Here is a 228,299-nt window from a genome sequence, read left to right as displayed (position 1 = left end):
CCCCACAGTCAGGGGCCGTGGAGCCCGCACTCACCGAAGCTTCTGCGCGCATGCGCCTGCCCGACTATTTCGACTGCCTGCGTGAAAACGGAGGCGTGGTGATCGCTGCGCATCGCGGGGGCCCTGCGCCGGGCTATCCTGAGAATGCCATTGAGACGATGCAGTTCAATTTCGACAAGGGAGTCCGGGTCTTCGAGATTGATGTTGCCGAAACTCGAGACGGCGTGTTGACCCTGATGCATGATGACCGGCTGAACCGAACGACGACCGGCCGGGGCTATGTCTCCGATATCAGCTGGGAAGAACTCTCGGGCCTGACCCTGGTCGACAATGATGATCGTCACACGCGCTTTAGCCCGCCCAAGCTGACCGACGCCCTGATCTGGGCCCGAAACAGCGGCGCCATTCTGGAACTCGACCGCAAGAAGACCACAAGCTTCGCCAATATGGCCGAGGCCGTCTATGCAGCGGGCGCGGAAGAGAACATCATCATGATTTCCTACAATGATGACGAAGCCGCCGAAATCGCGGCCATTGACCCTCAATTCATGATGACCGCCTCGGCACGCGGCGGCCGTGACATTGCGGCACTTGAGGCACGCGGTGTGGACTCCCGTCGGCTGATCGCTTGGACCGGCACTGGCCGCCCCGACGCCGCAGCTTGGGATCGCAATGCCCGCAATGATGTCGAATCCGCTTTCGGCACGCTGGGTCGTTCCGGCGAGCGATTGGACGATATCTATCTGGCCGACGGCAACGGATCGGAGTTTCAGGATCTTGCCGATGACGGCCTCGTCATGGCCGCGGCAATGACCGCAGATGACACCGCCATCGCCGCGTGTGGTGGCTAGGCTCGGGCAGAAACCATCCGTTGCCAGAGCACAAAGATCACAGGCACAACCAGCTCGATACCCAGCGCGACCATCTGGTCCTGCGCGGGCTGACCGACGGTCACCACTGAGACAAGACGACCGAGCCCTCCGATAAAGATGGCTGCGCTAACCACCAGAAGAAGCCGCCCTTGTTTTTCGATGGATGGAATGATCGACCAAATCAGGAAGCTCACCACAAGATACATACCGGAGAAGTACCGATACTGATTGTCCAGTTCTGTCGTGACGCCTGCCGGGGACAATCGTTCCGCCCCGTGCAGAAAGCCCATTAGGGCAAAAATAACGGGAATGAGTGAGAAAATGCCAAGGGCAATCTGAAGTCCGCGTTTCATTATGTGGTGTACCTCCCCTAATGGCGCATCGTTTCCGTACGCCCTGCCGTCACCTACTCACGGCAAATGTCTGGTGACAATGATTGACGCAACGTCTTCCCAGGCGTGGCTCTGGGACGCCCGCCGCTCGCAAGGCCTTTAGTCTTTCGGTGAAGATCCCCCGGCGCACACCGCGCCGCGACTTTTGATCACGGAACACCGGTCCATCCGGCAGTCCCGCGGCAAGGCGAGCTCCCGCTGAGAAGTGACTGCCCGGACAAGGATGTTTCCAATGTCTATTTCAATAACAACGCGCGAACAGGCGAAGGCCCGTGCCCGCGACATACGGACAGAACAGGCAAATGCCGGTAGGTCCATCTCACATGCGAGAGCACTTGAGCTCGTCGCGACTGAACTCGGCTACCGCGACTGGAATACCGCATCGGCGCGCCTGTCGAACAAACCCGAGGCACCCTGCCAGCTGGGTGACCGCATCTCGGGCCGCTACCTCAAACAATCCTTTGAGGGGCGCGTGCATGCAATCCGCGAACTGGCGGGTGGCATGGGGTACGAAGTGACCCTGCACTTCGACACGCCGGTAGATGTGGTTGAGTTCGAGAGCTTCTCGGGATTTCGCCAGCGCGTGACCGCCATGGTGAGCGGTGATGGCATCTCATGGGCAAAGACCAGTGATGGCGTCCCCCACCTCGTCATCGAAGCCGTCTCAAACGGGATCGTTTGATCTGGCAGCGAAACGCTACGGATAGAGTCGACCGGTGGTCCAACCATCATTTGAACGGACAAACTTCAGCCGGTCGTGCATCCGGAAAGCCTGGTCCTGCCAGAACTCGATCTCGACCGGCACGATACGGAACCCGCCCCAGAATTCGGGGCGGGGAATGTCTGGTCCGTCGCCGAAGATTTCCGAGAGTTCAGCCACGCGCTGTTCAAACTCGGCCCGATCGGCCAGTGGACGCGACTGGTCAGACGCTATGGCGCTGATACGGCTCTGGGCGGCACGGGTGGCAAAATACTCATCGGCGGCCTCATCGGAGACTGGCATAACCGTCCCGCGCACCCGCACCTGCCGGCGCTGGCTCTTCCAATGAAAGCCAAGCGCTGCTTTGGGGGTCTCGGTCAGTTGCTGGCCTTTGGCACTTTCGAGATTGGTGAAGAAAACAAACCCCGCCTCAGTCACCTCTTTCAACAATACAATACGGACATCCGGCATGCCGTCAGCGTCCACGGTCGCCAGAGACATTGCGTTGGAATCATTCGGTTCGGCTTCGCGCGCCGCCGCCATCCACTCTTTGAACAGGGCTATCGGGTCAGCCACGTCTGGAATCAGGGGTTTTCCCGACGGGTCGGTCAGATAATCCGTCGCGCTGGGTGAAGGGGGAATGATGTCGGGTTGGTCGCTCTGGCTCATCGATCTGTCCGCTCGTCAGGCTGTGGGGGCTGGCCGTCATATAGGCCAATCGGGCGCGGAGTCATACCGCTACGGCGGCGACATCCTGCGGCATAGGCGCATGGCCGCTTGCCCTTCTCTGACAAATTCGTCATTGATGCCGCGAAATCACCCTATGCAAGAAGGACTCTCCCATGAAAAAGCCCGTGAAAGTCGCTGTAACTGGCGCTGCAGGCCAGATCGGTTATGCGCTCCTGTTCCGCATTGCCGCTGGAAACATGCTTGGACCTGACCAGCCGGTCGACCTTCACCTGCTGGAAATCACCCCTGCGCTCGGCGCGCTCGAGGGCGTGGTCATGGAATTGAACGATTGTGCCTTCCCGCTGCTGAACAACATCGTCGCCACTGACGACCCGAACGTTGCGTTCAAGGATTGCGACTTTGCCCTGCTCGTCGGCGCCATGCCACGCAAACAGGGCATGGAACGCAAGGACCTGCTGTCCGCAAATGGCGGCATCTTCGGCCCACAGGGCAAGGCGATCAATGATCATGCCAGCCGAGACGTGAAAGTGCTTGTCGTCGGCAACCCAGCCAACACCAATGCCCTGATCGCGCAACAGAATGCGCCTGATCTGGATCCGAAATGCTTCACCGCCATGGTCCGCCTCGACCATAACCGCGCGATGAGCCAACTGGCCGAGAAGACGGGCGCCCACAATACCGACATCAAGAAGATGACAATCTGGGGCAACCATTCCTCAACTCAGTACCCAGACCTGCATCACGCCACCATCAAAGGCGAAGCTGCCCTCTCCAAGGTCGATCAGGACTGGTACGAAAACACCTTCATCCCGGACGTGCAGCAGCGAGGCGCCGCCATCATCAAGGCACGTGGTGCCTCTTCAGCCGCTTCAGCTGCCTCAGCCGCCATCGATCATATGCGCAGCTGGGCCCTCGGCACAGAAGCTGGTGACTGGGTATCCATGGGTATCCCGTCCGATGGCTCCTACGGCATTGAGCCGGGCGTCATCTACGGCTACCCGTGCACCTGCAAGGACGGCAAGTACGAGATCGTCCAAGGCCTCGAAATCGGTGAATTCTCGCGCGCCCGCATGGATGCGACCGAGAAAGAACTGCGCGAAGAGCGCGAAGCTGTTCAGGACCTGCTCGGCTAGGCCCTGACTCAATACTGAAACGGGCAGCCATGTCTCACAACACGTTCGGCCACCTCTTCCGCGTGACCACTTGGGGCGAAAGCCACGGGCCCGCACTCGGATGCGTGGTGGATGGCTGCCCGCCGAATCTTCCGCTGGATGAGGCCTTCATTCAGCAATTCCTAGACCAGCGCCGCCCCGGCACCTCGCGATTCGTGACCCAGCGCCAGGAATCCGATCAGGTGAAAATCCTGTCTGGCGTCTTTGAGGATGACCGGACCGGCGGCCCTGTCACCACGGGCACGCCCATCTCTCTGATGATCGAAAATACAGATCAACGGTCGAAAGATTATGGTGAGATCCGTGATCGGTACCGCCCCGGTCATGCCGACTATTCCTACGATCAGAAATAGGTCCAGCGCGCGCGAGACCGCCGCGCGGGTAGCTGCAGGCGCGGTGGCGCGCCGCGTGCTTGGCGACGGAATCATCTTGCGCGGCGCTGTCGTCCAGATCGGACCGCACGCGATTGATCGCTCCCGATGGAGCTGGGATTCGACCAAATCAAACCCATTTTGGTGTCCTGACGCCGAAATGGTGCCGGTCTGGGAGACCTTTCTCGACGAGACTCGCAAGGCTGGAAGCTCTGCAGGCGCAATTGTAGAGGTCGAAGCGACGGGGATTCCTGCCGGTTGGGGCGCGCCCATATACGGAAAACTGGACAGCGAACTCGCGGGTGCCATGATGAGCATCAACGCGGCCAAAGGCGTGGAAATCGGCGAAGGCTTTGCAGCTGCGGCTTTGTCCGGCGAGGAAAACGCCGACCAGATGCGCACTGGCAATGACGGCGCCCGTTTCCTGTCGAACCATAATGGCGGCATCGCGGGCGGCATTTCGACGGGTCAGCCTGTTATCGTGCGAATCGCTATCAAGCCTACGTCTTCCATTCTCACGCCCGTCCAGAGTGTGACGCGTGACGGTGAAGAGGTAGACGTGCGGACCGTCGGACGGCATGATCCCTGTGTTGGCATTCGTGCGGTGCCGGTGGCGGAGGCAATGCTCGCCTGTGTGCTGGCCGACGCGAAGTTGCGACATAGAGGGCAGACGGGAAAATGACCGCAAATGCGCATGTCACAGTAAGTTCACATACCTGCTATCGGCATTGCACATTGAACCTGCTACCTCGCGTTCATTATTCACATAGCGATGGGTTGGCGTAATGGGTGGCGTAGAAGTTTTCGGCATCATTGGATTTATGCTGGCGTGCTACGCCGTCGTCGCGAATGATTCGATCCAGACACTGGGGACGTTCCTGTCCTCGAACGCAAAGCGTCCCTGGTGGGTCCTTTGGATTTTTGCCAGCGCAATTTTGCTGGCCGTGCTCTTTTACGGGTATTTCAATGGTCAGGGAGACGTTGCCTACGAACGTCTCGACAAATTGTCTGTGCTGCCCGGTGAAGGGGATCGCACCGCGGTGCTGATGCCCGGCATTCAATGGTGGCACGCCCTGCCTCCACTGGTCCTGCTATTCCTGACTCGATTTGGCATCCCTGTGTCGACGACCTTCCTGGTGCTGACCCTGTTTGCCTTGTCGGGCGGGTCTGCCAGCGATGGCATCCTTGAGAAAATGATCATCAAGTCGGCAATGGGCTATGTCGTGGCGTTCGCGTGCGGCGCTGTGATCTGGATAATAATTTCCCGCACGTTCGAGCGTTGGGTCTTTCATACGAAAGACGAATTGCCTTGGCCCTACTGGATCACATTCCAGTGGCTGACGACGACTTTCCTCTGGTCACAATGGCTGATGCAGGATCTGGCGAATATCTTCGTTTACCTGCCGCGGACGGTTACAGTCACTGGTGACGAGACGCATGTGGCCTTCTCGCTCGGCTACGTCATTTTCGGCGCAGTCCTGCTTGTGGCCATCCAAGGCTACATCTTCGCCACGCGCGGCGGCCAGATTCAGAAGATTGTGGAACGCAAGATCAATACGGTGGATGTCCGCGCCGCGACAATCGTCGACCTGATCTACGGAATCATCTTGTTCCTGTTCAAAGAGGTCAGCAATGTGCCGATGAGCACGACTTGGGTATTCCTTGGCCTGTTGGCCGGTCGCGAACTCGCGATCTCCTACGTCGCGCATCTGCGCGAAAAGAATGAGGCCGTGAAAGACGTTCTCGGCGATGCCGGACGTGCCTTCCTCGGCCTCATTATTTCGATCATTCTGGCTTTTGCCATGCCCCTCATGGGGACAGGTAAGCTTCCGAGCTTCTAGCCCCGTTGGCGTTTAGGCGAACAGGTTAAAGATCGGATCGAGCGCGATCGCGAGACTTACCCCGACGACGCCTGCCAGTGCCAGCATGGCTCCCCGCAGGACGCGCAGGCTCGACTCGTTGAGGGTCAGGTCCCTGTGCGCCAGCCAGGAAACGTGATTATCATTATGATCTAGGACTGCCATAGGTAGCTCCTTTCATTCCTGGTATATAGTTCGTGTCACATGACCGTAACGTAACTGTCATATTACTGTCATGTTCCATTCGCGCAAATCAATATTTTTTCATCCAGGATTAAGCAGCGCCCGCATCTCTGGAAAAAAGTTTTATTTCAAGGCGTTATGTTGATAGCCGGAAGGTGCTGATTTTTGTAAGAAATGCCAGTGACTGCGTTTCAGGCACCAATCCTGCCAAATCGCATGCTTGTACGGCGTCCCAGGACAGATAGCTCTTGTAGTATGGCTCGTGGAAACCGTGGGGAAAATATTCCAACAGTCCATCAAGGTCCGAATAGTCTCCAAATTGCGCGCTATCTGCCAGGACAAACAGACCGCCCGGCTTCAGGACTCGTCGAATTTCCGCCAACACCTTCTCCCTCACGCGGGGCGGCAATTCGTGGAACAGGAAAATGGAGACCACCATATCGAGGCTATTGTCCTCTACGGCCATCGCCTCGGCCGCCTCGTGCAGGATCTCTACCTGTTTCCACGGTTTCAGACGTGTGCGGGCGGCGTCGGTATAGGTCGGTGACAGGTCCAGCCCGCTCGCCATTAACCTTGGATATACCTGCATCACTTGCGACAGGAAGCGGCCATTGCCGCACGCCACATCCAACAGGCTGACACCGCGTTGGTCGCGTCCCCTGAGCTCTCGTGAAATCTCGGCCAGAACGGCGCGGCGCATCGCATCTGCTGTGCCAGTAAACAATGCTTCGACCTGAGTGTCATAGATATCGGCGCTGTCCTCGGTAAACCAGCCGCCGGACTGATAGTGGAAATTCTGGAGATAGTAGGCGGGATACCGGTTATGCCCGTCGGTCACTTGTTGCCGTACTTCCGTTCCATTGCGTTCCAATCGGCGCCGATCAACGTCCTCGACATCTTCCCGGAAAGCCCGCGCCGATCTCAACGCTTTCGGCAAATCCTTCAGGCGCACATCCGATGGCGCTGGATACAGCCCTGCCTCAACATTCAGGCGGTCCTTGATGAACAGTTCGAAATAGGCTCGGCGCAGGACAGCAAGGTCGGGCTGGCCTCGGGTGGGCTGGAACGCTGGTTCGCCCGGGCGATCAAAACCACTGGCACGCCGACGCGCCGCGCTCATCTGCGCGCCATACCAAGCCGACCGCAGCCCTTGTGCAGCGGCGTAACGCGCCCGACCGGCGGTGCGGGTGGCGATGTCGAACACTCCCATATATTCAATATGTGGTCAGGTGTACCCGGCGTCCAGTTTTCACCTACTGTTCAGGTTCGGCCCGGCAGTATGCTAGTCTGACACTGGCGGGCGTGTATCCGCGACAAGGAGTATTGCGATGAAATCCCAATCGCTGTTGATCGGTGCGCTGGCCATGGCCAGCCTTGCCATACCAGCCACGGCCTCGGCCCAAAGCGGATATGGCTACACCTATAATCCCCCCGTACAGAACGTCCAATGCGAGCGCCAGCGCAAGGATGACCAGTTTGCGGGTGTGCTGGTCGGCGCCATTGCTGGCGGCCTGATCGGCGGTGCGATTGGCAATAATGTGGATGATGGTGACGCATACCACTACCGGGGTCACAGAGGGTATCGGGGCCATAGAGGCTATCGCGGTCATCGGCGTCACGGCGGATACCATCATGGCAACGGAAACTCTGATGAAGTCGCTGCGGGCGCCATTCTTGGCGCGATCGTGGGCGGTCTTGCTGGCGGAGCCATTGCAGAAGACACAAGCCGACCCTGTAAGGTTGCAACACCTTATGGATCGGCCACGAGCGGTACCTATCCAGCCGGCGGCATTCCGCGCACGACCGACGGCCTGTATGGCGGACCGGAGATCATGAACTATCCCAACACGCCGCCGCCAAGCCGCACATATCCGGCGTCAACGACTGCGGGACCGACCCTGCCGCCCCAACCGGGCACAGATATCGAGTGCCGCACGATTGAGCGCGAAACGCGGCTGCCCGATGGTCAGGTCATCCGCGACCCGATCACCGCATGCCGCGATCCCTATGATGGCACATGGGAGATCAATGACGGTTTCGGGGACGAGAACTACTAGGCGCCGGAACTAGGTTCGCACCGCATAAAACAGGCGTTCTGCATTGCCGTCGCCCCCGGTGATAGGGCTTTGCGTCCATGACTGGATTGGCCACCCCTGCCCCGCCATCCATTCCGCAAAAACGGCCGCCGCTGAGTCTGCCTTTTCGGAATCTGTGACCAGTCCACCCTTGCCGATGTGCTCCCGACCAACCTGGAATTGCGGCTTGAACAGGCCGACAATTTCCGCCCGCTCAGCCGCGAGCGACAGAGGAACGGCCAGCAGCTTTTCGAGCGCAATGAAGCTCGCATCGCATACGAGCAAGGAAGGCGTGTCGCCCAGCATCCCTCCGGTCAGGGTCCGGGCGTCTTGAGCTTCCAGGCTCGTGACGCGGTCCTCATCGGAAAGAGAGGAGTGAAGCTGGCCTCGCCCGACATCGACCGCGACGACATGCGTCGCACCGGCCCGCAACAGCACGTCTGTGAAACCGCCTGTGGACGCCCCGATGTCAAGGCAAACGCGCCCAGCCGGATCAACGCCAAAAGCGCTCAGGCCGTGCGCCAGTTTCAATCCTCCTCGCGATACGTAAGGGTGCGCCGGTTGTGCCTCGATGCGGTCGTCGCGTGACAGCATTTGCGATGGTTTGGTTACCACGACGCCGCCAGCCGTCACATTGCCTGCCTCAATCGCGGCGCGCGCAGAGGCTCGGCTGTCGAACAACCCCAGACTAACGAGCAATTTATCCGCGCGGTCCTTCACGACATGGAGCCTTCCTGCCAAATAGACGTTACGCCTATATCAGAACCCCGCTGACAGGAGACCCCCATGATCACTCGAACTGCAATCGCCTCACTCGCCATCGCCCTTGCCGCTTGCGGACAGCAAGGCGCGACCCCGCAGGAGATGCCCGACAGCGACAATGGATTGCCAACGACAAACGAAATGCCCGGGCCGGATGAGGGCGTGTTCCCGTCCATGATGACCGCGACGGCCTCCATCATTGGCGCGGAAGGCACGGAGATCGGCACCGCGAATTTTCTCGATGGTCCGAATGGCGAAATGATTCGTGTTGAACTCAATTCCGGCAGCTTGACGCCCGGCTGGCACGGCATCCACTTACACGGCACCGGCACGTGTGAAGATGTTGGCGTGTTCAAGGCATCCGGTGGTCATCATGGAAAGATCGAAGGTGCGCATGGCCTGCTCAATCCGAAGGGACCGGAAGCCGGCGACCTGCCAAATATCTGGGTCGCGGAAGATGGTTCGGCCGGATATGAGGCGTTCACACGCCTGACCGCACTCGACTCCCTGTTGGATGAAGACGGCTCGGCGCTCATCATCCATGAGGCCGAAGACGACCACATGACCCAGCCTATTGGCGGCGCCGGTGCGCGAGTGGCGTGCGGCGTTATTCAATAGGCACCACCAGATCAGAAATATTGAAAAGCCGCGCAATTTCGCGCGGCTTTTCCACGATTTGGTGGTTGCGAAATTCCAATTCCCGTTACAGGCTTCGCTAAAAATGGGAATTGGGAGGAATAGAATGACTGGATTTTCACGGCGGGAAGCTCTGCTGGGCGGGGCAGCCATCGCGACACTTGCGGCATGTGGACAAACGCCGAGCGACGCCGCGGCCACCGTGCCGACAGGTCCCGTGGCAGCAAAAGCGGTCCCACCAGCCGGTTGGGAAAGCGGTCTCACCATCGCCGCCCGAATTGCCTCCGGCGAAACCACTTCGCTCGCTGAAACGGAAAAAGCCATCGCTCGCGCCAAGGCCGTGAATGGCGATCTCAATGCGATCGCCACCGACAGCTTTGACCAGGCCTTGCGCGACGCAGCCGCCCCCGCGCCGGGAACGTTCAGTGGCGTGCCCACATTCATGAAAGACCTTGTCGGGTGGAAGGGCACGCAATCCATGTGGGGTAGCCGCGCTTTCGTGGGCAATATTTCCCAGGAGGATTCCCCCTTTGCCGCAGCGTGGAGAAAGGCAGGCGTCGTTTCTCTCGGTAAATCCACGACACCCGAAATGGGGCTCATTTCATCAACCGAGCCGCTCGTAACAGGCCCGACCCGCAATCCTTGGGACCTATCCCGAATTCCGGGTGGATCCTCCGGTGGCGCAGCCGCCCTCGTGGCCGCACGTGTCGTCCCGTTCGCGCATGCCAGCGATGGCGGCGGATCCATCCGCATTCCCGCTTCTACGTGTGGTGTTTTTGGGCTGAAGCCATCACGTGCCCGACTGGACAAGCGGGACGCGGCCAACGCTCCGCCCGTCGATATCTCGGTCAACCATGCCGTGACCATCACGGTGCAGGATTCCATTGAGCTGTTTCGTGTGGCGGAGATCAATGACGGGACCTATGCACCGCTGGGAGATATATCGACCCTAAACCGTCCGCTACGGATCGGCTTCGCACCTGACTCGATCAGCGGCACACGCGTATCCCCTGAAACCACCGCAGCGCTTGAGGACGTCGCTCAGCTCTGCCGCGATTTGGGCCATGAGGTGATAGGTTTCAAAATTCCGCTCGACGGCAAGGAGTTCACTGACAAGTTCCTCCTCTACTGGGCTGCTGGCGCCGCTGAGTTCACCCAGCAGGCCAGTGCCTATTCCGGCAAGCCAGTCGGTCCCGACATTGTTGAACCATGGACGCTCGGCCTGGCTGCCATGTTCCAGGCCCGACAGTCGGAAATGGAAGACACAATCACGTATCTCAAGGCATTCGAAGCCGTCTATGACGACTGGTTCAGCGACATGGATGTGCTACTCACACCCGTAACAGGCAGCCCCGCCGTACCGATTGGCGAACAGGCCCCGGATGGAGATTTCGACGCCGTCATGGAGAGTGTTCTGAACTTTGCCGCTTTCACTGCGCCGATGAACGTTGCAGGCGCAGCCTCGATGAGCGTGCCCTTGTCATGGTCGTCGGGCGGCCTGCCGATCGGCTCCATGTTCTCTGCCAAACGGGGCGAGGATGGCCTGCTGTTTGAACTGGCCATGCAGCTCGAAATGACACGCCCCTGGATTGCGCGCACGCCGCCAGTCTCGGCGCTCTGATCCTGCATGGTGTCGCCCGCTGTTTCCTCAACTGACGCAATGACGGCGCCGCTGGTCTTCGGCTACGGAATGGCGGCTGACGGCACGATCGCATCGCTGAACTGGGAGGATGTGACCTCCGGCCGGTTGAACGAGTTCAGTCGCCACTGGTTGCACCTCAACCGTTTGTCGTCGGAGGTGAGAACCTGGCTCGCTCGCCAGAGCGGACTGGACCGTATCGCCACCGAGGCACTGCTTCAGGAAGACACTCGCCCGCGCTCGACCCGGCATGGTGCAGGTTTCCTGATCAATTTGCGCGGCATGAACCTGAACGAAGGCGAAGCACTGGAAGACATGCTGGCTTTGCGCATGTGGGCCAGTGAAAGCTCTCTGATCACGTTGCGCGCCAAACCCATCCAGGCGACGCGCGATGTCGAACAAAAAGTCAAAGAGGGCAATGCGCCCAATTCTACAGGCGGCCTTGTTGCCGCACTTGCCGATGCGTTGACCGACCGGATGGAACCGGAAGTGTCGCGTTTCGATGAACAGGCGGACCAGTTCGAGGATGATCTGCTCGATCCTGGCACGCGTCTGCCGCGCTCGAAACTGTCGGAGTTGCGCCGCCGCGTATTGCAGGTACGTCGCTATATTTTGCCCCAGCGCGAGGCGCTTTCCCAACTCGTCCGCGAAGGCACCCAGTCCGGCCTGTTCTCCGATCACGATCTGCTGTTCCTCCGCGAGTCCGCTGATCGGGTCACACGGCTGGCGGAAGAACTCGACACGATCCGGGACCGCTGCACCGTGTTGCAGGAACAGGTGATAGAGGAGCGCGCGGAAGTGATGAACCAACGCCTCTTCGTTCTGTCGATCCTGTCAGCGGTCTTCCTGCCGATCAGCTTTGTGACGGGCCTTTTCGGCGTAAATGTCGGCGGCATGCCGGGGGTTCAAAGCACTGGCGCATTTGCCATCCTCGTCGGAGCTCTCGCAGTGGCGACGATCCTGATGCTGGCTATCTTCCGCTGGCGACGCTGGATCTGATTCTGCCCACGCTGATCGCGGCATTTATTAATCACACCTTGCACTGAAACCCGAAATCTGCGCGCCAGCTTTGCCGGATTGCAACAATCGGCTGTTAACTATGATCGAGCGGCGACCTTATTCAGGCGACGCCGCGCCCTATATCTGATACAGCGCCAGCCGTGCGAAAGACTGAACCGTGAACCGATCCTTAAAAATTGCCATCGCTATCTTTGTGGGCCTATTGGCCTGGTTCGTGATCCGGAGTGTCATTCGGGGCGACATCAGCACGCAGCATGAAGATGTTCGACTGGAAGCCAGCGAGGTCGCGCCCGAAGCGGTCACTTTCACGGTTTCGGCACAAACTCACGGCATCCGCCTCAAGGCCAAGGGACTTACGGCCCCTGATAAATCGGTGACGGTAAAAGCTGGAACCGCGGGCAACGTCACATCGACGCCCGTACGTGAAGGTACGCGCGTCTCACGAGGCACGCTGCTCTGCGGGCTGGATGTTGAAGCCCGCGCCGCCCGTCTGGAAGAGGCCGAAGCTCGCCGCGACGCTGCACGGATTGATTTCGAGGCGGCAAGAACCCTGGCCGAAAAGGGCCTGGCCCCCGCCAATAATGAAGCCTCTGCGAAGGCAGCTCTCGACGCTGCAGAAGCCTCGGTGAATGCCGCGCGGGTGGAACTTTCCAAGACGCAGATACGGGCCCCGTTCGACGGTATCTTTGAAAACCGCCTCGCCGAGGCGGGTGATTATCTTTCACCCGGTCAGCCTTGTGGCACCATGGTCGACATGGACCCGGTCATTGTCGCCGTCGAAGTGGCCGAGGCCAATGCTGGCCAACTGACGACTGGTATGACTGGGACAGCCCGCCTGCCCAGCGGCAAGACCTATCCTGCGACACTGCGCTATGTCTCACGCACGGCTGACGAGGGCACACGTACCTTCTTGATCGAAGGTGAACTCGACACGGGTGACGATCCGGTCGCTGCGGGTGTCACTGCAGAACTCTTTATTCCAATGGGCGAAGTTCCCGCTACGCTGATCTCTCCCGGCCTTCTGACCTTGTCAGACGCTGGCGAACTCGGCGTACGCTATGTTGACGACCAGAACACGGTACAGTTCGCGCCCATCAAAGTGATTGATGAGACGCCTCAGGGCGCGTGGGTCACAGGCCTGCCTGCTACTGTCAGACTGATCTCGATTGGCCAGGACTATCTGGCTGAAGGGGTCGAAGTGAAACCTGTTCCCCAAGGCGGTGCCCAGCCATGACCCAGATCGTCGAGGGTGCCATCGGCCGTGCGCGGATGGTGTTGTCCATCCTGATCTGCGCCATCATTGCCGGTACGGCGACGTATATCGGATTGCCCAAAGAAGCGGATCCGGACATTCCAATTCCTTTTGTTGGCATCACGGTGCCGCTGGCTGGCGTGACGCCGGAAGATGCCGAGCGCCTTCTGGTCAAACCCATCGAACAGGAAATCCAATCTCTTGAAGGGCTGAAAACCTTTATCGGCATCGGCGCAGAGGGCGCTGGCCAACTGGTTCTGGAATTCGAAATCGAAACCGATGTCGACCAGGCAGTGTTGGACGTGAAGGACAAGGTCGACCTTGCCAAGCGTTTCTTCCCGGCTGATGCACGCGAGCCCATCATCACCGAGGTGAATGCTTCACAATTCCCGATCATGGTCGTGAACCTGTTCGGCCAGGCGCCTGAGCGCGGACTGAACCAGATCGCCGAGACCCTGCAGGACATGCTGGAGCGCAATCCGGGCGTGCTGGAAGCCAACATTATCGGGCAACGCGAAGACGTGCTCGAAATCGTCGTCGACCCCGTCAAACTCGAAACTTACAATCTGTCCTATCAGGACATCTACGCCGTCGTGACCGCGAACAACCAGCTCGTCCCGGCTGGCCAGATCGACACCGGCGAAGGCAGCTTTGCGGTCAAGGTACCCGGCCTGATCCGATCCGCCCAGGATGCGCTCAACCTGCCGGTCAAACGCTCTGACAATGCCACGGTGACCCTGTCGGACGTGGCCGAAATTCGCCGCACCTACAAGGATGCAACCGGCTACGCGACGTTCAACGGCCAACCCTCCCTGCAATTGCAGATCGTCAAACGCTCCGGTGCCAACATTCTCGACACGGCAAATTTCGTGCGCGACACCGTCGCGGCCCAGCAGGAAAGCTGGCCCAGCACGGTAGATGTCCGCATCACATCAGACGCCTCGGAACTGATTGGGGATCAGCTGGGACAACTCCAGAACTCGATCATCACCGCTGTCATGCTGGTGATGATCATCTGTGTGGCCGCACTTGGTTGGCGTTCCGCGCTGCTGGTGGGTATCTCCATCCCCGCCTCCTTCGTGATGGCGTTCCTGCTTCTTGGGGCATTTGGTTACACGATCAACATGATGGTCATGTTCGGCATGGTCATCGCGGTAGGTATTCTGGTCGATGGCGCCATTGTCGTAACCGAATATGCCGACCGCAAAATGGCCGAGGGCCTCGACCGAAAAGAGGCTTACGGCATGGCCGGCAAGCGAATGTTCTGGCCAGTGGTTGCATCGACCGCGACAACCCTTGCGGCTTTCATTCCATTCCTGTTCTGGAACTCAATGCCTGGCAAGTTCATGGCCTATTTGCCGATTACGCTGATTTTCGTCTTGTCGGCGTCGCTGGTTATGGCGCTGATCTTCCTGCCGGTGCTCGGATCGGTGATCGGCGCACGGCCGGACGGCACCGATGAAAGCCTTGCGGCATTGGCGGCAGACGCCGATCCATCGGAAGCCACCGGTTGGCTCGGCGGATATGTTCGCCTGCTGAAAGTGCTGCTGGCGCGCCCTTTGGCTGTGACAGGCGTCGCCATTTCCGGGGTCATGATGATCTTTGTCTGGTTTGGCTCGACACCGCACAAGACCGAACTGTTTCTGGATGTCGAACCGGAACAAGCCTTTGTTTTCGTACAGGCTCAGGGCAGCCTCTCCACCGCGGAACAGCTTTCTCTCGTCAAACGGGCCGAAGTGGCGATTACCGGCATGGACGGCGTTGAAGACATCTCGACCGAAGCCGGCGCCTCCGGTGGCGCGATCTTTTCGCCTGACGGATCGTCCAGCAAGCCGACCGACACGGTTGGGCAGCTACTGGTCGACTTGGCCACGGCAGATGGCGTGCACAATGGCCGCCGCACACTCGCGAACATCCGCACCCGGCTGGCTGAAATTCCTGGCCTTCGCTTCGAAATCGCCGCCCGCGAACAAGGCCCACCCTCGGGCAAGGACATTCAGATCGCTCTACTCTCCGAGGATGCCGCCTCCCTCAATTCCACTGCGCGCATGATCCGCAACTACCTCGATTCCCGACCTGACCTGCGCGAAGTTGAAGACACGCGCCCTCTGCCCGGTATCGAATACCAGCTCGAAGTCGACCGCGCCGAAGCTGGCAAGTATGGACTGGACATCAGCCAGGTCGGCGCAGCCGTGCAGCTGATTACAAATGGCGTGCTCGTCGGTCGCTATCGGCCGGACGATGCCAATGACGAAGTCGACATCCGCGTCCGCTTCCCACAGGCAGACCGCAGCGCCAGCGCAATTGACGATCTTCGTATCGCCACGCCGCGCGGCAATGTTCCGCTCTCATTGTTTGTCGAGCGCGTGCCCGCCCCGCGGGTCAGCCAGATTACGCGCCGTGATGGAGCCCGGGTGGTGGATGTCCGCGCCAATGCCGTGGAACAGGGTGCAGGCGCTGCGATCGTCGAAGAGGTCAAGGCCTGGGTTGCCGAACAGGATATTCCCGGCACGGTCGAAGTGCGCTTTGAAGGCGCGGATGAAGATAGCGCCGATGCGGCTGCTTTCTTCCAAGGAGCCCTGCTCGCCATGCTGTTCATGATGGCCATCATCCTGCTGTGGGAGTTCAACAATTTCTGGCAGGTCTTCCTGACCCTGACGGCCGTAATCATTTCGACCGCTGGTGTGCTCGTGGGTATCCAGCTTGTCCTGCCTTACGTTTCCCAGTTGATGATCGGTACGGGCATTGTCGCGCTCGCCGGGATCGTGGTGAACAACAATATCGTCCTCATCGACACGTATAACCGTCTGCTCAGCGATGGCCGCACGCCGGAAGAAGCCGCCGTCGCGACAGCCGCCCAGCGTATTCGTCCGATCCTGCTGACGACCGGCACGACGATCTGTGGCCTGTTGCCGATGATCATCCAGATGAACGTGAACTTCTTCGAAGGCTCGATCAATTTCGGGGGTGCCAGCTCCGAATGGTGGGTACAACTGGCAACGGCCGTGGTATTTGGCCTTGGCTTCTCCACAATCATGATCTTGCTGGTGACGCCTGTCTGGCTGCTTGCACCACACCGTATTCGCCGTTGGGCAGGTCGCCTGAAGGATCGGGTCCGGGGCAAACAGGCAGCGACCGGCAGTATATCCGAACATACCACAGCCAACGAGAACGAGCCGTCTGACCGGTCCCTGCCCGCCGCTGAATAGGAATCCAGATGAGCCTCAGATGAACGCGCCATTCGGTTTGCGTTCGCGTGGTTCATGCGAGAACAGGTCCTGCAGCACCGGGTCAGCCTTCGCCCTTCCGGGCAAGCGCCTCCACCCATCGCGCTTCATGAGGCCGGCCGGACTCCCTCCCCCCTGACCAGGCCCCCGGTGCTGCATATCCTTTCTCGCGAAACAGATCAGCCGACCAGAGGCCCGCCCGGCGCAAGCGCTGTCTGCTTGGACTTTTCCGCTTCAGCCCGAAACCTCTGGGGATGGGCCATGTTGGGGAAGTTGATGTGGGTTTCACCACGCCCATGGACCGACAGTTTTCCGAAGCCGAATATACGCCCCAGGATGCCTTGATTGAGAGAACTGCCTTCTATGGAATCGAGCGTGATCTCCTCGACATTGGCCGACCAAAGCCCGGTTTTCTTCACAACCCGGCGATCTGTCACCACAAACTCGGTCGTGTTCAGCCGGATCATCTGGGCGATAAAATAGAAAATCCCGAAGATGATGATGCCAAAGATGATCAGCATCGCCCATGCCTTGGCATATTCCAGCCAATGGAACTGGCCGCGATAGCGCAGGACCTCGCCCTCATAGAGCCGCTTCTCAAGATAACCGGCCATGACTGCCTCGCCGCTTTGCCTTACCCATCCAATTCGGAATGGAACGCGCGGTCAACCATCAAACGGGTTGCACGAATGTGGCGATCACCTTCTTCCGTCCGGACTTTTCGAAATCCACGGTCAGCTTGTTGCCTTCCGTATGAGCCACCCGGCCATAGCCGAACTTGTCATGGAAGATACGTGTGCCGACCTTGAAAGTTGCCGGTCCGCCTGAAGTGGCCGACAGGGTCGTGTTGTCTCGCGGCGGGCGCGTGTCGAACCGGCCCGCATTTTCCTTCAGGCGCTGCCAGCCCGGGCTCTTGTAGTTCGAACGTTCGCCAAGGTCTTCGACAGATCCGCTAAATCCGCTCTCGCCTCCGGGCATGCCGGAAAAGCCCGTCTCCGAAATCGCCTCGACATGGTCATGTGGCAACTCATCGACAAAACGGCTCGGCAGCACGCTCTGCCAGCGCCCATAGATCTGGCGGTTTGCGACGAAGGAAATATAGGCGTGCTGACGCGCGCGGGTGATGCCGACATAGGCCAGCCGACGCTCTTCCTCGAGCCCCTTCATGCCGCTTTCATCCAGGCTGCGGCGGGATGGGAAGACTTCCTCTTCCCAGCCGGGCAAGAAGACGACGGGCCATTCCAGCCCTTTGGCGCCGTGCAGGGTCAGGATCTGCACCTGGTCTTCACCGGCCCCGCCGGTCGAAGCGTCCATGACCAGTTCGATATGTTCCAGGAAGCCGGCCAGTGAGTCGAACTCGCTCATCGCGCGGACCAGTTCCTTCAGGTTGTCGAGCCGTGTCTGTGCCTGCGGGCTGCGGTCCTTCTGAAGCATGTCGGTATAGCCGGACTCTTCGAGAATCGTTTCGGCAAGTTCCGTATGCGGCATGCCATTGGCCAATTTGTCTCGCCAGAGATTGATCTGGTCGATGAACTGGTTCAGCCCGCGCTTCGCGCCGCCCTTGATCTCGTCAGTCTGCAGCACCATTGGCGTCAGCACGAACAGGCTGCGGCCATCCTCGCGCGCATAGGATTGCAGCTTGGCGAGCGATGTATTGCCCACGCCGCGCTTCGGCTGGTTCACGACTCGCTCGAACGCAAGATCATCATCCGGCGACCGCACGAGCCGCAAATAGGCCAGCGCATCGCGGATCTCGGCGCGCTCGAAGAAGCGCGGACCTCCGATTACACGGTATGGGATGCCCAGCATGATGAAGCGTTCCTCAAAGGCCCGCATCTGCCACGAAGCGCGCACCAGCACGGCGCAATCCTCATGGCTGCCGCCTTTCGACACCCAACTTTCGATATCATCCGCGATCAGGCGGCTCTCGGCCTCGCCATCCCACAGGCCGCGCACCTTCACCTTGGAGGCGTCAATATCATCAATTGCATTGTCGTCGCCGACATAGAGCGTTTTGCCGAGACGGCTCTTGTTGTGACTGATCACCGAGGAAGCAGCGGCAAGAATATGCTTGGTCGAACGGTAGTTCTTTTCCAGCCGGATCACATGCGCGCCGGGGAAATCCTTCTCGAAGCGGAGGATGTTGTCGACTTCCGCCCCGCGCCAGCCATAGATCGACTGATCGTCATCGCCCACACAGCATATATTCTGCGAGCCCTGCGCCAGAAGGCGCAGCCACAGATACTGCGCAACGTTCGTATCCTGATATTCGTCGACCAAAACATAACGAAACTTGTCGTGATATTCCTTCAACAAATCAGGGTTTTTCTGGAAGATCGTGATGTTGTGGATCAGCAAATCGCCAAAGTCGCACGCATTCAGCACTTTCAGCCGCGCCTGATAAATCTGGTAACAGGTGATGCCCTTGCCGTCAGCGAACTGGTGAGCCTCTTCCGGCGGCACCTTGTCCGGCGTCAGCGCCCGGTTCTTCCAGCCATCAATGAGGCTGGCGAGATAGCGCGGCGTCCAGCGTTTCGGATCAATGTTCTCGGCCTGAATGATCTGTTTGCACAGGCGCACCTGATCATCGGTGTCGATGATGGTGAAAGTCGATTTAAGCCCTGCCAGTTCGGCATGTTTGCGCAAAATCTGCGCGCTGATCGAGTGGAACGTGCCAAGCCAGCGCAGGCCCTCGCCCGCCTCGCCCAGCATGTTCAGCGCCCGCTCGCGCATTTCCCGGGCGGCCTTGTTGGTGAAGGTCACGGTCAGCGTCTGCGACGGCCAGGCCAGCCGCGTGCCGATGATGTGCGCGAGACGCGTGGTCAGCACGCGCGTCTTGCCCGTGCCGGCACCGGCAAGCACCAGCAGAGGGCCTTCGGTCGTCAGCACGGCCTCGCGCTGCTCCGGGTTCAGGCCGTCCAGATACTCCGCCTCGCTCTTGGCAGCGGGCGGTTTGACGGCGGCCATTTGGGAAATGGACAGGCGATTCGGATTAGAACTCATAGCGAACATATAGCACCGAATGCCCCGTTGGGCAGGGTTTGCGGCACAGACGGGTGTTGTGCATGTGCCAGCACCCTGTCATGCTCTTGGAAGTAGAACTTGGAGACCCCAAGATGAAGAAGGCCAGCTTTCTCATAGCCGCTGCCATCGCGTCTTCCCTATTGCCCGCGCAGGCTGATGCGCCGTCCCATCCAACCGCATGCAACGCCGTGGTGGGTGAAGGCGCGGCCAGGGTAGTCGAATGGCTTGAAGATCGCGTGACCGCCCTGCAGCAACTGGAAAATCCTACCGAACAGGATGCCGTATTGCTGAAAGAGTTTGAGACCAATCTGCGGGACTTGAAAGGCGAGCAATTGTCCGGGGAGAACAATGACGGGGCCCGATGCACGCCAACCAAACCCTTCGACAATAGCGACAAGATCAGCTGATCCCCTCTCCTGACCATTGTGAACCAAAGGGTGTTGACTCACACCTTTATATGTAATTTAGTAATTACATGATTACTGATCAGGACATGTCTGCTGTTTTCCACGCACTCGCCCATGAGAGCCGGCGGCAAATCCTCGACATATTGAAAGCCAATCCCGGCTGTCCGGTGGGAGAACTGGCAAAGCATTTCGATGTCAGCCGCATTGCGGTGATGAACCATCTGGCCGTGCTTGAGAAGGCGGGCCTCGTGGTCAGTGAGAAGGACGGCCGCAGCCGTCGGCTCTATCTCAACGCGGCGCCCATCCAGATGATCCAGGATCGTTGGATGAGTGCCTATTCCAGTCAATTCGCGATGCCGCCGAGGCGGCCGCCCGGCAGAAGGAGGACCCTCAATGACTGCCACATCCGCCGACGCGGCCATGATTGCCGACCGCGCCATCTACGAAGTCTTTATCGAAGCGCCCATTCACACTGTCTGGGATACGCTAGTCAAAACCGACGAAGCCCTGCCCTTCTTTTTCGGGGCCGTGTGCGACACGGTCGACGGGCTGAAACCCGGCAAGCCGATGCGCATGATCACGCCCAATCGGAAGTTTGCCTCCGTCGTAGGCGAAGTGCTGGAATTCTCCCCACCTCACCGCTATGCGCACACGCTGAAGTTCACCCAATACGAAGATGCCCCCTGCACGGTCATCTACGAATTGGCCGAGATAGACGGCGGCACCCGGTTCCGCCTGATCACGGAAAACGTGCCCGCCGGTACGAAGACAGAAAAGTCCATGGTGCCTGGAGGCAAGTTCATCACCGAGAATCTCAAGGCGCTGGTCGAGACCGGCAAGCCCAGATTTTCCGGTCGCATGGTGATGATGCTGGGGCCTGTCATGGCCCTGTTCACGCCGGCGCAGTGTCGTCTCGACCACTGGCCCCTTGTCGAGCCGACCCTAGAAATGCCCACCCCGGAAAAGGAGACGCCGCATGGCTAAATCGCCTGAACAAATGCTAGAAAGCATGAAACAGGGCCTGCTGGAAAACACCGGCAAGCCGCTGGATCACTGGACAGACCTCGTCCGCAAGAGCGGGCTGGAAAAATTCGGCGACCAGATGAAACTGCTCAAGACCGAGCACGGCCTGACCCACGGCTATGCCAACCTCGCCTGCCAGGCGGCCAAGGGCCGACTGGATGCAAATGAGGGTGTTATGTTGGCCAACCAGTACAGCGGCAAGGAAAGCCTGCGACCGATCTTTGACGCACTTGCGGCCCATGCTGGCGCTCTTGGCAAAGATGTCGAGGTCGCGCCGAAAAAGACCTCGGTCGCGTTCCGTCGCTCCAAGAACTTTGCCGTGGTAACGCCGGCAACGAAGACACGCGTTGATCTGGGCCTTAACCTCAAGGGGACGCGGGGCACCAACCGTTTGCTGGAGGAAAAGCCCGGCGGCATGTGTACGCACAAAGTTCGGCTCACATCCGTCGCAGACGTCGACGCTGAGCTAAAGGTCTGGTTGGCAGAGGCTTACACCCAGGCCTGATATGCACACCAAAAAAACCCTGCAGGGATGCGTCAGGTGTGCGGGACGCAGCCTTGCAGGGTCGAGCGAGATGCTGGTGTGAAGGCATCTCACTTTGGTACGGGCTTGGCCCGCGTCAGAAGGGGGAAAAGGTCATCCGAACAAGACGGCTATCGCGCAGGTGGCGTCGAAGCGCGGACAAAGTGCGTGTGATGTACGGGTCCCCCACACGCCTTCATCGTCAAATTGTATCGGGATGGCCTAAACTGTCCCCACCATCCAACTGGACCTTGGCGGAATAGCCACCTTCGGCCCAGCTGAATTAACCAAAACCATTCCTGACGATCGGATGCAAGTCCAAATCGACCTAAGATAGCGTTGCCAAACTCGCGGCATCATAATCGTTCAACTCATCAAGGCGACCTTCATGCACCTTGCGGGCCCATGCCGGATCCTGAAGCAGCGCGCGCCCAACCGCAACAAGGTCAAACTCACCGCGCGACAAGCGCTCTTCGAGGTCATCGAGCGACCGTGTCCCCGAACCCTCACCCTGGAAAGCCTTGATGAAATCGCCTGACAGGCCAACCGACCCGACGGTAATGGTGGGCAGGCCAGTCAGCTTCTTGGCCCAACCTGCACCGTTCAGACCGTTTTCGCCATCGACCTCAGGGAATTCGGGTTCCCAGTAGCGGCGCTGGGAGGCGTGCAATACGTCCACGCCGCCATCGACAAACACTTTCAGGAAAGCTTCGAGGTCTTCCGGCGTCGTAGCCAGGCGCGCATCATATTGCTGTTGTTTCCACTGCGAGTAGCGCAGGATGATCGGGAAATCCGGAGAGACACGCTTGCGAATTTCCTTCAGGATATCAGAGGCAAAGCTGGCGCGGTCGACCAGCGATGTGCCGCCAAACTTGTCATCGCGCTTGTTCATGACATCCCAGAAGAACTGGTCGATCAGGTAGCCATGCGCGCCATGCACTTCGACACAGTCAAAACCGAGCTTTTCCGCTTCAGCGGCGGCGTCAGCATATGCGAGCACCATGTCGTCGACTTCAGCTGATGTGGGTGCCTCAATCACAGCTTTACCGGTATGCGTCATGCCCGAAGGGCTGTCGGTCGGCGCGTCCGGATTCGGACCACTGCCTTCCTTGCGCACCATGCCCATATGCCAGATCTGGGGCGCGATCTTGCCACCCTTGGCGTGGACCTTCTCAACCACATTTTTCCAACCAGCCAGGGAGTCCGGCTCATGGAAGTTCGGAACGTTCGGGTCGTTCGATGCCCCACCACGGCGGATTGTGGTGCCTTCGGTCAGGATCAGGCCAACCTCGTTTTCGGCGCGACGCGCATAATAGTCTGCAACATCATTGCCCGGCACGCCGTTCGGCGACTTCGACCGCGTCATCGGGGCCATCACGATGCGGTTAGGCAAGTCGAGGGACTTCATCTTGAAGGGGGTGAACAGTGAACTTGTCATTTAGGGCTCCATCAATGTTGCGAGACAGGTGGCGGCACCCTCCCCCAAGGTCAAGATTTTCCCCTACGCAAAGACAGCCATTGCATGGTTCAGTGTCTGTTCAGTATCTCTCAACGCTACTGACTTGAAACTGTTGAAGGCTCTCCACATGAGACACGCCCTGTTATTCTTCCTGCCCGCTTTGGCCGCTGCCTGTGCCACGCCCGGATATGACTATGAGGCGCGCATGGCGCCCGGCTTTCCTCAGGCCGCAGAATATCGCGATGTCGCCGTGGGCCAGTTCCGCGGGCCAGCCGGGAATGTCGCCGAAGCCGAGTTCGCCGACATGATCGAACAGGTTACGCTGGATGGATCCTACTGGTTCACCTTGCCGTCCGGCGATCCGGACGGAATTTATGAGGGCCGGGTCGACATAGAGTCCTGGGATGCCGAAACGCGCTTTGAACGCGAGAAGCGATGCGTTGAATATGACGGCCTGTTCGATTGCGAGCACCGCGCCATCGTTGAAACGGAATGTCGCGAAGAAACCGTCGAAGTCGTTGTCACCGCCAATCTGGTGGACTATCGCACCAACCGGCTGGTCTTCAGCCAGCAACAACTCGGCGGGGCAAATCGGGAAACATGTGTCGACGTGGCCGAATATGAAGATCGCGGCCATGACCTCGGCGTTTGGCGCGACCCTCACCAGTCCAGCTACGATCCCTACAATGCCCCGATTGGCATGGTGCGGGATGCGACCGTGGAAGCCGTTCGCCGGTTCCGCAATGATATCGCGCCTTACTACCAGACCATGCGCGCCGAAATCATGACGGACGGCCTGACCCCAGAAGCCCAGAACGACCCTCGCTTCGCTGCTGCCGTGAAGGCCACCAAGGACGGGAATTTCATGGGCGCCTGTGCGCAATGGGACGAATTGGGACGGGAATGGACTCATGCGCCAGCCGTGCTCCACAATCTGGGCGCCTGCGCCGAGGCGCGCGGCGACATGGCCACGGCCCAGTTGCGTTATGCCCGCGCCGCCGAATTGGCCCAGTCAATCCCCCTGCTCGAAGACAAACAGGCCAAGCCGATCTTCAGCGCACTGGAGCGCGTTTCGGGCCGCCGCATGGATGATGCCCTGATCAATTCGATCCTCTACCCGGAAGAACCAGCCAGCTGAATGGAAGCCTAAAAGCCAAGCAGCGCGCGGATCGGAATACCGGCTTCAGCCGCGTCTGCCACGATGCCCCAAGTGATTCCGGCCGCAAATGCGATACCGGCCAGCACGAATTTCCCCAGAATGCGACCCATCGGCGTGTCCTCCCGCTTTGAAACAAAGTCGGAAGACACACTGCAAGTCAGAGGCCGGTTAGTAAGACCTGATTAACCATGATCTTCGGGATCATCGTCCCGGCGGTGGGCATCGGTCTCGCGGCGCGCTTTGTCCGCGCGCGCTTGCTCCAGGGATCGATCAGACTTGGTGCGGCCAAATTTCGCGCGGTTTTCCTTGGCCAACTTGTCTTTCTCGGCCTTGGCTTTCGCTTTTCGAAACTTGTTGAGATTGATCGGTTCCGCCATCAGTCCTTCCTCTCGAAACGCGCCAGCCGCGCCTCTAGGCCCTCTTTCACGCCAGGCCATTCGCGGGCCAGGATCGAAAACACCACAGTGGTGCGGACAAAGCCATCTGGCAGGATACGATTGTCGCGCAGAACGCCTTCCTGCACGCCGCCCAGCTTGGTCACTGCTGCACGAGACCGGGCGTTGCGTTCATCCACATTGAAACAGACTCGGATTGCTCCCTGCCCGAAGGCATGGCCGAGCAGCAGGTGCTTGCAAGCGGGATTTGTCGCGCCACCCTGAAATTCGGGCGCATATATCGTCATGCCGACCTCGACATTCTTCGACACTGCATCCGGGTTGAGATAGGCACTCATCCCAGCGAAGTGACCCTCCGGCGTCAGAACGGCAAACGGCACCAGCGTGCCAGCCTCTGCGCGTTTCCGGATCGCTTTCACCCAAACCGAAATCCAGTCGCCCGGCGGATTGAAATACGGCCACGTCGCCAGCCGCTGGCCAGACCGCTCAGCCATGTCCCGCAACGCTTCGACATGCGCGTCAATATCAAACGGAACGATCCGTACGAAACGGTTTTCCAGCGTGACGGGCGCAATCTGCAAACCGGCAAATCCCTTAATCGTCGGAATGCGTTTCGCGCCACTGTTCCATGGCCAGCGAGATGGCAAAGGTTTCGCGATATTTCGGGCTGGAGGCCGGGCGCGGAGCCTTGGCGGCCGTCATCGCCATGATCTCGGCCAGCTTGTTGTGGGCCGCGCCGGACTGGCCTGCGCCGATATAGGCGTGCAGCTCGACCAGCGCAGAAGATAGCGGATCATGCGCTCGGATCACGAAGTACGGCTCGTCCTCGGCCAGCTTGTCCAGGATATCGAACTGGGACGGGTTGGATTTGGATCCGACGGGAGCGTTTGCCATGGAGACGGCCTTTCTTGGCGGGAAGTGATTCTGTGTCGTGCAGTCTAGTCTTCAGCGCGCCAATCGCCAGCCCTCACTGCACCGCCGCTTGCCGGCGATATGCGCTCGGCGTCAGGCCCGTCATCGCCTTGAATGACCTGTTGAATGGGCCCAGCGAGCCAAATCCGCAATCCATCGCAATGGACAGGATAGGCTGATCCTCAAGATCAGGACGGGCAAGCCTGCGCTTCGCCTCGTCTATGCGGTAGGAATTGATCATCTGGTTGAAATTGGCGAAGCCAAGATCGGAAACGATGCATTGGCTGATCTTGTATTCCGGTTCACGCAAACGTTCGGCTACATCGGCGACTTTTATCTGGGGCTCCAGAAACACGTGATCAGTCTCAATCAGACGCACTAGTCGCAAGGCGAGCGCCGGATGTCCTGCCGCTGACTTTTGCCGCTTGGTCTGTGCAAGAGGATGTTGCCTTCGATAGAGCACTGCCGCGCTTGCACCGACCAATGCGAGCGTGGCGGCGACAATCCTGAACTCTTCCTGCCAAACATCGAGTCCGCGCTGGTCGTTCATGAGGGAAACAAAGACGATCGCGGCATAGCCACCCGCAAAGCATAAGCGGAACCGTCGCTCCGCAGATGAGGCCTTCAAGCCATCAATGGCCTCCACGAAAGTCATGAGCAGCATGGCTGACCCAATCAGCCCCTTCATGCTGGCCACCATTCCGACCAGTCTGCCCGCATGCCCTTCCGGGACGACGTAGCTGATCAGGCAGGTCAGATACAGCGTCACGACCACAACGAGCGGCCAGGCTTTTCGCTCGGTCTCCTGCCGGAACAATTCGCGCGACAAAAGCCAGGCCATACCGCAAGGCACGAAACCGATAAGCACCAGCACAATACCGAGCTGGGGGACAATGCCGCCGACGAAATACTCGGCAATGAAAGCACATACCGAAAGCGCAAATGCCGCCCAATATAGGGTCAGCGGAGCAACCGGACCAAATGGCAGGCCTTGCCTGAACATGTCATCGTTCTCGATGCGTATGTGGGCGATCTTCATAAGCATGTCTTCCAGTCGGCCAGCAACTGGGACGAGTTTAGAAGCATATCGGAGTAATATCGACGATTTTCTGCGGAAATCCTCGCCGATTTCCAAATCGGCAAGACGATGTCACCGATCCCAACCACACCTCCCCTGTTTGAAACATGGAAGGATTATCGGTGGCACCCACTTCACAAAATCTCGGAAAATGGAACAAGCTCCTGAGCCGCACAGGCATAGCGTGGTTTTGCATTGCTGCGATCGGCCAACTGGCCTTCATCGCCTTTATCATTGCTCATTATGGCACCCGCACAGCCACGGGAAATTTCGCAGGGTGGAACGACAAGCAACTCATCAAAGGCCATGTTCCGGGAGACGATGCGGGCAATCTGATGTTTGCAAGTCACGTCTTGCTGGCGGCCGCAATGACGCTGACCGGCCTCATACAGCTCATTCCGGCTCTGCGACGGCGGTTCCCAACCCTGCACAGATGGTCTGGCCGCATCTTTTTGGTGCTGGCTTGCACCCTTGCACTGGGTGGGCTCTGGCTGACGTGGGGGCGCGACACATACCTGTCTCTGGTGGGAGCCGCCAGCGTGTCGCTGAACGCCGTGCTGATTCTGGTCTGCGCCGTCTACACAATCCGCTTTGCGTTGGCGCGCCGACTCGCCGACCATCAACGCTGGGCCATGCGCCTGTTCATGGTTGCCAATGGCGTCTGGTTCGTTCGGGTCGGCCTGATGGGCTGGATAATGATCAACCAGTCCCCTCGCTGGATGAACAGCACGATGAGCGGTCCTGCCGACATCATCATCACCTATGGCAGCTACCTGATTCCGCTGGCCGTGCTTGAACTCTATTGTGCCGCCCGCCGGAGTCGCTCCGCCGCCGCAAAGGCGGGAGCCAGTCTGCTTGTCGCAGCGGCCACCGTCTTCACCGCGATCGGCATTTTCGGAGCGTCGACGTTTCTCTGGTTCCCGCAGCTCTAGCTGGACGAGACAATGCCGCCATCGCACGGGACGGTGTGCCCGGTGATATAATTGGAGGCCTTGGATGACAGGAACATGGCGAGGCCGGCAATGTCGGAGGGCTGGCCCACCCGGCCAGACGGATTCTGGTCGCCAATCTTCTGCCAGTCGACGCCTTCGGTTTCGCCTTTGAAGCCGACGCCGGTGGATAACATATAGGTCGGGAATGGGCCCGGCGCGATACCGTTGCAGAGAATATGCTCACCGGCCAGATGCGCGCCCATGAAGCGCGTCAGATGGATGACGGCCGCTTTGGACGTGCCATAGGCAAAGCCGCTCATCGGTGAGGTGTGCATGCCGTCAATCGAGGCGATGTTGATCACGCGGGCCGGAGAGTCCGCGCTTGCCGCCTTGCGCAGCAGCGGCATCAGCTTCTGGGTCAGGAAGAAGAGCCCCTTCACATTGACGTCCATCACCTTGTCCCAGCCATGCTCCGGGAAGTCTTCCAGCTTGGCACCCCAAGCCACACCGGCATTGTTGACCAGAACGTCGACCTTTTCTTCCCGCTCGGCGAGCGTATTCGCGAGATGTTCGATGCCGACCATCTGGCCTACATCGGAAGGAATGGCATAGATCTCGCCACCATATTTCGCTTTCAGGCGCTCAACCGTTTCCTCACAGGCGTCGGCCTTGCGCGAGGAGATGATGACCTTCGCGCCATTGGCTAGAAAGCCTGCCGCGATCATTTCGCCAATGCCGCGCGAGCCGCCCGTAATCACAACGGTCTTGCCGGCCACCGAAAACAAATTGCTGAAATCCATATCCATGCGACTGTTCCTCCAAGTTTCTGATTGGCGTTCCTAGTGGCGGAACTGCCGATCCGAGGCAAGGAGATTACGTCGCAGGGGCGCGTCAGTGCGCTCCGCCGAAGGCACCCGTCTTGACTGAGTAATCCACCGCAATCGCGTATTCAGGATCATCGTCGGAATCGACCATTAGCTGCCCGGCCTTGCTGAGCAACTTGTGGCAATCACGCGAGAGATGGCGCAGCTGCAGGGTCTTCCCGAGGGCCTCATAGCGACGCGCAAGGTCTTCGATTGCTTGCAATGCGGACTGGTCCACAACACGCGAGCGCATGAAATCCACGATCACCACATCTGGGTCGGTTTCCGGATGGAACAGTTCGGCAAAACCATCGGTCGATCCGAAGAAAAGCGGGCCTTCGATCTCGTAGACATGCGCGCCCGGTGTGCGCACGCTGTCACGTTCGATGACGTGGATGCGGCGGGCATTGTTCCACGCATAGGCGAGCGCCGAGACAATCACTCCAACGACCACAGCCGTCGCCAGGTCATAGAAGACGGTGACGATGGTCACCAGTACGATCACGGCGGCGTCCAGCAGCGGGATCCGCGTCATGATGCGCAGGCTGTTCCATGCGAATGTGCCGATCACGACCATGAACATGACGCCGACCAGCGCGGCCAACGGGATCTGTTCGATGAGGCCAGAACCAACGAGAATGAAGGCCAGCAGGAACAGTGCGGCGGCGATGCCTGCGAGGCGCGTACGCCCGCCGGATTTCACATTGATCATCGACTGGCCGATCATGGCGCAGCCGCCCATGCCGCCAAAGAAGCCTGTGATCAGGTTTGCGGTGCCCTGCGCCACGCACTCCTGGCTCGCTCCGCCTCGCTTGCCGGTGATCTCCCCGACAAGATTGAGCGTCAGCAGGCTCTCGATGAGGCCGATAGCTGCGAGAATGACCGCGTAGGGCAGGATGATCTTGAACGTCTCAAATGTCAGCGGCACGCTCGGCATATGGAAACTCGGCAGGCCGCCCTGAATGGAGGCGAGATCGCCCACGCGCGGGACATCAAGGCCGAAGCCGATGACCACGGCGGCGACAATGCCGATCCCGGCCAGTGGCGCAGGAATGATTTTGGTGAATTTCGGCAACAGCCAGATGATCGCCATGGTCAGGCCAACCAGCGCCAGCATGACCGCGAGCGGCCAGCCGCTCATCCATTCCCCGCCGGACATGCCGTGCGCCGACACTTCAGCCGTGCCCGGCACTTGGAACTGGGTCAGCTGCGCCATGAAGATCACGATGGCGAGGCCGTTCACGAAGCCGAGCATCACCGGATGCGGTACGAGGCGGATGAATTTTCCGAACCGGAAAATGCCCGCCGCCAGCTGGAGGATACCCATCAGCACAACAGTCGCGAACAGGTACTCAACGCCATGCTGCGCCACCAGAGAAACCATCACCACGGCCAGAGCGCCGGTCGCGCCCGATATCATGCCCGGACGGCCACCAATCACGGCCGTCACGAGGCCGACAATGAAGGCCGCATACAGCCCGACCAGCGGGTGCACACCGGCCACGAAAGCGAAGGCCACGGCCTCCGGCACGAGCGCCAATGCGACTGTCAGGCCGGACAGCAATTCGATCTTGATCCGGTTCGGCGTGAACTGCGTGAAGCTGGCCTGCGACAGGCCCTGGGCGCCAAGGCGATCTGCGAAGGCTGCAAAAGTCGATTTTACCACGGGATGACACTCTTCGATCTGAGGGCAGGAAGATGTTTGCCGCCGTATGGCGATCTTCCCCCTGCGGCGCAACCGCAGGCGTGAAGAAACTGGCCGGGAGACTTCAGTCTGCCGGTTTCCTGTACAATGAAACGTGCATCCTGCTTTCGGGGGTGAAAGGCTCTCGCTTCCATCCGCCCCAGCGGTGTTCCAGCATCAGGCCGCCCAACTCTGCCATCAGGTCCATTTCCTGCGGCCAGGCATAGCGCATGACCAGCGGCACAAGTTTTGTACCGCCCTCGGTGATACGCACGCGCTGGTATTGGATCACTTGCCGGGTTGGATCATGCATCTTCGCTTCAAACCAAAGGGACTTGAAGCCAATCTGCGTCGTGCGCATGCTCTGATTGTCGTGATACGCGGAAAAATCCGGCACAAAGGTTTCCACCAGAAACCCACCGCCGGGTACCAGCCTGTCAGCAACATGGCGGAAACAGCGCACCTGAGCGTCCTGACTGGTCAGGTTGAACAGCGTGTTGAAGACGAGGAAAGCAAACTCGAAATCGCCGTCTATGGCACAGTCGGCCATATCGCCGATGACGACCGGAATGTCTGCCCCGCCCGGCTTTTCGCGCAGTTTCTCCACCATGGCGGCAGAGCCTTCGATGCCGGATATGGCAAAGCCGCGCTTTGCCAGTGGCAGGGCCATGCGGCCTGTGCCGATTGCCAACTCAAGAATGCGGCCCTTGCCAGCCAGCTCCGCAATCAGGGCGACAGAATCCTCCGTCGTCCCCGGATCATGGAGAGCGTCATAATCATCCGCATTGAGCGCGCCAAACGTCTCGGGATCAAAATCCAGCATGCCCGCTCATAGCATATCAGCCAGGCGAGATCATCTTGGACGGATCGACGATATTGTCGAAATCTTCGCCGGGAATGCCGTCCTTGATCGCTTCCTCGCGAAGCGTCGTCCCGTTCTTGTGGGCCGTCTTGGCGATCTTGGCCGCGCGGTCGTAACCATATTTTTCCTTCAGCGGCGTCACCAACATGAGGGAATTCTCGAGGCCGCGCTGGATATTCTCCAGCCGTGGCTCGATTCCCACAACGCAATTCTCCGTGAAGCTCACCGCCGCATCGGCAAGCAGGCGCACCGACTGGAGGAAGTTGTAGGCCATCATCGGGTTGAACACGTTCAGCTCGAAATGGCCCTGACTGTCGGCAAAGCCGATGGCGGCATTGTTGCCATGAATGTGCGCGCAAACCTGGGTCAGCGCTTCGCACTGGGTCGGGTTGACCTTGCCCGGCATGATCGAGCTGCCCGGCTCGTTTTCCGGCAGGGCCAGTTCGCCAAGGCCGGAACGCGGGCCGGACCCGAGGAAACGAATATCATTGGCGATCTTGAAGCAGGACATGGCGACCGTCGTGATTGCGCCATGCGTGAACACCATCGCGTCATGGGCGGCGAGCGCTTCGAACTTGTTCGGCGCGGTGGTGAATTTCAGGCCGGTAATGCCAGCGATCTTCTCGGCGACCTTTTCTGCAAATCCGACCGGCGAGGCGAGGCCCGTGCCGACGGCCGTGCCGCCTTGCGCGAGTTCCATCAGCTTTGGCAGGGTCAACTCGATCCGCTCGATGCCGTTCTTCAGCTGCTGGGCATAGCCGGAGAATTCCTGGCCGAGCGTGACCGGCGTGGCGTCTTGCGTATGCGTGCGGCCAATCTTGATGATGTCAGCCCACTCCTTGGCTTTGGAATCGAGCGCATTGTGCAAGACCTGCAGCGCCGGAATCAGGCGATGAACGACTTCCTCGGCGCATGCAATGTGCATCGCGGTGGGGAATGTGTCGTTTGACGACTGGGACATGTTCACATGGTCATTCGGGTGAACCGGCTTCTTGGAGCCTTTTTCACCGCCAAGGATTTCGATCGAGCGGTTCGAGATGACTTCGTTCGAGTTCATGTTCGACTGCGTGCCCGAGCCGGTCTGCCAGACGACGAGCGGGAAATGATCGTTCAGCTTGCCGTCAATGACTTCTTCGGCGGCCTGTACGATGAACTTGCCCAGGTCCGGGTCCATCTTGCCGAGGTCCATATTGGCTTCGGCGGCGGCCTTCTTGACGATGCCAAGGGCACGGATGATTGGCTCTGGCTGTTTTTCCCAGCCGATCTTGAAGTTTCCAAGGCTGCGCTGAGCCTGCGCGCCCCAATAGGCGTCATCAGAGACCTCAATAGGGCCCATCGTGTCGGTTTCGGTGCGCGTCGTCATGATCTCGTATCCTCTTGCGTGGAGAGCTTTCGCGCCGGGTTTAGCCAAGTGGGCGCACAAGACAAGGTGCATCCCGGTCGCGGGCCGGATCGGTCGCAGTTCGTCGTACCGATTCACGGCTTGCCTGCGACGGCCCCGCCCGCCTAGATTATTGTTCAACCGGGTCGGTCAGAGCCCATAAACAAGAGACGGGTTACCCATTGAACGCATTCGCCCACGCCCTGACGCAACCGGCCACGCTCTTTCTGGTCGTGATTGCGTTTTTCCTCGGTTTTCTCGTGCGCGGCATCGGGCTTAACTCCTTGTCGCCACCCCTCATGACCGAGACCCAGATCGAAGAAGCCCTTTCGAAAGTCACCAAGGCCAAGTGGGCCGAGATCGACCGGGCAACCGACGACCGCAAGAAAATCCTTGCTATCAAACTGCTGCGCGAACAAACGGGTCTCGGCCTGAAGGCCTCGAAGGAAGCCGTGGAGGCACGCATGCAATCACGTCATCGGATGCGGGGATGAGCCTTGCCGAATGGGTTTCCGCCGGAAAGGTGCGCGCGCGCATCACCGATGAAGGCGCGTTGGAAGTACGCTGTCACGGACTGACGACGCAGGCGAAATACTACAAAACCTTGCTCAAGGAATTCTTCCGGAAGGAGTTCCCACCCCTGCGGCCCGGCTATGGGGATTACTCAGTCCACATCATGATGGAATATACCGGCGATGCGCCATGGATGGACCTCGACAATCTCGCCAAGGCGCTGCTCGACAGCCTGACCGGCAATGTCTTCGAGGACGACCACCAAGTCGCCCGCCTGCTGGTCGAGCGGCGCGTGGGAGAACGCGAAGGCATCTGGCTGAAAGCCGAAGCGCTGGACTGACCCGTCAGAACGGGTTCAGCGTGTAGCCATCCTGTTGCAGTTTCGCGTGCGCGGTCATCGCCGAAAGCGCGATTTCGACACCCGGCAGCAAATCTGATTTCTCGATGTCACGATAGGCCGCAGTCTGGCCACACAGAATAATCCGGACCCGGTGCTTGATAAGCGCGGCCACCAAAGGCGCATTCGCATTACCCTCTCCTACCACGAGGTCCGCCGAGGCTCCGCCATGCACAACCACCGCCAGCTTGATGTTGGCAGCAGGGATACCGACCGCCTCGTGCATGTTCAGGAAACGCGCTGCGCTTTCCAATGTCCGGTTCACCTTGCCCGGCTCAGCAGGCGCCGCGGTGTCGAATGCGATCTTGAACACGGCGTCCTTCGACAGCCGCTCGGCGTCCGGCACACTTGCCACTTTCCCGAATGCAGGGATCGCCATACCGGGTTTGAAATCATCAGGACCCGCCAGCGCAGGCGCAACCAGCAGCAAAGCCGCGGTAGCGGAAAGGATTGATCGTATCATGGACATCTCCTCTGAGTGCCACTGACCCTAGGCGGTGGCGCCAGCGACGTCGAGCCGCATTTGATGTACGGGCTTTTGCGTAGTCACCGGGCCGCCCACCATTGCTAGGAACATCGCCATGAAACAGGCATGGATTCCCTTAGCGTCGCGCCCCGTCCCGCGCTATACAAGCTATCCCACGGCGGCTGATTTCACGCCGCAGGTGGCGGAGACGGAGGCCGAGATCTGGGCCAGCCAGACTGCGTCGGACAAACCGATCTCGGTCTATATCCACGTGCCGTTCTGCGAGAAGCTTTGCTTCTATTGCGGATGCGCGACCAGCGTGCCGAATGGTTATACGCGCATCGCCGCCTACCTGGAGACATTACATCGCGAAATCGACCTCTGGGCCAAGGCGCTGGGGACCCATGCCGGTATGGCTCACCTGCATTTCGGGGGCGGCTCTCCCAATGCGCTGTCTGCCGAGGACTTCAAAGACCTTATCGCGCACGCCTGCCGGGCCTTCGGTCTTCGCCCCGGCGCGGAGATCGCCGTCGAGATCGATCCGCGTAGCCTGACCCCGGATTTCATCCATGCCATGGCTGCGTCAGGCGTCAATCGCGTCAGCTTCGGGGTCCAGACCCTCTCCCCCACCGTGCAGCAAGCCGTGGGCCGGATCCAACCGAAAGTCCTCCTCAGCGAGGGTATCGCCCGACTGCATGAAGCAGGCATCGGCGCGATCAACATGGACCTCATGTACGGCCTGCCGCACCAGACCTTCACCGACGTCGAGGAGGCCGCACACTTCGCCGCCGAGATGGGCGCCGCCCGCATCTCCCTGTTCGGCTATGCGCATGTGCCATGGTTTGCCAAGCACCAGGCCGCCATCGACGAAGATGCCCTGCCCGGCCTTGAAGCCCGCTTTGAACAGGCCGAGGCGGGCGCACGCACGCTGGAACTGGCAGGCTACCAGGTCATCGGCCTCGATCATTTCGCCCGCGCTGACGACTCGCTCACCCAAGCCGCCCGAACCGGTGCGCTTCACCGTAATTTCCAGGGTTATACGGACGATCCGTGCGACACGCTGGTCGGCATAGGCAGCACGGCAATCTCCCAGTTTTCAGGCGGTTACATCCAGAACTTCAAGGAGCGCATGGCATGGCGCGCAGCGATTGAAGCGGGTCGCCTGCCGGTCGAGCGCGGTGTCGCCCTGACTGAGGATGACCGTCTGCGCGCCCGCGCCATCGAGACGCTGATGTGCCAGATGGAAGTGGATTTGGACGCGCTCTGCCGCGAAATGGGCGCTGCTCCCGACAGCCTCGCCGACGCGCTGGAAACTGCCCGCTTTCTCCAGTCCGCAGGCCTTTGCCGGATCGACGGCAGCACTATCCAAGTACCACCAGACGCACGCCTTTTCCTGCGCACGGTCGCCCAGTGTCTTGATGGTCGCTACAAGCCCGCGCCGCGGCGCCATGCCAAGGCAGTCTAATCCCGCGCGTTTGGACATACGGCATCCCTTGCAGATACTCGATCTGGTGTTACACGCAGGCTCTACAATCCGGAGCGTGAAATCCCATGGCTGAATTCCTGGTCCTGCATCAGAAAAATAATAACAAGGTGCGCGTCGTGAATATCGAGCATGTACGCATGCTGCGGCCCCATGACGAAGCTGGCACGTGGCTGGAATTTGGTGGCGACAGCGAAATATCCAGCCTCCTGGTTCGGGAAGATCTGGATGACCTGATCACTTTTCTGGAAGCTGAACAGGTTTAGCCAGAGACGCTCTACGTCGCCTAAGCGCCCAGCGCCCGCGCATGATGGGCAATATGCTCATCCATATAGGTCGCGATGAAATAGTAATCGTGGCCGTAGCCATCGCGCATATTGTAATCCAGCCGCTGGCCATGCTTTGCGCAGGCGTCGGTGAAGATTTCCGGCTTCAGTTCGCGCTCCAGAAATGTGTCGGCCGTGCCGGTATCCACGAGGATCGTCGCCTTGGTCTGGCGCTCCTTGACGAGTTCGGTCGCATCATACTGCTCCCATGCCACGGAAGGTTCGCCGAGATAGGCGGTGAAGGCCTTCTGGCCCCACGGAACCTGCGCCGGGCTTGTGATCGGGCTGAACGCCGAACAGGATTTGTATATTTTCGGATGCTTCAGGTGCAGCGTGATCGCGCCATGGCCGCCCATGGAATGGCCGAAGATGCCTTGCCGGTCCATGTCCGCATAGGGGAAGTGTTCCGCGATCACTTTCGGAAGTTCATCCGTGATGTACTGGTCCATCTTGTAGTGCTTCGCCCACGGCTCTTGCGTGGCCGTCAGGTAGAAGCCGGCGCCTTGCCCCAGATCATAGGAATCATCATCCGGCACGTCATCGCCGCGCGGGCTCGTATCCGGCGCGATGATCATGATGCCATGCTTGGAGGCAGCGCGTTGCAGCCCCGATTTCTCCATCACATTCGCCCAGCTGCAGGTCAGGCCGGAGAGATACCACAGCACCGGCACCTTTTCCGGATTCGCCTGTGACGGCGTGTAGACCGCGAACCGCATCGTGCAGTTCTGCAGCGCGCTGTCATGGTCATGCACGGACAGCATGCCGCCAAAGGATTGCCATGCGGATACCTGAGTGAGGGTCATGTGCTGAGGTCCTGTCCATTCGAGTGAAAGTAACCTCACTGATGTGGCCCGGTTGAGCCTGCAGGACAAGGCCCCGCCGCGCACATGGTCGCCCGAGGTCAGCCTTGCCAGCCTCGCCCCGCTAGCCCAAAACAGGGCCCAGCCCACCAAAGCCTTCGGAGGATCTATGCCCGGCTATACATTGTACGGCGCCGACGTCAGCTATTACACGGGCAAAGCGCGCGCTTATCTCGACTGGCGCGGCGTCGACTATACCGAAGAAGTCGCAACCCAGCAGGTCTATCGCGACATCATCCTGCCGACTGTCGGCTGGCCCGTGATCCCGGTGATGAAGACGCCGGACGGCGAGATTGTCCAGGACACGACCGACATCATCGAACACATCGAAGCCGCCGAAGGCCTCTCCCCGCCTGCGATCCCGGACGGCCCGATGCAGGCCTTTGTCGCCCAGCTGCTGCAACTCTATGCCGATGAGTGGCTGGTCATTCCCGCCATGCACTATCGCTGGAACTATAATGAAGACTGGGCCTATCAGGAATTCGGGGCAATCTCGGCCCCGGACCGCCCGGCGCCAGAGCAATACGAGATCGGCAAGCGCAATGGCGAACGTTTCAAGGGCGCTCTGCCGCCGCTTGGCGTTTCCCCGACCACTGCGCCCGCCATCGAGCAGAGCTATGAGGCATTCCTCCGCGAATTCTCTGCGCATCTGGAAGTGCACCCGTATGCGCTGGGCGGCCGCGCCACGCTGGCGGACTTCGCGCTCTATGGCCCGCTCTATGCACACCTGTACCGAGACCCCGCCTCCGGCGATTTGATGCGGCGCTATGCGCCCAAGGTCGCCGACTGGGTCGAACGCGTGAAGGCGGGCTCCCCGCCTCAGGGCGACCTGCCCGCCAATGAGGAAATCCCCGTTACGCTGGTGCCCATCCTCGCCCGCCAGATGCGCGAGCAGTTCCCGGCCCTGCACCAGACCGCGCAACTCTTCGCCAACTGGGCCGAGACCGCTTCCCCCGGCACACATGTGCCGCGCGCGGTCGGCCAGATCGAGATCGACATTGAGGATACGCAAGGTCCAGCCGCTGCGCGCACCTTCCCGCTATGGCGTTTGCAGGCAGCGCTCGACGCCTATGCGGCGCTTGACGGCGACGCCCTCGCCCGCGCCGATGATCTGCTGGAACGTGTTCGCGGCAGCGCGCTAAAAGAGTTCAGCTTGCCGGCCCGGCTTGCGCGCGCAGACTATCGCCTCGCACTCGCCTGATAGGGTCAGGGCGTGACGGCGAGACACTCGATCTCGACCTCTGCCCCAAGAGCCAGACCATTGACACCAAAGGTCGACCGCGCCGGTTTGGGGTCCGGCAGCGCTGCGTCATAAGCTGCATTCATTGCGCCATAAGCCGCCATGTCGTCCAGGAAAACTGAACATTTTACCACATCAGAAAGGTCGGCATCGAACTCGGCAAGGGTCCGTTCGATATTCGCAAAGATCATGCTGGTTTCAGGGCCTACGCCTCCGGACGCGAGTTCATTCGTTGCCGGATCAATGCCCAGTTCTCCGGAAAGATAGATTACGTCGCCGACACGCACTGCCTTGGAAAAGGGCAGATCCGTTCCCGCTTTGGTGATGCCGGCAAAATGGGAAACTTCGGGCGAGGTGTTCACCTGAATGTCCTGAACATCCATAGCGACGCAGCCACTCAACAGCATGGCCGCCGCGCTCACCCCCAAAATTCTCATCATGTCCGCCTTCCCCTCAGTGAATCCATTTTGGCTCTTCGCCCTCGATCCCATCCTCCTCGTCATCGTCAAGGTCTGAATAGGTCGTGAACTGAACATCGTATCCGAAGGGCTGGTCTTCCGCTGGCACGTCCGGCTCGGTCACATAGACCTGCAACTCGCCGTCCATCTTGAAGCCAAGCCGCTTGCCGATGACAGAAATCATGTCCGCGGCCTGTTCCGGGTCGGTTGCCCAGACCTTCATGCCCATGATGCACGGACCGATCTCGGTCTCGTAATCGGCGTTCGGCTCGAACACCTGCCCGTCCGCAATCAGCGTATAGTGAGTAAACTCCGTCATGGAGAAATCATTACCCGCTTTGCAGCCAAGGTCGAGCCCGTGGGGCCAATTTCCGGGGGCTGGCGCGCACAAAAAAGGGCGACGCGTACAGCGCCGCCCTCCAAAGTTGACGTGCGTCCCACGCTAGCCGCGCAACATGGTGCAGATCTTGTTGCCGTCCGGATCGCGCAGATAGGCGAGATAGAGCTTCATGCCGCCGCCTTCTCGCCAGCCCGGTGGGTCTTCGATGGCCTTGCCGCCTGCCTCGATCCCGGCCTTGTGCCAGGCATCGGCCTGTTCGGTGCTGTCGACCGCGAAACCGATCGTGCCGCCATTGGCATGACAGGCTGACTCGCCATCAATCGGCGGCGTGACAAGGAATGTTCCGCCATTGTGGAGATAGATCAGTCGCCCCTTCGGATCGACAATCGCCTCGCGCCCGCCCAGCGACTTGAAAAGCGCGTCGTAGAATTTCTTTGATTTTTCCAGATCGTTCGTGCCGACCATGACGTGACTGAACATGTGTTTCCTCCTTGTGGATCGGGAATTTGTGCCTCAGCCGCCGAAACAGCGCCAGAGGGATTTCGGCCTCCCCCCGCGTCAGCTTGCCATAGCCGCCGCCAGCAGCGGACGCAGATGGCTCAAATAGTCTGCTTTGCCGATGGCCAGACCTTCGGCCCGCAGGATGTCGTAGGCGGTGACGAGATGGAAATAGAAGTTCGGCGTCAGCCATTCGTCGATATAGTCTTGGCCGGTCATGGAAAGCGTCGGCATGCTTGGCAGTTCGAGAGAGGTCTTCGCCTCGGCGAAGCTTTCCTTCGTGTCGGTCTGCGCCTCGATCCGGGAAATCGTCTCGGCCACAAGGGCTTTCAGGTCCGCGAAGCTCGCCGTATCAACCTCGAACTCTTTCACAGGCGTGTCGTTTAGCTTGCCCAGAAGTAATTCTGCCTGACGGCACGTGAACCATATCTGGTTCGGCAGAGGCAGCATGTCTTCCGCCAGCCGCGCCGTCAGCAGGGCTGTCTTCGCCGCGTCGTCCGGAAACAGCTCCGCCTGGGCCCGGCCAAGAATATTCTGCAGCGTGATCAGGCGCGTGCGATAGATGTCGAGATTGCGTTTTACGATGGTCATTGGATAGTTCCTCCCCGGTCACTCTGAACGTGTCCGCCCTAGTCGTAAACCACCACGCTCCGGATGCTCTCGCCCGCATGCATCAGGTCGAACGCGTCATTGATCTTGTCCAGCTTCATGACGTGGGTGATCATCGGGTCGATCTGGATCTTGCCGTTCATGTACCAGTCGACGATCTTGGGCACGTCGGTGCGCCCCTTGGCGCCACCGAAGGCCGTGCCGCGCCAGTTGCGTCCCGTTACCAGCTGGAAGGGCCGTGTACTGATTTCCTTGCCGGCCTCGGCCACGCCGATAATGATCGAGGTGCCCCAGCCGCGATGACAGCATTCCAGCGCCTGGCGCATCACGTCCGTATTGCCGGTACAGTCGAAGGAATAGTCCGCACCGCCATCGGTCAGCTCGACGAGGTGCGCGACCACATCAGCGGTCTCCTTCGGATTGACGAAATGCGTCATCCCGAATTTCTCGCCCCATTCCTTCTTGGAGTTGTTGATGTCGACGCCGATGATCTTGTCGGCGCCCGCCATCTTCGCGCCCTGCAGCACGTTGAGACCAATGCCGCCAAGGCCGAACACGACGACATTGTCGCCGACCTGCACCTTGGCCGTATTGGTCACCGCGCCAACACCTGTGGTCACGCCGCAGCCGACATAGCAGGCCTTGTCGAACGGCGCGTCGGTGCGGATTTTCGCAACCGCGATTTCCGGCAGGACCGTGAAGTTCGAAAACGTCGAACAGCCCATATAATGATAGATCGTCTTGCCCTTGTAGCTGAACCGGCTCGTCCCATCAGGCATCAAGCCCTTGCCCTGCGTCGCGCGGATCGCGGTGCAGAGATTGGTCTTGCCTGAGAGACAGCTTTTGCACTGGCGGCATTCGGGCGTGTAGAGCGGGATGACATGGTCGCCCGGCTGCACGCTGGTCACGCCCGCGCCGACTTCGCGTATAATGCCTGCGCCCTCATGGCCAAGCACGCTCGGGAAGAGGCCCTCACTGTCGAGCCCGTCCAGCGTGTAGGCATCGGTATGGCAGATGCCAGTCGCCATGATCTCGACCAGGACTTCCCCGGCCTTCGGGCCTTCCAGATCCAGTTCGACGATTTCCAGCGGTTTCTTGGCTTCAAAGGCGACAGCGGCGCGAGTCTTCATGAGGGAGCTCCATAATGTTTGGGTGCCATACTACTCTTGCGCTCTGCGCGATAAAGTACGTAATTCGCAATTCATTGTTGCAGGACTGGGATAATGCAAACGGATTGGGATGGTATTGAGGAGTTCGTGGCTGTTGCTACGTGCATGGGCTTCAAGCCCGCGGCGGAAATGTTGAATGTCTCAACCTCGCATGTGAGCCGCGCCGTTACCAGACTGGAAAACGCCATTGGCGCGCCGCTATTCTACCGGACGACCCGCAAGGTCTCGCTGACAGATACGGGCCGCACCGTGCTCAGCCATTGCCAACAACTCATCGAGTCGCGTGACGAGCTATATGCCGTCGTGGGCGGCACCAATGAACCGCAGGGAGAGATCAAGATCACCTGCCCCACATCTCTGGGCGAACGCTACATCTCGCCCATCGTCCGGGAATTCAGCCAGGACTATCCGAAAGTGGAGATTACGCTCGACCTCTCCAACCGGCTGGTCGACCTGATCGCAGAGGGCGTCGATCTTGCGATCCGTACCGGCATGCTGGAGGATTCCCGCCTGATCAGTTCGCGGGTCGCCAGTCGACAATTTTTGGTTTGCGCATCCCCTGCCTATCTGGACGCCCACGGCACGCCCGAACGCCTTGACGACCTGAAAATACATAATTGCCTGACAGGCTCCTCCAGCACATGGCGCTTTCGGCAGGGCGGCCAGCATGAAACCCTCCGCCCACGGGGAAATTGGCGCTCAAATTCCGGCGCATCCGTGCTGGACGGCTTGCTCGCAGGCAAAGGGATTGGACAGCTACCACTTTTTTATGTCGCGCCGTATCTCGAGAACGGGCGACTGGTCGAACTGTTCAGGGAATTCCGGCCCGAGCCAGAACCCATCTGGGCGGTCTATCCCCAAGCCCGTCACCTTCAGCCCAAGGTGCACTTGCTGGTAGATCGCATCCGTGCGCAATTGCAGCCCGCGTTCGAAGTGGGCATCCAGCATCACCTGCGAGGATAACCCGGTCTCCCCGGCTAGGCGCAGGACTCCAGATTGGGATCAAACGCGCCCATGCGTGAGATTTTCGGCCCGTCTTCATGAATATCGCAGCGATCGATCCGCAACTCCCCCTCTTCCAGACGGATCAGGTTGAACGAAGGCGGCTCGGCCCGCAGGCGCACCGACAACGTCCCGGACGAGACGGCGAGATAGCAACCATTGGCGCGCTGGCGCACGACAACCGAGGGCGTGTGGACATGCCCGGTCAGCACCATCTGCACATGGCTCGCCGCCACCATATCGCTGGCGCGTCGGCCTCTCCGGGTCCGTGTCCGGAGCGGCGCGCCCGGCAGGGAATGAAACGGATGATGGCACGCAATCAGTTTGACCTCTGCCCGTGACTTGCCCGCGCGAACAATCGCCTCATCCAGATCGTCCAGATTGACAGACCCCTCGGCCCAGTTTCTCCGCGCCTGCCAGCCGCGCGCCGTGTTGAGGCCGACAGCGATCGCGCCGCCCGCCTCGACGACCTCAAATTGCTGATTGAAGCGCCGCTTGAAGCGTTTGAAGGGTTCCGCCGCCCGCGCCGCAACATTGAACATGGGTGTGTCATGATTGCCGGGCACAACAAGTTTCGGAATGTCGAACCCGTCCAGCCACTCGGCCGCAGCATCGAACTCACGTGTGCGTCCCCGCTGGGTCAAATCTCCGCATACGACTAACATGTCAGGTTCGGTGAACTTGATACAGGCTTCGGCGGCTTCAATCGCATTTTCGTCTTCGGCGCCGAAATGAATATCTGAAATCTGTGCAATAACCGTCATCAGGACATGTCTGGAACGAAGATTTTCACCGCAGAATCGATGCGCTGGAACCTGAGCGGCGTGTCCATCTCTTTAAGCTCGCCATCAAGCGTGACATTGATGCGCCCCTTCTCGGTCTGGTGCACCTCGATCTCGTCGGCAAGTTTCAGCGCAACATCCTCAGCATTGCGCCAGCCATCGAACATCATCTCCAGGCCAAGCTTGGCGAGGTCCAGCAATCCCTGAGGGTCAATACTCGCGATCTCCAGCTTGCCGGGCGTGTCCGGATTGATGTTCACTGTCAGCGTTGTGGCGGTCTCGGCAGCCTTGCCGGGGACGTTCCAGGCAATGTTGGATTTCAGGGCGAGAGCGGAAGAGTCGTGCACGATCTCCGCGGCCTCAAGAATTTTCCCCTCGCGCAAGGCTTCGCGCGAATTGGTAAAGCGGGTCATGTCACCCAGCATGGCCGCCACGAAGAAGCGGGGTCCGCCGACAATCTCGCCACATGGCATCGGGCGTACCTTGCCACCCTGCAGCGCACGATCGATCAGCGCATCCCACTCATGGTCGCCGCCCAGGGCGCGAGTCGGCAACATATTCATCGTCCCGCCTGGCAATGGCAAGACCGCCGGGCCGAGCAGACCGGCATGCGACAATGCGCAGGCAATCGTTCCATCCCCGCCCCAGACAATCAGCGTGTCCGGCTCCTCAGCCAGCGCCGCTTCCACAAGCAGCGCAAGGTCATCCTCCCCGACCGTATGGATCGAGGCGGCGTCCGGCAGGCCGGAGAGTTTTTCACGCATGAGATCAGCGGCTCCCTCAGGCGTGCTGCCCGAGAGCGGATTGATCACACAGGACACACGGCCAAGCCGCGAAAGCACATCTGTTGGGGTCATGTGCGTAGAACGCGCCAGATGACAAATTTGTTCCCGGCGTTCAGCAAGCTCTCGCCCTGCGGGAAAACCTCGCTATAACGGCGCGCATGACAGAAATGACACCTTCCGATTCGCTCCGCGTCGCCATAGCCGGCGTCGCGGGTCGCATGGGCCGCCAGCTGGTCGGCGCCGCGCTTGATGCTGGCCTTACCGTGGTGGGCGGCAGCGAGGCTCCCGCTTCCGAACATCTCGGCGAGGATATTGGCGAACTGGCAGGCCGTCGCCTGCTGGATCTGAAACCGGCGACCGATCCGGTCGCGGCTGCGGCGAAGGCGGATGTCTGGATCGACTTCACCCGCCCTGCCGCCACGCTGGCTGCGCTAGACTCCCTGAAACACACAAGCGTGCGCGCCGCCATCATCGGCACGACCGGCTTCACTGATGAAGAAGAGGCCGAGATTGCGCAGGCCGCGCAGTCCCTTGCCATCGTCAAGGCGGGCAATTTCTCGGTGGGCATCAATCTGCTGCAGGCCCTCACCCGCATGGCGGCCGAACGGCTCGGTCCGGATTGGGATATCGAAATCCTCGAAACGCATCATCGCCGCAAGGTCGACGCCCCCTCGGGCACCGCGCTCATGGTGGGCGAGGCCGCCGCTGCAGGCCGCGGAAAGCCGCTGTCAGACCTGCGGGCTGGCCCCTATGATGGCCCAGACGCCAAACGCCGCGCGGGCAGCATCGGCTTTGCCGTACGCCGGTCTGGCGGGGTGATCGGCGAGCATGAAGTCAGCTTCGGCTCGGACATGGAAATCCTCTCGCTCAGCCATACTGCCATTGACCGCGCGGTCTTCGCGCATGGCGCCCTGGGCGCGGCCGCGTGGGCGATGCGCCAGGATCCGGGCCTCTACGACATGAATGACGTGCTGGGGCTTTGAAGCAACGCCCGCAGGTCACCATTCTCCCAACAGCTGAATCAGGGTTGACGCTCGTGTTCGCAGTGGCAGCATGACAAGTTCGTAAAGTTTGAGCACTGGGACCGGCATATGATCGGAATTGTGGTTGTCAGCCACGGAAAGCTTGCCCGCGAACTCGTCGCCGCCACGGAGCACGTGGTGGGGGAGCAGGATCGATTCCGCTCGATCTCGATCGAAGTGGAAGACGACATCGAGGCGCGCCGCGATCAGATCCGCGAAACGGCCAAGTCCTGCGATGCTGGCAAGGGCGTCATCATCCTGACAGACATGTTTGGCGGCACGCCCTCAAACCTCGCCATGTCGGTAATGAATGCCGGCAATGTCGAAGTCCTGTCCGGCGTCAACCTGCCCATGCTGATCAAGCTGGCCGAAGTGCGCGGCGAGATGACCCTCAAGGACGCCGCCAAAGTCGCCGCAGAAGCTGGCCGCAAGTATATCAACATCGCCTCCGAACTCCTCGCGAAGTCGAACTGATGCCTGACACGGAAACCCTCACCGCCAGCCAGCGCGCCATGATCGTCAACCGCAAGGGCTTGCACGCGCGCGCCTCTGCCCGCCTGTCCCGCCTTGCCGGTGAGTTTCAATCCCGCATCATCGTCTCGCATGAGGGCGAAACCGCCGATGCGCGCTCCATCATGGATCTCATGATGCTGGTCGCCCACAAGGGCTGCGAAGTCGACATCAACGCCGAAGGCCCCGATGCGGCCGAGGCCGTCACCGCCATCGCCAGCCTCATCGCCGACGGCTTCGGCGAACAGGGCGAAGCCGATACGATCTGCTGAAAATCAGGGCCCAATCGGAAACCACAAGCCGGTCATGGGCCTCGACACGGAAGGGAGGCGGACCCGGACCCGTATTGTGCGTCTATTTCAACTGAAAGAAGCGCTCAGCGTTCTTGTAGAGGATCGCTTCGCGTTGATCTTCGCTCAGCCATTCGATGGATTCCAGGCGGCCCAGGACCAATGCGGTTGGAATATTGTCCGTCCCCATCATGATCCGGTCTTCGAAACCGGCCTCAATCAGAATTCGCAAGCTTTCATCGTACAGTTCAATAGGCAGCGGACCATTTGTGATCGAAAGATCGACATTGACCTGCGGATAATCGCGTAACAGCGCCAAGGTCTCGTCCCAGTGCGGCTCATAGCTCCCTGCGCGTCCGGCTCCGACATGCTGTATCCAGACTCTCAGATTGGGATGACGCTCCAGCACCCGGCGCAACAATGCCGGATTGCCCATTTCAGGATCATAGTCCGGGCAACAATCGGAATCACTGCGCATGGAGTTTATCGCTTTTGGTGGCGGGCCGCGCTGAGTGTGGACGCCGACGGGTAGATCGTATTCCTCCGCCAATGCGAAATATGGATCATATCTCGGATTACCGACCGAAACACCGTAATAATTCGGAATGACCTCGTGGATGGCCTCGATTTTTCCGTGCTCGACCATTGTCCGCAGCCATTCGATATCGACCCACCCCTCATCCGCCGGGAAGCAGTTGTACCGGGGCTCCGCAAGATTTCGAGGACACCCCAGCATGACGCCAACCAGAAATGCATCCGGTGCCACATTCTTCCAGGTTTCGACATCGTCATAGTCCGTGATGGAAATTACCGCCAACCGCACACCATTCTGCGACATCTCACTCAACATTTGCGAGCGGTAAGCATCATCATCCCCTGTCGGCCAGGTGCCATGGCGATGCACGTCAATGATCTTCGCGACAGGTTCCGGCCGCTCTTCCGTGCCGTCACCATACGCTGGCGACAAGAGGGTACAGCTCGTGAGCGTTGTCAGTGCTGCGGCCAGTATCAGAATGTTGTGTGAGCGCATTCACTGTCCCCGTGAAGTCTGGAGTTCACTTGTCGAAGATATCCAAGGCCTTGTCAAAACGACCGCGGGTCGATGCCGGGCTCGGCGCTGATGCTATCATAAGGCGGACGATCTGAATTCGCCTTTGCCAGACTCATCGCCGACGGCTTCGGCGAACAGGGCGACGCCGACACGATCTGCTGAGCTTCATTTGCTCACACTCAAACCGCAGGCAGATACAAGCACCCTTGCCGGTCCGCGTTGATGATACTTTCGTATGCCGTCTTCCATATAGGGAACACGATATTGGTACGAGACAATTCCGACTGCGCTGCGCTGTTGTTGAGCTTTACGAAAATTTGGGGGATCTGCCGCTGTAATTTCGTGAAAAGTGCAGCAATCGGGATTCGCCTGAGTCAGCTCAAGATAGGTTTCGTACCCGGAATCTTTTCCCTCAAGCGATGGGGGCACACCACTCCCAGCTGCTATGCTACGGGCCTGACGGGTCATGATCCGTTCGACAAGTTCATCGTCGGTCAGGTTTCGGGTTTCAGCGGCGCAATATCTTGAATCGACAGCGTCGAAATTACACGTCACGAAGGCGTATGATACAGCCAGCAGGAGCATAAATGCGGGCAGAAATCTCCTGATAACCGACATGTGGAACCTGCATACGTTCGACGGGACGCGCCCTTATAGATAGAAATCCGCCCTCCATAAAGAAGAAAATCAGGGACAGCCTGCCTGGGCACCTCCCCCCTTTCAAAACCCCCAAATCATCCCTATATTGGTCATGTCTTCGGACTATGGCGATAAACGCGCGTGCAATAAGCGGTTCGGACCCGGGGGCGGTACCCGGCGGCTCCACCAAAAGCAGGTTCAGGCTTTCACCGGCCTGTTTCTGACGGGGCCGAAATAGGATCGACGGACGTGTAAAGACGATGCCTTTGCCGGATTGGGCCCCCTCAGAAGCCCATATCACATAGTTGCAAATGACAACTTTGCTGAAGGTGAACTCCTGGCTGCGTAAGCGGTCCGGTATTTACCGACTTAACTCCTAGGGTTTCAGACCCCTAGGCGGGGCCCGGAGGCGCCTGGCAACAGAAGCCTCCACCTTATCCTTTTCCTCGCAAATTCGTGGCCGCCGCGCGCTGGCCAGTCTGGAACTTTGTCGCTAGCGTTCGGATCGAACACGCTGAGGGAGCTGGCCACCATGAAACATTATCTCGTCGCCGCCTTATCGGCCCTCGCCCTGACCGCCTGTTCCCCGCAGACTGGAGACACGTCGATGCCGGATACCAAAGCGCCGATCAGCTATGCCGCCGAAGGCTGGACCGCAAAATCCCTGCCGGAACTCGCCGAAGCCCTGAAGGCTGGTGATGTCTCCGCCGAAGCGCTGACCCGGGCCTATCTGGACCGGATCGAGTTGGTCGACCGCTCCGGCCCCACGCTGCAAGCGGTCCTCACCCTGAACCCGGATGCGCTAGAGGCCGCCCGCGCGCTAGACGCAAAGCGGGACGCCGGCGAGCCACTCGGCGCGCTCCACGGCCTGCCGATCCTGCTCAAGGACAATATCGAAACAGCAGACAACATGCCCACCACGGCTGGCGCTCTCGCCCTGAAGGACAATGTCACGGACCGCGACTCCCCGCTCGTCGCGGGCCTGCGCGCCGAGGGCGCGATCATCCTCGGCAAGACCAATCTCAGCCAATGGGCAAACTTCCGCTCCAATAGTTCGATGAGCGGCTGGTCCGCCCTCGGCGGACAGGTGCGCAATCCGCACATGCTGGACCGCAATCCCTGTGGCTCACGCCGCCGCCTCCCTCGCCGCGGGCACGGTCGGCACCGAAACCAATGGCTCGATCATCTGCCCATCCAACGTGAATGGCGTCGTCGGCTTCAAGCCAACCGTCGGCCTTGTCTCGCAGGACTTCATCATTCCCATCTCCTCCTCACAGGACACAGCCGGTCCGATGACGAAGACGGTCAGGGGCGCGGCCATGATGCTCAACGCCATGGCGACCGGCGCAGCGAAGACAGACTATGCCGCCACCCTTGATGCCGCCGCATTGCAAGGCAAGCGCATCGGCGTCCTGCGCGGCGCCCAAGGCAGCAGCCCGCTCATCAAAGACAGCTTCGAACAGGCTCTTTCGGACATGGAAGCGGCAGGCGCAATTCTGGTTGATATCGACGACATCGACATGCCCGACGGCTTTTGGGGAAAGTCATTCGATGTGTTAAAATATGAGTTCAAGGCGACACTGAATGCCTATCTCGCGAGCACGCCGGACACGGTCACTACGCGTACGCTGGCCGACTTGATCGCTTTCAATGCAGAACATGCAGACATCGAACTCGCCTTGTTCAATCAGGATATTTTCGAACAGTCGGAAGGCATGGAAGGTCTTGAGTCCGAGAGCTATAAAGAGGCCGTTGCCTTCGTCCAGACCGCCACCCGCGAGAAAGGCATAGACCGTTTGTTGGCAGAGTATGATGTGGTCGCCCTCGTCGCTCCCTCAGGGCCCCTTGCCCCGCGCGCTGATCCGGTCAATGGCGATGTCTATGCGGCGGCCATCGCCGGTTATCCACACCTGACGGTTCCAATGGGCACTGTTCGGGGCATCCCCATTGGCCTGTCCTTCATGGGCGGCAAGGACCAGGACGCGGCGATCCTCTCGCTCGGCTATGCTTATGAGCAGCGGACGCAAGCCCGCGCTGAGCCGACATACATGCAGACAGCCGAAGACCTCCCCGACATTTCCAAAGCCATGCGCCGCCGCTAATTCCGGTCGAGTTGTGTATCCCAATGTTCGGGACGCACGCCCATACCGACCGCGCGCGCAGGCAGGCGCCGCAAGAGCGGCACCCATTTGAACAGGCGCAGAAATAACGGCATACGGATTTTCCGCTTGGCCGTGATTGCCGGAACCAGAACGAAATCATGCGCAAACACTTGCGCCGATTGCGTGACCTTGGTCGGCCATTCCCGGCGTTTCTGAACCGATGCGAGATCACCGTCTGTCAGCGCGCCTTCGCGCAAAGACCTGCCAAGAATGCGCGCCGCCGCAATCGCATCCTGCACCGCAAGGTTCACACCTACCCCCCCCACAGGCGACATGGCATGTGCAGCATCACCGATGAATAACAGGCCCGTCCGCCACCAGAGGTCCAGCCGGTTCACCTGAACCGTCAACAGCTTCAAGTCGTCCCATGAGGCCAGTGCGTCTACAGTTGACGCCAATTCGGGTGCCATCCGCTTAATCCGCTCGCGCAGTGCTGGCAGGCCCTGCGCACGAATCTCATCATCGGCCCCTTTGGGAAATGGCAAAGCGCATTGCCAATAGTCTCCGCGATTGATCATTACCATCATGCCATCGGCTGACACGCGCCCAAGCGATTCCGCCGCTTCACCAGATGAACGCGGCAAGCGAAACCAGAATACGTCTATCGGCGCGCCCAGATCTTTTACAAGTAACCCGCTCTGCGCACGCAGCGCCGATCCGCGCCCGTCTGCGCCAACGACCAGATCTGCCTTTATGCGCACCGGCCCATCCGGCGTGGAGACGTCCAGACCGGTCACGCGGCCTGCCTCCTCCGTATACCGCTCTGCCTTGGCCGACATCATCAGGTGGAACTCGTCCATCTCGCGACCGGCATTGGCCAGATGGTCCAGGAATTCCCATTGCGGCATCATGGCGATGAAGGGAGCCGCCACGGGCAAATGCCTGAAATCGGCCAGCGGCACCGTCTCGCCCTCGATCTCGACGGCCAGCCTGTCCGTCTTCTGGAAGGGACGCTTCAGATATCCTTCCAGCAGGCCCATCTCGTCAAACGCCTGCAAGGTCGAAGGGTGCACCGTATCGCCCCTGAAGTCGCGGAAGAAATCCTCATGCTTTTCCAGCACCATGACATCCACGCCCTGCCGCGCCAGCAGATAGCCGAGCATCATTCCCGCCGGTCCGCCCCCGGCAATACAGCATGTCGTGGAAAGCTCCCGCATCCGCGCCTCCGTCGTGGGAGCATTACACACGCCCTCATTGGAACCGCAAGGTCAAATCAGAGCAGGATCGTGCCCTTGCCATCCTTTTCCAGCGCGCGCTGGTAGGACGGGTAAGCGCGCATCTGTTGCAGGAATCTGTGCGCATTCGGATAGTTCCCGGCATCCATGCCGGCCCGGTGCGCCGCCAACTCCATCGAGTATCCCATCACGATATCTGCCGCTGTCAGATTGTCACCGGCAAACCATGTACTCTTGCCAAGTGATTTTTCGATCTCGGTCATCAACGCCTTCAGGCGCGGACCGAAGAACGCCTTGTCCAATCCGCCGACCAGCATCTTCGCTGCGGGCTTCAGGAAGAATGGCGCACGCGCTGTCATTGCCATCATGACGAATTTGTTGGTCAGCAAAGGCTGCAGGCTTCCCTGCGAGACATGAAACCAGAAAAGGTAATCGGCCCGGTTCGGTGTGCCCGGCGCGGGGCGCAGGCGGCCATCATCATGCGTATCCAGGATATAGTCCATGATCGCATTCGTCTCCGACAGCGTAATGTCGCCATCGGTAATGCAGGGCGCCGTTCCCAGCGGCGAGACCGCTTTGTACTCAGCCGGGGCCAGCCGCGTGTTCGGATCACGGTCATAGAGCTTGACCTCGTACGGCACGCCCAATTCCTCCAACAGCCAGAGGATACGGATGGATTGCGACTTTTCGAGATGGTGCAGCGTAATCATGGTTTGGCCCCTCAGCCCAATATTGGCGACAGAAGGACTGTAGGGCGCGACGGCCCCACGTCCAGCCACGATCCCGCGAGGGAAGCACGAATTTCCTGTAACAATCAGAGCGTGATTTCACGCCCTTCAGCGGCAGAGCGATAGATCGCCTCGATCAGGGCCATGTCGCGAAGGCCCATTTCGCCCGGTGTGAGGATCCCTGCATCATCCCGGATCGCATCCGCCATATGGTCACACATGCGGGCAAACTGCACACCGGGATCGCCGGGCACGAGGTCTTCGCTGACACCATCGCGCACCAGCGACATCTTATGCCCACCATAGCCGGTTGCAGGCTCCATCATCAGCACACCGCTCTCCCCTTCGACCCGCGCAAGGTTGCGGCCGGGCGTCGTGTCATAGGACGTGACCATATTGGCCACGGCTCCGGACGGGAAACGCATCTCTGTTGTCACTGTAGAGAAGATTTCTGCAAAACGCGGATCATTCGCCGGTTGCTCTGTTACGGCCTTTACAGAGACCGGCATTTCGCCGGAGAGGTACAGCGCCGACTGCAAGCCGTAGATACCGTAGTCTTCCAGCGGACCACCCCCCGCAAGCGCCCGGACAACCCGCCAGTTTTCCGCCACGCTGGTCGGACCCATCCGATAGGTCTGAGCCGTCTCGATCGTCTTGATCTTGCCAACCGCACCCTCACGCATCAGTTCCATGGCGCGCAGGTTGAACGGCTCGAAATGGCAGCGATACGCAATCATCAGCTTCTTGCCTGACGCTTCCGAGGCCGCGATCATCTGCTCACACTCGGCCACGGACAGGGCCATCGGCTTTTCGCACAGTACATGCTTGCCTGCCGCAAAACTCTTTTCGGTCCACTCCAGATGCAGCCCTGTCGGGAGCACATTGTAAACTGCATCTACCCGGTCATCGTCTGCGATCCGGTCAAAGTCTTCATACGAATAAATAGCATCTTCCGGCAGGCCATAGGCGGCGGCCACGGTCTTCGCCTTCTCCGGATTACCGGACACAACCGCCGCAACATGGCAGCGTTCACCATTCGCCAGCGCAGGCAGGACCTTGCCAATGCCATAGCCGCCGAGCCCCATCACCGCGAAGCCGACACTGCCTGCATTGGGCGCGGATGGCGGAGTGTCAGGCAGTTCACCCCAATTGGGCCAGGGCATGCCAATCGCCTTGGCCGGGATCGCCGCGCTGCCTTCTGCGCTCGCGCAACTTGCCAGCCATGGCGCTGCTGCCAGCGTGGCGCTGCTCAGCACCATGAAACGCCTGCGTGAATGCGTGAATTTGGTCATGACAATCTCCCTGAAGGCCACAGTCTTCTGTTAGCGCTATCTCAAGAAAACCGCAGGCCGCCGAACCGGTCAAGGAAAAAGCCGAGCGGTCCGGATCACAATTGGATCACATCAGACCGGGCCCGGATTTCTTCATCAGCCGCTCGACCACCGCGCCGACATGATACTTCATCGCGTCCGGCCCCATCGGTGCCTGCCGGGCGAATTCGTCTTGTACTTCATCTGCGCGTTTTTCCGCCGCCAGCCAGGCCGATGGCTCCGGCACGATCAGGAATGTGCCGCGCGCAATCTCGTCCAACGTATGTCGCGCGACCTCGAGAGGCGGTTTGCCTTCGGCCATCACGGCGCGTGCCATGTCGCTGCGGCGTTCATCTGCCGACATACCCGTCGCCACGGGGCTCGTATCCGGCATGTGCGTTGCCGTCAGGCCTGGACAAAGCACGCTGACGCCAATCGACTCCGGCAATTCGGCGCGGAACACATCGCCCAGCGCCAGCACGCCATGCTTTGACGCCGTGTAAAACCCATTGCCCGGATGCTGCAGGCCCAGCGCATGCTCAGATGCTGTCAGGCAGAGGTGTCCGGCATGGTCCGCATCAATCATGCGCGCGGCGAACGCCTTGGCTGTCGCCCAGACGCCTTTGAGGTTGACGCCCATTGTTACGTCGAACTCCGCCTCGCTTGCCTTCATCAGGGGCCGCGCCACGCTGATTCCGGCATTGGCGAACACAAGGTCCACCCCGCCGAACCAATTCCAGGCCTCGCCAGCCATGGCCTCGACCCCCGCCACATCGGCAACATTGCACGCCAGGGCGCGGGCAGCTTCGCCCAGCTTGGCGGCATGCGCCTCGGCCGCATCCTTGTTGATGTCCACAATCACGACGCGGCCGCCATCGGCCACCATCGCTTCGGCAAGCGCTGCGCCAATGCCACTTGCACCGCCCGTGATGACCGCCGTTCTGCCCTCGGTTTTCATCTCGTCTCCTCCCCTGTTGTCTGGCGCCTAGCTATAGCGCGCTTCGACCTTTTCGCCGGCCTTGCCAGCCTGCACCGCCTTCACGCTGGCTTCGAGGTCTGCGAGATAGGCGTCGGCCACATCGGCATGTTTGGGGCTCAGCATCAGGTGCAGGCTCGGCGGCTCTTTCGTGACAGAGGTGAACCAGCCACGCCGGAAAATCTCACCGTAAACCGCGAAAGCATGGGCATCGGGATGGTAAAAAGCCATAAGGCCCAGCATCGGATTTCCGACAATCTCGAAGCCGAGCCGCTTCACGCCGTCTTCCATTCGCTCCCGCGTCGCACAGACCTGCCCCTGCAACCGCTTGTACCCTTCGACGCCCAGCGTGTTCATCACGCCCCAAGCCGCGGAGATCGCCCCGCCCGGCCGCGTGCCCGCCAGCGTCGGCGTCTTCATCGGCGCGCCGCTCCAGCCCGCCATGTCGAACGGCATGTGGGCGTAAAGCTCCTCACTCCGGAACAGCACGGTGGAGGCGCCCTTGGCGCAATAGCCATATTTGTGAAGGTCCGCGCTCATCGACTGAACCGCTGGCACTTCGAAATCAAAGGCTGGCACCGGCACACCATTCATCCGCGCGAATGGCGCGAAATATCCGCCCACACATGCATCTACATGCAGCCAGACGCCCGTCTTCGCGGCCACCTCGCCCAGTGCCGCAATCGGGTCGATAATGCCGTGCGGGAAGTTCGGCGCAGAACCGACCATCATGATGGTGGCTGCATCCACCGCGTCACCCATGGCAACCGGATCGGCCTCATAAGACCCATCCGTCTTCAGCGGCACGCGGCGGATTTCGATGTCCATCAAATGCGCCGCCTTGTCGAACGCCAGATGTGCCGATTGCGGCAGCACGACATTCTGGCCTTCGCGCGGCTTGCCCAGCGACCGGGCATAGTCGCGGGCGGTCTTCATCGCCATCGTGATCGAGTCGGTCCCGCCGGATGTCATCGCCCCGGTGGATCCGTCTGGCCCGTGGAGCAGGCCCAACCCCATGCCAATGACTTCCTTTTCCATCTGCGCCAGGCTTGGAAAGGCCAGCGGTCCCAGACCATTCTCCGCCATGTAAAGCCCATAGGCGTCATGCTGGACGGCTGAAATTTCCGGCCCGGCATTGAAGACATAAACCGCTGTGCGTCCGTCGCGCCATTGCGCATCGCCCCCACCGCGCGCAACCATTTCTGCGCGCACATCTTTCCAGTCGCGCCCTGTCTCCGGCATCTGCATGATCATTCGACCTGTCCTCCCCTGTTGCCAGTCTTCTGGTCTGTCACCAGCAGCCTAGAGAGATTGCCTTCCAACGCAACCGAACGCCGCCAAATGCGTTGATCCGGCACGAAGGAGACTCACATGACCCAGCAAGTTGATCCCAAAACCCGCAAGCCCGATCAAGAGACAGACAATCAGGATGAACCGACCAATCACAAGAAGGTCCGTCCGGCTGGCGCAGAAAACATGGAACACCCGCCCGAAGAGTGGGACGAAGTGGACGAGGAGCTCGACGAGTCGTTTCCGGCCAGCGACCCGCCTGCAAATTACTAACAGAAAATATCAAGGCGCCATGGCGGGAAAGATCGCCATGACCACAAGGGGTTAGTCACAGCGGCTAACAAGCGAGCAGCAATTTTTTGCTCGCCCCTTGTGCGAAGGCCGTTGCGGGCCTGTTTTCCGGACCTTACTGTAAGAGCCACAGGTTCAACCATACAAAACCGGGAACTCGCGCGCCTATGACGGACTATATCGGCTACGAAGCGCTCACCCAGGCTGCCATGCGCGGTGTCGTCCGCGAAGCCCTGCGCAAGGGCTACAACACAAATGGCCTGCCGGGTGATCATCACTTCTATCTCACCTTCCGCACCAAGGCGCCGGGGGTGAAGATTGCCGATTATCTTGTTGAGCGGTTCCCCGAAGAAATGACCATCGTTATCCAGCACCAGTATTGGGATCTCGAAGTCGAAGACAGCCATTTCGAGATTATCCTCAAATTCTCGGGCGTGCCACAGCACCTGCACATTCCATACGCCGCGATCACGCGCTTCGTTGACCCGTCTGTGAACTTCGGACTGACCTTCGAATCGCCGGACAAGGACGCGTCGGTCATTTCGCCAGCGGGTGAAGCCACTGCCGCTGATGCGCCGCCTATTGAGGCCGAGGAAGAGCCTGGCACGGTCGTCAATCTCGACGCGTTCCGCCGGAAATAGGTTGCAACCGACCTGATGGCAGATACTGAAAAACCCCGCGTCTCGGACGCCGACATGCTCGCGCGCTTCCAGAATTCAAAGAAGCGCCCTCCCTGCTCCGATACGCTCGGTATGCGCCTGGCTGAAGTCGAGCAGGACGCTCAGCGCATCCGCATGGATTTCGACGTCTCCCCCAGCTTTGCCAACCCGACCGGTGCGATTCAGGGCGGCTTCATCTCCGCCATGATGGATGAGGCGATGAGCACCTGCGTCATCATTGCTTCCAACATCACGATGACCGCGCCGACGCTCGAAATGAAGACCAGCTATCTGCGCCGCCTGATGCCGGGCAAGGCCAGCGTCGAAGCGCGCATCCTGAAACTCGGCAAATCGGCCGCCTTCATGGAAGCTGAATGCTTTGACGCGGACGGTCAGCTCGTGGCCAAGGCCACTGCCACCGCCATTCCGATGCTGTTCAAACGGCTCGGCTGATGACGTTTGACAAGCGTGCCTATTGGCAGAACCTGCTGACCAACACGACGCCGCCCGAAGCCACGGCCTTTTTGGGTTTTGAACTGATCGCTTTCGATCCCGACGCCGGCTGGGTCGATGCCGCCTTTACCCTGCCGGTGCAGGCCACCAACCCAGGCGGTGATGCGCAGGGCGGCTTCGTTTCGGCAATGCTGGACGAAGTGATGAGCCTTGCAGGATCTATCGTGCAGGATGGACCTGCCATGTCACCAACCCTGCAAATGACGACCAGCTATATTCGCCCGGTCCCGGTCGGCCAGCGATTGATTGGGCGCGGCGAGTGTGTGCGCCGCGGACGTGCCGGTATTTTCACACAGGGCTTCCTGCGCCGCGAAGATGGCACCCTGCTCGCGCAAGCCACGGCCAGCTGTATCCCGCGCGCCATGCCTGCAGGCACATAAGTGTTATGCCGGACCAATTGCCGGCCTGAAGGTTGATCCCGCAAGCATAATCGTTATCTGATAATGAGAATAATTCTCAATACAGGTATGCCACTCATGTCCACACCGAATTTCGCCGAAGCCATTGTCCTGCGCCGCGCGCAATTGACCCCGCACATGGTCCGCCTCACCTTCCAATCCGAGTTCGCGACTGACTTCTCGCCCGGCGCGCCGGGGGGCTATCTGAAAATCCTCGCCCCGGCACCCGGAGAAGTCGGCCCGCCACCATTGGACTTGCAGACCGCCAAGCGCGCCATGCGCACCTACACGCTGCGCCATGTCCGACCAGCTGAAAATGAGTTCGACGTGGATTTTGTCGTGCATGGCGATGAAGGCATTGCAGGCCCCTGGGCCAGGCTGGCCAAGAGCGGCGACCGCATTCTGGTCTCCCGCCCCGGCGCATTGAAATTTTCCACTGAGGGGGCGAATTGGCACCTCTTTGTTGCGGACCTTTCCTCCATCCCCGCCGCTGCGGTAGAGCTTGAAGCGCTCCCCTCGGATGCCATCGGTGACGCTTTCTTCGAAATCCCCAGCGACGAGGACCGGCAACCTATCCGCACACCAACGGGTATCCGCATGCACTGGATCATCAAAGCTGACCCACATGCTCCGAGCGACGCGCTGATCCATGCCGTGCAGAATACAGACTGGCACAGCGGTGAGCCCAGCGTGTTCGTTGCCGGTGAATTCGCCCTCGCAGGCGCGCTACGCACCTATTTCCGCAAACAGCAGCCGACCCGAAAGGACCTGACTTATATCAGCTCCTATTGGAAACTCGGCCTGATCGAACCGGAACACAAAGCCTTCAAGGCGCAGGTGGCCTAAGCCGACTCCATCGCTTTCACCTGAACCTGTGTCGGCCGCGAATTGCCCTTGCCGTAGAGATTCACTTTCAGCTTCGAGATCGCATGGACGAGCGCGTTCGGCCCGTATTTGATGTCGCCGGTGAATTCGATGTTCGGGAAACGCTGGAAGATCTGCTCATAGGCAACGCGCAGCTGCATCTGTGCCACGCGCGAACCGAGGCATTTGTGAATGCCGTGCCCAAAGGCGATATGCTTGTCGACATTGTCACGCATCATGTCGAACCTGTCCGGGTCCGGAAATACGTCCGGGTCGCGATTGCCTGCCCCATACCACATGACGACCTTCTCATCCTTGGCGATGATCTGGCCGTTGAGGTCTGTCTCTTCCAGCGCGGTGCGGCGCATATGCTTCACCGGCGAAACCATGCGCAAGGCCTCTTCCGACATGCGCGGAATGAGAGACGGGTCATCCAGCACCATTGCGCGCTGGTCCGGCCACTCGGTCATCAGCTTGATCGTACCCGACAGCGAGTTCCGCGTCGTGTCATTGCCGGCGAAGATAATCAGCAACCAGGAGCCGTCCAGGTATTCCTGCGGCAATTGCTCATCATCCAGCTTTGAATGCGCGATCACGGTCAACAGGTCATGGCGCGGATTGGCCCGGCGGTCGGCCATGACACTCGCACCATAGGCAAACATCTCCTCGACCACTTTCTTGAACCGCAGCGGAAACAGCGGTTCGCTGAGGAAGGTCCGGAACGGGTTGGTCATGAACTGGCTGGCCATTTCCAGATAGTGCATCCAGTAGACGATTTTCTGGCGGTCTTCCTCGTCCACGCCCAGCATTTCGCACAGCGTATAGAGCGGCAACTGGTTGGAGAAGAATTTGACAAAATCCAGTTCAGGTCCGTTCGCCTCCAGATCGTCAAGCAGCGACTCGACTTTCACGCTGACCTTCTCACGCAGCTCTTTGACATAAGCCGGAATGAAGAAGTCCTTCTGCTGGATCCGCATCTGCATGTGGCGCGGCTCGTCCATCGAAATCAGATTGTCCATCGCCGCGCGGATCAGGACTTCGGGCCGCCAATGCTCACGCGGTGGCACGGCCATATTGATACCGCCCCGCTCGGACGAAAAGATTGCCGGGTTCAACTCGACTGTCTTGATGTCTTCATATCTCGTAACCGACCAGAAACCGCTGCCGCCCCGGCCCATTTTCGACCACATGACCGGCGCCTCGCTGCGCATTCGCGCATACAGGTCATGAGGGTGGCCCCGCGTCCAGGAATTGGGATTCCAAAGCTCGAAGTCGGTTTCCAGCATGGGATATGCGCTGGCGTGTACCGGCATATCCGCGCCGGTATCTTCCAGGATGTGATCGCTGACGAGTTGAGTCATTACAAGCTCCGTAAGGCCGTCACTGAAGTTGGCGCAGTTGCGCGTCAAGGCAAGCGACAAGGGGTTACAGAATCATTTAGCCTGCGCTCTCCCTACGACATTCAAGGGGAAAATAGACATCCGAGCCTCTTGGCCCTCAACGCCTTCCCGCAGGGTCACCCACGATTTCAGCGCAAATCCATGCTAGGCTTCCTTCATATGATCCGGCGCAAAGACCGGACAGGGAGGAAAACATGGCCGATGATCCGGGCACACCGCGCGTGCCGCAATCCGTGCTGGAAGTGACCGCTTTCTCACCCGACGCACGCAACGACCCTCACCCGCCACTGGAGGCCCTGCGCCATAATTGCCCCGTACTGCGTGACGAGATGGCCAAGACCTGGTTTCTGACGCGCTATGCCGACATTCGCGAAACGGTGAATGATCGCAGCTTTGTCCGCCATCCCCTGAATGCCGAGGAAGGCTCCATCTCACGCCAGCTGGTCGAGGACGAGGACCAGCCCCGCCGCACCTCCATCCTCTTCCTTGACGATCCCGACCATGCCCGCGTGCGGCCCCCACTGGCCAAGGCGTTCTACACGCGCATCCAGAAGATGAAGCCCCAGATCGAGGCTATCATCGACGACACGATCAACGCCGCGCCCGCGTCCGGCACTTTCGACCTGATGTCAGAGATTGCCGTGCCGATTCCGGTCCTTGTCATCGCGCGCATCCTCGGCGTGGATGAAGACCGCCTTCCCGATTTCCGGCAATGGTCAGAGGACGTAATCCTCAGCCTGAACCCTGTGCGGACACCTGAAGAAACCGCCCGGATGGAACAAGGCAGTCACGCGCTGGATGCCTATTTTACCGAATTGATGGAAGCCCGCCGCAAAGTGCCGGGCGATGATCTCATCACCGATATGGTCCAGCTGCAGGCCAGCGGTGATGCTCCGCTGTCGGATGATGAAATTCGCATCAATCTGGGCGCGCTTCTGGTCGGCGGCAATCTCACCACGACCGACCTGATCGGAAATGGCGTCTGGTTGTTCCTGAGCCATCCCGAGCAACTCGCCGTACTGAAATCCAATCCTGCCCTTGCCGGACAGGCGGTGGAGGAAGTCCTGCGCTTCGAGGCCCCCGTCTCGGCCACATCCCGGATCGTTGAGGCCGACAGGACGGTTGCCGGCTGTCCGATGAAAGCGCGTCAGGTCGTCTTCTGCTCGCTGGCCTCGGCCAATCGCGACGAGACCATGTTCGAGAGCTCGGAACGCTTCGACATCACGCAGAAACGCGCCAGCCATGTTGCCTTCGGCGGTGGACCCCACATCTGCATCGGCGCGCCGCTCGCCCGCATGGAGGCCCGGCGCGTCTTCGAAAAGCTGTTCGCGCGCTATCCAGACCTGTCCCTGCCCCCGCAAGACTTGGTCTGGCGTGCCCTGCCCTTCTTCCGCGGCCTCGAACAGCTCGACGTGACGGGCTAGAGGGACAGTCTATCTGGTTCTGAAGACTATTAGACGGCGCCCAGAGCGTCCTGCATTTGTGCGTACAAGGTCTGCACAATGCTGCTCTCGGTCGAGGTCTCACTTGTTTCGGTGGACTCCGTCGTGAACAGCGACAGGAAAAGCGACTCTGAGTCTGCCGTCGATGAGTCCGCGTCACCCCCTGGAGGTGGCCCACCCGGAGGAGGACCGCCTGCGCCGCCGGGGCCTTTGGCGCCCTCCGCTGGCCCGGATGGGGTCGGCGCATCAGTCGCCTGCTGCGCCCCGCCCTGCGGCTGGCGTGCGAGGGCCGACGGGCTGAAAGGGATGACATTGGAAGAGATATTCATGGTCCGGGTGCCCATTTGAGACGGTCAATGGATACCCCTTACCGCAGGACCCTTAAAATGGCCTTTCCACCGCCTTGCAAATCGCTCGGGCGGAATGGCTTACGCAGGCCGCCATACGGTTAACCCCTCGCCTGCGCGCTGTTTATGGCGCAGACTGCAAAAACGTGCCATACGGGGCAAAATCTTCCCGCGCCGCGCACGAAAGCTGCGCCAGCGCCCCAGAAAGCCCTACCAAATGACCGATACCCCTTCTATCCCATCGGCGCTCGCCGAGGCCCTCGCACAGCGTGGCTACGAGACGCTCACCCCCGTCCAGTCCTCTGTCATTGAAGCAGAACTCGACGGCAAGGACCTCCTCGTCTCCGCCCAGACCGGCTCCGGCAAGACCGTCGCCTTCGGTCTCGCCATGGCCGGGGATCTGCTGGCCGGGGCAGAACGCTTCGACAAATCCGACACACCACTGGCCGTCATCGTCGCGCCAACCCGCGAACTCGCCCAACAGGTCGCCCGCGAACTGGAATGGCTCTACACCAAGTCCGGCGCCCGCATGGCCACCTGTGTCGGCGGCATGGACATGCGCGAGGAGCGCCGCACGCTCGCCCGTGGCGCGCACATCGTGGTCGGCACACCCGGCCGCCTGTCAGACCATATCCGTCGCGGCTCGCTGGATGCCTCGAACGTCCGCGTTGTCGTGCTGGACGAGGCCGACGAAATGCTCGACATGGGCTTCCGCGAGGAACTCGAACATATTCTCGAAGGGACGCCGGATACCCGCCGCACGCTGATGTTCTCAGCCACCGTGCCCAAGGGCATCGCCGCCCTTGCTGCGCGCTACCAGAAAGATGCCATGCGCATCACCACGGCCGCCGAACAGCAACAACATGTCGATATTGAATACCGCGCCCTGCTCGTCGCCCCCGGCGATGAAGAGAACGCCATCGTCAATATTGTCCGCCATTCCGACAGTGAGACCGCCATCGTGTTCTGCACGACGCGCGCCGCCGTCAACAAGCTGATCAGCCGCATGGGCAATCGCGGCTTCCCGGTTGTCGCCCTTTCGGGTGAACTGAGCCAGAAGGAACGCGGCAACGCGCTCCAGGCCCTGCGCGATGGCCGCGCCCGCGTCTGTATCGCCACTGACGTCGCCGCCCGCGGCCTGGACCTGCAGAACCTCGGCCTCGTTATCCATGCAGACCTGCCGCGCGATCCGGCCACCCTGCTCCACCGCTCAGGCCGCACCGGCCGGGCTGGCCGCAAGGGCGTCAGCGCCCTGCTGGTCGCCCCGCGTGCCCGCCGCCGCGTCGAGCGCCTGCTGCGTGATGCCAAGATCGAAGCCAGCTGGGGCAAACCGCCGTCTGCGGACGAAATCAACGCGCTCGATGATGCCCGCCTGATGGCCGACCCGATCTTTACCGAAGATTCCAGCGCCAATGAGGCCGAACTCGCCCGTACGCTGATCGACACATATGGCGCCGAACAGGTTGCCGCCGCCTTCGTGCGCCGTCACCGCGCGGGCCGCACCGCGCCAGAAGACCTGCGCGATGTCGATGATCGCCCCCCTGCCCGCGACCGTAAGGAACGTGGAGACCGGCGTGACCGCGACGACCGTCCGCCCCGCGAAAAGCGCGAGCGTCAGGACCGCAAGGGCTTTGACGACGCAACATGGATCGGCATCAATGTCGGTCGCAAGAAAAACGCCGAGCCGCGCTGGCTGTTGCCCATGCTGTGCAAGGCCGGGGGCCTTGGCCGTGACGATATCGGCGCGATCCGCATCAACCCGGCCGACACGCATGTCGAGCTGAAGCCCGACGCCGCCAAACGCCTGTTCGAAGTGATCGGCAATGACGGCATGCTGGAAAAGGGCCTGCGCGCCTTTGCGCTGGATGGCCCGCCGCCTGCCCAGCCGCCGCGCCAGGATTATGCCCCCTCCCGCGAACGCACGCCCGGCAAGCCGCCGCGCAAACCGCACCTGAACAAGAAGCCAAAGCCCGCCGCCGCGGCGCCGGAAAAGGCCTTCGACCCGCTGACGGATTACATCCAGGACGACCGCCCCGCCGGCAAGCCCCGCAAGGACAAGCCGCACGCGCATGGCAAGGGCAAACCCACCGGCGGCGACAAGACCTATAAGCGTCCCAAGCCGCAGGGTGGCAAGAAACCCTTCAAGAAGGGCCCGAAAAAGCCCCGGGACTGACACTCCCGCACGGTCAGAGATTGACGCTCCGCCCCGGACCCCGCACACCCCTGCAGGAAACCCGAAGCGGAGCGCCCCATGACTGACCACATCACCCAGAGCCTCGAAAATCGCGTCCTGACGCTCACCATCAACCGGCCCGAGCGCAAGAATGCGCTCACCCAGGCCATGTATGGCGCGCTGGCCGATGCCATCAACGCTGCCAATGATGACAAGGCCATCCGCGCCATCATCATCACCGGCGAAGGCGACATGTTCACCGCGGGCAACGACCTGACCGACTTTGCCTCCGATTCCGAGCGCTCCTCTGGCGAACCGCCGGTTACACGCTTCCTGAATGGTATCCGCGACGCCGAGACGCCGCTGATCGCTGCCGTCAACGGCCCCGCCGTGGGCGTTGGCCTGACCATGCTGCTGCACTGTGACATCGCCTATGCGGCCGAGAGCGCCAACTTCCGCGCGCCTTTCACCGCCCTAGGCCTCGTGCCGGAGGCCGGCTCCTCGCTGCTCCTGCCGCTGTCTGTGGGCAATTCCATGGCCAATGAGATCCTGCTGGCGGGTCGCATCCTGACAGCGCAGGAAGCGCTAGAGTGCGGCCTTGTCTCTCGCGTCGTGCCAGATGCGGGCCTGATGGCCGCTGCGCTCGCCTGTGCCGAGCAGGTGGCTGCCGCCGCGCCCACCGCCATTCGCCGCTCCAAGGCGCTGATCCGCATGAATCGCGACGCCGTGAAGGACCGTATGGAAGCCGAAGGCAAGGCCTTCGCCGAACAACTCAAATCCCCGGACTTCGCCGAGGCCGCCGCCGCCTTCATGCAAAAGCGCAAGCCGGTCTTCGACGACTAGGCAGGACTAGCCCTCAAGGACCATGTCGAAAGTGCCGAAGATCATGCGCTTGCCGTCAAACGGCATGTCGCCCATCTTCTGCATTTCCGGCATCATGTCTTCCCAGGCTTGATCCTGAGTGGCTTTGTCCGGCCAGATGATCCAGGAAACGACGACGGTCTCGTCAGACTTACATTTGACAGCCATGGGGAAAGACGTGACCTCGCCATCTGGAACCTCAACTCCCCAGTTCTCTGCAACGGCCAGTGCCCCATGCTTCCTGAACAGTGGCAGCATCTGTTTGGCATGCGCCAGATAGGCTTCCTTCTTTGCGGTGGGCACGGCCGCCACCATGATTTGTGCAAATGACATGTCACATCTCTCCTGTGTTCGACCAAACCCATGTCGCACAATTGGTTATTATTTACAACTACAATGTTATTAAAAATAACTACCTGTTGAAAGTCGAGGCAACTCACCATCTAATGGCCATCATGACTCCGCGCCCCCTCGAGAAGAACAAGCAATACAATGATGGCTGCGCCGCCGCGCACGCCATGGACCTGATCGGAGAACGCTGGGCCTTGCTGGTCGCGCGGGAACTCATGCTCGGCCCGAAACGGTTCTCCGACATCAAGCGCGACCTGCACGGGATCAGCGCCAATGTGCTGACCCAGCGGCTGGAAGAACTGGAGCGCCTCGGTATCGTCGTCCGCAGACAATTGCCGCGCCCCGCCGCGTTTCAGGTCTATGACCTGACAGAGTGGGGCCGGGAACTGGAACCCGTCTTCCAGACGCTTGGCCGCTGGGCGGTACGCTCCCCCTTCAAGGGGCCGGGGCCGATGAGCGTGAACTCCCTGATGATGTCCTTCGCGACCATGTTCAACCCGTCCCTGGCGAAAGGCGTCACGGCCCGTATTGCCCTGACGCTGGAGGGCGAGCCCTGTCATGTCATCATCGCCCGGCAGGCCATTAGTGCAGCGCGTGGCACGATCCCCGACCCGGATGTCGAGGTGACAGCCTCAACAGAGGATATTGCAGAGCTTGTCTACAATGGCGCCCGCCTGCCTGACTGGCTCAAACGGCCCGGAATCACGGTGTCAGGAAACCCTCAGATCCTGGCCCGTCTGCCTGATTTTCTCCCCATGCCGACGCCCGCAAACCTTGGCTGACGCCCCCCTTTCGGACGGATCGGGACGGAGCACGGCGAGCCGCATTTGCCAAGGCCTGTATCGCATTGATAAAAAAGAGTTTTCTGCCCCCCAAATACCACCCCGGAAACGCAGCTTAGGGTTTCCCTTTTTGGCGCCAATCGCCTATAAACAAAGGTGAATTTACGAATCGATGAGGACGCCTAAATGGCCGAAAGCACGCAAGCTGAAAATCCGGAATATGGCGCTGGTTCGATCAAGGTCCTGAAGGGCCTCGAAGCGGTCCGCAAACGCCCCGGCATGTATATCGGTGACACCGATGACGGTTCGGGCCTGCACCACATGATCTACGAGGTCGTGGACAACGCCATCGATGAAGCGCTTGCTGGCCATGCAGACCGCGTCACGGTCACCCTCTTCCCCGACGGCTCGGCTGAAATCACCGATAATGGCCGCGGCATCCCCGTTGGCATGCACCCCACAGAGGGCGCCTCAGCAGCGGAAGTCATCATGACCCAGCTGCATGCGGGCGGGAAATTCGACCAGAACTCCTACAAGGTTTCCGGCGGCCTGCACGGCGTCGGCGTGTCGGTTGTGAACGCCCTGTCGGACTGGCTGGAACTGACCATCCACCGCGAAGGCAATGAACACTGGGTGCGCTTTGTCGAAGGTGGCCGCGTCGAGGCCCCGCTGGTCACGCGTGGCCCCTCCCCGATGACCGACAAGGGCAAGCCCTATACCGGCACGGCGGTGCGCTTCCTGGCCTCTGCCAGCACGTTCACGATGACCGATTACGACCGCAAGACGCTGGAACACCGCCTGCGCGAGCTGGCCTTCCTGAACAGCGGCGTCCATATCATCTTCCGCGACGAGCGCGACGCAGAGCCTTACGAAATCGACCTGATGTATGAGGGTGGCGTGAAGGCCTTCGTCGAGCATCTCGACAAGACCAAGTCCAAGCTGATCCCCGAACCCGTCTACGCCATTGGCGAGAAGGACGGCATCACGGTCGAGGTCGCGATGGAATGGAATGACAGCTACCACGAGAACGTGCTCTGCTTCACCAACAACATCCCCCAGCGCGATGGCGGCACCCACCTTGCCGGCTTCCGCGGCGCGCTGACCCGCCTGATCAACAAATACGCCAACGAAACCGGCATCGCCAAGAAGTCCAAGGTCGAGATTTCCGGCGATGATGCGCGCGAGGGCCTGACCTGCGTGCTCAGCGTGAAAGTGCCGGACCCGAAATTCAGCTCGCAGACGAAAGACAAGCTGGTCTCCTCCGAGGTCCGCCCGGTCGTCGAGAGCCTGATGGGCGAGAAACTGGCAGAATGGTTCGAGGAGCATCCGAAGGAAGCTCAGGAAATCATGATGAAGATCGTAGAGGCAGCCGCTGCGCGCGAAGCAGCCCGCAAGGCGCGCGAGCTGACCCGCCGCAAGTCTGCGCTCGACATCACCTCCCTGCCCGGCAAGCTGGCCGACTGTCAGGAAAAAGACCCGGCGAAATCCGAACTTTTCATCGTCGAGGGTGATTCTGCTGGTGGCTCTGCCAAGCAGGGCCGGTCGCGTGACAACCAGGCCATCCTGCCACTGCGCGGCAAGATCCTGAACGTGGAACGCGCCCGCTTTGACAAGATGCTGTCATCTGATCAGGTCGGTACGCTGATCATGGCGCTCGGCGCGGGCATTGGCCGGGATGAGTTCAACATCGAGAAACTGCGCTATCACAAGATCATCATCATGACCGATGCTGATGTCGACGGCGCGCACATCCGCACCCTGCTGCTGACCTTCTTCTATCGTCAGATGCCGGAGCTGATCGAGAAGGGCTATCTCTACATCGCCCAGCCACCGCTCTACAAGGTGACGCGCGGCCGTTCGGAACGCTATCTCAAGGATGATGCCGAGCTGGATTCCTACCTGATCGACGAAGGCACGAGCGGCGAAGCGCTGATCCTGCCGGACGGCACCCAGATTGCGGGCGAAGACCTGCGCGACCGCGTGCGCGCGGCTTCAAACTTCAAGGCAAATCTTGCCCGGCTCGCCCTGCGCGCCCCGGCTGACCTTCTGGAACAGGCTGCCATGGCGGGCGCGCCGAAGCCGAGAAGACCGCCGAACGCCTCAACCGCTTTGCGGAAGAAGGCGAAGACAATTGGGCTGGCCGGTTTGCCGAAGGCGCGCTGGTCCTGCAGCGCACCGTGCGCGGCGTTGAAGAGAATGCCATCCTGCCTGCGCCCCTGCTGGCCAGCCAGGACGCGATCCGCCTGGCCGAGCGCGCGGCGACGCTGAAAGACCTGTACGAAGAGCCGCTCGTCCTGCGCCGCGAAAAAGGCGGAGACATTACCGTCCACGGACCATGCGCCCTGTTCCAGGCCGTACTCGACTCCGGCCGCGACGGCATCAAGATCCAGCGCTATAAGGGCCTCGGCGAGATGAACGCCGACCAACTCTGGGAAACCACGCTCGACTCCAACGCTCGCACCCTCCTTCAGGTCAAGGTCGACCATATGGAAGAAGCCGACGAAATGTTCACCAAACTGATGGGCGACGTCGTGGAACCAAGGCGCGAGTTCATTGAAGAGTTCGCGCTGGAAGCCGAGGTGGATGTGTAATCTGTAGGGCGGGTCACGACCCGCCATCGCTTGACAACTTCCCACACGCCGCGTCCCCGGACTTGATCCGGGGTCTCCCGCGGCGGGTCAAGCCCGGAGATGCGGCGGAGGCGAGTTCCGGAACCCATCCCCCGCTCCCCCGTTCCTTCCGCAAACCTTAAGCGAGAAGGAGCCTCTTATGCCTGCCAAGTCCGAAGCCCAGCAGAAGGCTGCCGGCGCGGCCCTGTCCGCCAAGCGCGGCGAGACGAAAGTCAGCGACCTGCAAGGCGCCTCGAAAGACATGTACGATTCGATGAGCGAGTCCGAACTCGAAGACCTCGCCTCGACGCGCCACGACAACCTCCCGGAACGGAAGGGCGACTGACGGCGACCGACCGCGACACGACACGAAGCAACGAGGTGCACCGGGGATGACGCATAATGCTCCCCCCCGCATCCATCGCTATGCCGGGCACTCGCCCGCATACTTGAATAGCTGCTCAACCTCCAGGGTCGCTGAGACTTCATCCTCCTGGCTATGCAGACTGCCGGCGACGAAAAATGTTGACGACGCCATGCGCCCGTCGGGCAGGACGAAATAGTCCCGCTCCAGGCTTATTTTCGTCGGGTGGCCAACCCCGATTCTCCACCGGCCCCCCATCTCCTGTCCGCCCAAGTTGCAGCTCATGCTGAAATACACGCCAGTGACTTCCACGCTGCGCGTGTCGACTTCACAGCCAGGTCTATTGAAATCCTCCGCCCGCAAGAGATCACCCTCTGGACGAATGCACATCTGCCCGGACTGGGTTTGTGGGGGCCGCTCGATCCGCTCACCATTCGCATATCCGGACTGGGTTTGCGTGATCGTCACATCGTAAAGCCCCGGACGAACATTCAGGCCTTCCAGTTCAACCTCTTCCGTTTCGCCAAAAATCCCAAGCGCACCTTGCGCTGCGGCCATGCCGGCGAGCGCGGCAGCAACGCCAAGCGCTGCCATAAATCTGATCGTCATTTCGAGTCGTCCCCATATCCTGTGTCAGCCCGCAGACTACGGGACCCGGATGCGCCAGGTCAAACGTCTAACGACACGGCACGGGCCGCCAGCACCAGCACCACCGCGCTGATCGCCGGTGCCCAGACCGCCAGGATGAACAGCGGATTGCTGGCTGAGACCGGCCCGAAGAGGGCGGTCATCCGGGACTCCTCGCTATCAGGCCGTGATGAGTCTACGCCGCAGCCCTATCAGGGCCACGCCTCCCGGAATTGACCATGGTCAAGCTGCCCGGCGCAAGCGCCCGCCCGCTGCTGGGTGGGGGACATGGCTCCCCCAATCCGTCTGACAGCCCACCCCCTCATGCTGTCCTGCATGACCACGCCTGCGGACCTTCTGTTTCATGCGGCCCGGTTCAGCCTTGAGTGGCTGGCCGGCGACATGCGCCGCGCGCTGGGGCTGGGCCGCCTGCCTTGCCTGCCCTTCCTGGCGCGCTGGCAGTTGCGCCAGCTGACGCGGTTCCTGGCCCATGCCGAGCCACTGCTGCGCCGCCTGATCCTCTTGATGGCGGCAGACCTTGGCGCGCTGGCCGCCCCTCCGCAGACAGATCCAACCCCGCATGCCGCGCCCGGCAAGGCCGCGCCGAAACGCGCGCTTTTCCCCACCCCGCACTTCCGCCTCTGTGAAGCCCTGCCCGGCAAAACGCCTCGAACGCCGCCGCCCAAACGCTTTCGCACCGGGCCGCGCATTCGCCTCCTCGATGCGGATGCGCCCATAGACCTGTCCGAATATCCGGCTGAACCGGACGATATCCTGCCCGCGACGCGGCAGGTCCGCCGCCTGCTGGCGCTGGAACATGCACTGGAAAACCTGCCCCGCTATGTTGAGGCGATGCGCCGCCTTCTGGCCGGCCCGCGCCCGGTCATCGCCCGCGCCTTGCCGCCCGCCTTCAAACGCTTGCCGGTGACACAGGCCGAACAGGCGACGCTGACAGAGCTGCATGAAGCCGCCGTGCGGGAAAATCCCGATACGTCCTGAGACGGATCAATTCGACCATAACCCGCATCCCCGGACCTGATCCGGGACCTCTCTCCCAAGCCACCCGCACGGGACTCCGGCATGCGCCGGAGATACGGGTGCTGGAATTTTAGCTCAGCGTCCCAAGAAAGGTTCACCCCACAAGGCTGAGCCCCACCCCGGCAAACTTCACTTCGCGCCAGTCAACGTCCAGCCCCATCTTGCCGGCGCGTTCCAGAACGGCGGCATAATCGGGCGTCTGGATGCCAAAGGCGGCCACCCGTTCCGTCTCGCCCTTGCGGAACTGTATCACGCCATCGGCCAGGAAGATGCTGTCACGGTCCACCGTCTGGCCCAATGCCAGGGCCCAACGCGTGGCCAGCGCTTCGGGCTCAGGCGACTCCACGGCCAGCGCGGTCAACCGTCCGGCCACGGCGCGCTCGCGCCAGTCCGGCCCGCCCCAGCGCCAGCTGCCTGCCGGACGCGCCTCGTCGACCGACACAATCGCCCCGCCAATATCGGCCGGGTGCAGATGGCTGGCTGAAATATCCGGCAGGTCAATATTCCAGACCCGGCGAATGCCCATACCGTCCACGCGTGTGCGCAGACCCTCAAGGTCATCCGTCTGGAAGATCGCCATATAGCCGCCCTCCCCGCCCCGGTCGATGAAGCGGCGCGCGGGCGCGCTGTCCGTCATCGGCACGACCACTTCCAGGAACTGGTCGCCAATCGCATAAACGCGGTTTTCAAGACCGAACTCCTTCACGCCCGGATCAATAAAGGGCGCTCCCAGACCCAGCAACTCGCCCAGCCGGTCGGCCGTCTCCAGCGTCTCGGCCGCAATCACCAATTGGCGCAAGCGTGGTGCAGTCATCTCGTCGTCTCCCCTTCGCGGGCGGCTCACTGTGTCACGGCCACCTCTTTCGCGCTCCATACCATACCTGCCCCAAGGGCCACACAGACCGTCTCGAAAATATGGTGGCGAAATAATCCGTTTCCGGTCGCGCACCGCTGGTCTACGGTCCGCGGCCAATGACCGCCCGCCTCCTCTCCGCCCCCATGCTGATCGCCGCCTTTGCCATCCTTGTCGGCACGGGCGTCGACGCGCTGGTGAAGGGCGTTGCGCCCGATGCGGGGCTGCAGCATCTGGTGGCCTGGCGTTTCCTGTTCGGCACGGTGATCGCCTTTGCGGTCTTCCTGGCCCAGCGCAAGCCTGTGCCCGGCTGGGCGGCAATCCGGTTCCACACATTGCGCGGCCTGCTGCAACTGTTCTGCGCGGTCACCTTCTTCTATGCCCTCACCCAGCTGCCTCTGGCCGTGGCCACGACGCTCGGCTTCACGGCGGCGCTGCTGGTTGCGCCGGTCGCGCGCCTCCTGCTGGGGGAGAAGATCAGCCCTGTTGCCGCGGGCGCCACCCTGCTGGGCTTTGCGGGCGTCGCCTTTGCCCTCTCTGGCCAGTCCGGCGCGGGCGAAGGCGCGGACAACCAGACGCTGGGCCTGATCGCGCTGTTCAGCTCAACCATCGGCTACGCGTTTGTGCTCGTCCTGTTGCGCATGCGCGCGCTGATCGAGGACGCCACCACGATTGCGCTGTTCACCAATATCGTGCCCGCGCTGGCCATGCTGCCGGTCACGTTCGGCTTGTTCGGCGCGCCGGACTGGACCGACCTGCCGATCTTCGCGCTGCTTGGCCTGCTCGGCTATGGGGTCTGGTATCTGGCAACGCTGGCCTATGCCCGCGCCCCGGCGCAGCGGCTGGCCCCTCTGGAATACACTTCGCTGGTCTGGTCCGCCCTGCTCGGCCTGATTTTCTTCGATGAGATGCCGGGCTGGCAGCTCTGGGTCGGCGCGGTTGTGATCATCACGGCTTGCCTGGTCGTCGCCTTTGAAGGCCGGTTCCGCACCCGCCGCGAAGCGCGCATGCCCGCCAGTGACCTGCCGGAATGACGGCCTGCCCGATGCTGATGCTATAGCGTCACGAACGCAACGCTATCACAGGCCGATTGACCCCTTCCCCCAGACCCGCCAGTACAGCCGATATGAGCGATCACTCCCATTCTCACCATCACGAACATGATCACGCACATGGCCACAGCCATGAGCATCATGCCGACATGACCAGCGCCGACTCGCGTCGCCGCGTCGCCATAGCCGGGTTGCTGACAGCCGCCTTCATGTTTGCCGAAGTGGCGGGCGGCCTGATCTCCGGCTCGCTGGCCCTGCTGGCCGATGCCGCGCACATGCTGACCGATGCCGGCTCGCTGGCCCTCGCCTGGGTGGGGTACAAGCTGGCCGAACGCCCGGCCGACCCGCAGCGCTCCTACGGTTTTGCGCGGATGAAGATTCTCGCCGCCTTTACCAATGGCATCCTTCTGGTCGCCCTGGCCTGCTGGATCATGTGGGAAGCGGTCCATCGCTTGCTAGACCCGGTTGATGTAATGGGCGGCGTGCTGATGGCCGTCGCAGTGGGCGGCCTGCTCGTCAACATTCTTGCCTTTGCCATCCTGCATGGTGGCAGCAAGGAAGACCTGAACCTGCAAGGGGCGCTCTGGCATGTCGCGGGCGACCTGCTCGGCTCGATCGCGGCCATTGGCGCGGCGATCATCATCATGACCACCGGCTGGATGGCCGCCGACCCCATCCTGTCAGCGCTGGTGGCCCTGTTGGTCCTCGTCGCTGGGGTGCGCATTGCCCGCAAGTCCGGCCATATCCTTCTGGAAGGCACGCCTGCCGGGCTCGATCCCGAAGACATACAGGCCGACCTGCTGGCCGAGATCGACGGCATCGCGAGCGTGGCCCATTTCCATGCCTGGGCCCTGACCGAATCCAAGCCCCTGATCACGCTGGAAGTCACCGCCGCCCCTGGCGCCGATCCTGACCAGCTGCGCCGCGCGGTAAAGGCCCGCCTCGCTGACCGGTTCGATGTCTCCCATGCCACGGTGGAAGTCGTCTGCGACGGCAATAACGGGGCTTTGGGCCCCGCCGGGCAGTGTTCACATTGATATGATGCCCGCAGCACTTTAAGGCTCATTCCGCAGGCCCCATATGCCGGGCCGACATGACAAGAACAGATGGCGGATCCTTCGCAATGGCTGACACGAAACACACCGAAATCCTGATCATCGGCTCTGGCCCCGCTGGCTGGACTGCCGCCGTCTATGGCGCGCGCGCCATGCGCGATGTGACCGTGGTGACCGGCATGCAGCCCGGTGGCCAGCTGACCATCACGACCGAGGTCGAGAACTATCCCGGCTTCACCGAGATCCAGGGCCCGGAACTGATGGTGAAGATGCAGGAACACGCCGAAGCCATGGGCGCAAACGTGATCAATGATCATATCGCCGAAGTCGACTTCTCCTCGCGCCCGTTCAAGGCCGTCGGCGAGAGCGGCACCACTTACACGGCGGATTCCGTTGTCATCTCCACGGGCGCACAGGCCAAATGGCTCGGCATCCCCAGCGAAGAGAAATACAAGGGCTTCGGCGTCTCCGCTTGTGCCACCTGTGACGGCTTCTTCTATCGCGGCAAGGAAGTGCTCGTCGTCGGCGGCGGCAATACGGCCGTTGAAGAGGCCCTGTTCCTCACCAATTTTGCGTCCAAGGTCACGGTCGTGCACCGCCGCGAAGGCTTCCGTGCGGAGAAAATCCTGCAGGACCGCCTGTTCAAGAACCCGAAGGTCGAAGTCATCTGGAACAGCGTGCTCGACGAAGTCCTCGGCGGCGGCGACCCGGCTGGCGTTACCGGCGCGCGCATCAAGAATGTCGAGACTGGCGAGACCACAGACCTGCCCGTCCACGGTGTCTTTATTGCCATCGGCCACGCTCCATCGACCGAGCTGTTCAAGGGCAAGCTGGAGATGAAGGACAATGGCTATCTGATCACGGCGCCAGACTCGACCGCGACGGAAATCCCCGGCGTATTCGCAGCGGGCGATGTCACAGACGAGACCTATCGCCAGGCTGTCACGGCTGCTGGCATGGGCTGCATGGCGGCGCTCGAAGCCGAGCGCTTCCTCTCTGAACAAGAGGCCCACGCCGAAGCCGTTGCAGCGGAATAGCGCCCTAGAGCATACCCGCCGCGATCTCCTGAGCGCGGCGGTCATCTCTCAGCATCTCGGCTTTCAACATGGCGGCGCGCGCCTGCATGACGCGCTCCAGCTCGGAATCGACGGCTGCGGCAAGCGCTGCGTCCAGCGCGGCCACAACCTCGTCATGATACTTGCGCGCGTTTAGTGCCGCCAGCGCCCGCGCCCATTGCCAGTGAACCGACGCATCATCCGGCGCAGCGGCTATCGCAGCCTCATAATGGTCGCGTCCGTCAGAGACCCCCGCCCCCATGATCATCGCCCCGATCCGACCGCCACGATTGACGACTTCCAGATTCCAGACCGACAGGAAACCGTGCGCATAGACATTGCCGGGCTCGTCGTCCAGCACACCCCGCGCGAGGTCTCGCGCCTCTTCCGCCCAGCCTGTCTTGCGCGCCTCACGCGTGCTCATCGGTCTCAGGATCAGCGACAACGCAATCGCCCGCTGCAAGCGCCCCTCGGCATGGGCCGGGTCCATGATGAGGGCGACATTGGCGTCATCCAATGCCCGGTGCAGCACATCCTCCGGTGGGTCAGCCGGCCCTGACATCGCCTCTGCCAACAGCGCCCGCGCGCGAAAGGCCAGCGCATCTGCAGTTTTGCTATCCGACAGTTCCGTGAGGGCAGTATCATACTCCCCACGCACAAAGGCCGCCTCCGCCGCTGCCTCATCAGCCACCGCCAAGGGCGCAAAGGCCAGGCCCGCCAGTACGAATGCAAGGAAAACTGATCGCCTCATGGATGAACATGATAGAGCGCGGCATCTTGTGCGGCCAGTCATTCTCGCGAATTTTAATCCCCTACTCGGCCGCCAGAATCGCCGTGTAGCCGTCTACCGGATCAAAGTAATCGGATATCGCACCGATGATCCTGCTGCCGTCTCCCGAAATAATCAATTGCCTCTGTCGCAACTGGTCCGAAGACTTCCCGACCGAATATTTTTTTATCAAGCTTCCTTCGCGGTCATATGCCCACACATCTCCCTGGTCTCTGGTAATACGAAACCCACCATAGAAGATGCCATTCACGTCGACCTCAGCCGCAGTAGGATACGGATTGCCCGCGAGCGTCTGGACCTGTTTCAACGTCGTCGTGTCGAACACATTGAACTGATAGGGGGACCCGGAAGCGGTGTAGGCTACGGTACCGTCAAGTGACAATGCGGTGTCCGCCCCACCAGATCCCACACCATGATCAACGTCCCCATGATAAAGGGAGTGAAGTGTCCCGCCATCCCGATGGCGATATGTCAGGCTGAAACAGTACAGCGAAAACGGGCTCAAGCCCTCGTCCAAGAGGCATAGCTTCTCACCGTTTCTGCTGACATCAACCGAGTTTCTGTTGTTGTAGGTGTACAGGCCAAAGTCCACATCCAACTGCTCTCTATTCGCGAGATCGTACGCCAGCCCCGAACCGGTAAAAAGAATTTCCTTTCCATTTACTCGCCTGACCACCATTGAATCGAAGTACTCAGTACTCCACCCTTCCTGGACCTCGTATGTGGACAGGTCTACTGGAACGATGTTGTTATTCGTCTCGTCGAAGACATACAGGAATGAGCCGTCAGGACTGATGGTCATGACACCATTCTTAGGTGACACATTCTCAATCGTTTCCACGAGCTCTCCGGTATAGACATTGAAAATGTCCACGTTCTTATCAACTATGTAATCGCGGTCCGTCGTATTAGCGTAAAAGTATGGTCTCACAGGATCTGCAACAATATTCCTGGCACCAATTGCATTATTTGTGACCTCGATCCGAGCTTCAGGGTCCTCTACCCCAATCCAGAGGGAGACCTCGACATGTTCAGTATTTTGCACGAAAGTGTTGTCCGTCCTAACCTCGACCTGAGCCATATGCACCACACCGGCGGCAAGGCCGGTAGGGTCCGCCTGAAGAGTCAGCACACCTAGGGTCTGGCCGGAGGGTGTGACAGTTAGCCAAGCCGCATTGTCGGTCGCTGTCCAGTCCAGCGGATCACCCGAATTTTCGGAGACGGTGATCTCCCGATCCAATATGGATTTGGCAGGAAAGTGCGAAAAGCTCACGCCCGTTTCTTCGACCAGGATTCGGCGGGGCTCAATATACACATCGAGTCCGACCGTGAAGGACTGGTCGAAATTGGTGTCCACGAACTTTACATCCGCCCTGTACTTGCCGGGCGCCAGATCTGTCGGGCTCATAGTGATCGTGGCGAAGTCAGGCTGGCTTGCGCTGGACGGTGTCACGCTGACCCAATCCTGCAGCGGCTCGGCCTTCCAGGATACGTCCAGGCCTTCAACACTCACTCGCCGTGTCAGGGCCTCCGTTGATCCTTGCACGGCCTCAAGATCAGGCCCGTCAAGCACCGACACGATCAGTTCATTTCCCATCGCAAAGGAGACATCGACAATGTGTTGCTTGGGGGCCTTGGTATCATAGACGATGAAGATGCCCTCATTCTGGCCTGCCTCTGCCATATCGGTAAGGGGCGTGACCCTGACGGTGGCATGGCCTGTTCCTTCCGTCCTGCTGAAGGTCAGCCACGGGGCCACCTGTTTGATCTTCCACGGAATACCCTCGCCCGCGATGTGAATCTCAGCCCCCTCGATGGTTCGACCCCGAACGCCCCTGAACGACATTTCCGTCGTCGACACTTTCAGAACGGGACGCTCAGGAAGGTCGGAAGATCGCGTACCGGCGGCCGTGGCCACGATGGCAAGATAATCTGCTTCCAATTTCTCGTTTGCTTCGGAGAACGCTTCTCCTTCACGCGGGAAGCGTTCCGTGGTTTCCACTGCGCTCACGAAAACATCTTCCATGCTGAGGACAGCCGGATTGTCCTCAGCCTCGTTCATGATCATCTGGCCGCCATTCTCGGTGAAGTCCTGGATCAGCGCGTCCATACGCTGGTCCAAGGGGCCCGACCCTTCCAGCAGCGCGCCGAGGAAGCCGGCATTGACATAGGCGGCCCGCAAGATATCTGCGGGCAGATCATTGCCGGGTTCCGCCGCCGTCACATCGACCCCCGGCAGGCTGGTCAGGTCTTCGCTCTCGAGACCGAACAGGTCGGCCACCTGGCTGTTCGCGGCGACAATGTCTGTCCGGTCCAGTACATCACCGTTGGCATTGTATTCCATAAGCTCTGCGGCCAACGTGGTAATGGCGTTGACGTGAACCGTCGCACTGCCTCCGTCAGTGGGCGTTTCAATGATTGCAGAGAGTTCGAACTCGTCGCTGATTTCGAATGTCTCGCCAAAATCCACATCGTAACAACCCGAAGGCGCGTCACAGACCATGACGGCACCACTGCCGCCGGTCACCACGATTTTCACGACCTGGCCCCCGAAGCCGGTGGAGCCGAGAACCGACAGGTCAAAACTGCCGTCGAATGTCGTGGTCGTGCCGGTCGCAATCTCGACGGACGCGTCATTCGCATCCAGCACGCGAACCGTGCCGCCCAGTATCACGCCCTTTGTCGCAGTGCCCTCCAGTTCGAAACTGATACCGCTCGGAGCGGGTGGCGCAGGTGGCGGCGCCGGCGCCGGATCGGACCCGCCACTTCCTCCTCCGCCACCGCAGGCCGCAAGCAGGACCGCACACACCAGGGCGATCAGACCAGGATACCATTTTCTAAGCGCGTGATGAGAGGTGGAAAACGGCAGCATTCTACAGTCCTTTGCCTTGTCCGGGCCCGCCTGACAGCAGGCCCAGGCACCAGTGTTGAGCCGGCCTTCGGGCCAGCCGTCAGTTTTGGGAAGGCGCGGGTTCCAGCCCCTCCCCTGTGAAAATGTCCAGACAAGATACGCCGTCCCGGCACCAGTTCCCCGAGAACTGTTCCGTTAACCACGCGCCCGGTCAGGCGATTGATTTCAAAGATGAATTACCGACTTTCCCCCGGTCTTCCCCTTTGCAATACGTCGCCATACTTTGGCGAGCCAAGAGGTGGGCCGTCAACCTAGGAATGGGAAAATTACGCCAAGAAAGTACGTTAGTGCGACAGAATGCTGCGCAACACGACAATTCGGGGAACCGCAAATGGTGGTTCGGGGGAGACTGACGAAACCGAACCAGATCAATGAGTTAAGGCCGTGCGGGGCACTCGTATGCCCCCATGTTTCGCCATGAACAAAAAGCGAAAGTGCCCCACTTTATTTTTGGATGCTATGGCCCTGCCGAACTACTGGTCTAACAATCCCTTCAAAGGCATTGTGCCTACCTCTTTGCTTATCTGACGTTACGCCTTAGGGCTTCTTGAGTGCGGAGAAATTTATCGATCAAAATTTCCAGGCGACTTTCGTTGATGCGAATTATTTCGGGGAACTTTATGAGTAAGGATCGCAAGGATTTGAAACGGGCTAAGCCCTTGGTTCTCAGCCTGTTTTGTGGCTGTGGAGGCTTGGATCTGGGATTTGAGCAAGCCGGCTTCGAGGTGGGGCTGGCCTATGACCTGCGAGCCCCCGCCATCGAGTCGTACAACTACAACCGGGCGACAAATTCGGGTTTCGTTCGAGATGTTGGCCGAATCAAATTCGCCGATCTTGATTCAGACTTTGGCCGCGAATTCGTTCCAAAAGGCGTGATTGGAGGTCCACCGTGTCAGAGCTTCAGTCGGGGCAATTCATCGAAGACCGAAGACGACCCAAGGCGAGCGATGGTGAGGGTCTTCTTCAGTTTGGCATTGAAGATACATCGATCACGATCAGAGCTCGATTTCATCGTGATGGAGAATGTTCCCGAAGTTGCCTCTGCCGAAGAGGGAAAGTTGCTTCAAACTGAAATAAATCGGCTTGAGCGAGCTGGCTTCCGAGTCTCCAAACACATTTACAATGCTAAGAATTATGGGGTCGCTCAAAATCGACGGCGCCTGATATTAGTTGCCCTGAACCGAAGTCGGTTGGCGCGCGAATGGATAATCCCGCCGGTCACTGAAGATTTGTGCACGGTAAGAGATGCGATCGGTAATTTAAAGGAGCCGGTATATTTCGAAGACGCGAAGAAGGCGGATACATATCCCGAACACCCAAACCACTGGTGTATGACCCCCAGATCGTCCAAATTTTTTAATAACCAGCTAAAACCAGGGCGATCAACGGGGCGAAGCTTTAAGAGCTTAGCGTGGGATAAGCCAAGTTACACAGTTTCCTATGGGCACCGAGAGGTTCACGTGCACCCCCGCTGCAATCGAAGGCTGAGTGTTTTTGAAGCCATGCGACTACAAGGTTTTCCCGATGAATTCGTTCTGAAGGGAACTATGTCCGCTCAGTTTTCCCAAGTCAGCGAGGCGGTCCCACCTCCGCTTGCCAAAGCCATAGCGTTAAGAATCTTCCAGTCGATATCACCTGAAGATGTTTCCGACGCATCAGCAAAAATTGCAGCAGAGTAATCCTACGTCTTTTGCCCAATTTTGGTCGCGCTAATCATTCGTTCTTTGGGAATTGGACGTTCGGGGTGCCCTGCAACCCAGTCTCTCCAGACTTCGATGTCAAAATTTGCAGCGCGAAGTAAATTTTCGGAACCGCTAATACATTTCGCTTCGAGTTCAGGGTCGGCTTTTATTGCCGCATCAATATCCCACAAATTTTGAGCGCGCGTCACAATCGGGATTGCCGAATTCAACTCAAGTGGCTCAATCACACTAACTGGTTTCGCTGTCGGACTTTGAATTCTGACACCGGACGGTGTTACTCTGAATGCCAACGACAGCATGTCCGGAGTGTTTCCGTGGACGCAGTACGCGTATGCGCTGGCTAGTTCCACTTTGGCTGGGTGGTTGTGTTGGGCGTGGTAGAATTGCAGAATGTGCTTGCCCAAACCCACACTGACAAGACGTAGAAGAGGAGCTCCTGGGGTGTTCCATCCGTTTGTTAGCAGGCTGCCAATATTCTCGGGTGTGCCCGACAACATTTGTGCGACAGGGCCCGAAAACGAAATGCCGTGAGCTTCAACATTTTCCAGAATAGCCTTCTGCAATGTTACGCCTGGTGCGCCCATTAACTCGGGATCGACCCGTGTTGTTAGGAAGAGTAGCCAAGTTTTTTTTGACAGCATCTGGTGCGCTAGAAGCGTTGTGACTGCGTCGAAAACCGACTTGTCTCGCTTGGACTGAACAAAACTCAAATGATTGCACCCATCGATATTGATCACGTCAAATACAGGCTTTTGTCTAAGCCGATTTGCTGCTTGTGAAGTTACCGATGCAATGTCTTCAAGGGCGTCTCCCAGCACCTCTGAATTGTCACTTACGTGACCGGCTTGCCTCAGCTCTGATTCTGCCAGAAGGTAACTAGGCATTCCGTCACCATCAGCTGTCCTAGACTGCCCTATATCAAAGCCAAAATACTCTATAACCGTGCCAAGACTTTTTAGTCTAAGACTCAGTGTGCGAACATCGAGCAGATCAGCTCCAGGAAGCGTGAAGTAGTTGAGAGCCTTTTGTTCTGTTTCACTTCGATCCTTGAGTAAGAGCTTTTCAGTTAGAGCCGCCCATTGCTGGTCTCGAATCAACTGTTTTACCGGATGGTGCCAAGCAGAAAAATTGGCTTTTAGTCCGGCTTGCGGGGCAGGCGTTGGTTGATCAGACCCAGCCCCATAGACCTCTTCGATTTCATCCATTGGGGACCCGATCACGTTGCGCCGTCAGCAAATATGGCCAAAATGGCTCGGATGAGTTTTTGCTGCTCATCGTAGGTCCGATCTTCTAGGACCCCAAATGCTGCGAGAGCTGTAATGAGGGCGGTCGTCTTCGAATCCATTTCAGTCGAAGACTTTCTTCCCACCGGTATCGATAGTGCTGATCTTTCTACCGCGATTGCGCCATCTTGTCGGGCCGCAAGCGCTTCTATTGGTGAATTGGCGAGCACTACCACCGGCGGTGGTTCAGATCCTTGTCTTTGTCTCCATAATTTTGCTGCCTCGTCCATCAGCTCAGAAGCAACCTCCGAAGCTTTTTGGTTTCTTCGTTCAAGCAGCTTGTCTGCGGCCATGGATTTGACCCTATTAGTCAGTTGCCGAATGGCGGCATGTTGCCAGCGCGCGACCAGTTGAACGTGAGGATGGGCGTAATTGAATGATTCTCGATCAATGTTCAAAGCGGCATCTAGGCCTCGAATAACAAACAATTCCGAAGTGATCTGTCTCAGTCGCGTTAGTTCCGAAACCTGGTAGTTAAAGAAGGTCGGATCAAACAGAGCGCCGCTAGTATCACGAATGCGAACAAGCACGCCGTTATTTTCTTTCGGAATGACCCGGCCGGTCCAAAACAAGTATCCCTCTAGCGACAGTTTTCCACCCCGATAGACATTCGATACTTGCGACAGATCTGGAGCATAGGCCCCAACAAACATGACTGCATGGTTCAACCCACGCTCACCAGTACTGTGATACTTAAACCGAATTGGACGTCTAAGTTCCAGACCATCAATAAAGACTTTAAAGCCACCTAAGGGATCATCTCCAGAAACTAGTTTCGGAGCGCCATCGATTTGCTCACTTACGGCTTCTCGAATCGATCTGCCGGATTCTAAATTGATCTCTTTCCCTCGTCCTCGGCCGTCAGTTATCCAAAACGCCCTGAGCGGCAAATCATGCGTAGACAAATCGAATGGGTGCTTTGACACATACTGAACTGGTGCGGACAATCCTAACGACCAGATCATCTCTAAGTATGTATCTAAAGTCGAGTTGAGATCAGGACGAGCAGTTCGTGTAAACTGGCCTTCCACGGCATCGACGAGTTTATCCATTCGCACTGCCGGGGCGTCATCGTTGGTCCATGGATATTCAGGCGCAATTTTCAACAAACTTGGTTGCTCAATTGGATCGTTGAGGTTTTTAATGTAGCCGGAATGAAAGATGGGCGGTTCAACATCGGCAATCGATAGATCGTCGGCTTCGCCGTTCGATTCTGCTGTTTGCTTTTCTTCGACACTCTGCCAGCGAGATGCGCTCCGCAACAAATCGCGCACTGGCTTTTTAACTTCTTCCAAGACGATATCGGTGCCATGGGCTTCGGTATCGTCAGTGTTATCACGACGGAGAAATACGTCTCCGCTCATGTACTTATCCTCAGATTCAGTGTCGGCTTCGTCTTCTCCATCTTCAGAATATTGTCTTAGGCGAACCTCCGCTATCATGCGGTAATTTGAACCTTTGACCTTCGTCGTAATTTGGAAGTTTCTTGCCAACTGACTAACTGAAAATAGTCCAATCCCTATCTTCCCAATTATGGGTCGTCCGCCGGGTGTTAGATTGGTGTCGTGAGATGCGGTTATTCCAAGAGACTGCCCCTCCTCGCGGCGCTTGGCGCTTCCTCCTATATTCTTGATGAGGCGCGTTAGCGCCTCATTCGACATTCCGCGTCCGTTGTCTCGGATATATATGCGCGAGAATCGTGGTGCGTCAGTTAATATGGTTACGGTTGACGCATCAGCATCCCAGGCATTGGAAATGAGTTCACGCAGAGCCGAAGCCGGCTGTCGGTAAATTCCGTCAGTGACGCGAGCGATCACACGATCACTCGTGCTGAGCTTCGTCTTCACCAACTGCCCATCATTCGAAGGGTCATCCAGCCAATTGGATAGTTCGCCGCTGTCTTCGATTGACTCGATAGGGAGGTTTGGGCTGCTCACAACCTTAACTAGCGTCGGTTCATTCGTGCTTGCAAGCTCCAAAGTGGGAATTCGTCCAAATTCTAGTGCAGGGGTATATGGCGTTGATTAAACATCACCCCGTACTATCTGGACGGCTAGCGACCTGGTCGAATATCCTATTCTCGTCATGTGTGACACTGACAAGATATAAAAATGAATTTGCAATATTTAGGGTACAAATCAATCCGAATGCTTCCTTGAGCTGAGACTCTAAAAGGAAGCACCATTTTTGAAGCGATGATCACTAATCGTGTTCCATAGAAGAAATAGAGCGCCGACTATGGGGGAGAAAAATCCTAGGACGAATGCATACATTCCAAATTTAAACAGTGTCATTTTTCTCCGAGTTATTCTGGCGTTGATAATGATCTGCTCGACATAATCCTTCTCAAGGCCGCTTAAACCTTCCGACCAGCTTCCTGATTCATTTAAGATCGATGAAAACTTGGAGATGCTTAGACCACTGAGATCTTCATAGAACAACAGGCTGCCATTTCCATCATTGTCGTCCGCACTGACTTCGTTGGGCCGACTTTTTGGCAAAAAAGAATGCACGCAAAAGGCGATGGATACCGCGAAGAAAAAAAGAGAAGTCGCCGCATAAACTCTGAATACTGAGTATACATGATCAGCAAAAAGAATGCTCAGGTATATGGTCAGGCTTGCCAAGTTTGCCGCGAGAAGCGCGGCATTCTTTGCCTCCGCAAATTTCTGCACTTCAAATTGTCTGGCAAGTAATTCCTTCAGAAAATTCATTCTATCAGATGTCATTGATGTTCTCTTCGATTTGATCTGAGTAGCAGAACAGCTTGCTCTCAGAGCGATATTCCTTGAACTCAACATATCGCTTCTTGAAAGCTAAAACTGTCGGCATCCGTTTTGTTCGAACAAAGCATTGATAGCTCGCATTGGAAATCAAGATTTCAAGAGGCTTAGCCGAACTACAGAGCCGGGCTGCCCACACAACCGAAGGGCCTATTGCCTTAATCTGCCCTTCGTCGGCGATCCATACCGCGTCATCGACATGGATCCCGATTGAAATTTGAAGCGCGCCTATACCCTGTCCTAAATGCGACTGCGCGTCGGCGCAAATTTGCTTCGTCGCTTGGCGGATATCTCTGGCAGCTGCGAGCGCCAGCTCGACGAGATCGCAGCTCTCTTCGTCTGAACCACAATCGTGGCCATTACCTGAACAGAAATGTGCTACCAGCCCATCTCCTGTTTCTTTGTCGAAAAAGCCGCCATTGCGCAAAACTATGGACTTCGTGCAGTTTACAATTTTGTCGATAAAGATGGCGTAATCCTGCGGTGACAGAAATAATTGCATTGCAGCCGTCGAGAATCTCAAGTCGCAAACTAGGGAGGCGGTCCGAATAGACCCGTACTCAAGCCCCACGATATCTCCTGACGGATCGCCCCTGCACACCCGAATACATCTCTGCCATGGCCAAGCAAACTTAGTCGTGTCTTGAGTACCGGATGGGTAAAAAGTTTTGGGGTCGAGAAATATAGATGTAACAGCGTCCGGCTCATCTTTTCTAGAACGATAGATACTTTCCCAGGGGATGTTACGATTTACCGCCTGTTTTAGGTTGTGTTGGTCGTAGTAACTGGATGCAATTTCCTCTCTAGCTCTTTTGAAGGATGCATCATCGAAGCTTATTGGGTTGCCTGTTTCGGGGTCAAGTCGTTCTCTGTACAGACCAAATACAATCAAGTCTTCAAACTTTTGCCATTCGCCAGTTAAGGTATTGCGCGTCCGCCCTAACAAATCCTTCCAAACATTCTCTTTCAGAGATGTGCGTCCCTTAGGATAGACGAGCCCTTCGTAGACCGCATCCGCATTGGGCGTCGCACGCGCAACCGAAGCAAGATATGGAATCCATAGCCCAAAGAACGCCCACTTAAGATGAATTAGTTGGTCAGCTTTTGAGATATTCGACGCGCTGGGCCTACCTCCAAAAAAAAAGAAACGAGGTGTGGCCGACTCTGCTTCGTATCCCCATATTACATCTGGAAAAACCTCTCCTTCCTGATATCTAAGGACATTCATGGCGTCGGACAACCGTGAGGCTTGAGCGAATTTCTCCTTACTAAGTATACGCCACCAATCATCCAGCGTAAAAAAATCTCGCTGCCGGAACATGTCATAAAGAGAGTACTGCTTGGTCATTTCAGCTACCTGTTACAAACTTCATCACAGTTTCTTGAAGATCTCCCGGAAATTCTGAGTTCCTACCTCGAATGCCCGTTTTGCTTATGATCAAGTGACTAAGATCGTTAATGTTGACCTCTTCGGATTCCTGGCCCCTCCTCCTTATAGGGATCATCATGTCCCAGGCGCCTGAGGTCATATCTCGCTTGTAAGCGGTAAACACCCGAACGCACTCCTCAGTATCATGAAGAAAAGGATCGATAGCCAGAAAGTTGTCGAGTAGTGTCTTCTTTGGATCTGAATCCTCGGATCTTTTTGATGCATCGAGAATGAAGAATCGATCGAGCGGATCCGTATCCTTAAATACTTTGTCGGCCACAAGTGATGAAAGATCATCATCATAGTTGAGAATCCAGACTAACTCCTGCTTGCCGACACTGTCCTCCCAAGTCATTCTCGTTATGACCGGCGACCGTGTTTCGTTCACGGGCTCAAAGTACTCAAATGAGTCGTAGTATTGCTGGCCGATAAGAATCAGGTATTCTAATATCGATGCCTCTATCGTTTCGTTTAGATTTGCCCAATGACTGAACTCGTCTTCTATATGAAGCACTATTCGTTTTCGAGCCTTATTCGCTTTAGCCATTTCGTTCTCCGATCAAATATGGAAGCCTGAAGTGAAATGTTGTGTATGCGGGACCACCTGGGCCTTCCAAAGGTTTCGATTCGTATTTCAGTTCTGCTGATTGATGGTGGGCGAGAAGGATCTGGCGAGCTGCAGCAAGGCCTATGCCCGTCCCATGCGACAAGTTTAGATTACTGGTTTGCTCCCCACGACCAAATTCCTGGAAGATGACTCTTCGCATACGAGCGGGCAGATATCTTCCAACATTCGAAACCTCGACTCGATATCCATCATCCTCATATGCGATTTTTGTTTCCACCAGAAATTGGTCTGAAAGATTGAGGCTTGGGTACTTTCGGTCATAGTACTGCTTTGAAACTCGAGGCTGAGAATACTTAATGGCATTGTCGAGCAAATTTACGAGGACGACAAACATCAGCGGTCGATCGCCATTGTGAACCTTTGGCGTTCCTACCACAGACTGTCGGAATACGAACTTTTGTAGTCTTCGACGACTATTGAACGTCTGCAAAGCTAAGTGCATAAGAACTTCGATGTCGAAGTTCTTAATGTTGAGCTGATTGTGGGTGGGTCGCGAAAAAAGGTAACGCCCACTTTCCGCTAGCAACTTGGCGATCTCCCCGAGATCAACTGCGAGATCAAGGCCTTCCCAAATGTTTCGACGCTTGAGGAGCCGCAGCCATTGCTTTTCAGAGTGGCGGCTTGCCGCAAGCACTTTTTGAAAAGCAATGATTTCCGCATTTGCTGCAGAGACGGGAGCGATTATTGCATGTCGTATTTGCGCAAGATCACTGAATCTTCGTAACACACTATCTCGGTTCCTAAAAAACAATTCGAGTTCGCTGACCAAGTGCTGCAGAATGCGAAAATCATTGAGGGATATACTTGGTCGATGAAGATCGATGACCAACACTCGGTTTGATGAGAATGTGTTGTTGAGGTGAAATTCGAGAAGCGTGTGTCGCTCATACTTTAGGTCGGCGCCCACCATGTTGACCGCGTCCCCATTTGGCGGTTTGTGGGTGTCAGTTTGATCCATTTGCTTGTTGCGCAAATAGGCTTGAAGGTTGCCTAGGTAGTCCGATGGGAGCGAAGAAGACCCAAGTTTTATTTGTTCAATCGTTTCGCCCGTCGACTTCGCTTTGTACTCTAGGAGAAAAATATTCCGGGCCTCGACAATAAACTCATTGATGAACCCAAGGAGCGTGTCCTCATTCAATTCAGCGTCAACCGATCTCGACTGAAAAAACTCTGATATTTTTGTGAATTTCTCTTCGTATAGAGCCGCGGAAAAAAAACCCTGAAAAGCTCGACGAATCCCGTTGGCAACTTTTGCGTCTGTCGCGCTAATAGTTCCGGCTAGGAAAAGAGGCGATCGCTTTTTGTGGAGCGTTATCGCGTGAGATACTACGGAGGTCTTTTCAAAGAGCTTCGGCGCATCCTTCAGTGGGCTGAACTTATGGCTCTCGATCTTTAGTCCTGCTTCTACTAGCGGGATATAGATGTATCCTTGTTGTTCTCCATCTTGTGGCTCATAAATCTGGTGCCCTCCCGCATTTGTCGATGCCCTTAGGTGATTTTGCTTTTGCACGGTCAGAGCGGATTTTTCATCCAGGTCCAATGTGAACTCTGGGGCCGACTTCAGCGTATTGAGTATGTCGATCGATACTGTTCGACCCCGTAGTTTTTTTTCTTTCGGCGAACGAAGGCCGCGTTTGCTCCCCGAAATTATCCGGTCATTGCTTTGTGTCGTCCAGAATTTTGCTTCCGACATAGAGCAGAAATCCATCAATAGTTCTTCCGCTCTGGCTAAGGCAACACTGGGATCATTGCTTGAGCTAAGTATATTGTGTATCTGTTGAATCGCGTTGAGCTGCCTGTTGTCTCTCCCTTGCCTCAGTGCGATTGCGAGAACCCGGCTTGAGAATTCGATCAGTCGTTCTTGCCTATTGGATAGGACTTCGTCTTTTGGTATCGCAACTGTGAACCAGCCGAGTATTTTTCGGCTCGGCAGGTGATCATCATCAGCGGACGTATCTATGAAGTCTTCTATTACCTTGTGATGCAATACGAGATCGCGCTTACCTGATCGACGCAAAAGATTTCTTGTGATCGATTCTATTGCGGCTTCACAATTTCGACGAAATTGATCAGAGCTTTGAGATAGTGAGCACTGTACAAACACTTCTGAAAAGGGGCTTTCCCTGGAAGCATCAGTGTCGGCAATGGAGCAATAGGATAATGCGAGATACTCGTTATTGCCATCGCGATCGGCAAGCCAGATAAGATCCTCGCAATCGTGCAAGCTTTTTCTGAGAACATTCAGCAGCGCGCGCCTATTTGCCGATATGTTTTGCGCATTCGTTTCACTTAATATGTGAAAGTCCTCTAAGCGACGTTCTCTAGCCATATCTATCAAACATCGCCGACGTGCATCGTAGTACTCATGGTCATCTATAGACTCCTCCACCTATATTTCCGCGCTTCAAAATCGACGTTCTGTGCTTCGGGACGATCCTCTGTTGCGCCAGAAATACAATTTGTTGTTAATTTTCATACAACTACAAGAGAAAATTCAGATTCAATGCCGTCTCGCGCCTTTGCACATAGTCAGACATGCCGTGTGATCGCCAGCGCGGGCCAGCTGAGACATCGCTGTAACTTCTGATGTTCGCCACTGAGCGGTGGACGCATTCCAATGTAAAATTGGAGGCATACAGCAGTCGGTTGGCTGAGACGGAATCGAAATGCAGACGAGTTGAAGCGCAAAGCGGCGGCACAGGTTGCCGACCGATGTCATGCTGTGACCGCGGCCAGCCACTTGTGCCACTTCTTAGCTGAGATCACCGCAACGACCTGTCGTGGTCTAACGCACGTCTTGCTCTTCAACTAGGCAGGTATCCCACTCAATAGGTTGTTCAGGTTGGTCGAGAGCGGTAGGCAAAGTTTGGCGTTAGACTCGGCTCCAATCGTTATTAGATGCACCACCAAGACACGGCGTTCATTCATTCCGATAGTCACCCTAGCCATATATTGATATGAAATAAGAATTCGGATTCTGTTATTTCTGTGACAACGCTAGATCTATGGCCAAGCATGCGCGGAAATCCCTTGGCAAGCGTGGACGTCACCGCATCTTGGTGAGCTTGGGTGAAACGAAAACGCTGAAGCTCTATCAAGAGGGGGTATATCTGCTAGCCCAATCCGACTTCGAGCAGATATCAGTTGCCCAATTTTCGAAAGTTGCAGGAATATCGGTCGGTGCGTTCTACGTCCGATTCTCTGACAAGGATGCGTTCTTGGACTTCGCAACGCTTCATACGTTTCTGACCGCGCAGCAGGGCTTTGAACGCGCCAGCGCATCTATAGTTTCAAATTCCCAACTTGCCGCAGCTGTTGCCGACACACTTGTCGCCCAATTCGCAAGCGAAGAGTTTGCCGGTATCGTGCGCATGGCGGTGAAGCGCGGCTTTTCTGATTTGAAGCACCGCGAATCCTTTGATTTGTACCGGTCTTTTGTTGTGGATCAGATGGTTGAGATATTGCCAGCTGATTCCGATAGAAATCAGAAAGCCGAACTGGCTATCGCAATCCAGGCATCATTTGGGATCTTGACAGACGCCGTGATTTCTTGGGCCCTACCGGCACCGCTTAGTCTTTCGGGGTATCGCGCTACTATCGTAAAACTTCTGTCAGCACCTCTTGGCAAGACAAAGCTTCGCAAATCTAAATCCGCGAAGGAACCAGCCCAAACTCGCATCAAGAAGGTCTAGGGCGGCATGATATGATCAACTCAGCTACACCGGATAAGATGATAACCGAACAGTTCGTTGCCGATCTTGGAACGCGGTTTGAGATAACTCTCGAAACTTCGACCTTAGTTGATGAACTAAAGCTGATAGCGCGCCGATATGCGGTGGATTTGCGCATCTTTGACGACGAGGCGTCAGAACGAAGGCTTCGATCCAGCTATCAAGCGCTGAAATCTGAAACGGCCCGTTTTAGGGATTTCCTGTCAGCGCCGAAATTCGAAGATCTGGAAACCGATCTGTATTGGGCCGCGCGCCACAAGATCGCGCCAGTATCTGATGCCAACATTCCTGTGATTGGCCACGCTCAAGAATATCCAAGAAGTTCCTATCTCGTATAACTAGAAAACCTTTTAGCACTTTTAGATACTGCCGCCGATTTAGGTGTTGCTAGATTTGCACCAGCTAAAGGCCGCAAGCGCAAACACGCCTTGGAAAACCTCGTAAGGCGCGTGGCTTATGTTTGGACGGACATGTTGGAACGGCAATTTACGGTCGATTATCATCAAGGTAGCGGACTTACTGAAGCCTTTGCCTTTGTAAATTTGGTCGTAGCGCAAATAGACTCTGCAATAACTGAAACTGAAATTATCACCGCAATGCGGACGATTATTAAAGAACGCGGTCAATAACCCGGCAATCATGCCGCGCGCTCACAGAAACTATGGTGCGTTTTAAAGCATCATTCCTGTCAGCGGATATTGCTGCGCCGATTGCGATTTCCTGATCTCATGGAGTCTGGCGCCAAACCTATTGGCGAACAAGGAGCCGAGAGCCCGAGCCCGTGACGAAGAGAAAGACAATCAGCGCTTGGCCGCGTCTTATGAAGGCGAACGATGCCGCTGCCTATATCGGCACATCACCGACGAATCTGCGTCGGCTGGTCGATAGAGGCGAACTTGCGCAGCCATTGTTGCGCGGCGGCGAACGGCTCTGGGATATCCGAGACCTTGACGAACATGCAGAGAGTCTGGCCCGTAATGGCGAGCCGATTGCAAGTGATTGGTCTGGCCAAGCGATATGAGGTCTTCTGTGGCAGCGATCCGATACCCTTTCACCATGTGTGACCGTGACCGGTCCGGGCGAAAGCGCTGGTATGTGCGTCTGGTCGTGGACGGTAAGAACAAGAAACGCAGGATACGCGCCAAAGAAGGAAGCGAAGCTTGGGTTGCCGAATACAACGCTATTCTCGAAGATTTCAGATCAAGCGTGGTCGCCCGTCCCAAAAATCCCTATGTCACGGTTTACTCGCTGCACTGGCTCATCAACCACTACCTGACCAGTGCAGAGTTTGCCGAAGCGAAACCGGCTACCCAAACTCAGCGGCGCTCGATCTTGCTGCGTATTGCTCGAGAAACCGGCCAACTCGATTGCCGAACACTCACGCGCGAAGCCGTTCAGGCCGGGCGCGACAGGCGCGCCAAGACGCCTGGCGCGGCGAACAACATGATCAAAATAGTGAAATTGCTCTATGCTTGGGGCATCGACGCGGGGCACGTCTCATACAATCCAGCAGAAGGCGTGAAGCGCCTGAAAATGGGTGACAGCACCTGGAAGCCGTGGACAGCCACGCAGCGCGAAGCGTTCAAAGCGGCGCATCCATACGGTACAACAGCTAGGACGGCTTTCCACTTGGCATTCGATGGTGGATTGCGACGGTCCGATGTGGTTCGCATTGGGCGCCAGCATCGTGACGATACGCATTTGCGTATTGAGCAGAAGAAAACCGGCAAGATGGTCGCCATCATGGTCACGTCGGACATGGCCGAAGCCCTAGATACAGCGCCATCCAGCGGCCTCCACTACATCCAAACCGCCAACGGAAAACCCTACTCGGAAAAGGGTTTCGGCGCGGCGGTAAGGCGTTGGGTGAAAGAGGCTGACCTCCCGCCTGGCCTGACGCTTCACGGCGTCAGAAAAGCTGATGGAATCCGCATGGCGGAAAGCGGCGCGACCGAAAATGAAATCGCTGCAAAATTGGGCCATAGCGACACAAGATCGGCTTCGATCTACACGAAAGGCGCCGACCAACAGCGGCTCGCAGACGCCGCAATTAGAAGATATACGGAACAAAGTGCCCCGCAAAATGCCCGTGCGGGGCAATCTGACGAAAAAATTCAATGGAGTCAGGGCCTAAAAAGGCAGGTGGTGGTTCGGGGGAGACTTGAACTCCCGACCTCGCGATTATGAGTCGCGCGCTCTAACCAGCTGAGCTACCGAACCGTTTCGCTGTTGCGAAGCGCGCCTCATACACGCGGTTTCCCGCCTCCGCAAGCACCCGGCCTGCACGCGATGCAGGAGAATTCCGGGCCCTCAATCGGCCTTCCCTGCCCCAGTGCCCATACCGGAGACCCAGAGCGCCGCGATGAAGGCACCCTTGATGCGGGGAAGCAGGAGGAGCACCGCCCCGGTGACGGCGATGGCGGCCACCGGCAGAGCGGCCCAGAGCGGGAAGTGGCCGAACGAAACAAAGAAGGTTATTGCCACGAGGAATGGACCGAGCGACAGAACGGTCAACCAGGCCGGGCCATCATCGGCGCGAATGCTGCCAAGCGGTTCGCCGCAATGATCGCACGCATCGGCCTGTTTCAGGTATGCGCGGAAAATCCGCCCCTGCCCGCATTTGGGACACCGAAATCGAAGCCCTCGCCCTATGGCGGTCATCAGGCTCGGTTTCTGGTCTTGCGCAGGCGTGTGACCCGTCATGCCCGGATCAGGCCAATTGGCGGTGGTCTGCTTCGGCCGCTGCTGCGCGATCCGCAAGGAGGATGTCGACAAGCGTCGCGACCAGCGCACGCGGCCGGATCGGCTTTTCGATGATTGTGGTGAAGCCCGCCTCTTCGCACGCCAGACGGCGCTCCGGGCTGACATCCGCGGTCACCGCAATGACCGGCGCGAGTGCATTCGGGCCTCGCCCATCGCGAATGGCCTTGAGGACCTCGTCGCCGGTGGCCCCCGGCAAGTGAATATCTGTCAGGATGGCCTGATACGTGTTGGTCGCGGCGCGGTCGATTGCGTCTTCGGCGGTCTGGACTGAATCCACCTGCCAGCCTGCCGCCGACAGGGCGCGGGTGACGACAAGGGCGCTGACGGCATGATCTTCGGCCAGCAGGATGCGGCCCAGATCAAAGGCGCGCATGCGGGGCTTCGGCGGAGCCGCGGCCCCGCCCGTTCGACGGGCATGGTGACCGTAAAGATTGATCCGCCATTGGGATTGTCCGTCAGCAGGATTTCTCCGCCAAGACGCTTGGCCAGCCCCTTGGCAATGGACAGACCCAGGCCGGATCCGCCATGCGTGGTGGCGGTAGAGGCATTGGCCTGTTCAAAGGCTTCAAACAGGCGCGCCTTGTCGAGATCGTTGATGCCACAGCCAGTGTCTTCCACCGTCATCCGCAATTTAAGGTTTCCCGCGGCTTCGAATGTGGACAGCTCGACGCCGATATATCCGCGCTCGGTAAATTTCAGCGCATTGCTCATCAGATTGAACAATATCTGGCGAAGCCGCATCGCGTCGGCTTCCAGCCTTGCCACAGCGCCGCCGGCGACCTTGATGCGCAGGTCCAGCCGTTTGCCGGCGATACGCGACTGCCAGAGATCGCGCGCCTCATTCGCGAAATCGTGCAGGTCAAACGGCGCATTGTTCACGGAAAGCTTGCCAGCTTCCAGGCGTGACAGATCGAGCAGGTCGCTCAGCAGTCGGTCGAGATGGTGCCCGCTTTCCGAGATGGTGCGTGCGAGGCGTTTCGGCTCACCGCCGCTCACGCTGTCCTGCAACAGGTCAGCAACGCCGAGAATGCCGGTCAGTGGCGTGCGGATCTCATGCCCGACAAATGCCAGGAAGCGCGCCTTCTCTTGTTCGAAGGCGCCCGTATCCGTCCGTGTCTTCTGTAGCCGCTTTTGGGCGACCTGCATGGCGCGGGCGCGGGCGGCGTTTTCCAGCGCGACGGCAGACAGCAGCGCCGCAGGGCTGATCAGGCCGAGATACTTGCCGTCAGACAGGACGATCACGCCATCGGTCAGCGCCGAGGTCGAGCCGTCCGCGGCGAGCTTTGCCACCAGGCCGATCGGTGTTCCAGCTTCGCACATGATGGGATGCTCGATCATGATTTCGGTAATGCGCGTGGTGCCATTAGCCTGACGGGCGCTGGGGGTTGCGAGCGCCTCAAACACGGACCGGCGCGAGACCATGCCCAGCGCAGCGCCATCGCTGACAATCGGCACGGCAAATACATCAGGATGGGCGAGCAACCGCGTAAAGACCGCTGACACGGTCGCAGCTGTGGGTACAGGCCGCACAGCGACCGCAATGTCTTCTACTCGTACCGGCATGAAAGCGACGGTGTCCTTACACAGGTTAAGAAGACACCTTGCTCCATAAACCTTTACGTGCGGCAAACACATCCCTAACCAAAAATGAACGCCCGATCCTTTTGGAGGACCGGGCGTTCAATTCGGTAATCTTTCAGCGCGGGGGCGCGCCTAGTTGACGTCGCTGCGATGGTTCACGACCTTGCCGACGAGGCCGTATTTGACGGCTTCTTCCGCGCTCATCCAGAAGTCACGATCGGTGTCTTCCTTGATCTGTTCCAGCGACTTGCCCGTGGCGGCTGCGAAGATCTTGTTGAGGCGTTCGCGCATCTTGATGATCTCGCGGGCCTGGATTTCAACATCCGTGGCCTGGCCGCCAACGCCGCCCCGCGGTTCATGAAGCAGGAAACGAGTGTTCGGCAGGCAGAAGCGGTTTTCCTTCTTCGCCGCCGCATAGATCAGCGCGCCAGCCGAGGCGACCCAGCCGGTGCCGAGGATCTTCACGGGCGCTTCGACGAATTTGATCATGTCGTGGATCATGTCGCCGCTTTCGACGTGACCGCCGGGCGAGGAGAGGACCAGCAGGATCGGCTCCTTGCTTTCGGCCGACAGGGCCAGCAGGCGCTGGCTGACGCGGCGTGCGGCATGGAAATCGATGCCGCCTGTCAGCAGGATGGTGCGGGCCTTGAACAGCGCTTCCTCAAGGAAGGCATTCGGCTCGGACTGGGGCTTTTCTTCTGTCTCGTCATCGAGGCGGTGCAAAAGGTTCATGAGGACTCCGAAAGGCGGGAAATCTGGTTGAGCCTATAGGTGAGGTGCCACGCGCGCCGGGTCAAGGCTGGACCTGCCTGTCCGCGCGAAAACCTGTGACAGAGGCAGGCGTGATCAGGCCGCCTCGCCGACGATGCGGGACACGTCTTCGGCGTAGCGCTGGGCCTTTTTTTCGCCGACGCCGCTGATCAGGCGCAGCTCGTCGGCGTCGACGGGGCGCTCGCGGGCGATTTCGGCGAGGGTCCGGTCATGGAAGATGACATAGGGCGGCACGCCGCGCGTCTTGGCGATCTCGGTGCGCCAGCTGCGCAGCATGTCGAACAGGATCTGGTCGCGCTCCGACATGTCAGCCAGCGCTTGCGCCGCCACGCGGCTCTTGCCCTTGGCGCGCTTGCGGGTGGCGGCGGGGTCAGCGCGCAGCATCAGGGTGCGGTCGCCCCGGAACAGGGCGCGGGCGGCCTCGGCATCCGGCACCACGACTGCAGGCCGGTTCATCTCACCGCCTTCGGCCAGCAAGCCATCATAGAGCAAGGCATCGAACACGCGCCCCCAGCCCTGTTTCGGCATGTCCTTGCCGATGCCATAGGTCGACTGGGTGGAGAGTTCCTCGTCGAAACTGTCCTTGGCCTGTCCGAGCAAATGGTTGATCAGGCGGCCGCGCCCGATCTTCTGGCCGCAGCGCAACACGGCGGAGACCGCCATCTGTGCCCAGCGGGTTGCATCATAGGGCTCGCCGGTCTCACCCCGGCAGGTATCGCACGCGCCGCAGGCCTCGACCCCCTCTTCCCCGAAATAGCGGCGCACGGCGGCGCGGCGGCATTCATCGCCATCGAAGAAGGCAAACAATTGGCGAGTCTTGGTGATCTGCACCCGCTTGACCGCTTCGGGCGCGTCCCCCTCATAGGTCCAGCTGAGCGAGCGGCGCATGTCGGCGGGGCCGTAGAGCGCGACACCCTCGGCGGGCTCTCCATCGCGGCCCGCGCGGCCGACTTCCTGCCAATAGGCTTCCATCGTCTTTGGCGGATCAGCATGGATGACGAAGCGGACGTCCGGCTTGTCGACCCCCATGCCGAAGGCAACGGTGGCACACATGACGAGGCCATCTTCCAGCAGGAAACGCCGCTGGCGCTCGGCCCGCACATCGGCATCCAGCCCCGCATGATAGGCGAGCGCCGTGATGCCCGCACGTTCGATGGCCTCGGCGAGGTCTTCGGTGGCGTTGCGGGTGGCGGCATAGACGATGCCGGACAGGCCCGGACGCGCCTTGACGAGGGAGACGACCCGCTGGGCGCGGTTGCCCTCCTTCGGCTCGGCGGCGAGGGCGAGATTGGGCCGGTCGAAGCTCGCCACATGGACCGCTGGTTGCGTCAGGTCGAGCTGGGCGAGAATGTCGTCGCGCGTACGGGTGTCGGCCGTGGCGGTGACGGCCAGGCGCGGCACGCCGGGAAACATATCCTTCAGCCGGCCCAGCGCGCGATAGTCCGGGCGGAAATCATGGCCCCATTGGCTGACACAGTGGGCCTCGTCCACGGCAATCAGCGAGACCTTCATCTGGGCGAGGCGCTGGGCGAGCCCCGTGCCCATGCCTTCGGGCGAGACATAGAGCAGATCCATCTCGCCACGCGCGGCCGCCTCCAGCGCTTCGGCGCGGGCATTGAAATCCATCGAGGAGTCGAGCCGTTCGGCGCGCACGCCGACCTGTTTCAGCGCATCAACCTGATCGGCCATCAGCGCGATCAGCGGCGAAACCACAATGCCGATACCGTCGCGCAACAGCGCCGGGATCTGGTAGCAGAGCGACTTGCCGCCGCCGGTCGGCAGCACGGCGAGGCCGTCCTTGCCCGCCAGCGCATCCGAGATCACCGCCTCCTGCAACCCCCGAAAGGCGTCATAGCCATAGACGCGCTTCAGCAGCGCGCGGGCATCATCAAGAGTTGGCTGGGCAGGCATCAGCCTCTTGTGGCGACGCAAGTGAGTCGGGGCAAGAGCGGCATGTGCAACGCCTTGCAGAAGGTGCAAATCGCCCCCAGATTGAAGAGAGGGAGGGATGACAGGACATGACATCCGGCAACACGCCGAACCGTGATCACACTGAAAGTCTCAGGCGCCTGCTCCGCCGCCGTGGACGTCGCGGCAAGGCCGGTGCAAATCCCCACACCGACACGACCCTGCATGCCTGGCACAGCAGCTATACGCACACGCCCGGGTCCAGCCATTCGCCGACCACACGCTGGATTGTCGCTATTCTGGCCATCATTTTCATCTATGTCCTTCCGGTCGCCATCGCGCTGATGCGCCCTCTGATCATCAATGTAGACCCTCACAATCTGGAATCCCTTTCTCGTGATGTCATAGAGATGTTGATCCGCACGACCATTGTTCTGGCGCTACTGCTGGTTGCCAGTGTCTTTGGGTTGGCATTGCTCGCGCCGCTCATGTGGTTCTGGAAACAGCTGGATGGGGACAGCCCGGCCGTCCGGAAACGGCTCATCGCGCGGGCCGATCGCATCATCGCGAAACGTCAGGCCAAAGCCACCAACAGCGATCCTTCGCCCTCTGAAAAGAGACAGGAGACCGAGGCGTGACCACCAGTCGAACTCCTTCGCGTGACCGGACAAAGCAACTCAAACGCCTGCTCCGCCGCCGGGGGCGTCGCAACAAGCTGGGCGCGAATCCCAAAACGTGTATCAAGACCTGGTCCGAGTACAGCAATGTGGAATATACGCCGACAGGTGACTCATCCCGTCCGAATTTGGTTGTCGGATTGGCGATTGGGGCATTGCTGTTTGTCGGGTTTCCTTTGTCCTTCGCCTTCCTGAAATCCGATGAAATCTCCGGTGTCGGAGATATGCCCGGCTGGCTGGGATGGTTTTTCATGTGCATGGTCGGACTGGCCGTGCTGATTATCCTGCTGGCACCGGTCCTGCTCGTCTTCCAGTCAGTCCGGGACGCGCTGGAAAGCCGCGCCGAGCGCCTCAACAAGAAACGTATGGCGACGGGCGACGGCGCGGGCGTCGCGGGCATAGCCGCCGCCGAGGACGCCGCAGAGCGGGATACCGGCTGAGCGGCAGGCCCGCGCCACGAATCCATCTCGCGCGCGCAGCCCCTCATCGCTGAGGGACAAAAGGCCCAGACGGTCTTCTGCATGCGGATCGACCCCGGCATTGTAGAAGACGATATCCGGCGATGTGCCGAGCGCGGCCTCGACCAAGTCTTCCAGCACGGCCAGATAGGCGGCATCGCCCGTGCCCTTCGGCAGGCCGATGTCCAGATCAGAGGGCGGCTTCTCGCGCGGCCAGTTCTGTTCGCAATGCAGCGAGGCGGTGAAGACGCGCGGATCATAGCGGAAGATCAGCGCCGTGCCGTCGCCATGATGGACGTCGCAATCGATGACCGCCACACGGCGCACTTCCTTCGTTTCCAGCAAGAGCTTTCCGGCAACGCCGACATCGTTGAACACTCGGGCCCGGCATGATGGCTGCCGCCGGCAAGGTTCACAGCGGCCCCCTGCTCCAGAGCAAGGCGCGCGGCGAGACATGTGCCGCCGACCGATGCAGCCGAGCGCCGGGCAATGGCGGGCGTGATCTCGAACCCGACCTTGCGCGCGGCCTTCGCGTCCAGCGTCTGGGTCATGATGGCGCTGACATAGGCCTCGTCATGCGCGAGGTGCAGCCAGTCTTCCAGCGCGGCCTCCGGCGCTATGAAATTGTGGCCCGCGTCGCGGAGAAATTCGGCCACGAGCGCATATTTGCGCATCGGGAAGCGATGGTCATCGGCGACCGTTTTCGCGTCATAATCGAGATGGTGGATAATGGGCAGTGTCATATCGGGCGGAACCTAGCGGGTTTCGGGCCCGTTTCCACTTATGCACGGCATGCATAGGTGTGATGGCTGGCCGCAATCTACAGGCAGCGCCCGGACGCGTCATATTCGCTGCAACACGAGCGCGAAAGGAAATCGCCATGATTGAACACAGACCCTTCAAACAGCTCGGCCGGTTCCAGAATGACTGGCTGAACGCCAATTACCATTTCTCCTTTTCCGGATATCACGACCCGGAGCGCATGGGCGAAGGCGCCTTGCGCGTCTGGAATGACGACACGATCCAGCCGCATACCGGCTTCCCCCCCCACGGGCACCAGTCGATGGAAATCATCACCTATGTCCGCACAGGCGCGATCACGCACAAGGATTCCATGGGCAATACCGGCCGTACCGAGGCCGGGGACGTCCAGGTCATGAGCGCTGGCGACGGTGTGCAGCATTCCGAGTGGAACGCCGAAGACGAGGAAACCACCCTGTTCCAGATCTGGATCCTGCCGCGTGAAGCAGGCGGCAAGCCTGGTTGGGGCGCCCGGAAATTTCCCAAAGGGGAACGGTCCGGCAATTGGGCGGTGCTGGCCTCAGGTGACGGCGCAGACGACAGCCTCGTCATCAATCAGGACGCCAATGTGCTCGGCGCGACACTGAAGGAAGGCGAAACGCTGACCTATGAAGTGAAGGAAGGCCGTCATGGATATCTGGTGCTGGCCGACGGATCTGTCGAGTTGAACGGCATTGTCATGACCGGACGCGACGGGGCCGCCATCACCGGCCCCGAGACCCTGACAGTGAAGGGCATTGCCGACGCCGAGATCGTGTTCGTCGACACGGTTTGATCTCTGCCTCCGGCCACGTTACTTCGAAGACCGGGCCGCAGCGCAATGCGGCTCGGTCTTATTGGTTGTGGGAGGTCACACGATGCAAGTTATCCGCGGCAAGGCGTTTACCGCGCCCAAGGCCTGGGGTGCGATCAATGTCGCAAACATGGACGGGATCACCACACGCCTTCACTGGACCGACCAGCCCTATATCTGGCACGTCAATGAGGGCGAGGAGGTGTTCGCGGTCCTCGATGGGATCGTGGACATGCACTACCGCGAAGACGGTGCAGAGAAGATCGTGACGCTGGAAACAGGAGACATTTTCTTCGCCGGGATTGGATGCGAACATGTCGCTCACCCCCGGGGTGAAGCCCGCATCCTTGTGGTCGAGCAGGAAGGCAGTGTTTGAACCCCTGACAGGCGCACTCCACGCTCACAGGCCTGTGACTTCTACGGGCATGGGCAGCGTGGTAGGATGAATCTATAGCAGTTTTGGAGAGACTTCGATGAAACGACTAGTTCCCCTCGCCGCCCTAGCCTTGCTGGCCGCCCCGGCCGCGCTCGCAGGCGAAATCAATGTCACCTTCAGCCCGGAATTCACCGAGGAGCTGAACGATGAATATGGCATGCGTGAAGCTGATTACCTGATAGAAGAAGTGCAGGAAGACCTGACCCGCGAACTCGGCAAGGCCGGGCTCGACATAGCCCGCATTGATGTGACCATCCTTGACGCCAAGCCCAACAAGCCGACGTTCAAGCAATTGGGCGATACGCCGGGCCTTGATTATGGCGACTCCAAAAGCATTGGCGGCATGAAACTGTCAGCAACGGCCTTTGATGCCAGCGGCAAAGCGACAGGCGACCTGACCTATGACTGGTACGAGAATGATATCCGCTATGCCGGCATCTCCACCTGGCAGGACGCCAAGCGCGCCTCTGACCGGTTTGCCCGCAAATTCGTGAAAGAACTGACAGCCGGTACGCCTTCGGGCAGCTAGAGAACCAGCTCGCACCGCTCATTCAGGCTTGGCCGGGAAATGGCGACTTTCGTCAGGCCCGGCAGGCCAGCTTTGAGGTCGGCTGCTGCCCAGAGGCAGATGCGCTCCAGCGTGGGCACTTCAAGCCCTTCAATATCGTTCAACAGCTTGTGGTCGAGCTTGGCGGCTGTGGCCTGCAGGCAGGCGGTCAGATGAGAGAAATCCTCAACCCATTGCTCGCCTGGCTTGACCGTGCCCGCAACCGTCGCCTCCAGTACGAAGGAATGGCCGTGCACATTGCGGTATGGATGCCCTTCAGGCTTGCCGCCCATATAATGGGCCGCCTCGAAATTCACAGATTTCGAGATCGCAAACATGCGGCCTTCCGGGCTGGTCGCCGCGGATGAGGTGCTGGTCTGGTCAATCTGTGTGGTCATCAATTCGCTTCAATTCTTGCGCAGTTTTGCGCCAACAGGTGCCTGAGGCGCGGATTGGGGCCCAATTGCTGGAAAAAGCCCGAAAAGTCCAGTTGTTATGGCTGCTTCTTCTGCAAGTGAATCGGGTGTTCAAACGCCGGCTTTCCAGCCTGCCCAGCCCTTGGCGCGCAGTTCACAGGCCGGGCATTGCCCACAGCCATAGCCCCACGCATGGCGCTGGCCGCGCTCGCCCAGATAGCACGTATGGGTATCTTCCGCGATCAGATCGACCAACGCCTGTCCGCCAAGCTCGTCTGCCAGGGCCCATGTGCCTGCCTTGTCTATATACATTAGCGGCGTGTTGATTTGCATCGGAACATCAAGGCCCAGCCTCAGTGTTTCAGCCTGGGCGTCCATCGTCGTTGCGCGGCAATCGGGATAGCCAGAATAGTCTGTTTCACACATCCCGCCGACCAGAACAGAGATGCCCCGGCGGCTGGCCAGAGCGCCTGCCAGGGTCAGGAACAGCAGATTGCGACCCGGCACGAAGGTGGAAGGCAAGCCAGCTTCTGTCATCTCGATGCTGACATCGTGCGTCATCGCCGTTTCTCCAAGCGACTTCAGCACGGTTGCATCCAGCATATGGTCCGGTCCAAGACGGCTGCCCCAGTCTGCATTGAGGTCAGCCAGCCCCCGCCGCACCGTCTCCCGGCAATCGAGTTCGATCCGGTGGCGTTGGCCGTAGTCAAACCCAACCGTCTCTACGCGCCCGAATCGCTCAAGTGCCCATGCCAGACAGGTCGTGGAATCCTGCCCTCCCGAGAAGAGGACCAGTGCGGCTGTAGAAGAATGTGACATGCTGCGCCTGTAACAGGCATGGGCAACGCGGCCAAGCAAGGGCGTTACATTTTTAACACCCGCATTTTAAAACCCGTCATTACCCCAGCGTCATGTTGACAGACCCGTCACGAATGCATTCAGATGACAATTGAAGCAGGCCCAAAAGAGGCCGGCTCGGCTAAAATTGCTCGAGGCAGCACTAAAGCGGCCCGAGGGGAGGAAACAAAACATGCGAAATATCAGACACTCGAAATCCGTCTGGCTGGCTGGGGCATCCGCTCTTGTGGTCGGACTGGTGGGGCCAATGGCCGCCGCTCAGGATGATTCCGACGAGAGCCCGCGCACCCTGTCAACGGTCACGGTGACGACACAGAAAACCGAGGAATCCATTCAGGATGTTCCGATCGCGGTTTCCGCGTTCGATGAAGATGCACTCGACCGGCTCCAGCTGGCCGGTGGACCTGACCTTGTAAAATCCATTCCGAACGTCAGCTTCACCAAAGGCAACTTCACATCGTTCAACTTCAAGATCCGCGGTATTGGCGCTGACGTGGTTGCACAATCCGGCGATGCGGGTGTGGGTATTCACCAGAACGACATTCCGCTTACGGCCAACCGCCTCTTCGAAGCCGAGTTCTATGATGTCGAGCGTGTCGAGGTCCTGCGTGGACCACAAGGTACGCTTTATGGACGCAACGCGACTGGCGGTGTGTTCAACCTGATTACTGCCAAGCCGGTACTGGGCGAATTCCAGGCTGACGCCGAGCTCACCTATGGCAATTACAACACGTTCAAAGGTAAGGGCATGGTCAACCTGCCCCTTGGCGAAAACGCCGCCCTGCGTGTGGCTGGCTCCTATCTTGGCCGTGATGGCTATGTGGACAATCTGACAACCGGCAATGATGTCGATGATCGTGACCTCTATAGTGTGCGGGCGACCCTGGCATTCGAGCCCACAGATTGGGCCCGTGGCTGGATCTCGGTTGAGCACTTCGAAGAAGACGATTCACGCCTCCGCTCCGGCAAGCAGCTATGCGACAAGGATGAAGGCTTCGACAGCTTCATGGGCATTCCGGTCTCAGCTGTTGACCAGTTGGCAACATCGCTTGGCTGTGTGGACGCTCCGCTCGATCAGTCCCGTGACCGCGTGAACTCGCAGGCCACCCTCGCTGGCGGCCTCGGCATCTTTGCTGGCCTCCTGAACGGCGATGTGAACCTCGATCCGGCCATTGCAGACTTGCGCAAGATTGAGTCTGCCTTCGACCCGATGTACCAAGCCGACCAGACGCTCTATTCATGGAAGGCTGAAGCCGATATCGGCGACAATCTGCTGCTGACCTATCTCGGCAGCTATAGTGAGAGCTCGGTCGTATCGCGTGAGGATTACAACAAGGCCTCTGCATCGCTGACCTTCAACACAACGGCCGGCCCCTTCATCAACCCGGCCCTGGCACCCCTCTATCCCCTCCTGTTCCCAGGCGGCGTAGTGAACGATCCGGAACTTGGCGCTGCCAATTCCTTCCGGACCTTCGATCTGTCTGGTGCGAACAGCGAGCAGTCGACCCACGAACTTCGTCTCCAGTCTGACTATGATGGTCCGTTCAACTTCAATCTTGGCGCCATCAAGGTGGACTTCGAAACCATCGATCCGTACAATGCGGAAGACGGTTACTACGTTCTGTCGAACGCGCTGACGGCGCTGACGCAGATCAACAATGCGGCTGGTGGCGCCTTGTTTGGTGGCAACGTTCCGCTTGATAGCGGCTCTACGGCCTCCGATGGCGCGTCCCTGTTCGACCTGTCCCTGAATGGTGACGGCGGCAACTATTTCCGCTCGCTGTCGCCCTACCAGCTGGAATCCTTCGCTGTCTTTGGTGAAGGCTACTATGACGTCTCTGATGATCTCCAGCTCACGCTGGGCCTTCGCTATACGGATGACCAAAAGGAACAGGATATCGTCTCGACCTTCCTGTTCACACCGCAAGCCGCGGGTGCTGATCCACTTGCTTCCCAAGGCAAGCTGAAAGCAGACTTCCAGGAAATCACTGGCCGTATCGGTTTCGACTACACAGCCGATCTCGACTTCACAGACGATACGCTGATCTACGGCTTCTATTCCAAGGGCTACAAGGGAGGCGGCATCAACCCGCCACAGCCAGCAGGCGCAAACCTGTTCCCGCAGACCTTCGATCCGGAATTCATCAACTCGTATGAAATCGGTACGAAGAACACGTTTGCAGGCGGCACAGCCCAGCTGAACCTGACCGGCTTCATGTATGACTATGAAGGCTATCAGATCACGCAGATCATCAACCGCTCGTCGGTGAACATCAACGTGGACGCAGAGCTTCAGGGTCTTGAATTGGAAGCCCTGTGGACGCCAGCAGACAATTGGCTGCTAACGGCCAATCTTGGTCTTCTCAAAGCCGAAGTCGTCGACACTTATGGCATCGACGTGCTCGACCGCACCAATGGACGGGCAGATCTCGTCGCGCTGAAGAATTCCAGCAGCTACTCGAATTGTGTCGTGTCCGCTCAGGGCTACGCCACAGTGCTGGGAGCCATTCAGGGTGGTCTGCTTGACCCAGGTTCTACGCTTGGCCTCTGTACCGGTGCATTCGCAGGGCAGGAAGCTGCCTTCGGTCTGGACGGCGTCACCGTCACCTACACGGACTCCAATGGCGACACGCAGACGGCCTCGGCCCTGCAGCCCATCGAAGGGGACGCCAAGAACCTGGATGGCAACTCCATGCCGGGCGCCCCGGACATGACGCTGAACCTGGCGGCGGAATATACATTCCCAGCCATCAGCAATTCCAACTGGGACCTTACGATCCGCGGCGACTACTACATGCAGTCGGAAAGCGAGAGCCGTATCTGGAACACGCCGCGCGATGGACTGGAATCCTGGTCCAACGTCAACCTGTCCATCCTGCTCAACAATGCAGAGAGTGGATGGGGCGTGGAAGTCTTCGCCAAGAACTTGACCGACGAGGAGGTCATCACCGGTACTTACCTGACCGACGATTCCTCAGGCCTGTTCACCAACGCCTTCCTGACCGAGCCAGCCCTCTACGGCGTCACGGTCAAGAAGTCCTGGTAGGACCCGGACTCGTCTGAATTCCAAGGGCGGCCTTTCGAGGTCGCCCTTTTTGTTTGGCCAATCGGCAGGCTCGTCCTATGGTCCCAGCAAACCTCCCTGCCTCAAACGGAGACGCCCTCATGCGCCCTATCATCCCCCTGCTTCCGCTCGCACTGATTGTTGCCGCTTGTGGCGGGCCAGCTGAAACCACGCCGGTCGCAACAAGCGACTTTGACGTGAAACTCACGCCCGTCGTGACCGAGGCCGAGTGGCCCTGGGGCCTCGCCTTCCTGCCGAATGGCGATTTGCTGTTCACAGAGAAAGAAGGCGGCCTGAAATTCGTGGCTGGAGGCGAGGGCACCCCCTCTTCCGTGACCGGCCTGCCGGAAGCGTTCATTGAAGGTCAGGCAGGATATCTTGGCCTGGTGCTGGATCCGGACTTCGAGACCAACCGCATGGTCTACATCTCCTATTCCAAGGGCGATGGTGCCGCGAACGCAGCAGCCGTCATCAAGGGCCGCCTCAGCGACGATGCCAGCGCGCTGGAAAACGTCGAGGAAATCTTCTGGGCCGATGCGCGCGATACCGCGTATCACTATGGATCGCGCCTGCAATTTGCGAATGACGGCACCCTCTTCGTTTCCCTCGGCGAAGGCTTCAGCTTCATGAAGGATGCTCAGGATCCTACCAATACGCATGGTACCATCGTCCGCATCAACACAGACGGCTCTATCCCCGCAGACAATCCGTTTGCCGATGGTGAAGCCGGTGCGCCCGCAGTCTGGTCCTATGGTCACCGCAATGTTCAAGGGCTGTACTACGACACTTCCACTGACACGTTGTACGAGACAGAACACGGCCCGAAAGGCGGCGACGAACTCAATATCTCCACGCCCGGCGCAAATTACGGCTGGCCCAAGATCACCTATGGCGTCAATTATGACGGCACGATCATCACGAATGAGACCGAAGCCGAAGGCATGGTTCAACCGCTCACCTATTGGGTGCCGTCGATTGCCCCTTCAGGCCTCACCATGCTGACCAGCGACGTTTATCCGGGCTGGAAAGGCGACCTTTTCACGGGCGGCATGAATGGCCCGGCCGGACTGGAGTTGACGCGGATCGACATGGAAAATGGAGAAGTGGTCGGCAAACAGTCACTGTTTGACGAAGAATACGCAATCCGTGACGTGGTTCAGGGCCCCGATGGGCACCTCTATGTCGCGACCAAGGATTTCGACGGAATATTCCGCGTGGATATCGCTGAAACGGAAGCCGAATAGGCCCGATCAGATATCTCGGCGTGACCGGAGTGCGGCTGCGAGCGTACCATCATCGAGATGGTCCAGTTCGCCGCCCACAGGCACGCCATGCGCCAGACGCGTGACACTGACGCCCTTCCCCTCAAGTAACTCGGCCACGTAGTGCGCTGTGGTCTGGCCATCAACGGTGGCATTGAGCGCCAGGATCACTTCGCGTATGCCGCCGGCCTCCACGCGGGTCACCAGTGAAGGAATGTTGAGGTCATCCGGCGTAATACCGTCGATGGCCGACAGCACGCCGCCGAGCACATGGTATCGCCCCCGGAACGCGCCACCGCGCTCGAGCGCCCAGAGATCCGGTACGTCCTCCACCACGCACACCAGCGCATCTTCGCGCCCACCTGCCTGGCACACTGCGCAAGGCTGCACCGTGTCGAAATTCCCGCAGACCTTACACCGCTCGATCTTCTCGCCCGCTTCGGCCAGCGCGTCCGCCAATGGTTTGAGCAATGTGTCACGACGCTTGAGCAGGAACAGTGCAACCCGTCGTGCAGACCGGGGCCCGAGGCCCGGCAGGCGCGAGATCAGCTCAATCAGGCGAAGGATTTCAGGACCGGCAGAATTCTGGGACATGTCGTTCAATGTCAGCTATTTGCGCCTGGTTGCAAGCATGAACGTGCAAAAGCCATTTGCGCGCAAAACAAAACCCCGACCTTTCGGCCGGGGTTCGGGAAGCACTCTTAAAGCTTCAAAACTCTGGGCGTCAGGCCGCCGCTTCGACTTCCGCCGTCTTCGAGCTTGGACGCGGATCGCGCAGAACATAACCGCGCCCCCAGACCGTTTCGATATAGTGGTTGCCGTTGGTCGCATTCTGCAGCTTCTTGCGCAGCTTGCAGATGAAGACGTCGATGATCTTCAATTCTGGCTCGTCCATGCCGCCATAGAGGTGGTTCAGGAACATTTCCTTGGTCAACGTCGTGCCTTTCCGGAGGGAAAGAAGCTCGAACATCTGGTATTCCTTGCCGGTCAGATGAACGCGCTCGTCGTCCACTTCCACGGTCTTCGCGTCGAGATTCACAACGATTTCGCCCGTGCGGATCACGCTCTCGGCATGGCCTTTGGAGCGACGCACAATGGCGGTGATGCGGGCGATCAGCTCGTCCTTGTTGAATGGCTTGGTGAGATAGTCGTCAGCGCCGTAGCCGAGCGTCTTCACCTTCGCTTCAATGTCGGGATTGCCGGAGAGGATCATCACAGGCGTGTTCACACGGCCCATGCGCAGCTGTTTGAGCACTTCGTACCCGGAAATATCAGGCAGTGAGAGGTCGAGCACGATCATGTCGTACTCATAGACCTTGCCGAGGTCCACGCCCTCTTCGCCGAGGTCGGTGGTGTAGATGTTGAAGCCTGCAGCCTTCAGCATCAACTCGATGGAACGAGCCACCGCACTATCATCTTCAATCAGCAGGACGCGCATCTCTCGTCTCCCGAATCATCATTACGACCAAGCTAGCCGCATTTCCTGTCAATGTGAATCCTACGGGCTGTTCCTTTAACGAAGGTTAACAAGCCGTACGATCCACCCCCAAAACTTCTACTTTCTTCACACAGATTAATAGCCAATATCGACACCCTGACGGGCGCCTATGAGCATCTGGGAAATTGCAATTGCGTCCTGGATCGGCTGTGCCTGCTGGTCTGTGGAGATCAGCGTCTTCTGGCAACGGATCGCATCGCGCACTTTCGGATCCCGCATTACGGTACCCGCAAGATGCGGACGGAAGCCGAGGAAGGTCTGACAAGCGCGCGCAATCGCTTCATAGGTGCGCTGGCCTGCTGCCCGGGACTCGGCCTGATTGATACAGATGACAGGTTCGACGTTCGGCGCGTAACCGCGCAGCACCTTGATGAACGCATAAGCGTCCGTCATCGAGGTCGGCTCGTCGGTAATGACCATGAGCGCCTTGTCGGCGGCGCGCGCCAAGCGCATGCAATTGGCTTCGATCCCGGCGCCAAGGTCCACGACCACCTGGTCGTATTGCAGCGCCAGCGCCGAAAGGCCTGCAGCAAGGCGGGCAACTTCCTCAGGCGGAAGCTCAGCCAGCGCGCCAGAGCCGGATCGGCCAGGCAATACGTCAAAGCCGCCATCTGCTGCGCCGCCATCAACGGCCGTCACAGCATCATCCAGTTCGACCCAGCCTGCGATTACCGCAGCGAGGTCGGTTTCCGGTGCGATGCCGAGCTGAACATCGACATTGGCGAGGCCCAAATCGCCATCCACCAACAGTGTGCGCTTGCCGGCCTGTGCAAAAGCGGAGGCTAGGGTAATTGCCATGAACGTCTTGCCGACACCGCCTTTGCCACTCGCAACAGCGATGATCGAGGCTGGCGCGACGCGAGGGGTCGGCCGCTGGGCCGGACGTTCCTGCGATTTTCGAAGCATGAAGCTCATAGGACTACGCAGCTCCTTTCAGGGCGATCACATCGCCGGGGGCATCTTCCATCAACAAGGCAGCCAGCCGGGACGGCGCTGCCGGCACCAGCCCGCCGCCTATAAAGGGCGTAACGGCAAGGTGCGAGAAGGCGATTCCCGCAGAAGACAGAGCCGAAATGGCCCCTCCCCGCCTGCGGGCAATATCGAGTTTGGTCAGGATAGCGCGGCGTATGCCAGCGCGGGCAAAGATGCGGGCAGCATCTGCCTGATCTTCCGGGTGACCTTCGGCTGACATGACAAGTACGGGCTCGGCGCGCACGACCTGAATCAGGTCCTGCAGACTGTCCATGTCATCCTGGTCGAACGCATTGATCGATGGCAGGTCAATCACACAGCGATGCCCGGCGGCCCGTGCGGTGCGCAACGTGTCGAAAAGGGCATCTGGCGTCAAAGCGGTGCGAATCTGGCCACGCTCCTGTTCCAGATAGGCTGCGAGCTGAGCGCCGCCTGCAGTTCCATCAAGGTCTGCAGCGATTGGCAGGATGGCCGTACGGGCAACCGCCGCCCGGCGGGTCAGTTTCGCTGCAGTGGAGGTCCGGCCATGTCCTGGCGGCCCCACGAGGATGATGTCGCGTTCCATGCGGGCCGCAATCGGATCGCAGGTGACGATGCGCTCCAGACCGGCCGCGATCGAATCCTCTGGCGAGTCGCCCGGAACCGCATTCTGATCAGCGCCCTCATGAGCGACCCGATCCGCAAAGCGCTTGGGGGCGCCATGCCATAGAAGAGCGTCGCGAACGCGACTGTAGAGAGGGTTTTCAGAGCCACGACCATGTCCGGTGCCACGGGCTTCTCGCAGGAATAGCGGTTCGCTTGGAACAACGCCGCCTCCCAGCTTGTCCGTTGCAGCCCGAACTTCCACACCGCCGTCGATCTCCCGTTCAGACAGGATGACCGCGTCCGCTCCCATTTCGGCAAAAATCATCGCTTTGGCGGCCTCAAGGGTCTCCGCGGCGAACATCTTCATGCGCATGTTTGCATGTTCCCTTGTGTTGATCACCCCGCCGATCGCCACCCCAATAGGCCGACAGGACATGCTTTCGTTGGAAGCAGTTAACACCGGCAAAGGTTAACAACTTCCTTTCTTCCGTTAGGAATTGGGCGGCCTTGCAATGTTTTAATGATAATTGCCTAAGCGTCAGGCAGCCGCGCGATCGTCGACGATTTCCGACAGGGTCACGCCCAATTGGCCATCCGCTATAACCAGTTTGCCCCGCGCCATCAGGCGATCTGACAGATAGATGTCAACCGGCTCACCCGTATGGCGCTCCAGGGCAACGATGTCCCCTTCTGCCATGGCCATCAGTTCCTCGATGGGCATCCGCAGTTCACCCAGCACCACATCCACCCGGACAGGCACATCCATCAGGCTCTTTTTCAGCGCGGGATTGGCAGAATCAGTCATGAGGTACCTTCGGGTGTAACACGCGTGAGAGATTGCCGGGCGTCGAACAGATCACCCTGCCCGTCAAGAATGGTGCGGGCGGTGGCCCTTATTAACGCATGGGCCCGGTCACTGAAACCCTCCTCATAGGCGCAGGCCTCCAGATGACCTGTCAGCGCCACGAGATTGGCGAGGGCTTCGTTGAGTGCATTCGTCACGCCCTGCAAGCGCTCGCTGTCGGCGCGGGCCGCTTCGGCGCGCACACTGGCAGCGCCTTCCGCACGGGCTTCCGCCAGCATTTCCAGCAATTCCGGCGTGGTCAGCTTCACCGGTGGGTCGAGCTCGACCGGAGCCGCTTCGCCCGGACTGAAATCGCTGCGAAATTCAAATTGCGTAACAGATTTGACAGCGCGGTGGATCATTCGACGAGTTCATCCTCATCTTGCGGACGCCCTGCGCGAATGTCTCCGCGCTCGATCAGCGTGCGGGCCAGATCAACCAGTTCCATTCGTGCGGCTTCAATCTCGCTGCGGCGCACGGCGCCAAGCATGTCGATTTCCTCGCGCAGCAATTCTCCAGCGCGTTGCGTCATGTTTCGGAAGAAGGCCGCGCGGGTCTCTTCGCGTGCGCCTTTCAGCGCAAAGGTGAGGCGTGTACGGTCTGCGGCAGACAGCAAGGTCTGCAGTCCCCCCGCATCCAGATTCGCCAGATCGTCGAAAGTGAACATCAATGAGCGGACGCGCTGTCCGGCGCCTGGCACAGCGGATTCCAGCGCAGACAAAAGGCTTTGTTCTGAACGGCTATCCATCCGGTCGAAGATACGGGCGACACCTTCATGACCACCGGTTCGGGAAGCTGGCGCGGCGCCGGCCATCCATGCCGACACGGCTGTTTCGAGCGCTGCGACCGCGCTTGGATGCGCCGGACCCAAGTGTAACAGGCGTTGCATCACGTCGACGGCGACAGGTTTCTCGAGCGCCTTCAACATGCGCGCCGAGGCTTTGCCATCCAGACGGGAAAGCATCAGGGCAAGTGCTTGCGGGTGCTGGCCCTCAGCCAGTTTCAACAAATCTCGCGTTTCAAGTTCAGACACTTCAGCCCAGATTGGCGTATCGGCTTCGGAAGATGCGCCGCTGCGCGCATGCGCCTGTTTGTAGCTTTCCAGCGCATCAGTCTCATCACGCAAATCATCGTCCAACGCATCCATTGCGGCGGAAAGTGCGCGGGCTTCCTGCGAACTCAATTCGCTCCAGACTGGCGCGGCCTCAGGCCCCAGAGCGCGCATCAGTCGCGCCGACCGAGCAAGCCCGGTCGTGCCGCGCGGTCGTGAAATCGCCAGTGCGCTCATGCTGCATCTCCTTCACCGCGCATCCAGCTGCGCAGGATTGATGCGGTGCGCGCGGGATCCTTGCGCACAAGGGATGCAGCGTCCGGGTCCGGCTGGCGGACCGGGCGTGGTTTGGACACCGGAATGATGTCCGCAGATTCCATGCGGGCCGACTTTCGGTCAGCTGGCGCGCCGGTGCTCGTCGCCGCTGGAGCTGCGTCAAGGGGGGCACGAAAACCAACCCACGCCAACAAACCGCAAAGCAATGCGTACAGGCCAAGCTCAGTCCAGCCAGTTGCATCCGGACGACCGGCAACACCTCGCGCGAAGTCAGCCTGTTCGATGATCAACTGATCGCCGGTTTCAGGCGACAGCAGAATGGCGGAACTTGCAAGACGTTGCAGGGTTGGTGCGGTCTCGCTCGCATCTGACGCCAGCAGGATGAGGACCGATCGGCCTGAGCGACCATCGCCGGACACGGAGAGGCGGATGTTTCCCGTGCCGGCCACCGGCTCAAGAATACCCATCAGGGAAGTTTCGATGGCTGATCCAGGGACCCAGGCCTCAACGGGCTGGGTGAACAGGTCGCTGGCACGCCAGCTGCCCAGTACGCCTGCTATGACAAGCGCGAACAGCGCGACTGCTCGTGTGGAGAGCATCGCGCTGCCTTGGAATTTTGCGAGCCTATGATCCATTCGCTACTCCTGTTGCCGGGTAAACTTCCGGCATTCAGGACCAGTGATAGGCGCTGGCATTTAAATTTGTGTTTAACGGAGAGGAATCCGTTAACCGTGACGCGTCCTAGCGGCGGTATTGCTGCAAACGTGTGGTCCGCAGTCCCTTGGTTCCGTGACGGGAATAAAGCTTCTCCCACGTCTCGAATTCTTCTTCGCTCAGGCTGTAGCGATCACAAGCAGCCTTGCGGGACAGGAGTCCCCCGGAGACTGCTGCAACGACTTCAGCTTTGCGACGCGTAACCCAACGCAAAATGTTGGGTGACGGAAGATCCGCCAGGGTCAGCATCTGGCCATCCGGGCCGGGGACGCTGATGTTACGAGCATTGTGCTGTTCCATGTCCACACCATTCTAGTTGCTATGACAGGACTGCCCGGCTTCTCCGGGCGCCATGGAAATCAACATACAGGGTGGGGTTTAAGCCGAGGCGTAAGCGACCATGTCAGTTTTACTCCCCAGGTTAGAGGAATGTTTGGAAAGCTGTACCGGGCCGGGACAGATCGTGGGAATCAGCTGGATTCATTACAGAAAGTATAACTTTCGCCCGGATTACGGCAGCAATGCCAGCGCATCATTGTCGCGCGCCTGCGCTGCGTGACGGCGCAGCATGGTGAGGAACATCTCGTCTCCGCGATCCGTCTGCTTCACCAGCATTGCCGCCCCGAAAGCAACCGACATGCCGTAAAAGCTGAACCAGCGATAATGATCGTAGAGCGCCTCGAACGAGTAGTCGGAAATACCCTGCTCGGTCAGCCGCGCATGATAGAAGCGCAGCAATGCCTGCTCGTGCTTTGGCCGATCTTCGCGCGTCAGACCCGCTCCGATGAAGTATGCAACATCACCAGCTGGCGCGCCCTTGCCAGCTGTTTGCCAGTCTACAACGGCCAGTGGTTTGGGTGCCGCGTCCGCGCCGAACAACATATTGTCCAGCCGGAAGTCGTTGTGCGTCAGCGCATGCGGGCCGTCATACCCCTCACTCCAGGCTGGCAATGCCGCCGCATACGCGTCACCCACGAGGATGTCGTCAGCCTCCAGCCGTTCACCATACCGATCCTTGAATCCATGCCAGAGGCCACTCACTGCTTCCGGTGTCAGCGCAGGCGGCGGCGCAAGGTCACTGCCCTGCAACCAGGCGTGCGTATCAAGTGACGGATCATTCCAGTACGCCGCATGCAACACAGCCGCTGCCGACAAGGCACGCTCGGCCTCGGCGACACTACACCCCTGAAGTTGGTCGCCCTGCTCAGACGGCGCCATGTCTTCCATGATCAGCGCGAACCGGTTCGTGTCCGGGTCATAATCTGTGTAAAATGCCGCTGGTGTAATTACGCCGGCCACTTTCGGGAAAGTCCGATAGAATTTTACTTCCCGCTCATAATGGCCAAGCAGCTTGGCGGTCATCAGGCTTTCCGGGCTATCAGATGGAAACTTGCCTACCAGTGTCGCCGGAGCATTCGGCCCCTTGCGCGCATAGTCGAAAACAAAGCGGACATTCTCGCCGATCTGTCCGGTGCCGATGGATTTTGCGGTGAGGCCAGCAACCTCGGCGTCAATACCGATCTCTCCAAATAGCGCATTGAACCAATCCGCTCCCAATGAGAGCGGGTCTGCGTCGAGGCCTGGTCGGCTCATTCATGTTTCCTCCGGTTTCGTTTCCTCGTCGGCAGTGTTGTCCTGCCGTGTTTTCTTTTTTCCCCAGCCGGTGAAGCGCTGAAGCTGCTCCATCCGCTCTTCGGCGTCGCGCAGGCCCTTGTCGAGCGCGGCCATGGTCAGCGCGAAATCACCGCTTGTTTCCTTGCGCCAAGCGCGTTCGGCTGTGTCGATCACATAACCAATCGCGACGGATTTGAGCGCCACCGGCGCGCCGGAACGAGTGTCGAGTCCGGCCGAGACGAGCGCCCAATCGGCGCTGTGCTTTCGAGCGAGGGGAAGCGCGAGCAAGAGCGATGGCGTGTGGTCTCTATACTTCATCAGCGAGAGGAGCCCGGCGCGGCGCGCTTCCATTGCCTCGAACCGCAGCATGATAACGTCGAACAGGCGTTCCCGCGGGCTTTCGTCATGCGACACGCCCTCTTCCGACATGGCCTTGTCGAAATAGGCATCGGCATGTGCGGCAAGATCATCCTTGCCGGCAAGGCCATGAAATTCGGAAAGACTGGTATCTGCGGCCTCCGCAATGGCCGACAGTGTCAGATCGGCCCAAGGCGTCTCGTCGGCAAGTTCCAGTGCGGCGAGCAGGCCCTTTTCCAATATGCCTGCCTGCGTCGTCATCGGTAACTGTCCTCTAATCCGGCTCTCTGGAAAGCTCCCGGTCGCGGGTCACAGCGGCGCGCAGGGCTTTCCTCAGCAATATAGGCATCCCACCGTCATCCATAAGGATGTCAAGAGCGGCCTGGGTGATGCCGCCGGGGGAAGTGACCATTTTTCTGAGCGCATTTGGAGTCTGGCCGGATTGTTCCATCAGAGCGGCCGCACCGATGATCGTCTCAATGGCAAGACGCGCCGCCATGTCCTTTGGCACGCCTTCGGCTTCTCCGGCTTCGGCCATTACCTCGGCAAGCAGGAAGACATAGGCCGGGCCGCACCCCGAAATACCTGTCGCGGCAACCATTGTCTTTTCGTCCATCGGGCCCTCGACAAGCCCAAGCGGTGTGAGCAGCTTGCGGGCGGCTTCAATATCCGAAGAGCCCAGCGACGGAGCTGCTGACAGAAGCGTGACCCCTTTTCCAATCGACCCCGGCGTATTCGGCATGGCGCGGATCACATGCGGTGTGCCGAGGCGGTCTTCGAGCTGGCTCAGCTTGATTCCGCCCATGACGGAAATCACCAGTGTTCTCTCGTCGATGTATTGCTTGATGCCTTCAGCAGCGCGCGCGAATTGCTGGGGCTTGATACCCAGAACGACGATGCGCGCAGGCGACGGATCCGGGTTCAGCGTGATGCGGCCGGCTTCAGCCCATTCTTGCACTTGCGGCGTCGGGCGCGGTGCGACGATAGAAATATTGGGCTTGGAACGCCCCGACAGCCAACCGGACGCCAGTGCGCCGCCCATGCGGCCTGCCCCGATCAGGACAATTGACTGTGCCGCCGCCACGCGCCGGGTCTCAGGCTTCGCCGTGGGTTTCGAACATGACCGCATCCATCGCTTCGCGTGGGCTCTTGCCAGCCCAGATCAGGAAGTTGAACGCAGGTACAAACCGGTCAACGGCGCTGACGGCCGCCGCGATGGTCGACCGGAGCTCGCCCAGGGAGGCCTCGTCACGATCCATCATGGAAAAGGTATATCGGAAGATGACCACACCCTCGTCTGCCCAGTAATCAAAATGGCCGAGCCAGAGGCGCTCATTGGCCATGATGATCAGTTCGGACAGTTGACGGCGTTTGTCAGCTATCGGTTTGATGTCGAGGGTGACGGAAAAATGGATCGCGGCGGGTTCAGGGCGAAACGCGAACAGCGCGCCCATATCACCCCAACGGGTCTCAGCCACAGCCTGAATTGTGCCTTCTTCGTCGCGTTCGTGCTGCCACCCGGCGATTTCGAGGGCCTCTTCGACGCGATCGAGCGGATCGATCCCTTCGAATTCTTCGCGTGAAAGATCAAGGCTCATGAAAGTCTCCCCTTCTTTCTGAAGTCATGGACACAGGATTCGTGCCCAATGGCCATCCCCGTTGAAACGCGGCGCAGGGTCTGCGTCCACCCCGAACAACAGGTAGGCATACAAAGTCTGTGGGTTGCGCTATTTGGATTTTGCAGCTGCTTCGAGCTCTGCCACACGCGCTTCCAGCGCTTCGACACGCTCCAGCGCCGCCGTGGCGAGCGTCTTCAGTGCCTCGACTTCGTCGCGGCCCGCCAAGTCCATATCGGCGATCAGGCCCTTCACGCGGGCCTGGGCAGCGGTCTTCGCCTCTTCGCTTGCGGCCCGTGCAGCACCCATTGCGCCGGTCATCAGACCTGCAATGTCATCTAGCAGTGGATTTGTTGTGGCCATGCGGCTACTCCTTCGCGGCATCGGGCGGACAAGTTCTCGGTCCCCTAACAGATAGGTCCTTATCCATACAGGGAAAAGACGCTGCATGCTGGATATGATGAGCTTCGCTGCAACCCTCCTGCCCGCTGCGGCGCTGACCTTCCCGGATGTCAGTCCGGCCTTGGTCTCTATTGATCTCGGCTTTCTTGGGCTCGGCACCTTCCATTTGCGCTGGTACGCGCTCGGCTACATGGCCGGAATCGCGCTTGCCTGGTGGTATGCCAGCGCTATGATCCGGCGTCCGCGCCTGTTTGGCGGCACCAGCCCGCTGACCAAGGACCAGTTGGACGACATCATGTTCTGGATCATTGTCGGCATCATTCTGGGCGGACGCTTCGGCTATGTCCTGTTCTATATGGTGCCCTATCAGTTTGATGTGATCGCGGCGAACCCGCTGACCATTTTTAAGATCTGGGATGGGGGCATGGCATTTCATGGCGGCATTCTGGGCGTCACGATTGCGCTCATCCTGTTTGCGCGCCGTCGCAAAGTGTCTCTGCTCTCGATTGGCGATATTGCCGGTGTGGTCGCGCCTATTGGCATCGGCCTCGTCCGACTCGCCAATTTCGTGAACGCCGAACTCTATGGACGTCACACGGATGCGCCCATCGGCATGGTATTCCCGGAAGGCTATGTGCGCGGCTCGACGCCGCCGGCCTATAATTGGGATACCGGCGAATGGGCCTATACAGGCTTCGAGACTGCGCGCCACCCCAGCCAGCTTTATGAAAGCGTGCTGGAGGGCTGGTTACCGCTGATTGTGGGATCGATCCTGATCTGGCGCTTCGGCGCGCTGAAGCGCCCCGGCCTTATCGCGGGCCTGTTCCTGCTGACATACGCGACCGGGCGCACCATCGTCGAGAACTTCCGCCTGCCCGACAGTTTTGTCGAAGGCCTGCCGGACTGGATCACGATGGGCCAGTTGCTCTCCATCCCCATGTGGATCGGCGGCATCTGGCTGGTCTGGAACGCGCTGAAGTCAAAGCCCGCGACCTCGAGCTGAGCCTGCCATGACCCTGAAGGATCGCATCACCCGCCTGATCGAAACCGGCGGCCCCATCCCGGTTTCAACCTATATGCAGCTCGCCCTGCATGACGCCCAACAGGGCTATTACGCCACACGCCCCGGCCTCGGCACGGATTTCATTACGGCGCCGGAAGTCAGCCAGGTCTTCGGCGAACTGATCGGCCTGTGGGTCGTGCATGAATGGCGGGCCATGGGCGCGCCGGACGCGTTTCATATGGTTGAGATCGGTCCCGGCCGCGGCACGCTGATGGCGGATGCGCTGCGTCTCGCCTATGTCGCGGGCGGTCGCGAATTTGCCGATGCTGCCCAGCTCACTTTCGTTGAGCCGAGCCCTGAACTGCGTAAGGTACAGGTCGAGCGTCTCAGCGATTATACACCATCCTTTGCCGATACGCTCGGCAATGTGCCCGCCGGGCCGATGATCCTGATCGCCAACGAATATCTCGACTGCCTACCTGCCCGCCAATACCGCAAGGCGGATGGCCAATGGCGCGAATGCGTGGTCGGGCTGGATTCTGATGGAGCGCTTGCCTTCGGGCTTGCGGCCGACGAGCAGCGCGCACCCGATGGCGCGGCCGAAACCTCAGAGTCCGTCGAGGTGCAGATCGGGTTCGACCTGCTGATTGCAGACCTTCTGATGCGTCCCGCTCCAATGCGCGCATTGTTCATCGATTACGGCCCGGCCGACGCGACGCCGGGCGACAGTTTGCGAGCTTTCAGCCAAGGCGAGCAGGTCTCCCCCCTTGCCCGTCCCGGCGAAACAGATTTGACCGTGGACGTGGATTTCGGCCGCCTGCAACGGCTCGCCGCCCGTATGGGACTGGACGTCGCTGGCCCGACACCGCAGGGCATGTTCCTGATGGGGCTCGGCGCGCAGGCAAGGCTGAACCAGCTGGTCGAGGCCAACCCCGACCATGCCGAGGCGATCTTCGACAATGCCCAGCGCCTGATCGACCCGAAGGACATGGGCAGCCGCTTCAAGGCAATCTGCCTGTCGAGTGGCGGCCTGCCCGCACCGGTTGGGTTCTAGGCACCCCTACTCGGCTTCAGCCCCGATATGCTGGTCCACGAAACTGGCCATCGCGCGCAACGCTTCAATTCGCGTATCGCCATCCGACATCCAGTGATCCTCGCCCGGAAGCTTGATGAAGGTCACATCCTTGCCGGCTTTTTCGAGAGCCCGTTCCATGATCTCGCTCTGCTTGATCGGCACGACGGTGTCGTCATTGCCATGGATCAGCAGTACGGGTGCCGTGAACTTGTCTGCGGCTCTGGCTGGCGAGATAGCATTCAGCTTCTCGCGCTCTTCATCAAGATCGCCTATGTTTTCCTGCCAATAGTCCAGCGCCCAATGCTTGCGCCCATTATCCCACTTCACATCCACGAGGAGGGGTCGAATGTCCGACACGGGTGCAATCGCCACGACGCATTTGTACAGGTCGGGTGTGAACGCACCGCCCGCGAGCGCCGCATAGCCGCCATAACTGGCCCCGACAATGCAGACACGTGTCGGGTCTGCCAGGCCCTGCTCCACCAGCGTCTGCACGCCATCAGTGATGTCATCCTGCATCTTGCCGCCCCACTCCCCTTTGCCAAGAATCCGGTGCTCAGTTCCGTAGCCTGACGACCCCCGGAAATTCGGCTGAAGCACGAGGTAGCCCCGATTGGCGAAATACTGCGCCATCCAATCGAACCCCACCGCGTCATACGATTCTGGTCCGCCATGTGGCATCACGACCAGAGGCAGCTTGCTGGCCGTTTCAATATCCACACCCGCCGGCCAGGTCAGGATCGACGGAATGTTGAGCCCATCCCGGGCTTTATAATTGACAGAAACCATCTGGCCGACGGCGTCTGGGGGTATGTTGTCACGCTCATCCGCGACGAGCATCAATTGGCCAGTTTCCCGGTCCTGCAGGACATAACTGCCGGGCGTGTCGCTGCCATAGATCAGGTAGAGTAGCTTCGACCAGTCATCGGTCCAGGATACGAGATTTACAGAGGCCGTGGAAAACTGGTTCACCATGCCCGAGACGGCCGCGTCCACATCCGGATCATAAAACTTGTACGAGGGCACTGCGCCGGAATATTCGACACCGAGAACGAACCGGTTCCCATCCTTGATGATCCGCTCGATCGTACCGCCCTTCCCGCCGAGCGATGCAGGCGTCAACTGCCCCGAGAAATCGAGCTCATAAACGTTTCCGGAATCATCGGCATCACTACCGTCGGAAAACAGCAAGGCGGACCGGTCAGCCTTGATACCCGTGACACCGGGGGGCAGTTGCGAAGTTTCGAGTTCATAGATGAGCTCACGCTTCCCGTTCACATAGGTATAAACCCTGTAGGTATCCGTGGTGTTATTATAGTCCTCCCGCGCAAGTACCGTCCCATCCTTGTCCACGAACCAATCAACCGTATTGTCGACACCGCTCTTGAACCGTCTTCCTTTTCCGGTTTTCAAGTTCACGCGCAGTAGGTTGTAATTCGGATCAGAATAGCGATCTCCGACATAGGCCGGCATAAAGATGTGACCGGGGTCAGCATCGTCACCAACAATCCGCCCAAGACCGCCTTGGGCTGGATAGATGTTGTCAGTGCCCCTCAACAGAAATTTCAGGTGCTTGGTCTTCAAATTGAAAGAGAAAGCGCCAGAATATTCAAACTCCCCCCGGAACCCGATCACAAACTTCGTTTCTGACGCAAGGATGACGATGTTTTCCTCATCGGCGAACCAAATGTCCCGCGTGGCAACGTCGTCGATCTTCACGTGATAGGTCTTCTGTCGCGTCGCAAAGTCAAACGTGACGAGATAATCCGCCCCTTCCCGGCGCTCGGCAAAGGCCACGATCGATCCATCCGGAGACAGGGCCATGTACCGGATTGAGGGCAGGTCGCCATAGGCTTCCAGCGGCGGGTGGGTGACCTCGGCGCTGGCCGTGTTGAAGCCAAAGCCGAGCCATGCCGCCAGAACGGCCAAGACCAATACTCTCATGCAGGATCTCCCGAACAATAACATTCAGGCTATTTTGGATGGAAAGGCGAAGCAACACCGAAACCGCCCAATTGCAACCAACTCCCCCCTTCCGCTGCGCAAGCCGGGCTTGGCTTTGGCGGGCTGGCCCCCATGTCTTGGAAACGTAATGCAAGGGGCCTTGATGTGGCTGAACTTTCGATCCTTGAACTCGGACGCGTGCGCGAAGGCTTTACCCGCGCCGACGCGCTGAATGATGCCCGCCGCCTCGGCCAGCACGCCGAGGCCCTTGGCTACAAGCGGCTTTGGGTCGCCGAACACCACAATATGAAAGCCGTCACGACGGCAGCTACCTCGCTCGTCGTCTCGCACATTGCGGCTGGCACGAAGACCCTCCGCGTGGGCGCTGGCGGCATCATGCTGCCCAATCACGCGCCCTATATCATCGCCGAACAGTTCGGCACGCTGGAGGCGCTCTATCCGGGCCGGATCGACCTTGGCCTGGGCCGTGCCCCCGGCACCGACCAGATGACGCTGCGTGCCCTGCGTCGGGATCCCAACAGCGCCGACCGCTTCCCCCAGGATGTGCTGGAACTGCAGGCCTTCCTCGGCCCGGTCGAGCCCGGCCAGCAGATCGAAGCCGTCCCCGGCTCCAATTCGAACGTGCCTTTGTGGATTCTTGGCTCCAGCCTTTTCGGCGCGCAGGTCGCTGCGGCCTATGGCCTGCCTTACGGGTTTGCCTCGCATTTCGCACCCCAGGCACTGGATGATGCGCTGGCCACCTATCGTGCGAACTTCCAGCCATCAGATCAGCAGAAGACGCCCTACGCGCTGATCGGCGTGAACATCATCGCTGCCGAGACGAACGAGGAAGCCAAGTATCTCGCGACCTCCCAGCAGATGTCGTTCGCAAACCTCGTGCGGGGCGACCGCAAGCTGACCCAGCCGCCGATTGACGACATCGACACCTATTGGACGCCGGAAGAGAAAATGCGCGCGTCACACATGCTGAATTTCAGCATCATTGGGGACGCGGATACGGTGAAACGCGGCGTCGAGGCCCTGCTCGCCCGCACACAGGCCGACGAGCTGATGATCGTCTCCGACATGTACGACGTCGACAAGCGCCTGCGCTCGTTTGAAATCATCGCGAACGTCCTGAAAGGCTGAATTGTCGTTTAATGATCGCCCCGGCTAGACGGGGCGTTTGATCTCGTTGTGGTCGTCCAGCAGCACAATTGTCGGCGCATGCTGGCGGGCCTTGTCGGCATCAATCCCGGCGAAGGCCGCAATGATGACTTTGTCGCCGGCCGCAAAATGGCGCGCGGCCGCGCCGTTCACACCGATCGTCTTGGAACCGCGCGGTGCTTCCAGGGCATAGGTCTGGATGCGGGCACCATTGGTGACGTTCCAGATATCCACCCGCTCATTCGGCAGGATGCCCGAGGCATCCAGCAGGTCCTGGTCAATCGATACCGAGCCTTCATAGTGAAGGTCACACTGCGTGACGGTCGCAGAATGCAGTTTCGCTTTCAGCATGTTGAGCAACAAGGATGGATCCTCCCGGATTATTGTGAGCGCATCATTATGCTCATAATGAGCATATAGGAAGGCCTGCGGCCTTGCGCAAGGCGCTTATTGCATCGCAGCAAATGTGAGTAAAGACGATATTGGACGCTTGGGCCTCACCTTCACGCGAGGTCATGACGTCCCCCCACTCCCATACCCCGTGTCGCGCGAATTCCGTACCAAAATGGGTCGCCTTGCGGGATTTCGTCTGTTAACAATCTGTAAGGCTGGGGAATAATACAGGGGAGAAACGACATGAAACAGGTGTCAGCAAGCGCCATCGCCATCGCAATGATCGTCGCCGGCTGCGCGTCCAGCCCGGACCCCGCACCCGCCTCTCCGCCGCCCGCAGACAGTCAGGTGCCCAACGGACCCGTGCGTGGCATACCCAATCCCGGTGATGATGATTTTCTCGGCGCGCCAACCCCCACCGTGCGGCGCCATACCGGCCGCGCCAGCGGCGGCGCCGTGCCCGCCAAGGACTACCTCCCCTATATCGATGTCGCGATCGACGAGGCAGCCGTCTATTCCGAGTTCGGAGATATGCTGCAGGACCGTTACACGCGGATACAGATCGTCACGCTGAAACCCGATGCCTATGACATGGAGGGCGTGACGTCCGGCGTACGCAGTCAGGAAGTTGAGGCCCGCAACTATGACGAGGAGAGCCGGGGCTGGTTCTCTCGCATGATGTCATCGCGCAGTATTACCCGCACCCTGATCGCCGAGTTCGATGTGGCCAAGCCAGACATCACTGCGACCAATGCGCTCTTCTCGTCTACCTTCTCCTCGAACAACCGCGAGGGGGAATCCTGGACAACGAATGAGAGCATCTCGGTCTATGCCACGCCTTACTTCAAGGTCGGACCCAACACGACCATTGAGGCACGCTTTCGTCTTCAGCTGTCGGATGAAAAGGAATCCTCAGCCAGCGCCAATGTAATGGGGGCGCTGACCACCGCTGCCAACCTGATTGCGCCGACCTCCACGCTGGTCACCTATTTCAATGCGCCCCTGATGATGGAGGCTTCCAACTTCCTGAATAACTCCACCAGCACCCTGTTCGGTCAGTCGATCACGGAGCAATCGGTCAGCGCGTTTTCCGTGAAGGCATGGAGCGACAAGCCAATCCTCGTTGTCTCCGCGCAATTGCCGGACACGAACGATATCAAGGACACGCGCGGTAAAGGCGCTATCGGTCAATGGGCCGTGTATCTGGACCAGCCGATCCCTTCCATCTTCACAGCAGGTGTTTCGGATACCGGATACCCGGACTTTACCGGCGTTACTTCAGGCGACATCCTGGCTTTTGATGTTGGTGAGGACCTGACCGTGTATGATTACATCTTCTCGCGGCTCGACCTGTCAGATCGTATTTCATACCTCAACAGCTCGGCTGACCCGGACGTTGCCGGCCTGATCTGCAACCGGATTGAACGCGGCCTCTCCGAAATCGGGTTTACCTCCTATGACGCGGCCGCTGCGGTCTGGGCCGCATCCGTCTCCGATCAGTTCAATGGCGCCGCCAAGTCTGCCTTCCAGGGCGAAAACACATGCGAGGCCATGATACGCTGGAAAGCACTGGGCGGCTGATCCGGTCCCGCGACCACCACCCCTCCCCTGTTAGCAGCACTTATGGCCCCATGCAGTTGCGGTTCTTGAATGGCCCAGCCAGAAGGAGAGGATGACAAACGTCCTCATCGTTAATGGTCACCAGCCCTTTCCAACCTCTCCCGGTACGCTGAACGCTGCCTTTGTCGAACGCGCTCGGCGCATATTCGAGGCGGCCGATTGGAACATTCGCACCACTCATGTGGCAGATGGATGGGACACGGAGGAAGAGGTCGCCAATCAACTCTGGGCCGATAAGATACTCTTTCAGTTCCCCCTGAATTCCATGGGCCTGCCCTGGTCTCTGAAGCGTTATCTCGATGAGGTATACACCGCCGGCATGGATGGCCGCCTGTCAAAGGGCGACGGGCGCAGCCGCAAGGACGCGTCCCGTCAATATGGCAGCGGCGGTCACCTGACCGAAACGCAATACATGCTGTCGCTCACACTCAATGCGCCGCGAACGGCATTTGGCGATCCGAACCAGAATTTCTTTGAAGGTCGCTCCGTCGAAGACCTGCTCTGGCCGGTGCATTTGAATTTCCGATTTTTCGGTATGCAGGCCCTGCCGAGCTTTGCGGCATATGATGTTTCCAAGGCGCCGACAATCGCGGCAGACTTCGAACGCTTCGATGCGCATTTGCGAGGCGCGTTTGGCTTGCCTGCCCATCCACGATCAGCCTGATGTGAGGAAGTGGGCAACCACGCGCCGGGTGTGCGGGGCGTCGCGATGCTCGAACAAATAGATGCCCTGCCAAGTGCCCAGCGCCATGCGCCCCGCCGAAACGGGAATGGAGAGCGAGGTCTGTGTCAGCGCGGACTTGATATGGGCAGGCATATCGTCTGGCCCCTCGGTACGATGGACGAGATAGTTCATCGTGGGGTCATCGGCATGCGGCGCGAGGCGGCGAAAGAAAGCCTGAAGATCCCGCTGCACATCCGGATCGGCATTTTCCTGAACCAGCAGCGAGCAGGACGTGTGCTGGCAGAACAGGGTCAGAAGGCCGTCGCCCCGACCGGCGACAAATTCCGCCGCATCGCGGGTAAACTCAAAAAGGCCGGAACCTTGGGTCGAAATCGTGAGCTGGGTCTGCATGATGTCCGGATAGCCGCTGGCGCCCCGCCCGGCAATCGGGGATGAGTTTCCGGGGTGACGGGCCCTGTTACGCCCTGTATCTCAAGAATTGACGGTATAATCCAAGTGAACGGAGTGGGACATGCGCTGGAAGGGTGGACGCAAGGGCGGCAACGTCGAGGATAGACGCGGCATTAGCGGGGGCAAGGTTGCGGGCGGCGGAATCGGCTTTGTCCTGATCGCGCTGGTCGTGTCCTATTTTCTGGGCATTGACCCCCAGCCCCTGCTTGAGGCGGGCAGTGGCATGTCATCCGGCCAGCAACAGCAATCCGGCGAAGTCGGCACCCCAGAGGATGAGGCCGGCCAGTTCGTTGATGTGGTTGGCACCAACGTCAATGACGTCTGGACCGGACTGCTGGACGGCTACAAGAAGCCAAATGTCGTGATCTATACCGAAGGCACGGGCACCGGATGCGGCTATGGCCAGGCCGCGATGGGGCCTTTCTATTGCCCAGCCGACCAGACCATCTATCTGGACCTTTCTTTCTGGCAGCAGATGGAAACCCAACTTGGCGCGTCCGGTGCAGATTTCGCGCGCGCATATGTCATCGCGCACGAATACGGCCACCACGTCCAGACGCTGACCGGGGCCTCGCAACAGGTGCGCAAGGCACAGCAGCAGGCTCGCAATCAGGCCGCGGCAAACAAATACTCCGTCGCGCTGGAGCTGCAGGCTGACTGCTATGCTGGCGTGTGGGCTGCCCGCGCCGCAGAGGCCTCCAATGGCCAGGTTGCGCTCGAACGCGGCGACATGGCAGAAGGCTTGAAAACCGCCAATGCGATCGGCGACGACATGCTGCAAAAGCGCTCGACGGGCCGCGTCTCGCCCGAAGGCTTCACGCATGGCTCAGCCGAACAGCGCATGGAGTGGCTGACCCGGGGTTATGAGAGCGGTGACCCCCGCCAGTGTGATACGTTCAACTGAGCCCCTGCCCGAACGGGGGAAGCAACACCACTCAAAGAGGGAGAGCCGACATGACCGACGGCAAGCCAATGGGGTTCGACACCCTGCAAATTCATGCGGGCGCGAACCCGGACCCCGCCACTGGCGCGCGCCAGGTGCCGATTTACCAGACAACGGCCTATGTCTTCCGCGACGCAGACCATGCCGCCGCGCTCTTCGGCCTGCAGGAAGTCGGCTATATCTATTCCCGCCTGACCAATCCGACCGTGGCCGCCCTTGGCGACCGGATCACCGCGCTGGAAGGCGGCGCGGGCACTGTCTGCTGTTCGTCCGGTCATGCGGCCCAGATCATGGCGCTGTTCCCGTTGATGGCCCCCGGCCGCAACATCGTCGCCTCGACGCGCCTCTATGGCGGCACGATCACCCAGTTCAGCCAGACCTTCAAACGCTTCGGCTGGTCGGCCACCTTCGTGGACTTTGACGATCTCGACGCCGTGAAGGCCGCGATTGACGACGACACGCGCGCCATCTTCTGCGAGACCATCGCCAATCCGGGCGGCTATATCACCGATCTGGACGCGATTGCCGAAATCGCCGACGGCGCAGGCATCCCCCTGATCGTCGACAATACGACGGCCACGCCCTATCTCTGCCGTCCGATCGAGCATGGCGCGACGCTGGTCGTTCACTCGCTGACGAAATACATGACCGGCAATGGCACGGTCACCGGCGGCGCAATTATCGATTCCGGCAAGTTCGACTGGTCGGCGTCTGACAAGTTCCCGTCCCTGTCGCAGCCCGAACCGGCCTATCACGGCCTGAACTTTCATGAGACATTTGGCCCCGCCGCGTTCACCTTCCACGGCATTGCCATCGGCCTGCGCGACCTCGGCATGACGCTCAACCCTCAGGCGGCGCATTATACGCTGATGGGCATCGAGACGCTCTCCATGCGGATGGAGAAACACATTGCAAACGCCGAGAAGGTTGCCGCGTGGCTGGAAGGTCATGATGCGGTTGCTGGTGTCACCTATGCCGGGCTCGACTCCTCGCCCTACAAGGATCGCATCCCGAAAATCTGCCCGAAAGGGGCTGGCGCCCTGTTCACGGTCCAGCTGAAAGGCGGCTATGAAGCCTGCACGCAGTTCGTTGGCGGCCTGAACCTGTTCAGCCATGTCGCGAACCTCGGTGACGCGCGCAGCCTGGTTATCCACCCCGCCTCGACCACGCACCGCCAGTTGACCGAAGAACAGCAGATCGCCGCTGGCGCCGCGCCCAACACGGTCCGCCTCTCCATCGGCATCGAAGACGCGGACGACCTGATCGCAGATCTGGATCAGGCGCTAAACGCGGCAGGCTAGTCACGCTTCGACAAATCCAAAAACGAAAACAAAAAAGGCGGCCTCGACGGGCCGCCTTTTTCAAACTTGGATCGGCGCTTGCGCCTTATGTATCCAGGAAGCTCCGCAGTTTGCGGCTGCGGCTCGGATGCTTCAGTTTGCGGAGCGCCTTGGCTTCGATCTGGCGGATTCGTTCGCGGGTCACCGAGAATTGCTGGCCGACTTCTTCCAGCGTGTGATCCGTGTTCATACCGATACCGAAGCGCATGCGCAGCACGCGTTCTTCACGCGGCGTAAGCGAGGCGAGCACGCGGGTCGTCGTTTCGCGCAGGTTCGACTGGATCGCGGCGTCGACGGGCAGAAGCGCCATCTTGTCCTCGATGAAGTCGCCGAGGTTTGAATCCTCGTCGTCGCCAATCGGCGTTTCCAGCGAAATTGGCTCTTTCGCGATCTTCAGAACCTTGCGGATCTTCTCCAGCGGCAGGCCCAGCTTTTCGGCCAGCTCTTCCGGAGTCGGCTCGCGGCCGATCTCGTGCAGCATCTGGCGCTGGGTACGGATGATCTTGTTGATCGTCTCGATCATGTGCACCGGGATACGGATCGTGCGGGCCTGGTCCGCAATGGACCGGGTAATCGCCTGACGGATCCACCAGGTTGCATAGGTCGAGAATTTGTAACCGCGACGGTATTCGAATTTATCGACCGCCTTCATCAGGCCGATATTGCCTTCCTGAATCAGATCCAGGAATTGCAGGCCACGATTTGTGTATTTCTTCGCGATGGAAATCACGAGGCGCAGGTTGGCCTCGACCATTTCCTTCTTGGCGATGCGCGCTTCGCGTTCGCCCTTCTGCACCGTCTGCACGATGCGGCGGAAATCATCGATCGGAATACCGATTTCCTGCGCGATTTCGGAAATGTTGTCGCGGGACTCGGTGATTTCGGCTTCCTTGCCTTCAGCAAAGCGCTTCCACTTGGCCGACCGGCCTTTAACAGCCTCGATCCAGTCCGGCTCCAGCTCGCGGCCGAAATAGTTCTCGAGGAATTCCTTGCGCGGCACACCATAGGCATCGCCCATGCGCATCAGCTTGCCTTCCATGCCCATCAGCTTTTTGTTGATGGCATAGAGCTGTTCGACCAGCGCTTCGATCCGGGCATTATTGATGTGGATCGTCTTGAGGTTTTCGACGATGGAGTTTGACAGCTCGTCATACTCTTCCTGCGCCTTCGGCGTCAGGTCCTTGCCTTCGAGGCGGCGGCCGACCAGCTTGTCCTGCAATTTGCGGTATTTCGCGAAATCGTCGGCAATCTCGTCCAGCTTGGCCAGCACGCCATCGCGCAGTTCAGCTTCCATGGCGGACATGGACATTGCCGCAGCATCATCCTCGTCCTCGTCGTCATCATCGTCTGAGGATTCTTCGCCTTCGGCTTTCGCCTCGTCCGCTTCGTCTTCTTCTTCCTTGGGCTTTGGCTCAGGCGGCGGGTTTTCCGCGCCATAGGTGGCCTCAAGGTCGATCAGGTCACGCAGCAGGATGCGCTCGTTTACAAGCTCGTCGCGCCAGACCATCATGGCTTCGAAGGTCAGCGGGCTTTCGCACAGGCCGCGGATCATCGCATCACGTCCAGCCTCGATGCGCTTGGCAATCGCGATCTCACCTTCACGCGACAGCAGCTCAACAGCGCCCATTTCGCGCAGGTACATGCGGACCGGATCATCGGTGCGGTCAGAACCGCGCGCATTGCCCTTCTTGGCAACGACTTTCTTGTCTTCAATCTTGGTGAGCGCCTTGCCTTCGGCTTCGGCTTCTTCTTCGCTCTCGACCACTGCAATGCCCTGCTCGGAGATCTGGGACATCACGTCCTCAATCTGGTCGGAGGTCATTTCGTCATTGGGAAGCAGAGCGTTGATTTCGTCATGCGTGATGAAGCCGCGCTTCTGAGCGCGCTTCAGGACTTTCTTGACGTCGGTCGCATTGAAATCGACCAGGCCGTTTTCATTGTCCTTGTCGTCATCACGGTCGCCATCGCCGGAGACGTTCTTTTTCTTGGTGGCTGTTGCCATTCAAATCTCTCCTGTGAGGACCCCGACTGCGCTTGCCGAGAACTCTCCCAAAATAATACCTGCCTGTTAGCTTTCGCTGACTGTTCCTGCTGCCTCGTACATGCGGTCCCGCAGGACCGTTCGGTTCTCAACGAGCTGAAGACGCCTGTGCCATATACATGACGGCAGGGTCGATCCCTTGCACGCAGCATCCATGCCACGGTCAAGAGCAGGCTCGTGTGAACGTCCGTCTTCCAGAAATTGCTCGATGGCCGTTGGCCAGTCCTTTGCCTCGGGTTCAAAAACCGCGTTCAGAGGCAGATGAGGATAGTGTTTGAGCAGTTTGTCAGCGCGCATGTTCCCTGCTTACAGTAAATGGGCATGGATTGCGTTGCGGTCAATAGGTTTTCCTGCGTTTGAAGCCGCGATGCCTAATTGCTGGAGCCATCTGGCTTGAACCAGGGGTTCTTCTCTTCGAACTGTTTCCAGAAATCGCCGATATTCGCCTTGCCCATCGCCTTTTCCTGCTGATCGACCAGAACACGCTCCTCATAGGCCTTGCGCTTCTCGGCCACCAGTCGACGTTTCAATTTGAGACGCCGCACTTCGTCATCCGCAGATGGGGCGGTATCGACCGGGATGAACACCTCGATCGCAGCTTTCCAGGACCGGTAGGCCGGATCGTCAACATTGATCCGCGACACCTGCGTCATGTCGATCTGGGAGACTTCCCGCTCATGCCCCTCCCGCGCCAGCAATTCCAGCACAGCGTCAAACGTCAGCTCCCTGTTTTCGATCAGGAAATCGACGAGCAGGTCACGCAACCGGTTGGACATCACATTGCGGAAATCCGCCGCGATCAGCGTCTCCTCCATCCCGGACAAGATTGCAGGACTGGCAATGGCCTGCATCAGCAACAGGACACCGGGACTCTGTTTGCCGCCGGTTTGCGGACCCGTCGATGGGCTGCCTCCATAGGGGGACGCGCCGCCCTGCCCCCGTCCTCCGGGCTTGCCCTTGGTAAAGGAACTCTGCCGTTTGGCCTGACGGATCTGCCAGAAATGATCCTTCATGCGCGCGCGCAAGTCACGCTCATAGGCTGCCTTGACACCGGGATGCTTGATCTGGGCTGCAGCCTGCATCAGCCGCGCCTCCAATCCGGCCTGACGTTCCGGCGTGTCCAGCGGTTCGGCATCGCGCTCGCGCAGCCAGAGCAGTTCCGACAGGGCGATTCGCCCGTCCAGCGCTTCGCCCATCGCCATCGGTCCACGCTCGCGGATCAGGTCATCCGGGTCCATGCCGTCTGGCAACAGCACGAAGAACAAGGACCGGCCGGGCTCGACATGCGGCAGCGCTCGATCAACGGCGCGATAGGCGGCGCCAAGACCAGCCCGGTCACCATCGAAACACAATACCGGCTCCGGACCAGCGCGCCAGAGCAGGCTGATCTGCTCCTCGGTCAGCGCCGTGCCAAGCGGCGCCACGGCCTGACCGAAGCCAGCCTCGGTCAGTGCGATGGCGTCCATATAGCCTTCGCAGACAATCAGGCCGCCGCCCTCACCATGACCCAGTGCCTCGCGTGCCGCCTTGTAGCGATAGAGTACCCGGGATTTGTGAAACAGCGGCGTGTCGCCGGAATTGAGGTATTTCGGCTTTGCATCCGGCGTCAGTCCGCGACCGCCAAAGGCGATGATGCCGCCCCGGCTATCCGGGATCGGAAACATCAGTCGCCCCCGGAACGCATCATAGGGCTCGCCGCCCTTGTCGCTTTCCTTGGTGAGGCCTGCTTCCAGAATCTCGGCAGCGGTGAAGCCTTCAGCTTTCAGGTGCGCGCTCGTCTTGCGCCAATCATCCGGCGCATAGCCGAGCCTGTGGCGCTTCCAGGCCGCAGGCTTCAGGCCCCTGCCCTCAAGGTATTCGCGCGCCGCGGCGCCTTCGGACGATTGAAGTCGTTCTTCGAAATACGACGCGGCTGCTTCGCAGACTTCCTGCAACCGTTTGCGATGGTCATAGGCTTCGGCGGCACGCGGATCGGACTTCGGCAATTCCATGCCGGCCTCTTCGGCCAGCTTCTCAACCGCTTCCATGAAGGAGAGCCGCTCGGTCTCCATTACGAAACTGATGACATCACCACCCATGCCGGACGAAAAACATTTGAAGATGCGCTTCTGGTCGTTGACGTAGAAGCTCGGTGTCTTCTCGGCCGTGAACGGCGACAGCCCGACCCATTCCTTGCCCTTCTTGGTCAGCTTCACCTTGCGGCCGATCACATCCGAAGGCCGGATACGGGCCTTCAGTTCATCGACGAAGCCATCAGGAATGCGGACAGGGGAACTCATAGCGGCGCAGTGTAGCCTCAATGGGGAATTGGGGGAACGCTCCCCTGCCTGCTGAGGAACCGGAATTGCACAAAAAAGGCCCCGCGCGAGCGGGGCCTGATCTTGATGCCAAAGGAAATGGCTTAGTCGATGTCAGCCGTGAAACCCAAAGCACTGTTGAATTCCTGTTCGCTCAGGTCGATGACGATCTCGCCATCGCTGTCGCCTTGGGCAACCATGATTTTCGATGGATCGATCAGGAAGCGTTTGTCCGTCACAGCTTCGACGATGCCATCGGACACAACGGCATACTTGGCCTGGCCGTCTGTCTTCATGATCAGGTCTGTGACGCGCACGTCCTTGTCATTGAAAGCCAGATTGATGTTCGTGCCAGTCAGCTCTGACGCAAGACGATAGTCGTTCATGCCATTCTGCTCGAACTCCTGGAGGTCATCCAGCATTTCCTCGGTCAGATCCATGCGCGCAGCAGGTTCACCTTCCTCGTCGAACCAGATTGAGGCTTGCTCGAATGACACGGCGTGCAGATCACCGGCAAAACCATCACGGATGATCAGCATTGGTTCCATCGTACCCGACGCCAGCATGACGTCTTCAACTTCGCCAACCTCCTCGCCATTGGAGTCCATGACTTCTTCGCCGATCAGCTCGGATGTCAGGAATTCGCCGGATGTCAGAACATAATCGTCGCGGTCAGCCTCGGCCATATTGGTCTCGGCCGTCGCATCACCGTAAACATCATTTTCGGTGTCGAACTCACCGTCATATGTCGCGGTCTCGGTCATCGCAGTTGTATCGGTCTCGGCGGTCTGCGTGTGGGTATCAGCACCAGAACAGGCCACAACACCCATCATCAGGGCAGCCGCACTCGTAGTCAGAAAAAGCCGTTTCATTTCAAAGTCCTTTCGTTGTGATCAATGCACAACCAACGGACCTTTCGCGGCCTTTGTTCCAACCTTTCGCAGAATTAACCAGCTGGGTCGCGGACTATTTTGCCGATACCTTGTTCGATGTCAGCGCCCTGCGCATGACCTTGCCAGCGGTGCCGGATTCGATCTTTCCGGGATAGCGCTGTTTCAGCGCCGACATGCACCGACCGATATCCTTCAGCTTGCTGGCGCCGAGGTCTTCGACCACTTCTTCAACAGCCTCTTCAAGCGCCTTTGTGCAGAGCGGTTCGGGCAGGAATTTGCGGATAATCTCGATTTCTTCGCGCTCACGAATGGCATCTTCGATACGGCCGGCATCATCATGCTCGTCGGCTGCTGTTTCGCGCTGTGCAATCATGATTTCGAGCACATTGCGCACGTCGGCATCAGGACAGCCCTCGCTGTCGCCACGCCCACGGGCGCAAACATCACGGTCACGAATGGCCGCATCAATCAGGCGCAGGGTCGACAGGCGGGTGGTACAGCCATCGTCCTTTTCGCGCTCGGCATGCAATGCCTGCGCAACGCGCGCCTTAAGCGTCATCATGTCAGATTTATCTTCGTGGCCCATTCAAAATACGCCTTTCACACCAGCAACGTTCGTCTATGCTTGACGTTGCAGGGACTCAGTCCCATTACCCGGAAAAATGTCGGCGGAGAGAGTTAACCGTCTGACAACGATCCCGGAAGGCCAGCCAAATATGTCCGAACAAAGCAAAAAGCAAGCCAGCTCAACTGCCACGGGAGCTATCGCCTTGTCTGACGGCACTATTTTCTTGGGAAAAGGTGCAGGCGCAGAGGGTGTGCACGTCGGCGAGCTCTGTTTCAACACAGCCATCACAGGCTATCAGGAGATCCTGACAGACCCCTCCTACTCATCGCAGATCGTGCTCTTCACCTTCCCACATGTGGGCAATGTCGGGGCAAATGCTGACGATCACGAGGAATCCTCGGTTCCGGGCACGAATGGGGCCCGCGGCACGATTTTCCGCGAGCCGATCACAGCGGCGTCCAACTGGCGGTCTGGCGAGGAATTCGGTGACTGGCTGACCCGTCGCAACATTGTGGCCCTGTCCGGCGTCGATACCCGCGCCATCACACGGATCGTACGCGAAAAGGGCATGCAGAAGGCTGCAATCTGCCACAAGCCTGACGGCAATATCGATCTCGACGAACTGATCGAGACCGCGCGCGCCTGGAACGGCCTGGAAACGGCTGACCTCGCCGCAGATGTCGATACCGATGCCCCCTTCGAGAACGCCCAGCGCCTCTGGCAGGTTTCCGGCGGCTATAGCGACATGGCCGACGCCCAGCACCATGTCGTCGTTGTTGATTTCGGCGTGAAGAAGAACATCCTGCGCAATCTGGCCCAGACTGGCATCCGCACCAGTGTCGTGAATGGCGATGCCACCGCAGACGAGATTTTCGCTCTGAATCCCGATGGTGTGGTCTTTTCCAACGGTCCAGGCGACCCCGCCGCGACGATCGCCCGCTCCGGCGACATGATCCGCGCAGTCATCAACAAGGGCCTGCCAATTCTCGGCATTTGCCTTGGCCATCAACTGCTCGCCCTCGCACTTGGCGCCAAGACCATGAAGATGGCCCAGGGTCACCATGGTGCGAACCATCCGGTAAAAGACCTCGTCACCGGCAAGGTCGAGATTGTGTCGATGAATCATGGCTTCACAGTTGATCCCGCCACGCTGCCTGAGGGGGTCGAGGAGAGCCATCGCTCGCTCTTTGATGGCACCAATTCTGGCCTCGCCGTGAAAAACCGCCCGATCATTTCCGTCCAGCACCACCCGGAAGCCAGCCCCGGCCCCCAGGACAGTTTCTATCTGTTCCAGCGCTTTGCGGACCTGATGGCCGCGCCCAAGTCCTGATACCGGCCAACGCGCCCGATATTCCGACCCAGCATGGACGCTCCCCTTCCCCTCCCGGGTGACAACCGCCTCGGCTGCGTCGCTGCAGACCTCGCAAGTCAGGGCTGGTCATGGCAGCCGGGCTTGCTGCCAGACACCTTGCTGGCCGCCATGCGCGAAGAGATTCAGAGACTGGACGCAGACGCCACGCTGGCCCCGGCCGGGATTGGGCGCGATGATGACTTTCAGGTCGACCGCTCCATCCGCAAGACACGCATTACATGGCTTGATGGATCCAGCGCCGCCCAATCGGCCTTTGCCGCATGGGCTGAACACTGGCGCGAGTCCCTCAATCGCACCCTTCTGCTTGGCCTGTTCGAGTTCGAAGCCTGCTACGCCGTCTATCCTGAAGGCGGCTTCTATGATCGCCATCTTGATAGTTTCGAAGGCGCGAGAAACCGGATCGTGTCGATCGTGGTCTACCTGAACGAGGCTTGGAGCGTGGACGATGGCGGCGCGCTGCTGGTCTGGCCCGAAGGCGCCGCCGATGAAGCCTCCCCTATTGCCTCCATCGTCCCGGAAGGCGGCGGCGTGGTGTTCATGCTATCGGAGACAATCCCGCATGCCGTCGAGCCAACGGCGCGTCTGCGCTATGGCCTTGCAGGATGGTGGCGCGTAAATCCCGCGATCAATGGTGTGGCGATTCCTCTGGACTGAGCGACGGCCAGCCTAATCAGGACAATTTCCGCAATAGGCCTTCAATCGTGTTGTAGACCAACTCGACCGTTACACCCGGCACCTTCCGACTGAGTGCGACGCCCGCACCATTTAACGCACCCTGCATAATGACTGCAGATGATGCCGCATTTTCAGTCGCTATCGCGCCCTGCTGGACAAGGTATTCGATTCCAACCCGCACACTTTTCTGGCTGAGATCAAAATCAGCCTCGTACCAGTCCTGCCCGAGTGCTGCACGACCATCGATCAGCACGATCCTCTGATAGTCGGGCCGCGCAGCCCATTCCAGATACCGACGTGCACCGGCGAGCATTGCGGAGTAGGGATCGCCCGGCAACCGGCCCTCTGCGGCGGCTGCCTGCGTGTCCTGATTCATTTCCTGCTGCAAAGTTCGCCAGACCTCATAATAGAGCGCCTGCTTGTTCTCGAAATGGTGGAACAGGGCACCCTTGGTGATCCCGGCATCTTCCACGATACTTGAGAGACTTGCCTCGAATCCCTCATCAGTAAAACGTTGCCGCGCCGCGCTCAGAATAGCTGAGCGTGTCTCACTGGCCTTTTTTGATCGACGATTGGGCATGTTTAGCTTTTCGGTTGTCGATCTAACATACCAGTGGTATGTAAAATTACCAATGTGGAGGCTCGAGAACGGTTCGTTCCCGATAAGGTACCACCAACGAGACACCAGGCTGGGTGGCATTCCGACACTGCATTGCCAAAGTGGGACGCGGGACGGTTACGGAGACGGGCAGACTGCCTGACACCGTAACCGTCTTTCCACTTATCGGCACAGGTCGACACTTCTGGAAACTATCCCCCCACATAATCTGCAATAAACACTACAGGATCGAAAGGATTCTGCAAGTCATTTGCAAGAATTGGAATCCATCCGTCATGTAAAGGGCGACGGACCTGCTTGGGGGCAGACCCGTCTTAACTATCCATCACCTTGTAAGGTAGAACTACTCGTTCCGCTCAAAGCGAACAGAACTGGTTTCGATGGAACTATCCGCTACAAAACCAGGCTGACCACTACCCAAAGTGAGGATGGCTTCGGTGCCCTGCGGCGTGATGAACTTCCCATCGGTCGCATAGTAGCCGATGCGCTCTGACGATAGCGCAAAGCTGACGGTTTGGCTTTCTCCAGGGGCGAGTTCCACGACATCGAACGCCACCAGCTCGACTTGGGGAACGCCAGCGTGTGCCCGGCCTTGATGCTGGATATAGGCCTGCACCACTTCCCGGCCGGGCATGTCGCCCGTATTTGTCACCGTCACACTCACCGGCAAAGGCTCGGAGGCGTCATGCACCTCTGGCACCGACAGGGCGCTATAGGCGAAGCTTGTATAGGACAGGCCGTGACCGAACGGATAGAGCGGTTCGCCCTCGTAATATTTGTAGGTCCGGTTCGCCATCGAATAGTCGCCAAAGTCCGGCAGATCATCGACTGACTTGTAGAAGGTCACCGGCAGCCGGCCCGACGGGCTGAATTCGCCCCAGAGCAGGTCTGCAATGGCCTTGCCCGCCTGCTCGCCCGGATAGAAGGCCTGCACGATGGCCGGCAAATTCTCGTTCTCCCAGTTCAGGCCCATGGCCGAGCCGGAGAAATTCACCATCACCACCGGCTTGCCGGTTGCATGCAATTCCTTCAGCAGCGTCTCCTGACTTTCCGGCAGCTTGATATGCGTGCGGTCACCGCCGAGGAAGCCATCGAGCTCGACGCCCATTTCCTCGCCTTCGAGATTGGCATCAATGCCACCGAAGAACAGGATCACGTCTGCGCCTTCTGCCGCCGCCATGGCTTCGGCTTTCAGATCGCGGGAAACGTCGGTCCAGTTCAGATAGGCGTATTTATCGAGCTGGTCGCGCGGCCAGCCACTGTCAAATTTCAGTACCATATGGACCGAATAGGCCTCACCGGCCTGCATCTCGATCCCGTCCATCTCGCCAACGGGCTGGCCGTTGATTTCGACCTCACTCCAGCGCGAAGGCTGGAAACGATAGACGCCATCAGTTTCGGGCACGATCACGCCGTCCCACGTCGCGCTGAATTCGTCATTCAGTCCGCCTGTGCTGGGCGTACGGTCCCAATAGAAGTCGATCTTCTCTTCGACCTGTTCCAGCGTCGGCTCGCCTTCGAGCGTCTTGTTCGGATAGTAGGCCGCCTGCACCCCCGGCACGAGATTGCCATCGGCATCCTCATGGAACAGGGCCGAGGCCGGCACAGGCTTGTAATTGGAGTAATTGTCGCCCGCGATGGTCGAGCCAACCGCATAGGTGACGTTCTCAGCGCCGATCTTGGCCTTCACGCCTTCCAGCGCCGTGACGGGCTGGGTCGGGCGACCATAATAGTTCGCCACCAGCGTCCACCAATTGTCGGCATTCGGACCGATCACGGCAACCTTGGTCTCGGGCGCCAGCGGCAGGATGCCGTCATTCTTCAGCAGGACGAGGGACTGGTGTGCTGCCTGCTCGGAGAGGGCAATGTGTTCGTCACTCGCTACAATATCGAGCGGCGTATCCGCCCATGGCACCAGCGCCGGATCGTCATACATGCCAAGGCGGAACAGCGCCGTGTAGAGCCGCTCGACCGACTGGTCGATGGTGGCCTCGTCGATCAGGCCCTGCGCCACAGCGTCCGGCAGGGCATCCATCTTGTTGCCTTCGCCATCCCCGCAATTGAGGTCGGTTCCCATTTTGACTGACAGGGCGGCCGCTTCGGCGCGCGTGTCGACATAGTCATGCGCCGCATAGGGCGCTTCGCCTGCCTCATGCTTCGCTTCATCATAGTAGAAGTCGCCAATCGCGCCGCAGTCGGAGACGACATAGCCGTCGAACTTCAATTCATCGCGCAGCAAATCCACCATCAGCCGCTCGCTGCCACAGGCCGGCGCGCCCCAGACCGCATTATAGGCGCACATGACCGAGCCGACATCCGTCTCGTCGAACGCCATCTTGAAGGCTGGCAGATAGGTTTCCCAGAGATCGGCATCGGAGGCGTGATAATCGTCGCGGTGGCGCGACGGCTCGGGACCGGAATGGACGGCATAATGCTTCACGGTCGCAATGGCTTTCAGGTATTTGTCATCATCGCCCTGAATGCCATTGACGAAGTTGACGGCCATGCGGCCCGTCAGGAACGGGTCTTCGCCATAGGTTTCCTGGCCCCTGCCCCAGCGCGGATCCCGGAAGATGTTGATGTTCGGCGACCAGAATGTCAGCCCGCCATACATGGCGTACACATCTTCAGACGCATAGTAGTGATGCTTGGCGCGACCTTCATCGGAAATCGTCGTGGCGATCTCCAGCATCAGGTCCTCATCCCAGGTCGACGCCAGACCAATCGCCTGCGGGAAGACGGTCGCATGACCGGCGCGGGCGACCCCGTGCAGGGCCTCGTTCCACCAATTGTATTCGTGCAGACCAAGGCGCGGAATGCCGGCAGCCTTGTCATACATTTGGGCGGCTTTCTCTTCCAGCGTCATGCGGCTAACGAGATCCCTGGCGCGGGCTTCCGGGCTCAGGGACGCGTCCATATAGGGCAAGATTACCGGCGCCGTCTCGGCCGTGGTCTCCACCAGCTCAGCAGGCGTCTCCCGTGCGTCCAGACTGGCGCACCCGGTCAACAGCGCGATGGATGCCGCGGCCCCCAGAAGATTGAATTTATTCAGAATTTTATGCCGCTGCATAGCCATGCCGGTCTCCCTGTGACGTTTCTCAGGGGCGGCGACCATGCGCATACACCCCCTTATGGGGCGTATTGTTGCACGCTAACATTTTTTACGCCAGACGCTTTTTTTGGCTTTTTTACCTGCGGTCAGACCGGCTTTAACGTCTTCGGATCAAGCCCACCCATCCGGCAGACTTCCTTCCATTCATTCGGTTTCACAGGCTGAACCGACAGGCGAAATGACGTGACCAGACTCATGTCTTCCAGTTTCGGATTGGCCTTCACGTCTTTCAGCTTCACGGGATTGGGCATGTCGGCCAAGGCCCGCAGGTAGACACAGTCCCAGCGCTCATCATCGGTCGTGGAATCAGGGGCGCTTTCGGCGGAAACCTCCACCACGCCCACGACTTCCAGTCCCTTGTTGGAGTGGTAGAAGAAGGCGCGGTCACCAATCTTCATGTCGCGCATGAAATTGCGGGCCTGATAATTACGGATGCCGGACCATTCCTCGCCCTCATCGCCCTTGGCCTTCTGCTCGTCCCAGCTCCACGCGTCGGGTTCGGATTTGAACAGCCAGTATTTCATTTATCCTGCCTCGTCTTTTCTGCTGCGTTTGGAAGTAACCGGATTCAGGCTGGCGTCCAGTGCAGCCCGAACCAGACGATCATAGATTGCCCAGCCTTTATAGCGTGCCATGGCCGGATCAACACTCTGCCAGGCCGATGCAAAAGCCTCTGCATGGTGCGACGTCGAGATCGCTGCGCGCAGCGGATCCATCACGATACGGATGGTAAAAAGCAATGCACCCGTCTCTGGCAATTTCCGGATTGTCTGGCGCTCCACGCGCAGGTGCAGCTGGTCCAGCGCGTCTGCTTCTGGCATTGCTTGCGCGCGGGCTTTTAGGGGCGCAGAGCTGGGCGTGAACCGCTCATCGCCCGGCTGGACCGACCAATTGCGCCGTTCCAGCACGAGCCCCGGCCTGAGCCCATCAAAGATACGGGAGATACGCGCGGCAAGGCCCGGGTCCCCACCCGGTACAGGGGCGTGCAGTCCGCCAAGCGGCTTGCCAAACTTCTCGGCGAGGCTCCAATAGGTTGGCGTGCACAGGCTCGCGGCCTTCAGTCTCCATAGCCCCTCAGCGTCGCGCACCATGATGCAAAGATCATCCGAAACCATTGCGGAAGCCGCTTCCAGCGGGGTGGACCAATCCCCAACTGCCGGACCGGTTTCTGCCAGTACAGTCGTCGCAGCCTCTGTCATTTCGGCGTCTGCGTTATGGGCTGCAAAGACGTCTGATCGGCGCGTTCGCATCAATTCACGTTTGGGGGCAAGCCACACCGCGGCCTCGGTGTCCGGCCACAACCAGGCTTCGGGGGCAATCGGCTTCAGTCCCGGCGCAATGCTGGGCGGCCCGTCCAGAAAAGGCAGATAGGGTGGTGCACGCATGCCTTGGTGTCAGACCGGAACTGCTGTGCCCCAGCTGACGAAGCCAGCCACTTTGGGCGTTGATGGCAGATACATCGTCTCAGCGTCTTCCAGCCGGAACCCGGCCGAGGCAAACATGGCCTCGGTATCGCGCGTCAGGTGGCAACCGCCCGCAAGCGGCTTCCACACAGGTTCGATCCGTCGCTGCCACTTCGACACGCCTGCATCGGGCGCAAGGCCGTGTTCGGAGAAAAGGATCTTGCCGCCGGGCTTCAGAACACGGCGCACTTCCTTCAGCGACGCCTCCCAGTCCGGAATTGTGCACAGGACGAAGGTTATGACGACCGTGTCGATGGAATCATCTTCCAGCGGAATGGATTCTGCGCCGGTCTGAAGAAAATCGATATGGTGGCCAATGCCGAGGCGCCCCGCTTCGCGGCGAGCCTTGTTGACCATCAATTCGGAAGGCTCCAGCGCGTAGAGATGGTCGACCTTGTTGCCATCATAGAGCGCGAAATTCGTACCCGATCCCGCACCGATTTCCAGCACCTGACCGGTAGCCTTCGGCACGACTTTCTCGCGCTGTTTCATAATCGGCTTGGTGCTGCAGGCACACGCTACAATGTGCGGAACAACGTAGCGGTCCCACGGGTTCACTGACCCGACTCCTCAGTGGCGGAGTAGCCCGGAAAGCGCTGCTTCTGGATCAGCGTCTTGGTCGCCTCGGATGGGCGCGCAATGAGCGCGTCCTGAGAGATGTTTACGACATACTCGAACCGGTCGCCCATTGGCTGGTAAGTGGCCGATCCGTATTGCGCATCAATGCCGAACCGCCCGCCCTGCTCCTCGGCGAGGCGATGCACATCCAGCCCCGGATTGGTGGCCAAGGCGATCCCGTTGGTTGTCGCCTCGGTCACTGAATCCGGTGTGAAGCGACGGGACATCCGGCCTTCGATGAAGTCGAGCCGGTATATGGAGTCATATCCCAGCATATTGGCCATTGGTTTGAACTTGATGACCTGCGCACCGATCTCGAATTCATTGCCGCGCAGCACTGGCTGGGCCCCATTGGCCTCGACCAGTTTGCGACCATCGGAAAATGTCAGATCCAGTGTGTAGGCGTTTGCTTCGCCTTCGACCGCTTCAAACTTGATATTGGCGGCGTAGCGTTCCTTTGTCAGGCGCTTGTAGGTCTGCAGGTTGAGGCCAGCAAAGGCCACGACCCCCGCCAAAGCGAGCATACCGGCGCCAAAGGTCAGCCGGACTGCGCCAGAACCTGCTTTCAGGCGTGCCAGTTTGCCAAAGCCAGCAAACAGCAACATCAGGCCGATCACGGCCGCAATTGCTGGCAAAATCCACCAGATCAGTCCCATACACCACACCTCCTGATAACAGGTCCGGATTGGCCCCGCCTTCCACCTGCCAATGACTATAACATCTTCTTAACGATTGTTTAGCGCATCCCGCAGCCGTCAGTTCCCTCGCAAGCCGCACCTGACTGCAAGCTGAATATATCAATTTGCTCTACAGCCGCCCGCTCAGCAAGAGAAAGTCCAAAGCCCCCTGCCCAGCCCGGATAAATCCTGCTAACCGCCAAAGCATGTCCTTTCGCGATTTCATTCTCCTGTTCGCCGTGTGCCTTGTCTGGGGCCTCAACATCGTCGTCACACGATGGGTTGTTGCCGATATCGGCGTGCCGCCGATTTTCTTCGCCGGCATCCGCTTTGCCGGAGTCGCCCTGCTGCTGCTCGCATTCCTGCGGCCAAAGCCCGAAGACCTGAAAATGCTGTTCCTGATCGCCATGTTCATTGGCGCGGTACACTTCTCTCTCCTCTTCATGGGTTTGCAGAATGCCGAGGCGTCCGCCGCCTCGATCACCGGCCAATTGGGCGCGCCCTTCTCGACATTGATGAGCATGGCATTTCTCGGCGAAACCATCGGCTGGCGACGCGGACTTGGCATCATGCTGTCCTTCGCTGGCGTTGTCCTGATCGCATTCGATCCAGCCAGTTTCACCATCTCCATCGGACTGGTCTACATCACCATCGCCGCCTTTGTCGGCTCGGTGGGCGGCATCCTGATGAAGCGTATGGCCCCGATCAAGGCGTTACGCCTGCAGGCCTGGGTCGGCCTGTTCAGCTTCGCCCCGCTTCTGATTACGTCCAGCATGGTCGAGACAGGCCAGTTGGAGGCCTTGTCACGCGGCGGATGGCAGCTGGCCGTGGCCTGGCTGTTCGCCGTGGTCGGCGTGTCCATTTTTGGCCATGGCGGCTTTTATACGCTGATCAAGAAATATGACATCTCGCTGCTCTCGCCGCTCACCCTGATGACGCCCGTCTGGGGCGTCGTATTCGGCATCGTCCTGCTGAACGAACCCATCACGGCACGCCTGATACTCGGTTCGGTCATCTCGCTGTCTGGCGTATTTGTCATCGCCGTGCGCCAGAACAAGACCCTGCCGGACGCGGCCATCGTCAAGAAAATGGGATCCGGAGGCAGCTGATGGAAATCACGCAAACGCCGAGTCCGAACTTCAACATGCGCAAGCACAAGCTCGACATGCTGGTCCTGCACTATACCGGCATGGCGACCGGCGAAGAGGCCCTGGAGCGCATGTGCGACCCGGCCGCCGAAGTCTCTGCCCATTATATGGTCTGGGAAGACGGCCGCATCACCCAGCTGGTCGATGAGGACAAACGGGCCTGGCATGCGGGTGTTTCGAGCTGGAAAGGCCAGCAGGATCTCAACTCCCGCTCTATCGGCATCGAGATCGTCAATGGCGGGCATGACTTCCCCCTGCCCGATGGCGGCCTGCCACCCTATCCGCGCCCGCAAATCCACGCGCTGCTGGACCTGATCCACGACATTCTCGGTCGCCACGATATTCCGGCCACGCGCATCCTCGGCCATTCCGACATCGCCCCCCTGCGCAAGCAGGACCCCGGCGAACACTTCCCGTGGGAGCGTCTCGCCCGCGCCGGCATCAGCCTCTGGCCTGAATTCGACGGCACGACGAAAGAGATCGTCGGCAAAGGGCTCGAGCGCGGCGCGTCCGGCTCCAGCGTCTGGCGTCTCCAGACCATGCTGTCAGAAATCGGCTACGGTTTCGACGTGACCGACATCTATGGCGAGACCTGCGAGAAAGTGATCACCGCCTTCCAGCGCCGCTGGCTGCCAGAGCAGGTCACCGGACAGGCGGATTTGACCACGCTGCGCCGTATCGGTGTCATTCACGCGCTGTTTACGGCCTGAGCCTCAACCGCTTCGATCTCTTCATCCTCATCTTCCGCAATCACCTCTTCGCGCTGCATCCGAGCCGCCCATTCGACGGCGAGCGCTGCACCAAACAGAAGCGCCGAAACCGACACTGACAGCCAGATGAAGCCAAGGATTACCGAAGCCAGCGCGCCGTAGAATGTATCGAGCGCACTGAATTTGAGGTAGAGGTGATACCCCCAGGTCGCGACCAGCCAGGCCAGTGCCCCAGCCGCCGCGCCCATCGCTTTCGCCCGGTGCCCTCTGACCCGCCCATGCAACGACAGCGCAATGATAAGGTAGAAGACCGCAAAGCACGCGATCCCCTTGCCCAACCAAAGGGTCGAGGCGATGTCGGAAATCGTCTGCGCCAGCTCGAACGCGACATAGCCTTCACGCTCGGTGATCAGCGACAGGATCAGTTGCAGCGCGCCCAGGATCCAGACCGACAGGATCAGCAGCGCGGTCATCAGGATCGACACGCCCTGAAAACGGATGATCCGTGTGCGCCGTTCACTGCCTGCCACCATGCGGATGCCGGTTATCGCAGCCTTCGCGCCTGAGCTTGCAGTGTAGAACACCACAATGACCGCCAGCAGCGCGCGAAAGGTTACGCCCTGCGGCGTGGATTCATGGATCACATCAAGGTCTGCCTTGCTGAGCGGGGCCACAGCTGAGACCAGCACCTGGTCCACCGTATCACCCAGCTGGCGACTGAGATCGGCAGGCAAAAGTGCAAACAGCAAGGTCAGGGTCAGATAGACAATCGGAAAGATGGAGAACAAGGCATAGAAGCTGATCCCACCGGTCACAATCCGCACTTCCGGCTTCGACAGGCGGACAATGGCGCACCAGAACGGCGAGATCACCCAGTGGCGGACCGGCTGGGGCACAGGCAGCTTCTTGATCCACTTCAGCATACGGTCTCCATTGGTGAGACCTTCCATATGGGGCAATTCGCGTCCCCGTCCCACCTTTTCCCTATCTGGTCCTTTCCGGACGCTTGCCGGACAGGGACGCAGTGCGCTATGAACCCCGCATTCCTCGTATTGCCGCGGCTGCTGACCCGCACAGTATGAGGATCACCACCATGACACACCCACAGGATCGTGGGGCGCGTCGGCGCATCAATCGCCAGCGCCCGGATACACATCATTCCCGCAGCCAGCGGATCGACCGCTATGGCGTTGAGAAGCAATGGAAACACCTTTATGGGCGAAGCGTGAAACTTCGCCGCGCGCAACAGCTCGGAAAGCTGTGGCCCCGCCGCGAATGGGAGAAACTGATGGCCAAGGCCGACCCCGTAAACGTGTTGTTCGTCTGCTCGAAAAACCAGTGGCGCAGCCCTACTGGCGAGGCGATCTTCGCCAAAGTCGACGGCGTGGCGACACGCTCCGCCGGCACGGCAAGTGGTGCACGGCGGCAGGTTTCACTGGAAGATATTCGCTGGGCTGACCTCATCCTCGTGATGGAGGACAAGCATGCCGCACGCCTCAAAGCCGATTTCCGCCAGGATATCCGGTTCAAGCGCCTGCACGTGCTGGATATTCCGGACGACTACAAATTCATGGACACCGATCTGGTCGACCTGATCCGCACAGCAGCAGAGCCGCTGATTTTTGGGAACAGTTGACCCGTCAGACCATGCCCCCATCGGTCGGCAGGTCCAGCAGCAATCGCCCGGTCAGTTCCCATGTCGCGGGGGCGGTCACGATATGCTGCGTCATGGCGTGCGCGTCGCGAAAGCGGCGCTGCAGATCAGAGGACTCAAACAGGGACGCGCCGCCACCAAGGTCATACAGGGTACGGCAGATGTCTGCGCCGGTCCGTGTCATATGTGTGCACGCCATGCGTAGCGCCGCGCGTCGCTCCACCGGAATGCCTTCGCCGGGCTTGGCAGCCTTGGCTGCGGCCCAAGTGTCTTCCAGCTCCGCCATCATATAGGCGCGGGCTGCGCGCCACTGTGCCTCGGCCTCGGCAAAGCTCGCCTGAATGGTCTGGCGCTCGGCCAGCGTTTTCTTGCTGCCCTGACTCTTCTTGGCGCTGGCAAGATCCTTGAAGGCATCGAGGCTCGCCCGCGCATTGCCCATCGCCACGGCCGACACACCCAGCGACAACAGGCCAAAGGCCGGGAACGTGTAGAGCGGCCCCGTTTCGCGGGGAACATCCGTAATCAGAGAAACAGACCGCGCCGCCGGCACGAAGATGTTGTCCACCGACAGATCGCCGCTACCAGTCCCTTTCAGGCCCATCACATGCCATGTGTCGTGCAGGGTCGCCTCGCTGGCCGGGAACACCATCATGCGTTGGTCTGGCGCGCCGGATGGCAAACGCTTCAGCTCGCCATTCTCGAACACCATGCAGCCGCCCGCCAGCCAGCTGCAATTGGCTGAGCCGGAGCCCCATTGCCAGCGCCCGCTGACACGATAGCCATCGCCTTCCACATCGGCCCGGCCCATCGGCGCAAACACGCCGCCGGTGATCGTCAACGGGTCAGCATAGATCTCCGCCGCCATGTCCGGCGCCATATAGGCGGCATTCATGGAGGTCGTGCAGGCAATCATGGAGCACCACCCGGCGCTGGCATTGGCGCGCGCAATCCGTTCAACGCCCTCGATGAATTCTCGCGCCGTCAACTCCAGCCCGCCATAGGTCTTTGGCGTCATCATGCGGAACGCGCCCGCCGCCGCCATCTTCCCGGCAAGGTCAGCAGGCAGCCGCCGCGCGTCTTCCATCTCGGCCGCCCGGTCGGCCAGTTCCGGCACCAGGGCGTCCAGCGCCGCCTGCAAGGTCTCGTAATTCGTAATGTCAGTCATACGTCACGCTACCCCAGCCCGCCTTCCCTTGCCCAGTCCTGACGTGGCGCGATGAAGGCGTTAGGCCAGAAAACAGGCCACACGCGCACCCCACTGGCTATTTCCGGATTCCACGCTTATATCCCCTTTAGACCAGACGGCCGGGCAGCCGCTGGTACGCGGGTAACTGCGTACTGGAGGAAAGTCCGGGCTCCAGGGAAACAGGGCGACGGCTAACGGCCGCCCGGCGTGAGCCGAGGGAAAGTGCCACAGAAAGCAAACCGCCTCCCCCTCGGGAGAGGTAAGGGTGAAAGGGTGGGGTAAGAGCCCACCGCAGGCCTGGCGACAGGACTGGCACGGTAAACCCCGCCCGGAGCAAGACCGAATAGGGGGCACATATGGGCTGTTTCACGCCCGTGCCCCGGGTGTGTCGCGTGAGGTGCCTGGCAACAGGCATCCCAGAGGAATGGCTGCCGGACCGTGGCAACACGGCGAACAGAACCCGGCTTACAGGCCGTCTGGTCTTACTTCCCGGTGCCGCCATGCGGCAGCATTTGATCGAGGATCGAATGAAGGAAAATAAGGCCCGAAGCGCAAGCGAGACGCGATGCGCACACACTGCCCCCGCATGTGAAACCCCATGAAAAGAACTGAAACGCCGTGAAACGTTTCCTAAGCCTCCAGCATCGTCTCGAACCCGCCAAAGATCAGGCGCGCACCGTCGAACGGCATCTCCATGCCCTGCATCCGTTCGTCACCCTCCAGCTTTGCCCAGGCCGCATCACGCACCGTCTTTGATGGCCAGCTCACCCAGGAAAACACGATCCCTTCGTCCGCTTCGCGCATGACCGCCAGATGCATGGATGTCTTCTTGCCCTCCGGAACATCCACGCCCCAGCATTCGGTGACGCTCAGCGCGCCGTATTCCTTGATCAGGCCGGCCATCATCTTCGCCTGCGCCAGATAGGCCGCCTTGTTCGCCTCCGGCACGGCCGCCATGAAACAATCGACATAAGTCATCAGCTATCCCTCCCTCTAGCCCGGCAAGCCGCCAGAGCCCGCCTTATCCTACCTTGCCCAGAGGAATTATCCCACACATGACGAGTCCGGCCCCTGTGTCGCCATTGATCTGACCAGAAACTTATCCGACGCACCCATGGCCGGGCCTACACTGCGCACATGACTGACGCCTTCGCCACATTGCGAAATCTGCCGCCCCATCTCCAGACCCATCGGTTCTGGATATGGGTGCAGATTGTGGTGCTGACCTTCTATGTGCGCCATGTTCGCAGGGATGCGCGGCAGATGCTGGTGCAAATCACGTCGTCCGGCGCAGTCCATATCGCGGTCATTGGTGATATGCCGGACACAGCCAAAGCTGACCCGCTCAGCTTTACGCCTTCGCGGGCATTTCTTGCAGCCATGTCAGGATTTGAACCCGAGCGGGACGGTATCTGCTCACCCCGAACGCATTCGAGGCCTGGAATTGAAACATGTGTCCCCTCAATTCCAGATTCCGGCCGAGACCGGAATGAGCAGACTCCGGTGAGCTTGCCCCTGCCAGAGACATGATCCAAACGGTTGGTTTCCAATTTGGTTCCCAAAAAAGCGCCTCATCGGGCGTCAATCGTGCAGCATTCAAAGCACGATATAACAATGGGGCCATCCGGCCCCATTGTCTGAACAAGTTTCCGGTTGAAAGTGCGCTAGACCGAACCGGCCTGCATTTCCTGGATGAAAGCATCGGCTTCGGCGATGGAGCGCTCCATCTCCGCAATCAGGGCCGCGACATCGGTCTCGATATTACGTGTCTCATCCCCCAGCGCCGCGATCGCGCGCGCATTCAGATTGTGCTTGAGGAACAGGACCCGGTCCTTGAACACGGCCAGAACCGGGTCCATTGAGGCGGCGGCCCGGTCCATCTTCTCGACCAGCACGGCATAGCGGTCACGTGTTGCTTCCAATTGCTCGGCCGAGGCCCGGCGCAGGCCCGGATCGGAATATTCTTCCAGTTCCTTGCGCCATTCCACAAACAGGTCGCGGGAGACTTGTTTCATGTCCTTGATGCGCTCGCGCACGCGATCCGCCTTCTCCTCTGACCGTTCATAGGCGCGATTCAGGGAGTCGTAAGACGCTTCCAGTTCGCCAGCATCAAACGCCACGACCGACCGGAAGGCTTCCAGCGCATTGGAAAACTCCGTTTTTGCGTCTGCTTGGGCATCGGCTGCATCATTGACCCTGGACACGAGCAGATCGCGCTTTTGATATCCGAACTGCTCCATCGCGCCATAATAGGCAGTCGAGCAAGCGGACAGTGTGGACGTGGCGAGAGCTGCTGCGAGCATTGCAGCGTGTAGACGACTGGACATGATGGACACGAAACCCCTTCCCCGTGAATTCAATCGCCCCTGTTTGCCGTGCGTCGCCCGATCCGTCCAGTTGCGCGGGCAAAAAGGTTTCATGACCCTGCCGTAATGTGATCGCATTTGCTGTATGTTCTGAGACTTATGGACGCCGTGGCCCGATTTCCCTTCCGCCTCTACCGACAGATGGACGCCGATCCGCGCCATTGGCAGGTCGCGGCCTTGGGCGGACTTTTTACCCTCAGTTGGATAACCAGCGATTTCGGCGTCACCCTGCTGACCCTGTGTCTCTCATTTGCCGGAGCCATGATCGCGCAACTGCTCGGCACGACAATATCAAATGCCCGAGACGGCAATCCCTTCCTGTATCGCTTCGAATGGAAGTCTGCCCTGATCACCGCACTTGGAATCACACTCCTGCTACGCGCGGCCGATCCGTGGATATGGTTCGCGGCGGGCTTTGTCGGCATTTCCCTGAAATTTCTCGTGCGCATTGATGGTAAGCACATTTTCAATCCCGGCTGCATCGGCATCGTCACCATGATGCTTCTGCTCGGCAACAAGGCCTGGGTCTCGCCCGGTCAATGGGGTCAGGCCCCCCTCGTCGCCGGCTATGCGATGGCGCTGGCCGCACTGACCCTGTCCAGCGCCAAGCGGCTCGATATCGCCCTTGGCTTCCTGCTCGGGTTTGCCGCAATCCTGTTTGCCCGTGCGGCCTGGCTGGGTGATCCGATGGTGATTCCGATGCACCAGATGAGTTCCGGCGCTTTGCTGATCTTTGCTTTCTTCATGATCACCGACCCGCGCTCAACCCCCGACAGCCGCCTTGGCCGCATTCTGTTCGCGGTGATGGTTGCCGGCCTCGCCGCCTGGTTCACAATCGGCCCGAATGTGCGCGGCGCCCCGCTGATGGCGCTGGCCGCCCTCGCCTGGACCACACCGGTTCTGGACCGGTTTCTGCCCGCCCACCGGTTCCAGTGGAGCCAGCCACGGTCGGCCGCTTCGCCCAAACAGTTGAACTATTCGCTCATGCCACTTCAGGGGACAAAGGAGACACACCCATGAGACTCAAATCGCTAGCCGCAGCCTTGGCGTTGCCCGCGCTCGGCCTCGCCTTCGCAGCGCCGGCTTCGGCCTTTTGCGGCTTCTATGTCGCCAAGGCGGATACCGACCTCTTCAACGACGCCTCCAAGGTCGTGCTCGCCCGTGACGGCGAACGCACCGTCATCACGATGGCGTCCGACTTTCGCGGTGATGTTTCCGAATTCGCGATGGTCGTGCCCGTGGTCGATATTCCGACAGAAGAACAGATCCACGTCGCAAACCCTGCCCTGATTGACCATATCGACGCCTACACCGCGCCGCGCCTTGTGGAATATTACGACGAGAACCCTTGCGAGATCGCGCGCCGCCAGAAGATGATGGAAGACATGGCAATGATGCCTGCGCCAACAGCGGCTGGCATGATGGAAGAAGCCGAAGAGCTCGGCGTCACCATCGAAGCCGAGTACGAGGTTGGTGAATATGATATCCTGATCCTGTCAGCAGAAGAGTCAGACGGGCTGATCACCTGGCTGAACAATAATGGTTACAAGATTCCGGATGGCGCAGAAGAAACCGTCGGCGCTTACCTGAAACGCGACATGAAATTCTTCGTCGCCAAGGTAAACCTTGAACGCCATGACGGCTCGTCCATGCTGCGTCCGCTTCAGGTTGCCTATGAGGATGAGGACTTCATGTTGCCGATTCGTCTCGGCACAGTGAACGCTGAAGGCAAGCAGGAATTGTTCGTCTTCGCCCTGACTCGCGAAGGCCGTGTGGAAACCAAGAACTACCGCACCGTGAAACTACCCTCTGACATGGATGTGCCGATCTATATCAAGGACGAGTTTGCCGATTTCTATAAGGACATGTTCGCCCATCAGGTCGAAAAGCAAAACGGCAAGGCCGTGTTCATGGAATATGCCTGGGACATGTCCTGGTGCGATCCGTGTGCGGCCGAGCCGCTCTCTCGCTCGGAACTGCGCGAACTCGGCGTGATGTGGCTGGACGAAGACACCGATGATGACATGCGCCCCGGCTTCGGTCCCCAGCCGGTTGATGCATTCGTGACTCGCCTTCATGTGCGCTATGACGCCGAGACATTCCCGGAAGATCTGGAATTCCAGGTTACCGGCGACCGCTCCAATTACCAGGGTCGCTACGTCCTGCGTCACCCTTGGCGCGGCGACTATGGTGAGTGTGAAGCAGCTGGCGACTATGCCGTAAGTCTGGTCGAGCGCTGGGACGACGAAGCAAATGAGCTCGCCAAGCTGACCGGTCGCGACTTCGATGCCATCAAGACCAAAATGGCATCGCTCGGCTATTCCGACGCGATCCTGAACAATGTCAGCGTCGAGCCGAAAGAGAAAAAGAACTGGTGGCAAAAGCTTTGGGGCAACTGACCCCAATCTGAGTTACCATCTGGCGAAGGCGGGCTATGAACAGGTCCGCCTTCAGCCCTTCAGCACACCAAGGAAGGCATCAACCTCCTCAGGCGTTGTGGCCCAGGAACAGACCAGCCGCTGGCTGCCGCCCATCCAGGGATAGAACACCGCACCTGCATTGTGGAGTACCGAGACTTGCGCCTCGCTTAGCAGCGCGAAGACTTCGTTGCCTTGTGGCTCGAAAGCCAAGTCCACGCCTTGCCGCCGCAAGCCCTCAGCCATGCGCCGCGCCATCTCGTTCGCATGGGTCGCAAGGTCTAGCCACAGCCGATCCGCCAGCATCGCTTCGGCCTGCGCAGCCAGATAACGCATCTTGGGCGGCATGTGGCCGGAGCGCTTGGCGCGCGCTTCGAGTTCACGTTTCTTCTGCCGCGCCTCGCCGAACAGCAGAATGATCTCACAGCCCATCGCGCCGGTCTTGGTCAAGCCGAAGGTGAGCACGTCCACGCCTGCCTTCCAGCTCATCTCGGCTGCGCTGGCCCCGGTCGCGACCAACGCATTTCCCAGCCGCGCGCCGTCCAGATGAACCACCAAACCCGTCGCATGCGCCTTTGCGGCATAGTCTGAAACTTCCGCGACGCTGTAAGCTGTGCCGTTCTCCGTTAAATTCGTCAGTGACAGGACATGCGCCGGCGTCTCATGCACGAAATCATGATTGATGCGAGCCAGTGCCTCGTCCAACTGCGCCGCGCCGATCTTTCCATCTGGCCCCCGCAACAAATGCAGCTTTCCGCCGCCAGAGAAAAATTCCGGCGCGCCGCGCTCGTCCACAGCAATATGCGCCCCGGCATGGCAAAGCACAGCGCCGGTAGGCGGACAAAAGCAGGACAGTGCCAAAGCGTTCGACGCTGTGCCGGAGGCGGTCAGCCAATAGTCGAAATCATCCGTATTGAACACATCCGCCAGCCTGGCACGCAAACGCTGCGTGACGACGTCAATTCCGTAACTCGCCTCCAGTCCCGTATTCGCGGCGGAGAGCGCCTTCAGCACATTTGGATGAGCTGGCGCGGATGTGTCGGAAGAGAAGTTCATCAGATTTGCGTGTCCGGGGTCTGCCACATCAGATGCTGGCCACCATCGCTGGCGATCATCTGGCCGGTCACGCTGCTGGCGGAAATGAGATAGCGCAAAGCCTTGATGATTTCTTCCGGGCTGGAGCCCTCCTGAGTCAAAGTCGCGGCTTTCTCGGCAGCGAACTCTTCTTCGTTTTGGTGTTTAGACCGCAGCGTCGGCCCTGGCCCGATGCCATTGACGCGAATGTCCGGCGCGAGCGCTTGCGCCAAGGTCTGCGTTGCCTGCCAGAGCGCGGCCTTGGAAAGCGTGTAGGTGAAGAAGTTCGGTGTCAGTTTCCAGACCCGCTGGTCAATCATGTTCACGACCAGCCCCTGCTCCCCTTTCGGCAGAGCATCCGCGAAGGCCTGCGCCAGATGCACCGGCGCGCGGAGATTGGCATTCATGTGCATGTCCCAGCTCTCGCGCGTATGGCTGGTGACAGAGTCCTCCTCGAATACGGAGGCGGAATTGACCAGCAAAGTCACCGGCTGACCGATCTTCTCAGCGGCGCGCAGGATCAGATCGCCAGTTGCAGTCTCATCCGAGAGGTCGGCCTGAAGCGTGATCGCCGCGCCACCTGCCGCCCGAATGGCTTTGGCGGTCTCTTCGGCGCCATCAGCGGAGGAATTGTAATGGACGATGACCTGCCAGCCATCTGCGCCCAGCGCTTCGGCCATGGCCCGCCCCACTCGCGCGCCCGCGCCGGTGACAAGCGCCGCGCCCGGCCTCATGCCGGTACGGTCTGGAACAGGCCCAATATGTCGAACCCGTTCACCAGTCCGTAGATGTAGACCGCATAGATCAGCAGCATCAATATCCCCATCAGGCGACCAAGCCGCGCGCGGGTCAGGATGAACCCACCGATCAACAGCGCGGCAAAGGTCATGACCCAATGATCATAATGGGTGAAAGTCGCCGCGATCTCAATTGGGCCGAAGAGCGAAATTATGCCGCCTGCGCCAAGGATGTTGAAGACGTTGGAGCCGAGCACATTGCCAATGGCGACTTCGCCATGCCGACGAAGGGCGGCGGCAACAGCTGCACCAATCTCCGGCAGGGAGGTCCCGATCGCCAACAAGGTCAGGCCGATCCATTCCTGTGGCACATGATAGAATTCGGCGATGCCGACACCGCCAGCAATGATCAGATGCGCGCCCAGCACGAGACCACCAATGCCGAGAACGATATAGGCGAGAGAGCGCGGCAGGCTGAGTTTTGGCGCCTCTTCCAGTTCCACGCCGGGATCTTCGCCCGTCGCAACGGCCTTGCGCGCCATGTAGAAAGTGACAACACAATAAGCGATCAGAATGGCCAGGAACAGAATACCGCCCAATACAGTCAGGGGGCCCATTCCGGTCAGCAGGATCCACACGGCTGTGGCAACGAGCATCGCCGTCAGCGCGCGGCCCTGCCCATGACCACCGGCCACGAACGGCATGATCAGCGCGGGAATGCCGAGCACAAGAAAGATGTTCGCTATATTGGAGCCGACAATATTGCCCAACGCGAGACCGGCCCGGTTTTCCAGAGCCGCATTCAGCGACACGACCATTTCAGGGGCCGACGTACCGAAACCGACAATGAAGATACCGGCAATCAGGGGAGAAACGCCAAGGCGCCGGGCAACGGCAACTGCGCCGTTTACCAGGAAATCCCCCGCAAACGCCATAATAACAAGCCCCCCGATCAGGGCGGCGATCAGGGTTAAATCAGGCATTCGCCAAGCTCGCTTCTAGTCGAGGCGCTTGTATTCAATGAAATTCAGGATGCCGAACACGACCACTATGGAGGCAATGGCGATCAGAGAAGGATGGATCATGGTGCCGTCTCGCTGTTGTTTTCTTGAGCATTTCCATGCTTTGCACCGCTAATAGCGTGCGTTGCACGGCTTGGCGAGCCTCAAACGGCAGGAAGTTTGGCCTCTCTTTGCGTAAATTTTCATATTGGACGCGCTCCTCCCATAGTGTCAGGACACCGCATGCCTTCCCTTAGAATCAGGTTGTTCCACATCTATGCTCGCCTTCGCCGTCCCATGACTCTGGGCGTGCGCGGCCTCGTCGAGAATCCAGACGGAAAGATCCTGCTGGTACGTCACACGTATATTGCAGGCTGGCATATGCCCGGCGGCGGCGTCGAGCGCGGCGAGCCCTGCATCGAGTCGCTCCGCCGGGAAGTGGAGGAAGAAGGCGGCATCCTGCTGAACGGGACCCCGAGCCTCGTCGGGATGTTCTCCAATCACGCATCTTTCCCGAATGACCATGTCCTGCTCTACCACGTTCCATCGGGGATTTGGACGCAAGGCAAGGCAACGGCAGTCGCCGAGATCGCCGAAACACGATGGTGTTCGCCGGATGACTTGCCTGACGGAACAACCAACGGGACGCGCCAGAGACTGGCAGAATTTTACGAGAAAACACCCCTCAGCCCGTATTGGACGGGCTCAAAACGCTGAGTTCAGGCACCGGCCATCGCGAGGAAAGCTGGCAGGCACAGGAACATCAGCGCCGCCAGCGCGACAATGACCAGACGGGTCGTGGGAGTGATGCGTGATCTCATCCACTCCTTGTCTGCGGACATTGAGTCTCAATGCAGGCCATTCGCCGGAAAGTTCGTGATTTTGCCGCCCCATTGATGCCGCAAGTTTTAACGGAACCTTTGCCATCGCGGATGATTGTAAATGCGTGGTGGGGCATGAAAGCAGACACGCCCCATCGCATGAACGGCCCTTCCGGGCGCCAAGGTTGCCCCTCATCCTTGCGCTCGCGAATTGAAATGCGGAACGCTGGCTCTTCCCCTTGGGGCCAGCGTTCTATTTCACCCGGCCTGCTGCTCTCATATATTGTCCGGCCGTCCACCAGGACAGTGTCGCCGCCATCCACAGCAGACCAATTACCGCTACCGTGGCAATAATCGCCATGACAGAAGCCCCTGTAGCTACGTCGCCCCCCACATCCGGGCGCAAGACAGCAAGCGGCAACATGAGGCCGATGATCGCAGCCATCTCAAACCCTGTTTTCCACTTCGCCGGATTGGACGGCACGATGGCAGAGCGTCCGCGCGGCGTGGCGCGGAACCAAGTCATGAATACGTCGCGGGCAATAATCATTGCGGCTGGCACATATATCAGCCAGGTCTGGAATTTCAGTCCCAGGCCCAGCAGGGCCGCCGCTATCAGCAACTTGTCGGCGATGGGGTCCAGCCAGACACCAAATCGACTGTGCGCATCCAGCTTACGGGCGAGCCAGCCATCCAGGAAATCGGTGATCGCCCCGGCCAGGAAAGCGAGGAAGGCAAACTGGAACCAGAGCTGTTGCAGCGTGATCCGCCGCGACACGTCTTCTGTCTCAAATCCGGTATGCGTGAGATCAATGCTCATCGCCTGCCAGAAACCGACCAGAACGAAGCCGGCAAACACACAGCGGGCGATGGTCAACGCATTGGGGAGCCATTTGAAATTCATGGCTGTCACCTGTGCCAGCGCCCGCGCGCCCACGCAATCATGAAACTGTGGAGCCTCTCGCCTCCCCCACTCTACTGGGGGAGAGGCGAAAGTCTCATCAGTTGGTATCGCCGGTTACATCCTCGATCGCGATGTCATAGTGGCGATTGCAGAACTGGCAGTCGATACCCAGCGTACCGTCCGGTTCAATCATCTCGCGCAGGGAATCATCCGGCATCTGTTTCAGCGTCTCGACAAGGCGTTCCTGATTGCAAGTGCACCGGTCGTCCAGCGCTTGGGGCGTTTCCATCGTCACACCCTGCTCGTGAAACAGGCGATAGAGCAGCTCTTCCATTGGAAGGTCCGGATCGGCCAGTTCAGCATCGGTCAGCGTGGCAAACAGGGCCTCGGCCTCCCGCCACGGCTCTTCGGTCTCGCCGCGCGCATCATCCGCCGCAACCCTCTGCACCATCATGCCGCCAGATACCCAAACCGGGTGCCCGTCTTTGCGGTCCAGCTCGGCGACCGACAGTTTGAGGCGCGTCGGCACCTGTTCCGACATCTCGAAATAGTCCTCCGCGCATTCGCTCAACGTCCCTTTCGCAAGGGGCACGATTCCCTGATAGGGCTGGATCGCCGGGTTGTCCTGAATGATGATCAGGGCCAGCCGCCCGCTCGGGCCGAACAATTGCGGCATGTGCGGTGCGTCGCCCTTGTTCACCTTGTCCAGATGCGCCCAGGCTTCGGCATCGAATTTGGCATAGCCGCGCACACCGCCATCAGAACGGTACTCGCCGACCAGCATGGAGACCGGGCCATCGCCTTCGGCCTGAACCAGCAGCCGCCCCTCGAATTTCAAAGACGCACCGACCAGAGCGGCGAGCGTCACGGCCTCGCCGAGAATCCGCGCCAGATTTTTGGGGTAATCATGCCGTTGCAGGATGCCCGACAGGCTGCCCTCGCCCATACGAACGGCACGCCCGCGAATGGGACGGTCCACGATCTGGAAATTCGTGACAAAGTCGGTGACGGCGTAAGCAGCGTCGGTCATGGGAGAATACCTCGATTAGGTGCCCCCATGTGGCAGCGGCATGCGCCTATCGCAAGAGGGCCACCTGTCAGACGGGGGATCAGGCCGAGCAGCTACCTCCGCCGAGCACGCAGAAGCTGGCGCACCAGGGATGGTTCAGCTTGACCGGATTGGCTGTCGCCTCGGCAAGCGTGGCGCCCAGTTCGAAGGTCGGATCGTCCACCAATAGCGTGCAGGCTGTCACGGTCGCCCTGCCGGCACCCTTGCGGCGGATCACCATGCGCTGGTTGGCGCACATGATGTCGTCAGGGGACTTGTTCAGAATGCCCCAGCAGTCGGTTGTGATTTCTGGCGGGTCGTCCTGGGCGATCATTTCCGGAAACAGGACGAGTTGCTTTGTATTGGTGGGATCTATCGAAAGACCCAGTGCGCCTGCAAGCGCGCCATAAGCTGCGCGGGCCTCGACATCACCCTCATTGAGGGCCTGACGTCCGGCAATCGCCACCTGAACGGCGCGTTCCCCCAACCATTTCAGGCCCTTGCAGGCCTCTTCAAAGGCCCCTTCTCCGCGTTCAGCGTCATGAATAGCCGGATCATGGGAATCCAGCGAGACGCGCAGCACCATCCGGTCGCCATAGTGCGCCGCCAGCCGCTCCAGACCCTGCTGGATGCGCGGTCGCATCATTGGGCGCATCGCATTGGTCAGCAGGAGCAGGCTGTGCCCATCCGCCAGAACGTCTTCCATGATCTGGAGAATGTCCGGGCACATGAAGGGCTCGCCGCCCGTAATGCCGATCTCGATGGGCTGGTCGATCTCGTCGAGGAACTGCCGCACATCAGACTGGCTGAGATAAACCAGTCGATCATTGCGGGGGGAACTTTCAATATAGCAATTGCTGCATTCGATGTTGCACAACGTTCCGGTGTTCAACCAGAGCGTCTTCAAGCCCGTCCATCCGACGCTGGCGCGGGTCTCGCCCTTCGCGGTCACGTCCGGGTCAGAAAATTTCGTGGGGGCATAATCACTATCGGCCATATAACTACGTTTAGCGCGATCCGGCGGCGCTTCCAGCGCTTTTGCAGCAGCACACCCGATCGTGAAGATTGCCGTATGCCCCGTGAGCGCTAGTTTGGCCGTCATGTCCGAAACCACTCAGCAGAAAGTGTTCGAAATGCTCACCTCAGGCGATGATGGCCGGGTGTGCAGAGACATTCCCGACAGCGCCTGCCGCGAAGAGGCCGGAAACTTCTTTACCCATATCACCAGCCTGTCGACGACGAAGATTTCCGACGGCCTGATCGATCCCAAGCTCGTATTGAGTTGGTTGATGACCACGCTAGGCACCCCAACCTGGCTTATCGGCCTGCTTGTACCGGTCCGGGAGGCAGGAGCCCTACTGCCCCAACTCTTTACTGCAGCGGCCCTGCGGCGTTTGCCCCAGCGCAAATGGGCCTGGTCAGTCGGCTCGGCAATCCAGGGATTATCGGCTGCCGGTATGGGGCTCGCAGCGTTTTTACTTGAGGGCAAGACGGCGGGTTATGCCATCCTTGGCGCGCTGGCGGTTCTGGCGCTCGCGCGGTCGGTCTGCTCAGTCACCTACAAGGATGTGCTGGGCAAGACGGTCTCCAAATCCCGACGCGGTACGGCAACCGGCGCGGCCAGCACGGTCGGTGCCGCAGCGGTCCTGATCTATGGCGCGCTCCTAACGGTCGGTTGGGTTGACCGGATGAGCCTCGTAATTGGCGGGCTGTTGCTTGCGGGTGGGCTCTGGATGACGGGCGCAGCGCTTTTCATGACACTGGAAGAAGAACCGGGGTCCACCGAAGGCGGCGGCAACCCCATCGAATCCTTCCGCGACAACTTCAAGCTGCTCGCAGACGACCAGCAATTACGCCGTTTCATCCTGACCCGTGGCCTGTTGATCTCAACTGCACTTGCTCCGCCCTTCATGGTCGCGATGGGCACCAATCGCGACGAGGCAGGCCAAATGTTCGGGGGGCTCGGCCTGCTCGTGATTGCATCTGCGGGCGCGGGCCTACTCAGCTCCTATGTCTGGGGACGGCTTGCCGACCGGTCGAGCCGCAAGGTGTTAATCCTGACAGCGGCCGCAGCAACGCTTGCCCTGTTGACGACACTCGGCCTGAATGCGGCGGGGCGACTGCAGGATGTCTGGGCACTCCCGCTTGTTCTGTTCGTTTTGATGATAGCCTATCAGGGCGTGCGCCTTGGTCGTTCCACGCATCTGGTGGATATGGCGAGCCAGGAAAACCGCGCGGCCTATACCGCCCTTTCCAACACAATCATCGGCACGCTGCTCATTCTTGGTGGCGGGTTCAGCATCGTTGCGCACATGGCAGGAGAAGCAGCGGTCCTCGGCTTGCTCGCCCTGATGAGCGCGCTCGCCATTCCGGTCGCCATGGGTCTTGAGGAAGTGCAGGAGCGCTGACGCCTATTTGCCGAGGCACCAGCGCAGGATGGCTTTCTGGGCGTGCATGCGGTTCTCGGCCTCGTCAAAGACAAGGCTCTGTGGCCCGTCAATGACTTCGGCGTCGACCTCTTCGCCCCGGTGGGCCGGCAGGCAATGCAGGAACTTCGCACCACCAGCGGCCATCTCCATCAATTCTTCGGTCACGGCATAGGGCTCAAGAATTTCAAGGCGACGTTCAGCGTCCGCATCGCCCATGGAGACAAATGTGTCAGCAATAACGACGTCGGCGCCGGCCACGGCTTCTTCCGCAGTTTCATAGAGGTCGATCCGCCCCTGCAGGTCGCGGGCGATTTCAACATCTTCATCATCCGGCGCAAAGCGTGCAGGTGTACCAATGGCAAGAGAATAGCCGAATTTCGGCGCGGCATGGATCAGGCTGGCGCAAACATTGTTGCCATCGCCAACCCAGGCCAGCCGCGCACCTTCAAGTGTGAGGCCATGCTCTTCCAGTGTCTGGAGGTCCGCCATGATCTGGCAGGGATGCGAACGATCTGTCAGGCCGTTGATGACCGGCACGGTGGCATGCTCGGCAAAGGTCTCGACATCGGAATGATCATTGGCGCGGATCATCACCGCATCGACGAAGCGCGACAGGACGCGCGCAGTGTCTTCCACCGTTTCACCCCGTCCCAGCTGCATGTCATTTGATGTCGCGGTGATCGACGAGCCGCCAAGCTGGCGCATCGCCATGTCGAATGAAAAGCGCGTCCGGGTTGAGGATTTCTCGAAGACCATTGCCAGCGTATGGCCTTCCAGCGGGGCCCCCGTGTCCACCCGTCCCTTTGGCCAACCCGCACGCGCTTTCTTCATCACATGAGCCATATCCAGGATCTCGCGCAGTTCGGCGGACTCCAGATGCCAGAGGTCGATGAAATGGCGCGGGGCGGTTGAGCTTGTCATCCGGAGATACTCCTGAGGCGGGCGGGAAAGCGGGGCAGATAGCCTGTTTCAGACAATTATTCCAGTCAGGCCGGGCGATTGCACCAGCTTTCGGACAAGATGAATAAATTCTAATTGAGAATGACTTGCAAATCTCCAGCAAGCGTGAAATACATAATTTGAGAACGAGTCGCAAATCAACAGGAGCGCCCCATGTGTCTGCCAATTGATGATACCGCCATGCTTTGCTGGCTGAAGAGCCAGATGACGGTTCTGGAAGCCTGGCGAAATGAGCTGACTTGCCGCCCGGACACCACCGACACGATGATCAATCGTGTGGAGCAGCACTACACATGGTTGAGCGAAGAAATATCCCGCCTGGATACGCCCCGGCGCGCTGCCTGATACCCCTTTGCCGCAACGCAGGGCGAGGTTTTGCCCACCTCGTTTCCTCCCATACGCTCACCTGCGTTGCGGCAATTCCTTTCCGAAACTCCCCCGCAGATCGATACTGGCGAAGATGACGTGATTGCCCTATGTCACGGGCACATCAGTGCCCATCCAGCCAGGGAGCTTCATCACTCATGGACAATGTTCTCATCATCGGTGCCGGTGCCGCCGGATCCGTCGTCGCGCAGAAATGCGCCATGGACCGCGACACGTTCAAGCATATCCACCTTGCCTCGCGCCGACTGGAAAGTTGCGAAAAGGTCGCCAAGCTCTGCAAGACGCCGATCGAGATCAGCCAAGTCGACGCCGACAATGTTGCGGAGGTCGTCGCGCTCATCAACAAGGTGAAGCCGGATCTGCTGATCAACATGGCCTTGCCCTATCAGGACCTGCCGATCATGGATGCGTGCCTTGAAACGGGCTGCAACTATATGGACACGGCCAATTACGAGCCACGCGATGTCGCGAAGTTCGAGTATAGCTGGCAGTGGGCCTATCAGGACAAGTTCAAGGACAAGGGCATCACGGCCATTCTTGGCTGCGGCTTCGATCCGGGCGTGACGAACATCTATTGCGCTTATGCGCAGGAATTCCTGTTCGACGAGATCGAATATATCGACATCGTCGACTGCAATGCTGGCGATCACGGCAAAACCTTCGCCACGAACTTCAATCCGGAGATCAATCTCCGCGAAGTGACCCAGGACGGCAAATACTGGAAAGACGGCGAGTGGGTAGAAATCCCGGCCCTGTCGATCAAGACGATGATCGACTACCCGGAAGTCGGCCCGAAAGCCTCCTACCTGATCTATCACGAAGAAGAGGAAAGCCTCGTCAAGCACATCAAGGGCCTGAAACAGATCCGCTTCTGGATGACCTTTGGCGAGGCTTACATCAAGCACCTCGAAGTATTTAAGTCGATCGGCCTGATTGGCCTTGAACCGATCAAACACAAGGGCATGGACATCATCCCGATGGAGTTCCTGAAAGACCTGCTGCCCGTCCCGTCATCCCTGGCCGAAGGCTATACCGGCAAGACCAGCATTGGCGTGATCGTGCGCGGCACCAAGGACGGCCAGCCACAGGCAAAGATGATCTACAACGTGTCCGATCATGCCAAGACCAATGAAGAGGTCTCCGCGCAGGCCGTCTCCTATACGACCGGCGTGCCGCCCGTTTCAGGCGCGGCAATGTTCTTCCGCGGGGAATGGTCCGGCCACGGCGTGTTCAATGTCGAGCAGTTCCCGGCCAAGCCCTTCCTTGAAGACGTCGCCAAACGCGGCCTGCCATGGCATGTCATCGACGTGGACGGCGGCGATCAGGAAGATCTGTTCGCGGTCGAGACCTAGGCCAGCTCTTTCCGCATGCGCAGGATCGGTACGATGGTGCCATCCTCGCTGGGCCTGGAGAGGTCTTCGACCAGCCGGTAGCCGCACGCTTCATAAAGCGGCACGCCGGGCGCGGTGGAGCCCATTTCCATGGCCGAGAACCCTTCGGCTCGCGCGGCAGCTTCGCTGGCCTCCAGCAACATGCGGCCGATGCCGCGCCGGACGAAATCCGGATGGGTATACATGGCGCGAATCTTGGCGGGCTCGGTCTTGGGGTCTGCCGGGGAATCGTCCCGGCCGGCCGTCGCGTTGCCGCCATAGAGCGTACGCCGCCGTGACCAGCCCCCACACCCCGCCAGCGCATCACCCGCGAAAGCGAGAAAGTAGGTGCCGTCGGACACCAGCAATGTATCAACGCCCATGCTCTCGCTGGAACGCTCGACCTGTTTTGAATCAAGGAAGTGTGGCAAGAGTCGCGCCATGGACTCCGCCATCAGCGCCTCGATTACCGGAATGTCGTCCAGCGTGGCGACGCGCATATACAGGGGAGGTGTTTCAGTCATTAAGCCTGCACCCTATCTGCGTCCCGCGCCCGGCAAAAGCCGGAACACGCTTGCCGATAATAATGTTCGCCCAAGGCCCGTTGATAAGGCATAAGCGGGCACCCAAGGACCAGACACCATGACCCCACCCGCCCTGCCCGATCACATCCCAACGCCCGTCTTCGTGCTGGACGCGGCGCGCCTGCGCGCAAACCTGGAAACGGCCCAGCGCGTGCGCGAGGCGGCCGGATGCAAGATCTTGCTGGCGACCAAGGCCTTCTCCCTGCCGGCGGCCTTCCCGCTGATGACCGACTATCTGGACGGCACCACGGCCAGCGGCGAACAGGAAGCCATCATGGGGCATGAGAGCTTCGGCAAGGAAGTCCATGTCTATTCCCCGGCCTATACCGAGGCCGAAGTGCGGCGCCTGACAGAGGTGGCCGAGCACATCTATTTCAATTCCCTCGAACAGATCGAACGCTTTGGCGATATTGCCCGCGACGGCGGCGCCAAGATCGGCCTGCGCGTCAATCCCGGGTATTCGAATGCGACGCTGGGCGGAGACCTGTACAATCCGTGTGCGCCCGGAAGCCGGTTTGGCGAAGTGCCGTCAAAGCTCGACCAGGTCGACTGGTCCGGCATCGACATCTTTCACGTCCATGCGCTGTGCGAAAGCCTGCATGAAGGCTCGGTCGGCCTGATCGAATTCGTGGCCGACAATTTCGGTCAGTATATCGAGCAGGTGAATACGGTGAATTTCGGCGGCGGGCACTTCCTCAACAAGGAAGGCTATGACGTCGATGCGCTGATCGCGGCCATCAAGGCATTCAAGGCGCGCTTTGGCGTGGAGGTCGTACTGGAGCCGGGCGCGGGCCTCGTCGTGAACACGGGAGAGTTGTACGCGACCGTGCTGGCGCTGCACTGGAACGAGGTCGATCTCGCCATCCTCGATGCCTCCGCCTCAACCCATATGCCAGACGTGCTGGAAGTGCCCTATCGGCCGGACGTGATCGGGGGCGGCCAGCCCGGCCAGAAGGCGCACACCTATCGCTTCGGTGGCAAGACGTGCATGACCGGCGACGTGATTGGAGAATACTCTTTCGATGCCCCACTCAAGCCGGGAGACACGATCGTCTTCACCGACCAGATGCATTATTCCTTCGTCAAGACGAACACGTTTAACGGCACGCCGCTGGCAAATCTGGCGGTCCGCTGGGAAGACGGCATCATCGAGAGCCTGTCCGATTTCGGCTATGAGGAATTCCGCCGGCGCTTGGGACGCTGATCGTCAGTCCTTGAAGCGAATGTCCTGATCATTCCCGAGCGACGGGATGCGGCGCCGCGCTTTCGCCACATCGTCGAGATCCAGATCGGCAAGGATCACACCCGGTTCATCATCCGCCTTCTCCGCCAGCACCTCGCCCCAGGGGGAGACGATCAGAGAGTGGCCGAAGGTCTCGCGGCCGTCTTCATGCTTGCCGCTCTGCGCGGGGGCGATGATGAAGCTGCCGGTCTCGATGGCGCGCGCCCGGACGAGGACATGCCAGTGCGCCTTGCCCGTCACGCGCGTGAACGCTGCCGGGATCGTCAGGATGCCTGCGCCCGCCTGCGCAAGCTTGCGATAGAGATGCGGGAAGCGAACATCATAGCAGATGGTCATCCCCAGCTTGCCGAACTCGGTCTCCGCCAGCACGGCGCGCTCGCCCGGCCGGTAAGCGCGGCTTTCGCGATAGCTCTGCCCGTCGCCCACTTCGACATCGAACATGTGGATCTTGTCATAGCGGGCCCGGACGCTGCCATCCGGCGCGATCAGGACAGACCGATTGGCCAGCCGGTCCTCGCCTTCGAGAGTCACGGCGATCGAGCCGATCAGCACCCAGATGCCAAGCTCAGCCGCCAGGGAACGCATCGCGGCGAGCGTCTGGTCATCTGCCTCCGGAACAATCTTTGGACGCGCCTTGCCGGGACGTATGTCCAACAGGTTCGTCATTTCGGGAGTGGCAACCAGCTGCGCGCCCTGCCCCGCCGCATCGCGGATCAGATCAGAGGCCGCCGCGATGTTCGGCGCGATCTCCACACCAGACCGCATCTGGACACAGGCAACACGAAGATGGGTCATGGCCATTGGCCTCGCCGGATCAGGCTGGCTCCCATTCTGACAGCGCGGCGTCGATGATGCCGGTGGCTTCGCGGACATTTTCGTCCGTGATGACCAATGGCGGCGCGAGACGCAAAACCATGTTCCCGGCCACACCGACCAGCAGGTTCTTGTCACGGCAGACGCCTTGCAGGCTTTTCGGATCGGACTTCATCTTGAGGCCGGTGAGCAGGCCTTTGCCTGTCACCGCTTCGACCTTGTCCGGATGGCTGTCGGCGAGGCTTTTCAGGCCCTGCGCCAGCGTACCGGAGACCCGGCGCACTTCAGCCAGGAAGTCTTCGCTGGAAATGATGTCCCAGACAACATTGCCGACCGCCATGGCGAGCGGGTTGCCGCCATAGGTCGATCCATGGCTGCCGGGCTGCATATGTTCGCCGACCGCTTCAGTCGTCAGGCAGGCGCCAAACGGGAAACCGCCGCCAATGCCCTTGGCCGAGCACAGGATATCCGGCGCGGCGCCTTCAACCCATTCGTGAGCGAACAGTTTTCCTGTCCGGCCCATGCCGCACTGGACTTCATCATAGATCAGCAGGATGCCGTGCTCGTCGCAAAGCTCGCGCAGCCCGATCAGGCAGGCGTCGGGCATGGCACGTACGCCACCCTCACCCTGGACAGGCTCAACGAAAATGGCAGCTGTGGTCGGCTGGGCCGCTGCCGTCTTCAAAGCGTCATGGTCGCCCCATTCAAGGTGCACAAAGCCCGGCAATTTCGGACCAAAGCCTTCGAGATATTTCGGATTGCCACCGGCATTGATCGCGCCGAGCGAGCGACCGTGGAATGCACCGGTGAAGGTAATGATGTCTATGCGTTCTTCATTGCCATTCGCCCAATGATATTTGCGGGCAGACTTGATGGCGCATTCGACGGCTTCGGTGCCGGAATTGGTGAAGAAGACACGGTCCGCAAACGTGTCACGGCAAATCTTGTCGGACAGTTCTTCGGCGCCGCGCACGCGGAACATGTTGGAGGTGTGCCACAGCTTGCCGGCCTGCTCCTGCAGGGCCTCGACCATGGCGGGATGAGCGTGGCCCAGCGCGTTCACGGCAATGCCGGCGATGAAATCGAGATATCGCGTGCCGTCCTCGGTGAAGAGGCAGACGCCCTCCCCCTTCTCGAAAACCTGCTCTGGCGGCCGGTAGACCGGCATGATGTGCTGGCGCGGATCGCTCATGATAACTCCTTGCGTGCGCAAAATCCTGTTTGGTCCACGCTTGGCCGCGCCGATGGGCGAAGTCAACTCACGGGCTGGTGCACGCCCGCTACAAGCGAACGATTAAGCTGTACTGATCCGCATCATGAAAAAAGTTTAATCGAAAAACGATAATTATGATTGACGTTTATCGATAATCCCTTATTGATAATCAGGAAGCCAAGACGGGCCGGGGTGATGTCCAAAACGCCCCCTACCTCACCTGAGCCGTTGCTCCGGACCGTCCTGGTGGACCCAAATTTTATCAGAAATGAAAAAAGGCGCGGAGAGCTTCCACCAGCTTCCGCGCCTTCCACCGTTTGCAGCGTTTCCTCCCAGAAACTTGCCGTGTCATATGGCCGCGCTTTATTGCGTGTGTCAAGATTGTGAATTCAAATTTTTCAATATGAGCAGTTCTTCAACATTTGCTGCACCGCCCAATAGTGACAGGGACTTCAGAGCAGCCTGACTCCATGACGAATTTGCAGACACCGCCAGAACGGCCTCGCTTTTCAGTATTATTCCATCTGAAACAATTTTGAGCCCGTTCGCCTTGAGCGTCGCGCCGGTCGAAGTGATGTCGACAATCACGTCCGCTGCGCCAGTGGCAGGCGCCGCTTCGGTTGCCCCCGCGCTTTCGACGAGGCGATATTCACCCACGGATTTGGCGGCAAAGAAGCGCCGTGTCAGCCGCATGTATTTGGTGGCTACCCTGAGGCGGCGATGATGAGCCTTGCGGAATGCTGCCCCCGCCGCTTCCAGATCAGACATCGTGTCCACATCAATCCAGGCCTGCGGCACGGCGACGATCACATCTGCACCGCCAAAGCCGAGCCGTTCCAGCACATGGAAATCCTCTGGCCCCGTCGGCGCGAGATCCTGCAATAAATCTTCGCCCGTCACACCAGCATGGATACTGCCATCGATCAGGCCCTGCGCGATCTCGCGCGCGGAGAGAAGCCGCATATCGACTTCGCCCAATCCCGAGATTTCAGCCTGATAGCCGCGCTCGCCACCAATCTGGCGCACTTCAAATCCGCGGGCTTTCAGCCACTCCTCGGATTTCTCCTTCAGCCGACCCTTGGAGGGGATCGCAAGTGACAGGACGCTCATGCCGCCTCTCCTTTCGCACGCAGGATGCGATCTGGCCGGACCACGCCGCCAATACCTGACGCCGAGGCCCTGGACCGGGACAGGCCTTCGATCAGACCATCATAGCGCCCGCCCGAGGCGAGCGGCTGGCGGGAGGTCAAATTCTCACCGAACGATTCGAAGACAAAGCCATCATAATACGTAAACCGCCGACCGAAGCCGGACCGGAAGCGCGCCTCGCTGGCGACGCCCGGCACCGCAGACAGGATCGCCTCCATTCGGCGGGCAACCCGTTCGATTACGGAAGACATGGCCGCGAGCCCGTGTTTGTCACTGATGGTGGCAAGCACGTCAGCCGCCTCCCCTGCTGGGCAGTTCACACCGGCAAGGTCAGACAGCGCTGCCCGCGCCGCCTCCGGCACACCACCTGCGGCATGCACCGCCGCCTTTCCGCGCAGACCCGCGACGATTTCGGCAACACTGCGGGTACCGATCATCGGAATGCCGCGATCACTCAGAACTTTCAAAAATGCGTCTTCCGCCGCCTTCGCGCCGCCTGCATCCAGAACGGGCTGAAGGTCTGACGCCGGCGGTTGAGGCGCAGCATCGAGCAGCTCGCTGACCCCGCCCTCCTGGCGGAAGGCCCGCTTCAAAAGGTCTGTCGTGATACGCGCAAGACCAAGAGCGTCCACAAAGGCTGGAAAAATCGAGAGGTCGCCCATTTCAGTCGCCGTGGGCGATACATCGCAAGCGGCAACGGCTTCGCGTACCAGCGCAAAAGCTTCGGCGTCCGCATCTGCGCCGCTTTCCTTGCCGAACCATTCAAAGCCGACCTGCGTGAATTCCATCGGGTCGCCAGCAGAGGCCGGCAGTCGGAAGGCCCGCGCGGCATAAGTGTAGGCCTTGGCCCCGTCTCCACCCGCAGCGCGCCTGTCCGCCTCCTGCCCCGCCACTGGCAGAGTAAGATCTGGCCGCATGACCATTTCATTGCCGCGATGATCGGAAAACACGCAGAGGCGCGCCCGCACCGCTTCGCCGGAAAGTTCAAGTGGGATATCGGACGGCAGGATGTAGGCCGGGTCCAATGGCTCGGCGCCCGTTGCCTCGAAAATGCCGCGCGCTGCAGCGGCAAGAGTCTCGTGCGTCATTTCTGGGCCTCGGTAATCTTGCGAATGGCTTCGACCATTTCGGCGCGGGGCACTTCGAACTGACCCGGACGGGCTTCCCGGTATTCTTCGTTGGACTTGATGGCTTTCGCCTTCAGCGCGCCCATTTCAAGGTCCTTGATCGTGACCGTGCCTTTGGCCAGTTCATCCTCTCCCACCATGACAACGGCAGGCGATGATCGGCGGTCAGCATATTTCATCTGCGGCCGCATGCCGGAGGCACCCATATAGGCCTCGGCCCGGATACCAGCCCGGCGCAGTTCGGTGGCGATCTGCAAGGCGCTGGTCGGGTCTTCCTTGTCGAAATTCAGCACGACGACCGGGCCATCGAGTTTTTCGGTCTCGCCCATAATCTGCATTGCGGCCGCGAGACGGGAAATGCCAATAGAGAAACCGGTTGCCGGAACTGTTTCGCCCGTGAAGCGCGCGACGAGATCATCATAGCGACCGCCGCCTCCGATGGAACCGATGCGATAGGTCTTGCCGTCTTCGCCGGTGACTTCGCGCAACAGTTCCGCCTCATAGACCGGCCCAGTATAATATTCGAGCCCGCGCACAACGGATGGATCAATCACGACATCGCCTTCCGGCGCGCCGAGCGCTTCCAATGCCTTCGCGATGGCTTCAAGTTCAACAAGGCCAGCCTTGCCCTCTTCGGTATCCCCCGTCGCCTTGACGAGATTGGCCAGCGTTTCAGCGCGCGTGTCGGCTCCCGCCTGAGCGAAGGCGAGTACACGGGTCACTTCTGAGGCGCCGAGTCCCGCCCCTTTTGTATAGTCCCCGCTCTCATCCATACGGCCTGCGCCGAGCAGGTCCGCGACGCCCTCGGCGCCAAGACGGTCCAGCTTGTCCAGCGCGCGCAGGATAGCGAGGCGCGTGTCGGCGCTCGTCGCGCCCACTCCATCAAGCACGCCATTGAGCAAGCGGCGTGTGTTCACGCGGATCACGAACTCGCCCGGTGCGATGCCAACCGCGCGCAGCGCTTCGGCGCCCATGGCGATCATCTCGGCGTCAGCATGATAGCCCGGCGCGCCAATCGTGTCGGCATCGCACTGCCAGAATTCGCGGAACCGGCCGGGACCCGGTTTTTCATTGCGCCAGACTGGCCCTTGCCCAGCGACTGGCCCGCCTCGGCCACGAAACGGGCAAGCGGCGCGGTCAAATCATAGCGCAGCGACATCCACTGCTCATCATCATCCTGAATGGCGAAGACACCGGCATTCGGACGGTCATCATCTGGCAAGAATTTGCCAAGCGCGTCGGCATACTCAAAGGCGCTGGTTTCCAACGCCTCGAAGCCCCATTGGCGGTAGACGCCGGTGATCGTCTCGACCAGCCCGGCCTGGGCATGGATCAGGCTCTCGCGCTTGTCCGGAAAGCCGCGCGGCTTGCGGGCAAGATCCTTGCCGGTGAGGGGCGGTGTGTCCTTGTCGCTCATGATCGTCTCAGGTCCTGGTTGCCGACGCGCTCCGCATAGACGGAGACGCACAGATTGGAAAGGCAACACGTCGGCGCAGCGCGGACCGGGCGCGGCCTGCCTCATCTGGTCTGGTTCGGAAGAATGAACACTTTCAGGAGGCGCAGCCGGACCGGTTCGCGCCTCGTCGGCGCGTCACGAATGATGGTGATGGTGCTGCAGTGCGATGTTCATTGCGTCGCCGGATACGCAGCCGCCTGGCCGGAGTCAACCATTGGCAAGGCCGTCAGGCGTCCTGGCTGACGCGCTTGAAGGGCTTCTGCTGGCCATCGCGGCGCTCGATCACCTTGAATATGCCTGTGCCCCGCATCAGCAATTTGTCGCCCGTCCATATGCGGCCTTCGACCGTGAAGATGTCACCCTGACGTCCGACCACTTCTGCCTTGCCTTCGACGAAGCTGCCCATCGACGCGCCGGAGAGAAAATCGCACATCAGGCGGACCGTGACCCACCACGTGTCCTCATCCTTTTCGACCGCAGCGCCCCACGCCATGTCGGCAAAGGTCATCATCATGCCGCCATGCGCGTTCATCATGCCATTGGTATGATATTCCTCGACCCGGAAGGCCCGCGTCAGGCCGGTCTCGTCCCGCTTCTCGAAGAGGGGCCCAATCTGGCGGCCAAAACCGCGATGCCATGGCAGGATGGAATAGCCCTCAGGCGTGTCGAAAGTCTGGTTTCTGGTAAGATCGTCGCTCATGGAAATCGGATTAGCGCCTCCGGCCTGAGAGTGCCAGAGGCGAGACAAACTTCCTTTGGGTCAGTCGAGCCCGACGACGGCCTTGGCCTCAGCCTGTCGCGCGGCGACCTTGTCTGTGTCAAAGCCTTCGAGACTCTCATTGAACAGCTGGAAGAAGTTGAGTTCCGCCCCCAGCCGCAGATATGCCGCGCCGAGGCCTATGGCGGCCCGGTCCATGAAGACGAATTCGCGCGGGATCTTAACGGGCCCCTTTTCCTTGAGCAGCTTGCGAACGGCAAAGGCTTCTTTGCGGCCATACTCACCGGGCGTCACGCCGTCTGCGACCGAACGCACCCGGTCGTCCAACAGTGGTCCATATATAAAGCGCGCCCAGATATTCAGCACTTCGACCAGCTCGCGGGACAAGCCGCTGAAGCCCCATTTCTCATAGGCGGCATAGGCCGCGTCGAAATCGTCCGCCAGGATCGCGCGATAGAGATCGACCACGCCGCTGACGAACTCCGGCGGGAAGATACGGATGCAGCCGAAATCGAGCAGGTTCAGCCCGGTCCCCTCCCCGGTCACCTGGTAATTGCCGAGGTGAGGGTCCCCATGGATCACGGCATGGGAGTTGAACGGCCCCCACCATGTCCAGAACAACATTTCCGCAATCCGGTTGCGCACTTCCTGGGGGGCATCCTCAAATGCATCCAGCCGCTTGCCGGATACCCAGCTCATGGTCAGCAACCGGTCGGTGGACAATTCCGGCACCGGATCCGGCACGGTGACGAAATCGCGATCCGCCAGCATGTTCGCATAGAGTGCCATATGCTTGGCCTCGCGCGCATAATCGAGCTCTTCACGGAGGCGGTCGGTGATTTCGACCACCATCGCGCTCGGGTCGATAGAGCCATCCATCCGCTTGAACAGGCCAAGCATGGTCTTGAGCTGGCCAATATCGGATTCCACCGCGCTGGCCATATCAGGATATTGCAGCTTGCAGGCGACCCGGCGCCCGTCATGCAGGGTCGCGCCATGGACCTGGCCAAGCGAGGCGGCATGCGAGGCCTCCTTTTCGAACGCGCCGAACTTTTCCTGCCAGTCGGCGCCCAGTTCAGCGCGCATCCGGCGTTTCACGAAAGGCCATCCCATGGCAGGGGCTTCAGCCTGCAGCTGGCTGAGTTCGGCGGCATATTCGGGCGGTAGGAAATCCGGAATGGTCGACACCATCTGGGCCACCTTCATCAGCGGACCTTTGGACTTACCGAGCGCAGCGGCCAGCGCACGGGCAATCTTCTCATCCCCCTGATCCCCCCCAAACAGGCTTTGCGTGGCGAAGGTGAGGCCCGCGCCAGACAGGTTGGCACCAACCCGTGCGCTGCGCGCAATCCGGCCCGACAAGCGGTTGCGCTCCGGGTCACGGGGTGTTTGTGTGTCGTCCGTCATGGGTGGGATATAGGGTGCTGCCTTGAAAACAACCAATCGCGTATATTGTCGCCCTTTCCCGCCATATGACTCGCAATGGATGACAAATGCGTCATGTTCGCGGTATAGGCCCGCCTTCGCGAATTGATCCGCAACAGAAAAAGCGCATCGCCCTCCAGATTTTGCCGGCTCCGGGCAGCCGAATGTAGAGTGTCCCGAAAGTTAAAGGCTGCTGCAGATCAAATTGCCAGCGCCACACCGCGACGAGCAGGATTTAATGAATGTCTTACAAAACGCTTCTCACCGAGATTGACCAGGAAGCCGGCTTCGCCGTGATCACGCTCAATCGCGCCGAGAGCCTGAACGCCCTCTGCGAAGAGATGATGAATGAGCTGACAGATGCGCTGGATCGATTTGAAGCCGATCCGGACATTGGCTGCATCATCCTGACGGGCGGCAAGAAGGCCTTTTCGGGTGGCGCAGATATCAAGGAAATTCAGGAAAAAACCTATCCTGAGTCCTATTATGAAGATTTTATCAGCCGGAACTGGGAACGCGCAGCTCGCGCCCGCAAACCCATTGTGGCCGCCGTTTCCGGCTATGCCATTGGCGGGGGATGCGAACTGGCCCTGATGTGCGACATCATACTGGCGGCGGATACCGCCAGGTTCGGACAGCCGGAAGTGCGCCTCGGCGTCATGCCCGGTGCCGGCGGCACTCAGCGTCTCGCCCGCGTCATTGGCAAATCCAAGACGATGGAACTCTGCCTTACTGGTCGCATGATGGAGGCTGAAGAAGCCGAACGTTGTGGCCTTGTCAGCCGGGTCGTCCCTGCCGACGACCTGATGGATGCTGCGCGGGAGCTCGCCCGCACGATCGCCTCAATGCCTCTGGCGGCCGCCATGCTGACCAAGGAAGCCATCAAGGTGGCCTATGAGACTCCGCTTTCGCAAGGCATCCAGTTTGAACGCCGGATGTTCCAGTCCCTGTTCTCCACGGATGACCAGAAAGAGGGCATGGCCGCCTATGTCGAGAAACGCTCAGCTCATTTCAAAGACAAATGATGCTGAAAGCCCCGGCCCACCTGCTATTTCCTGCGACCAGCCTCAATTGCGCGGTTGACGCCTTCGCACCGTTTATGTATTCCCCCGCCTTCAGCCCGAAGGGAGCCCTTTGGGCCACAGGAGTTTAATATGGCTAATACCCGTTCCGCCAAGAAAATGGTCCGCAAGATTGCGAACCGCACCGAAGTGAACAAAGCCCGCCGCTCGCGCGTGCGTACTTTTGTTCGCAAGGTCGAAGAAGCAATCGAAGCCGGCGACAAGTCTGCTGCCCAGGAAGCGCTGCGCTCTGCTCAGCCTGAACTGATGCGCGCGGTGACCAAAGGCGTCATGCACAAAAATACATCATCGCGGAAAGTTTCGCGTCTGTCGGCTCGCGTCAAAGCGATGGGCTGATCGGACTTTTCCCGATTGAAAATTTGAAACCCGCCTGACCGTTCAGGCGGGTTTTTTCTTGTCAATCTCCTAATACAACAAATTGGACCTTTCGAAATGAAACATCATTTCTACTGGATGTTTAATGGAAGGATTGCGAATTTGGGCTGACTGAAGGGGTCCGGGTTGCGGTAATGTAAGAACTCGTTAACGATCCTGAGAAACGCGCCGATTTTCTGCAGATATCCACAGCCTTATACCCGCGCCCCCTGTTGACAGAACAGGTGCGAACAAATGTGTGGGGCGACTCACTCACAAAAAAAGATCAGTGCTCAAGCACCTGATTTGATTGCGGTTTGAGGTACAGTGCGAAGAGTCAACTCACCAAATCCTGCTGTCGCATAAAAGTAGCACTTGTCAGCAAAACCCCCAGTGAGTAATTTCAATTTACCAACAGAAAAGTTCTCCCGACACGGAGTATTAAGTGTGACCGAATTTCGGTTCGGAAGGGGAACTGCGTGCCAGTTGGTCAGGGTGAAATTATAATTAGAAAATGGGGCTCGGCATGGACGGGAACAAACTCTTTGATTCAAAAACTGGCGTAGACTTCGAGAAGATGAATAAAGGCAAGAATGCTCCGGGCAAGGAGATTTGGCTCACTGTCAAAGCCCATCTTGCGACAATCCTCAACACCGCCGACTATGATCGCTGGATCGATGGCCTGCGTCTGGTCGCCGAGTTCAATGGCGAGATGGTGATCGCGGCACGCGACCCGCTGTCATTTGACCGCGTATACGGGGCTCACCGCCATGCGATCCAACGCATCTGGCGCGAGCATGACCCGGCAAGCCGCGCGGTCAAGCTTGTCTGCTGGCGAACCGCGCCCGCTGAGCTGCTCGACATCGTCGAGGACCCATGGGCGAAGGCGGAGATCACCGAAGCTGCTCCCGTGCAGGCGAAACCTGTCGGTTCCGGCTCCGGCGCGCCGGTTATGAGCTTCGACACGCTCGTCACGGGTGAGGCGAACGAACTGGCTGTCCAGATGGCCAAACGCATTGCGGGCGGGTTGCCGGTCGGAACGCTGACAACCTTGTTCTACGGCCTGCAAGGCACTGGCAAGACACACATCCTGCACGCATTGAAGACCGCTGCAGAGCAGCGCGGCGAGGATTGTCACATTGTCTATCTGACGGCCGAGGAATTCCTCTCATCCTACACCGATGGCGTGAAGGTGAAGGATACAAGCGCCCTCAAGAAGCGCTTGCGCGCAGCGACCATCTTGATGATCGACGATCTGCATCGCATCAGCGGCAAGCCCGGCACCGAGACTGAACTGTTTCAGAACATTCGCGAAGTCACGGCCAATGGCGGCCAGGTCGTGCTGGCGGGTGACAAGGCCCCCGGCGATGTCACCGGGTTCAGCCCGCGCATGATCAGTGAGCTGAAAGGCGCAACCACTGTTGAGGTGGGCGCGCCGGATGCAGGCATGCGGCACCAGATCATGCGCCATCTTGCTGATCACATTGAGGCCGGTCACCCGAACTTTGCGGTCACCGACGAGATGATCGCAGAGTTCAATGCCGGCATTCGGGGTCAGGCCCGCGAGATGACGGGGGCGATCTGGAACCTCTACACTGAAGCGGCCTTCGGCATTCGCACGCCCACAATGGAAATGGTTCACAAGATCATCCGCCGGACCGAAGGCGATGTGCGCCAGCCCTCCATCGAACTGGTCAAGAAGGCTGCCATGAAAGTGTTCGAGGTTTCCAAGGCTGACATGGAGAGCCCGAGCAAGGCACGCGCCGTGGTGTATCCACGCCAGATTGCCATGTATCTTTGCCGCGAACTGACCGGGAAATCCTTCCCGCAGATCGGCTACAGCTTCGGCAAGCGTGACCACACCACGATCCTGTACGCGCACCGCAAAGTGTCCAAGGCCCTGCCTGAGAACAATGAGTTGGGCGCCCACATCAAAGCCGTAAACGAGACCATCCTGGAGCTACAGGCGGCAGGCATGAATTAGGCAAACCCAGCTGAGAGCCGCGAATCTACGATCGGCGCTTGGCTTTTGCCTTTGTTTGAGTAAGTGTGCTCGGCCCGCTCTCCCCGCAGAGCGGGCCGATTCCATTCCGGACCGCCGGTTCCGGGCGGAAGCGGCAGGACTGGTGAAGAATTCCGGGCCTTTTTCGAAGGCCCCCCGATGAACGGAACGGACGATGAAACTGACGATTGAACGCGGCGACCTGCTGAACGCACTCTCTCACGTGCAGAATGTGGTGGAGCGCCGGAACACAATTCCGATCCTCTCCAATGTCTTGCTTCAGGCAAGCAATGGCGAGTTGAAACTCACTGCGACCGATCTCGACATCGAGGCCGTAGACAGCGCGGATGCAACCGTCACGCGCGAAGGCGCAGTCACTGCGCCGGCCGGAACGCTGTTTGATGTTGTCCGCAAACTGCCTGCTGGCTCCGAAGTCGAACTGGAAGTCCAACCCGAAGGCCAGCGCCTCGCGATCACCGCAGGCCGCTCTCACTTTGAGCTGCCGACCCTGCCAGCATCCGACTTCCAGACCATGAGCTCTGACGACACGCCGACCAAGTTCTCACTTGGCGCCAAGGAATTCGCCCGTTTGATCGACAAGACCCGCTTCGCGATCTCCACTGAAGAAACCCGCTACTATCTAAACGGCGTTTATCTTCACGGAGCCAAGACCGAAGACGGTACGGCTGTGCTCCGCACCGTTGCCACAGACGGTCATCGTCTTGCCTTGGCAGAGCTGCCCGCGCCGGCTGGCTCGGAAGATCTGGAAGGTATCATCGTGCCCCGTAAGGCTGTCGCCGAAGCGCGCCGCCTGGTGGATGCAGTCGACGAAGATATCGAGATTGAAGTGTCAGACACCAAGATCGTTGTCCGTGCAGGCCGCGCTGTCCTGACGTCCAAGCTGATCGACGGCTCCTTCCCCGATTACGGCCGCGTGATCCCTAAAGGAAATGACCGGAAGCTCACCATCGACAACAAAGCCTTCGAAGCTGCCGTCGACCGCGTTTCGACCGTGTCGGCCGAGCGCTCACGCTCGGTAAAAATGTCCCTGTCTGACGGCAAGCTGGTGCTGGCCGTCAATCACGCTGAGACGGGTGTCGGCAATGAAGAACTCGAAGCCGAGTATGGCTCCGAAGCGATGGAAATCGGATTCAACGCGAAATACCTGCTCGACATTGCCGGCCAGATCGAGGCTGTCGAAGCCGAGTTCATGTTCAGCGATCCTGCGTCGCCTGCGCTCGTGCTGGACCCATCAGACGACAGCGCGCGTTATGTGCTGATGCCGCTGCGGGTGTAGTTTGCCTGTGGAGCCGCTGGACCGCCGGACCCTTCTTGCCAGCGCAACAGCAGCGACCGGCTTGGCGGCCTGTGGCATCCAGACCCGGAAGGAGACAAGCATGTACGGCCTCATCGGAAAGTTCACGGCAACGGATGGCAACCGCGACGCGCTGATGCGGATCCTGATTGATGGCGTCTCGGGCATGCCCGGCTGCCTCAGCTATATCGTGGCCAGCGATCCGACAGACGCGAATGCCATCTGGATAACCGAAGCCTGGGACAGTCAGGAAAGCCACACGGCGAGCCTGACGATGCCAAGTGTACAGGGTGCCATCGTCAAGGGCCGCCCAATGATCGCTGGCATGGAACGCATTGCAGAGACCCGGCCCGAAGGCGGCCATGGTCTCGACTCCTGACCTCTGGCCCCTCCATACAGCCTGAATGACCGCCCTGACCCGCCTGACTCTGACTGATTTTCGCAACTACGAGTCGCTCAGCTTGCCACTCGATGGCCGACATGTCTGTCTCTATGGGTCGAATGGCGCAGGCAAGACGAACCTGTTGGAAGCCGTCAGCCAGTTGGGGCCGGGCCGAGGTCTGCGTTCAGCCACTCTGCCGGAAATGATACGGAAAGACGCGCCGGGCGGCTGGGCCGTTTCCGCCGCACTGGCAAACGACCAGCGGATTGGGGTCGGTGTCGATACCGGCCCCAGTACGAAGCGTACCGTACGTATTGATGGCGCGCCAGCGACCGCATCCGACCTCGCAGATCTTGTGCGCATCGTCTGGCTAACGCCCACAATGGACGGTGTGTTTCGTGGCAGCACGTCCGACCGACGGCGCTTCTTTGACCGTCAGGTCATGGCGCATATGCCAACCCATGGCACCGCTGCGGGCCGTTATGAGAAAGCGATGCGCGAACGCAATGCCCTGCTGGAACGCGGTCATGTGGATCCGGCCTGGGCCGATGCCATCGAGGCCCGCATGGCGGAGTCCGGAGCAGAAATGGCCATCAACCGCGCCCATGTGCTGGAATCCCTGCAGGTGGCGATTGATGCAAGACCCGAAGGCTATTTCCCGAAGGCTGACCTGGCACTGGAGGGCAAAGCCGAACAGGCCGCCATTCGCGGTGATGACTTCAAGACGATCTTCGAAGCGCTGACCGAAACCTTCCGAACGACCCGTCGCCGCGATATCGCCGCCGGACGCACCATTGATGGTCCGCATCGCTCAGACCTGACGGTCATTCACCGGCCAACCGGTGCGCCCGCCAAGGACGCCTCGACCGGCCAGCAGAAGGCCCTGCTCATCGGCTTGATCCTAGCATCGGCTGCGGCGCTCCGCGCTGGCGGCGATGGCCCCTCTCCCCTGCTGCTGTTGGACGAGGCAGCCGCCCACCTTGATGCCGACAGGCGCGCCGCACTGTTTGATGAGCTGGCAGCGCTGGGAGGGCAAGCCTGGCTGACCGGCACCGAAGCCTTCCTGTTCGAAGCATTTGGGGGCCGGGCGCAAACCGTGCGCGTAGATGACGGAATGGTAGTCCCTGAAACCTAGCTCTTGATGCGCAGATCTGAAATCGACTGGGCGATCTCGCGATAGACTTCCTTCAACTCGTCCCCACTCGACGCATCAAAAGCATAAGACGGGCTTGTCGCGCAATATTCCATAATGGTTTGCCCATCAGACGTGGTCTGCACATAGGATGGCACCTGAAAACCGACCGTGTAAATCTGGACCTTGGACGGCTCGGCCTTCATGGCGTCGCATAAATCCATGGCCTGCCTGAAGGAGTTCTTGCTGGCGCTGGGATGGTTTGTGTTGAAATCGCCATCTGTCATCAGGATCACGGCCTTGGTCACATTGACCTCGTCATAGTCCCAGGGCTTGGCCGTCTCCGGCCAGACATTCTGCCAGTTCGGCGACAGCAGGTACCACCCCCACGCCACTCCCAGATGTCCGGCGGTGCCGCCATTCGCCGTCATGCTGTTCACATGGGCCGTCAGCGCTGCCTTGTCTTCGGTCAATGGGACCGGCCCGGTGGCGCGGCACGTCGCATGGTAGAAATCGAGTGCGCCGGTAGAGCCATTTGCGCCGCCATTTTCGATCTCGTTTTCGCCGCGATACTTGTCGCGATCGCTATCATAGAAGTTCCAGCGTGGATTGCCTGCCCCGATCCAGGCGAAGCTGCCCGGCGCTGCATCGCTATCAGCATAGGTGCCTGTGCGCTCGTACACACACGTGTCGGTGGCTGACGAGTCTTCCCAGAACCATCGGGCAACGTCCCAGTCATAGTCACCATGCTGGTCACACTCATCCGGATCGCTTTCGGTGCACGTGCCGTTTTCGTAGTACATGAAACGCTTGCCGGTCGCGTCGTCATACATCCGCGCGCTATTGTAGGAATTGTAATTGCTCAACCCATTGCTGTTGGAAGTGTCGGCCGGAATGGTGACCGCGCGCGTCACCTCATCAAAATAAGCCCCCGCATTGACCGCATTATTGTAGGTCACAATGCCCAGCCTGACCGTGCCATCCCGCACCTGATCATCTGGCAGCAATTCATCAAACGCGATGACCGCAGCCTCTTTCAACAGGGTTAGCCGATTGTTGCTGTTCATGGAGCCCGATACGTCGAACACAAACGAGACATCGATCTTTCCGACCGAGAAGGTCGAGGTCGAAGCGACGTTGAAGCTCATGTCGTCATTTCCCATGATGTTGGAAATGAAGGTCGGCTGGGTGCAATTCATTTTCCCGAGAATGTCTTCGCTGTCATCGGTGAAGACCACAGTGACGGGTGTACATGTCATACCGCCGCCAGCGCTCGCAATCAGCGGGCTCATGTATTCGCGAATGTCTGCGGTCACTTCCTCATCTGTCGCGCCCGCCTGGCGCGACAACGCCCCAGCCAGCACCGCCGAGTCCATCGCATATTGAACGCGCGCCTGTTGCCTGAAGATAAACTCGAGATCGACAGCCAAACCAACCAGCGCCACCATGGAGGCCAGAATGAACGCAGTGAGCACAGTGAGATTGCCGCGATCATCGCGCGCGAGTGAGTGCGATTGCCTGTTTGCAGGATACATATCCATCACTTGCCCCATCGATCATCAGCACCTGTCTGCAAATCCTGAGTTTCGCTCAGACTGATTTCCTGCGTCTTCAGATATGCCCTCAAAATTGGCGCAGTGGGGAAAGACGGCATTTACCCTGATTGAGCCCGGATCATCTAGGCAAAACCCACTGTCGGGCCTTGCCTACACAGCCTGTTTCCGTGGTATCTTGGACTCTGAAAATCGATTCCCGACCGAGGCCCACATGCAGCAATATCTCAATCTCCTGCAGGACATTTTGGACAATGGCCATGAACGCGGGGATCGCACTGGTACAGGCACGCGCGCTGTATTCGGTCGTCAGATGCGTTTTGACCTCGCCGATGGCTTCCCGATGGTAACGACGAAAAAGCTGCATTTGCGCTCGATCATCATCGAACTGCTCTGGTTTTTGAAGGGCGATACGAACATTGCCTATCTGAAGGAAAACGGCGTTTCGATCTGGGATGAATGGGCCGATGAAAACGGCGACCTTGGCCCGGTCTATGGCAAGCAGTGGCGCAGTTGGGCCGCGCCGGACGGCCGGGTGATTGATCAGATCCAGTGGGTGCTGGACGAAATCCGCACCAATCCCAATTCCCGCCGCCTGATCGTGTCAGCCTGGAACCCGGCCGATGTGAACGACATGGCCCTGCCCCCTTGTCACTGCCTGTTCCAGTTCAATGTCATGGACGGCAAGCTGAACTGCCAGCTCTACCAGCGCTCGGCCGATGTCTTCCTCGGCGTACCGTTCAACATCGCATCCTATGCGCTACTCACCCTGATGATGGCGCGCGCGACCGGGCTGGAAGCTGGCGAGTTCGTCCACACATTCGGCGATGCGCACCTCTACCTGAACCATATGGAGCAGACCCGGCTCCAGCTGACCCGTGAGCCGCGTACCCTGCCCCGCATGATCCTGAATCCCGACAAGACCGACCTGTTCGGCTGGGAGTATTCAGACTTCACGGTCGAAGGCTACGAACCGCACGCTCACATCAAGGCGCCAGTGGCCGTCTAGGAATCATTGAGGCTCTGCCAAGCCGTCCAGGCATCGCCCGCATACATCAGGCTTGGGCCACCGCCCATGTAAACAGTCATGCCGAGCGCCTCGGCCACTTCCTCGTCGGTCGCGCCCAGCCTCTTAAGCGCCTTGGTGTGAAAGCCGATACACCCATCGCACTGCTTGGCCACGCCGATGGCGAGCGCGATCAGTTCCTTGGTCTTCGTATCGAGCGCGCCATCCGCCAGAGCGGCTTTGGCCATCGCATTGAACTGCGTCAGCGTTTCCTTGGCCCCGGTGCCGCGAAGCCCGGATATTCCCTCGCTGATCGCGCCCGTTATCGCGCCATAGTCCTTCTTGCCGTCCGCCATGATCGATTCCTTATTTGCATATTTGCGCAAATATGCATATTTCTATAGCATCAGCAATATGGGTATTCCCGGATAGTACAGTCAGGCGGCTGCTGGATCCACGAGTCCGAGGTTCTCCCGCCGCCGAATGACTGCCGAAACGATAACCGCGCCGACCATCTTGCCGATCACGAACACGATCCAGTTCCACACATGCAGCGAGTTTCCGGGGTCCATGCCAAGTTCCATCTGCTTGGCGAGATCAGCGCCATACAGGAACACAGTCGTATCGACCGGCGCTGCCAGCGCGCTGGAGAGCAGAATCCGGGTCGATAGCCGATATTTGGTGAAGGTGAACATCAGCCAATCCACCCCCTCGGAAATGGCAAATGCGATGCCGCTGGCCAGCGCAATCACGGGCCACGCATAGTAAAACGACCAGGCGATCGCCATGGCCATCACAAGCAACACCCGGTGGCCCATTTCGCGTTGCACGAAATCGCGGACCACGAACACCATTCCAGTTACCATTGTCATCGGATGGAGAGACACGCCTTGAGCGGTCAGTCCGGTGCCTGTCGGGGCAAGAATCTGAAACTCCGGGATGATCCCGAACGACCAGTTCAAAAAGGGAATGAGTGCGACATAAATGAGCGCCCATCCGCGCCCTCTGAGCAGCCAAATTGCCAAGAACGACAACAGAAGAGCAGGAATTGCCAGTCCGATTTGTTCCGGGTTTCCATTGGTCAGAATCGCTACAATCGATTTCATTCTGATTATCCCCCACGGAACTGTCTTTGGGCTTGTGAAAACTGATGAAAGAAGGTTGCATTCACCATACAAACTCGGCTCTGCATGTATTCACGCAGACGCTTCTGGTCACAAGGGCCGCGCGCGAAATTGGATGCAAGTAGATTGGAACCGGTCACTATGTCGGCACATGTAAAACTTTGCCTGATTGCCGCCAGGGCCAGCAACAATGTGATTGGTTCAGGAGGTGATCTGCCCTGGCGCCTGAAAAGTGACCTCGCATTCTTCAAGAAAGCGACGCTTGGGTGCCCAATCATCATGGGCCGAAAGACCTGGGAAAGTTTGCCGGTGCGCCCGCTCAAAGGCCGCGAGAACATCGTGATGACCCGCGACTGGGCCTACAATGCCGAAGGCGCCCGCGTCTATTCAAGCTTTGCGGCGGCAACCAACTCGGCCCGCGCTGTGGCCGCCAGAACTGGCGCCGACAAGGTTTTCGTGATCGGTGGCGAAGCCATTTACAAATTGGCCCTGCCCATCGCAGACCGTCTCTATCTTACGGAAGTCGATGCCGCGCCGGATGGAGACGCTTACTTCCCGGAACTCGACGCGAACCAGTGGAAAGAAACCGGCGCAGAGCAGTTCGAGGCCGGCGAAGGCAATGATTTCGCCTTCGCCATCCGCCAGCTTGACCGGATCAGCACGTTCACTTCCCCCTAGGATACGCGTTGTCCTTCCCCATCGCGACGCCTAACCTCCTTCCAAAAAGGGCGAGGAGGAAACAGCCACATGGAATTCGAGATCATCACAAGCGGACTCCGCTTTCCGGAAGGCCCGGTCGTCATGGCCGATGGCAGCATCATTGTTGTCGAAATTGAAAAGAAATGCATCACGCGCTGCTGGGGCGACGGCAAGACAGAAGTGATCGCGACGCCAGGTGGCGGCCCCAATGGCTTGGCCATCGGCCCGGACGGTGCCCTCTGGGTCTGCAACAATGGCGGCTTCATCTATACCAACATGGACGGATTACTGATCCCCGGAAACTGTCCGGACGATTATGATGGTGGCCGCATCGAGCGGGTCGATCTCTCTACAGGCAAAATTGAGCGAGTACTGGACACGGTCAACGGCCATCCGCTGAAAGGCCCGAACGATCTCGTCTTCGACAAGGCAGGCAATCTCTACTTCACCGATCATGGCAAAACCTACTCGCGCCACCGCGATTTCGGTGGGCTCTTTTTCCTCGCCAATGGCGCAAGTGAGGCCAACGAACTGGACTTCCACTATAGTAGTCCGAACGGTGTCGGCCTTGCTCCCGATGAGCAGACTGTCTTCATGGCGGACACCATGACCGGACGCATGTGGGCGTTTGATCTTGAGAGCCCGGGCGTCATCAAACCCGCCTCCCCTTTCAATGGCGGCCGGGTCGTCGCCACCATGCCGGGCCTGCAGTATTTCGACAGCCTGGCCATGACGGCGGCGGGCAATGTCTGTGTTGCAACCATTCTGAATGGCGGCATCACAACGATCACGCCGGGCGGTGATTTCCACCACACGGCTTTCCCCGACCTGATCGTCACCAATATCGCCTTTGGCGGCGACGACATGCAGGATGCCTACATCACCCTGTCGAGCACGGGACAGCTTGCCAAATGCCGGTGGCCGGAGCCGGGCCTGAAACTGAACTTCAACGCCTAGTCTGCACCTTTGGGAGGATAAGCGGTGAGAGTTCTCAAAATCATTCTGATCGCCGCGACAGTCCTGGCGCTCGCCGTGATTGGCGCACGCAGCTTGTTCGGCGTACAAATTGGCGAGTTTGCATTCAAAGCTGCGGTCAAATCGACCTTGGGGCAAAATGCACTTGCGGACGCACCTGATGGACTGACCGTTATACTTGTCGGGACGGGATCTCCCCTGCCCGATCCGGGGCGTGTGGGACCCATGACGGTCGTCGCGGCGGGTGATCGTGTGTTCATCATCGATGCTGGGGCGGGATCAGGCCGAAGATTCGGGGAGTTGCGGCTGCCGTGGGCCAATGTGGAAGCGGTGTTCCTGACCCATTTCCATTCCGATCACATTGATGGGCTTGGCGAGGTGATGCTGCAACACTGGGCAGCTGGCGGTGCACAGGCACCCTTGCCCATTTACGGTCCAGATGGCGTCGATCAGGTCATCGCTGGCTTCGACGCTGCTTATGCTCTGGATTCTACCTATCGTGTCGCCCATCACGGAGCGGACATCCTGTCCCCATCCGGACAAGGCGCAGATGCTGTTCCATTCACGCCTGCGAGCACAGCTGGCAAAGTGTATGACCGCAATGGCCTGAGCGTTACTGCGGTGTCAGTCGATCATGACCCAATAGAACCGGCTGTAGCCTACCGGTTCGACTATAAGGACCGATCTGCAACGATTTCCGGAGATACGGTCAGGGATCCACGCATGGTTGCCTTGGCGCGGGATACAGACATCCTCGTCCACGAAGCGTTGAATGCCGACATGGTCAGCGAAATCCGCGACCAGCTAGATGCGAACGGACAGGCCCGCGTCGCGGCTATCATGAACGATATCCTCGATTACCACACGACGCCGGTCGAGGGCGCAGAAGTCTCCAGCGAAGCAGGTGCACGCATGCTGGTCTTCAGCCATATCGTCCCGGCGGTACCGAGCCGTATTCTATACCCGGCATTCCTGAAGGGAACGGGTCAGGCATATGATGGTCCCATAGTAATGGGCGAAGACGGTATGGCGTTTGAACTACCCGCGGGTTCGGAAAGGATCGTGCGGCATCGGCTGGACTAACTCCCGTTTCTCCCCAGTCCTGTTCTGAAAACACTTTCAGCTTCCCTATATCCAATGCCAGCCAGCGCCGCTGGATCGACGCACTTGAAGATTTGGAACAAATATGAACTACGCAGCTATCGCAGCCCTGCTATTTACACTCCTCACCATTGGATGCGCAGCGAAACAAGCCGCTTCCAACGACACGCCAGCGATAGAGGCCATCGCCGAGCCCCCCCAGGAAATCGTCGAAATTCTGGAGCAGTTTGAGTTCTCCGGCACCATTCTTGTTGGCAAGAAAGGGAACATCATCCTGCGCCAGGCCGTGAATGCGTCACGGATCGAAGAGGTGGAGGCGGTTACTCCCGAGACCCGTTACCCCATTGCTTCGATGACCAAGAGCTTTACCGCGGCCCTTGTCCTGAGACTGGTGGATGACGGAAAGCTCAATCTGGACCAGTCGCTGGAAGAACTCCTGCCCGACTTCGATGTGTCCTATGCGCAGGACGTCACCCTGCGCCACCTGCTCCAGAACAGGTCCGGCATTCCGCACTATGTCGACATTCCCGGTTGGTTCGACAATGAGGTGAAGCGATCCTTCACCGAGGAATCCTTTCTGGACACCCTTCAGGCGCTGGAGCTGAAATTCCAGCCTGGCAGCGACTATCTCTATTCGAACGTGAATTATTACCTGCTGGCGCGCATCATCGACCGCCATGCGGGTGGCGGGTACGAAGACTATTTGCGGTCACAGATTCTCGATCCGCTCGGCCTCGCCGATACCGGGCAGATCTATCAGGACGTCAGTGGTCTGGCGGCAAACTATTTACACTCCGATGATGGCGGCTACGAGATCATCCCGATCACCAACCCCGCCTTATTCCGTGGAACCGCCTCAATGTACTCAACCATTGATGATCTGTTTGCATGGGGACAGGCCATCATCGCCGGAGAGGTCTTCTCCGAAGCGGGCGAAAAGGAAGCCTTCAATCCGGAGGGGCCAATGGCCTGGACAGTGACTGAAATGACCATTGGCGGCGGAGAACCGACCGAGGTCATCTTCTATAATGGACGTCTGATCGGCTACCTCAGCCTTATTTTACTCATTCCGGAACAAGACGGTGTCATCGTCGTCCTCAACAACAATACGGTCGGCTACGAGAACCTGTTGACCATAGCGAGCAGGCTCTCTGAAGAATGTTTCGGTGAGCCGACCTAATCCTCGAACACGATTTCAGGCGCAGGCTTAGACTGGAGACCATCCAGTTCGATCGCCACACGGCGGGCCAGTTCATGAAAGAGCTGGCCCGTCATTTCATCCGACAATGCCGCGGGCTTACCAGCGTCGCCGCCTTCGCGGATCGCTTGCAGCATCGGAAGCTCAGCCAGTAATGGCAGCCCAAGGGCGTTCGCCGTGGCCGCACCACCTCCCTGCCCCATCAGATAATGACGTTGGCCTGCCGGATCTTCGAACCAGCTCATCGTCTCGACAATACCGAGCACCGGAACTTCCGTCTTCGCAAACATGGCCGCGCCGCGGCGCACATCGGCCAGCGCGACTTCCTGGGGCGTAGTGACGATCAACGCCGCCGTTACCGGCACGCGCTGGGCTATCGTCAGCTGTGCATCACCTGTTCCGGGGGGCGTATCGATGATCAGCACGTCCAGTGGATCATAAGCGGTGCCCCATTCCGCATCATTCAACATCTGTGTGATTGCTGACATGACAATGGGCCCACGCCAGATCATCGGCGAGTCCGGATCGGACAAATATCCGATCGACAGCGTCTTCATGCCGAAGGCTTCGACAGGTTGCAGTTTGCCCGTATCCTTGGATGTCACCGGCTCTGCCGACACTGTCCCCAGCATGGTCGGGATAGAGGGGCCATAGATATCGGCATCCATCAGGCCGACCTTCATGCCAGCTTTTGCCATCGCCGCAGCCAGATTGACCGAGACGGTAGACTTGCCGACGCCGCCCTTGGCGCTCGCCACGACTAGAATCCGGGAAATACCGGGGATTGAGGACTTCGGTGTGCTGGCCGGAACATTTCCTTGCTGCATCGCCTCATCCGATAGGCGGGCACCCTTGCGCACCCGTTTTGAGGCGGGCGTATGAGACAGATGAACCTCCTTAGCCGGAGCGGCCGCGGCGCGTTCGGCGGTCAGAACGCTGCTCACGGATTTGACCCCGGAAACCAGTTCCACCTTGCCTTCAGCCTCGATCCGGCGGGCCTCAGCGGCCTCTGGCGCGGAGGGGTCCGCCTCGATCACAAGCACCGCGCGACCGTCTTCACCCACTGAAACCGATTCGAGCCAATCGGGCCGATCGAGGGCTTCGATGATCTTTTCTTCGAGTTTTCGGCGTGATTTATCCCTGGATCCGAACAAAATCTGCGACTCCGCTGCTCTTGATGCCTGCAAACAGGCATGCACTTATCACCAAAGCGCCTATATAGAACCCATGCATAGCAATACAGGGAGGGCTCATGCCCTGGGATGACAAAACTAAATCCAGCGGCCCTTGGGGCGGCGAGGGCGGAAATGACAATGGAGGCGGCAAGGATGGCGGCTCTCCTTGGAACCGTCCCGGCGGCTCGGGCGGCAATGGGGGCAATGACCTCGAAGACCAGATGCGGCGCATGCAGGAACGTTTCCGGCAGCGCGGCGGTGGCGGTGGTCGCAAACGCGGCGGCGGCGGCGGCAGCGGCGGAACCAATTTCGGTCCGCTCGGCTTTCTGGTCATCGCAGGTATCGCCCTGCTTGCCTGGCTGTCCACCAGTGTCGTGATGGTCGATCCGGGCCAACAGGCCTCCGTCTTCCGCTTCGGCAAATGGCAGACCAATTTTGGCCCCGGCCTCCACTTCCACCTGCCTGCACCCTTCGAGGAGCATGAACTGGTCGAGGTCGAAGCCCGCCGCAAAACTCAGATCGGCCAGACCATGGACGAGAGCCTGATGCTGACCGAAGATGAAAACATCGTCGACATTCAGTTCTCCGTCTTCTGGCGCGTGAAACCTGAAGCACCACAGGATTACATCCTGAATGTGAAACAGCCCGACATCGCTGTCGAAATGGTGGCAGAGTCCGTGATGCGCGAAGTTGTCGGCAAAACGCGCCTTCAAAGTGTCATCACGACCGAACGTGATGTTGTTCAGACGGAAGTGGCCAACCAGGTCCAGACCCTGCTGAACGATTATCGCGCAGGCATCCAGATCGTTAGTATTCAGATCGACAAGGCCGACCCGCCTCAGCAGGTCATCGAGGCCTTCAATGATGTGAACGTCGCCGAACAAGACGCCGAAACCAATATCAACCGGGCCACCCAGTACGCCAACCAGATCGTGCCTCAGGCACGTGGTACGGCCCAGAGATTGCTGCAGGAAGCTGAAGGGTATCGTGACCAGATCGTCGCCGACGCCCAAGGTGAAGCGTCCCGCTTTGAGCAAATCTATGAGGAGTACCGCAAGGCGCCACGCGTCACGCGGGAGCGTATGTATCTCGAAACCATGGAGCGCGTGCTTGAACGCACTGACAAGACCATTCTCGATAGCAATTCCGGCGCGGTTCCCTATCTGCCGCTCGACCGGGTGCAGCCTGCCAACCGCGGAGGACAGAACTGATGCGTAATTTGAGCTGGTTTGCCCTTGCCATCGTCGCGATCGTACTGGTCGCTATCTTCAATTCTTTCTATGTGGTTCGCCAGGACGAGCAGGCTCTGATCCTGCAAGTTGGTGAACCACGTGCGGTGATCAACGCGCCGGGTACGGATGAAGCCGGTCTTTATTTCAAGATTCCGGTCATCCAGACGGTTGAAAAACTCGACCGCAAGAATCTGGGACTCGACATCGAGAACATTCAGGTTCTCGCATCCGACCAGCGTCGCCTTGCTGTGGATGCGTTCGTACGCTGGCGCATCAGCGACCCGCTGCAATTCTATCAAAGCCTCCGGACCATTCCGGGCGCCGCCAACCAGCTGAACGATGTGACCAAGGCGTCCATTCGGGAAGTCATGGGCGATGTGCCAGTTCCTGAGATCATTTCAGGCCAACGGTCCGAACTGATGGAGAATATCCGCGAGAAGGTTGCCAATGAACTGGCAGATGCCGGGATTTCGATCATCGATGTACGCATTCGTCAGGCAGACCTGCCGCGCGAAGTGGCGGACGGGGTCTACAGCCGGATGCAAACAGCCCGTAAGCAGGAAGCCGAGCGCATCCGTGCCGAAGGTGAAGAACGCGCCCGTCTGATCCGCGCGCAAGCCGAACGTGAAAAGACGGTTCTTGAGGCCCAGGCCCGGGAACAGTCAGAAGTAATTCGCGGTGAAGGCGATGCCCGCTCCACCGAGATCTACGCCAATGCCTATAACAAGGACCCGGAATTCTTCCGCTTCCAGCGTGCGCTCATCGCGTGTGAAAATTCCATTCAGGAAGGCACACGCATTGTCGTGGCGCCGGACTCCCTGGGCTTGTGTGATGAGTTCATCAATCGCGCACGCGCCAATGGCGGCTCTCGCTAGGACGGGTTTGGCATGTCCATACAACTGATCCTGATCGGGATCGGCATGTGGCTATTCATTGAGGGGGCGATCTATGCGGTCGCCCCCGAATTCATGCGGCGTATGGCAGAGTTTCTTGCGCGTATGCCGGGACGCGAAATTGCGCTTGCCGGAATCGGGTCCGCGGCAATCGGCGCAATCTTCATCGTCATTGCAGTTCGGTTCTGTTGAAGCTGTTGCAAGACGCCTGCAAAGCGCCATAGTTTACGGACATTAGTGTATATTGTGCTTCGAAAGGAGGCTCAGCGGCCTATGCGTATCCCGGCCCTTGCTGCCCTGTTCCTGATGAGTTCGGCATCTGCCGTTCTGCCTGCCCATGCTCAGGACAGCCTGTCGAGGGCAGTCGATGGAATTGATCAGAAGGTCCAGCCGCAAAGCTTCCGTGACTTGTCCAAGCGCCTGATGCCAGCCGTGGTCAATATTTCGACGTCTCAGACCATTGCACCAGACGGTATGCCGACCTTTCCGGAAGGCTCTCCGATGGAGCGCTTCAACGAGTTCTTCGGTCGGGATGAAGACGGTTTCCGGCGCGAAGGTTCACTCGGCTCCGGCTTTGTCATCTCGGCTGACGGCATCATCATCACCAATAATCACGTCATCGAAAATGCCGACGAGATCGACGTCAATTTCTCGAATGGCCGCGTCCTGAAGGCGGAACTCGTCGGCCGTGATCGCGACACTGATCTTGCCGTCCTCAAGGTTAAGTCTTCCGCGCCGCTGCCCTATGTGGACCTGGCTGACAGCGACAAGGCGGAAGTTGGTGACTGGGTCATCGCCATCGGCAACCCGTTCGGCTTTGGCGGCTCTGTCTCGGCTGGCATTATCTCGGCGCGCAATCGCGACCTGAATGCCGGTCGCTCAGATGACTTCATTCAGACCGATGCCGCCATCAACCGCGGCAATTCCGGCGGACCCTTGTTCAATCTCGGCGGCGAAGTCGTCGGCGTGAACACCGCGATCATCTCCCCTACGGGCGGCTCGGTCGGCATCGGTTTCTCCGTGCCGGCAAACCTCGTCAAACGCATTTCCGACCAACTCATCACGGAAGGCCGCGTGCGTCGCGCCTGGCTGGGCGTCAACGTACAGGATGCGGATGAAGCACTCGTGCGCGCGTACAAGGCGACAGGAAAAGGCGGCGTAATCATCACCCGCATTTCCGATGAAGGACCGGCGGCAAAATCCGATATGGAAGTGGGCGACTTGGTTCTGCGCTTCGATGGCCAGACCGTGACCAGTGTTCGCGAACTGACACGCCTGATTTCCGATACCGAGATCGGCCGCACCGTTCCCATCGCGATTGTGCGAGATGGAAAGGGGCGCACCGTCAATGTCACGCTCGGTGAACTGGAAGACGAGGCCGATACGCCCGCCGCCGATGCCACGCTGGATGCGCCGGCGAGTTCCAACGATCTCGGCGCAGAACTGACCAGCCTCGACGATGATATCCGCCGCCGCTATGGCATACCCAAGGATGTTGACGGCGTTGTGGTTACAACGGTCTCTGCGCGTGGGCGCTCCTTTGGAAAGCTCCAACGCGGCGACGTCTTGGTTGAAGTGAATTTTGAACGCGTCACCACCGTTACCGACACGATCAGCAAGGTCGAAGCCGCGATGACCACACCGCGCCAACCACTATTGCTGCGCGTGAAGCGTCGTGGCGAAGCGGGCTGGTTCGATCAATTCATCTCGGTCGACCTGACCAATTCCTGATCCGACAGTCTATTCAGTGACGAATTCGTCGGCGTGATAGCCTTGGAAGAATAGCGCTGTGTGCAAATCGGTATGATTGATCGCAGCATGCGCTTCAGCCGCGACAATGGGCTTGGCTTTGTAGGCAATTCCGAGGCCCGCCGCCTTGATCATGGCAAGATCATTCGCCCCATCGCCGAGTGCAAGTGAATCTGCCCGGCTGAGGCGCGCTTCCGCTGAAAACTCATCCAGCGCCAAGAGTTTCGCTTCGCGTCCCAGGATCGGCATGCCCACCTCCCCGGTCAGCACTGCACCATCATCGATCAGCGTATTGCCGCGGTGGGCAGCAAACCCGGCTTCATCGGCGACCCGGCCCGTGAAGAAGGTGAACCCGCCGGAGACCAGCACGGTCATCGCGCCTTGCGCCTTCATCGTCTTCACCAGTGTCTTCGCGCCGGTATTCAGCGAAATGCGCGCATCATAGGCGTCTTGCAGCGCTTTGAGGTCGAGCCCCTTCAGCATGGCCACGCGGGTTGTCAGCGCGCCCTCGAAATCCAGCTCGCCCCGCATGGCACGTTCTGTGATCGCGGACACCTCCGCTTTCAGACCAGCGAAATCCGCCAATTCATCGAGGCATTCCTGTCCGATAATCGTGGAATCCATGTCGGAGATCAGCAACCGTTTGCGACGATTGCCTGCGGGCACAAGAGCCACGTCCATTTCTTCCGCTTCAAGCGCAACGAGCGCCGCGTGCTGGAAATCGGCATCCATCGGAGCAAGCGGAATCTCCACTGCGCTGACATCTCCGACCTGTCCCAGCCCTGTTACCTGAGGCAAGGTCTGGGAAATGCCGAGATCTCCGAGGATCATGCCCAGGCGCGAGGCAATATTGTCTTCCGGGGCATTGGCGGCGGCGATCAGGATCATGGAATTAACTGCTTTCTCAACCATTCCCGCGTCTTCACGGGTTTCCTCGTCGCTGACAAGCCCTTACGTCTATAAGGATGACACCGGCAATACTCATTCACGGACCCACGGCCAGCGGCAAGACCGCGCTCGCCATCGAAGTGGCGCGCCGTCTGGGCGGTGAGGTCATCAATGCCGATTCCATGCAGGTCTATCGCGACCTGCAAGTGATTTCAGCTCGCCCGACCGAAGAAGAGATGGACGGCGTGAAGCACCACCTCTTCGGCCATGTGAACGCGGCCGAGCGCTATTCCACTGGCGAATGGCTGGAAGAGGTCCGCGCGACCATTCGCAACCTTGAACTTCGCGGCAAGCGCGCTGTCCTGGTCGGCGGCACGGGCCTTTACCTGCTCGCAATGACGCGAGGCCTGTCGAATATTCCCCCCGTACCCGACGATGTCCGCGCCGATGTGCGCGCCATTGCCGATGCCGAGGGCGCGGACGGCCTGCGTGCCCGACTGGCCCCGGTCGATCCGGAAGTTGCTGACCGACTGGGCACTGGTGACCGCCAGCGCCTCGCACGCGCCTATGAGGTCTATCTGGCCACCGGCAAACCGCTAAGCGATTTCCAGCGCAACCGTCAGCCGCCCGTCCTGCAGGAGAATGAATGGATGGGCGTTGCGCTGACCCCACCTCGCGCAAAACTCTATCAGAAAATCGACCGCCGCTTTGAAGGCATGCTGATGCAGGGCGCGATGGAAGAAGCCCGCCAACTGATAAAACGCGACCTCGACCCGGAACTTCCTGCCATGAAAGCACATGGAATGCCGTGGCTCGCAGCCTTCGCACGCGGCGAGATAACGGCAGAATTTGCTGCAGAAAACGCAAAACGCGACACAAGACGCTACGCAAAACGGCAATTCACGTGGATTGGTCGCCAATTTCCCTTCTGGCCGCGCATTCCTTCACCTGAGCCGGAGGATCGTTTGAGGGTTATTCTTGCCTTGTATAGGGAGATTGACAGGCCGGTTGAGGCAGATTATTCCTAATCCCGACGTTGGAGGAAACGCACCGTGCGCAAATACGTGGTACTCGTTATTAAGCATCCGTAGCTGGCTTTAAGTAGCCAGTTGCGGATGCGCGCACAAAACGGGGCTCCATTGGAGCCCTTTTTCTTTTCCGATACAGTCCAAACTCAGTTCCATCAGAGATCTCCCCATGACAACCGATACCAAGACCAAGCCCGCAGCTGAAACCTTGACCATGACAGGCGCCGAAATCGTCATCACGGCGCTTAAGGAACAGGGCGTGGAAGTCATGTTCGGCTATCCGGGTGGGGCGGTTCTTCCGATCTATGATGCGCTCTACAATTCCGATGGCATTCGCCACATTCTGGTGCGGCACGAGCAAGGCGCTGGCCACGCGGCCGAGGGCTATGCCCGCACAACAGGCAAACCCGGCGTCTGCCTCGTCACCTCCGGCCCCGGCGCGACCAATATGGTCACCCCGATTGCAGACGCGATGATGGATTCCATTCCGATGGTGGTCCTGACCGGACAGGTTCCGACACACCTGATCGGCACCGACGCGTTCCAGGAATGCGACACAACCGGCATCACCCGCACCTGTGCCAAGCACAATTACCTGGTTACCGATGTGAACCAGCTCGCACGCACGCTTCACGAAGCCTTCCTGATCGCCAAATCCGGTCGGCCCGGCCCGGTCGTGGTCGACATTCCAAAGGACATCCAGTTCGCCACCGGCACCTATGTCGGCAAGGAGGGCGTTCACAAACCGAGCTATCACCCCACCACCAAGCCGCACCCGGATGCGATTTCGGCCACAGTGGATCTGATGATGCACGCGCGGCGGCCAGTCTTCTACACTGGCGGCGGTATCATCAATTCCGGTCCGAAGGCGTCCGACCTGCTGCGCGAGCTTCAGAACGTCACGGGGTATCCGGTGACCTCTACCCTGATGGGGCTTGGCGCCTTCCCCGCCTCCCATCCGGACTGGCTAGGCATGGTCGGCATGCATGGCAGCTTCGAAGCCAATAATGCGATGCACGATTGCGACCTGATGATCTGCGTGGGCGCGCGCTTCGATGACCGGGTGACCGGCCGTATCGACGCCTTCTCACCCAACTCCAAGAAGGTGCATATCGACATCGATCCTTCCTCTGTGAACAAGATCGTCCGGGTCGACATCCCCGTGATTGCCGACTGCGCAGAGGCGCTGGCCGCAATCCTGAAAGAGTTCAAATCCCGCAAGGCGAAGAAGCCGGACCTGAAACCCTGGCGTCAGGAAATCGACATCTGGCGCGCCCGGAAATGCTTCACCTACGCAAACTCCGACTCGGTCATCAAACCCCAACATGCCGTTGAGCGTCTGTATGAGCTGACCCGTGATCGCGAGACCTACATCACGACCGAAGTAGGCCAGCACCAGATGTGGGCGGCGCAATTCTATCATTTCGACGAGCCGAACCGGTGGATGACCTCCGGCGGCCTCGGCACGATGGGCTATGGTCTGCCCGCCGCAGTGGGCGTTCAGGCAGCGCATCCGGACGCCCTCGTGATCGACATTGCGGGCGAAGCGTCGATCCAGATGATGACGCAGGAACTCTCCACCGCCGTTCAACACAGGCTGCCGGTCAAAGTCTTCATCCTCAACAATGAATGGATGGGTATGGTGCGCCAGTGGCAGGAATTGCTGCATGGCGAGCGTTATTCACACTCTTATTCGGAAACCCTGCCCGACTTCGTGAAACTTGCCGAAGCGATGGGCGGACATGGTATCCGTTGTGACAATCCAGCGGAGCTGGACGACAAGATCCGCGAGATGATTGACCATCCCGGGCCGGTTTTGTTCGATTGCCGTGTCGAAAAGGCCGAGAACTGCCTGCCTATGATACCGTCGGGTTCAGCGCACAACGAGATGATCCTTGGCGAAATCAAGGGTGATGAGATCGGCGAAGCTGGTAAGGGACTGGTCTGACGGACCAGACCCGGCGGGAGCTTGATAGGACGTATGTGATGGCTGCGAGTGAACTGTGGCAGTGGGGAATGGAGAATATCGGCACGATCGTGACCGTGGTCTCCGCCATTGCGGCTGTACTTGGCGCGCTCGCAAGCCGCGCCGAAACCCGCAAACAACACCAGCTGCGCACCGAACAGCTGCGCCAGAGCATCGACAGCGCCAGCCTCGACTGGGGCAATACCGCCATCGAAACGCTGGCCTCTGCTGCCATGCTGGCGCGCAACCGCCACGTGATGGACTCCGACCGCGCCTTCCAGGAGGCGCGCGCAGACAGCCTGACGAACCTGTCGACCCTGATTGACCGTGGGCGGATGTTCTTTCCAAACCTTGCGCCTGACCGTCACGGCCTCAACAAGGATGGCGCCTATCAAGGCTTCCGCGCACCGATCCTGGATAGCCTCGTCTGGGCCCATGAAGAGGTTCAGGCCCTGACCCGCGAAGGCGGCCCAACAAGCGAGGATAGCGCGGCTTTCATCGATGCTTGCCGCAAATTGCTGGTCTCCGAACTGCAAGCCCATCTCGATCCACGGCGCATGGACCAGCTATTGGGCCGCTACACCAAACAAAAGCAGAAACACCAGGACGACGCGATCAGCCGGTCTGGAGCGTTGCGGGACGAGCTATTGACTCGCCGTCCCGACCTCTCCATCGACTTCTGGAATCGTGACACCTCGAAACCGGAGACACAGCCATGAGCGATGGATCAACAGCTACGCCCCCCGCTGGCAATCCGAAATCGGCCTATTTCCTGTCTCATGAGGACGAGGCCGTTGAACGCCGCACACTGGCCGTCATGGTCGATAACGAGCCGGGCGTTCTGGCCCGAGTTGTGGGACTGTTCTCTGGCCGGGGTTACAATATCGACAGCCTGACCGTGGCCGAGGTCGACGTGAATGAGCGCCGCTCGCGGATCACCATCGTGACCCAGGGCACACCGCATATTCTGGAGCAGATCGAAGCCCAGCTCTTGCGCATCGTGCCCGTGGAACAGGTGATCGACATCACCAAGTCCAAGCGCGGCATCGAGCGCGAACTGGCATTGATCAAGGTCGCCGGCAAAGGCGAAGCCCGTGTTGAAGCGCTGCGCATATCTCAGATTTTCCGCGCGAATGTGATAGACACGACAAATGAGAGCTTCATTTTCGAGCTGACAGGCGCCTCTGAAAAGATCACCCAGTTTGTGGATCTGATGCGACCGCTCGGCTTGGTTGAGGTAAGCCGGACAGGTGTTCTGTCGATCAAGAGGGGAAAGGAGAAGGGATGACACGCACCAGTCTGATTGCGCTCGGCGTCCTTTTTCTCGCTAGCAATGCGCACGCCATAGAAGAACAGCCCGAAAGCTGCCGCCCGAAAGTGGCCGGCTCGGCCCTGGCGCTTGCAGATGATGCCGATCAGGCTCAGCTGCAATGCGATATCGACCGTGCGGCCCTGATTGCCGACCGGGCCGATGCAACGTTTGATTCCTCCAATGACCCCATCCTGCGCATCGTGGACACCGCAGCGCCCAGCGGGGCCGCTTATGTCTACGATATCGTTGATGCGGACGGCACAATGATGCTGGATGCGCGAACGGTACCGGTCGATTCCGACACCAACACACATATTCCGCTCTGTCGCCTGCAGACCCAACTGCCTGCCCCCGTCGCAAGCAAGGTCGCCTTGTCTCTCCTGACCACCAGCGATGCAGGACTGCCCGCCTATGGCGCGCGGGAAAAAATGGTGGTCAATGCCGACGGATCGCGCAGCTATGAGCTGCTGCTGGCGTCGCACGACATCATCACCTCAATTGAAACCACCAATGGCCTGAAACAGTTTTCGCGCCATTCGGAGGCCACAGACATAATTGCCGAATTGAACCGTAGCGTTATCGGCGTCGCCAATTTTTCAGATGGCTGGGTGTGCAAGTCCAACTGATCTGAAGACCCTTACCCCAACAATCAATCCTCCAGCGGAGCAAGTAGAGGCCCATGAAAATCTATTACGAACAGGATGCAGACCTTTCCCTCATCCAGAGCAAGAAAGTCGCCGTGATCGGCTATGGCAGCCAGGGCCACGCCCACGTTCTGAACATGCGCGACAGCGGCGTGAAGCAGTTGAAGGTTGGCCTCTATGAGGGGTCGGCCAGCCGCGCCAAAGCAGAAGCCGAGGGCCTTGAAGTGGTCACGCCAGCCGAGGCCGCCCAGTGGGCCGACGTGCTGATGATCCTTATCCCGGACGAAAAGCAGGCCGTGCTCTATGCAAACGAGATCGAACCGCATCTGCGCGCTGGCCAGCATGTCATGTTCGGCCACGGCTTCAACGTGCACTACAACCTCATCCGTCCACGCCCCGATGTTGATGTCTCACTCTCCGCCCCGAAAGGCCCCGGCCACACGCTGCGCGCCCAGTACCAGATGGGCTTCGGCTTGCCGGGTCTGATCGCAATCCATCAGGACGCGACCGGCACCGCGCAGGATGTTGCCCTGTCCTATTCCAAGGCCATCGGCAATACGCGCGCTGGTGTCATCGAGACCTCATTCCGCGAAGAAACCGAAACAGACCTCTTCGGCGAACAGGCTGTACTCTGTGGCGGCATCGTCGAGTTGATCAAGGCTGGCTATGAAACCCTGGTCGAGGCTGGCTACGCGCCGGAAATGGCCTATTTCGAATGCCTTCACGAGACCAAACTGATCGTTGACCTTATTTATGAAGGCGGCATCGCCAACATGAACTACTCGATCTCCAACACGGCCGAATATGGCGAATACGTCTCCGGCCCGCGCGTGATCAATTCCGAAGCCAAGGCCAACATGAAAAAGGTTCTCGAAGACATCCAGAACGGCACGTTTGCCCGCAACTGGGTCCTCGAAAACCAGGCCGGCGCACCGGGCTTCAACGCCATGCGCCAGCGCATGAACAGCCACGAAATCGAAGAAGTCGGCGAGAAACTTCGCGGCATGATGCACTGGGCCCAGAACGATCGCCTGGTCGACAAATCCCGCAACTAGGCCGAATGCGAGTTGTAAACTGGAATATCGAGAGACGCGGTCCGCACACATGGCAGGCCGCGTCTCTTGTTTCCGAGATTCAATCCCTTGATCCGGACCTTGTCTTCCTGACGGAAGGCCACCACCACTCGCTCAATCAGTTGGGCGGGTTCACGCTTGACCATCCGGGTTATGGCGCCGGTCACAAGTCCGAATCCGAACGATTGGTGCTACTATGGAGTAGCTCAGCATGGGAATTGATTCCGCTACCCCAGAATGTTCAGTCAACTGGCGGCGCTATTTTTGGAAAGACGACCTCCGACGGCCACGCTGTCTATTGCCTGTGCATATGCATTCCTTGGCACATGTGCCCGACCGTGAAAGCGGATGGAAAAGTTGTTCCTTGGGCTCAACATAAACTTTTCCTGAAAGAGCTCGCGCCGCTGCTTCACGAGCTACAGCATACGCATGCGCCGCTTATCGTGGCCGGTGATTTCAATCGACGCGTGCCGAGGTGTTGGGGCCCAATAGAGAGCTTCGACCTGCTAACGGACGCGTTCGACGGGCTTAACATTGTCACATCCAATACATTACAACCAGAGAATGCGGCCACGATCGATCATATCGCCATCTCAGCCACCCTGACCCCAAAAACTGTCAAATCGTTGAGTGCCATTGACCCTGAGCGACAGCGCCCTCGATCGGACCATTTTGATGTGCTTGCCGATATCGAAGTCATCTGACTCTTTGCTCAAGGAACCCGGTTCATGTCCACCCGGCCGTCAATTCCCGGTACGCGGCCTGACATCGTGTATTGCCAGATGTCCGGTACGCGGCCGTTGATGGTCCGCGGCATCGTCTCGCCAAGGCCGCGCAACCAGAGCGGATAGTCATCATAATTGCCGGCCAGCCAGTCGGTGTGAAACTCTGGCGTCGTGTAGATCACCGGCCGCACGCCATATTCGGCCTCTAGCGCCGTCAGGAATGTGTCCAATTCTCCCAAAGTCTCAGTCGTGCTGCCGCGCGGCTCGCAATTGTGCGCATATTCCAGATCAACTGCGGGCGGCAGCGCCCCTGCCCGCACTTCCACCGACTGAATGAAATTCTGAGCCTGCTCGGCTCCCGGCCGGCAGAGTCGGTAAAAATGATAAGCGCCGACCATCCAGCCGCGCGTTGTCGCTTCGCGCCAGTTTTCCAGGAAACGTGGATCTTTCCAGTCCCGACCTTCGGTAGCCTTGAGGTAAAGAAAATCGACGGGTGCGGCCTCGAACTCGTCCCAGCGGATGCGACCATTATGGTGCGACAGGTCAATGCCGGTGAAACCGGATTGCAACGGGATAACACCGCCTGCAACCGGTTCAGACGATTGTGAACACGCCGCTGCAACCAGCATCAAGGTAAATGAAACGGACCGAAACAGGCTCATGAACTGTTTCAACACGGGAATATGGCCTTATGGCGAGGAAAACTTGCCCGTATCTTGCAAGGTAATCTCTGCTTGGAACTGTGCGCGCGGCCAATTGCGCGCTATAAGAGCAATGAAATCAATTCTCTGGCCCGGATGAAAACCCCAACGCCGACAACAGGCGCACCAGGTCAGAACATGGGAAAGTACGGGCGATGGCCAAATTCGAAACGGACAATGCTGCCGGCAAGGGCCGCTCAGGTCAGGGCAGCTTCATCGGCACGGAATGCGCGCTGGAAGGCAGCTTCAATTTCTCTGGCCCGCTTACCGTAGCAGGCCATATGAAAGGCCCAGTCAAATCGGACGGGCTGGTATTGATCGAAGCGACCGGTCATATCGAAGGATCGCTGGAGGCGGCAATCATCGTCGTACATGGCAAGCTGACGGGCAATGTGACTGCTCATGAGAGCCTCGAGATATGGAATGAAGCTGTTGTCACCGGAAAGGTGTTCACCCGCAGCATCCGGGTTGACGCAGGGTCGCTGATGACCGCTGACCTCAACGTCGCAACCGACGGTCCCATACCGACGCATGAGGCTGTGGACACACCTGAGCATATCACTGCTGATACAGTTTCCGAGACCCCCGCTATCGACCCTAACCGACCCGCCAGCCCGCTGCCAGGCTCAAGCCTTGCGCGCAAACTGTCGACCTTGAGCGAAAATCAGTAGCGGCGCCTGACGTCTTCAAGACGCTCCCAAGTCGAGTCATCGGGCTGATAGGCCCCCAGCGTCGACAGGCGTTCGCAGGCCCACTCATACGCCTTATCGCAGGATTCCTGGAGAAGGCGCGTGCCTTCCGCGACGTTCTTGGAACCACCTTGGCCGGTATAGATCATGTTGCCATAGGCTGCACATCCGCTCACGTCGCCATAATCACACGCTTTATCATAAAGCTGGCGCGCCCGAGCGGTATCGGCATCCATGCCGCGCCCTTGAACAGTCAGATAGGCAAGTCCTGAACAGGCCTCTGCGACTTTTCCATCGCACGCCTTGCGATAATTGTCCGCAGCGCTCTTGTAATCCTGGTCGCCGCCAAGCCCCTTGCGATACATATCGGCCAGCTCGAAGCAGGCTTGATAATCCCTGGTGTCACAGGCCTGACTGGCTTCGGTGCGTGTGACGCGATTGGTCTCAAGGTTAGCCGTAGCTTCCTCGAGCGCAATTTCCGCTTGGGTCCGCTCAACCTGACCATACTGTGCAGCAGCAGGAAGAACAGCGACTGACATGGCGACAACAGATATCGCGGCGGCAAGAATACGCATGCAATTTCTCCCTTGGTTATATTCGGGATATAAGTGGCGATACGGAGTGCGTCCATGTAAACCGCTGCTTACAGATTGGTAACATCACGCATGATCGCTTGCCGTTGCACCGGCTGGCTCAGCATAAGAAACCATACGACCAGAGGGGAAACACATGGCCGCAACAGACCAGACGCCGATCGGATCAGGCTTTCACGCGAAGTCGACGGCACGGGAAGTCATCGATGGTATCGACCTGACCGGACGCAATGCAATCGTCACCGGCGGCTATTCAGGAATTGGTCTGGAGACCGTTCGCGCCTTGGTGGGTGCAGGCGCGCGCGTGACCGTGCCTGCACGACGTGTCGACGCCGCCGAGGCCGCGCTCGCTGACATTCCCGGCGATATCGAGATTGCGGCGATGGATCTGGAAGACCTCGCCAGTGTACGAAAATTCACCGCTGATTTTGAGGACACGGGCCGCGCACTTGATATCCTTATCAACAATGCGGGTGTCATGGCCTGCCCTGAAACGCGGGTTGGGCCCGGCTGGGAACGCCAGTTGGGCGTGAACCATCTCGCGCACATGGCGATGAGCCTCGCGCTCGCCCCCGCTCTTGAACGCGCGGACGGCGCGCGCTTGGTCGCCCTTTCATCAACAGCGCATGTGCGCTCCGACGTGATCTGGGACGATCCCAATTACGAATCCCATCCCTATGACAAATGGGAAGCCTACGGCCAGTCCAAATCAGCGTGCGCCCTGTTTGCTCTCGGCGTGGACCATCGCGGCAAGGATATTGGTGTGCGGGCCTTCTCGGTGCATCCGGGGGGTATTTTCACGCCTCTGCAACGCCACCTCACTGATGAGGAAATGGCGGAACTCGGTTGGAAAAACCCCGACGGAACAATCCCGCCTCAAGTCCAGGCCATGTTCAAGACGCCAGAACAGGGCGCATCCACCAGCGTTTGGGCCGCTACTGCCCCTGCCCTTGCTGACAAGGGCGGCGTTTATTGCGAAGACTGCGATATTGCCAAGCTTGCAACCGAAGAGAGTCAACGCTGGGAGCATGCCCGACCCTGGATCTGTGATGACGAAAAAGCCGAGCGGCTTTGGGACATCAGCGAGACCATGCTCAGCAAGGCCTGAGCGGACAGAGGACACTCCAATGAGACATTCACTACGTTTCGCAGCTGCTTGCTTGAGCCTGGCCGCATGTGCTGCTCCGATACCCGGGAGCATGCCAACAGCGCAGGAAACAGCGGCCCCTGCCTTCGATTACGATTCCGTCTTCGTGCACGATGGTCGCCCGGAAGCGGATTTCGAGCAATATGAACTTCGCAATTCGCGGCAGATCCTCGCATTCACCGGAGTTATGCCGGGCATGACCGTACTGGATATGGAAGCTGGCGGCGGCATCTATACCGAACTCTTCTCACTGGTCGTGGGCGAAGAGGGAAAAGTCTACCTTCAGAACCCGCCAGAGTTTGAAACCTTTCTCGGCGATGCGGTCGAGAAACGCATGGATGGCCGGCTGATCAATGTGACTCACATCCAGACCTCGTTCGATGATTTCGAACCCATTGGCGATATGGAGGTGGATCTCGTGACCTGGTTTCTCGGTCCACATGAGCTCTGGTACACGCCGGAAGGCGCGGAGCCGGGCGCACTCGGAGATCCGGAAGTCGCGTTTTCCGAAATCGCACGCGTCCTGAAACCCGGTGGGCATTTTGTCGTGATCGATCACCGCGCGCCTGACGGTGCGCCTGCAACAACTGGCGGCGTGACGCATCGGCTGGCGCAAGACACCTTGATGGATATGATGGGCGATGTCGGCCTCATCCTTGTTGAGGAGAGTGACCTACTCGCGAACCCAAACGACGATGGCACACTGAACGTATTCGATCCGTCTATCCGGAGACAGACGGATCGTTACATTCTCAAATTCGAGAAATCCTGACCGAAGACAGGATCAGCTGGAGCCTTCGGGATCCAGCTTGTCTTGGGTCCGGGTATCAAAATCGCTGGCATCGTGGCGTTCGCGCAGTTGGGTTTCTGGCTTGCCAAAAGTGCGGTTCACCATGCGGCCACGCTTGACTGCCGGACGCTCGGCGATCTGCTTGGTCCAGCGCTGGACATTTTCGTACTCATGGACCTGCAGGAATTCACCCGCGTCGTAAACGACGCCGGACGCAAGCGCGCCGTACCAGGGCCAGATTGCCATGTCTGCAATCGAGTACTCGTCACCCGCCATGAATTCATTGTCGGCGAGCCGCTTGTCCAGCACGTCCAGTTCCCGCTTCACCTCCATCGCAAACCGGTCGATCGCGTATTCGATCTTGATCGGCGCGTAGGCGTAAAAATGTCCAAAGCCGCCGCCGAGATAAGGCGCCGATCCCATCTGCCAAAACAGCCAGGAAAGCGCTTCCGTACGCTTGCGGGCGTCTTTGGGCAGGAATGCGTCAAACTTCTCTGACAGGTACAGTAGGATCGATCCGGATTCGAACACGCGGGTGGGCGGATTGGTCGAATGGTCCATCAGAGCCGGGATCTTGGAGTTCGGGTTGGCGGAAACAAATCCGCTGGAAAACTGGTCGCCCTCCATGATGTTGACCAGCCAGGCATCATACTCAGCACCGGAATGGCCCGCCGCGAGCAGTTCTTCGAGCATTACAGTAACTTTGACGCCGTTCGGTGTGCCCAGAGAGTAGAGTTGCAGCGGATGTTTCCCAACCTGCAAATCCTTGTCATGGGTCGCGCCGGAAATCGGCCGGTTGATGCTGGCGAAACGCCCGCCGCTCTCAGCATCCCACTTCCAGACCTTCGGTGGGATATAGGTATCGTCAGCCATGTTGCGTGCCCTCTTGCTTGGTTTCGTCAAACCAACATGTAGGCATGGCGCGCAGAAAGTCAGTAAACTTGTTTGTGAGACGTCCTAAACAGGCCCTCAGATAATCAGGCTGGCAGGCTTTCGGTCAGCAACATTTCCTGGTTCTGCACAACTTTCGTGACCTTCACCGGCAGCCAGCAGGTCACTTCCAGACCGCCGCCATCGACCGGTTTCATACCGACCGTTCCGCCATGCAGATCGATGAAATGCTTCACGAGCGCAAGACCGAGGCCGGCCCCGCGCTGGTCGCCCGAAACGAAGCTGTCAAAGCTGGTGGCCCGTTTGTCGGCTGCAAGCCCGCGGCCATTGTCTCGCACAGACAGGGTCACCATGTCGCCTACGCGCTGGGACGAGACGACGATCTCACCACCGGATTCCGTAAAGCGCAGCGAATTGGAAATAAGGTTGAACAGGACCTGCCGGATACGGCGCTCATCCGCGCGAATGACTCCAAGCTTGCCCTTGATGTCGGCGCGAACGGAAATCTGCGTGTCCTCTGCCTTGGACACGACCATGTCGATGCTTTCCTCGATGACATGACTGAGATCCACATCCTTTAGATCGAGATCCATTCGGCCTGCTTCGATCATGGCGAGATCGAGAATGTTCTCGATCAGTTTCGACAGGTGGTCAGAAGCTGACAGGATCGCGCTGACATAGTCTGTCTGGCGCTCGGTCAGATCGCCATTGCGCTTTGTCTCCAGCAGTTCAGCATAGCCAAAGATGACCGTGAGCGGAGACCGCAACTGGTAGGACACATTACGTACGAACTCGGTTTTCAGGCGGTCAGCAGCCTCAAATGCTTCAGCGCGATCTCTCAGCGCGGACTCAACCCTGCGTGTGGCCGTCACATCCGCAAAGGCGATCAGTGTGTTTCCATCCGGCAACGGATGGGTCAGATATGTCAGGATTGATCCATCAGACCTGCGCATCTCTCCTGTGGTGGACTGGCGCGCGCGCGCGGACGGGTCCGTAATATGGCCCTTGATCGCGTCCCAGACATCCAGGTCATGGAACAGCGGAACGCAGTCCTCGATCACATCGCTATAGTCCGGATGGTCTTTCAACTCGTCATGGTCCAGAGACCAGAGACGTTCAAAAGCCTTGTTGAACAGTTTCAGCCGCCCGTCGCCGCCGAACACGACAACTGCCTCGTGCAGATTGTCGAGCGTGGACGCCTGCGTCTTCACAATCGCATTGAACTTGGTCTGAAGGTTCAGTTCGCCAGTGATGTCCTTGAACAACAGCAACAGGCCGCCCATCGGGTGGCGCTGGCGTGTAACGGACAGAGTCCGGTCATCCGGCAGTGACCATGTATCTTCCTTTACCCCATCAATATCGAGGTAGTAGGACAGCTCCTCAGCGCGCCATTCGGCGTAATTTGTACGGGCCGGCAACTTGCGGCGTTCGCGCAGGCGGTCCAGCAACTGCCCGTGGTTCGGGCGGTCCAGCAGGAAGCTCTCATCGAGATCCCACATGTCGCGGAAGGCCTTGTTGTAGAAGGTCAGTTTGCGATCCGCCCCGAAGATGGCGACAGCATCTGCAACATGGTTCAGCGTCTCGTCATGCGCGCGAACATGGCGGTTCAGTTCCTCGCGCGCATTCTCCTGCGCGGTCACGTCGAAGGCCATAGCCCCTGCCCCGCCGGACAGCGGGAAAGTCAGCACACGCATCGCGCGCCGCTCTCCATTCACGACCATATGACGCGTATCGTCGATATCGGCGCCTTCAGAAATAGTCTTGCGGGCCTGATCAGCTGAAGCTTGGTCCAGCATGATCTGGCGATCCAGCACGCGGTCGAGGTTCACCCCATCGACAGCCTCAATGTAAGACGGGTTCACCCACTGCAGCTTGCCCATGCCGGATACGCGCCACGCCGGGAACGGCGCCTTGCCCAACATGTCGAGGAAGGCAGTGGGATCGCGCGCGATGACCTGCCGCGCCTCTTCCAGCTTGCCGCGGGCGGAGCTTTCTTCCAATCCCTTGATGGTCGTGTCGGTGACCCAGACGACAGCCCGGGCGCCAGCCGTCCGCCCGTCCGCTTCGAGGAAGCGGCCAGACGGCCCGATGATGGTGAGCGAGAAGGCCTGTCCGGTATCGCGCAGCTCGCGCATGCGAATCCGCAGCGTCGTGTCCTGTCCGGAACTGTCACGCGCTTCGAGGTCGGCAAGGCCTTCGATGATGCGCACCGCCGGATCGGGCGAAATCGCATCATCGGTGAAGCTGAGCAAGCCGGCCAATGCCACCGGCGAACCGTAAAGCTCCGGCGGGGTCATTTCTTCACTGTCGGGCTCAAGCGCTTCACCCTGCCAGACAAGGATTACGCCCGGGTGAGCGCCAAGGATTGAGCGGTGCTCTGCCAGAAGAGTCTCGAGATCGGATGACCGGTCTTTGTATTTTCGCGCCGCGCCACGTGCCCCATCAGACACGCGCAGCGCCCATAGCAAGGCGGCGAGGCCCAGCGCGGTCGCACCAGCAGACATGATGATAGGGACCTGGTCCGCCGTGATTGCCATAGTGTCTTCAATCCAAATCGCACGAATCGACCACCGGTCGGCGGCCGCAACTGGTTAACGGATTGCTCCCTTTGCGTTAAGGCGGCGTTAACGAGACGCTAATCCCAGACCGATGTCCAGACAAGATAACTGAAACGTCATGTTGCAAAAACGCCACACCGACATAGTCTGATCCCTCGAACCTCTTGGGAGTCTCTTCATGCGCAATCTGGCCCTTGCCCTTTCCGCTGCGGCACTCGTTTGCCTTGGTGCACCTGCATCTGCTGGTGCCGAAGATGAGGGCGACGATCTTGTGCGCCTGCCGGGACAGTCTTATCCCGGCCCGACAAGACGCGGTGCCAAAGCGAATGGACATGTCCCAGAACGCCTGGTGGCAGGAGGTGGATTGATTGTCAGTTTCGATGCCAACCTCGACGGCAATGTCACGCCGGAAGAGCTCGCCACGGGCATTGAGGCCGCATTCCTTGAGGCCGATTCCAATAAGGACGGCTATCTCAACCCGCTCGAACAGCTCTCATGGGCGGAAAGCCAGCCAACCCGCGATGACACGCTGGGAAATCCGGCCCGCTTCGACCCCAATCTGGATCGGCGCGCCAGTTTCGACGAATTTGACACGGTTCTCACCAGCCTCGCCGCAGACTACGCCTCGGAATCCGGCATCATTCATGTCGCCGACCTGAAAGCGCCCAAGCCGGAAAAGCGGGAAGAGACCCGCTTCGTCCGCAATGATCCGCCGCTTCGCCGAAATTAGGTGAGAATATCGTAGAGGTCGGTCCGCCGATCCCGGAAAAAACCCCAGGCCGCCCGTTCGCGTTCAATTTCGTCCAGATCGAATTCTGCGACCAGCACGCCCTGTTCGGTACGTCCGAAATCAATCACGATCTCGCCGGTTGGGTCCGCGATGAAGCTGGTTCCGTAAAAGACCTGCCCTTCCTCATCGCCCACCCGGTTTGCCGCGACGACCGGGATGGTGTTCGAGACGGCATGACCCTGCATCGCGCGGCGCCAGCGGGCGGCCGTATCGAGGCCCGCATCCTGCGGCTCAGCGCCAATCGCTGTCGGATATAGCAACGCATCCGCGCCCATTAGCGCCATGGCGCGCGCAGCTTCCGGGAACCATTGGTCCCAGCAGATGCCAACGCCAATCCGGCCTTTCATTGTGTCCCATACGCGAAACCCGGTATCGCCGGGGCGGAAATAGTATTTTTCCTGATAGCCTGGCCCGTCCGGAATGTGGCTCTTGCGATATACGCCTAGAGGCGACCCATCCGCGTCGATCATGACCAGGGAATTGTAATAGAGCGGGCCATCCTTCTCATAGATTGAGACGGGAATGACGACGCCAAGTTCCTCGGCCAGCGCCGATAGCTGCTCGACAGCCGGATGCTCGCGCCAGGGATAGGCGCGCGCGAAATGCTCTTCTTCCTGTGTCTTGCAGAAATAATACCCCGTGAAGAGTTCCGGCGGCAGCACAACGTCGGCACCCTGCTCTGCGGCTTCGCGCACGCGCTCCGCCACGCGGTGGATATTGTCCTGCACATCGTCTGATGGCGTAAACTGGATGCAGGCAAGCGTTAGGGTACGGGGCATGGCTCGCTCCTGGAGATCAAGCTGGAATTTCGCGGGTCATGCAGTGGAAACTGCCTCCGCCATTGAGAATATTGCGTGCCGGCAGGCCGATCACCTTGCGACCTTCGAACAGAGCGCTCAGTTCAGCCAGCGCCACAAGGCTGTACCGATCTTCGTAAACGGGCACGAGGACCACGCCGTTCGTGATCGTGAAATTCATATGGCTTGCCGGAATCGGATTTCCATCCTCGTCTTTCACAAGCCCAGGCGAGGGAATGGTGGTAACCTCGAGCCCAGCCCTGCGGAGCGCTGTTTCAATCTCCTGCAACGTATCAGCATTCGGGTCGTCTGCGCCCGATGGGTGCTGGCAGATTGCATGTCCCGGCGCGATGAAACGGGCGATATTATCGACATGGCCATCTGTATGGTCATTGAGCAAGCCGTCGCCGAGCCAAATGAATTCCAGTACGCCGAGCGCCTCTGCAATCGCCATCTCGATCGTGGCCTGATCCATACCCGGATTTCGGTTTGGATTCAGCAGGCACTGTCCGGTTGTCAACAGGCGGCCAGTGCCGTCCGCATCAATGCCCCCGCCCTCCAGAACCATTTCGTGCTGCGACACCGGAATGCCTTCATGCTGCGCAATTGCTATCGCCGTTTCCGTGTCGCCCGGCATCAGGTATTTTCCGCCCCAGCCATTGAAGCGAAAAGCCTGCGCGCAGCGCGTATCCCCCGTCCCTGTAATGATTGGCCCGGTGTCGCGCATCCAGATGTCACCGGTCGGAATTCGGCAGACCTCAGCGCAATCACCCACGGCTTCAACCGCCGCTGCCTCGGCTTCATCGGACCCTACCGCGACCCGGATCGGCACATAGTCCGATGCGGCGCGGATGAAGCCGGAAATATCTTTGCGTGGACCTTCAAGGTCGCCGCCCCACTCTTCAAGAAGACGCGGCCAGCCAACCCAGAGAGCAGCATGAGGGGTCCATTCGGGCAGGAGACGGGGTTTCATGTCAGACATTGAGCGCGCCATGCCACACCTTGTTCCAAAGGAAAAGGGCGGCTCTTCTCAGAGCCACCCTTCCCGATTTTGAGTTTCGGAGTTCCGAGTGACTAGAACTCGTAGCGCAGGCCGAAGCGAATTTCGTAGCGCGACGCGTCGCCCTGACGAGATTCACAATCACCAGTCTGGAAGTCGTCAACCGTACAAACCGCCGGGAAGCCAGGCTCACGCAGTACGCCCCACTCGTCGTTCAGCAGATTTGTGAAGTTGTCGACAACAATGAAGCCGGAAGCCTTGTGATCAAGGAAGCCAGGGAATTCCTGCTCAAGCTTGATGTCGACCTTGCCCCACCAGGAACCTTCTTCGCCGTTACGCTCTGCACCAGCAGCCAGGTACGGGTTGCCTTCGAGGTAAGGGTTGAAGCCACTGATACCGTTCGCGTCACCACCGTACACCACGCTGTATGGACGACCCGACACAGCCTGGCCGAAAGCCGAGAACGTGGTCATGTTGTCGCCGAAGAAAGCGCGTTCATAATTGGTAAGTGCCGTGAAGCGGTGCTTGGTGTTGTAGTCAGACGTTGCGGCGCTGACATCCTGTGGATCGCCAAATGCCCGGCTGACATAGTTCGAGAAGGCCACCGAAGACGTCATCGGGTGAACATCTTCTGCGTCCGTGTAGGCGTAGCCCAGGGCCCAGTCGAGACCGAAGTCATAGGACTTCGAGATCGAGCCGGAAACCAGCAGAGACTTGGCATCTTCTTTCGCATTGGTCAGCACGAAGGCTGCCTCACGAACGCTGCTGTAGGTCGGGTATTCGCGACCGTCGACTGTGGTTGTACCAGTCTGCTCGAGATCACCGCGGATCCAGACAGCGCTATCTTGAGCAACGGTGTACAGAATGTCGCCCGAGAGGACATACTCGCCGCCGAGCCCAGGCGCGTCAGCATAGTATGTACCGCCGAAAGCAAATTTCAGCTCAGATGGAATTTCGAAGTTCGGATCAAGGTAGTTGATCTCGAAGTTCGAGCCTTCGCCAGCTGCGACAGCGTCGATCATGTCTTGTGGCACACAGTAGCCTGGTCCAGTCGGCACGCCGTCTTCACAAAGACCGTAGTCAATGTCGAAGAGCGATGTCACGCCATTTTCAAGACCGAATGCACCACCGTCCGAACCGAACTGCAGCACGTTGTTTGCTGAGTAGGTGTTGGACAGCCACACGTTCGGGTTGCCACCGGAGTAGAGGCCGACACCACCGCGCAAGTCGAGATTGTCGGAGAAGTCCCACTCGAAGCCGAGACGTGGCTGAAGCAGGCCTTCACCATCCAGGGTCTCACCATTCGTGAAGCCATAGTCAGCCAGGAAGTCTGCATTGGTTTCAGGTGCGTCGTCGGTCGTGTACCAGTCGTAGCGCAGGCCACCGATCACCACGATACCGTTGCCGAAGTCGATTTCGTCCTGGGCGTACAGCGTGTTGATCTCATATCCCCAGTCAGCAGCCGCATTATTCGGATCGCCTGTTGGGGAGTTGTTGTAGTTCACGTTGTCGGCGATGCCGAGACGGAAGTTCTCAATCGCATCGTCGAATGCTCCGCCAGAGGACGGATTGCCATCGAAGTCGATTTCGGTTTCGACGTGCTGGACGAACATGTTGAACACGTCGAGGGCTTCACGCTCGTAGCCGAAGCTGAAATTGTGGTTGCCCGTCGTGTAGTAACCTTTCAGCGCGAGGCTGAGGGTCTCGTAGTACAGCTTGTTTGCCTGGCGGGAATCGTCGCCACCGAGATAGACATCAACATCGTCGGTCTCGATCGTGATCTCACCGAAATCGGTACCGCCGACAGAAATCTGACGATTGTCCAGTTCGGAATAGGCAAGACGGACTTCAGTGGAGAAATTGTCCGTCCAGTCAGAATAAAGCGAACCGGCATAGGACGTCAGTTCCGCGCCACGCTCATAGAGGTGGTTGGAGAATTCCAGCTCATCGGAGTCACCGTCCGACTGGGCGATGTTGAAACCATCATTCCAGTTATAGGTGAAGGATGCGCGGTGATCGTTGCTGATGTTCCAGTCGAGCTTGACCAGGATCTTCTCGTCGGAGTTATCAGCGCTGCTCGGGATCGTGCCCGGATCATAGCCATAGAGTTCCATGGCGATGTTGCGGATCTCGTCGACTTCCGCCTGAGTGATGTTCACTTCGTTGACAGCGCCGGAGCCGATCGCGCCGCGGTCAAACAGGTTCACGCCGTCAAGTTTCTCGTAGGCCGCGAAGAAGAACAGCTTGTCCTTGATGATCGGACCACCGACGCCGAAGCCGTAGCGAGTTTCGTCGTACTCACCCGTCGTGATGTCGTCGCCTTCGAGGCTGTCGGCGCGCAGGCCGTCATTTGTGTAGTCGCCGAAGAGGTAGCCGTGGAATTCATTTGTACCGGATTTCGTGACCGCGTTGATGTTACAGGCGGAGAAGCCACCATACTGCACATCGAAGGGAGCCAGTTCGACCGCAACCTGCTCAATGGCATCATAAGAAAATGGGATGCGCTCAGTTGGGTAACCATTCGAATTCAGGCCGAAATTGTCATTCATGCGAATGCCGTCAACGGTCAGCGAGTTGAAGCGGGAGTTCTTACCGCCACACTGGACTGCGTTGATATCACCACGGGATTCGTCAACATAGATGCGTGGGTCGAGGCGCAGGACATCCGTGATGTTGCGGTTGATGGCCGGGGCCCTCTGCAGCGTCTCCAGGCCGAAGGTCGCCGAAGGACCCGCAGCAGTCGGTGCGAGATCGGAGACGGAAGCCGTAACAACGATCGTTTCCTGACGCGCTTCACCATCATTGGTGAGCGTGAAGTCGACCTGGGTCGCATCGCCGAGGTTCAGGCCCACATCTTCGATGAACTGGCCCTGGAACTCTGACGAAGTCACCGTAACGACATAGCCGCTTGAAACAGGCAGGTTGCGGATGCTGTACAGACCGGTCTGGTTGGTCGTCGCAGTCCGTGTCAGCCCTGTGGAAGGATCGGTGATGGTAACCAGCGCACCGGATACGGCCTGGCCGTCATCATCGGTCACTGCGCCGCGGACGGCTGAAGTTGTAACCTGCGCCATAGCGACGCCGGCCATGCTCAGCGCAATGGCAGATACTGCTGCCCCACGCCCGAAAGTGGTCCAATTTGTCATGACTATTCCCCTAGTCGGTGATGCGCCGACAACCGCCCCTTGCGGGTCGCCGGTACTGCGGGTCGGATAACGACACCGGATGACAGATTAGTGACAAGATCTTGAAGGTTCAGCACATAAGGCCGCGATCGCGGTGGATCGATATGTTGCGATGCAAAAAAGACACGGTTTGGAGGCGGACATGCGCAGATTGCGTGCGGTTCAGGGTATATTCTGCCTCGGTGGGGCGGCATAAGTCTCAAGTTGAGAAGGAATAACACCCCATGACCGTCGAGGAATCCGAATCGCATGGCCGCTGGCAGACCATCACATTCACCGCGCTGGCAATGCTGCTTGTACTGAGGGTTGTATTCACAGGCATTTCGCCTCTGAACCTATATGCAGATGAAGCGCAGTACTGGCGATGGGGCGATACGCTGGAATGGGGCTATTATTCCAAGCCTCCCATGATTGCGTGGGTCATCCATGCTGTGACAGCTGTATTGGGTGATGCAGAATGGGCTGTACGGCTTCCCGCGGCCTTCCTGCACACGGCCGGTGCCACCTTCATCTATTTCCTCGCGCGAGACATGTATGGTGCACGTGTCGGCATGTTTGCCAGCCTTGGCTATGCACTGATGCCGGCTGTCATATTGTCTTCTGTCGTGATCTCTACAGATGGCGTGCTCATCCCTTTCTGGTGCGCCGCCCTTTGGGCTCTGTGGCGGTTGCGCAGCGGGCAAGGCGCATGGGTCAGCGCGCTGGGTCTCGGCGTCGCGGTCGGGCTCGGCTTCCTGTCGAAATACGCAATGCTCTATTTCGCGATCGGCATCGTGCTGGTCCTGTTGATCGACGTACAGAGTCGTCGTGCCTTGCTGAGTTGGAAAGGCCTTACAGCCTTGGCCGTGGCAGCAGCGATCTTTGCGCCGCACCTCGCCTGGAATGCCGCGAATGATTTCAAGACGGTGAGCCATACGGTCGACAATGCCAATCTTGGTGGCGACCTCATCAATCCTGAGAACGCCCTCACCTTCCTGGTCGATCAGCTCGGCGTGTTCGGGCCAATCAGTTTCCTTGCGCTCATCTTCGGCATCTTCGTCATGCGTAGCGAGGATGATGGCATCATGGGCCGGGACCGCTGGCTGCTCTGCTTTATCTTGCCGGTCTTGCTGATCATCATGGCACAAGCGGTCCTGTCGCGCGCCAATGCCAATTGGGCTGCGACGGCCTATCCGGCTGCGAGCGTGCTGGTGGCCTCATGGCTCGCCCGGGCAAAGCCAAATCGGAATCTTTGGTACATCATTGCAGCGGTCAGCTTCGTCGCTTTCCTGCTCGCGCCGGATGTATCGCTCGCCACGCGCCTGATGATTGGTGCCATAGTCGCAGCAGCCATTCTGGGTTACGGCCATTTTGTGCGGCATTCCCCGTCCGGCCTGCTCTGGACCAGTTTGTCTCTGCACGCTGCTCTGATGCTGGCCCTGCTGACCCTCGCGCTACTGCCCGCCTCCCTGTCGACCTCGCTTGGTTTCGACAACGCCCTCAAACGCACTCGTGGCTGGGATAGCGCCGCTGAGCAATTGTTTGCGCGCGCCGATGCACTTGGCGCAACCTCAGTGCTCGTGGATGAGCGAGAAGCCTGGCACGGCCTGGACTATTACGCACGCGAGCGCACCACGCCGATGGTTTCATGGCGCCGCTATGCCGGACCGAAGAGTTTTTCAGAGGCCCGGCCACTTGAGGGCAGTTTGGCCGATCGCGTACTCATCGCGTCGCTACATCCCGGCATGCGTCCAAAACTGCGAAGCGACTTCCAGTCCTTCGACCATGTGGGCGTGATCTCAATTCCGCTTGGAACCCGTAGCAATGGATGCCCGATCGTGCGGGAATTCCAGCTTTATCTGGGTACCGGGTATGACCGTCATGATCGGACGCCCGAATGGGAGGAACGTTTTGATGGACAGGTGGAATTCAACCCTGAGCCCTGCCCATCACCAACCGATCAATGACCGACTGACTCGCCCCAAAGATCTTCGACCCGGCCATCCCGGCCGCATGAAGCGCGATAGTAGCGATATTTGAGCGGGTTCTTCTTGTAATAATTCTGATGATACTCTTCAGCGGGCCAGAATGTTTCGGCCTGAACCACCCGTGTCACGACCGGGTCCTTTAGCACACCTGACGTCTCAATCTCGGCAATCTCGGCTTCAGCCACCGCGCGCTCGTCATCAGTGTTGACGAAGATCGCGGTACGATAACTGTCGCCCTTGTCGCAGAACTGCCCATATGGATCGGTGGGGTCTACGTGCCGGAAAAAATACTCTACCAAAGTGTCGTAGCTGACCAGATCCGGATCGTAGGTAACCTTTACGGCTTCGTAGTGGCCGGTGTTCTCCTTGGAGACCTGCTTGTAAGTCGGATTGGCGATTTCACCGCCCGTATAGCCGGACACGGTGTCGATCACGCCATCAACCTTGTCGAAATCAGACTCAACGCACCAGAAACACCCGCCCGCAAAAATGGCCGAAGACAGCCGCTTGGGGGCAGTTTCTGCCACGGTTTGGTCCTGCGCGCCCGCATTCGAGAAGAACGCAAGCGCCATGGCGGCCAAGCCAGCGGCGATGGTGAAAGTGGGGGCAGATGGCATTCGCATGGCAGTTCCCGATACTCTATACAGTCGCAGCAAACACACGCTGCGTTCTGTCCGTCATATGGCGGTCTCCCGTCCGCCGTGAAGGCCAGAAAGTCAGTCTTAACATAAATGTGTTGCCTGCGTGTTGCCAAACTGCGTCAGCAATGGGGCTGACTGGCATGGCAGGAAGTGCGTCAGGATGGCCCCATCAGCACACGGACCCTGACCCGGCTGGACCGCCCGCTCTGATCGACGGCCGTAATCGTGTAGAATCCCGCTTGCGTCGGCTGCCAGACCGGTGCACCGGCATCATCGATCTGACTGGGCTTTCCATCAATATACCACGAGACGCGCCCTTCCCCTCGTCCAGCCAACACAAAGGGCCGGGCCGACTTGCCATCAACACTGCCGGCCCACAATTCCGCGCTCGCGGGTGGAAACATGATTTCGGGTGGCGCTTCGGGCGAAAAGTCATGTAGCGCGCCACGTGTTTCAATTTTGCGCTGCGTGGTAAGGCGTGTGCGAGCTTTACCTTTATCCCGTAAATGATGGGCAGTTCGATCAGCAACCTCGAACAGGAAGGGCAATGCGGTCACCCGGCCAGTCTTGCCAGGTCGCGGCGCGCCATCGGCCCTGCCAACCCAGACGACAATGGCATGTTCGCCGGAAACTGCGGCTGCCCAGCTATCGCGGAAGCCGTACGATGTGCCGGTCTTGAACGCAACTTGTGGCGCGCCAGCAGTCAGGCGCCCTGGCATACGCCCCTCCGGCATGGGTCCATTTTGCAGGATACGGACGATATCTGACGCACTCTCGGCGCTGACCAGCCGCCGTCCCATCCGTTCATAACTTGCAGCTTCTTGACTGGCGCGCCAGACCAGAGGCTTGGCTACACCCTCATCGCCCAGAGCAGCATAGAGGATGGCCAGTTCGCGCGCTGTCAGGCCCGCACCACCCAGTGCGAGGGCAAGGCCGGCATCATGATTTGCGCCGCCGCCAATACGTGGTCGCGCGCCCGCCAGCGCGAGCTGCGCCGCAAACCGCTCCGGTCCGACCCGATCCAGCATAAGTACCGCCGGCACATTGAGCGAATGCTGCAAAGCATCCGAAACCCGCACATCACCGCGAAACATCCGGTCGAAGTTTTCCGGCTGGTAGGACGCAAACCGTTTGGGCAGATCGGAAATGCGCGTATCCGGCGCGGCCTGCCCGTCATCGAACGCCATGGCGTAAATGAACGGTTTCAAGGTGGAGCCCGGTGAGCGGGCTTGCGCGGTCAGGTCAAGCCAGCCCCCTGCCCGGTCGCGCGAGGCAGATCCGACGAGAGCACGCACACCACGTGTCGGAATGTGAACCACAATGGCCGAGACCTGAACGTCAGGACCTTCAGCCTCAGCCTTGCGCAAGGCCATGGATTCGAGTTCAGCCTGAAGACCAGCATCCAGCGTGGTGCGCACATCCTCGCGCGGCCCGCTCGCCAGCGCTTTCTCTGTGCCGTGCCAGGCACGCATCGGAAAATCACGCCGTCGCGCCGGGACCGGCGATGTCGCTACTTCCTCCACATCAGCCTCGCTGAAAACACCATACCAACCGAGCTTGGTTGCGACCCAGTCGCGCGCCTTTTGCGCCTGGTGTGGCCGACGGTCCGGGCGGCGCACTTCGGGCGATTGCGGCAGGGCAATCAGCAGTGCGATCTCGTCAGCGGACAAGCGGTCAGCCTCGTGCCCGAAATAACTCCAGCTCGCTGCCCGCACGCCTTCCAGGTTGCCGCCGTAGGGCGTTAGCGTGAGGTAGAGTTCGAGAATCTCATCTTTCGACAAGCGACGTTCGATCTGCCAAGCGCGCGCGATCTCGATCAGCTTGGACCCTACATTGCGGTCCCGTGGTTCCAGCAGGCGCGCAGTCTGCATCGTGATCGTGGAACCACCGGACACGATCCGCCCAGCGCGTGCCGAATCTGCCACAGCCCGGCCGAGCCCCATCCAATCTGTCCCGCGATGGCTATAGAAACGTTTGTCTTCGATCCGAAGCAGCGCCTCGATGAACTCTGGATCGATCTTGTCGAGATCCCCGCGGAACCGCCACCGCCCGTCTTTGGTCGGGAAGGCCCTCAGGGGCTTGCCCTCCCGGTCGGTCACCAGCGCTGAGATTTCTCCCGCGCGGTCAATTGGCGGCGGCAGTACCCAGTCCATCAGGACAACCGCAGCAAACACTGCGGCTATCCCGATGACGATACGCCGAGGCGTCAGCATGGCTTACTGACCGCCTCCCATCGTTCCGGGCGCTGCGCTGATCGTGACGCGGCCAGGCTTGGACCGGGCGAACACTTCCGGACGATACATGTCCTCAGCCACCACACCCGGCATTGCGAAATCGCCCGGCGTTACCGCTCTGACGACATAGGCAAGCGTGACCGGCTGCGCATAGACATCGACGGCGGCCACAAACCGATCATCCTGTGCCTCGGCAGTCTGTGCATCCGCAATCTGGCCGAGATAGGCAAACGCGCCCGATCCGCCATATTCACGCCTGCCATCTGCAGGGCGCAGCACCGATTCAATCTCGAAGCCGGCGGGCAGCAGGTCCGCCACGATCACAGGGTTCAGGCGGCGCTCATGTGGCGACACCGTCAAGCGCACGATCAGCTGGTCCCCCTGGCTGACCCGGGACAGATTCACACGACCACCGGTCAGTGTAAAGAATGTCTTGTCGACGCCCATCTTGGATGTCGCAGCGGGCGGCGCCGTTTCTGGCGAACCGCTGACCATAACTGTCCGGAACATCGGCGCCTTGCCTTCCAGCGTGAACGTCACACCTTCAGTGGCCTGCGCTTCGGTCAGGGCATATTGCCGGTCATTATTATTACCACGGCCAAGCCCTTCGACGGTGAGCCGGAAGCCTTCAGCCCCCTCGTTCAGGGAGTCCACAGCCAGCAGCGCGAAAGCCTTTTCCTGCGTTGTCAATCCGGTCGGGTCTGGCGCATCCTCGCCCAGCTTGGCGGAAAGACGCTCTACCACATCCAGCATGTCCGCTTCGGATGCGAGGGCCAGGATGGCCGCCTCATCGCGCAGCGGGGTCTGGTAGTAATCGCCGGTATTCTCGTAACCGAGCGCGTCTTCCGCTGCCTTGAAGGCCGAGGCAGCCCGCGCCCGATCACCCAGCATGGCAAGGCCTGCGCCGATATGGGCGCGTGCCAACGGGCTATCGATGGAATCGACTTCGCGGTCATGCAGGTAGCGCAGGCGAGAAATGTCGGCCTTGCCCGCCTTTGCGAGCACGTAAAGTGCATAGGCCGACGAGCGCTGCATCAGCTTCTCTGTCGTGTCGTTGGAATAGCGGCTCTCATAGACATCCGTGTCGTACCCATAAACGCGCCATGCATCGCCCGTCGAAACCTGCCGCAGGGCTCCATAGGCCCGTTCCAAGGACTCGTCCGGCACGGAGAAGCCAGCCTGTTTCGCCCGATAGACAAAGTCCGTCACATAGGCACCGAGCCAAGGGGACGCATAGCCATCCCCTTCACGCCACAGGCCGAATGCACCGTCAGATCCCTGACGGTTGAGCAGCGTGTTCACCGCGGTTTGAATTCGCATTTTCGGATCGTCGCGGCGTTCTGGAGCCCCCATCGCAATCAGCTGTTCGGAGTAGAGCAATGGCAAGGCCCGGCTGGTGGTCTGCTCGGTGCATCCATAAGGGTAGCGGTCGAGCGAAGCATAGAGCGTCGCCGGATCCATTGGCAGCGTCGAAAAGCCGACACTGATCGCAGCAGACCCCGGCACAAGGCCCTCCAGCAGATCAGCGCCAACAGAATAGCTTTCGCCCGGTTCCATCAATTGCCGACTGATCTTTGTTACCGGCAGATAGGGCGAACGGGTCTGTATCTGGTAAGTCCGGTCCGTTTCGAAATCATTTGGCCCAGTCACCGCCAACCTGACCGTTGCGATACCTTCTGAATCCGCACCAATCCGAACTGGCACATCCGCGCGCGCACCCGTTGCAAGCGAACGCGTCAGCTTGCCATCCGCAACATCAATCGGGCCGTCCGCTGAAATCTCGGCTGTGAACGCTCCAGGCCCGACTTCGACATTGTCGATACTGGCAGTAATTTGAGCTTCATCGCCAGGCGCCATGAAGCGCGGCATGATCAGATCCGACGGTGCTTTCTCGCGCACGATCATGCTGGACTCCGCTGACCCCAGACCAGACCGCGACCAGGCCACGGCCATCAAGCGTAGCTCACCATTGAATTCCGGCAGTTCAAGGCGAACTTTTGCCTTACCCGACCGGCCGACATCAACCAAGCCAGAGAAGAGCGCGACCGATTTCACCGGGACGACCGACAGCCCTTCACCGCCAAGTTGGTCTCCCCCTGAGCGGACTTCGGCTGGCAATCCCATATTCGGGTCAAGCAACCGACCGTAATCGTCGTACATTTCAACACCGAGCGCCTTCTTGCCATAATAATAGCTGACAGGGTCAGGGCTCTCGAATTTGGTGAGACGCAGGATGCCTTCATCGACAGCAGCAAGTGTCAGGAAGACCGGCTCACGTGGGCCACTATCAAACTCGACCTCAACCACCTGCTCACCAACAGGCCGGGCAATATCGGGCGCATTCAGCGTCAACTCGAACGTCCGCGAACCCATATCAACGGGCACATGTGTCACACCAACCGCACGGCGCGGCTTTGCCCGCAGAATCGGATCGCGCTCGGTATAGACCGAGACCATCACATAGGCGCCCTCTCCCCATTCATCGGTCACCGGCAGGGTCACATTGGTGCCCTGCGCACTGACGGACAAATTCTGGACCGACAGAATGCGATCGGTGGCCACAACGATCTGCGCTTGGCCTTCATAAGGCGGCACAATGGTGATATCGGCGCTCTGACCTGCAGAGGGAGCTTTCTCAGGTCCGATGATACGGACACGGTCTGGCGCCTCGGCACCATCCTCTGAAACACCCCCGCCCCAGCCGACATAGAAATCGTCACTGGACGCAGCGGACGCATTCGCGTCGGTGCCTTCGACAACCAGTTCATGGCTGCCCCAATCCAGGCCGGAAACGCGGATCTCGGTACTGCCGCCTTCCGGCGTTGTCACGATGCCTTCATTGACCTTGGTCACCGTGCGAGACCGGCGCCAGCGCCATTGGTCGCCGTCCCGGTACCAGTCGTAATGATAATCGATGGCAAGCAGTTTCCAGTTGAGCCGCTGCGCGATCGCCTGGCCCCTCTCATTCATGGCCACGACTTCGTAGGCCGCATCCTGGCCTTCTTCGACCGAATACTCGAAACCGGGTTTCAGACCGACATAAAGGCGTTCCGGACGATACGGGATGCGCACGCTTTCTGTGACCGCTCGCCCGCCGGGTTCAAGCACACTAACCACAGCATTGATGCGCAGCGGTCGCCCAGCATTGCTACCGGCATTTCCCGGCGCGAGCGTGACTGTCGCGACCCCGGCTCCGTCCGTAGTCGTATCATCCATTTCGAGGATACGCTCACGAAAACTCTCATCATGCTTGCCGAACTTGAATCCCTTGTATTCCGGGAACGGAGTCGGCGCCGCTTCAATGCGGGCTTCGGATTTTACCGTCAGACCGGCGCCTGGGGCGCCGTAAAGGAAACGCGAGGCAACTTCGACGCCGCGGCTCTCACCCAACAAGACGGGCGTGTCCTTGTCAGTGTCGAGGTCAACGGCAATCCGCTGCGGCACGAAATCCTCGACTGCGAAGTTCACTGAGCCGGATGCGCCCGACACTCCGTCCACTTCCACCGTCGCACGCCACTGGCCACGAGATGCACCCTTGGTAAGTTCATAGTCCTCAACGACTGCAGACGCTTCAGGATCATCGAACCGTATCTTCCCGGCCACCAGCCCATTCGGGCGGTAGATGACGATATTGCCAGCACGGTCTTCAATAGCCTTGCCGGTATGATCACGCAGCAGCGCGGTCAATTGCACCGTTTCGCCGGGGCGATAGATGCCACGCTCGGTATACATGAAGGCATCGATGTCACCAGAGATCCGGCGGCCACCGACAGCATATTCTGAGAGGTCCACCGGCGCGCGGGTCAAGTCCAGCACAGCGAGTTCGCCCTTGGCGCTGTAGGCCATGATCAGTTTGGGCTCCATATTGCCCTGGCCATTCGTGATCGGCGCATCAAAGGCCACCCGGCCAACTTCATTTGTGCGGCCTTCCGCAAGAATGTCATTGTTGCGCGCGACCAGCTGCACGGTTGTATCGGGCACTGGGCGACCATCTTGCAGTGAGCGCAGCGTGACATCGAGCCCATTGCCACCTTCATAGGCAGTGATGGCCAGATCGGTCATCATGATCCAGCGACTGGAAGAGGCTGGCGGCTGCTCGGCGCTATCCAGGTCTGCGGCATCCCTGACCGAAACATAATACGCGCCCGGCTCCAGCGGGCCGACGACGTCCTGCAAGGGGAAGACCGACACGACGGGCGCATTCTGCTCGCTGGCCACGTCCATCCGTCCCTTGAAGAGAACTTCCTGAACATCCTCCGGATTGTCTTCACCCCATGTATAGGCATAGCGGCCCTGGGCATTGGTTTGGCCTTCGGTAATGGATTTGAAGGCAAGCGCGCGATCATTGACACGCGACACGGTTACTTCAACTTCGTCGACATTCACCGTTTCAATCGGAAGACCATCTGCATCTTCGCGCGGCAGGATCACGCCTGCTCCCTTGAAGCCGACATAAGGTGGCCGGTCGGCGAAATCGATCGGAACAACTTCCTCATTCTTCAATGTGCGGCCATCAGCCGAAGGCAGGCCGGAAAGCAGTGTTGCAGACCGTTCCGACCCAAAAGTCAGACCGCCAACACACAGCTCGCGTCCCTCAACACTGAGCGCAGGTCGGAAAGCGGGACGGAATTCGAGATACGGCGAGTAATCCGCTTCCGGATCAAGCGGCGCAGAAAAGACGAAACACGCCAGCGGCTGCTCGGTGGCGGTATCGATACGGTAGCGGAAATAGGAGAAATCCTGCTCAACCTCGTCAATCGCGGCCTGACGACGGCGTTCGCGCTGGCGAGCGGCCACATTGTCAGCGGCAGACCGCGTGACAATCGTGCCTTCCTCGCTGGCAGCATCAGATTGTCGGTCTTCCTTGTTGCCTCCACACGCCGCGAGCACGGCGATCATCATGGCTGTGACCAGTGTCCGACCAATTCCCCGCGTGCCCGATATGAAGTGCGACATGGAAACCCTCTCCTTTGAGCTTTCTTACAACTCTTACACATCTTCGCCACGGCGCGAACAGGGCGTGAATGGGTCAAATCAAAGAAATTCTTGCAAATTTCAGCCGCATTCAGCTGAGGTGGCCTGCTTTGGGGGTTGCCAGCCACCCCACAGCGCGGAATGGGTTTCTCATGTGGATCTGGCGAGCAGTCGGAGTTGTGGCATTCGCGCTCGGCGCGATAGGCCTTGCCTTACCGGTGTGGCCCACGACCATTTTCTGGATTGTCGCCGCTTTGGCCTTTGCCAAATCCAATCCCAGCTGGGCGGATTGGATATATCGTCAGCCGGGCGTCGGCCCGGCAATCAAGACCTTCCTCGAAACGGGCGCCATGGCGCGTGAAGCGAAAATCGCCGCTGTTTGCGGTATGGGCCTGGCCGCGTTGATTGTCACCGCGTTTGCCTTTCACAAGCCGTGGGTACTTGGCTCAGGCCTCGGCCTCATCGCCGTTGGTGCTGTCTATGTGATCACGCGCAAACCCCTGCGCGACGAATAGGTCCCTCCCCTGCCGCTCTCAGACCACAGCACAATAATCGAGTGATTATTCTCTCACTCGCCACACTTTCGCCTTCTTTTGAAAGCAAGCGCTCACACACTGAGCTCGCAAGAGTGTTCGACAGCAAGAAGGAGATTACCCCATGCCGGTCACGATTGTCGCGACTGCCCTCAAATCCGCCGCATCCATTTTCGGAGGCTTGTTTCTGGCCGATTTCATTTCAGGTCTTATCCACTGGTTTGAAGACCGGTACGGAAATCCGAAATGGCCTCTGCTGGGCCATACTATCCGCGCCAATCAGGAACACCATTTCAAACCGCGTGCATTTCTGGCCGGCTCATTCCTGTCACGCAACAAGGAAGTCTTCGTGCTTGGCGCCCTGTCCCTTGCCGGCTTCTGGGCCACGGGCACGCTGAACCTGTTCACCGGTACGGCCGTTCTGTTCGGCGTCTTCGCTAATGAATTCCATCGTGCAGCGCATCGCAGCCCGAAGGAGAATGGCAAACTGATCACCGCCTTGCAGAAAACCGGCTTCGCCCAGTCCTTCCAGCATCACGCCGCCCATCACCGCATGGGCAAGGACACCCATTATTGCGTTATTACCAACTACACCAATCCGGTCTTGGAGCGCGCCCGGTTCTTCCCGGCCCTGGAACGCCTTGTGAAAGCTGTGACAGGCCGGGTCCCGCGCCTCGATGAAAGCGTGAACGAACGCTATCGCAAGGCAGCCTGATCCTGCGACCCGCCCCTCATGCTTCCCCGCCTTCCCTGAGGGCGGGGATTTCCTTTGTCGACGCGGCGTCTAGTCTGCTGGGCATAACCAAAAGGGAGAAACGCACATGGATCTGGGCCTAAAGGGAAAAACCATCTTCGTTGCAGGCGCCAGCCGGGGCATTGGCCTTGGCATCGTTGAAGCCTGCCTCGCAGAAGGCGCGAAAGTCGCCCTCGCCGCTCGCGGGGAAGAGAAGCTGGAACAGGAACGTGCCCGCCTTGCCGCCGAGTACGGCGAGGAGAATGTCTGGGCTCGCGCCGGAGACCTGCGCGATTCCCGCACGGTCGAGACCATGATCGATACGATCGAGAACGAACTTGGCGAGCTTTGGGGCGCGGTCGCCAATGTCGGCCTGCACCCGTGCCCCCCCGGTTTTGAAGTCGACGATGCCACCTGGGATGCCGGCATTTCGCAAAATCTCGATTCTGCCTTCTTCCTTGCCCGGTCAGCCTTGCGTCGCATGGACCCGCGGGGTGAAGGCGCCATCCTGATGATCTCTTCGATTGCAGGCCTCACCGGCCTCGGCACGCCGCTGACCTATGGCACATCAAAAGCCGCGATGAACCATCTCACCAAGGAACTCGCCCGGGTATCCGGTCGCAACAATGTGCGCATCAACGCCATTGCCCCCGGCAACATCATCTTCCCGGATGGAGAATGGGAAGAACGCATCAATGGTGAGCGTGGAGACGCTTGGACCCGGTGGATCAAGCGCGAAGTCCCGCTCCAACGCTTCGGCAAGCCGGAGGAGATCGGCTCAGCGGCAGCCTTCCTGCTTAGCCCCGTGGCCAGCTTCATCACCGGTGCCATCGTGCCTGTGGACGGTGGGCAGACCCGATAGGGATCAGCTGCCGATCAGCGTGGTCCGCCGCGCCGGGGCTTCCATTTCTGCCCGGCCGGCGGCCTCCAGGCCCATCTGACCCATCAGCGCATCATCCTCGTCGATTTCCGGATTGTCGGTTGTCAGTAGGCGGTCGCCGACAAAAATCGAGTTCGCACCCGCCAGCAGGCAGAGTGCCTGCCCCTCTTCCGTCATGCCTTCGCGGCCCGCGGACAGACGTACCCAGCTTTGTGGGAACACGACCCGGCAGACGGCAATGGCCCGCGCCATCTCGATGACCGAAATGGCCGGACTGTGGCCGAGCGGCGTGCCTTCAATCGGCACCAGCATGTTCACCGGAACGCTTTCCGGGTGCGGCGTCAGTTTGGATAATTCATGGATCAGGCCAATCCGGTCCTCTCGGCTTTCACCCATTCCCAGAATGCCGCCACAACAGAGCTTCAGGCCAGCCGTTCGCGCACGGCCCAGCGTTTCAAGCCGATCATCATAGGTGCGAGTGGAGACGACCTTGCCGTAATATTCCGGTGAAGTGTCCAGGTTGTGATTGTAGTAATCGAGCCCGGCCGATTTCAGCGCTTCGGCTTGGCCGTCATCCAGCATGCCCAGCGTGACGCAGGTTTCCAGGCCTTCGGCCTTCACGGCTTCGATCATGGCGGCAACTTTGGGGACATCGCGATCCTTCAGGCTGCGCCAGGCCGCTCCCATGCAGAACCGGTCCGCGCCATTTTCCTTGGCTCTGCGCGCGGCGGTGACCACCTCATCCAGCGGCATCAGTTTCGAGGCATCGAGCCCGGTATCGAAATGGGCTGACTGGCTGCAATAGCCGCAATCCTCAGCACAGCCGCCCGTCTTGATCGATAGCAGTTGAGACTTCTGAACTTTCCCATCCGGCCAGTTGGCCTGCTTCACCGTCAATGCGTGCGCCATCAGCGTGTCCAACGGCAAGGCGTAGAGATTCGCGATATCGTCTCGGGTCCAGTCATGGCGAGGGGAAAGGTCTGTCATGCGCGGGGTCCTTTAAGCGACACTAGAGTTCGGCGGAGTACGTATCCGGGGGAGCCGACAGGATCAACCACTGCTGAAATTGACTTTGCGGCAGGCGGCGGATTGACGTAAATCGGCTCGAGCTTGAAAGCCCCCATCATGGATACTCGGCCCGCCCCCAAGAAAGTCCTCGATGCCAATGCCCGTCGCGGTGCTATTATTGGCGGTATCGCGCTGGCTGTAATCATCTTGCTGTTCGCAATCGGCAAGATGACCAATCTGCTGGATATCGCCACCTTGCAGGCCCTCATGCAGGATATCGCCTCCAGCCCGTGGGCCCTGCCAGCTTTGATCCTGCTATTTGTGGTCGGCGCCTTTCTCGGCATTCCCCAATTTGCATTGCTGGCCATCGCGATTGCCATGTTTGGCCCATGGCTCGGCGCGATGTTTGGTTGGATCGCCAACATGGTCGCAGGCGCCGCCACCTTCTATGCCGGGCGCCTCGCAGGCGAAAAAGCATTTCGCCAGTATGCGGGTGAAACCGCCAACAAGCTATCCACCTTCGTCGGACGCAATGCCATGATGACGAGCGCGATCGTACGCAATGTGCCTGCGGGCCCTGCCCTGCTGGTCAATATGGCCTTCGGCGTGAGCCATGCGAAATTTCTCCATTACTGGGCCGGCATGGGGGTGGGGATCATTCCCAAGATCGCCCTGATCGCCTTCGCCGGCCAAAGCCTGTTCGCCGCCCTCAAGGGGAAGGCCGCTGCCGCCGTGGGCGTTTATATTGCCATCGCCGCCTATGCTCGTGCCCGAATGCGCAAAACCGGGCAATCTGTTGCCCTGATCCCGCAAAACGAGGTTGACACCGCCGCCCCATAGGCCGATGTAACACCCCATGTGGAATAAAATGCCTCTTCAGCTACTGCTTACCGGCCCCTGGCCGGTGATGTCTGCCTAGGTCAGCCAGGGCAGCCGCGCGGTCAGGGGTTATCACCAGCCTTATTTCCCATCCCCAGACCCGGTAGCTCCAAAATGTCCACGTCATCCAATCCTCATATCCGTATCTTCGACACGACCCTGCGCGACGGTGAGCAGTCACCCGGCGCGTCCATGACCCATAATGAAAAGCTCGAACTCGCCGAGTTGATGGAAACGATGGGTGTCGATGTGATCGAAGCCGGTTTTCCTGCCGCCTCCGAAGGCGACTTCGCCGCCGTCAGCGCCATTGCCGAACAGTCGAAGTCAGCCATCATCTGCGGCTTGGCCCGTTCGACGCCGAACGATATCGAGCGCTGCGCCGAAGCCGTAAAGAAATCGGCTCGCCCACGCATCCATACCTTCATCTCGACCAGCCCGGTCCATATGAAACACAAGTTGAAAATGGGGCCGAATGCCGTGCTCGAAGCGGTAGGCCGCTCGGTCGCCCAGGCCCGCAACCATACCGACGATGTTGAATGGAGCGCCGAAGACGCCACGCGCACCGATTTCGACTTCCTGTGCAAATGTATCGACGTAGCCATCGCCAGCGGTGCAACCACAATCAATTTGCCTGACACGGTCGGCTATTCGCATCCGGATGAGTATGGTGCCCTGTTCCGCCGTGTGATCGAGACCATCCCGAACTCTGACAAGGTCATCTGGTCGGCCCACTGCCACAATGATCTCGGCTTGGCCGTCGCGAACTCCATCAATGCCGTCGCCAATGGCGCGCGTCAGGTGGAATGCGCCATCAACGGTCTCGGCGAACGTGCCGGCAATGCCGCGCTGGAAGAGATTGTCATGGCCATGAAAGTGCGCAGCGATACGCTGCCCTTCGAGACTGACATCAAGCCCGCCTATCTTTCCCGTGCCTCTGCCATGGTCAGCCGCATCACCGGCTTCCCGGTCCAGTACAACAAGGCGATCGTGGGCAAGAACGCCTTCGCGCATGAAAGCGGCATCCATCAGGATGGCATGCTGAAGAATGCCGAGACCTATGAGATCATGCGGCCCGAAGATGTCGGTGTTGCCAAGACGTCACTGGTCATGGGCAAGCATTCCGGTCGCCACGCCTTCCGCGACAAGCTGGAAGCGCTCGGATACACGATGGAAGGCGATCCCTTGAATGATGCGTTCAAGCGCTTCAAGGCCCTCGCCGACCGCAAGAAGCACGTCTTCGATGATGACATTATCGCACTGGTCGATGACCAGTTGGCTGCAGAAGGCGAACGGATCGCGTTCAAGCGGCTCCGTGTGGTTGCAGGAACAGACGCCCCTCAAACGGCCGAGATTGATCTCGTTGTGGACGGCGAAGAGAAATTCGCCATCGCCCGCGGTAATGGCCCCGTGGATGCGGTGTTCAACGCCATTCGTGAGATTGTGCCGCATGAAGGCAAGCTGGAGCTTTATCAGGTCCACGCCGTCACTGGCGGCACCGATGCCCAGGCGACCGTGTCTGTTCGTCTCAACAGCGACGGCATCATGTCGACCGGTCGTTCCTCGGATCCGGACACGCTTGTCGCGAGTGCAAAAGCCTACCTCCACGCCGTGAATAAGTTGGAAGCGCGCAAAGCGAAGCGGTCGCAGGCCGCCTAGTAAGCCCCGTCTTCTCTCAAAGAGTATTGCTGCATGGATCTCTGGATTCCCATGACGCTGGCGGCTGCATTCTGCCAGAATGGTCGCTCAGCGCTTCAGAAACAGCTGAAGCAGACGCTGAACACATGGGGCGCGACGGCCTCACGTTTCGTCTATGCAGCGCCGCTGGCAGTCGGCCTGCTGGCGGTGTTGACCATCGAGCGGGGCACGCCCCTGCCCGCGCCGCCCGCTGCCTTCTTTGCTTATGCGATTGTAGGCGGAATCAGTCAGGTGCTCGCGACCGGACTGCTGATCCATCTGTTCTCCAGGGCCAATTTCGCGGCTGCCACGGCCTTTACCAAGACCGAACCTGTTCAGGCTGCGCTCGTCGGCATTATCCTGCTCGGCGATACGCTCACCTTGCCCGCCCTTCTGGCGATCATTGCCAGCATTTTGGGGATCATCCTGATCTCGCTGTCCAGAACTGCCGGGCACAAATTGAAGCCGGACAGTTCGCTCTGGATCGGGCTGTTGTCGGGAGCCTGTTTCGCCGTATCGTCCGTGTCGCTTCGCGGCGCATCCTTGTCGCTTGGCGAGGTCGGCCTGCTACTCAGCACCTCAATCACGCTCGCCTTCGTCACGATAATCCAGTCGGTCATGTTGCTCGGTTGGCTCGGACTGCGCGAGCCCGGCCAGGTCGCCAAGCTGTTCGGGGCATGGCGACAAGCCGGATGGGTTGGCCTGATCGGCTTCCTCGGATCAATGGCATGGGTCATGGCGTTCACGCTCAAGGACGCTGCCAGCGTAAAGGCTGTTGGTCAGGTCGAAATCCTGTTTACCCTGATTGCATCACATGTGGTCTTTCGCGAGCACATTACGGCGCGCGAACTGGCAGGTATCCTGCTCGTGGCTTCGGGTGTGATTGGGATTGTATTGCTTGGAGGCTGATCAGATTGCCGCATCAAGCAGCAGATAAGCGGCAAGCCGGGCGCTGGCATTGCGGCCAGTCTTCTGCGTTTGCTCCAGCGCGTGCAACGCGTCGTCAGCTTCCATATCGAGGAAGTCCCGCGCCAGATCCATCAAGTCGCGGTCATTGCGCAGGCGTTGTGTGACGCGCTCCACCTGGCGACCCGCCTGGGACAGGATTGCAGACTTGCGCTCCTTGTCGCCGCGCCGGGCGGCTTCGGCAATCTTGCGTTTGGCTTTCGGGCGGATTGCCTCGGGCAGGACGATACCGGACGTCTGCAGCCGGTCGATCAGTTCGTCGGCGACATCTTCACGGTCGCGCAGGGGTTTGTCCTCGCGGCTCATATCCGAAATGATGTCGCGCCAGCCCATTTCCGCACCCGATGACGGCGAGGACGGCCGCACAGGGACGAGCGGCATCGGCTCGTCTACTGGCTCGGGCTCCAGAATATCAGATTCGTCAGGGACCAAGTCTGTTGCGCGCCGGCGCGGCGTTTCATCGAATGGGTTTTCGGTAACGGCGGGTGTGTCATCATGGCGGCGGCGGAGGGGCTGCGTCACCGGTTCAGGTGTCTTCTCTTCGAGGGCGCGGCTCAGATCCCAGGTGTCGTCCTGCGCCGATGTGTCCGGCTTGTCCGTCAGCGCAGCGCTGGCCAAGGCGTCGGCCGCCGCATCGAACAGTTCGTCATCCATGCTGGCACGTGGCGCAGGCTTGGGTTTTGGCGCGACGGGGGTCTCAGGCATTTCTGGCGTGTGGCCGTTGCGGTCCTCAAGATGGAAACCATTCGTATGCCCATTGCCATTGCGGACAGGCATTGGCTCGAACGCTTCGTCATCATGTAGACCGTCATCGTCGTGGAGCTCGTCGGACTGGTGTGCGGACGCGGGAATGATGCTGGGTTTTGGCTCCGGCTCAGGCGCGCGCTCAGGCACGACCGGTTTCGCAAGATCATCCCTCGCCAACGCCAGAGACGCAGCTTCACGTGTCTTGTGGTCCATCCGGACCGTGTCGGCCTTGGCGGCATACTCCGCCGAGCGGATCGCTGCGGCAGCTTCCTCACCGGCTTCGCGCAGCCGGGCCAATGCGTGCGCCGCGTTTTCGGCGGCCTCGCGCGTAGAAGTATTGATTTCGTTGTTCGCCCGGCGAGCACCATCCAGGGCTGAAGATACGGCGTCTTTCAAGGCGTCGCCGGTTGTCATTGCGGCAGCTGCAGCGATCTCCCCTGCCCGCACAGCAGCGTCTACCGTGCGGCGGGACTGGTCGAGCTTTTCCTCGACGCGTGTGACCGCAAAGGTAAGCGTTTCGGTGCGCGTGGCAGCATCACCTGCGAGCGCATCCAGCTCGATCAGTTTCTCAGACAATGTGCGACCCGCCACCTGCATGGCTTCCAGACGGCGCGTCAGCGCTTCATCGGCGCGGGAAACCTCTTCGCTGGCTTCACGCGTGGCACTCACCATCATCTGGGCCTGTCGCGGGATGGCTTCGTTCAGAGATTGCATATGCGTGCGCAGGTCTCGAGCGAGTCCTTCCAGAGCCTGTCTTTCCTGGCCAAGCCGTTCGGTCAGGTCGCGGGCATTGTCCGCGCTGGCATAAGCCACCGATTCCAACCGCAGGCGCTCGTCTCCGATCTCTCCCGCCATGGCCTTCATCGCTGACAGCGCATGCGCCATGGCGCGATCCACTTCAGCTGCGGCCTGTTTCATCTGTTCGGCAAAAGTGATGCCCTCGGTGCCAGCTTCACGCGCCGGAGCCATCAGGCGAACGGCGGCTTCCATCACCAGCGCATTCGAAGCAGAAGAGCGACGATTGGTGCGCCCCATATAGCCCGCCATGATCATCAGCAGCGCCGGGACGACCAATGCCATGGCTCCGCCGACCAAGACCAATGGTTGTAATTCCTTCAGGCCATCAACACCCCAAAGGCCAACTGCCATCGCAGCCGCGCCGAATATCCAGAATATTGCAACGACAAAACCGGTCACAACCATCCAGCTGCCACCACTGCGGGCGAGCTCGAAGTTTTCAGACGCCTCTTGCCTGACAAGCAGATCGCGGCCAGACGGGCGAGCGGCAGACGGCTCGGTCATAGCCGGAGTATACCGCGACAATTCGACCGGCGCGAGACCAGAATGTGTGCATTTCTAGGTTTGGAAGGCCGAATGCGTTAACGGGCCAGCAGGGCCGTGACCACAGAGTCCTGACGGGCCGCTTCGGAATTGTCATCCTGCTCCGGCGCAAATTCCAGTCCCAGCCACGCCAAAGCAGCTGCCAAAACCAGATTACGAACCAACACGACGAAATCCAACATCGTAATT

The 228,299-nt window shown here is 59.4% G+C and carries 222 protein-coding genes, 1 tRNA gene, 2 other RNA genes and 5 pseudogenes (1 of these 230 cut by a window edge); 109 read left to right on the top strand and 121 right to left on the bottom strand.

The window, feature by feature from the left end; translation table 11 throughout:
* Positions 1-851: the 3' portion of a glycerophosphodiester phosphodiesterase family protein gene (locus L53_RS01390; protein WP_051607436.1), read on the top strand. The gene continues 67 nt to the left of window position 1, outside the view; 851 of the gene's 918 nt are visible here — the last part of the coding sequence; its start codon lies off the left edge, out of view; its stop codon occupies positions 849-851.
* On the opposite strand, the gene L53_RS01385 is transcribed toward L53_RS01390, so the two are convergent.
* Positions 848-1,225 (bottom strand): DUF4345 domain-containing protein, encoded by a 378-nt coding sequence (locus tag L53_RS01385; protein WP_034810861.1) that lies wholly within the window; start codon positions 1,223-1,225, stop codon positions 848-850. The genes L53_RS01390 and L53_RS01385 overlap by 4 nt on opposite strands.
* A 271-nt stretch (positions 1,226-1,496) precedes the next feature.
* Here L53_RS01385 and L53_RS01380 point away from each other — a divergent pair, with 271 nt between their 5' ends.
* Positions 1,497-1,946, top strand: a complete 450-nt coding sequence (locus L53_RS01380) for a glyoxalase superfamily protein (protein ID WP_034811839.1) — start codon at positions 1,497-1,499, stop codon at positions 1,944-1,946.
* 15 nt (positions 1,947-1,961) lie between these two features.
* Here L53_RS01380 and pdxH read toward each other — a convergent pair whose 3' ends face one another.
* Positions 1,962-2,633: a pyridoxamine 5'-phosphate oxidase gene (pdxH, locus tag L53_RS01375; RefSeq protein WP_034810859.1), complete on the bottom strand. Its 672-nt coding sequence runs from the start codon at positions 2,631-2,633 to the stop codon at positions 1,962-1,964.
* A 173-nt stretch (positions 2,634-2,806) separates the two neighbouring features.
* On the opposite strand from pdxH, the gene L53_RS01370 reads away from it, so the two are divergent.
* The 3 genes and pseudogenes from L53_RS01370 (at position 2,807) to L53_RS01360 (ending at position 6,038) form a co-directional block, all read left to right on the top strand.
* Positions 2,807-3,787: a malate dehydrogenase gene (locus L53_RS01370; RefSeq protein WP_034810857.1), complete on the top strand. Its 981-nt coding sequence runs from the start codon at positions 2,807-2,809 to the stop codon at positions 3,785-3,787.
* A gap of 29 nt (positions 3,788-3,816) precedes the next feature.
* Positions 3,817-4,879: pseudogene (gene aroC, locus L53_RS01365) on the top strand (chorismate synthase).
* A 103-nt stretch (positions 4,880-4,982) separates the two neighbouring features.
* Positions 4,983-6,038 carry a hypothetical protein gene (locus tag L53_RS01360; RefSeq protein ID WP_034810855.1) on the top strand — a complete coding sequence of 352 codons (1,056 nt, stop codon included), beginning with the start codon at positions 4,983-4,985 and terminating at the stop codon, positions 6,036-6,038.
* 12 nt (positions 6,039-6,050) lie between these two features.
* On the opposite strand, the gene L53_RS16920 is transcribed toward L53_RS01360, so the two are convergent.
* Together L53_RS16920 and L53_RS01355 are read right to left on the bottom strand one after the other, a co-directional pair.
* Positions 6,051-6,221, bottom strand: a complete 171-nt coding sequence (locus L53_RS16920; RefSeq protein WP_156947775.1) for a hypothetical protein — start codon at positions 6,219-6,221, stop codon at positions 6,051-6,053.
* A 154-nt stretch (positions 6,222-6,375) separates the two neighbouring features.
* On the bottom strand, positions 6,376-7,449 hold the full coding sequence (locus L53_RS01355; RefSeq protein ID WP_034810853.1) for a class I SAM-dependent methyltransferase: 1,074 nt from the start codon (positions 7,447-7,449) through the stop codon (positions 6,376-6,378).
* Positions 7,450-7,567: 118 nt separating this feature from the next.
* Here L53_RS01355 and L53_RS16080 point away from each other — a divergent pair, with 118 nt between their 5' ends.
* The gene (locus tag L53_RS16080; RefSeq protein ID WP_051607435.1) at positions 7,568-8,296 is read left to right on the top strand and encodes a hypothetical protein; all 729 of its coding nucleotides are present in this window, start codon (positions 7,568-7,570) and stop codon (positions 8,294-8,296) included.
* 9 nt (positions 8,297-8,305) lie between these two features.
* Here L53_RS16080 and L53_RS01345 read toward each other — a convergent pair whose 3' ends face one another.
* Positions 8,306-9,034 carry a TlyA family RNA methyltransferase gene (locus tag L53_RS01345; RefSeq protein WP_034810851.1) on the bottom strand — a complete coding sequence of 243 codons (729 nt, stop codon included), beginning with the start codon at positions 9,032-9,034 and terminating at the stop codon, positions 8,306-8,308.
* A gap of 66 nt (positions 9,035-9,100) precedes the next feature.
* Here L53_RS01345 and L53_RS01340 point away from each other — a divergent pair, with 66 nt between their 5' ends.
* The 5 genes from L53_RS01340 to L53_RS01320 all read left to right on the top strand — a co-directional run bounded on the left by L53_RS01340 (position 9,101) and on the right by L53_RS01320 (position 16,832).
* Positions 9,101-9,694 carry a superoxide dismutase family protein gene (locus L53_RS01340; RefSeq protein WP_034810849.1) on the top strand — a complete coding sequence of 198 codons (594 nt, stop codon included), beginning with the start codon at positions 9,101-9,103 and terminating at the stop codon, positions 9,692-9,694.
* A 124-nt stretch (positions 9,695-9,818) separates the two neighbouring features.
* Entirely contained in the window at positions 9,819-11,333 is a 1,515-nt protein-coding gene (locus tag L53_RS01335) for an amidase family protein (protein ID WP_034810847.1), read from the top strand.
* Between the two features lie 6 nt (positions 11,334-11,339).
* Positions 11,340-12,350, top strand: a complete 1,011-nt coding sequence (locus L53_RS01330) for a zinc transporter ZntB (RefSeq protein ID WP_084332956.1) — start codon at positions 11,340-11,342, stop codon at positions 12,348-12,350.
* 178 nt (positions 12,351-12,528) lie between these two features.
* The gene (locus L53_RS01325) at positions 12,529-13,605 is read left to right on the top strand and encodes an efflux RND transporter periplasmic adaptor subunit (RefSeq protein ID WP_034810846.1); all 1,077 of its coding nucleotides are present in this window, start codon (positions 12,529-12,531) and stop codon (positions 13,603-13,605) included.
* The gene (locus L53_RS01320; RefSeq protein WP_034810845.1) at positions 13,602-16,832 is read left to right on the top strand and encodes an efflux RND transporter permease subunit; all 3,231 of its coding nucleotides are present in this window, start codon (positions 13,602-13,604) and stop codon (positions 16,830-16,832) included. Before L53_RS01325 ends, L53_RS01320 begins: the two co-directional genes overlap by 4 nt.
* A gap of 197 nt (positions 16,833-17,029) precedes the next feature.
* Here L53_RS01320 and L53_RS01315 read toward each other — a convergent pair whose 3' ends face one another.
* A complete protein-coding gene (locus L53_RS01315; RefSeq protein WP_051607433.1) occupies positions 17,030-17,464 on the bottom strand; it encodes a PH domain-containing protein in 435 nt (144 codons plus the stop codon).
* A gap of 58 nt (positions 17,465-17,522) precedes the next feature.
* Positions 17,523-19,862 (bottom strand): UvrD-helicase domain-containing protein, encoded by a 2,340-nt coding sequence (locus tag L53_RS01310; RefSeq protein ID WP_034810844.1) that lies wholly within the window; start codon positions 19,860-19,862, stop codon positions 17,523-17,525.
* Between the two features lie 71 nt (positions 19,863-19,933).
* On the opposite strand from L53_RS01310, the gene L53_RS01305 reads away from it, so the two are divergent.
* The 4 genes and pseudogenes from L53_RS01305 (at position 19,934) to L53_RS01290 (ending at position 21,809) form a co-directional block, all read left to right on the top strand.
* Positions 19,934-20,281 (top strand): hypothetical protein, encoded by a 348-nt coding sequence (locus tag L53_RS01305; RefSeq protein WP_156947774.1) that lies wholly within the window; start codon positions 19,934-19,936, stop codon positions 20,279-20,281.
* A gap of 68 nt (positions 20,282-20,349) precedes the next feature.
* Positions 20,350-20,526 (top strand): annotated as a pseudogene (locus tag L53_RS17685) (ArsR/SmtB family transcription factor); the annotation flags it as partial.
* 148 nt (positions 20,527-20,674) lie between these two features.
* The gene (locus tag L53_RS16075; RefSeq protein ID WP_051607431.1) at positions 20,675-21,265 is read left to right on the top strand and encodes an SRPBCC domain-containing protein; all 591 of its coding nucleotides are present in this window, start codon (positions 20,675-20,677) and stop codon (positions 21,263-21,265) included.
* Positions 21,258-21,809 carry a DUF5655 domain-containing protein gene (locus L53_RS01290; protein WP_034810836.1) on the top strand — a complete coding sequence of 184 codons (552 nt, stop codon included), beginning with the start codon at positions 21,258-21,260 and terminating at the stop codon, positions 21,807-21,809. The genes L53_RS16075 and L53_RS01290 overlap by 8 nt, the downstream gene beginning before the upstream one ends.
* 346 nt (positions 21,810-22,155) lie before the next feature.
* Here the strand turns inward: L53_RS01290 and L53_RS01285 are convergent, their stop codons facing one another.
* A complete protein-coding gene (locus tag L53_RS01285; RefSeq protein ID WP_034810833.1) occupies positions 22,156-23,265 on the bottom strand; it encodes an NADH:flavin oxidoreductase in 1,110 nt (369 codons plus the stop codon).
* A 148-nt stretch (positions 23,266-23,413) separates the two neighbouring features.
* Here L53_RS01285 and L53_RS01280 point away from each other — a divergent pair, with 148 nt between their 5' ends.
* Positions 23,414-24,424, top strand: coding sequence for a hypothetical protein (locus tag L53_RS01280; protein ID WP_034810821.1), 1,011 nt, complete (start codon positions 23,414-23,416; stop codon positions 24,422-24,424).
* 8 nt (positions 24,425-24,432) lie between these two features.
* Here the strand turns inward: L53_RS01280 and L53_RS17495 are convergent, their stop codons facing one another.
* The 5 genes from L53_RS17495 to L53_RS01260 form a co-directional block, all read right to left on the bottom strand.
* Positions 24,433-24,555: a hypothetical protein gene (locus tag L53_RS17495; protein WP_255341987.1), complete on the bottom strand. Its 123-nt coding sequence runs from the start codon at positions 24,553-24,555 to the stop codon at positions 24,433-24,435.
* A 72-nt stretch (positions 24,556-24,627) separates the two neighbouring features.
* A complete protein-coding gene (locus L53_RS01275) occupies positions 24,628-24,822 on the bottom strand; it encodes a DUF4169 family protein (RefSeq protein ID WP_034810818.1) in 195 nt (64 codons plus the stop codon).
* The gene (locus L53_RS01270) at positions 24,822-25,421 is read right to left on the bottom strand and encodes a GNAT family N-acetyltransferase (protein WP_034810817.1); all 600 of its coding nucleotides are present in this window, start codon (positions 25,419-25,421) and stop codon (positions 24,822-24,824) included. The genes L53_RS01275 and L53_RS01270 overlap by 1 nt, the downstream gene beginning before the upstream one ends.
* 13 nt (positions 25,422-25,434) lie before the next feature.
* The gene (locus L53_RS01265; protein ID WP_034810816.1) at positions 25,435-25,734 is read right to left on the bottom strand and encodes a hypothetical protein; all 300 of its coding nucleotides are present in this window, start codon (positions 25,732-25,734) and stop codon (positions 25,435-25,437) included.
* Between the two features lie 73 nt (positions 25,735-25,807).
* A complete protein-coding gene (locus tag L53_RS01260; RefSeq protein WP_084332954.1) occupies positions 25,808-26,797 on the bottom strand; it encodes an AraC family transcriptional regulator in 990 nt (329 codons plus the stop codon).
* Between the two features lie 155 nt (positions 26,798-26,952).
* Between L53_RS01260 and L53_RS01255 the strand changes: the two genes are divergently transcribed.
* Positions 26,953-27,762 (top strand): DUF2306 domain-containing protein, encoded by an 810-nt coding sequence (locus tag L53_RS01255; protein ID WP_198019704.1) that lies wholly within the window; start codon positions 26,953-26,955, stop codon positions 27,760-27,762.
* Here the strand turns inward: L53_RS01255 and L53_RS01250 are convergent.
* The 4 genes from L53_RS01250 to fumC form a co-directional block, all read right to left on the bottom strand.
* Positions 27,759-28,562, bottom strand: a complete 804-nt coding sequence (locus tag L53_RS01250) for an SDR family oxidoreductase (RefSeq protein ID WP_034811827.1) — start codon at positions 28,560-28,562, stop codon at positions 27,759-27,761. The two genes, L53_RS01255 and L53_RS01250, sit on opposite strands and share 4 nt — an antisense overlap.
* 91 nt (positions 28,563-28,653) lie before the next feature.
* Entirely contained in the window at positions 28,654-30,240 is a 1,587-nt protein-coding gene (locus L53_RS01245) for a SulP family inorganic anion transporter (RefSeq protein ID WP_051607552.1), read from the bottom strand.
* A gap of 154 nt (positions 30,241-30,394) precedes the next feature.
* Positions 30,395-31,132, bottom strand: a complete 738-nt coding sequence (locus L53_RS01240) for a class I SAM-dependent methyltransferase (RefSeq protein WP_034810812.1) — start codon at positions 31,130-31,132, stop codon at positions 30,395-30,397.
* Positions 31,133-31,148: 16 nt separating this feature from the next.
* Positions 31,149-32,537 carry a class II fumarate hydratase gene (gene fumC, locus L53_RS01235; RefSeq protein WP_156947811.1) on the bottom strand — a complete coding sequence of 463 codons (1,389 nt, stop codon included), beginning with the start codon at positions 32,535-32,537 and terminating at the stop codon, positions 31,149-31,151.
* A 197-nt stretch (positions 32,538-32,734) separates the two neighbouring features.
* On the opposite strand from fumC, the gene L53_RS17095 reads away from it, so the two are divergent.
* Positions 32,735-33,046 (top strand): hypothetical protein, encoded by a 312-nt coding sequence (locus tag L53_RS17095; RefSeq protein ID WP_034810808.1) that lies wholly within the window; start codon positions 32,735-32,737, stop codon positions 33,044-33,046.
* Positions 33,043-33,405 carry a RusA family crossover junction endodeoxyribonuclease gene (locus L53_RS01225; RefSeq protein WP_034810806.1) on the top strand — a complete coding sequence of 121 codons (363 nt, stop codon included), beginning with the start codon at positions 33,043-33,045 and terminating at the stop codon, positions 33,403-33,405. Before L53_RS17095 ends, L53_RS01225 begins: the two co-directional genes overlap by 4 nt.
* Positions 33,406-33,409: 4 nt before the next feature.
* Here the strand turns inward: L53_RS01225 and L53_RS01220 are convergent, their stop codons facing one another.
* Positions 33,410-33,925 (bottom strand): DsrE family protein, encoded by a 516-nt coding sequence (locus L53_RS01220; protein WP_233347463.1) that lies wholly within the window; start codon positions 33,923-33,925, stop codon positions 33,410-33,412.
* Positions 33,926-34,043: 118 nt separating this feature from the next.
* Between L53_RS01220 and hemN the strand changes: the two genes are divergently transcribed.
* Both hemN and L53_RS01210 read left to right on the top strand, forming a co-directional pair.
* Positions 34,044-35,393 (top strand): oxygen-independent coproporphyrinogen III oxidase, encoded by a 1,350-nt coding sequence (gene hemN, locus L53_RS01215; protein ID WP_034810803.1) that lies wholly within the window; start codon positions 34,044-34,046, stop codon positions 35,391-35,393.
* A gap of 86 nt (positions 35,394-35,479) precedes the next feature.
* A complete protein-coding gene (locus L53_RS01210; RefSeq protein ID WP_034810800.1) occupies positions 35,480-35,677 on the top strand; it encodes a hypothetical protein in 198 nt (65 codons plus the stop codon).
* 20 nt (positions 35,678-35,697) lie between these two features.
* Here the strand turns inward: L53_RS01210 and fghA are convergent, their stop codons facing one another.
* The gene (gene fghA, locus L53_RS01205; RefSeq protein WP_034810798.1) at positions 35,698-36,540 is read right to left on the bottom strand and encodes an S-formylglutathione hydrolase; all 843 of its coding nucleotides are present in this window, start codon (positions 36,538-36,540) and stop codon (positions 35,698-35,700) included.
* 166 nt (positions 36,541-36,706) lie between these two features.
* Here fghA and L53_RS01200 point away from each other — a divergent pair, with 166 nt between their 5' ends.
* On the top strand, positions 36,707-37,798 hold the full coding sequence (locus tag L53_RS01200; protein WP_034810793.1) for a glutathione S-transferase family protein: 1,092 nt from the start codon (positions 36,707-36,709) through the stop codon (positions 37,796-37,798).
* A gap of 5 nt (positions 37,799-37,803) precedes the next feature.
* Here L53_RS01200 and L53_RS01195 read toward each other — a convergent pair whose 3' ends face one another.
* The 5 genes from L53_RS01195 to L53_RS01175 all read right to left on the bottom strand — a co-directional run bounded on the left by L53_RS01195 (position 37,804) and on the right by L53_RS01175 (position 40,872).
* Positions 37,804-38,277, bottom strand: coding sequence for a RidA family protein (locus L53_RS01195; RefSeq protein WP_198019702.1), 474 nt, complete (start codon positions 38,275-38,277; stop codon positions 37,804-37,806).
* A 13-nt stretch (positions 38,278-38,290) separates the two neighbouring features.
* Positions 38,291-38,614: a hypothetical protein gene (locus tag L53_RS16070; protein ID WP_051607429.1), complete on the bottom strand. Its 324-nt coding sequence runs from the start codon at positions 38,612-38,614 to the stop codon at positions 38,291-38,293.
* Between the two features lie 123 nt (positions 38,615-38,737).
* Complete coding sequence (locus L53_RS01185; RefSeq protein WP_034810791.1) at positions 38,738-39,115, bottom strand: VOC family protein; 378 nt, start codon at positions 39,113-39,115, stop codon at positions 38,738-38,740.
* 78 nt (positions 39,116-39,193) lie between these two features.
* Entirely contained in the window at positions 39,194-39,724 is a 531-nt protein-coding gene (locus L53_RS01180; protein ID WP_051607428.1) for a DUF1993 domain-containing protein, read from the bottom strand.
* 38 nt (positions 39,725-39,762) lie between these two features.
* Entirely contained in the window at positions 39,763-40,872 is a 1,110-nt protein-coding gene (locus L53_RS01175; RefSeq protein ID WP_034810789.1) for an S-(hydroxymethyl)glutathione dehydrogenase/class III alcohol dehydrogenase, read from the bottom strand.
* A 93-nt stretch (positions 40,873-40,965) separates the two neighbouring features.
* Here L53_RS01175 and L53_RS01170 point away from each other — a divergent pair, with 93 nt between their 5' ends.
* Positions 40,966-41,874, top strand: coding sequence for a LysR family transcriptional regulator (locus L53_RS01170; protein ID WP_051607427.1), 909 nt, complete (start codon positions 40,966-40,968; stop codon positions 41,872-41,874).
* A 14-nt stretch (positions 41,875-41,888) separates the two neighbouring features.
* On the opposite strand, the gene L53_RS01165 is transcribed toward L53_RS01170, so the two are convergent.
* Positions 41,889-42,677 (bottom strand): metallophosphoesterase, encoded by a 789-nt coding sequence (locus tag L53_RS01165; RefSeq protein WP_051607426.1) that lies wholly within the window; start codon positions 42,675-42,677, stop codon positions 41,889-41,891.
* The gene (locus L53_RS01160; protein WP_034810786.1) at positions 42,677-43,552 is read right to left on the bottom strand and encodes a diacylglycerol kinase family protein; all 876 of its coding nucleotides are present in this window, start codon (positions 43,550-43,552) and stop codon (positions 42,677-42,679) included. Before L53_RS01160 ends, L53_RS01165 begins: the two co-directional genes overlap by 1 nt.
* A gap of 95 nt (positions 43,553-43,647) precedes the next feature.
* On the opposite strand from L53_RS01160, the gene dapB reads away from it, so the two are divergent.
* From dapB to L53_RS01145, 3 genes are all read left to right on the top strand, one after another.
* Entirely contained in the window at positions 43,648-44,463 is an 816-nt protein-coding gene (dapB, locus tag L53_RS01155; protein ID WP_034811810.1) for a 4-hydroxy-tetrahydrodipicolinate reductase, read from the top strand.
* Between the two features lie 108 nt (positions 44,464-44,571).
* Entirely contained in the window at positions 44,572-44,976 is a 405-nt protein-coding gene (locus L53_RS01150) for a PTS sugar transporter subunit IIA (RefSeq protein WP_034810778.1), read from the top strand.
* The gene (locus tag L53_RS01145; RefSeq protein WP_034810777.1) at positions 44,976-45,284 is read left to right on the top strand and encodes an HPr family phosphocarrier protein; all 309 of its coding nucleotides are present in this window, start codon (positions 44,976-44,978) and stop codon (positions 45,282-45,284) included. The genes L53_RS01150 and L53_RS01145 overlap by 1 nt, the downstream gene beginning before the upstream one ends.
* A gap of 82 nt (positions 45,285-45,366) precedes the next feature.
* On the opposite strand, the gene L53_RS01140 is transcribed toward L53_RS01145, so the two are convergent.
* Complete coding sequence (locus L53_RS01140) at positions 45,367-46,332, bottom strand: amidohydrolase family protein (RefSeq protein ID WP_034810776.1); 966 nt, start codon at positions 46,330-46,332, stop codon at positions 45,367-45,369.
* A gap of 735 nt (positions 46,333-47,067) precedes the next feature.
* On the opposite strand from L53_RS01140, the gene ssrA reads away from it, so the two are divergent.
* The 3 genes and pseudogenes from ssrA (at position 47,068) to L53_RS17200 (ending at position 49,094) form a co-directional block, all read left to right on the top strand.
* Positions 47,068-47,426, top strand: a transfer-messenger RNA (tmRNA) gene (gene ssrA, locus L53_RS16680).
* A 98-nt stretch (positions 47,427-47,524) separates the two neighbouring features.
* A pseudogene (locus L53_RS17490) lies at positions 47,525-48,061 on the top strand (amidase family protein); the annotation flags it as partial.
* Between the two features lie 52 nt (positions 48,062-48,113).
* Positions 48,114-49,094 (top strand): amidase family protein, encoded by a 981-nt coding sequence (locus tag L53_RS17200; protein WP_255341986.1) that lies wholly within the window; start codon positions 48,114-48,116, stop codon positions 49,092-49,094.
* On the opposite strand, the gene L53_RS01120 is transcribed toward L53_RS17200, so the two are convergent.
* From L53_RS01120 to L53_RS01100, 5 genes are all read right to left on the bottom strand, one after another.
* Positions 49,091-50,311 carry an FAD-dependent oxidoreductase gene (locus L53_RS01120; RefSeq protein ID WP_084332952.1) on the bottom strand — a complete coding sequence of 407 codons (1,221 nt, stop codon included), beginning with the start codon at positions 50,309-50,311 and terminating at the stop codon, positions 49,091-49,093. The two genes, L53_RS17200 and L53_RS01120, sit on opposite strands and share 4 nt — an antisense overlap.
* Before the next feature lie 56 nt (positions 50,312-50,367).
* Positions 50,368-51,039: a glutathione S-transferase family protein gene (locus L53_RS01115; RefSeq protein WP_034810770.1), complete on the bottom strand. Its 672-nt coding sequence runs from the start codon at positions 51,037-51,039 to the stop codon at positions 50,368-50,370.
* A 104-nt stretch (positions 51,040-51,143) separates the two neighbouring features.
* A complete protein-coding gene (locus L53_RS01110) occupies positions 51,144-52,349 on the bottom strand; it encodes a Gfo/Idh/MocA family protein (RefSeq protein ID WP_034810769.1) in 1,206 nt (401 codons plus the stop codon).
* Between the two features lie 106 nt (positions 52,350-52,455).
* Entirely contained in the window at positions 52,456-53,325 is an 870-nt protein-coding gene (locus L53_RS01105) for an SDR family oxidoreductase (protein WP_051607425.1), read from the bottom strand.
* Between the two features lie 27 nt (positions 53,326-53,352).
* Complete coding sequence (locus L53_RS01100) at positions 53,353-54,597, bottom strand: aminotransferase class V-fold PLP-dependent enzyme (RefSeq protein ID WP_233347461.1); 1,245 nt, start codon at positions 54,595-54,597, stop codon at positions 53,353-53,355.
* A gap of 117 nt (positions 54,598-54,714) precedes the next feature.
* Here L53_RS01100 and L53_RS01095 point away from each other — a divergent pair, with 117 nt between their 5' ends.
* From L53_RS01095 to L53_RS01075, 5 genes are all read left to right on the top strand, one after another.
* Entirely contained in the window at positions 54,715-54,906 is a 192-nt protein-coding gene (locus L53_RS01095; RefSeq protein WP_034810768.1) for a hypothetical protein, read from the top strand.
* 185 nt (positions 54,907-55,091) lie between these two features.
* Complete coding sequence (locus tag L53_RS01090) at positions 55,092-55,565, top strand: SspB family protein (protein WP_034810766.1); 474 nt, start codon at positions 55,092-55,094, stop codon at positions 55,563-55,565.
* Between the two features lie 15 nt (positions 55,566-55,580).
* Positions 55,581-56,036 (top strand): PaaI family thioesterase, encoded by a 456-nt coding sequence (locus tag L53_RS01085; RefSeq protein ID WP_034810763.1) that lies wholly within the window; start codon positions 55,581-55,583, stop codon positions 56,034-56,036.
* On the top strand, positions 56,036-56,476 hold the full coding sequence (locus L53_RS01080) for a PaaI family thioesterase (RefSeq protein WP_034810758.1): 441 nt from the start codon (positions 56,036-56,038) through the stop codon (positions 56,474-56,476). The genes L53_RS01085 and L53_RS01080 overlap by 1 nt, the downstream gene beginning before the upstream one ends.
* Positions 56,477-56,572: 96 nt before the next feature.
* The gene (locus L53_RS01075; protein ID WP_034811801.1) at positions 56,573-57,340 is read left to right on the top strand and encodes a siderophore-interacting protein; all 768 of its coding nucleotides are present in this window, start codon (positions 56,573-56,575) and stop codon (positions 57,338-57,340) included.
* Here L53_RS01075 and L53_RS01070 read toward each other — a convergent pair.
* Positions 57,337-58,719 (bottom strand): cytochrome P450, encoded by a 1,383-nt coding sequence (locus L53_RS01070; RefSeq protein ID WP_034811799.1) that lies wholly within the window; start codon positions 58,717-58,719, stop codon positions 57,337-57,339. The genes L53_RS01075 and L53_RS01070 overlap by 4 nt on opposite strands.
* A 233-nt stretch (positions 58,720-58,952) precedes the next feature.
* Between L53_RS01070 and L53_RS01065 the strand changes: the two genes are divergently transcribed.
* Positions 58,953-60,182, top strand: a complete 1,230-nt coding sequence (locus L53_RS01065; protein ID WP_034810756.1) for a cytochrome P450 — start codon at positions 58,953-58,955, stop codon at positions 60,180-60,182.
* A 29-nt stretch (positions 60,183-60,211) separates the two neighbouring features.
* Here the strand turns inward: L53_RS01065 and L53_RS01060 are convergent, their stop codons facing one another.
* Positions 60,212-60,529, bottom strand: coding sequence for a hypothetical protein (locus L53_RS01060; protein WP_156947773.1), 318 nt, complete (start codon positions 60,527-60,529; stop codon positions 60,212-60,214).
* Between the two features lie 235 nt (positions 60,530-60,764).
* Between L53_RS01060 and L53_RS01055 the strand changes: the two genes are divergently transcribed.
* Both L53_RS01055 and L53_RS01050 read left to right on the top strand, forming a co-directional pair.
* Positions 60,765-62,720 (top strand): DEAD/DEAH box helicase, encoded by a 1,956-nt coding sequence (locus tag L53_RS01055; protein ID WP_084332948.1) that lies wholly within the window; start codon positions 60,765-60,767, stop codon positions 62,718-62,720.
* A 78-nt stretch (positions 62,721-62,798) separates the two neighbouring features.
* Positions 62,799-63,563: an enoyl-CoA hydratase gene (locus L53_RS01050; RefSeq protein ID WP_034810750.1), complete on the top strand. Its 765-nt coding sequence runs from the start codon at positions 62,799-62,801 to the stop codon at positions 63,561-63,563.
* Between the two features lie 6 nt (positions 63,564-63,569).
* Here the strand turns inward: L53_RS01050 and L53_RS01045 are convergent, their stop codons facing one another.
* Complete coding sequence (locus L53_RS01045; RefSeq protein ID WP_034810748.1) at positions 63,570-63,914, bottom strand: DUF1428 domain-containing protein; 345 nt, start codon at positions 63,912-63,914, stop codon at positions 63,570-63,572.
* A 113-nt stretch (positions 63,915-64,027) separates the two neighbouring features.
* On the opposite strand from L53_RS01045, the gene L53_RS01040 reads away from it, so the two are divergent.
* From L53_RS01040 to L53_RS01025, 3 genes and pseudogenes are all read left to right on the top strand, one after another.
* The gene (locus tag L53_RS01040; protein WP_051607423.1) at positions 64,028-64,714 is read left to right on the top strand and encodes a helix-turn-helix domain-containing protein; all 687 of its coding nucleotides are present in this window, start codon (positions 64,028-64,030) and stop codon (positions 64,712-64,714) included.
* 186 nt (positions 64,715-64,900) lie between these two features.
* Positions 64,901-67,305 (top strand): annotated as a pseudogene (gyrB, locus tag L53_RS16065) (DNA topoisomerase (ATP-hydrolyzing) subunit B).
* 178 nt (positions 67,306-67,483) lie between these two features.
* Positions 67,484-67,669 carry a DUF3008 family protein gene (locus L53_RS01025; protein ID WP_034810745.1) on the top strand — a complete coding sequence of 62 codons (186 nt, stop codon included), beginning with the start codon at positions 67,484-67,486 and terminating at the stop codon, positions 67,667-67,669.
* A 78-nt stretch (positions 67,670-67,747) separates the two neighbouring features.
* Here L53_RS01025 and L53_RS01020 read toward each other — a convergent pair whose 3' ends face one another.
* Both L53_RS01020 and L53_RS17480 read right to left on the bottom strand, forming a co-directional pair.
* Entirely contained in the window at positions 67,748-68,296 is a 549-nt protein-coding gene (locus tag L53_RS01020; RefSeq protein ID WP_034810744.1) for a DUF3617 family protein, read from the bottom strand.
* Between the two features lie 59 nt (positions 68,297-68,355).
* A complete protein-coding gene (locus L53_RS17480; protein ID WP_255341984.1) occupies positions 68,356-68,478 on the bottom strand; it encodes a hypothetical protein in 123 nt (40 codons plus the stop codon).
* A gap of 124 nt (positions 68,479-68,602) precedes the next feature.
* Here L53_RS17480 and L53_RS01015 point away from each other — a divergent pair, with 124 nt between their 5' ends.
* On the top strand, positions 68,603-69,313 hold the full coding sequence (locus tag L53_RS01015; protein ID WP_156947772.1) for a hypothetical protein: 711 nt from the start codon (positions 68,603-68,605) through the stop codon (positions 69,311-69,313).
* Positions 69,314-69,446: 133 nt separating this feature from the next.
* Here L53_RS01015 and L53_RS01010 read toward each other — a convergent pair whose 3' ends face one another.
* Positions 69,447-70,166, bottom strand: coding sequence for a VOC family protein (locus tag L53_RS01010; protein ID WP_034810739.1), 720 nt, complete (start codon positions 70,164-70,166; stop codon positions 69,447-69,449).
* Between the two features lie 158 nt (positions 70,167-70,324).
* On the opposite strand from L53_RS01010, the gene L53_RS01005 reads away from it, so the two are divergent.
* From L53_RS01005 to trxB, 3 genes are all read left to right on the top strand, one after another.
* Positions 70,325-71,239 (top strand): DMT family transporter, encoded by a 915-nt coding sequence (locus L53_RS01005; protein ID WP_034810736.1) that lies wholly within the window; start codon positions 70,325-70,327, stop codon positions 71,237-71,239.
* A gap of 92 nt (positions 71,240-71,331) precedes the next feature.
* On the top strand, positions 71,332-72,294 hold the full coding sequence (locus tag L53_RS01000; protein WP_034810734.1) for a cation diffusion facilitator family transporter: 963 nt from the start codon (positions 71,332-71,334) through the stop codon (positions 72,292-72,294).
* Positions 72,295-72,380: 86 nt separating this feature from the next.
* On the top strand, positions 72,381-73,349 hold the full coding sequence (trxB, locus tag L53_RS00995; protein ID WP_034810732.1) for a thioredoxin-disulfide reductase: 969 nt from the start codon (positions 72,381-72,383) through the stop codon (positions 73,347-73,349).
* Positions 73,350-73,353: 4 nt separating this feature from the next.
* On the opposite strand, the gene L53_RS00990 is transcribed toward trxB, so the two are convergent.
* Entirely contained in the window at positions 73,354-74,118 is a 765-nt protein-coding gene (locus L53_RS00990; RefSeq protein WP_034810729.1) for a hypothetical protein, read from the bottom strand.
* 61 nt (positions 74,119-74,179) lie between these two features.
* Positions 74,180-77,029: a hypothetical protein gene (locus tag L53_RS00985; protein WP_034810726.1), complete on the bottom strand. Its 2,850-nt coding sequence runs from the start codon at positions 77,027-77,029 to the stop codon at positions 74,180-74,182.
* A gap of 659 nt (positions 77,030-77,688) precedes the next feature.
* Here L53_RS00985 and L53_RS00980 point away from each other — a divergent pair.
* The gene (locus L53_RS00980) at positions 77,689-78,747 is read left to right on the top strand and encodes a DNA cytosine methyltransferase (protein WP_084333047.1); all 1,059 of its coding nucleotides are present in this window, start codon (positions 77,689-77,691) and stop codon (positions 78,745-78,747) included.
* 2 nt (positions 78,748-78,749) lie between these two features.
* Here the strand turns inward: L53_RS00980 and L53_RS00975 are convergent, their stop codons facing one another.
* The 6 genes from L53_RS00975 to L53_RS00950 form a co-directional block, all read right to left on the bottom strand.
* Complete coding sequence (locus tag L53_RS00975) at positions 78,750-79,976, bottom strand: hypothetical protein (RefSeq protein ID WP_051607422.1); 1,227 nt, start codon at positions 79,974-79,976, stop codon at positions 78,750-78,752.
* 11 nt (positions 79,977-79,987) lie between these two features.
* On the bottom strand, positions 79,988-82,033 hold the full coding sequence (locus L53_RS00970; protein ID WP_198019699.1) for an ATP-binding protein: 2,046 nt from the start codon (positions 82,031-82,033) through the stop codon (positions 79,988-79,990).
* A 189-nt stretch (positions 82,034-82,222) separates the two neighbouring features.
* Complete coding sequence (locus L53_RS00965; protein WP_156947769.1) at positions 82,223-82,783, bottom strand: Pycsar system effector family protein; 561 nt, start codon at positions 82,781-82,783, stop codon at positions 82,223-82,225.
* Positions 82,773-84,185, bottom strand: coding sequence for an adenylate/guanylate cyclase domain-containing protein (locus tag L53_RS00960; protein WP_034810721.1), 1,413 nt, complete (start codon positions 84,183-84,185; stop codon positions 82,773-82,775). Before L53_RS00960 ends, L53_RS00965 begins: the two co-directional genes overlap by 11 nt.
* Position 84,186: 1 nt before the next feature.
* Positions 84,187-84,813 carry a hypothetical protein gene (locus L53_RS00955; protein WP_034810718.1) on the bottom strand — a complete coding sequence of 209 codons (627 nt, stop codon included), beginning with the start codon at positions 84,811-84,813 and terminating at the stop codon, positions 84,187-84,189.
* Positions 84,806-87,223, bottom strand: coding sequence for a sensor histidine kinase KdpD (locus L53_RS00950; RefSeq protein ID WP_156947768.1), 2,418 nt, complete (start codon positions 87,221-87,223; stop codon positions 84,806-84,808). Before L53_RS00950 ends, L53_RS00955 begins: the two co-directional genes overlap by 8 nt.
* 676 nt (positions 87,224-87,899) lie before the next feature.
* Between L53_RS00950 and L53_RS00945 the strand changes: the two genes are divergently transcribed.
* From L53_RS00945 to L53_RS17680, 4 genes are all read left to right on the top strand, one after another.
* Entirely contained in the window at positions 87,900-88,586 is a 687-nt protein-coding gene (locus tag L53_RS00945; protein ID WP_034810712.1) for a TetR/AcrR family transcriptional regulator, read from the top strand.
* Positions 88,587-88,597: 11 nt separating this feature from the next.
* Positions 88,598-88,963: a hypothetical protein gene (locus L53_RS00940; protein WP_034810709.1), complete on the top strand. Its 366-nt coding sequence runs from the start codon at positions 88,598-88,600 to the stop codon at positions 88,961-88,963.
* Between the two features lie 443 nt (positions 88,964-89,406).
* A complete protein-coding gene (locus L53_RS00935) occupies positions 89,407-89,646 on the top strand; it encodes a helix-turn-helix domain-containing protein (RefSeq protein WP_233347459.1) in 240 nt (79 codons plus the stop codon).
* A complete protein-coding gene (locus L53_RS17680; protein WP_084333045.1) occupies positions 89,643-90,812 on the top strand; it encodes a tyrosine-type recombinase/integrase in 1,170 nt (389 codons plus the stop codon). Before L53_RS00935 ends, L53_RS17680 begins: the two co-directional genes overlap by 4 nt.
* Here L53_RS17680 and L53_RS00925 read toward each other — a convergent pair.
* The 6 genes from L53_RS00925 to recQ form a co-directional block, all read right to left on the bottom strand.
* Positions 90,769-90,845: transfer RNA gene (locus L53_RS00925), tRNA-Met, on the bottom strand. The two genes, L53_RS17680 and L53_RS00925, sit on opposite strands and share 44 nt — an antisense overlap.
* Positions 90,846-90,935: 90 nt before the next feature.
* Positions 90,936-91,328, bottom strand: a complete 393-nt coding sequence (locus L53_RS00920; protein ID WP_034810699.1) for a DUF983 domain-containing protein — start codon at positions 91,326-91,328, stop codon at positions 90,936-90,938.
* A gap of 7 nt (positions 91,329-91,335) precedes the next feature.
* Positions 91,336-91,686: a response regulator gene (locus L53_RS16670; RefSeq protein ID WP_233347539.1), complete on the bottom strand. Its 351-nt coding sequence runs from the start codon at positions 91,684-91,686 to the stop codon at positions 91,336-91,338.
* Complete coding sequence (locus L53_RS00910; RefSeq protein ID WP_034810693.1) at positions 91,596-92,951, bottom strand: ATP-binding protein; 1,356 nt, start codon at positions 92,949-92,951, stop codon at positions 91,596-91,598. Before L53_RS00910 ends, L53_RS16670 begins: the two co-directional genes overlap by 91 nt.
* 150 nt (positions 92,952-93,101) lie before the next feature.
* Entirely contained in the window at positions 93,102-93,701 is a 600-nt protein-coding gene (locus tag L53_RS00905; RefSeq protein ID WP_034810690.1) for an ATP-dependent Clp protease proteolytic subunit, read from the bottom strand.
* Positions 93,702-93,815: 114 nt separating this feature from the next.
* Entirely contained in the window at positions 93,816-95,651 is a 1,836-nt protein-coding gene (gene recQ, locus L53_RS00900; protein WP_034810687.1) for a DNA helicase RecQ, read from the bottom strand.
* A gap of 107 nt (positions 95,652-95,758) precedes the next feature.
* On the opposite strand from recQ, the gene L53_RS00895 reads away from it, so the two are divergent.
* Positions 95,759-96,286 carry a hypothetical protein gene (locus L53_RS00895; RefSeq protein ID WP_034810686.1) on the top strand — a complete coding sequence of 176 codons (528 nt, stop codon included), beginning with the start codon at positions 95,759-95,761 and terminating at the stop codon, positions 96,284-96,286.
* A 353-nt stretch (positions 96,287-96,639) separates the two neighbouring features.
* Here L53_RS00895 and L53_RS17675 read toward each other — a convergent pair whose 3' ends face one another.
* Both L53_RS17675 and L53_RS17670 read right to left on the bottom strand, forming a co-directional pair.
* A complete protein-coding gene (locus L53_RS17675; RefSeq protein ID WP_369794148.1) occupies positions 96,640-97,128 on the bottom strand; it encodes a hypothetical protein in 489 nt (162 codons plus the stop codon).
* Positions 97,053-97,526, bottom strand: coding sequence for a hypothetical protein (locus L53_RS17670; protein WP_369794147.1), 474 nt, complete (start codon positions 97,524-97,526; stop codon positions 97,053-97,055). The genes L53_RS17675 and L53_RS17670 overlap by 76 nt, the downstream gene beginning before the upstream one ends.
* 137 nt (positions 97,527-97,663) lie before the next feature.
* Here L53_RS17670 and L53_RS00885 point away from each other — a divergent pair, with 137 nt between their 5' ends.
* From L53_RS00885 to L53_RS00875, 3 genes are all read left to right on the top strand, one after another.
* Complete coding sequence (locus L53_RS00885) at positions 97,664-98,359, top strand: pirin family protein (protein WP_034811781.1); 696 nt, start codon at positions 97,664-97,666, stop codon at positions 98,357-98,359.
* Between the two features lie 82 nt (positions 98,360-98,441).
* Positions 98,442-98,753, top strand: coding sequence for a cupin (locus L53_RS00880; protein WP_034810683.1), 312 nt, complete (start codon positions 98,442-98,444; stop codon positions 98,751-98,753).
* 97 nt (positions 98,754-98,850) lie between these two features.
* Entirely contained in the window at positions 98,851-99,342 is a 492-nt protein-coding gene (locus tag L53_RS00875; protein ID WP_034810681.1) for a DUF3313 family protein, read from the top strand.
* On the opposite strand, the gene L53_RS00870 is transcribed toward L53_RS00875, so the two are convergent.
* Together L53_RS00870 and queC are read right to left on the bottom strand one after the other, a co-directional pair.
* The gene (locus L53_RS00870) at positions 99,339-99,758 is read right to left on the bottom strand and encodes a 6-carboxytetrahydropterin synthase (protein ID WP_233347457.1); all 420 of its coding nucleotides are present in this window, start codon (positions 99,756-99,758) and stop codon (positions 99,339-99,341) included. The two genes, L53_RS00875 and L53_RS00870, sit on opposite strands and share 4 nt — an antisense overlap.
* Positions 99,759-99,887: 129 nt before the next feature.
* Entirely contained in the window at positions 99,888-100,595 is a 708-nt protein-coding gene (gene queC / locus L53_RS00865; RefSeq protein ID WP_034810678.1) for a 7-cyano-7-deazaguanine synthase QueC, read from the bottom strand.
* Between the two features lie 211 nt (positions 100,596-100,806).
* On the opposite strand from queC, the gene L53_RS00860 reads away from it, so the two are divergent.
* Positions 100,807-103,680, top strand: a complete 2,874-nt coding sequence (locus L53_RS00860) for a TonB-dependent receptor (RefSeq protein ID WP_034810676.1) — start codon at positions 100,807-100,809, stop codon at positions 103,678-103,680.
* Between the two features lie 119 nt (positions 103,681-103,799).
* A complete protein-coding gene (locus L53_RS00855; RefSeq protein ID WP_034810673.1) occupies positions 103,800-104,942 on the top strand; it encodes a PQQ-dependent sugar dehydrogenase in 1,143 nt (380 codons plus the stop codon).
* A gap of 6 nt (positions 104,943-104,948) precedes the next feature.
* Here the strand turns inward: L53_RS00855 and recR are convergent, their stop codons facing one another.
* From recR to L53_RS00785, 14 genes are all read right to left on the bottom strand, one after another.
* Positions 104,949-105,554: a recombination mediator RecR gene (gene recR, locus L53_RS00850; RefSeq protein WP_034810671.1), complete on the bottom strand. Its 606-nt coding sequence runs from the start codon at positions 105,552-105,554 to the stop codon at positions 104,949-104,951.
* Between the two features lie 130 nt (positions 105,555-105,684).
* Positions 105,685-106,398, bottom strand: a complete 714-nt coding sequence (gene ctrA / locus L53_RS00845; RefSeq protein WP_034810668.1) for a response regulator transcription factor CtrA — start codon at positions 106,396-106,398, stop codon at positions 105,685-105,687.
* Between the two features lie 135 nt (positions 106,399-106,533).
* A complete protein-coding gene (locus L53_RS00840) occupies positions 106,534-107,373 on the bottom strand; it encodes an AAA family ATPase (protein ID WP_034810665.1) in 840 nt (279 codons plus the stop codon).
* A gap of 4 nt (positions 107,374-107,377) precedes the next feature.
* On the bottom strand, positions 107,378-108,388 hold the full coding sequence (locus tag L53_RS00835) for a flagellar biosynthesis protein FlhF (RefSeq protein WP_034810663.1): 1,011 nt from the start codon (positions 108,386-108,388) through the stop codon (positions 107,378-107,380).
* Between the two features lie 165 nt (positions 108,389-108,553).
* Positions 108,554-108,820: a flagellar motor switch protein FliN gene (fliN, locus tag L53_RS00830; protein WP_034810661.1), complete on the bottom strand. Its 267-nt coding sequence runs from the start codon at positions 108,818-108,820 to the stop codon at positions 108,554-108,556.
* Complete coding sequence (locus L53_RS00825; protein ID WP_034810659.1) at positions 108,817-109,221, bottom strand: hypothetical protein; 405 nt, start codon at positions 109,219-109,221, stop codon at positions 108,817-108,819. Before L53_RS00825 ends, fliN begins: the two co-directional genes overlap by 4 nt.
* Positions 109,218-110,147 (bottom strand): FliG C-terminal domain-containing protein, encoded by a 930-nt coding sequence (locus L53_RS00820; protein WP_034810655.1) that lies wholly within the window; start codon positions 110,145-110,147, stop codon positions 109,218-109,220. The genes L53_RS00825 and L53_RS00820 overlap by 4 nt, the downstream gene beginning before the upstream one ends.
* A complete protein-coding gene (locus tag L53_RS00815) occupies positions 110,144-110,821 on the bottom strand; it encodes a hypothetical protein (protein ID WP_034810653.1) in 678 nt (225 codons plus the stop codon). Before L53_RS00815 ends, L53_RS00820 begins: the two co-directional genes overlap by 4 nt.
* 106 nt (positions 110,822-110,927) lie before the next feature.
* Complete coding sequence (locus L53_RS00810) at positions 110,928-111,200, bottom strand: DUF1153 domain-containing protein (protein WP_034811776.1); 273 nt, start codon at positions 111,198-111,200, stop codon at positions 110,928-110,930.
* A 210-nt stretch (positions 111,201-111,410) separates the two neighbouring features.
* Positions 111,411-112,493, bottom strand: coding sequence for a phosphotransferase (locus tag L53_RS00805; protein ID WP_051607420.1), 1,083 nt, complete (start codon positions 112,491-112,493; stop codon positions 111,411-111,413).
* The gene (locus tag L53_RS00800; protein WP_034810651.1) at positions 112,494-113,132 is read right to left on the bottom strand and encodes a hypothetical protein; all 639 of its coding nucleotides are present in this window, start codon (positions 113,130-113,132) and stop codon (positions 112,494-112,496) included.
* A 13-nt stretch (positions 113,133-113,145) separates the two neighbouring features.
* Complete coding sequence (gene proC / locus L53_RS00795; protein WP_034810648.1) at positions 113,146-113,955, bottom strand: pyrroline-5-carboxylate reductase; 810 nt, start codon at positions 113,953-113,955, stop codon at positions 113,146-113,148.
* A 10-nt stretch (positions 113,956-113,965) separates the two neighbouring features.
* Entirely contained in the window at positions 113,966-114,469 is a 504-nt protein-coding gene (locus L53_RS00790; protein ID WP_034810645.1) for a YbjN domain-containing protein, read from the bottom strand.
* A gap of 129 nt (positions 114,470-114,598) precedes the next feature.
* Positions 114,599-114,850, bottom strand: a complete 252-nt coding sequence (locus L53_RS00785; RefSeq protein ID WP_034810642.1) for an accessory factor UbiK family protein — start codon at positions 114,848-114,850, stop codon at positions 114,599-114,601.
* Between the two features lie 85 nt (positions 114,851-114,935).
* On the opposite strand from L53_RS00785, the gene lgt reads away from it, so the two are divergent.
* Entirely contained in the window at positions 114,936-115,892 is a 957-nt protein-coding gene (gene lgt / locus L53_RS00780; RefSeq protein ID WP_233347456.1) for a prolipoprotein diacylglyceryl transferase, read from the top strand.
* 7 nt (positions 115,893-115,899) lie between these two features.
* The gene (locus L53_RS00775) at positions 115,900-116,946 is read left to right on the top strand and encodes a class I SAM-dependent methyltransferase (RefSeq protein ID WP_034810639.1); all 1,047 of its coding nucleotides are present in this window, start codon (positions 115,900-115,902) and stop codon (positions 116,944-116,946) included.
* A 6-nt stretch (positions 116,947-116,952) separates the two neighbouring features.
* On the opposite strand, the gene L53_RS00770 is transcribed toward L53_RS00775, so the two are convergent.
* Positions 116,953-118,911, bottom strand: a complete 1,959-nt coding sequence (locus L53_RS00770; protein WP_034810636.1) for a S9 family peptidase — start codon at positions 118,909-118,911, stop codon at positions 116,953-116,955.
* Positions 118,912-119,076: 165 nt separating this feature from the next.
* Here L53_RS00770 and L53_RS00765 point away from each other — a divergent pair, with 165 nt between their 5' ends.
* On the top strand, positions 119,077-120,060 hold the full coding sequence (locus L53_RS00765) for an LLM class flavin-dependent oxidoreductase (protein ID WP_034810633.1): 984 nt from the start codon (positions 119,077-119,079) through the stop codon (positions 120,058-120,060).
* Between the two features lie 24 nt (positions 120,061-120,084).
* Here L53_RS00765 and panD read toward each other — a convergent pair whose 3' ends face one another.
* A complete protein-coding gene (gene panD, locus L53_RS00760; RefSeq protein ID WP_034810630.1) occupies positions 120,085-120,441 on the bottom strand; it encodes an aspartate 1-decarboxylase in 357 nt (118 codons plus the stop codon).
* 273 nt (positions 120,442-120,714) lie between these two features.
* On the opposite strand from panD, the gene L53_RS00755 reads away from it, so the two are divergent.
* Together L53_RS00755 and L53_RS00750 are read left to right on the top strand one after the other, a co-directional pair.
* Positions 120,715-122,052 carry a hypothetical protein gene (locus L53_RS00755; RefSeq protein ID WP_034810627.1) on the top strand — a complete coding sequence of 446 codons (1,338 nt, stop codon included), beginning with the start codon at positions 120,715-120,717 and terminating at the stop codon, positions 122,050-122,052.
* Positions 122,053-122,143: 91 nt separating this feature from the next.
* Positions 122,144-122,755: an NAD(P)H-dependent oxidoreductase gene (locus tag L53_RS00750; RefSeq protein ID WP_034810618.1), complete on the top strand. Its 612-nt coding sequence runs from the start codon at positions 122,144-122,146 to the stop codon at positions 122,753-122,755.
* On the opposite strand, the gene L53_RS00745 is transcribed toward L53_RS00750, so the two are convergent.
* The gene (locus L53_RS00745) at positions 122,747-123,169 is read right to left on the bottom strand and encodes a secondary thiamine-phosphate synthase enzyme YjbQ (RefSeq protein ID WP_034810616.1); all 423 of its coding nucleotides are present in this window, start codon (positions 123,167-123,169) and stop codon (positions 122,747-122,749) included. The genes L53_RS00750 and L53_RS00745 overlap by 9 nt on opposite strands.
* 118 nt (positions 123,170-123,287) lie before the next feature.
* Between L53_RS00745 and L53_RS00740 the strand changes: the two genes are divergently transcribed.
* Both L53_RS00740 and L53_RS00735 read left to right on the top strand, forming a co-directional pair.
* Positions 123,288-124,130, top strand: a complete 843-nt coding sequence (locus L53_RS00740) for a neutral zinc metallopeptidase (protein ID WP_034810615.1) — start codon at positions 123,288-123,290, stop codon at positions 124,128-124,130.
* 50 nt (positions 124,131-124,180) lie between these two features.
* Positions 124,181-125,470, top strand: a complete 1,290-nt coding sequence (locus L53_RS00735; protein WP_034810613.1) for an O-acetylhomoserine aminocarboxypropyltransferase/cysteine synthase family protein — start codon at positions 124,181-124,183, stop codon at positions 125,468-125,470.
* 85 nt (positions 125,471-125,555) lie between these two features.
* Here the strand turns inward: L53_RS00735 and rpoD are convergent, their stop codons facing one another.
* The 4 genes from rpoD to L53_RS00710 form a co-directional block, all read right to left on the bottom strand.
* Positions 125,556-127,511, bottom strand: a complete 1,956-nt coding sequence (gene rpoD, locus L53_RS00730; protein WP_034810612.1) for an RNA polymerase sigma factor RpoD — start codon at positions 127,509-127,511, stop codon at positions 125,556-125,558.
* A gap of 410 nt (positions 127,512-127,921) precedes the next feature.
* A complete protein-coding gene (gene dnaG / locus L53_RS00720; RefSeq protein ID WP_084332938.1) occupies positions 127,922-129,829 on the bottom strand; it encodes a DNA primase in 1,908 nt (635 codons plus the stop codon).
* A 122-nt stretch (positions 129,830-129,951) separates the two neighbouring features.
* On the bottom strand, positions 129,952-130,719 hold the full coding sequence (locus L53_RS00715; RefSeq protein WP_034810609.1) for a PRC-barrel domain-containing protein: 768 nt from the start codon (positions 130,717-130,719) through the stop codon (positions 129,952-129,954).
* Between the two features lie 94 nt (positions 130,720-130,813).
* Positions 130,814-131,326, bottom strand: coding sequence for a GatB/YqeY domain-containing protein (locus L53_RS00710; protein ID WP_233347455.1), 513 nt, complete (start codon positions 131,324-131,326; stop codon positions 130,814-130,816).
* 130 nt (positions 131,327-131,456) lie between these two features.
* Between L53_RS00710 and carA the strand changes: the two genes are divergently transcribed.
* The gene (carA, locus tag L53_RS00705; RefSeq protein WP_034810608.1) at positions 131,457-132,638 is read left to right on the top strand and encodes a glutamine-hydrolyzing carbamoyl-phosphate synthase small subunit; all 1,182 of its coding nucleotides are present in this window, start codon (positions 131,457-131,459) and stop codon (positions 132,636-132,638) included.
* 33 nt (positions 132,639-132,671) lie between these two features.
* Positions 132,672-133,334 (top strand): 2OG-Fe(II) oxygenase, encoded by a 663-nt coding sequence (locus L53_RS00700; RefSeq protein WP_034810606.1) that lies wholly within the window; start codon positions 132,672-132,674, stop codon positions 133,332-133,334.
* 16 nt (positions 133,335-133,350) lie between these two features.
* On the opposite strand, the gene L53_RS00695 is transcribed toward L53_RS00700, so the two are convergent.
* The 6 genes from L53_RS00695 to L53_RS00670 all read right to left on the bottom strand — a co-directional run bounded on the left by L53_RS00695 (position 133,351) and on the right by L53_RS00670 (position 139,823).
* Positions 133,351-133,935 (bottom strand): TetR/AcrR family transcriptional regulator, encoded by a 585-nt coding sequence (locus L53_RS00695; RefSeq protein ID WP_034810605.1) that lies wholly within the window; start codon positions 133,933-133,935, stop codon positions 133,351-133,353.
* 382 nt (positions 133,936-134,317) lie between these two features.
* The gene (locus L53_RS00690; RefSeq protein ID WP_233347453.1) at positions 134,318-137,050 is read right to left on the bottom strand and encodes a glycoside hydrolase family 3 C-terminal domain-containing protein; all 2,733 of its coding nucleotides are present in this window, start codon (positions 137,048-137,050) and stop codon (positions 134,318-134,320) included.
* 122 nt (positions 137,051-137,172) lie between these two features.
* The gene (locus L53_RS00685; RefSeq protein ID WP_034810602.1) at positions 137,173-137,610 is read right to left on the bottom strand and encodes an EVE domain-containing protein; all 438 of its coding nucleotides are present in this window, start codon (positions 137,608-137,610) and stop codon (positions 137,173-137,175) included.
* Positions 137,611-138,471, bottom strand: a complete 861-nt coding sequence (locus L53_RS16060) for a DUF3445 domain-containing protein (RefSeq protein WP_051607417.1) — start codon at positions 138,469-138,471, stop codon at positions 137,611-137,613.
* Positions 138,472-138,480: 9 nt separating this feature from the next.
* The gene (locus tag L53_RS00675) at positions 138,481-139,107 is read right to left on the bottom strand and encodes a class I SAM-dependent methyltransferase (RefSeq protein WP_034810601.1); all 627 of its coding nucleotides are present in this window, start codon (positions 139,105-139,107) and stop codon (positions 138,481-138,483) included.
* The gene (locus L53_RS00670) at positions 139,104-139,823 is read right to left on the bottom strand and encodes a hypothetical protein (protein WP_034810600.1); all 720 of its coding nucleotides are present in this window, start codon (positions 139,821-139,823) and stop codon (positions 139,104-139,106) included. Before L53_RS00670 ends, L53_RS00675 begins: the two co-directional genes overlap by 4 nt.
* Positions 139,824-140,050: 227 nt before the next feature.
* Here L53_RS00670 and L53_RS00665 point away from each other — a divergent pair, with 227 nt between their 5' ends.
* Both L53_RS00665 and L53_RS00660 read left to right on the top strand, forming a co-directional pair.
* Complete coding sequence (locus L53_RS00665; protein WP_034810598.1) at positions 140,051-140,953, top strand: DMT family transporter; 903 nt, start codon at positions 140,051-140,053, stop codon at positions 140,951-140,953.
* Complete coding sequence (locus tag L53_RS00660) at positions 140,953-141,702, top strand: N-acetylmuramoyl-L-alanine amidase (RefSeq protein WP_034810596.1); 750 nt, start codon at positions 140,953-140,955, stop codon at positions 141,700-141,702. Before L53_RS00665 ends, L53_RS00660 begins: the two co-directional genes overlap by 1 nt.
* Here the strand turns inward: L53_RS00660 and L53_RS00655 are convergent.
* Entirely contained in the window at positions 141,681-142,625 is a 945-nt protein-coding gene (locus L53_RS00655) for a YhjD/YihY/BrkB family envelope integrity protein (RefSeq protein ID WP_084333039.1), read from the bottom strand. The genes L53_RS00660 and L53_RS00655 overlap by 22 nt on opposite strands.
* Before the next feature lie 170 nt (positions 142,626-142,795).
* Between L53_RS00655 and L53_RS17245 the strand changes: the two genes are divergently transcribed.
* On the top strand, positions 142,796-143,338 hold the full coding sequence (locus L53_RS17245) for a low molecular weight protein tyrosine phosphatase family protein (RefSeq protein ID WP_233347452.1): 543 nt from the start codon (positions 142,796-142,798) through the stop codon (positions 143,336-143,338).
* Positions 143,339-143,342: 4 nt separating this feature from the next.
* Here L53_RS17245 and L53_RS00645 read toward each other — a convergent pair whose 3' ends face one another.
* Positions 143,343-144,521 carry an acyl-CoA dehydrogenase family protein gene (locus tag L53_RS00645; protein ID WP_034810594.1) on the bottom strand — a complete coding sequence of 393 codons (1,179 nt, stop codon included), beginning with the start codon at positions 144,519-144,521 and terminating at the stop codon, positions 143,343-143,345.
* Positions 144,522-144,653: 132 nt separating this feature from the next.
* On the opposite strand from L53_RS00645, the gene rnpB reads away from it, so the two are divergent.
* Positions 144,654-145,026, top strand: an RNA gene (gene rnpB / locus L53_RS16210) — RNase P RNA component class A.
* Positions 145,027-145,172: 146 nt separating this feature from the next.
* Here the strand turns inward: rnpB and L53_RS00640 are convergent.
* A complete protein-coding gene (locus L53_RS00640) occupies positions 145,173-145,520 on the bottom strand; it encodes a DUF1428 domain-containing protein (protein WP_034810592.1) in 348 nt (115 codons plus the stop codon).
* Between the two features lie 159 nt (positions 145,521-145,679).
* Here L53_RS00640 and L53_RS00635 point away from each other — a divergent pair, with 159 nt between their 5' ends.
* Positions 145,680-146,072 carry a hypothetical protein gene (locus tag L53_RS00635; protein ID WP_034810590.1) on the top strand — a complete coding sequence of 131 codons (393 nt, stop codon included), beginning with the start codon at positions 145,680-145,682 and terminating at the stop codon, positions 146,070-146,072.
* A 134-nt stretch (positions 146,073-146,206) separates the two neighbouring features.
* Here L53_RS00635 and L53_RS00630 read toward each other — a convergent pair whose 3' ends face one another.
* Positions 146,207-146,869, bottom strand: a complete 663-nt coding sequence (locus L53_RS00630) for a DUF2959 domain-containing protein (RefSeq protein WP_198019697.1) — start codon at positions 146,867-146,869, stop codon at positions 146,207-146,209.
* 147 nt (positions 146,870-147,016) lie between these two features.
* On the opposite strand from L53_RS00630, the gene L53_RS00625 reads away from it, so the two are divergent.
* Together L53_RS00625 and L53_RS00620 are read left to right on the top strand one after the other, a co-directional pair.
* Positions 147,017-147,928 carry an RnfABCDGE type electron transport complex subunit D gene (locus tag L53_RS00625; RefSeq protein WP_198019696.1) on the top strand — a complete coding sequence of 304 codons (912 nt, stop codon included), beginning with the start codon at positions 147,017-147,019 and terminating at the stop codon, positions 147,926-147,928.
* A complete protein-coding gene (locus L53_RS00620) occupies positions 147,925-149,307 on the top strand; it encodes a DUF2330 domain-containing protein (protein WP_084332933.1) in 1,383 nt (460 codons plus the stop codon). The genes L53_RS00625 and L53_RS00620 overlap by 4 nt, the downstream gene beginning before the upstream one ends.
* A gap of 51 nt (positions 149,308-149,358) precedes the next feature.
* Here the strand turns inward: L53_RS00620 and L53_RS00615 are convergent, their stop codons facing one another.
* The 3 genes from L53_RS00615 to L53_RS00605 are packed head-to-tail and all read right to left on the bottom strand — an operon-like array spanning position 149,359 to position 152,119.
* Complete coding sequence (locus L53_RS00615) at positions 149,359-150,381, bottom strand: low specificity L-threonine aldolase (RefSeq protein WP_034810587.1); 1,023 nt, start codon at positions 150,379-150,381, stop codon at positions 149,359-149,361.
* On the bottom strand, positions 150,381-151,133 hold the full coding sequence (locus L53_RS00610) for an SDR family oxidoreductase (RefSeq protein ID WP_034810585.1): 753 nt from the start codon (positions 151,131-151,133) through the stop codon (positions 150,381-150,383). The genes L53_RS00615 and L53_RS00610 overlap by 1 nt, the downstream gene beginning before the upstream one ends.
* Positions 151,130-152,119 (bottom strand): calcium/sodium antiporter, encoded by a 990-nt coding sequence (locus tag L53_RS00605; RefSeq protein WP_034810583.1) that lies wholly within the window; start codon positions 152,117-152,119, stop codon positions 151,130-151,132. The genes L53_RS00610 and L53_RS00605 overlap by 4 nt, the downstream gene beginning before the upstream one ends.
* Positions 152,120-152,380: 261 nt before the next feature.
* Here L53_RS00605 and L53_RS00600 point away from each other — a divergent pair, with 261 nt between their 5' ends.
* On the top strand, positions 152,381-152,854 hold the full coding sequence (locus L53_RS00600; RefSeq protein WP_034810581.1) for an NUDIX domain-containing protein: 474 nt from the start codon (positions 152,381-152,383) through the stop codon (positions 152,852-152,854).
* Positions 152,855-152,856: 2 nt separating this feature from the next.
* On the opposite strand, the gene L53_RS17475 is transcribed toward L53_RS00600, so the two are convergent.
* The 4 genes from L53_RS17475 to L53_RS00585 form a co-directional block, all read right to left on the bottom strand.
* On the bottom strand, positions 152,857-152,979 hold the full coding sequence (locus L53_RS17475) for a hypothetical protein (protein ID WP_255341983.1): 123 nt from the start codon (positions 152,977-152,979) through the stop codon (positions 152,857-152,859).
* Positions 152,980-153,211: 232 nt separating this feature from the next.
* Positions 153,212-153,862 (bottom strand): CDP-alcohol phosphatidyltransferase family protein, encoded by a 651-nt coding sequence (locus L53_RS00595; protein ID WP_156947766.1) that lies wholly within the window; start codon positions 153,860-153,862, stop codon positions 153,212-153,214.
* Positions 153,863-153,959: 97 nt separating this feature from the next.
* Positions 153,960-154,892 carry an Hsp33 family molecular chaperone HslO gene (locus L53_RS00590; protein WP_034810577.1) on the bottom strand — a complete coding sequence of 311 codons (933 nt, stop codon included), beginning with the start codon at positions 154,890-154,892 and terminating at the stop codon, positions 153,960-153,962.
* Positions 154,893-154,971: 79 nt separating this feature from the next.
* Complete coding sequence (locus L53_RS00585; protein WP_034811745.1) at positions 154,972-155,907, bottom strand: radical SAM protein; 936 nt, start codon at positions 155,905-155,907, stop codon at positions 154,972-154,974.
* 103 nt (positions 155,908-156,010) lie between these two features.
* Between L53_RS00585 and L53_RS00580 the strand changes: the two genes are divergently transcribed.
* A complete protein-coding gene (locus L53_RS00580; protein ID WP_034811743.1) occupies positions 156,011-157,318 on the top strand; it encodes a hypothetical protein in 1,308 nt (435 codons plus the stop codon).
* A 3-nt stretch (positions 157,319-157,321) separates the two neighbouring features.
* Here the strand turns inward: L53_RS00580 and argF are convergent, their stop codons facing one another.
* A complete protein-coding gene (gene argF, locus L53_RS00575) occupies positions 157,322-158,260 on the bottom strand; it encodes an ornithine carbamoyltransferase (RefSeq protein ID WP_034810575.1) in 939 nt (312 codons plus the stop codon).
* Between the two features lie 192 nt (positions 158,261-158,452).
* On the opposite strand from argF, the gene L53_RS00570 reads away from it, so the two are divergent.
* Both L53_RS00570 and L53_RS00565 read left to right on the top strand, forming a co-directional pair.
* Positions 158,453-158,644 carry a hypothetical protein gene (locus tag L53_RS00570; protein ID WP_034810573.1) on the top strand — a complete coding sequence of 64 codons (192 nt, stop codon included), beginning with the start codon at positions 158,453-158,455 and terminating at the stop codon, positions 158,642-158,644.
* A 179-nt stretch (positions 158,645-158,823) separates the two neighbouring features.
* Positions 158,824-160,038: a saccharopine dehydrogenase family protein gene (locus L53_RS00565; RefSeq protein ID WP_034810572.1), complete on the top strand. Its 1,215-nt coding sequence runs from the start codon at positions 158,824-158,826 to the stop codon at positions 160,036-160,038.
* Here L53_RS00565 and L53_RS00560 read toward each other — a convergent pair.
* Entirely contained in the window at positions 160,035-160,580 is a 546-nt protein-coding gene (locus tag L53_RS00560) for a GNAT family N-acetyltransferase (RefSeq protein WP_034810570.1), read from the bottom strand. The genes L53_RS00565 and L53_RS00560 overlap by 4 nt on opposite strands.
* 118 nt (positions 160,581-160,698) lie before the next feature.
* On the opposite strand from L53_RS00560, the gene nspC reads away from it, so the two are divergent.
* Entirely contained in the window at positions 160,699-161,844 is a 1,146-nt protein-coding gene (nspC, locus tag L53_RS00555) for a carboxynorspermidine decarboxylase (RefSeq protein WP_034810568.1), read from the top strand.
* A gap of 3 nt (positions 161,845-161,847) precedes the next feature.
* Here the strand turns inward: nspC and L53_RS00550 are convergent, their stop codons facing one another.
* The 7 genes and pseudogenes from L53_RS00550 to L53_RS00520 form a co-directional block, all read right to left on the bottom strand.
* Complete coding sequence (locus L53_RS00550) at positions 161,848-162,678, bottom strand: carbon-nitrogen hydrolase family protein (RefSeq protein WP_034811740.1); 831 nt, start codon at positions 162,676-162,678, stop codon at positions 161,848-161,850.
* Positions 162,679-162,697: 19 nt separating this feature from the next.
* Entirely contained in the window at positions 162,698-163,888 is a 1,191-nt protein-coding gene (locus L53_RS00545) for an aspartate aminotransferase family protein (RefSeq protein WP_034810566.1), read from the bottom strand.
* Positions 163,889-164,284: 396 nt separating this feature from the next.
* Complete coding sequence (hisG, locus tag L53_RS00540) at positions 164,285-165,019, bottom strand: ATP phosphoribosyltransferase (protein WP_051607414.1); 735 nt, start codon at positions 165,017-165,019, stop codon at positions 164,285-164,287.
* Entirely contained in the window at positions 165,016-166,146 is a 1,131-nt protein-coding gene (locus tag L53_RS00535) for an ATP phosphoribosyltransferase regulatory subunit (protein WP_034810564.1), read from the bottom strand. The genes hisG and L53_RS00535 overlap by 4 nt, the downstream gene beginning before the upstream one ends.
* Positions 166,143-167,605 (bottom strand): annotated as a pseudogene (gene hisS, locus L53_RS17665) (histidine--tRNA ligase). Before hisS ends, L53_RS00535 begins: the two are co-directional and overlap by 4 nt.
* Positions 167,606-167,867: 262 nt before the next feature.
* Positions 167,868-168,341, bottom strand: coding sequence for a PaaI family thioesterase (locus tag L53_RS00525; RefSeq protein ID WP_034810562.1), 474 nt, complete (start codon positions 168,339-168,341; stop codon positions 167,868-167,870).
* Positions 168,342-168,401: 60 nt separating this feature from the next.
* Positions 168,402-169,766, bottom strand: coding sequence for an AarF/ABC1/UbiB kinase family protein (locus L53_RS00520; RefSeq protein ID WP_034810560.1), 1,365 nt, complete (start codon positions 169,764-169,766; stop codon positions 168,402-168,404).
* A gap of 260 nt (positions 169,767-170,026) precedes the next feature.
* Here L53_RS00520 and L53_RS00515 point away from each other — a divergent pair, with 260 nt between their 5' ends.
* From L53_RS00515 to recF, 6 genes are all read left to right on the top strand, one after another.
* Entirely contained in the window at positions 170,027-170,809 is a 783-nt protein-coding gene (locus tag L53_RS00515) for an enoyl-CoA hydratase (protein WP_034810559.1), read from the top strand.
* A gap of 129 nt (positions 170,810-170,938) precedes the next feature.
* Complete coding sequence (rpsT, locus tag L53_RS00510; RefSeq protein ID WP_034810557.1) at positions 170,939-171,202, top strand: 30S ribosomal protein S20; 264 nt, start codon at positions 170,939-170,941, stop codon at positions 171,200-171,202.
* A gap of 544 nt (positions 171,203-171,746) precedes the next feature.
* Entirely contained in the window at positions 171,747-173,204 is a 1,458-nt protein-coding gene (locus L53_RS00505; RefSeq protein ID WP_198019695.1) for a DnaA ATPase domain-containing protein, read from the top strand.
* Positions 173,205-173,397: 193 nt separating this feature from the next.
* Positions 173,398-174,519, top strand: coding sequence for a DNA polymerase III subunit beta (gene dnaN / locus L53_RS00500; RefSeq protein ID WP_034810555.1), 1,122 nt, complete (start codon positions 173,398-173,400; stop codon positions 174,517-174,519).
* A 100-nt stretch (positions 174,520-174,619) separates the two neighbouring features.
* The gene (locus L53_RS00495) at positions 174,620-174,916 is read left to right on the top strand and encodes a putative quinol monooxygenase (RefSeq protein ID WP_034811735.1); all 297 of its coding nucleotides are present in this window, start codon (positions 174,620-174,622) and stop codon (positions 174,914-174,916) included.
* 25 nt (positions 174,917-174,941) lie between these two features.
* Positions 174,942-176,054 carry a DNA replication/repair protein RecF gene (gene recF, locus L53_RS00490; RefSeq protein ID WP_034810553.1) on the top strand — a complete coding sequence of 371 codons (1,113 nt, stop codon included), beginning with the start codon at positions 174,942-174,944 and terminating at the stop codon, positions 176,052-176,054.
* On the opposite strand, the gene L53_RS00485 is transcribed toward recF, so the two are convergent.
* Complete coding sequence (locus L53_RS00485) at positions 176,051-177,592, bottom strand: pilus assembly protein (RefSeq protein WP_198019694.1); 1,542 nt, start codon at positions 177,590-177,592, stop codon at positions 176,051-176,053. The two genes, recF and L53_RS00485, sit on opposite strands and share 4 nt — an antisense overlap.
* Before the next feature lie 226 nt (positions 177,593-177,818).
* Between L53_RS00485 and L53_RS00480 the strand changes: the two genes are divergently transcribed.
* Entirely contained in the window at positions 177,819-178,613 is a 795-nt protein-coding gene (locus L53_RS00480) for a thymidylate synthase (protein WP_034810550.1), read from the top strand.
* Here L53_RS00480 and L53_RS00475 read toward each other — a convergent pair.
* Both L53_RS00475 and L53_RS00470 read right to left on the bottom strand, forming a co-directional pair.
* The gene (locus L53_RS00475; protein WP_034811733.1) at positions 178,610-178,966 is read right to left on the bottom strand and encodes a carboxymuconolactone decarboxylase family protein; all 357 of its coding nucleotides are present in this window, start codon (positions 178,964-178,966) and stop codon (positions 178,610-178,612) included. The genes L53_RS00480 and L53_RS00475 overlap by 4 nt on opposite strands.
* Before the next feature lie 81 nt (positions 178,967-179,047).
* Positions 179,048-179,716, bottom strand: coding sequence for a hypothetical protein (locus L53_RS00470; RefSeq protein ID WP_034810545.1), 669 nt, complete (start codon positions 179,714-179,716; stop codon positions 179,048-179,050).
* A gap of 159 nt (positions 179,717-179,875) precedes the next feature.
* On the opposite strand from L53_RS00470, the gene L53_RS00465 reads away from it, so the two are divergent.
* The 4 genes from L53_RS00465 (at position 179,876) to L53_RS00450 (ending at position 183,689) form a co-directional block, all read left to right on the top strand.
* Positions 179,876-180,412, top strand: a complete 537-nt coding sequence (locus L53_RS00465) for a dihydrofolate reductase (RefSeq protein WP_034810543.1) — start codon at positions 179,876-179,878, stop codon at positions 180,410-180,412.
* 69 nt (positions 180,413-180,481) lie between these two features.
* Entirely contained in the window at positions 180,482-181,390 is a 909-nt protein-coding gene (locus tag L53_RS00460; protein WP_034810541.1) for an SMP-30/gluconolactonase/LRE family protein, read from the top strand.
* A gap of 24 nt (positions 181,391-181,414) precedes the next feature.
* Entirely contained in the window at positions 181,415-182,491 is a 1,077-nt protein-coding gene (locus L53_RS00455) for an MBL fold metallo-hydrolase (protein WP_034810539.1), read from the top strand.
* Between the two features lie 103 nt (positions 182,492-182,594).
* Positions 182,595-183,689, top strand: coding sequence for a serine hydrolase (locus L53_RS00450; RefSeq protein ID WP_034810537.1), 1,095 nt, complete (start codon positions 182,595-182,597; stop codon positions 183,687-183,689).
* On the opposite strand, the gene L53_RS00445 is transcribed toward L53_RS00450, so the two are convergent.
* On the bottom strand, positions 183,686-184,861 hold the full coding sequence (locus L53_RS00445) for an Mrp/NBP35 family ATP-binding protein (protein WP_034810535.1): 1,176 nt from the start codon (positions 184,859-184,861) through the stop codon (positions 183,686-183,688). The two genes, L53_RS00450 and L53_RS00445, sit on opposite strands and share 4 nt — an antisense overlap.
* Positions 184,862-184,959: 98 nt before the next feature.
* Between L53_RS00445 and hflK the strand changes: the two genes are divergently transcribed.
* From hflK to L53_RS00425, 4 genes are all read left to right on the top strand, one after another.
* Complete coding sequence (hflK, locus tag L53_RS00440; RefSeq protein WP_034810533.1) at positions 184,960-186,093, top strand: FtsH protease activity modulator HflK; 1,134 nt, start codon at positions 184,960-184,962, stop codon at positions 186,091-186,093.
* Positions 186,093-186,989, top strand: coding sequence for a protease modulator HflC (gene hflC, locus L53_RS00435; RefSeq protein WP_034810532.1), 897 nt, complete (start codon positions 186,093-186,095; stop codon positions 186,987-186,989). The genes hflK and hflC overlap by 1 nt, the downstream gene beginning before the upstream one ends.
* A 12-nt stretch (positions 186,990-187,001) precedes the next feature.
* Entirely contained in the window at positions 187,002-187,199 is a 198-nt protein-coding gene (locus L53_RS00430) for a DUF2065 domain-containing protein (protein ID WP_034810530.1), read from the top strand.
* Positions 187,200-187,280: 81 nt separating this feature from the next.
* Positions 187,281-188,738: a Do family serine endopeptidase gene (locus tag L53_RS00425; protein ID WP_034810529.1), complete on the top strand. Its 1,458-nt coding sequence runs from the start codon at positions 187,281-187,283 to the stop codon at positions 188,736-188,738.
* A 9-nt stretch (positions 188,739-188,747) separates the two neighbouring features.
* Here the strand turns inward: L53_RS00425 and serB are convergent, their stop codons facing one another.
* On the bottom strand, positions 188,748-189,644 hold the full coding sequence (gene serB, locus L53_RS00420; RefSeq protein WP_034811731.1) for a phosphoserine phosphatase SerB: 897 nt from the start codon (positions 189,642-189,644) through the stop codon (positions 188,748-188,750).
* Between the two features lie 77 nt (positions 189,645-189,721).
* Between serB and miaA the strand changes: the two genes are divergently transcribed.
* From miaA to L53_RS00385, 7 genes are all read left to right on the top strand, one after another.
* Positions 189,722-190,672, top strand: a complete 951-nt coding sequence (miaA, locus tag L53_RS00415; protein ID WP_034810527.1) for a tRNA (adenosine(37)-N6)-dimethylallyltransferase MiaA — start codon at positions 189,722-189,724, stop codon at positions 190,670-190,672.
* A 169-nt stretch (positions 190,673-190,841) separates the two neighbouring features.
* On the top strand, positions 190,842-192,620 hold the full coding sequence (locus L53_RS00410) for an acetolactate synthase 3 large subunit (protein WP_051607413.1): 1,779 nt from the start codon (positions 190,842-190,844) through the stop codon (positions 192,618-192,620).
* A 38-nt stretch (positions 192,621-192,658) separates the two neighbouring features.
* On the top strand, positions 192,659-193,357 hold the full coding sequence (locus L53_RS16055) for a hypothetical protein (RefSeq protein WP_156947765.1): 699 nt from the start codon (positions 192,659-192,661) through the stop codon (positions 193,355-193,357).
* Positions 193,354-193,926: an acetolactate synthase small subunit gene (gene ilvN / locus L53_RS00400; RefSeq protein ID WP_051607411.1), complete on the top strand. Its 573-nt coding sequence runs from the start codon at positions 193,354-193,356 to the stop codon at positions 193,924-193,926. The genes L53_RS16055 and ilvN overlap by 4 nt, the downstream gene beginning before the upstream one ends.
* Positions 193,923-194,576, top strand: a complete 654-nt coding sequence (locus L53_RS00395) for a hypothetical protein (protein ID WP_034810526.1) — start codon at positions 193,923-193,925, stop codon at positions 194,574-194,576. The genes ilvN and L53_RS00395 overlap by 4 nt, the downstream gene beginning before the upstream one ends.
* Before the next feature lie 53 nt (positions 194,577-194,629).
* Positions 194,630-195,649, top strand: a complete 1,020-nt coding sequence (gene ilvC, locus L53_RS00390) for a ketol-acid reductoisomerase (protein ID WP_034810525.1) — start codon at positions 194,630-194,632, stop codon at positions 195,647-195,649.
* A 5-nt stretch (positions 195,650-195,654) separates the two neighbouring features.
* Positions 195,655-196,371, top strand: coding sequence for an endonuclease/exonuclease/phosphatase family protein (locus L53_RS00385; RefSeq protein ID WP_034810524.1), 717 nt, complete (start codon positions 195,655-195,657; stop codon positions 196,369-196,371).
* Between the two features lie 8 nt (positions 196,372-196,379).
* Here the strand turns inward: L53_RS00385 and L53_RS00380 are convergent, their stop codons facing one another.
* A complete protein-coding gene (locus L53_RS00380; protein ID WP_051607410.1) occupies positions 196,380-197,054 on the bottom strand; it encodes a GH25 family lysozyme in 675 nt (224 codons plus the stop codon).
* Between the two features lie 194 nt (positions 197,055-197,248).
* Here L53_RS00380 and L53_RS00375 point away from each other — a divergent pair, with 194 nt between their 5' ends.
* Positions 197,249-197,764 carry a polymer-forming cytoskeletal protein gene (locus L53_RS00375; protein WP_034810523.1) on the top strand — a complete coding sequence of 172 codons (516 nt, stop codon included), beginning with the start codon at positions 197,249-197,251 and terminating at the stop codon, positions 197,762-197,764.
* On the opposite strand, the gene L53_RS16050 is transcribed toward L53_RS00375, so the two are convergent.
* Positions 197,758-198,357: a tetratricopeptide repeat protein gene (locus L53_RS16050; RefSeq protein ID WP_051607409.1), complete on the bottom strand. Its 600-nt coding sequence runs from the start codon at positions 198,355-198,357 to the stop codon at positions 197,758-197,760. The two genes, L53_RS00375 and L53_RS16050, sit on opposite strands and share 7 nt — an antisense overlap.
* A 154-nt stretch (positions 198,358-198,511) precedes the next feature.
* Between L53_RS16050 and L53_RS00365 the strand changes: the two genes are divergently transcribed.
* Both L53_RS00365 and L53_RS00360 read left to right on the top strand, forming a co-directional pair.
* Positions 198,512-199,483 (top strand): oxidoreductase, encoded by a 972-nt coding sequence (locus L53_RS00365; protein ID WP_034810522.1) that lies wholly within the window; start codon positions 198,512-198,514, stop codon positions 199,481-199,483.
* Between the two features lie 91 nt (positions 199,484-199,574).
* On the top strand, positions 199,575-200,294 hold the full coding sequence (locus L53_RS00360; protein ID WP_034810521.1) for a methyltransferase domain-containing protein: 720 nt from the start codon (positions 199,575-199,577) through the stop codon (positions 200,292-200,294).
* 12 nt (positions 200,295-200,306) lie between these two features.
* Here L53_RS00360 and yghU read toward each other — a convergent pair whose 3' ends face one another.
* Both yghU and L53_RS00350 read right to left on the bottom strand, forming a co-directional pair.
* The gene (gene yghU / locus L53_RS00355) at positions 200,307-201,185 is read right to left on the bottom strand and encodes a glutathione-dependent disulfide-bond oxidoreductase (protein ID WP_034810520.1); all 879 of its coding nucleotides are present in this window, start codon (positions 201,183-201,185) and stop codon (positions 200,307-200,309) included.
* A 104-nt stretch (positions 201,186-201,289) separates the two neighbouring features.
* Entirely contained in the window at positions 201,290-203,740 is a 2,451-nt protein-coding gene (locus tag L53_RS00350) for a PAS domain-containing sensor histidine kinase (RefSeq protein ID WP_034810519.1), read from the bottom strand.
* 199 nt (positions 203,741-203,939) lie between these two features.
* Here L53_RS00350 and L53_RS00345 point away from each other — a divergent pair, with 199 nt between their 5' ends.
* Positions 203,940-204,491 (top strand): EF-hand domain-containing protein, encoded by a 552-nt coding sequence (locus tag L53_RS00345; RefSeq protein WP_034810518.1) that lies wholly within the window; start codon positions 203,940-203,942, stop codon positions 204,489-204,491.
* Here L53_RS00345 and aguB read toward each other — a convergent pair.
* The 3 genes from aguB to L53_RS00330 all read right to left on the bottom strand — a co-directional run bounded on the left by aguB (position 204,488) and on the right by L53_RS00330 (position 209,494).
* Positions 204,488-205,330: an N-carbamoylputrescine amidase gene (aguB, locus tag L53_RS00340; protein ID WP_034810517.1), complete on the bottom strand. Its 843-nt coding sequence runs from the start codon at positions 205,328-205,330 to the stop codon at positions 204,488-204,490. The genes L53_RS00345 and aguB overlap by 4 nt on opposite strands.
* Before the next feature lie 16 nt (positions 205,331-205,346).
* The gene (locus tag L53_RS00335) at positions 205,347-206,330 is read right to left on the bottom strand and encodes an agmatine deiminase family protein (RefSeq protein WP_051607545.1); all 984 of its coding nucleotides are present in this window, start codon (positions 206,328-206,330) and stop codon (positions 205,347-205,349) included.
* Positions 206,331-206,422: 92 nt separating this feature from the next.
* A complete protein-coding gene (locus L53_RS00330) occupies positions 206,423-209,494 on the bottom strand; it encodes a TonB-dependent receptor (RefSeq protein ID WP_034810516.1) in 3,072 nt (1,023 codons plus the stop codon).
* A gap of 263 nt (positions 209,495-209,757) precedes the next feature.
* On the opposite strand from L53_RS00330, the gene L53_RS17230 reads away from it, so the two are divergent.
* Positions 209,758-211,479, top strand: a complete 1,722-nt coding sequence (locus L53_RS17230; RefSeq protein WP_034810515.1) for a glycosyltransferase family 39 protein — start codon at positions 209,758-209,760, stop codon at positions 211,477-211,479.
* Here the strand turns inward: L53_RS17230 and msrA are convergent.
* The 3 genes from msrA to L53_RS00310 all read right to left on the bottom strand — a co-directional run bounded on the left by msrA (position 211,473) and on the right by L53_RS00310 (position 219,331).
* A complete protein-coding gene (gene msrA / locus L53_RS00320; protein WP_034810514.1) occupies positions 211,473-212,123 on the bottom strand; it encodes a peptide-methionine (S)-S-oxide reductase MsrA in 651 nt (216 codons plus the stop codon). The two genes, L53_RS17230 and msrA, sit on opposite strands and share 7 nt — an antisense overlap.
* 173 nt (positions 212,124-212,296) lie before the next feature.
* Positions 212,297-214,354, bottom strand: a complete 2,058-nt coding sequence (gene pbpC / locus L53_RS00315; protein WP_034810513.1) for a penicillin-binding protein 1C — start codon at positions 214,352-214,354, stop codon at positions 212,297-212,299.
* A 3-nt stretch (positions 214,355-214,357) separates the two neighbouring features.
* Positions 214,358-219,331, bottom strand: a complete 4,974-nt coding sequence (locus tag L53_RS00310) for an alpha-2-macroglobulin (RefSeq protein ID WP_034810512.1) — start codon at positions 219,329-219,331, stop codon at positions 214,358-214,360.
* Positions 219,332-219,501: 170 nt separating this feature from the next.
* Between L53_RS00310 and L53_RS00305 the strand changes: the two genes are divergently transcribed.
* The 3 genes from L53_RS00305 (at position 219,502) to L53_RS00295 (ending at position 221,477) form a co-directional block, all read left to right on the top strand.
* Positions 219,502-219,864 (top strand): YbaN family protein, encoded by a 363-nt coding sequence (locus L53_RS00305; protein ID WP_034811721.1) that lies wholly within the window; start codon positions 219,502-219,504, stop codon positions 219,862-219,864.
* Positions 219,865-220,006: 142 nt separating this feature from the next.
* Entirely contained in the window at positions 220,007-220,597 is a 591-nt protein-coding gene (locus L53_RS00300; RefSeq protein ID WP_034810511.1) for a fatty acid desaturase CarF family protein, read from the top strand.
* A 106-nt stretch (positions 220,598-220,703) separates the two neighbouring features.
* Positions 220,704-221,477, top strand: a complete 774-nt coding sequence (locus tag L53_RS00295; protein ID WP_034810510.1) for an SDR family NAD(P)-dependent oxidoreductase — start codon at positions 220,704-220,706, stop codon at positions 221,475-221,477.
* Positions 221,478-221,480: 3 nt separating this feature from the next.
* Here L53_RS00295 and bioB read toward each other — a convergent pair whose 3' ends face one another.
* Entirely contained in the window at positions 221,481-222,482 is a 1,002-nt protein-coding gene (gene bioB, locus L53_RS00290; RefSeq protein ID WP_034810509.1) for a biotin synthase BioB, read from the bottom strand.
* 138 nt (positions 222,483-222,620) lie between these two features.
* On the opposite strand from bioB, the gene L53_RS00285 reads away from it, so the two are divergent.
* The 3 genes from L53_RS00285 to L53_RS00275 all read left to right on the top strand — a co-directional run bounded on the left by L53_RS00285 (position 222,621) and on the right by L53_RS00275 (position 225,965).
* On the top strand, positions 222,621-223,343 hold the full coding sequence (locus tag L53_RS00285) for a TVP38/TMEM64 family protein (protein ID WP_051607407.1): 723 nt from the start codon (positions 222,621-222,623) through the stop codon (positions 223,341-223,343).
* 153 nt (positions 223,344-223,496) lie between these two features.
* Positions 223,497-225,038 carry a 2-isopropylmalate synthase gene (locus L53_RS00280; RefSeq protein WP_034810507.1) on the top strand — a complete coding sequence of 514 codons (1,542 nt, stop codon included), beginning with the start codon at positions 223,497-223,499 and terminating at the stop codon, positions 225,036-225,038.
* 33 nt (positions 225,039-225,071) lie between these two features.
* Positions 225,072-225,965 (top strand): DMT family transporter, encoded by an 894-nt coding sequence (locus tag L53_RS00275; RefSeq protein WP_034810506.1) that lies wholly within the window; start codon positions 225,072-225,074, stop codon positions 225,963-225,965.
* Here L53_RS00275 and L53_RS00270 read toward each other — a convergent pair whose 3' ends face one another.
* Complete coding sequence (locus L53_RS00270; protein WP_034810504.1) at positions 225,966-228,071, bottom strand: hypothetical protein; 2,106 nt, start codon at positions 228,069-228,071, stop codon at positions 225,966-225,968. It lies immediately after the preceding gene.
* Between the two features lie 77 nt (positions 228,072-228,148).
* Positions 228,149-228,292 (bottom strand): hypothetical protein, encoded by a 144-nt coding sequence (locus L53_RS16905; RefSeq protein ID WP_156947764.1) that lies wholly within the window; start codon positions 228,290-228,292, stop codon positions 228,149-228,151.
* Positions 228,293-228,299 lie beyond the last annotated feature (7 nt).

This window comes from Hyphomonas sp. L-53-1-40, from assembly GCF_000682775.1.
In the GTDB taxonomy this organism is placed as follows: Bacteria; Pseudomonadota; Alphaproteobacteria; order Caulobacterales; family Hyphomonadaceae; genus Hyphomonas.
The sequence above is the reverse complement of the archived record's forward strand: the minus strand, read 5'-3'. Positions and strand labels throughout refer to the sequence as shown.

Coding starts and splice junctions, on each gene's coding strand:
- L53_RS01385 (WP_034810861.1), bottom strand. CDS start 1,225: ATGAAACGCGGACTTCAGATTGCCCTTGGCATTTTCTCACTCATTCCC.
- L53_RS01380 (WP_034811839.1), top strand. CDS start 1,497: ATGTCTATTTCAATAACAACGCGCGAACAGGCGAAGGCCCGTGCCCGC.
- pdxH (WP_034810859.1), bottom strand. CDS start 2,633: ATGAGCCAGAGCGACCAACCCGACATCATTCCCCCTTCACCCAGCGCG.
- L53_RS01370 (WP_034810857.1), top strand. CDS start 2,807: ATGAAAAAGCCCGTGAAAGTCGCTGTAACTGGCGCTGCAGGCCAGATC.
- L53_RS01360 (WP_034810855.1), top strand. CDS start 4,983: ATGGGTGGCGTAGAAGTTTTCGGCATCATTGGATTTATGCTGGCGTGC.
- L53_RS16920 (WP_156947775.1), bottom strand. CDS start 6,221: ATGGCAGTCCTAGATCATAATGATAATCACGTTTCCTGGCTGGCGCAC.
- L53_RS01355 (WP_034810853.1), bottom strand. CDS start 7,449: ATGGGAGTGTTCGACATCGCCACCCGCACCGCCGGTCGGGCGCGTTAC.
- L53_RS16080 (WP_051607435.1), top strand. CDS start 7,568: ATGAAATCCCAATCGCTGTTGATCGGTGCGCTGGCCATGGCCAGCCTT.
- L53_RS01340 (WP_034810849.1), top strand. CDS start 9,101: ATGATCACTCGAACTGCAATCGCCTCACTCGCCATCGCCCTTGCCGCT.
- L53_RS01335 (WP_034810847.1), top strand. CDS start 9,819: ATGACTGGATTTTCACGGCGGGAAGCTCTGCTGGGCGGGGCAGCCATC.
- L53_RS01330 (WP_084332956.1), top strand. CDS start 11,340: ATGGTGTCGCCCGCTGTTTCCTCAACTGACGCAATGACGGCGCCGCTG.
- L53_RS01320 (WP_034810845.1), top strand. CDS start 13,602: ATGACCCAGATCGTCGAGGGTGCCATCGGCCGTGCGCGGATGGTGTTG.
- L53_RS01315 (WP_051607433.1), bottom strand. CDS start 17,464: ATGGCCGGTTATCTTGAGAAGCGGCTCTATGAGGGCGAGGTCCTGCGC.
- L53_RS01310 (WP_034810844.1), bottom strand. CDS start 19,862: ATGTTCGCTATGAGTTCTAATCCGAATCGCCTGTCCATTTCCCAAATG.
- L53_RS01305 (WP_156947774.1), top strand. CDS start 19,934: ATGCTCTTGGAAGTAGAACTTGGAGACCCCAAGATGAAGAAGGCCAGC.
- L53_RS16075 (WP_051607431.1), top strand. CDS start 20,675: ATGACTGCCACATCCGCCGACGCGGCCATGATTGCCGACCGCGCCATC.
- L53_RS01290 (WP_034810836.1), top strand. CDS start 21,258: ATGGCTAAATCGCCTGAACAAATGCTAGAAAGCATGAAACAGGGCCTG.
- L53_RS01285 (WP_034810833.1), bottom strand. CDS start 23,265: ATGACAAGTTCACTGTTCACCCCCTTCAAGATGAAGTCCCTCGACTTG.
- L53_RS01280 (WP_034810821.1), top strand. CDS start 23,414: ATGAGACACGCCCTGTTATTCTTCCTGCCCGCTTTGGCCGCTGCCTGT.
- L53_RS17495 (WP_255341987.1), bottom strand. CDS start 24,555: ATGGGTCGCATTCTGGGGAAATTCGTGCTGGCCGGTATCGCATTTGCG.
- L53_RS01275 (WP_034810818.1), bottom strand. CDS start 24,822: ATGGCGGAACCGATCAATCTCAACAAGTTTCGAAAAGCGAAAGCCAAG.
- L53_RS01265 (WP_034810816.1), bottom strand. CDS start 25,734: ATGGCAAACGCTCCCGTCGGATCCAAATCCAACCCGTCCCAGTTCGAT.
- L53_RS01260 (WP_084332954.1), bottom strand. CDS start 26,797: ATGCTTATGAAGATCGCCCACATACGCATCGAGAACGATGACATGTTC.
- L53_RS01250 (WP_034811827.1), bottom strand. CDS start 28,562: ATGGATTTCAGCAATTTGTTTTCGGTGGCCGGCAAGACCGTTGTGATT.
- L53_RS01240 (WP_034810812.1), bottom strand. CDS start 31,132: ATGCTGGATTTTGATCCCGAGACGTTTGGCGCGCTCAATGCGGATGAT.
- L53_RS01225 (WP_034810806.1), top strand. CDS start 33,043: ATGAGCCTTGCCGAATGGGTTTCCGCCGGAAAGGTGCGCGCGCGCATC.
- L53_RS01220 (WP_233347463.1), bottom strand. CDS start 33,925: ATGATACGATCAATCCTTTCCGCTACCGCGGCTTTGCTGCTGGTTGCG.
- hemN (WP_034810803.1), top strand. CDS start 34,044: ATGAAACAGGCATGGATTCCCTTAGCGTCGCGCCCCGTCCCGCGCTAT.
- L53_RS01210 (WP_034810800.1), top strand. CDS start 35,480: ATGGCTGAATTCCTGGTCCTGCATCAGAAAAATAATAACAAGGTGCGC.
- fghA (WP_034810798.1), bottom strand. CDS start 36,540: ATGACCCTCACTCAGGTATCCGCATGGCAATCCTTTGGCGGCATGCTG.
- L53_RS01200 (WP_034810793.1), top strand. CDS start 36,707: ATGCCCGGCTATACATTGTACGGCGCCGACGTCAGCTATTACACGGGC.
- L53_RS01195 (WP_198019702.1), bottom strand. CDS start 38,277: ATGATGAGAATTTTGGGGGTGAGCGCGGCGGCCATGCTGTTGAGTGGC.
- L53_RS16070 (WP_051607429.1), bottom strand. CDS start 38,614: ATGACGGAGTTTACTCACTATACGCTGATTGCGGACGGGCAGGTGTTC.
- L53_RS01185 (WP_034810791.1), bottom strand. CDS start 39,115: ATGTTCAGTCACGTCATGGTCGGCACGAACGATCTGGAAAAATCAAAG.
- L53_RS01180 (WP_051607428.1), bottom strand. CDS start 39,724: ATGACCATCGTAAAACGCAATCTCGACATCTATCGCACGCGCCTGATC.
- L53_RS01175 (WP_034810789.1), bottom strand. CDS start 40,872: ATGAAGACTCGCGCCGCTGTCGCCTTTGAAGCCAAGAAACCGCTGGAA.
- L53_RS01170 (WP_051607427.1), top strand. CDS start 40,966: ATGCAAACGGATTGGGATGGTATTGAGGAGTTCGTGGCTGTTGCTACG.
- L53_RS01165 (WP_051607426.1), bottom strand. CDS start 42,677: ATGACGGTTATTGCACAGATTTCAGATATTCATTTCGGCGCCGAAGAC.
- L53_RS01160 (WP_034810786.1), bottom strand. CDS start 43,552: ATGACCCCAACAGATGTGCTTTCGCGGCTTGGCCGTGTGTCCTGTGTG.
- dapB (WP_034811810.1), top strand. CDS start 43,648: ATGACACCTTCCGATTCGCTCCGCGTCGCCATAGCCGGCGTCGCGGGT.
- L53_RS01150 (WP_034810778.1), top strand. CDS start 44,572: ATGATCGGAATTGTGGTTGTCAGCCACGGAAAGCTTGCCCGCGAACTC.
- L53_RS01145 (WP_034810777.1), top strand. CDS start 44,976: ATGCCTGACACGGAAACCCTCACCGCCAGCCAGCGCGCCATGATCGTC.
- L53_RS01140 (WP_034810776.1), bottom strand. CDS start 46,332: ATGCGCTCACACAACATTCTGATACTGGCCGCAGCACTGACAACGCTC.
- L53_RS01120 (WP_084332952.1), bottom strand. CDS start 50,311: ATGCGGGAGCTTTCCACGACATGCTGTATTGCCGGGGGCGGACCGGCG.
- L53_RS01115 (WP_034810770.1), bottom strand. CDS start 51,039: ATGATTACGCTGCACCATCTCGAAAAGTCGCAATCCATCCGTATCCTC.
- L53_RS01110 (WP_034810769.1), bottom strand. CDS start 52,349: ATGACCAAATTCACGCATTCACGCAGGCGTTTCATGGTGCTGAGCAGC.
- L53_RS01105 (WP_051607425.1), bottom strand. CDS start 53,325: ATGAAAACCGAGGGCAGAACGGCGGTCATCACGGGCGGTGCAAGTGGC.
- L53_RS01100 (WP_233347461.1), bottom strand. CDS start 54,597: ATGATCATGCAGATGCCGGAGACAGGGCGCGACTGGAAAGATGTGCGC.
- L53_RS01095 (WP_034810768.1), top strand. CDS start 54,715: ATGACCCAGCAAGTTGATCCCAAAACCCGCAAGCCCGATCAAGAGACA.
- L53_RS01090 (WP_034810766.1), top strand. CDS start 55,092: ATGACGGACTATATCGGCTACGAAGCGCTCACCCAGGCTGCCATGCGC.
- L53_RS01085 (WP_034810763.1), top strand. CDS start 55,581: ATGGCAGATACTGAAAAACCCCGCGTCTCGGACGCCGACATGCTCGCG.
- L53_RS01080 (WP_034810758.1), top strand. CDS start 56,036: ATGACGTTTGACAAGCGTGCCTATTGGCAGAACCTGCTGACCAACACG.
- L53_RS01075 (WP_034811801.1), top strand. CDS start 56,573: ATGTCCACACCGAATTTCGCCGAAGCCATTGTCCTGCGCCGCGCGCAA.
- L53_RS01070 (WP_034811799.1), bottom strand. CDS start 58,719: ATGACTCAACTCGTCAGCGATCACATCCTGGAAGATACCGGCGCGGAT.
- L53_RS01065 (WP_034810756.1), top strand. CDS start 58,953: ATGGCCGATGATCCGGGCACACCGCGCGTGCCGCAATCCGTGCTGGAA.
- L53_RS01060 (WP_156947773.1), bottom strand. CDS start 60,529: ATGAATATCTCTTCCAATGTCATCCCTTTCAGCCCGTCGGCCCTCGCA.
- L53_RS01055 (WP_084332948.1), top strand. CDS start 60,765: ATGACCGATACCCCTTCTATCCCATCGGCGCTCGCCGAGGCCCTCGCA.
- L53_RS01050 (WP_034810750.1), top strand. CDS start 62,799: ATGACTGACCACATCACCCAGAGCCTCGAAAATCGCGTCCTGACGCTC.
- L53_RS01045 (WP_034810748.1), bottom strand. CDS start 63,914: ATGTCATTTGCACAAATCATGGTGGCGGCCGTGCCCACCGCAAAGAAG.
- L53_RS01040 (WP_051607423.1), top strand. CDS start 64,028: ATGGCCATCATGACTCCGCGCCCCCTCGAGAAGAACAAGCAATACAAT.
- L53_RS01025 (WP_034810745.1), top strand. CDS start 67,484: ATGCCTGCCAAGTCCGAAGCCCAGCAGAAGGCTGCCGGCGCGGCCCTG.
- L53_RS01020 (WP_034810744.1), bottom strand. CDS start 68,296: ATGACGATCAGATTTATGGCAGCGCTTGGCGTTGCTGCCGCGCTCGCC.
- L53_RS17480 (WP_255341984.1), bottom strand. CDS start 68,478: ATGACCGCCCTCTTCGGGCCGGTCTCAGCCAGCAATCCGCTGTTCATC.
- L53_RS01015 (WP_156947772.1), top strand. CDS start 68,603: ATGGCTCCCCCAATCCGTCTGACAGCCCACCCCCTCATGCTGTCCTGC.
- L53_RS01010 (WP_034810739.1), bottom strand. CDS start 70,166: ATGACTGCACCACGCTTGCGCCAATTGGTGATTGCGGCCGAGACGCTG.
- L53_RS01005 (WP_034810736.1), top strand. CDS start 70,325: ATGACCGCCCGCCTCCTCTCCGCCCCCATGCTGATCGCCGCCTTTGCC.
- L53_RS01000 (WP_034810734.1), top strand. CDS start 71,332: ATGAGCGATCACTCCCATTCTCACCATCACGAACATGATCACGCACAT.
- trxB (WP_034810732.1), top strand. CDS start 72,381: ATGGCTGACACGAAACACACCGAAATCCTGATCATCGGCTCTGGCCCC.
- L53_RS00990 (WP_034810729.1), bottom strand. CDS start 74,118: ATGAGGCGATCAGTTTTCCTTGCATTCGTACTGGCGGGCCTGGCCTTT.
- L53_RS00985 (WP_034810726.1), bottom strand. CDS start 77,029: ATGCTGCCGTTTTCCACCTCTCATCACGCGCTTAGAAAATGGTATCCT.
- L53_RS00980 (WP_084333047.1), top strand. CDS start 77,689: ATGAGTAAGGATCGCAAGGATTTGAAACGGGCTAAGCCCTTGGTTCTC.
- L53_RS00975 (WP_051607422.1), bottom strand. CDS start 79,976: ATGGATGAAATCGAAGAGGTCTATGGGGCTGGGTCTGATCAACCAACG.
- L53_RS00965 (WP_156947769.1), bottom strand. CDS start 82,783: ATGACATCTGATAGAATGAATTTTCTGAAGGAATTACTTGCCAGACAA.
- L53_RS00960 (WP_034810721.1), bottom strand. CDS start 84,185: ATGACCAAGCAGTACTCTCTTTATGACATGTTCCGGCAGCGAGATTTT.
- L53_RS00955 (WP_034810718.1), bottom strand. CDS start 84,813: ATGGCTAAAGCGAATAAGGCTCGAAAACGAATAGTGCTTCATATAGAA.
- L53_RS00950 (WP_156947768.1), bottom strand. CDS start 87,223: ATGGCTAGAGAACGTCGCTTAGAGGACTTTCACATATTAAGTGAAACG.
- L53_RS00945 (WP_034810712.1), top strand. CDS start 87,900: ATGGCCAAGCATGCGCGGAAATCCCTTGGCAAGCGTGGACGTCACCGC.
- L53_RS00940 (WP_034810709.1), top strand. CDS start 88,598: ATGATCAACTCAGCTACACCGGATAAGATGATAACCGAACAGTTCGTT.
- L53_RS17680 (WP_084333045.1), top strand. CDS start 89,643: ATGAGGTCTTCTGTGGCAGCGATCCGATACCCTTTCACCATGTGTGAC.
- L53_RS00920 (WP_034810699.1), bottom strand. CDS start 91,328: ATGACGGGTCACACGCCTGCGCAAGACCAGAAACCGAGCCTGATGACC.
- L53_RS00910 (WP_034810693.1), bottom strand. CDS start 92,951: ATGCCGGTACGAGTAGAAGACATTGCGGTCGCTGTGCGGCCTGTACCC.
- L53_RS00905 (WP_034810690.1), bottom strand. CDS start 93,701: ATGAACCTTTTGCACCGCCTCGATGACGAGACAGAAGAAAAGCCCCAG.
- recQ (WP_034810687.1), bottom strand. CDS start 95,651: ATGCCTGCCCAGCCAACTCTTGATGATGCCCGCGCGCTGCTGAAGCGC.
- L53_RS00895 (WP_034810686.1), top strand. CDS start 95,759: ATGACATCCGGCAACACGCCGAACCGTGATCACACTGAAAGTCTCAGG.
- L53_RS17670 (WP_369794147.1), bottom strand. CDS start 97,526: ATGACACTGCCCATTATCCACCATCTCGATTATGACGCGAAAACGGTC.
- L53_RS00885 (WP_034811781.1), top strand. CDS start 97,664: ATGATTGAACACAGACCCTTCAAACAGCTCGGCCGGTTCCAGAATGAC.
- L53_RS00880 (WP_034810683.1), top strand. CDS start 98,442: ATGCAAGTTATCCGCGGCAAGGCGTTTACCGCGCCCAAGGCCTGGGGT.
- L53_RS00875 (WP_034810681.1), top strand. CDS start 98,851: ATGAAACGACTAGTTCCCCTCGCCGCCCTAGCCTTGCTGGCCGCCCCG.
- L53_RS00870 (WP_233347457.1), bottom strand. CDS start 99,758: ATGACCACACAGATTGACCAGACCAGCACCTCATCCGCGGCGACCAGC.
- queC (WP_034810678.1), bottom strand. CDS start 100,595: ATGTCACATTCTTCTACAGCCGCACTGGTCCTCTTCTCGGGAGGGCAG.
- L53_RS00860 (WP_034810676.1), top strand. CDS start 100,807: ATGCGAAATATCAGACACTCGAAATCCGTCTGGCTGGCTGGGGCATCC.
- L53_RS00855 (WP_034810673.1), top strand. CDS start 103,800: ATGCGCCCTATCATCCCCCTGCTTCCGCTCGCACTGATTGTTGCCGCT.
- recR (WP_034810671.1), bottom strand. CDS start 105,554: ATGTCCCAGAATTCTGCCGGTCCTGAAATCCTTCGCCTGATTGAGCTG.
- ctrA (WP_034810668.1), bottom strand. CDS start 106,398: ATGCGCGTCCTGCTGATTGAAGATGATAGTGCGGTGGCTCGTTCCATC.
- L53_RS00840 (WP_034810665.1), bottom strand. CDS start 107,373: ATGAGCTTCATGCTTCGAAAATCGCAGGAACGTCCGGCCCAGCGGCCG.
- L53_RS00835 (WP_034810663.1), bottom strand. CDS start 108,388: ATGCGCATGAAGATGTTCGCCGCGGAGACCCTTGAGGCCGCCAAAGCG.
- fliN (WP_034810661.1), bottom strand. CDS start 108,820: ATGACTGATTCTGCCAATCCCGCGCTGAAAAAGAGCCTGATGGATGTG.
- L53_RS00825 (WP_034810659.1), bottom strand. CDS start 109,221: ATGATCCACCGCGCTGTCAAATCTGTTACGCAATTTGAATTTCGCAGC.
- L53_RS00820 (WP_034810655.1), bottom strand. CDS start 110,147: ATGAGCGCACTGGCGATTTCACGACCGCGCGGCACGACCGGGCTTGCT.
- L53_RS00815 (WP_034810653.1), bottom strand. CDS start 110,821: ATGGATCATAGGCTCGCAAAATTCCAAGGCAGCGCGATGCTCTCCACA.
- L53_RS00810 (WP_034811776.1), bottom strand. CDS start 111,200: ATGGAACAGCACAATGCTCGTAACATCAGCGTCCCCGGCCCGGATGGC.
- L53_RS00805 (WP_051607420.1), bottom strand. CDS start 112,493: ATGAGCCGACCAGGCCTCGACGCAGACCCGCTCTCATTGGGAGCGGAT.
- L53_RS00800 (WP_034810651.1), bottom strand. CDS start 113,132: ATGACGACGCAGGCAGGCATATTGGAAAAGGGCCTGCTCGCCGCACTG.
- L53_RS00790 (WP_034810645.1), bottom strand. CDS start 114,469: ATGAGCCTTGATCTTTCACGCGAAGAATTCGAAGGGATCGATCCGCTC.
- L53_RS00785 (WP_034810642.1), bottom strand. CDS start 114,850: ATGGCCACAACAAATCCACTGCTAGATGACATTGCAGGTCTGATGACC.
- lgt (WP_233347456.1), top strand. CDS start 114,936: ATGCTGGATATGATGAGCTTCGCTGCAACCCTCCTGCCCGCTGCGGCG.
- L53_RS00775 (WP_034810639.1), top strand. CDS start 115,900: ATGACCCTGAAGGATCGCATCACCCGCCTGATCGAAACCGGCGGCCCC.
- L53_RS00770 (WP_034810636.1), bottom strand. CDS start 118,911: ATGAGAGTATTGGTCTTGGCCGTTCTGGCGGCATGGCTCGGCTTTGGC.
- L53_RS00755 (WP_034810627.1), top strand. CDS start 120,715: ATGAAACAGGTGTCAGCAAGCGCCATCGCCATCGCAATGATCGTCGCC.
- L53_RS00750 (WP_034810618.1), top strand. CDS start 122,144: ATGACAAACGTCCTCATCGTTAATGGTCACCAGCCCTTTCCAACCTCT.
- L53_RS00740 (WP_034810615.1), top strand. CDS start 123,288: ATGCGCTGGAAGGGTGGACGCAAGGGCGGCAACGTCGAGGATAGACGC.
- L53_RS00735 (WP_034810613.1), top strand. CDS start 124,181: ATGACCGACGGCAAGCCAATGGGGTTCGACACCCTGCAAATTCATGCG.
- rpoD (WP_034810612.1), bottom strand. CDS start 127,511: ATGGCAACAGCCACCAAGAAAAAGAACGTCTCCGGCGATGGCGACCGT.
- dnaG (WP_084332938.1), bottom strand. CDS start 129,829: ATGAGTTCCCCTGTCCGCATTCCTGATGGCTTCGTCGATGAACTGAAG.
- L53_RS00715 (WP_034810609.1), bottom strand. CDS start 130,719: ATGAAACGGCTTTTTCTGACTACGAGTGCGGCTGCCCTGATGATGGGT.
- L53_RS00710 (WP_233347455.1), bottom strand. CDS start 131,326: ATGGGCCACGAAGATAAATCTGACATGATGACGCTTAAGGCGCGCGTT.
- carA (WP_034810608.1), top strand. CDS start 131,457: ATGTCCGAACAAAGCAAAAAGCAAGCCAGCTCAACTGCCACGGGAGCT.
- L53_RS00700 (WP_034810606.1), top strand. CDS start 132,672: ATGGACGCTCCCCTTCCCCTCCCGGGTGACAACCGCCTCGGCTGCGTC.
- L53_RS00695 (WP_034810605.1), bottom strand. CDS start 133,935: ATGCCCAATCGTCGATCAAAAAAGGCCAGTGAGACACGCTCAGCTATT.
- L53_RS00690 (WP_233347453.1), bottom strand. CDS start 137,050: ATGGCTATGCAGCGGCATAAAATTCTGAATAAATTCAATCTTCTGGGG.
- L53_RS00685 (WP_034810602.1), bottom strand. CDS start 137,610: ATGAAATACTGGCTGTTCAAATCCGAACCCGACGCGTGGAGCTGGGAC.
- L53_RS16060 (WP_051607417.1), bottom strand. CDS start 138,471: ATGCGTGCACCACCCTATCTGCCTTTTCTGGACGGGCCGCCCAGCATT.
- L53_RS00670 (WP_034810600.1), bottom strand. CDS start 139,823: ATGGGACTGATCTGGTGGATTTTGCCAGCAATTGCGGCCGTGATCGGC.
- L53_RS00665 (WP_034810598.1), top strand. CDS start 140,051: ATGTCCTTTCGCGATTTCATTCTCCTGTTCGCCGTGTGCCTTGTCTGG.
- L53_RS00660 (WP_034810596.1), top strand. CDS start 140,953: ATGGAAATCACGCAAACGCCGAGTCCGAACTTCAACATGCGCAAGCAC.
- L53_RS00655 (WP_084333039.1), bottom strand. CDS start 142,625: ATGCTGAAGTGGATCAAGAAGCTGCCTGTGCCCCAGCCGGTCCGCCAC.
- L53_RS17245 (WP_233347452.1), top strand. CDS start 142,796: ATGACACACCCACAGGATCGTGGGGCGCGTCGGCGCATCAATCGCCAG.
- L53_RS00645 (WP_034810594.1), bottom strand. CDS start 144,521: ATGACTGACATTACGAATTACGAGACCTTGCAGGCGGCGCTGGACGCC.
- L53_RS00640 (WP_034810592.1), bottom strand. CDS start 145,520: ATGACTTATGTCGATTGTTTCATGGCGGCCGTGCCGGAGGCGAACAAG.
- L53_RS00635 (WP_034810590.1), top strand. CDS start 145,680: ATGACTGACGCCTTCGCCACATTGCGAAATCTGCCGCCCCATCTCCAG.
- L53_RS00630 (WP_198019697.1), bottom strand. CDS start 146,869: ATGTCCAGTCGTCTACACGCTGCAATGCTCGCAGCAGCTCTCGCCACG.
- L53_RS00620 (WP_084332933.1), top strand. CDS start 147,925: ATGAGACTCAAATCGCTAGCCGCAGCCTTGGCGTTGCCCGCGCTCGGC.
- L53_RS00615 (WP_034810587.1), bottom strand. CDS start 150,381: ATGAACTTCTCTTCCGACACATCCGCGCCAGCTCATCCAAATGTGCTG.
- L53_RS00610 (WP_034810585.1), bottom strand. CDS start 151,133: ATGAGGCCGGGCGCGGCGCTTGTCACCGGCGCGGGCGCGCGAGTGGGG.
- L53_RS00605 (WP_034810583.1), bottom strand. CDS start 152,119: ATGCCTGATTTAACCCTGATCGCCGCCCTGATCGGGGGGCTTGTTATT.
- L53_RS00600 (WP_034810581.1), top strand. CDS start 152,381: ATGCCTTCCCTTAGAATCAGGTTGTTCCACATCTATGCTCGCCTTCGC.
- L53_RS17475 (WP_255341983.1), bottom strand. CDS start 152,979: ATGTCCGCAGACAAGGAGTGGATGAGATCACGCATCACTCCCACGACC.
- L53_RS00595 (WP_156947766.1), bottom strand. CDS start 153,862: ATGAATTTCAAATGGCTCCCCAATGCGTTGACCATCGCCCGCTGTGTG.
- L53_RS00590 (WP_034810577.1), bottom strand. CDS start 154,892: ATGACCGACGCTGCTTACGCCGTCACCGACTTTGTCACGAATTTCCAG.
- L53_RS00585 (WP_034811745.1), bottom strand. CDS start 155,907: ATGGCCGATAGTGATTATGCCCCCACGAAATTTTCTGACCCGGACGTG.
- L53_RS00580 (WP_034811743.1), top strand. CDS start 156,011: ATGTCCGAAACCACTCAGCAGAAAGTGTTCGAAATGCTCACCTCAGGC.
- argF (WP_034810575.1), bottom strand. CDS start 158,260: ATGACAAGCTCAACCGCCCCGCGCCATTTCATCGACCTCTGGCATCTG.
- L53_RS00570 (WP_034810573.1), top strand. CDS start 158,453: ATGTGTCTGCCAATTGATGATACCGCCATGCTTTGCTGGCTGAAGAGC.
- L53_RS00565 (WP_034810572.1), top strand. CDS start 158,824: ATGGACAATGTTCTCATCATCGGTGCCGGTGCCGCCGGATCCGTCGTC.
- L53_RS00560 (WP_034810570.1), bottom strand. CDS start 160,580: ATGACTGAAACACCTCCCCTGTATATGCGCGTCGCCACGCTGGACGAC.
- nspC (WP_034810568.1), top strand. CDS start 160,699: ATGACCCCACCCGCCCTGCCCGATCACATCCCAACGCCCGTCTTCGTG.
- L53_RS00550 (WP_034811740.1), bottom strand. CDS start 162,678: ATGACCCATCTTCGTGTTGCCTGTGTCCAGATGCGGTCTGGTGTGGAG.
- L53_RS00545 (WP_034810566.1), bottom strand. CDS start 163,888: ATGAGCGATCCGCGCCAGCACATCATGCCGGTCTACCGGCCGCCAGAG.
- hisG (WP_051607414.1), bottom strand. CDS start 165,019: ATGAGCGTCCTGTCACTTGCGATCCCCTCCAAGGGTCGGCTGAAGGAG.
- L53_RS00535 (WP_034810564.1), bottom strand. CDS start 166,146: ATGACGCACGAGACTCTTGCCGCTGCAGCGCGCGGCATTTTCGAGGCA.
- L53_RS00525 (WP_034810562.1), bottom strand. CDS start 168,341: ATGAGCGACGATCTTACCAGAAACCAGACTTTCGACACGCCTGAGGGC.
- L53_RS00520 (WP_034810560.1), bottom strand. CDS start 169,766: ATGACGGACGACACACAAACACCCCGTGACCCGGAGCGCAACCGCTTG.
- L53_RS00515 (WP_034810559.1), top strand. CDS start 170,027: ATGTCTTACAAAACGCTTCTCACCGAGATTGACCAGGAAGCCGGCTTC.
- rpsT (WP_034810557.1), top strand. CDS start 170,939: ATGGCTAATACCCGTTCCGCCAAGAAAATGGTCCGCAAGATTGCGAAC.
- L53_RS00505 (WP_198019695.1), top strand. CDS start 171,747: ATGGACGGGAACAAACTCTTTGATTCAAAAACTGGCGTAGACTTCGAG.
- dnaN (WP_034810555.1), top strand. CDS start 173,398: ATGAAACTGACGATTGAACGCGGCGACCTGCTGAACGCACTCTCTCAC.
- L53_RS00495 (WP_034811735.1), top strand. CDS start 174,620: ATGTACGGCCTCATCGGAAAGTTCACGGCAACGGATGGCAACCGCGAC.
- recF (WP_034810553.1), top strand. CDS start 174,942: ATGACCGCCCTGACCCGCCTGACTCTGACTGATTTTCGCAACTACGAG.
- L53_RS00485 (WP_198019694.1), bottom strand. CDS start 177,592: ATGGATATGTATCCTGCAAACAGGCAATCGCACTCACTCGCGCGCGAT.
- L53_RS00480 (WP_034810550.1), top strand. CDS start 177,819: ATGCAGCAATATCTCAATCTCCTGCAGGACATTTTGGACAATGGCCAT.
- L53_RS00475 (WP_034811733.1), bottom strand. CDS start 178,966: ATGGCGGACGGCAAGAAGGACTATGGCGCGATAACGGGCGCGATCAGC.
- L53_RS00470 (WP_034810545.1), bottom strand. CDS start 179,716: ATGAAATCGATTGTAGCGATTCTGACCAATGGAAACCCGGAACAAATC.
- L53_RS00465 (WP_034810543.1), top strand. CDS start 179,876: ATGTCGGCACATGTAAAACTTTGCCTGATTGCCGCCAGGGCCAGCAAC.
- L53_RS00460 (WP_034810541.1), top strand. CDS start 180,482: ATGGAATTCGAGATCATCACAAGCGGACTCCGCTTTCCGGAAGGCCCG.
- L53_RS00450 (WP_034810537.1), top strand. CDS start 182,595: ATGAACTACGCAGCTATCGCAGCCCTGCTATTTACACTCCTCACCATT.
- hflK (WP_034810533.1), top strand. CDS start 184,960: ATGCCCTGGGATGACAAAACTAAATCCAGCGGCCCTTGGGGCGGCGAG.
- hflC (WP_034810532.1), top strand. CDS start 186,093: ATGCGTAATTTGAGCTGGTTTGCCCTTGCCATCGTCGCGATCGTACTG.
- L53_RS00430 (WP_034810530.1), top strand. CDS start 187,002: ATGTCCATACAACTGATCCTGATCGGGATCGGCATGTGGCTATTCATT.
- L53_RS00425 (WP_034810529.1), top strand. CDS start 187,281: ATGCGTATCCCGGCCCTTGCTGCCCTGTTCCTGATGAGTTCGGCATCT.
- serB (WP_034811731.1), bottom strand. CDS start 189,644: ATGATCCTGATCGCCGCCGCCAATGCCCCGGAAGACAATATTGCCTCG.
- miaA (WP_034810527.1), top strand. CDS start 189,722: ATGACACCGGCAATACTCATTCACGGACCCACGGCCAGCGGCAAGACC.
- L53_RS00410 (WP_051607413.1), top strand. CDS start 190,842: ATGACAACCGATACCAAGACCAAGCCCGCAGCTGAAACCTTGACCATG.
- L53_RS16055 (WP_156947765.1), top strand. CDS start 192,659: ATGGCTGCGAGTGAACTGTGGCAGTGGGGAATGGAGAATATCGGCACG.
- ilvN (WP_051607411.1), top strand. CDS start 193,354: ATGAGCGATGGATCAACAGCTACGCCCCCCGCTGGCAATCCGAAATCG.
- L53_RS00395 (WP_034810526.1), top strand. CDS start 193,923: ATGACACGCACCAGTCTGATTGCGCTCGGCGTCCTTTTTCTCGCTAGC.
- ilvC (WP_034810525.1), top strand. CDS start 194,630: ATGAAAATCTATTACGAACAGGATGCAGACCTTTCCCTCATCCAGAGC.
- L53_RS00385 (WP_034810524.1), top strand. CDS start 195,655: ATGCGAGTTGTAAACTGGAATATCGAGAGACGCGGTCCGCACACATGG.
- L53_RS00380 (WP_051607410.1), bottom strand. CDS start 197,054: ATGAGCCTGTTTCGGTCCGTTTCATTTACCTTGATGCTGGTTGCAGCG.
- L53_RS00375 (WP_034810523.1), top strand. CDS start 197,249: ATGGCCAAATTCGAAACGGACAATGCTGCCGGCAAGGGCCGCTCAGGT.
- L53_RS16050 (WP_051607409.1), bottom strand. CDS start 198,357: ATGCGTATTCTTGCCGCCGCGATATCTGTTGTCGCCATGTCAGTCGCT.
- L53_RS00365 (WP_034810522.1), top strand. CDS start 198,512: ATGGCCGCAACAGACCAGACGCCGATCGGATCAGGCTTTCACGCGAAG.
- L53_RS00360 (WP_034810521.1), top strand. CDS start 199,575: ATGCCAACAGCGCAGGAAACAGCGGCCCCTGCCTTCGATTACGATTCC.
- yghU (WP_034810520.1), bottom strand. CDS start 201,185: ATGGCTGACGATACCTATATCCCACCGAAGGTCTGGAAGTGGGATGCT.
- L53_RS00350 (WP_034810519.1), bottom strand. CDS start 203,740: ATGGCAATCACGGCGGACCAGGTCCCTATCATCATGTCTGCTGGTGCG.
- L53_RS00345 (WP_034810518.1), top strand. CDS start 203,940: ATGCGCAATCTGGCCCTTGCCCTTTCCGCTGCGGCACTCGTTTGCCTT.
- aguB (WP_034810517.1), bottom strand. CDS start 205,330: ATGCCCCGTACCCTAACGCTTGCCTGCATCCAGTTTACGCCATCAGAC.
- L53_RS00335 (WP_051607545.1), bottom strand. CDS start 206,330: ATGTCTGACATGAAACCCCGTCTCCTGCCCGAATGGACCCCTCATGCT.
- L53_RS00330 (WP_034810516.1), bottom strand. CDS start 209,494: ATGACAAATTGGACCACTTTCGGGCGTGGGGCAGCAGTATCTGCCATT.
- L53_RS17230 (WP_034810515.1), top strand. CDS start 209,758: ATGACCGTCGAGGAATCCGAATCGCATGGCCGCTGGCAGACCATCACA.
- msrA (WP_034810514.1), bottom strand. CDS start 212,123: ATGCGAATGCCATCTGCCCCCACTTTCACCATCGCCGCTGGCTTGGCC.
- pbpC (WP_034810513.1), bottom strand. CDS start 214,354: ATGCTGACGCCTCGGCGTATCGTCATCGGGATAGCCGCAGTGTTTGCT.
- L53_RS00310 (WP_034810512.1), bottom strand. CDS start 219,331: ATGTCGCACTTCATATCGGGCACGCGGGGAATTGGTCGGACACTGGTC.
- L53_RS00305 (WP_034811721.1), top strand. CDS start 219,502: ATGTGGATCTGGCGAGCAGTCGGAGTTGTGGCATTCGCGCTCGGCGCG.
- L53_RS00300 (WP_034810511.1), top strand. CDS start 220,007: ATGCCGGTCACGATTGTCGCGACTGCCCTCAAATCCGCCGCATCCATT.
- L53_RS00295 (WP_034810510.1), top strand. CDS start 220,704: ATGGATCTGGGCCTAAAGGGAAAAACCATCTTCGTTGCAGGCGCCAGC.
- bioB (WP_034810509.1), bottom strand. CDS start 222,482: ATGACAGACCTTTCCCCTCGCCATGACTGGACCCGAGACGATATCGCG.
- L53_RS00285 (WP_051607407.1), top strand. CDS start 222,621: ATGGATACTCGGCCCGCCCCCAAGAAAGTCCTCGATGCCAATGCCCGT.
- L53_RS00280 (WP_034810507.1), top strand. CDS start 223,497: ATGTCCACGTCATCCAATCCTCATATCCGTATCTTCGACACGACCCTG.
- L53_RS00275 (WP_034810506.1), top strand. CDS start 225,072: ATGGATCTCTGGATTCCCATGACGCTGGCGGCTGCATTCTGCCAGAAT.
- L53_RS00270 (WP_034810504.1), bottom strand. CDS start 228,071: ATGACCGAGCCGTCTGCCGCTCGCCCGTCTGGCCGCGATCTGCTTGTC.
- L53_RS16905 (WP_156947764.1), bottom strand. CDS start 228,292: ATGTTGGATTTCGTCGTGTTGGTTCGTAATCTGGTTTTGGCAGCTGCT.